210 protein-coding genes and 2 pseudogenes (1 of these 212 cut by a window edge) are annotated in these 230686 nt (G+C 66.1%); 97 read left to right on the forward strand and 115 right to left on the reverse strand.

Going from position 1 to position 230686, the window contains the following annotated elements:
- Positions 1-867 precede the first annotated feature (867 nt).
- Together parA and SB771_RS25070 are read left to right on the forward strand one after the other, a co-directional pair.
- Positions 868-1530, forward strand: coding sequence for a ParA family partition ATPase (parA, locus tag SB771_RS25065; RefSeq protein ID WP_006751663.1), 663 nt, complete (start codon positions 868-870; stop codon positions 1528-1530).
- A 23-nt stretch (positions 1531-1553) separates the two neighbouring features.
- The gene (locus SB771_RS25070) at positions 1554-2615 is read left to right on the forward strand and encodes a ParB/RepB/Spo0J family partition protein (protein ID WP_175659917.1); all 1062 of its coding nucleotides are present in this window, start codon (positions 1554-1556) and stop codon (positions 2613-2615) included.
- A 90-nt stretch (positions 2616-2705) separates the two neighbouring features.
- Here the strand turns inward: SB771_RS25070 and SB771_RS25075 are convergent, their stop codons facing one another.
- The gene (locus tag SB771_RS25075) at positions 2706-4070 is read right to left on the reverse strand and encodes a replication initiation protein (protein WP_012365031.1); all 1365 of its coding nucleotides are present in this window, start codon (positions 4068-4070) and stop codon (positions 2706-2708) included.
- Positions 4071-5894: 1824 nt separating this feature from the next.
- Here SB771_RS25075 and SB771_RS25080 point away from each other — a divergent pair.
- On the forward strand, positions 5895-7076 hold the full coding sequence (locus SB771_RS25080; protein ID WP_011659904.1) for a DNA-binding protein: 1182 nt from the start codon (positions 5895-5897) through the stop codon (positions 7074-7076).
- Positions 7077-7218: 142 nt separating this feature from the next.
- Here the strand turns inward: SB771_RS25080 and SB771_RS25085 are convergent, their stop codons facing one another.
- From SB771_RS25085 to SB771_RS25095, 3 genes are all read right to left on the reverse strand, one after another.
- Positions 7219-8232 carry a tyrosine-type recombinase/integrase gene (locus SB771_RS25085; protein WP_175659916.1) on the reverse strand — a complete coding sequence of 338 codons (1014 nt, stop codon included), beginning with the start codon at positions 8230-8232 and terminating at the stop codon, positions 7219-7221.
- Between the two features lie 102 nt (positions 8233-8334).
- The gene (locus tag SB771_RS25090; RefSeq protein ID WP_012365035.1) at positions 8335-8712 is read right to left on the reverse strand and encodes a DUF2471 family protein; all 378 of its coding nucleotides are present in this window, start codon (positions 8710-8712) and stop codon (positions 8335-8337) included.
- Positions 8713-8839: 127 nt separating this feature from the next.
- On the reverse strand, positions 8840-9451 hold the full coding sequence (locus SB771_RS25095; protein WP_105832665.1) for a helix-turn-helix domain-containing protein: 612 nt from the start codon (positions 9449-9451) through the stop codon (positions 8840-8842).
- Between the two features lie 161 nt (positions 9452-9612).
- Between SB771_RS25095 and SB771_RS25100 the strand changes: the two genes are divergently transcribed.
- The 4 genes from SB771_RS25100 (at position 9613) to SB771_RS25115 (ending at position 13733) form a co-directional block, all read left to right on the forward strand.
- Complete coding sequence (locus SB771_RS25100; RefSeq protein WP_126226302.1) at positions 9613-10812, forward strand: glycine C-acetyltransferase; 1200 nt, start codon at positions 9613-9615, stop codon at positions 10810-10812.
- 13 nt (positions 10813-10825) lie between these two features.
- Positions 10826-11854 carry an L-threonine 3-dehydrogenase gene (tdh, locus tag SB771_RS25105; protein ID WP_006751655.1) on the forward strand — a complete coding sequence of 343 codons (1029 nt, stop codon included), beginning with the start codon at positions 10826-10828 and terminating at the stop codon, positions 11852-11854.
- Between the two features lie 729 nt (positions 11855-12583).
- The gene (locus SB771_RS25110; RefSeq protein ID WP_175660152.1) at positions 12584-13198 is read left to right on the forward strand and encodes a TetR/AcrR family transcriptional regulator; all 615 of its coding nucleotides are present in this window, start codon (positions 12584-12586) and stop codon (positions 13196-13198) included.
- Between the two features lie 55 nt (positions 13199-13253).
- Positions 13254-13733, forward strand: coding sequence for a DUF1348 family protein (locus SB771_RS25115; protein ID WP_175659915.1), 480 nt, complete (start codon positions 13254-13256; stop codon positions 13731-13733).
- A gap of 500 nt (positions 13734-14233) precedes the next feature.
- On the opposite strand, the gene SB771_RS25120 is transcribed toward SB771_RS25115, so the two are convergent.
- Positions 14234-15319, reverse strand: coding sequence for a tartrate dehydrogenase (locus SB771_RS25120; RefSeq protein WP_175659914.1), 1086 nt, complete (start codon positions 15317-15319; stop codon positions 14234-14236).
- A gap of 118 nt (positions 15320-15437) precedes the next feature.
- Between SB771_RS25120 and SB771_RS25125 the strand changes: the two genes are divergently transcribed.
- Entirely contained in the window at positions 15438-16361 is a 924-nt protein-coding gene (locus tag SB771_RS25125; RefSeq protein WP_011659913.1) for a LysR substrate-binding domain-containing protein, read from the forward strand.
- Positions 16362-16521: 160 nt separating this feature from the next.
- On the opposite strand, the gene argC is transcribed toward SB771_RS25125, so the two are convergent.
- Positions 16522-17469, reverse strand: a complete 948-nt coding sequence (gene argC / locus SB771_RS25130) for an N-acetyl-gamma-glutamyl-phosphate reductase (RefSeq protein ID WP_175659913.1) — start codon at positions 17467-17469, stop codon at positions 16522-16524.
- Positions 17470-17588: 119 nt separating this feature from the next.
- On the opposite strand from argC, the gene SB771_RS25135 reads away from it, so the two are divergent.
- Positions 17589-18473 (forward strand): LysR family transcriptional regulator, encoded by an 885-nt coding sequence (locus tag SB771_RS25135; RefSeq protein WP_175659912.1) that lies wholly within the window; start codon positions 17589-17591, stop codon positions 18471-18473.
- A gap of 162 nt (positions 18474-18635) precedes the next feature.
- Here the strand turns inward: SB771_RS25135 and SB771_RS25140 are convergent, their stop codons facing one another.
- The 4 genes from SB771_RS25140 to SB771_RS25155 all read right to left on the reverse strand — a co-directional run bounded on the left by SB771_RS25140 (position 18636) and on the right by SB771_RS25155 (position 22086).
- Positions 18636-19100, reverse strand: a complete 465-nt coding sequence (locus SB771_RS25140) for a hypothetical protein (RefSeq protein WP_175659911.1) — start codon at positions 19098-19100, stop codon at positions 18636-18638.
- 60 nt (positions 19101-19160) lie between these two features.
- Complete coding sequence (locus SB771_RS25145; protein ID WP_175659910.1) at positions 19161-20378, reverse strand: patatin-like phospholipase family protein; 1218 nt, start codon at positions 20376-20378, stop codon at positions 19161-19163.
- 130 nt (positions 20379-20508) lie between these two features.
- The gene (locus SB771_RS25150; protein WP_105788036.1) at positions 20509-21294 is read right to left on the reverse strand and encodes a 3-hydroxybutyrate dehydrogenase; all 786 of its coding nucleotides are present in this window, start codon (positions 21292-21294) and stop codon (positions 20509-20511) included.
- 51 nt (positions 21295-21345) lie between these two features.
- Positions 21346-22086 (reverse strand): acetoacetate decarboxylase, encoded by a 741-nt coding sequence (locus SB771_RS25155; RefSeq protein WP_011659919.1) that lies wholly within the window; start codon positions 22084-22086, stop codon positions 21346-21348.
- A 444-nt stretch (positions 22087-22530) separates the two neighbouring features.
- Between SB771_RS25155 and SB771_RS25160 the strand changes: the two genes are divergently transcribed.
- Entirely contained in the window at positions 22531-23112 is a 582-nt protein-coding gene (locus SB771_RS25160; RefSeq protein ID WP_126226310.1) for an undecaprenyl-diphosphatase, read from the forward strand.
- 38 nt (positions 23113-23150) lie between these two features.
- Here SB771_RS25160 and SB771_RS25165 read toward each other — a convergent pair whose 3' ends face one another.
- The 3 genes from SB771_RS25165 to SB771_RS25175 form a co-directional block, all read right to left on the reverse strand.
- The gene (locus SB771_RS25165; protein ID WP_006755413.1) at positions 23151-23375 is read right to left on the reverse strand and encodes a hypothetical protein; all 225 of its coding nucleotides are present in this window, start codon (positions 23373-23375) and stop codon (positions 23151-23153) included.
- Positions 23376-23495: 120 nt separating this feature from the next.
- On the reverse strand, positions 23496-24317 hold the full coding sequence (locus tag SB771_RS25170) for a siderophore-interacting protein (RefSeq protein WP_175659909.1): 822 nt from the start codon (positions 24315-24317) through the stop codon (positions 23496-23498).
- Between the two features lie 38 nt (positions 24318-24355).
- Positions 24356-25069, reverse strand: coding sequence for a PadR family transcriptional regulator (locus SB771_RS25175; protein WP_012365049.1), 714 nt, complete (start codon positions 25067-25069; stop codon positions 24356-24358).
- A 107-nt stretch (positions 25070-25176) separates the two neighbouring features.
- On the opposite strand from SB771_RS25175, the gene SB771_RS25180 reads away from it, so the two are divergent.
- Positions 25177-25410, forward strand: coding sequence for a hypothetical protein (locus tag SB771_RS25180; RefSeq protein WP_175659908.1), 234 nt, complete (start codon positions 25177-25179; stop codon positions 25408-25410).
- Between the two features lie 164 nt (positions 25411-25574).
- On the opposite strand, the gene SB771_RS25185 is transcribed toward SB771_RS25180, so the two are convergent.
- Complete coding sequence (locus tag SB771_RS25185; RefSeq protein WP_175659907.1) at positions 25575-26525, reverse strand: helix-turn-helix domain-containing protein; 951 nt, start codon at positions 26523-26525, stop codon at positions 25575-25577.
- Positions 26526-26911: 386 nt separating this feature from the next.
- On the opposite strand from SB771_RS25185, the gene SB771_RS25190 reads away from it, so the two are divergent.
- Entirely contained in the window at positions 26912-28510 is a 1599-nt protein-coding gene (locus tag SB771_RS25190; protein ID WP_175659906.1) for a GMC family oxidoreductase, read from the forward strand.
- A 41-nt stretch (positions 28511-28551) separates the two neighbouring features.
- Positions 28552-30039 (forward strand): NAD-dependent phenylacetaldehyde dehydrogenase, encoded by a 1488-nt coding sequence (locus tag SB771_RS25195; RefSeq protein WP_175659905.1) that lies wholly within the window; start codon positions 28552-28554, stop codon positions 30037-30039.
- Positions 30040-30108: 69 nt separating this feature from the next.
- Here the strand turns inward: SB771_RS25195 and SB771_RS25200 are convergent, their stop codons facing one another.
- From SB771_RS25200 to SB771_RS25220, 5 genes and pseudogenes are all read right to left on the reverse strand, one after another.
- Entirely contained in the window at positions 30109-31200 is a 1092-nt protein-coding gene (locus SB771_RS25200; protein ID WP_175659904.1) for a porin, read from the reverse strand.
- 211 nt (positions 31201-31411) lie between these two features.
- Positions 31412-32135, reverse strand: a pseudogene (locus SB771_RS25205) (SDR family NAD(P)-dependent oxidoreductase).
- On the reverse strand, positions 32113-33234 hold the full coding sequence (locus SB771_RS25210; RefSeq protein WP_175659903.1) for a 2,3-butanediol dehydrogenase: 1122 nt from the start codon (positions 33232-33234) through the stop codon (positions 32113-32115). The pseudogene SB771_RS25205 and the gene SB771_RS25210 overlap by 23 nt, the downstream one beginning before the upstream one ends.
- A 1-nt stretch (position 33235) precedes the next feature.
- Complete coding sequence (locus tag SB771_RS25215) at positions 33236-34537, reverse strand: MFS transporter (RefSeq protein ID WP_175659902.1); 1302 nt, start codon at positions 34535-34537, stop codon at positions 33236-33238.
- Positions 34538-34555: 18 nt separating this feature from the next.
- Positions 34556-35089 carry a 2,4'-dihydroxyacetophenone dioxygenase family protein gene (locus SB771_RS25220; RefSeq protein WP_126226333.1) on the reverse strand — a complete coding sequence of 178 codons (534 nt, stop codon included), beginning with the start codon at positions 35087-35089 and terminating at the stop codon, positions 34556-34558.
- 187 nt (positions 35090-35276) lie between these two features.
- On the opposite strand from SB771_RS25220, the gene SB771_RS25225 reads away from it, so the two are divergent.
- The gene (locus tag SB771_RS25225) at positions 35277-36242 is read left to right on the forward strand and encodes a helix-turn-helix domain-containing protein (RefSeq protein ID WP_175659901.1); all 966 of its coding nucleotides are present in this window, start codon (positions 35277-35279) and stop codon (positions 36240-36242) included.
- 222 nt (positions 36243-36464) lie between these two features.
- Here SB771_RS25225 and SB771_RS25230 read toward each other — a convergent pair whose 3' ends face one another.
- On the reverse strand, positions 36465-37412 hold the full coding sequence (locus SB771_RS25230) for an aldo/keto reductase (protein WP_175659900.1): 948 nt from the start codon (positions 37410-37412) through the stop codon (positions 36465-36467).
- Between the two features lie 374 nt (positions 37413-37786).
- The gene (locus SB771_RS25235) at positions 37787-38407 is read right to left on the reverse strand and encodes a LysE/ArgO family amino acid transporter (protein ID WP_105833562.1); all 621 of its coding nucleotides are present in this window, start codon (positions 38405-38407) and stop codon (positions 37787-37789) included.
- 106 nt (positions 38408-38513) lie between these two features.
- On the opposite strand from SB771_RS25235, the gene SB771_RS25240 reads away from it, so the two are divergent.
- Positions 38514-39407 (forward strand): LysR family transcriptional regulator ArgP, encoded by an 894-nt coding sequence (locus tag SB771_RS25240; protein WP_011659943.1) that lies wholly within the window; start codon positions 38514-38516, stop codon positions 39405-39407.
- Positions 39408-39475: 68 nt separating this feature from the next.
- Here SB771_RS25240 and fnr read toward each other — a convergent pair whose 3' ends face one another.
- From fnr to SB771_RS25255, 3 genes are all read right to left on the reverse strand, one after another.
- Positions 39476-40225 carry a fumarate/nitrate reduction transcriptional regulator Fnr gene (gene fnr / locus SB771_RS25245; RefSeq protein WP_126226341.1) on the reverse strand — a complete coding sequence of 250 codons (750 nt, stop codon included), beginning with the start codon at positions 40223-40225 and terminating at the stop codon, positions 39476-39478.
- A gap of 160 nt (positions 40226-40385) precedes the next feature.
- Positions 40386-40856: a universal stress protein gene (locus SB771_RS25250; protein ID WP_011659945.1), complete on the reverse strand. Its 471-nt coding sequence runs from the start codon at positions 40854-40856 to the stop codon at positions 40386-40388.
- A gap of 644 nt (positions 40857-41500) precedes the next feature.
- On the reverse strand, positions 41501-41911 hold the full coding sequence (locus tag SB771_RS25255) for a DUF3005 domain-containing protein (protein WP_175659899.1): 411 nt from the start codon (positions 41909-41911) through the stop codon (positions 41501-41503).
- Positions 41912-42189: 278 nt separating this feature from the next.
- On the opposite strand from SB771_RS25255, the gene SB771_RS25260 reads away from it, so the two are divergent.
- Entirely contained in the window at positions 42190-42423 is a 234-nt protein-coding gene (locus tag SB771_RS25260) for a hypothetical protein (RefSeq protein WP_011659947.1), read from the forward strand.
- Between the two features lie 142 nt (positions 42424-42565).
- The gene (gene epsC, locus SB771_RS25265) at positions 42566-43486 is read left to right on the forward strand and encodes a serine O-acetyltransferase EpsC (RefSeq protein WP_105833567.1); all 921 of its coding nucleotides are present in this window, start codon (positions 42566-42568) and stop codon (positions 43484-43486) included.
- A gap of 32 nt (positions 43487-43518) precedes the next feature.
- Here epsC and SB771_RS25270 read toward each other — a convergent pair whose 3' ends face one another.
- The 3 genes from SB771_RS25270 to SB771_RS25280 all read right to left on the reverse strand — a co-directional run bounded on the left by SB771_RS25270 (position 43519) and on the right by SB771_RS25280 (position 45979).
- Complete coding sequence (locus tag SB771_RS25270; protein ID WP_175659898.1) at positions 43519-44322, reverse strand: SDR family oxidoreductase; 804 nt, start codon at positions 44320-44322, stop codon at positions 43519-43521.
- Positions 44322-44951 carry a GTP cyclohydrolase I FolE gene (gene folE / locus SB771_RS25275; RefSeq protein ID WP_006756649.1) on the reverse strand — a complete coding sequence of 210 codons (630 nt, stop codon included), beginning with the start codon at positions 44949-44951 and terminating at the stop codon, positions 44322-44324. Before folE ends, SB771_RS25270 begins: the two co-directional genes overlap by 1 nt.
- A gap of 101 nt (positions 44952-45052) precedes the next feature.
- The gene (locus SB771_RS25280) at positions 45053-45979 is read right to left on the reverse strand and encodes a LysR family transcriptional regulator (protein ID WP_175659897.1); all 927 of its coding nucleotides are present in this window, start codon (positions 45977-45979) and stop codon (positions 45053-45055) included.
- Between the two features lie 116 nt (positions 45980-46095).
- Between SB771_RS25280 and pobA the strand changes: the two genes are divergently transcribed.
- From pobA to SB771_RS25315, 7 genes are all read left to right on the forward strand, one after another.
- On the forward strand, positions 46096-47328 hold the full coding sequence (gene pobA, locus SB771_RS25285) for a 4-hydroxybenzoate 3-monooxygenase (RefSeq protein ID WP_175659896.1): 1233 nt from the start codon (positions 46096-46098) through the stop codon (positions 47326-47328).
- Between the two features lie 144 nt (positions 47329-47472).
- Positions 47473-48189: a 3-oxoacid CoA-transferase subunit A gene (locus SB771_RS25290; protein WP_006756646.1), complete on the forward strand. Its 717-nt coding sequence runs from the start codon at positions 47473-47475 to the stop codon at positions 48187-48189.
- 19 nt (positions 48190-48208) lie between these two features.
- Positions 48209-48865 carry a CoA transferase subunit B gene (locus tag SB771_RS25295; protein ID WP_006749279.1) on the forward strand — a complete coding sequence of 219 codons (657 nt, stop codon included), beginning with the start codon at positions 48209-48211 and terminating at the stop codon, positions 48863-48865.
- 88 nt (positions 48866-48953) lie between these two features.
- Positions 48954-50336, forward strand: coding sequence for a 3-carboxy-cis,cis-muconate cycloisomerase (locus tag SB771_RS25300; RefSeq protein ID WP_175659895.1), 1383 nt, complete (start codon positions 48954-48956; stop codon positions 50334-50336).
- Positions 50336-51121 carry a 3-oxoadipate enol-lactonase gene (gene pcaD / locus SB771_RS25305; RefSeq protein ID WP_175659894.1) on the forward strand — a complete coding sequence of 262 codons (786 nt, stop codon included), beginning with the start codon at positions 50336-50338 and terminating at the stop codon, positions 51119-51121. The genes SB771_RS25300 and pcaD overlap by 1 nt, the downstream gene beginning before the upstream one ends.
- A gap of 10 nt (positions 51122-51131) precedes the next feature.
- On the forward strand, positions 51132-51518 hold the full coding sequence (gene pcaC / locus SB771_RS25310) for a 4-carboxymuconolactone decarboxylase (RefSeq protein WP_006749282.1): 387 nt from the start codon (positions 51132-51134) through the stop codon (positions 51516-51518).
- 225 nt (positions 51519-51743) lie between these two features.
- Complete coding sequence (locus tag SB771_RS25315; RefSeq protein ID WP_175659893.1) at positions 51744-53102, forward strand: MFS transporter; 1359 nt, start codon at positions 51744-51746, stop codon at positions 53100-53102.
- A 123-nt stretch (positions 53103-53225) separates the two neighbouring features.
- Here SB771_RS25315 and SB771_RS25320 read toward each other — a convergent pair whose 3' ends face one another.
- From SB771_RS25320 to SB771_RS25360, 9 genes are all read right to left on the reverse strand, one after another.
- Positions 53226-53474 (reverse strand): hypothetical protein, encoded by a 249-nt coding sequence (locus SB771_RS25320; protein ID WP_041490118.1) that lies wholly within the window; start codon positions 53472-53474, stop codon positions 53226-53228.
- A gap of 107 nt (positions 53475-53581) precedes the next feature.
- Complete coding sequence (locus tag SB771_RS25325; RefSeq protein ID WP_011659957.1) at positions 53582-54199, reverse strand: LysE family translocator; 618 nt, start codon at positions 54197-54199, stop codon at positions 53582-53584.
- A gap of 242 nt (positions 54200-54441) precedes the next feature.
- A complete protein-coding gene (locus SB771_RS25330) occupies positions 54442-55002 on the reverse strand; it encodes a RidA family protein (protein WP_175659892.1) in 561 nt (186 codons plus the stop codon).
- Positions 54999-56231 (reverse strand): acyl-CoA dehydrogenase family protein, encoded by a 1233-nt coding sequence (locus SB771_RS25335; protein WP_175660151.1) that lies wholly within the window; start codon positions 56229-56231, stop codon positions 54999-55001. Before SB771_RS25335 ends, SB771_RS25330 begins: the two co-directional genes overlap by 4 nt.
- On the reverse strand, positions 56231-57370 hold the full coding sequence (locus SB771_RS25340) for a class I SAM-dependent methyltransferase (protein WP_244096756.1): 1140 nt from the start codon (positions 57368-57370) through the stop codon (positions 56231-56233). Before SB771_RS25340 ends, SB771_RS25335 begins: the two co-directional genes overlap by 1 nt.
- The gene (locus SB771_RS25345; RefSeq protein ID WP_208446588.1) at positions 57265-58788 is read right to left on the reverse strand and encodes a class I adenylate-forming enzyme family protein; all 1524 of its coding nucleotides are present in this window, start codon (positions 58786-58788) and stop codon (positions 57265-57267) included. The genes SB771_RS25340 and SB771_RS25345 overlap by 106 nt, the downstream gene beginning before the upstream one ends.
- Complete coding sequence (locus tag SB771_RS25350; protein ID WP_175659891.1) at positions 58778-59998, reverse strand: MFS transporter; 1221 nt, start codon at positions 59996-59998, stop codon at positions 58778-58780. Before SB771_RS25350 ends, SB771_RS25345 begins: the two co-directional genes overlap by 11 nt.
- 106 nt (positions 59999-60104) lie before the next feature.
- Positions 60105-60491, reverse strand: coding sequence for an ectoine synthase (locus SB771_RS25355; RefSeq protein WP_072438009.1), 387 nt, complete (start codon positions 60489-60491; stop codon positions 60105-60107).
- 725 nt (positions 60492-61216) lie between these two features.
- Positions 61217-62125 carry a LysR family transcriptional regulator gene (locus SB771_RS25360; protein ID WP_175659890.1) on the reverse strand — a complete coding sequence of 303 codons (909 nt, stop codon included), beginning with the start codon at positions 62123-62125 and terminating at the stop codon, positions 61217-61219.
- A 121-nt stretch (positions 62126-62246) separates the two neighbouring features.
- On the opposite strand from SB771_RS25360, the gene SB771_RS25365 reads away from it, so the two are divergent.
- The 6 genes from SB771_RS25365 to SB771_RS25390 all read left to right on the forward strand — a co-directional run bounded on the left by SB771_RS25365 (position 62247) and on the right by SB771_RS25390 (position 67224).
- Positions 62247-62960 (forward strand): type 1 glutamine amidotransferase domain-containing protein, encoded by a 714-nt coding sequence (locus SB771_RS25365; RefSeq protein WP_175659889.1) that lies wholly within the window; start codon positions 62247-62249, stop codon positions 62958-62960.
- A 21-nt stretch (positions 62961-62981) separates the two neighbouring features.
- The gene (locus tag SB771_RS25370) at positions 62982-63824 is read left to right on the forward strand and encodes a type 1 glutamine amidotransferase domain-containing protein (protein ID WP_105833719.1); all 843 of its coding nucleotides are present in this window, start codon (positions 62982-62984) and stop codon (positions 63822-63824) included.
- Positions 63825-63881: 57 nt separating this feature from the next.
- Positions 63882-64676 (forward strand): SDR family NAD(P)-dependent oxidoreductase, encoded by a 795-nt coding sequence (locus tag SB771_RS25375; protein WP_011659967.1) that lies wholly within the window; start codon positions 63882-63884, stop codon positions 64674-64676.
- Between the two features lie 14 nt (positions 64677-64690).
- On the forward strand, positions 64691-64981 hold the full coding sequence (locus tag SB771_RS25380; RefSeq protein ID WP_175659888.1) for a putative quinol monooxygenase: 291 nt from the start codon (positions 64691-64693) through the stop codon (positions 64979-64981).
- Positions 64982-65009: 28 nt separating this feature from the next.
- Entirely contained in the window at positions 65010-66212 is a 1203-nt protein-coding gene (locus SB771_RS25385; RefSeq protein WP_175659887.1) for an L-dopachrome tautomerase-related protein, read from the forward strand.
- A 427-nt stretch (positions 66213-66639) separates the two neighbouring features.
- Entirely contained in the window at positions 66640-67224 is a 585-nt protein-coding gene (locus SB771_RS25390; protein ID WP_244096755.1) for a GNAT family N-acetyltransferase, read from the forward strand.
- A gap of 60 nt (positions 67225-67284) precedes the next feature.
- Here the strand turns inward: SB771_RS25390 and SB771_RS25395 are convergent, their stop codons facing one another.
- Positions 67285-67410 (reverse strand): hypothetical protein, encoded by a 126-nt coding sequence (locus SB771_RS25395; RefSeq protein ID WP_279607307.1) that lies wholly within the window; start codon positions 67408-67410, stop codon positions 67285-67287.
- A gap of 368 nt (positions 67411-67778) precedes the next feature.
- On the opposite strand from SB771_RS25395, the gene thrS reads away from it, so the two are divergent.
- From thrS to SB771_RS25415, 4 genes are all read left to right on the forward strand, one after another.
- Positions 67779-68987 carry a threonine--tRNA ligase gene (gene thrS, locus SB771_RS25400; protein WP_175659886.1) on the forward strand — a complete coding sequence of 403 codons (1209 nt, stop codon included), beginning with the start codon at positions 67779-67781 and terminating at the stop codon, positions 68985-68987.
- A 343-nt stretch (positions 68988-69330) separates the two neighbouring features.
- Complete coding sequence (locus SB771_RS25405) at positions 69331-69882, forward strand: DUF4142 domain-containing protein (RefSeq protein ID WP_175659885.1); 552 nt, start codon at positions 69331-69333, stop codon at positions 69880-69882.
- A gap of 31 nt (positions 69883-69913) precedes the next feature.
- Entirely contained in the window at positions 69914-70228 is a 315-nt protein-coding gene (locus tag SB771_RS25410) for a cupredoxin family copper-binding protein (protein WP_175659884.1), read from the forward strand.
- Positions 70225-70914 carry an RNA polymerase sigma factor gene (locus SB771_RS25415; RefSeq protein WP_175659883.1) on the forward strand — a complete coding sequence of 230 codons (690 nt, stop codon included), beginning with the start codon at positions 70225-70227 and terminating at the stop codon, positions 70912-70914. Before SB771_RS25410 ends, SB771_RS25415 begins: the two co-directional genes overlap by 4 nt.
- Before the next feature lie 23 nt (positions 70915-70937).
- On the opposite strand, the gene SB771_RS25420 is transcribed toward SB771_RS25415, so the two are convergent.
- The 4 genes from SB771_RS25420 to SB771_RS25435 form a co-directional block, all read right to left on the reverse strand.
- A complete protein-coding gene (locus SB771_RS25420; protein ID WP_175659882.1) occupies positions 70938-71717 on the reverse strand; it encodes an alpha/beta hydrolase family protein in 780 nt (259 codons plus the stop codon).
- Positions 71714-72868 carry a DUF3182 family protein gene (locus tag SB771_RS25425; protein ID WP_175659881.1) on the reverse strand — a complete coding sequence of 385 codons (1155 nt, stop codon included), beginning with the start codon at positions 72866-72868 and terminating at the stop codon, positions 71714-71716. Before SB771_RS25425 ends, SB771_RS25420 begins: the two co-directional genes overlap by 4 nt.
- 189 nt (positions 72869-73057) lie before the next feature.
- Complete coding sequence (locus SB771_RS25430) at positions 73058-74236, reverse strand: chromate transporter (protein ID WP_175659880.1); 1179 nt, start codon at positions 74234-74236, stop codon at positions 73058-73060.
- Positions 74233-75210, reverse strand: coding sequence for a chromate resistance protein ChrB domain-containing protein (locus SB771_RS25435; RefSeq protein WP_175660149.1), 978 nt, complete (start codon positions 75208-75210; stop codon positions 74233-74235). Before SB771_RS25435 ends, SB771_RS25430 begins: the two co-directional genes overlap by 4 nt.
- Before the next feature lie 174 nt (positions 75211-75384).
- Between SB771_RS25435 and SB771_RS25440 the strand changes: the two genes are divergently transcribed.
- From SB771_RS25440 to SB771_RS25450, 3 genes are read left to right on the forward strand one after another with little or no spacing between them, the layout of a single operon-like run.
- A complete protein-coding gene (locus tag SB771_RS25440) occupies positions 75385-75657 on the forward strand; it encodes a metal/formaldehyde-sensitive transcriptional repressor (RefSeq protein ID WP_011659988.1) in 273 nt (90 codons plus the stop codon).
- An 11-nt stretch (positions 75658-75668) separates the two neighbouring features.
- Positions 75669-76949, forward strand: coding sequence for a CDF family Co(II)/Ni(II) efflux transporter DmeF (dmeF, locus tag SB771_RS25445; protein ID WP_175659879.1), 1281 nt, complete (start codon positions 75669-75671; stop codon positions 76947-76949).
- Positions 76950-76951: 2 nt separating this feature from the next.
- Entirely contained in the window at positions 76952-77137 is a 186-nt protein-coding gene (locus tag SB771_RS25450; protein ID WP_059508013.1) for a DUF1289 domain-containing protein, read from the forward strand.
- A 122-nt stretch (positions 77138-77259) separates the two neighbouring features.
- Here the strand turns inward: SB771_RS25450 and SB771_RS25455 are convergent, their stop codons facing one another.
- Positions 77260-79407: a TonB-dependent receptor gene (locus SB771_RS25455; RefSeq protein ID WP_208446587.1), complete on the reverse strand. Its 2148-nt coding sequence runs from the start codon at positions 79405-79407 to the stop codon at positions 77260-77262.
- Between the two features lie 311 nt (positions 79408-79718).
- Here SB771_RS25455 and SB771_RS25460 point away from each other — a divergent pair, with 311 nt between their 5' ends.
- From SB771_RS25460 to SB771_RS25475, 4 genes are all read left to right on the forward strand, one after another.
- Positions 79719-80924, forward strand: coding sequence for an MFS transporter (locus SB771_RS25460; protein WP_175659878.1), 1206 nt, complete (start codon positions 79719-79721; stop codon positions 80922-80924).
- A 334-nt stretch (positions 80925-81258) separates the two neighbouring features.
- Positions 81259-82566: a dicarboxylate/amino acid:cation symporter gene (locus tag SB771_RS25465; protein WP_175705302.1), complete on the forward strand. Its 1308-nt coding sequence runs from the start codon at positions 81259-81261 to the stop codon at positions 82564-82566.
- 435 nt (positions 82567-83001) lie between these two features.
- Entirely contained in the window at positions 83002-84936 is a 1935-nt protein-coding gene (locus SB771_RS25470) for an SMP-30/gluconolaconase/LRE-like region family protein (RefSeq protein ID WP_175659876.1), read from the forward strand.
- Positions 84937-85205: 269 nt separating this feature from the next.
- Positions 85206-88091 carry a bifunctional YncE family protein/alkaline phosphatase family protein gene (locus SB771_RS25475; protein ID WP_175659875.1) on the forward strand — a complete coding sequence of 962 codons (2886 nt, stop codon included), beginning with the start codon at positions 85206-85208 and terminating at the stop codon, positions 88089-88091.
- 108 nt (positions 88092-88199) lie between these two features.
- Here the strand turns inward: SB771_RS25475 and SB771_RS25480 are convergent, their stop codons facing one another.
- The 8 genes from SB771_RS25480 to SB771_RS25515 all read right to left on the reverse strand — a co-directional run bounded on the left by SB771_RS25480 (position 88200) and on the right by SB771_RS25515 (position 96948).
- The gene (locus SB771_RS25480; protein WP_175660147.1) at positions 88200-89156 is read right to left on the reverse strand and encodes a hypothetical protein; all 957 of its coding nucleotides are present in this window, start codon (positions 89154-89156) and stop codon (positions 88200-88202) included.
- 200 nt (positions 89157-89356) lie between these two features.
- Complete coding sequence (locus SB771_RS25485) at positions 89357-90379, reverse strand: MerR family transcriptional regulator (RefSeq protein ID WP_175659874.1); 1023 nt, start codon at positions 90377-90379, stop codon at positions 89357-89359.
- A 72-nt stretch (positions 90380-90451) separates the two neighbouring features.
- On the reverse strand, positions 90452-91393 hold the full coding sequence (locus SB771_RS25490) for an amidohydrolase family protein (RefSeq protein ID WP_175659873.1): 942 nt from the start codon (positions 91391-91393) through the stop codon (positions 90452-90454).
- Positions 91371-92318, reverse strand: coding sequence for a YncE family protein (locus SB771_RS25495; protein ID WP_175659872.1), 948 nt, complete (start codon positions 92316-92318; stop codon positions 91371-91373). Before SB771_RS25495 ends, SB771_RS25490 begins: the two co-directional genes overlap by 23 nt.
- A gap of 46 nt (positions 92319-92364) precedes the next feature.
- A complete protein-coding gene (locus SB771_RS25500) occupies positions 92365-93657 on the reverse strand; it encodes an MFS transporter (protein ID WP_175659871.1) in 1293 nt (430 codons plus the stop codon).
- Positions 93658-93752: 95 nt separating this feature from the next.
- On the reverse strand, positions 93753-94670 hold the full coding sequence (locus SB771_RS25505) for a dihydrodipicolinate synthase family protein (protein ID WP_175659870.1): 918 nt from the start codon (positions 94668-94670) through the stop codon (positions 93753-93755).
- Positions 94671-94678: 8 nt separating this feature from the next.
- On the reverse strand, positions 94679-95851 hold the full coding sequence (locus SB771_RS25510; RefSeq protein WP_175659869.1) for an L-rhamnonate dehydratase: 1173 nt from the start codon (positions 95849-95851) through the stop codon (positions 94679-94681).
- A gap of 50 nt (positions 95852-95901) precedes the next feature.
- Positions 95902-96948, reverse strand: coding sequence for a 4-hydroxythreonine-4-phosphate dehydrogenase PdxA (locus SB771_RS25515; protein WP_175705304.1), 1047 nt, complete (start codon positions 96946-96948; stop codon positions 95902-95904).
- Positions 96949-97103: 155 nt separating this feature from the next.
- Here SB771_RS25515 and SB771_RS25520 point away from each other — a divergent pair, with 155 nt between their 5' ends.
- Positions 97104-98054 (forward strand): LysR family transcriptional regulator, encoded by a 951-nt coding sequence (locus SB771_RS25520; RefSeq protein WP_175659867.1) that lies wholly within the window; start codon positions 97104-97106, stop codon positions 98052-98054.
- 256 nt (positions 98055-98310) lie between these two features.
- Here SB771_RS25520 and SB771_RS25525 read toward each other — a convergent pair whose 3' ends face one another.
- The gene (locus SB771_RS25525) at positions 98311-99597 is read right to left on the reverse strand and encodes an MFS transporter (RefSeq protein WP_175659866.1); all 1287 of its coding nucleotides are present in this window, start codon (positions 99595-99597) and stop codon (positions 98311-98313) included.
- Between the two features lie 408 nt (positions 99598-100005).
- Positions 100006-100161 carry a DUF3309 family protein gene (locus tag SB771_RS25530; protein WP_012365129.1) on the reverse strand — a complete coding sequence of 52 codons (156 nt, stop codon included), beginning with the start codon at positions 100159-100161 and terminating at the stop codon, positions 100006-100008.
- A 204-nt stretch (positions 100162-100365) separates the two neighbouring features.
- Between SB771_RS25530 and SB771_RS25535 the strand changes: the two genes are divergently transcribed.
- The 8 genes from SB771_RS25535 (at position 100366) to SB771_RS25570 (ending at position 113041) form a co-directional block, all read left to right on the forward strand.
- Positions 100366-101040: a histidine phosphatase family protein gene (locus tag SB771_RS25535; RefSeq protein WP_175659865.1), complete on the forward strand. Its 675-nt coding sequence runs from the start codon at positions 100366-100368 to the stop codon at positions 101038-101040.
- Between the two features lie 19 nt (positions 101041-101059).
- Complete coding sequence (locus SB771_RS25540) at positions 101060-102091, forward strand: phosphotransferase (protein WP_175659864.1); 1032 nt, start codon at positions 101060-101062, stop codon at positions 102089-102091.
- Between the two features lie 50 nt (positions 102092-102141).
- Complete coding sequence (locus tag SB771_RS25545) at positions 102142-102906, forward strand: SDR family oxidoreductase (protein ID WP_126226383.1); 765 nt, start codon at positions 102142-102144, stop codon at positions 102904-102906.
- A 7-nt stretch (positions 102907-102913) separates the two neighbouring features.
- Entirely contained in the window at positions 102914-103672 is a 759-nt protein-coding gene (locus tag SB771_RS25550) for an SDR family NAD(P)-dependent oxidoreductase (RefSeq protein WP_012365133.1), read from the forward strand.
- Between the two features lie 33 nt (positions 103673-103705).
- Positions 103706-104950: an acyl-CoA dehydrogenase family protein gene (locus SB771_RS25555; protein ID WP_175659863.1), complete on the forward strand. Its 1245-nt coding sequence runs from the start codon at positions 103706-103708 to the stop codon at positions 104948-104950.
- A 363-nt stretch (positions 104951-105313) separates the two neighbouring features.
- The gene (locus tag SB771_RS25560) at positions 105314-106219 is read left to right on the forward strand and encodes a LysR family transcriptional regulator (protein ID WP_126226386.1); all 906 of its coding nucleotides are present in this window, start codon (positions 105314-105316) and stop codon (positions 106217-106219) included.
- Between the two features lie 145 nt (positions 106220-106364).
- The gene (locus tag SB771_RS25565) at positions 106365-107561 is read left to right on the forward strand and encodes a hydrolase (protein WP_175659862.1); all 1197 of its coding nucleotides are present in this window, start codon (positions 106365-106367) and stop codon (positions 107559-107561) included.
- Entirely contained in the window at positions 107558-113041 is a 5484-nt protein-coding gene (locus SB771_RS25570; RefSeq protein ID WP_175660146.1) for an AAA domain-containing protein, read from the forward strand. The genes SB771_RS25565 and SB771_RS25570 overlap by 4 nt, the downstream gene beginning before the upstream one ends.
- 192 nt (positions 113042-113233) lie before the next feature.
- On the opposite strand, the gene SB771_RS25575 is transcribed toward SB771_RS25570, so the two are convergent.
- The 3 genes from SB771_RS25575 to SB771_RS25585 form a co-directional block, all read right to left on the reverse strand.
- A complete protein-coding gene (locus tag SB771_RS25575) occupies positions 113234-114361 on the reverse strand; it encodes a J domain-containing protein (protein ID WP_175659861.1) in 1128 nt (375 codons plus the stop codon).
- Positions 114362-114621: 260 nt separating this feature from the next.
- Complete coding sequence (locus tag SB771_RS25580; protein ID WP_175705305.1) at positions 114622-116988, reverse strand: DNA polymerase II; 2367 nt, start codon at positions 116986-116988, stop codon at positions 114622-114624.
- Between the two features lie 87 nt (positions 116989-117075).
- Positions 117076-118668, reverse strand: coding sequence for an ATP-binding protein (locus tag SB771_RS25585; RefSeq protein WP_175659859.1), 1593 nt, complete (start codon positions 118666-118668; stop codon positions 117076-117078).
- Between the two features lie 14 nt (positions 118669-118682).
- On the opposite strand from SB771_RS25585, the gene SB771_RS25590 reads away from it, so the two are divergent.
- On the forward strand, positions 118683-118856 hold the full coding sequence (locus tag SB771_RS25590) for a hypothetical protein (protein ID WP_175659858.1): 174 nt from the start codon (positions 118683-118685) through the stop codon (positions 118854-118856).
- 32 nt (positions 118857-118888) lie between these two features.
- On the opposite strand, the gene SB771_RS25595 is transcribed toward SB771_RS25590, so the two are convergent.
- Entirely contained in the window at positions 118889-120487 is a 1599-nt protein-coding gene (locus tag SB771_RS25595; RefSeq protein ID WP_244096751.1) for an EAL domain-containing protein, read from the reverse strand.
- Between SB771_RS25595 and SB771_RS25600 the strand changes: the two genes are divergently transcribed.
- Positions 120372-120671 carry a hypothetical protein gene (locus tag SB771_RS25600; RefSeq protein ID WP_244096765.1) on the forward strand — a complete coding sequence of 100 codons (300 nt, stop codon included), beginning with the start codon at positions 120372-120374 and terminating at the stop codon, positions 120669-120671. The genes SB771_RS25595 and SB771_RS25600 overlap by 116 nt on opposite strands.
- 312 nt (positions 120672-120983) lie before the next feature.
- Here SB771_RS25600 and SB771_RS25605 read toward each other — a convergent pair whose 3' ends face one another.
- Positions 120984-121289: a hypothetical protein gene (locus tag SB771_RS25605; protein ID WP_175659856.1), complete on the reverse strand. Its 306-nt coding sequence runs from the start codon at positions 121287-121289 to the stop codon at positions 120984-120986.
- Between the two features lie 303 nt (positions 121290-121592).
- Between SB771_RS25605 and SB771_RS25610 the strand changes: the two genes are divergently transcribed.
- The gene (locus tag SB771_RS25610) at positions 121593-121877 is read left to right on the forward strand and encodes a transcriptional regulator (protein ID WP_175659855.1); all 285 of its coding nucleotides are present in this window, start codon (positions 121593-121595) and stop codon (positions 121875-121877) included.
- A gap of 4 nt (positions 121878-121881) precedes the next feature.
- On the opposite strand, the gene SB771_RS25615 is transcribed toward SB771_RS25610, so the two are convergent.
- The 3 genes from SB771_RS25615 to SB771_RS25625 all read right to left on the reverse strand — a co-directional run bounded on the left by SB771_RS25615 (position 121882) and on the right by SB771_RS25625 (position 125806).
- Entirely contained in the window at positions 121882-123504 is a 1623-nt protein-coding gene (locus tag SB771_RS25615; protein ID WP_175659854.1) for a histidine-type phosphatase, read from the reverse strand.
- Positions 123505-123689: 185 nt separating this feature from the next.
- Positions 123690-124124: a hypothetical protein gene (locus tag SB771_RS25620; protein ID WP_011660023.1), complete on the reverse strand. Its 435-nt coding sequence runs from the start codon at positions 124122-124124 to the stop codon at positions 123690-123692.
- Between the two features lie 323 nt (positions 124125-124447).
- Positions 124448-125806, reverse strand: coding sequence for an NAD(P)/FAD-dependent oxidoreductase (locus SB771_RS25625; protein WP_175659853.1), 1359 nt, complete (start codon positions 125804-125806; stop codon positions 124448-124450).
- Between the two features lie 100 nt (positions 125807-125906).
- On the opposite strand from SB771_RS25625, the gene SB771_RS25630 reads away from it, so the two are divergent.
- Positions 125907-126860 (forward strand): LysR family transcriptional regulator, encoded by a 954-nt coding sequence (locus SB771_RS25630; protein WP_006749336.1) that lies wholly within the window; start codon positions 125907-125909, stop codon positions 126858-126860.
- 39 nt (positions 126861-126899) lie between these two features.
- Here the strand turns inward: SB771_RS25630 and SB771_RS25635 are convergent, their stop codons facing one another.
- Positions 126900-127097: a hypothetical protein gene (locus SB771_RS25635; RefSeq protein ID WP_175659852.1), complete on the reverse strand. Its 198-nt coding sequence runs from the start codon at positions 127095-127097 to the stop codon at positions 126900-126902.
- A 192-nt stretch (positions 127098-127289) separates the two neighbouring features.
- Between SB771_RS25635 and SB771_RS25640 the strand changes: the two genes are divergently transcribed.
- Both SB771_RS25640 and SB771_RS25645 read left to right on the forward strand, forming a co-directional pair.
- Positions 127290-128195, forward strand: coding sequence for a helix-turn-helix domain-containing protein (locus tag SB771_RS25640; protein WP_175659851.1), 906 nt, complete (start codon positions 127290-127292; stop codon positions 128193-128195).
- A 284-nt stretch (positions 128196-128479) separates the two neighbouring features.
- On the forward strand, positions 128480-129367 hold the full coding sequence (locus SB771_RS25645; RefSeq protein ID WP_175659850.1) for an NAD(P)H-binding protein: 888 nt from the start codon (positions 128480-128482) through the stop codon (positions 129365-129367).
- A gap of 34 nt (positions 129368-129401) precedes the next feature.
- On the opposite strand, the gene SB771_RS25650 is transcribed toward SB771_RS25645, so the two are convergent.
- Both SB771_RS25650 and SB771_RS25655 read right to left on the reverse strand, forming a co-directional pair.
- A complete protein-coding gene (locus tag SB771_RS25650; RefSeq protein ID WP_175659849.1) occupies positions 129402-130604 on the reverse strand; it encodes a benzoate/H(+) symporter BenE family transporter in 1203 nt (400 codons plus the stop codon).
- 223 nt (positions 130605-130827) lie between these two features.
- Positions 130828-131853: a fatty acid desaturase gene (locus SB771_RS25655; RefSeq protein WP_175659848.1), complete on the reverse strand. Its 1026-nt coding sequence runs from the start codon at positions 131851-131853 to the stop codon at positions 130828-130830.
- Positions 131854-132158: 305 nt separating this feature from the next.
- On the opposite strand from SB771_RS25655, the gene SB771_RS25660 reads away from it, so the two are divergent.
- Entirely contained in the window at positions 132159-132983 is an 825-nt protein-coding gene (locus SB771_RS25660; RefSeq protein WP_175659847.1) for a phosphate/phosphite/phosphonate ABC transporter substrate-binding protein, read from the forward strand.
- A gap of 40 nt (positions 132984-133023) precedes the next feature.
- Here SB771_RS25660 and dbpA read toward each other — a convergent pair whose 3' ends face one another.
- The 5 genes from dbpA to SB771_RS25685 all read right to left on the reverse strand — a co-directional run bounded on the left by dbpA (position 133024) and on the right by SB771_RS25685 (position 138097).
- Entirely contained in the window at positions 133024-134421 is a 1398-nt protein-coding gene (dbpA, locus tag SB771_RS25665; RefSeq protein WP_011660030.1) for an ATP-dependent RNA helicase DbpA, read from the reverse strand.
- Positions 134418-134615: a hypothetical protein gene (locus SB771_RS25670; RefSeq protein WP_006756243.1), complete on the reverse strand. Its 198-nt coding sequence runs from the start codon at positions 134613-134615 to the stop codon at positions 134418-134420. The genes dbpA and SB771_RS25670 overlap by 4 nt, the downstream gene beginning before the upstream one ends.
- Before the next feature lie 449 nt (positions 134616-135064).
- Positions 135065-136747 (reverse strand): malate dehydrogenase (quinone), encoded by a 1683-nt coding sequence (mqo, locus tag SB771_RS25675; RefSeq protein WP_175656909.1) that lies wholly within the window; start codon positions 136745-136747, stop codon positions 135065-135067.
- Positions 136748-137234: 487 nt separating this feature from the next.
- On the reverse strand, positions 137235-137540 hold the full coding sequence (locus SB771_RS25680) for a hypothetical protein (protein WP_175659846.1): 306 nt from the start codon (positions 137538-137540) through the stop codon (positions 137235-137237).
- Between the two features lie 68 nt (positions 137541-137608).
- The gene (locus SB771_RS25685; RefSeq protein WP_175659845.1) at positions 137609-138097 is read right to left on the reverse strand and encodes an Lrp/AsnC family transcriptional regulator; all 489 of its coding nucleotides are present in this window, start codon (positions 138095-138097) and stop codon (positions 137609-137611) included.
- A 125-nt stretch (positions 138098-138222) separates the two neighbouring features.
- On the opposite strand from SB771_RS25685, the gene SB771_RS25690 reads away from it, so the two are divergent.
- A complete protein-coding gene (locus tag SB771_RS25690) occupies positions 138223-139260 on the forward strand; it encodes a histone deacetylase family protein (protein ID WP_175659844.1) in 1038 nt (345 codons plus the stop codon).
- Positions 139261-139329: 69 nt separating this feature from the next.
- The gene (locus tag SB771_RS25695) at positions 139330-140475 is read left to right on the forward strand and encodes a branched-chain amino acid ABC transporter substrate-binding protein (RefSeq protein ID WP_175659843.1); all 1146 of its coding nucleotides are present in this window, start codon (positions 139330-139332) and stop codon (positions 140473-140475) included.
- A 54-nt stretch (positions 140476-140529) separates the two neighbouring features.
- Here SB771_RS25695 and SB771_RS25700 read toward each other — a convergent pair whose 3' ends face one another.
- A complete protein-coding gene (locus tag SB771_RS25700) occupies positions 140530-141408 on the reverse strand; it encodes a mechanosensitive ion channel family protein (RefSeq protein ID WP_165752351.1) in 879 nt (292 codons plus the stop codon).
- Positions 141409-141739: 331 nt separating this feature from the next.
- Here SB771_RS25700 and SB771_RS25705 point away from each other — a divergent pair, with 331 nt between their 5' ends.
- Positions 141740-143110 (forward strand): M23 family metallopeptidase, encoded by a 1371-nt coding sequence (locus SB771_RS25705; protein WP_175659842.1) that lies wholly within the window; start codon positions 141740-141742, stop codon positions 143108-143110.
- 112 nt (positions 143111-143222) lie between these two features.
- On the opposite strand, the gene SB771_RS25710 is transcribed toward SB771_RS25705, so the two are convergent.
- Together SB771_RS25710 and SB771_RS25715 are read right to left on the reverse strand one after the other, a co-directional pair.
- Complete coding sequence (locus tag SB771_RS25710; RefSeq protein ID WP_175659841.1) at positions 143223-143960, reverse strand: fucose-binding lectin II; 738 nt, start codon at positions 143958-143960, stop codon at positions 143223-143225.
- Positions 143961-144174: 214 nt separating this feature from the next.
- Entirely contained in the window at positions 144175-144564 is a 390-nt protein-coding gene (locus tag SB771_RS25715) for a fucose-binding lectin II (RefSeq protein WP_175659840.1), read from the reverse strand.
- 672 nt (positions 144565-145236) lie between these two features.
- Here SB771_RS25715 and SB771_RS25720 point away from each other — a divergent pair.
- Positions 145237-145641: a hypothetical protein gene (locus tag SB771_RS25720; protein WP_006756235.1), complete on the forward strand. Its 405-nt coding sequence runs from the start codon at positions 145237-145239 to the stop codon at positions 145639-145641.
- Positions 145642-145708: 67 nt separating this feature from the next.
- Here the strand turns inward: SB771_RS25720 and SB771_RS25725 are convergent, their stop codons facing one another.
- From SB771_RS25725 to SB771_RS25780, 12 genes are all read right to left on the reverse strand, one after another.
- A complete protein-coding gene (locus tag SB771_RS25725; RefSeq protein ID WP_175660145.1) occupies positions 145709-147142 on the reverse strand; it encodes a hypothetical protein in 1434 nt (477 codons plus the stop codon).
- Positions 147139-148506: a glycoside hydrolase family 71 protein gene (locus SB771_RS25730; RefSeq protein ID WP_175660144.1), complete on the reverse strand. Its 1368-nt coding sequence runs from the start codon at positions 148504-148506 to the stop codon at positions 147139-147141. Before SB771_RS25730 ends, SB771_RS25725 begins: the two co-directional genes overlap by 4 nt.
- Positions 148503-149792, reverse strand: a complete 1290-nt coding sequence (locus SB771_RS25735; protein WP_175659839.1) for a hypothetical protein — start codon at positions 149790-149792, stop codon at positions 148503-148505. The genes SB771_RS25730 and SB771_RS25735 overlap by 4 nt, the downstream gene beginning before the upstream one ends.
- Positions 149780-150955, reverse strand: a complete 1176-nt coding sequence (locus tag SB771_RS25740) for a glycosyltransferase (protein ID WP_244096750.1) — start codon at positions 150953-150955, stop codon at positions 149780-149782. The genes SB771_RS25735 and SB771_RS25740 overlap by 13 nt, the downstream gene beginning before the upstream one ends.
- A complete protein-coding gene (locus SB771_RS25745) occupies positions 150915-152009 on the reverse strand; it encodes a polysaccharide pyruvyl transferase family protein (protein WP_175659838.1) in 1095 nt (364 codons plus the stop codon). Before SB771_RS25745 ends, SB771_RS25740 begins: the two co-directional genes overlap by 41 nt.
- On the reverse strand, positions 151996-153057 hold the full coding sequence (locus tag SB771_RS25750) for a glycosyltransferase family 4 protein (RefSeq protein ID WP_175659837.1): 1062 nt from the start codon (positions 153055-153057) through the stop codon (positions 151996-151998). The genes SB771_RS25745 and SB771_RS25750 overlap by 14 nt, the downstream gene beginning before the upstream one ends.
- A complete protein-coding gene (locus SB771_RS25755) occupies positions 153054-155306 on the reverse strand; it encodes a polysaccharide biosynthesis tyrosine autokinase (RefSeq protein ID WP_244096749.1) in 2253 nt (750 codons plus the stop codon). Before SB771_RS25755 ends, SB771_RS25750 begins: the two co-directional genes overlap by 4 nt.
- A 25-nt stretch (positions 155307-155331) precedes the next feature.
- Complete coding sequence (locus SB771_RS25760; RefSeq protein WP_105833646.1) at positions 155332-155769, reverse strand: low molecular weight protein-tyrosine-phosphatase; 438 nt, start codon at positions 155767-155769, stop codon at positions 155332-155334.
- Between the two features lie 47 nt (positions 155770-155816).
- On the reverse strand, positions 155817-156869 hold the full coding sequence (locus tag SB771_RS25765) for a polysaccharide biosynthesis/export family protein (protein WP_175659835.1): 1053 nt from the start codon (positions 156867-156869) through the stop codon (positions 155817-155819).
- 195 nt (positions 156870-157064) lie between these two features.
- Positions 157065-158471, reverse strand: a complete 1407-nt coding sequence (locus SB771_RS25770) for an undecaprenyl-phosphate glucose phosphotransferase (protein ID WP_279607306.1) — start codon at positions 158469-158471, stop codon at positions 157065-157067.
- 643 nt (positions 158472-159114) lie between these two features.
- Entirely contained in the window at positions 159115-159924 is an 810-nt protein-coding gene (locus tag SB771_RS25775) for a TlpA family protein disulfide reductase (RefSeq protein WP_175659833.1), read from the reverse strand.
- Between the two features lie 288 nt (positions 159925-160212).
- On the reverse strand, positions 160213-160803 hold the full coding sequence (locus SB771_RS25780; RefSeq protein WP_175660142.1) for a DUF4410 domain-containing protein: 591 nt from the start codon (positions 160801-160803) through the stop codon (positions 160213-160215).
- Between the two features lie 119 nt (positions 160804-160922).
- On the opposite strand from SB771_RS25780, the gene SB771_RS25785 reads away from it, so the two are divergent.
- Positions 160923-161975, forward strand: a complete 1053-nt coding sequence (locus SB771_RS25785; protein ID WP_175659832.1) for an RNA-guided endonuclease InsQ/TnpB family protein — start codon at positions 160923-160925, stop codon at positions 161973-161975.
- Positions 161976-162219: 244 nt separating this feature from the next.
- Here the strand turns inward: SB771_RS25785 and SB771_RS25790 are convergent, their stop codons facing one another.
- Positions 162220-163224 carry a hypothetical protein gene (locus SB771_RS25790; RefSeq protein WP_175659831.1) on the reverse strand — a complete coding sequence of 335 codons (1005 nt, stop codon included), beginning with the start codon at positions 163222-163224 and terminating at the stop codon, positions 162220-162222.
- A 261-nt stretch (positions 163225-163485) separates the two neighbouring features.
- Here SB771_RS25790 and SB771_RS25795 point away from each other — a divergent pair, with 261 nt between their 5' ends.
- A complete protein-coding gene (locus SB771_RS25795; protein WP_165752365.1) occupies positions 163486-164211 on the forward strand; it encodes a class I SAM-dependent methyltransferase in 726 nt (241 codons plus the stop codon).
- Positions 164212-164242: 31 nt separating this feature from the next.
- Here SB771_RS25795 and SB771_RS25800 read toward each other — a convergent pair whose 3' ends face one another.
- Complete coding sequence (locus SB771_RS25800) at positions 164243-164719, reverse strand: GNAT family N-acetyltransferase (protein ID WP_175659830.1); 477 nt, start codon at positions 164717-164719, stop codon at positions 164243-164245.
- Positions 164720-164850: 131 nt separating this feature from the next.
- Here SB771_RS25800 and SB771_RS25805 point away from each other — a divergent pair, with 131 nt between their 5' ends.
- Positions 164851-166329 carry a PLP-dependent aminotransferase family protein gene (locus SB771_RS25805; RefSeq protein ID WP_175659829.1) on the forward strand — a complete coding sequence of 493 codons (1479 nt, stop codon included), beginning with the start codon at positions 164851-164853 and terminating at the stop codon, positions 166327-166329.
- 54 nt (positions 166330-166383) lie between these two features.
- Here the strand turns inward: SB771_RS25805 and SB771_RS25810 are convergent, their stop codons facing one another.
- A complete protein-coding gene (locus SB771_RS25810) occupies positions 166384-167421 on the reverse strand; it encodes an aldo/keto reductase (RefSeq protein WP_175659828.1) in 1038 nt (345 codons plus the stop codon).
- Between the two features lie 129 nt (positions 167422-167550).
- On the opposite strand from SB771_RS25810, the gene SB771_RS25815 reads away from it, so the two are divergent.
- The 5 genes from SB771_RS25815 (at position 167551) to SB771_RS25835 (ending at position 171889) form a co-directional block, all read left to right on the forward strand.
- A complete protein-coding gene (locus SB771_RS25815) occupies positions 167551-168441 on the forward strand; it encodes a LysR family transcriptional regulator (RefSeq protein WP_126226425.1) in 891 nt (296 codons plus the stop codon).
- A 188-nt stretch (positions 168442-168629) separates the two neighbouring features.
- Positions 168630-168929, forward strand: coding sequence for an ArsR/SmtB family transcription factor (locus tag SB771_RS25820; protein WP_012365181.1), 300 nt, complete (start codon positions 168630-168632; stop codon positions 168927-168929).
- 20 nt (positions 168930-168949) lie between these two features.
- Positions 168950-170302, forward strand: coding sequence for a pyridoxal phosphate-dependent decarboxylase family protein (locus SB771_RS25825; RefSeq protein WP_175659827.1), 1353 nt, complete (start codon positions 168950-168952; stop codon positions 170300-170302).
- A gap of 228 nt (positions 170303-170530) precedes the next feature.
- Positions 170531-170998 carry a cupin domain-containing protein gene (locus tag SB771_RS25830; RefSeq protein WP_011660063.1) on the forward strand — a complete coding sequence of 156 codons (468 nt, stop codon included), beginning with the start codon at positions 170531-170533 and terminating at the stop codon, positions 170996-170998.
- 69 nt (positions 170999-171067) lie between these two features.
- Complete coding sequence (locus SB771_RS25835; protein ID WP_175659826.1) at positions 171068-171889, forward strand: SDR family NAD(P)-dependent oxidoreductase; 822 nt, start codon at positions 171068-171070, stop codon at positions 171887-171889.
- A 105-nt stretch (positions 171890-171994) separates the two neighbouring features.
- Here the strand turns inward: SB771_RS25835 and surE are convergent, their stop codons facing one another.
- From surE to SB771_RS25850, 3 genes are all read right to left on the reverse strand, one after another.
- Positions 171995-172774, reverse strand: coding sequence for a 5'/3'-nucleotidase SurE (surE, locus tag SB771_RS25840; RefSeq protein WP_175656887.1), 780 nt, complete (start codon positions 172772-172774; stop codon positions 171995-171997).
- Positions 172775-172963: 189 nt separating this feature from the next.
- Complete coding sequence (locus SB771_RS25845; RefSeq protein ID WP_006749368.1) at positions 172964-173266, reverse strand: AzlD family protein; 303 nt, start codon at positions 173264-173266, stop codon at positions 172964-172966.
- On the reverse strand, positions 173256-173993 hold the full coding sequence (locus SB771_RS25850) for an AzlC family ABC transporter permease (RefSeq protein WP_175659824.1): 738 nt from the start codon (positions 173991-173993) through the stop codon (positions 173256-173258). Before SB771_RS25850 ends, SB771_RS25845 begins: the two co-directional genes overlap by 11 nt.
- Before the next feature lie 124 nt (positions 173994-174117).
- Here SB771_RS25850 and SB771_RS25855 point away from each other — a divergent pair, with 124 nt between their 5' ends.
- From SB771_RS25855 to SB771_RS25865, 3 genes are all read left to right on the forward strand, one after another.
- On the forward strand, positions 174118-174576 hold the full coding sequence (locus SB771_RS25855; RefSeq protein WP_006486309.1) for an Lrp/AsnC family transcriptional regulator: 459 nt from the start codon (positions 174118-174120) through the stop codon (positions 174574-174576).
- A 215-nt stretch (positions 174577-174791) separates the two neighbouring features.
- Positions 174792-175361 carry a hypothetical protein gene (locus SB771_RS25860; RefSeq protein WP_105833660.1) on the forward strand — a complete coding sequence of 190 codons (570 nt, stop codon included), beginning with the start codon at positions 174792-174794 and terminating at the stop codon, positions 175359-175361.
- A 154-nt stretch (positions 175362-175515) separates the two neighbouring features.
- On the forward strand, positions 175516-176241 hold the full coding sequence (locus SB771_RS25865) for a YebB family permuted papain-like enzyme (RefSeq protein ID WP_175659823.1): 726 nt from the start codon (positions 175516-175518) through the stop codon (positions 176239-176241).
- A gap of 80 nt (positions 176242-176321) precedes the next feature.
- Here the strand turns inward: SB771_RS25865 and SB771_RS25870 are convergent, their stop codons facing one another.
- The 5 genes from SB771_RS25870 to SB771_RS25890 all read right to left on the reverse strand — a co-directional run bounded on the left by SB771_RS25870 (position 176322) and on the right by SB771_RS25890 (position 179182).
- A complete protein-coding gene (locus SB771_RS25870) occupies positions 176322-176609 on the reverse strand; it encodes a helix-turn-helix domain-containing protein (RefSeq protein WP_006761397.1) in 288 nt (95 codons plus the stop codon).
- Entirely contained in the window at positions 176596-176895 is a 300-nt protein-coding gene (locus tag SB771_RS25875; RefSeq protein WP_244097789.1) for a type II toxin-antitoxin system RelE/ParE family toxin, read from the reverse strand. The genes SB771_RS25870 and SB771_RS25875 overlap by 14 nt, the downstream gene beginning before the upstream one ends.
- Positions 176896-177144: 249 nt before the next feature.
- On the reverse strand, positions 177145-177777 hold the full coding sequence (locus SB771_RS25880; RefSeq protein WP_175659822.1) for a LysE family translocator: 633 nt from the start codon (positions 177775-177777) through the stop codon (positions 177145-177147).
- A gap of 202 nt (positions 177778-177979) precedes the next feature.
- A complete protein-coding gene (locus tag SB771_RS25885) occupies positions 177980-178777 on the reverse strand; it encodes a hypothetical protein (RefSeq protein WP_244096764.1) in 798 nt (265 codons plus the stop codon).
- Positions 178778-178849: 72 nt separating this feature from the next.
- A complete protein-coding gene (locus SB771_RS25890) occupies positions 178850-179182 on the reverse strand; it encodes a DUF2322 family protein (protein WP_105833665.1) in 333 nt (110 codons plus the stop codon).
- Positions 179183-179401: 219 nt separating this feature from the next.
- Between SB771_RS25890 and SB771_RS25895 the strand changes: the two genes are divergently transcribed.
- Together SB771_RS25895 and SB771_RS25900 are read left to right on the forward strand one after the other, a co-directional pair.
- Positions 179402-179728 (forward strand): thioredoxin family protein, encoded by a 327-nt coding sequence (locus SB771_RS25895; protein WP_175659820.1) that lies wholly within the window; start codon positions 179402-179404, stop codon positions 179726-179728.
- A 10-nt stretch (positions 179729-179738) separates the two neighbouring features.
- Positions 179739-180158, forward strand: coding sequence for a secondary thiamine-phosphate synthase enzyme YjbQ (locus SB771_RS25900; protein ID WP_175659819.1), 420 nt, complete (start codon positions 179739-179741; stop codon positions 180156-180158).
- 54 nt (positions 180159-180212) lie between these two features.
- On the opposite strand, the gene atsR is transcribed toward SB771_RS25900, so the two are convergent.
- The 3 genes from atsR to SB771_RS25915 form a co-directional block, all read right to left on the reverse strand.
- Positions 180213-182024, reverse strand: coding sequence for a hybrid sensor histidine kinase/response regulator AtsR (gene atsR, locus SB771_RS25905; protein ID WP_175659818.1), 1812 nt, complete (start codon positions 182022-182024; stop codon positions 180213-180215).
- A gap of 9 nt (positions 182025-182033) precedes the next feature.
- The gene (locus SB771_RS25910) at positions 182034-182534 is read right to left on the reverse strand and encodes a molybdopterin-dependent oxidoreductase (RefSeq protein ID WP_165752380.1); all 501 of its coding nucleotides are present in this window, start codon (positions 182532-182534) and stop codon (positions 182034-182036) included.
- 61 nt (positions 182535-182595) lie between these two features.
- Complete coding sequence (locus SB771_RS25915) at positions 182596-183486, reverse strand: helix-turn-helix domain-containing protein (protein ID WP_175659817.1); 891 nt, start codon at positions 183484-183486, stop codon at positions 182596-182598.
- A 356-nt stretch (positions 183487-183842) separates the two neighbouring features.
- Between SB771_RS25915 and SB771_RS25920 the strand changes: the two genes are divergently transcribed.
- The 8 genes from SB771_RS25920 to SB771_RS25955 all read left to right on the forward strand — a co-directional run bounded on the left by SB771_RS25920 (position 183843) and on the right by SB771_RS25955 (position 193820).
- The gene (locus SB771_RS25920) at positions 183843-184430 is read left to right on the forward strand and encodes a tetratricopeptide repeat protein (protein ID WP_175659816.1); all 588 of its coding nucleotides are present in this window, start codon (positions 183843-183845) and stop codon (positions 184428-184430) included.
- A 122-nt stretch (positions 184431-184552) separates the two neighbouring features.
- The gene (locus SB771_RS25925) at positions 184553-185380 is read left to right on the forward strand and encodes a hypothetical protein (RefSeq protein WP_011660079.1); all 828 of its coding nucleotides are present in this window, start codon (positions 184553-184555) and stop codon (positions 185378-185380) included.
- Between the two features lie 520 nt (positions 185381-185900).
- Positions 185901-188969, forward strand: coding sequence for an ATP-binding protein (locus tag SB771_RS25930; protein WP_175659815.1), 3069 nt, complete (start codon positions 185901-185903; stop codon positions 188967-188969).
- Between the two features lie 121 nt (positions 188970-189090).
- Positions 189091-189279, forward strand: a complete 189-nt coding sequence (locus SB771_RS25935) for a hypothetical protein (RefSeq protein ID WP_168736183.1) — start codon at positions 189091-189093, stop codon at positions 189277-189279.
- 355 nt (positions 189280-189634) lie between these two features.
- On the forward strand, positions 189635-190294 hold the full coding sequence (locus tag SB771_RS25940) for a response regulator (RefSeq protein WP_105833672.1): 660 nt from the start codon (positions 189635-189637) through the stop codon (positions 190292-190294).
- Between the two features lie 81 nt (positions 190295-190375).
- The gene (locus tag SB771_RS25945) at positions 190376-193375 is read left to right on the forward strand and encodes an ATP-binding protein (protein ID WP_175659814.1); all 3000 of its coding nucleotides are present in this window, start codon (positions 190376-190378) and stop codon (positions 193373-193375) included.
- Positions 193375-193611, forward strand: coding sequence for a hypothetical protein (locus SB771_RS25950; protein ID WP_165752386.1), 237 nt, complete (start codon positions 193375-193377; stop codon positions 193609-193611). The genes SB771_RS25945 and SB771_RS25950 overlap by 1 nt, the downstream gene beginning before the upstream one ends.
- Positions 193612-193670: 59 nt before the next feature.
- On the forward strand, positions 193671-193820 hold the full coding sequence (locus tag SB771_RS25955) for a hypothetical protein (RefSeq protein WP_165752387.1): 150 nt from the start codon (positions 193671-193673) through the stop codon (positions 193818-193820).
- Positions 193821-194110: 290 nt separating this feature from the next.
- Here SB771_RS25955 and SB771_RS25960 read toward each other — a convergent pair whose 3' ends face one another.
- The 4 genes from SB771_RS25960 to SB771_RS25975 all read right to left on the reverse strand — a co-directional run bounded on the left by SB771_RS25960 (position 194111) and on the right by SB771_RS25975 (position 204194).
- Positions 194111-197569, reverse strand: a complete 3459-nt coding sequence (locus SB771_RS25960) for a GLUG motif-containing protein (RefSeq protein WP_175659813.1) — start codon at positions 197567-197569, stop codon at positions 194111-194113.
- A 235-nt stretch (positions 197570-197804) separates the two neighbouring features.
- Complete coding sequence (locus tag SB771_RS25965) at positions 197805-200396, reverse strand: GLUG motif-containing protein (protein ID WP_175659812.1); 2592 nt, start codon at positions 200394-200396, stop codon at positions 197805-197807.
- A 183-nt stretch (positions 200397-200579) separates the two neighbouring features.
- A complete protein-coding gene (locus SB771_RS25970) occupies positions 200580-202184 on the reverse strand; it encodes a ShlB/FhaC/HecB family hemolysin secretion/activation protein (RefSeq protein WP_244096746.1) in 1605 nt (534 codons plus the stop codon).
- 993 nt (positions 202185-203177) lie between these two features.
- On the reverse strand, positions 203178-204194 hold the full coding sequence (locus tag SB771_RS25975; RefSeq protein WP_175659811.1) for a 1-aminocyclopropane-1-carboxylate deaminase: 1017 nt from the start codon (positions 204192-204194) through the stop codon (positions 203178-203180).
- Between the two features lie 197 nt (positions 204195-204391).
- Between SB771_RS25975 and SB771_RS25980 the strand changes: the two genes are divergently transcribed.
- Both SB771_RS25980 and poxB read left to right on the forward strand, forming a co-directional pair.
- Positions 204392-204892: an Lrp/AsnC family transcriptional regulator gene (locus SB771_RS25980; RefSeq protein WP_011660086.1), complete on the forward strand. Its 501-nt coding sequence runs from the start codon at positions 204392-204394 to the stop codon at positions 204890-204892.
- 266 nt (positions 204893-205158) lie between these two features.
- Complete coding sequence (gene poxB / locus SB771_RS25985; protein WP_175660139.1) at positions 205159-206880, forward strand: ubiquinone-dependent pyruvate dehydrogenase; 1722 nt, start codon at positions 205159-205161, stop codon at positions 206878-206880.
- Between the two features lie 22 nt (positions 206881-206902).
- On the opposite strand, the gene SB771_RS25990 is transcribed toward poxB, so the two are convergent.
- Positions 206903-207145 (reverse strand): hypothetical protein, encoded by a 243-nt coding sequence (locus SB771_RS25990; RefSeq protein ID WP_175659810.1) that lies wholly within the window; start codon positions 207143-207145, stop codon positions 206903-206905.
- Between the two features lie 201 nt (positions 207146-207346).
- Between SB771_RS25990 and SB771_RS25995 the strand changes: the two genes are divergently transcribed.
- On the forward strand, positions 207347-207937 hold the full coding sequence (locus tag SB771_RS25995) for a class I SAM-dependent methyltransferase (RefSeq protein ID WP_105833681.1): 591 nt from the start codon (positions 207347-207349) through the stop codon (positions 207935-207937).
- A 57-nt stretch (positions 207938-207994) separates the two neighbouring features.
- Here SB771_RS25995 and SB771_RS26000 read toward each other — a convergent pair whose 3' ends face one another.
- A complete protein-coding gene (locus SB771_RS26000; RefSeq protein WP_175659809.1) occupies positions 207995-209131 on the reverse strand; it encodes an acyltransferase family protein in 1137 nt (378 codons plus the stop codon).
- Between the two features lie 450 nt (positions 209132-209581).
- Between SB771_RS26000 and SB771_RS26005 the strand changes: the two genes are divergently transcribed.
- Positions 209582-210148, forward strand: a complete 567-nt coding sequence (locus tag SB771_RS26005) for a hypothetical protein (RefSeq protein WP_175659808.1) — start codon at positions 209582-209584, stop codon at positions 210146-210148.
- Positions 210149-210178: 30 nt separating this feature from the next.
- On the opposite strand, the gene SB771_RS26010 is transcribed toward SB771_RS26005, so the two are convergent.
- A complete protein-coding gene (locus tag SB771_RS26010; protein ID WP_012365223.1) occupies positions 210179-211054 on the reverse strand; it encodes a LysR family transcriptional regulator in 876 nt (291 codons plus the stop codon).
- Between the two features lie 160 nt (positions 211055-211214).
- On the opposite strand from SB771_RS26010, the gene SB771_RS26015 reads away from it, so the two are divergent.
- Together SB771_RS26015 and SB771_RS26020 are read left to right on the forward strand one after the other, a co-directional pair.
- Positions 211215-212543, forward strand: a complete 1329-nt coding sequence (locus SB771_RS26015) for a DUF3422 family protein (RefSeq protein WP_175659807.1) — start codon at positions 211215-211217, stop codon at positions 212541-212543.
- Between the two features lie 30 nt (positions 212544-212573).
- Positions 212574-212774 carry a hypothetical protein gene (locus tag SB771_RS26020; RefSeq protein WP_175659806.1) on the forward strand — a complete coding sequence of 67 codons (201 nt, stop codon included), beginning with the start codon at positions 212574-212576 and terminating at the stop codon, positions 212772-212774.
- A gap of 45 nt (positions 212775-212819) precedes the next feature.
- Here SB771_RS26020 and SB771_RS26025 read toward each other — a convergent pair whose 3' ends face one another.
- The 3 genes from SB771_RS26025 to SB771_RS26035 are packed head-to-tail and all read right to left on the reverse strand — an operon-like array spanning position 212820 to position 214287.
- A complete protein-coding gene (locus SB771_RS26025; RefSeq protein ID WP_175659805.1) occupies positions 212820-213290 on the reverse strand; it encodes a DUF3304 domain-containing protein in 471 nt (156 codons plus the stop codon).
- 17 nt (positions 213291-213307) lie between these two features.
- On the reverse strand, positions 213308-213787 hold the full coding sequence (locus tag SB771_RS26030) for a DUF3304 domain-containing protein (RefSeq protein WP_175660138.1): 480 nt from the start codon (positions 213785-213787) through the stop codon (positions 213308-213310).
- 17 nt (positions 213788-213804) lie between these two features.
- Entirely contained in the window at positions 213805-214287 is a 483-nt protein-coding gene (locus SB771_RS26035; protein ID WP_175659804.1) for a DUF3304 domain-containing protein, read from the reverse strand.
- Between the two features lie 511 nt (positions 214288-214798).
- On the opposite strand from SB771_RS26035, the gene SB771_RS26040 reads away from it, so the two are divergent.
- Complete coding sequence (locus SB771_RS26040) at positions 214799-215233, forward strand: GNAT family N-acetyltransferase (RefSeq protein WP_175659803.1); 435 nt, start codon at positions 214799-214801, stop codon at positions 215231-215233.
- Between the two features lie 15 nt (positions 215234-215248).
- On the opposite strand, the gene SB771_RS26045 is transcribed toward SB771_RS26040, so the two are convergent.
- Positions 215249-216145, reverse strand: a complete 897-nt coding sequence (locus SB771_RS26045; RefSeq protein WP_006749418.1) for a LysR family transcriptional regulator — start codon at positions 216143-216145, stop codon at positions 215249-215251.
- A gap of 122 nt (positions 216146-216267) precedes the next feature.
- Here SB771_RS26045 and tam point away from each other — a divergent pair, with 122 nt between their 5' ends.
- Positions 216268-217059, forward strand: a complete 792-nt coding sequence (gene tam / locus SB771_RS26050; RefSeq protein WP_175659802.1) for a trans-aconitate 2-methyltransferase — start codon at positions 216268-216270, stop codon at positions 217057-217059.
- Between the two features lie 39 nt (positions 217060-217098).
- Here tam and SB771_RS26055 read toward each other — a convergent pair whose 3' ends face one another.
- Together SB771_RS26055 and SB771_RS26060 are read right to left on the reverse strand one after the other, a co-directional pair.
- Entirely contained in the window at positions 217099-217689 is a 591-nt protein-coding gene (locus SB771_RS26055) for a GNAT family N-acetyltransferase (protein ID WP_175659801.1), read from the reverse strand.
- A gap of 259 nt (positions 217690-217948) precedes the next feature.
- Entirely contained in the window at positions 217949-218089 is a 141-nt protein-coding gene (locus SB771_RS26060) for a hypothetical protein (protein WP_175659780.1), read from the reverse strand.
- Between the two features lie 136 nt (positions 218090-218225).
- Here SB771_RS26060 and SB771_RS26065 point away from each other — a divergent pair, with 136 nt between their 5' ends.
- On the forward strand, positions 218226-218630 hold the full coding sequence (locus tag SB771_RS26065; protein WP_175660137.1) for a nuclear transport factor 2 family protein: 405 nt from the start codon (positions 218226-218228) through the stop codon (positions 218628-218630).
- Between the two features lie 234 nt (positions 218631-218864).
- On the opposite strand, the gene SB771_RS26070 is transcribed toward SB771_RS26065, so the two are convergent.
- A complete protein-coding gene (locus tag SB771_RS26070; protein WP_126226457.1) occupies positions 218865-219701 on the reverse strand; it encodes a helix-turn-helix transcriptional regulator in 837 nt (278 codons plus the stop codon).
- A gap of 208 nt (positions 219702-219909) precedes the next feature.
- On the opposite strand from SB771_RS26070, the pseudogene SB771_RS26075 reads away from it, so the two are divergent.
- Positions 219910-220175, forward strand: a pseudogene (locus tag SB771_RS26075) (LysR family transcriptional regulator); the annotation flags it as partial.
- Positions 220176-220188: 13 nt separating this feature from the next.
- On the opposite strand, the gene SB771_RS26080 reads toward SB771_RS26075, so the two are convergent.
- From SB771_RS26080 to SB771_RS26095, 4 genes are all read right to left on the reverse strand, one after another.
- Positions 220189-221592: an MFS transporter gene (locus SB771_RS26080; RefSeq protein ID WP_175659800.1), complete on the reverse strand. Its 1404-nt coding sequence runs from the start codon at positions 221590-221592 to the stop codon at positions 220189-220191.
- Between the two features lie 194 nt (positions 221593-221786).
- Positions 221787-222647, reverse strand: coding sequence for an XAC2610-related protein (locus tag SB771_RS26085; protein ID WP_175659799.1), 861 nt, complete (start codon positions 222645-222647; stop codon positions 221787-221789).
- Between the two features lie 48 nt (positions 222648-222695).
- Complete coding sequence (locus SB771_RS26090) at positions 222696-223064, reverse strand: hypothetical protein (RefSeq protein WP_175659798.1); 369 nt, start codon at positions 223062-223064, stop codon at positions 222696-222698.
- A 20-nt stretch (positions 223065-223084) separates the two neighbouring features.
- On the reverse strand, positions 223085-223441 hold the full coding sequence (locus SB771_RS26095) for a winged helix-turn-helix transcriptional regulator (RefSeq protein ID WP_175656866.1): 357 nt from the start codon (positions 223439-223441) through the stop codon (positions 223085-223087).
- Positions 223442-223581: 140 nt separating this feature from the next.
- Here SB771_RS26095 and gstA point away from each other — a divergent pair, with 140 nt between their 5' ends.
- From gstA to SB771_RS26120, 5 genes are all read left to right on the forward strand, one after another.
- A complete protein-coding gene (gstA, locus tag SB771_RS26100; RefSeq protein WP_006749428.1) occupies positions 223582-224214 on the forward strand; it encodes a glutathione transferase GstA in 633 nt (210 codons plus the stop codon).
- An 81-nt stretch (positions 224215-224295) separates the two neighbouring features.
- Entirely contained in the window at positions 224296-224682 is a 387-nt protein-coding gene (locus SB771_RS26105) for a hypothetical protein (protein ID WP_175659797.1), read from the forward strand.
- Positions 224683-224773: 91 nt separating this feature from the next.
- Complete coding sequence (locus SB771_RS26110; protein ID WP_175659796.1) at positions 224774-226066, forward strand: TolC family protein; 1293 nt, start codon at positions 224774-224776, stop codon at positions 226064-226066.
- Positions 226067-226077: 11 nt separating this feature from the next.
- Entirely contained in the window at positions 226078-227601 is a 1524-nt protein-coding gene (locus SB771_RS26115) for an efflux RND transporter periplasmic adaptor subunit (RefSeq protein WP_175659795.1), read from the forward strand.
- On the forward strand, positions 227598-230686 hold the 5' portion of the coding sequence (locus SB771_RS26120; protein WP_175659794.1) for an efflux RND transporter permease subunit. Its footprint extends 118 nt past the window's final position; only the first 3089 of its 3207 coding nucleotides appear in the window; its start codon is at positions 227598-227600; its stop codon lies beyond the right edge, outside the window. Before SB771_RS26115 ends, SB771_RS26120 begins: the two co-directional genes overlap by 4 nt.

Below are 230686 nucleotides of genomic sequence, written 5' to 3' on the forward strand. Positions count from 1 at the left end.
GATGCCCGTGATGCCCGTGATGCCCGTGATGCCCGTGATGCCCGTGATGCCCGTGATGCCCGTGATGCCCGTGATGCGTTTATGCGCATAAAGTGCATGGCGCGGAGCGATACGTGAGCCGTCTTCACGGGCAAATAGCGTGGGGGAATTGCACAACGCATCGCTATGGCGTACGCGGCCTACGACCCGGAGGACCGCTGTCCGGTTTATCTGTCGCTCGGTTTATGCGCATAAAGCCGTCGCTTCCCGGAGTGGGGCAGTCGACTGATATCGCAACTGGCTCCTGAAAATCTATACGTCGACTCATCAGCGAGCCGATACGCGATGGTGTTCGGGGCATCGTCGTGGGGCGACTTTTACGCATGCGAGCCGACGTGCGACCGCGAATGGTCGCAGATCCTCTCGATGGTTTATGCGCATAAAGGCCGGGGGCAATCAACGCGGTCTCGCTGCACATGACGCGTATCCCGTCGCCCTAAGCAACGCGCAGTTCATCGTTCGGGCTCGTGCTCAAAGCAAGGCCCCGAGTCGTACATGCTCTCCGCTGCGCGGAAGTTTATGCGCACAAACTCCGCCGCTGTCTCGGCAACGTCCTCCCTCAACAAGCGGAAGGGCAGGTCCTGACACATCTCAGCGATCGACATCTCGAACGCGATCCCGAAACATCAGCCTGCGCGAAGCTCGGTCCGCTCATCATCGATGCCCCGCAATCTCGCTTCTCACCACTGCCGCCGTCTGGGCACCCCCCTTCGTTTATGCGCATAAACCGATAGCCCGAATGGCCAATGCGTAGTTTGTGAACGACAATTTCATTGAAATATAAATATCGTCCTGTAGAATTCCAACGACCAAAAACAGGAGTGAAAATTGGCCGCGGAAATCATTGCAGTCACTCAACAAAAAGGTGGCGTCGGCAAAAGCACGATTGCCATGCATCTCGGCGCGGCATTCCATGAGAAAGGGAAGCGTGTCCTCGTCATCGACGCCGACGGTCAAAACACACTGATTCACTGGTCGAGCGCATCGGGTGACAGCGACGCCGGCATCCCTTTCCCGGTCGTCAACCTCGCCGAAGCCGGCGGCCAAATCCATCGCGAGATCAAGAAGTTCATCAACGACTACGACATCATCGTCGTCGATTGCCCGCCGTCGATCACCGAGAAGGTCTCCGGCGTCGTGCTCCTGGCCGCATCGATCGCCGTGATTCCGACTTCGTCGTCGCCGGCCGACTACTGGTCGAGCGTCGGGCTGGTCAAGCTGATCCAGCAGGCGCAGGTGATGAACGAAGACCTCCGCGCCGTCTTCCTGCTGAACAAGACCGAAGAGAAGCGCATGCTGACGCGCGAACTCAAGCGCGCGCTCGAGGAACTCGGCTTCCCGTTGTTGAAGACGCAAATCCCGACCCGGGAAGCGTACAAGCAAGCGATGGCGCTCGGTCAGACCGTGCTGCAGATGAACGACCGCGGCGCCAAGCTGGCCGCCGCGGAAATCCGCGCATGTGCCGACGAAATCGTCGCCATGCTGCCCTGACTTTATGCGCATAAAGGAGTCACATGAAGCCCTCCCAATTTGCAAAAGGATTCCAAGCGCGCCCGGATATCACGACGAGCGAGAAGCGCACGGCGCTTGATCGGCTCAATGCCATCGACGGCATCGTCAAGTCCGACACGGCCACGCCGGCCCCGACGAAGTCCGCCAAGAAGGACATCACGCCGCCGCCAGCTATTGAAGTCCTGCTCGATTCGTCGGTCGACGAATCGCCGCAATATCGCGCGTGGCGCCTCGAAAATCGCTATGCGCCCGGCCAGGTGATCGAGCTGCCGCTGAAGGCGATCAAGCATAGCCCGTTCAACCCGCGGCACTTCTATCTGAAATCGTCGATTGCCGAACTCGCGGTCAACCTCGCGAAGCAGGCGCAGCAGCAGGCGATCCACGTGATTCCGGACTACGACAATCCGGGTACGTATTTCGTCAGCGACGGCGGCCGTCGCGTGCGCGCGCTGAAGGAAGCGAACAAGGAGTCGGTGAAGGCGATCGTGATCGACGTGCCGATCGGGATCCAGAGCTACAAGCTCGGCTACGACCTGAACGTGCAACGCGATTCGCAGACGGTGTTCGACAACGCCGTCGTGTGGCGCCGCTTCCTCGACGACAAGCACTTCCAGAGTCAAAAGGAACTATCCGAACATCTCGGCCTCGACGAGTCGACGGTCGCGGTTGCGCTGTCGATCGGCAAGCTGCCGGAAACCGTGATGCAGGAGATGGTCGCGCGCCCCGATCGCTTCGGTTCGAACATGGCGTATCAGGTCGGCCGATATCACAATGCGCGCGGTACCGAGGCGACGCTGCGGCTCATCAACAAGATCGTGTCCGACGATCTCAGCACGCGCCAGGTATCGGACATCGTCAAGGGCCGCGTCGCGGCGCAGGAGACGCCGAAGCCGGCGGGCCGCCAGCGCTATGCGCAGCGTCTCGAGATCAAGCTCGGCGGCAAGTCGGTCGGCGACCTGAAGTCGTATGGCGAAGACCGCATCGAACTGCGCCTGCGCGGCCTCCCGAAAGACAAGCGCGACGCGATCCTCGAGCAGCTCGAGCGGATGCTGTTGTCGGAGTGAGGGAAACGGCCGGCAGGGCCTGGCGAGGCGCCGGGCCCGCCGGTTGGGCGGGTGGCCGGCGGCGGCCCGTCAGAGGGGCCTGAGCGGGCCTCAGGCGGCCCGTGATTGATTCAGGGTGAACGACAGCAGGTCGCCATCGGTCGGCTCGCCCCAGGTCTTCTGGGCCAGCCAGTCGAAAAACGCCGTCTCGGCCAGCTTCGAATCCAGGCCGCGCTTGCGCCAGTCATCACGCAGGTGGGAGCCCATCGTCGGCAACACTTCCGACTCGAACGACTCGCGCGCCACTTCGCGCTCCGCGTCGCCCTGCTCCTCGTACAGCACCTTCGCTTCCTTGCGGCGAAACGCCGAAAATTCGCTCAGCAGCCGCGCCTTCAGATCATCCGGCTGCGCCGCGACGGCCTTCGCTGCGGGCATGCCGGACGGCAGCGTGTCGACGGACTCGACCGGCGGCGCATAACCCTTCTTCAGCGCATCCTTGAACAACGCGGGCGCACTGCGAACCGGCGGCAGCGTCGTGCTGCGCATCCGCTGTTCGGTCATCTGCAGCGCGGCGCGAATCCGGTTTTCCTCGCTGTCCGCGTAGAGGGTCTGCGCTTCCTTGAGCGGAATCCCGAGCTTCACCATCCGGTCGACCAGCGTGCTGTCGAACACGTTCGGATGCTCGTCGAGCGCGAGCATCGGCTGCTTGCGCTCGGTCACGCGGAACTGGATCTCCGCGACCCGCCGCCCTTCACGATGCTCGATCAGCTCGACGAAGATGTTGGTGACCGCATTGACCTCGGCGATCGCCGGACGCAGATAGTCGCGCTTGAAGTACTTGTACTCGCGCTTCGCCTCGTCGCCGGCCTCCGTATCGGGGGTGCCCGACAGGATCGGCCGCCACCATTCCCACGGCTCGCGCATCGTCAGGTGGCTCGGGTTCGTCAGATAGCGCACGCAGATCTCGTAGAGCGCGAGACCGGCGCTGCTGCGCAGCTGGCTCTGGAACTGCAGGCTCAGACGCGCGTACTGGACCGGGTCGAGCAGCTTCTTCTTGATCTTCGGTGCGAACGAGAATTCGACCCACACGCGACGGGTGGCCGGATCCTCGAGAATTTCGGCATCGGCGATCAGCGTCGAAATCCCCCACTTGCGGCCCGGCTTCTGGCTCGACGTCCCCGTGCTCCATTCGACCTGGACCGACACCATGCGGCGCAGGTGTTCCTTCACCAGTGCGGTGTCGTTCGAATCGAAGGCGGAGTTGGCGACGATATCCGACAGCAGCGCGCGGTAGGTGTCGCCCGAGTCGTCGGCCTGCTGCGCGACGGCGAGCAGGACGTTGAACAGCTTGCGGGTCAGGAGGGTGATCTTGCCGCTTTTCGGCTGAATTGCGATCGCCTCGACGGCCTTACGCAATTCGGCTGAACTGGCACTCACCACATCCACATCGGTTTTCTTGGCGCGCTTCGTGGCCATGCGTCGGGTCGGAGGGAGAAGTTTCACGGAAGGATAGCGCCTGTGGTGATGTGCGTCCAGAACGACATGCTCACCATAGCCGGTGAAGTGCGCGTACAAACCGGCCCTCACCCCAACCCTCTCCCGAAAACCCTCACCGGTCCGGATTTACAGCGTTTCGGACTCGTCCAGACGTGTCGCGGGATGCGCGGACTCACAGATTTTTGCCTGTGCTCGACACGTGCGAAACTTGCTCCCGTATCGGCTCACCTTTCGATTTGTCGTAATTTTACGACTGCGCTTCCGGGTCCTCGTCACAGGGTCCCTACTGGATCTCACGGCTGCGCTCGGATGGGCCCGCACCGGCCTGTATGCATGTACAGGCATGGCTGACCGGGAGACCGCGAATTTCCTCGGTGATCCGGAAATCCGTGCCAAAAAGGCGCTCTGCCGCGTCGATCCCAGCCGTTTCGCAGGCCCGGGCGCGCATTGTACAGCGCACAGAAACCGTTCGGTCCCGAAAATTCTCACCTCACCGGCTCGGAATTCTGGGACCGGGATGCCGAAGAATCCCCGACACACGTGGGATCAGCCGCCAGGACCTCCCGAAAAGCCTCACCTTATTAAAAAAAGCGGCGCTCCAACGGATGCGAAAGCCGCTCCCGAAAAACCTCACCGTAACCGCCGCGGTATCAAAAATGTCAATGGCATCCGATACTTATGTGCGGCAAGCGTTCGGGTGGGCCCGGCGATCATCCCCCGAAAAACCTCACCTTTCCGGCATCCGGCCGAATGCGACAGCTGCCTGTCGGCTCCTGAAAATTCTCACCTGTGCCAAAAAGTGGCACAGCGAAAATCAGATTTCGGTCAGTCCGGGCGGGCTTTTCAGCGAATTTTCCCTGTGATGACCCCCGAAAAGCCTCACCTTTGACTAATTTTTAGGCAAATGCAGCTCCCGAAAATACTCACCCATATGGCGCATGGCGGCCCTGTGATTGATGCCCCGAAAAAGCTCACCTCAAGGGATCCGGCCAAGAAAACCCGGGTTTCGCTCCCGAAAAACCTCACCTTTGGGGCTTCACAGTTCCCACAGGGCACCTTTGCGGTGCAAAATGACGCTCGTTTCCCGGAAACCCTCACAGCAAAACCCTGTGGCGTCCCGTGAAACCTCACCTTTCACGAAAACTGCCCAAAAGATGGGCAGAATGAGGGCGCGAAGAAGGTCCTGCAAATTCTCACCTGTGTCTGCACAGGCAGAAAACTGTGCGCTTAGGAACAGCGCGGGTTCCGCGGCTGTGTGGCCCCGAAAAACCTCACCTTTGGGAAATCTCGTGTTTCACTGTGATCCCGAATCCGCTCACGACCTTTCCTGCATCGGCTCACGCAGCTCCCCGAACCCCATCACTTCAGCTCCCGCAGAAGATCACCTTGGCTCCCGTAAAACTTCACCTTGTCGGCCGGAAAGCCTTGTTACATAAGGCTGTGCCGTGGCGTTAACGTTTTTAACTAAGGGTTCAAGGGTGTTTACTTCTAATACTCTCAAGACATCGGTCGTCGAGTTTTCCACAGAGACCCCAAACCCTGAACACCGACGGGCTACGATGACGCTCTGCATGTGAAACAAATGCACTTTTTCGGGGTCTGCTCCAAAACGCTTTCAGTACAAGGACTTGGCCCGTTTTGTTCGCTTTGTTTCACGGAATTGGAGAGCTGCTTCGACCGAATCGGCTCACAGCCTCAGTTTCTGTGCACAGCGACGTAAATTCGCCACGGTCGACCAAAACAAGTATCAAAAAATACGTATTTCGTTATGATCGCAACATATGAATGTTTGTGAGCCCTGTCATGACGCTGGATGAAATGCGTGAAGCCATTCGGGAAGAACTGGAATCGCTGCGCGCGAGCGGCGCACGCCGCCAGGAGTTGTCGCTGCATGCGTGCAAACGACTGTTTTTCGATCTCGGCATCCGGCCGTCGGCCGCCAACGTCCGCGATCTGACCCAGACCGGCAGTGCCAGCGACATTCCGAAGGACATCGACCATTTCTGGGAACGAATCCGTACCGCATCGAAAGTCCGGCTCGACGGCGCGGCGATTCCGAAAGCGGTCGAGGAAAAGGCCGGCGCATTGCTCGGCGCACTATATGAAGAAGCATTAAAGGCGGCGAGGGAAAGTCTCGACGTCGACCGCGAACAGATTCGCGCCGGCGTGAGCGATGCGGAACAGCGGCTGCGCGACGCAGCTGTTCGCCAGGAAACACTCGAAGGCGCGCTGACGCGCAGTGAAACCCGCAACGACCAGCTGCAGGCGCGCGTGACCGAGCTCGAAGTGCAGCTGGCCTCGCAATCGACGCACGGTTCGGCAAATGAAGCGACGTTGCTCACCACGATCGCCCGCCTCGAAAAGGAACTGGCCGCGATGGCCGCCCGTGTCGACGCCGAGCAAACGCAGAACGCCGCGCTGCGCGATCGCATCGATACGCTGCAAGCGGAATTGCAGCAGCGCACCGAACACTATGCGCAGCAGATCAAGGATGCGGTGGCCGAAGCCGAGCGTCGCGTCAAACCGATGCTGGTCGAGCTGGACTCGTTGCGCAGCATGGCGGCGACCTACCAGAGCGGTTTGCGCGACGTGCAGCGCAAGGAATTCGATTTCCTTCAGCAATTGAGTTCGGCCAAGGCGCGTGCGGACCGGCTCGAGGAACAGTTGCGCAGCCAGGGCGATGAACTGGAACGCGCGACGCGCGACGCGAATAGGCTGCGCGCGAGCCAAGGGATGAATCCGGAAATCGCCGCGCTGATCCGGCGCCTGGCCAATGCGGGTCAACTGGATGCGGACGCGTATGCTGCGATCGGTACGTCGCTGGACCACGAAGTTCCGGTGCCGAGCCAGTGCCCGCGTTGCGACGGTGAACCGGAACTGGCGCAAGGCGATGACGGGTTCGAAGTTTCGTGCCCCGAATGCGAACATGCGTCGGGGCCGTGGCCTTCCCGATTTGAAGCGATCGCGCGTTTTGCACGCGACTGACGCGCCCCAGCCGGCACAGCAATCGCACAGGTGAGGTAATGCGGGATGCGTGAGGTGAGGTTTTTCGGGAGCTGTGAAACGGTGAGGCTACGCCGCACAAGGCTGCTCACGGATCATGTCGCGTGAGCAGCCGTGCTTGGCATCAGTGAGTTTCGTCGGGGACGTGCGCGTCACCGTTGGCGAGACCGTCGCGCCAGTTTTTCCATGCGCGATGCAGGCGGTTCGATGAGATCGGCCGCATGAAGCCGAGCCATTTGCCGACCCGCTCGGGCGGCACGTCGTGTTCGAACAGTTCGGCCGCATACGTGTTGCGCAGCGTTTGCGGGCTCGCGCGCGCGGTGCGCGACGACGTGAGCCCCGCCGATTCGACGATCGCATCGATCGCGCGCAGCATCGTCGCCTTGTGCATCGGCCGTCCGGTGTGCGACGCCGGAAACACGAGTTCGCCGGGTATCTCCTGACGCTTCCGCTCCACGAGCCACGCCTCGAGCAACGCGATCGCGAACGACGCCAGATGGGTTTCGCGCGCGAAATCCGGATGCGTCGACGGGATCTGCAGCGACGTTCCGCTCGTGTTGATGCAACTAATAGTAAGCGCCCGTGCTTCGCCGGTCTTCACGCCGGCGCCGAGAAACGCAGCGACGAGCGCGCGGTCGCGCCGCTCTTTCCAGTAGGCGGAGCCCGATACGCCGATCGGCGAAAACAGGTAAGCCAGCAACTTCGCGCGTTCGGCCGGTGTCAGGAAACCGGTCGGCTCGTTGTCGCGTGCCTGGCGCCAGTTCGCTTCGCCATCCTGAGCAATGAAGCGGGCCGGATTGGTGGACGCGAGCTCGGTGCGCCGGATGTGGTCGAGCACGCGCTCGATCAGCCGAAGATAGCGCATGCGCTGCGTTTTCCGGATAGGCAGCTCGCCGACGAAGTTCGCGATCGATGCGGTATCGACCGTCGCCAGGTTTTTCTGGTGGGCCCGCAGCCACGTGAGAAACGCGCCCCATTGGGCGCGATAGACGTCGGCTGACGAACGGCGGTAGTCCTGCATGGCAAGCCACGCGTCGAATGCGGTTTCGGGCGACACGATCCAGTCGGATGCGCCGCGGTCGAACAGATCCTTTTCTTCCGGGCGTGCAGGGGTGTCGGAGGGCGTGGGAAGGGACATGTTATTTATTCCGTTAGTTGCGTATATGCTAGCCCTTTGCGCAACATCGCGGGCAGCAGGATGCGAGAGCCGGCCGCCGTGTCGGAAGATCCGGGCGGGGCATCAGTCACCCCATGCCTTGGACGGACGTTGAACGCGCTCGCGGTGCGCGGCTTCCTGCGACCGCGCCGCAGCTTCATATGCGAGGACCGCGAACGAGAACACGGCGGGCAGCGCATTCGATCGGCCGAAGTCGATCGGATCGTCCGTTTCGGGAAAGGTCATGTCCGACGGCCGTTCGAACAGTTGACGCATGCCGGCGTCGTGCCGGCTGGCAAAGCCGAGATCGGCGAGTGCCTCGGCTTCGATGGCGTGCAGCAGACGCCACGACAGCGGGACGCGCTGACGGATATAGCGCTCGGCTATATGGCGGACGATCAGCTCGAGGTCGTGCGCGGCAGCCTTGAAGCTGAGCGCGGCCAAATCTTGTTCTTCTGTCATCGCAGGCTCCTGTCGACCGGAGCGGCGCCTCGGTGCGCCGACCCGGCCATGCATGGCGGAATGTTCGTATACTGTACAAACATACAGTATTTTCCGCAACTGGCCTTTCGGCCAGCTATCCGCATTTTCAGCGATGAATCACGATCAGTAATGCGCGCGCTTCGGCCTTGCCGGGGTTGCGGATCGCATGCGGCGTGTCGGCCGCGTAGCGGGCGGTGTCGCCCGCCTTCAGGCGCCGGCTCGCGGTCGCGGCTTCGATTTCCATCGCGCCGTGCAGCACGGTGAGGTGCTCGCGCGTGCCGGGTTCGTGCGCGTTCGATACGAGCGCGCCGCCACCCGGCAGCGTCAGTTCGTACCACTCGAACTTGCCGGCCAGGTCGATCGGGCCCCATACGCGCAACTGATAGCGGCCGTCGTGACCGGCGAGCGTCGGAATGTCGTGCGGGCCGTCCACGCGGATCGTCTCCGCCGCCTTCGGTTGCGAGAACAGTTCGTCGAGCGTGATGCCGAGCGCATTGGTGAGCCGCCACGCAACCGCGATCGTCGGATTGGCCTTGTCGCGCTCGATCTCGGAGAGCATCGACTTCGATACGCCGGCCGCGCGCGACAGGTCGTCGAGCGTCAGCTTGCGCTCGTTGCGCAGGCGCTGGATTTGCTCGCCGACCCGCGGCGGCGTCACGCCCGACGGTTGCGGTGCGGCGGCGGCAGGCGTGCGCCGCGACGCGGAGGAACTTGCCATTTGGTTTCCGTTCGCTTAGAGTTGTTCGGTATTTCGAATTCTAGTTCGGAATATTGGATAAATGCGGTCAACCGAACGACCGACTATAACAGTAGCAGGCCGTTGCGCCGCCGCCACGAGCGGGGCGCTGCGGAATGCGAATCCCTGTCAGGAGCTTTGCGATGCGTGATGCCTTTCTCGCCCAGGTGCGCGGGACGCTCGACCAGATCCGCGCGGACGGTTTTTACAAGACCGAGCGCGAGATCGCGAGTCCCCAGGCGGCGGCCGTGCGGCTGGCCGGCGGTGCCGGCGTGCTGAATTTCTGCGCGAACAACTATCTGGGCCTGGCGAACGATCCGCGCCTGATCGCCGCGGCGCAGGCCGGTCTCGAGCAGGACGGCTTCGGCATGGCATCGGTGCGCTTTATCTGCGGCACGCAAACCGTGCACAAGCAGCTCGAAAGCGCGCTGGCGTCGTTTCTCGGCACCGAGGACAGCATCCTCTATTCGAGCTGCTTCGATGCGAACGGCGGCCTGTTCGAGACGCTGCTCGACGAGAACGACGCGGTGATCAGCGACGAGCTGAACCACGCGAGCATCATCGACGGCATCCGCCTCTGCAAGGCGAAGCGTTTCCGCTACAAGAACAACGACCTGTCGGACCTCGAGGCGAAGCTCAAGGAAGCCGACGCTGCGGGCGCGCGCCATAAGCTGATCGCGACCGACGGCGTGTTCTCGATGGACGGCATCATTGCCGACCTGAAAGGCATTTGCGACCTCGCCGATCGTTATGGCGCACTCGTGATGGTCGACGATTCGCACGCGGTCGGCTTCATCGGCGCGCATGGCCGCGGCACGCCGGAGCACTGCGGCGTCGACGGGCGCGTCGACATCATCACCGGCACGCTCGGCAAGGCGCTGGGCGGCGCATCGGGCGGCTATGTCGCCGCGCGCCGCGAAGTGATCGAACTGCTGCGCCAGCGTTCGCGTCCGTACCTGTTCTCGAACACGCTGACGCCGAGCATCGCCGCGGCATCGCTGAAGGTGCTGGAGCTGCTCGGCAGCGACGAAGGCGCGAAGTTGCGCGAACGTGTGCGCGAGAACGGCGTGCGGTTCCGCGAGCAGATGACCGCCGCGGGCTTCACGCTCGTGCCGGGCGCCCATCCGATCATCCCGGTGATGCTCGGCGACGCGCAGCTCGCAACCAACATGGCCGACAAGTTGCTCGCCGAAGGCGTCTACGTGATCGGCTTCTCGTTCCCGGTCGTGCCGCGCGGCCGCGCGCGCATCCGCACGCAGATGAGCGCCGCGCATACCCCCGAACAGATCGATCAGACGGTCGCCGCGTTTGTGCGCGTCGGCAAGTCGCTCGGCATCATCTGACGGAGGCGCGACCATGAAAGCACTGGCAAAGCTCGAACGCGGCCCCGGCCTCACGCTCACGCGCGTGAAGCGCCCTGAAGTCGGACACAACGACGTGCTGATCAAGATTCACCGCACGGCGATCTGCGGCACCGACATCCATATCTGGAAGTGGGACGACTGGGCGCAGAAAACGATTCCCGTGCCGATGCACGTCGGTCACGAATACGTCGGCGAGATCGTCGAGATGGGGCAGGAAGTGCGCGGCTTCGCGATCGGCGATCGCGTGTCCGGCGAAGGCCACATCACGTGCGGCTTCTGCCGCAACTGTCGCGCGGGGCGACGGCATCTGTGCCGCAACACCGTCGGCGTCGGCGTGAACCGCGAGGGCGCGTTCGCCGAGTATCTGGCGATTCCCGCGTTCAACGCGTTCAAGATCCCGCCCGAGATTTCCGACGATCTCGCGTCGATCTTCGATCCGTTCGGCAACGCGACGCACACGGCGCTGTCGTTCAATCTCGTCGGCGAGGACGTGCTGATCACCGGCGCGGGCCCGATCGGCGTGATGGCCGCCGCGATCGCGAAGCATGTCGGCGCGCGCAACGTCGTGATCACCGACATCAACGACTATCGGCTCGAGCTCGCGCGCAAGATGGGTGCGACGCGCGCGGTGAACGTGTCACGCGAGTCGCTGCGCGACGTGATGGCCGACCTGCACATGACGGAAGGCTTCGACGTCGGCCTCGAGATGTCGGGCGTGCCGAGCGCGTTCACCAGCATGCTCGAGGCGATGAATCACGGCGGCAAGGTCGCGCTACTCGGCATTCCGCCCGCGCAGACGGCGATCGACTGGAACCAGGTGATCTTCAAGGGGCTCGAGATCAAGGGCATCTACGGTCGCGAGATGTTCGAGACCTGGTACAAGATGGTCGCGATGCTGCAAAGCGGCCTCGATCTGTCGCCGATCATCACGCATCGCTTTGCGGCCGACGATTACGAGAAAGGCTTCGCCGCGATGCTGTCCGGTGAAAGCGGCAAGGTGATTCTCGACTGGACGGTCTGAGTGCTGGCGGGGCAGCACGGCGCGTTTGCCGACTGCCCCGCCGGTACGCGCGTTTGCGGGGCCGCTCGGCTTCGATAAACTCGTAAGGTGAGATTATTCGGGAGCTGTGCGCGCGTGCCGAATGGCGGCTCGATCGCGCTTTGATGGCGCGTTTGGGCGCGCAATGCAGCGGTTGCGCGTTGCGCAATGCCTGCTGGCACACCCCTTCTCGTTTGCTGAACGACGGCGATCACGCTGCGATTCCGCCGGATGCATCGGTGACATGCAATCACGCATGCACCTCACCCATCAAGCCCCGCGCACCAGCCCATTCTTTGTCGCGTCGCCCGACGCGTGTTTTTCTTCCCGCCCTTCCGCTTTCTCTTGCCGTGCTTGAGTAGCGAGCCCTAGCCGCATCATCCGCTTGCGACGGTTTTGCTCTGTTCCCGCGGCGGCACATTGGCAGCACCTCACCGCACAGCGCGATCACGCCGCAGCGTCGATGCGTGAGGCGATCACTGACGTGCGAACTCACCCGTGAGCCTGCCGATCGACACCGAGCGGTGCGCTGCCAGCTATCGGATCCCTTCACCGTTCGACTATCGCGGTTCGAACGGCAGGCTCGACGCGACGACCGACCGCCACCCGCCACCCGCCACCCGCCACCCGCCACCCGCCACCCGCCAGCCGCCGCCAGGACCATTTCACACGGTTGTTGACGAGGGAGAACGATCGTTCAACCGTAAACCCATGAACACACATGATGACCTCTCCGGCGAACCGGCCGTTCGCGACCGGCTGCTCGACGCGGCCGAAGCGCTGATCTACTCGGGCGGCATTCACGCCACGGGTGTCGACGCGATCGTGAAGCGGTCCGGTGCCGCGCGAAAAAGCTTTTATTCGCATTTCGAATCGAAGGAGGCGCTGGTCGTCGCCGCGCTCGAGCGCCGTGACGAACGCTGGATGCGCTGGTTCGTCGATGCAACGCTCTCGCGCGGCAAGTCGCCGCGCGCGCACTTGCTCGGCATGTTCGATGTGCTGCGCGACTGGTTTGCGCAACCTGATTTTCACGGCTGCGCGTTCCTGAACGCATCCGGCGAGATTGCCGACGCCGACGATCCGGTGCGCGTCGTCGCGCGTATGCACAAGGCGCTCCTGCTGGCGTTCGTGCGCGAGCGGCTCGACGCGTATGCCGACGACGCCGGGATCGAGCGTCGCGGGCTGGCCCGCCTCGCGCGTCAATGGCTGGTGCTGATCGACGGCGCGATCGGCGTGGCGCTCGTCAGCGGCGATGTCACCGCCCCGCGCGATGCGCGCGCAACGGCAGAACTCTTGCTCGATACGGTGTCTCGAGCGTCGAAGTAGTGCGTCCCAAGCGGCTGCGTTCGTGCGCAGCCAGAACCTTGAACAGGAGCATTCCATGTCCGCTTCCCCGGAAGTTCGTCCCCCCGTTCCGCCGTTCACGCTCGACACGGCGCGCCAGAAAGTGCGCGCCGCCGAAGATGCGTGGAACACGCGCGACCCGCAGCGCGTCTCGCTCGCCTATACGCCGCAGAGCCGGTGGCGCAATCGTGCGGAGTTCGTGACGGGCCGCGACGAGATTGTCGGCCTGCTGCAGCGGAAATGGACGCGCGAGCTCGACTACCGATTGATCAAGGAGCTGTGGGCGTTCGGGGGAAATCGCATCGCCGTGCGATTCGCATACGAATGGCATGACGACGCGGGCAACTGGTTCCGATCATACGGGAACGAGAACTGGGAGTTCGACGAAAACGGATTGATGGCGCATCACCACGCGAGCATCAACGACCTGCCGATTCGCGAAGCGGATCGCCTGTACCACTGGCCGCTCGGGCGCCGTCCGGACGATCATCCCGGCCTGTCCGATCTCGGGCTGTGACGCGGCACGATGACGACGCGTGGACGTGCTCGATCACGCAGCGAGAACGTCCACGCATACTCAAAGGTGAGGAAATACGGGAGCCGCTTGTTGAGGTGAGTGTTTACGGGAGATGGAGCATTCTGTGCGGAACGGTGTGACTCTTCACGCTCTGCATCTCACCGATCAATCGTCTCAGGAAACGGCGCGAATGCGCCGATGGAAGTAACGCGCGCGCGCATCAACGTGCGTGCTCGGTTGCCGAGCGCACGCGAACCGCACGTGATTCGAACGCGGTATCCACGGCATCTTCGCAAAACGCACCGTGAGATTGAACCGGTGTGCATCGATGCGCGATGCAACTCACCGATTTGAAATCGACAACGACACACACGCACGCGCGTACGCATGAATGCAAACGCGCACATCGAAATAGACAAAGGTGCGCGGCAGTCAGTCGTGTTGCTCACCCTCGAACACGACATCCATCGACCACCTGGCGCACCCTTCACATCATTCCGTCAGCCGGCGATGCGCGCCGCGATCGCCTCACCGACTTCCTGCGTTCCTGCCTGGCCGCCCAGATCGCGCGTGCACGGCCCGGCGCGCAGCACGTCCTCGATCGCCGCGACGATCGCGTCGTGCGCTTCGCGCTCGCGCCCGGCGCCGTTGCCGAGGAAGTCGAGCATCAGCGCTGCCGACCAGATCATGGCAATCGGGTTCGCGATGTACTGGCCCGTGATGTCCGGCGCGGAACCGTGCACCGGTTCGAACAGCGACGGAAACGTGCGATCGGGGTTGAGGTTCGCCGACGGCGCGATGCCGATCGTGCCCGTACAGGCCGGCCCGAGGTCGGAAAGGATGTCGCCGAACAGGTTCGACGCGACGACAACGTCGAAGCGGTCGGGCTGCAGCACGAAGCGTGCACACAGGATGTCGATGTGCTGCTTGTCCACGGCGATCTCGGGATAACGCTCGCCCATTTCGGCCGCGCGCGCGTCCCACCACGGCATGCTGATCGCGATGCCGTTGCTCTTCGTCGCGACGGTCAGCCGCTTCGCGCGGCGCTGGGCGAGCTCGAACGCGAACTTCAGCACGCGCTCGGTGCCGTGGCGCGTGAAAATCGACTGCTGCATGACCACTTCGCGCTCGGTGCCTTCGAACATCGTGCCGCCGACCGACGAATATTCGCCCTCGGTGTTCTCGCGCACGATCATGAAATCGATGTCGCCCGCCTTGCGGCCGGCCAGCGGCGACGGCACGCCGTCGAACAGGCGCGCGGGCCGCAGGTTGATGTACTGGTCGAACTCGCGGCGGAACTTCAGCAGCGAACCCCACAGCGAAATGTGGTCGGGTACCGTCGCGGGCCAGCCGACCGCGCCGAACAGGATCGCGTCCATGCCCGACAGCTGCGCCTTCCAGTCGTCCGGCATCATCTTGCCGTGCTGCGCGTAGTAATCGCAGCTTGCCCAGTCGATCTGCTCGAACTGGAAGCGGATGCCGAAGCGCGCGGTTACGGCGTCGAGCGCGCGCAGGCCCTCGGGCATCACTTCACGGCCGATGCCGTCACCGGGGATGACGGCAATCCTGTACGTCCTGTCGCTCATGCAAGCCTCCTTGGCTGGTCGGGGCCGCCGGCAGCGTGCGCGGCGGAACATGACGCCATTTTATTTATTTCCAATCAGATTAGAATCACGTGAAAGGTTAATCGACTTTACACGAATCGTGAACAAATCGCCGAATCTCGACGACCTGCGCGTATTCAGCCTGGTCGTCCGCCTGACGAGCTTCAGCGCGGCCGCCGAGCAGCTCGCGGTGTCGCCCGCGTACGTGAGCAAGCGCATCGCGCTGCTCGAGGCGCAGCTCGGCACGCGCCTGCTGCATCGCTCGACGCGCCGCGTGACGGTCACGGAAGCCGGCGAACGCGTGTTCGCGCGTGCCGAGAAGATTCTCGACGACGTCGATCATCTCGTCGAGGATGTGTCGACCACGCGCACGGTGCCGCGCGGCACGCTGCGCATCTCGAGCAGCTTCGGCTTCGGCCGCCATGTCGTCGCGCCGGCGCTGCTCGACTTCTCCGCGCGCTATCCGCAGCTCAACGTGCGGCTCGATCTGTTCGACCGGCTCGTCGACGTCGCGGGCGAAGGCTACGACCTCGACGTGCGTATCGGCGACGAGATCGCCGATCACCTGATCGCGCGCCGCCTCGCCACCAACCATCGCGTGCTGTGCGCGTCGCCCGACTATCTCGCTCGGCGCGGCACGCCGCGCACGCTCGCGGATCTCGCGTCGCACGACTGTCTCGCAATCAAGGAGCGCGACCATCCGTTCGGCGTCTGGCGGTTGAACGTGCGCGGGGAAACGGCCACGGTGAAGGTCGGCGGCGCGCTGTCGACGAACCACGGCGAGGTGGCCGTGCAATGGGCGCTGGCCGGACGCGGGATCGTGCTGCGTTCGATCTGGGAAGCGGCGCCGCTGATCGAGCGCGGCGAGCTCTGTCGCGTGCTGCCGGACGCGATTCAGCCGGCGAACATCTGGGCCGTGTATCCGGAACGCGTTGCGGCGTCGGCGAAGGTGCGCGTGTGTGTCGATTTTCTGGTGGAGGCGCTCGCCGGGTTGAACGCCGCGGCGAGCGACGATGCGGGCTGAAATCGGCCAAAGGTGAGCTTTTACGGGGGCATGTGCAGCGCATCGGCAAGCGTCTGTTTACGGCATGCAGGCGCGTCGCGAGCCGCTGCGTTCCGCAGGCACCGACGCGTCGACGGCCGCGATGCGCCGGGCCGACCGACGATGGTGCCCCGTGCGCGGTTTATGCCGCTTTCGCCGCGCTCGCTGCACCGAGCATCAGGTCGAGATTCTGCACGGCCGCGCCAGATGCCCCTTTGCCGAGATTGTCGAACACGGCGGCCAGCAGCACCTGACCGTGCTCGGCATTGAAGAACACGCTGAGCCGCAGGTCGTTCGACCCGTTCAGCGCTTGCGGATCGAGATGCGTGATCGCGCGCGTGTCCGCGAGCGGCGTGACCTCGACGTGGCGCGCGCCGGCGTAATGGTGCGCGAGACACGCATGCAGCGCCTCACCGGTCACGCCGGCCGGGAGCAGGCGCAACTCGATCGGCACGGTCAGCACGATGCCCTGCCGATAGGCGCCGTATGCCGGCACGAACAGCGGACGATGCGCGAGCCCGGCATGCAGCTGGATCTCGGGCACATGCTTGTGCGCGAGCGCGAGGCCGTAGACCTGAAGCGGTTGCGCGCGTGCGGCGCCGTTCGATTCGAACGCGTCGACGGCGGCCCGCCCGCCGCCCGAGTAACCGGATACCGCGTGGATGCTCACCGGGTAATCGCGCGGCAGCAGGCCCGCCTGTTGCAGCGGCCGAAGGAGACCGACCGCGCCGGTCGGATAGCAGCCCGGATTGGTGACGCGCCGCGCGTGCGCGATTGTCTGCGCGTGTCCGTCGACCATCTCGGGAAAACCGTAGACCCAATCCGGTTCGGTGCGATGGGCCGAACTCGCGTCGATCACGCGTACCTCCGGATTCCGGATGAAGCCGACCGCTTCGCGCGCCGCGGCGTCGGGCAGGCACAGAATCGCGATGTCGGATGCGTTGATGGCTTCGGCGCGACGTGCGGGGTCCTTGCGTTCGGCATCCGGCAGCGTGACGAGCTGCAAGTCGGTGCGATCCCGCAGGCGCTCGTGGATCTGCAATCCGGTCGTACCTTGGTCGCCGTCGATGTAGACAATGGGGAGGCTCATGATGGTCGCGTTCCTCGTTTCGGGCATCGGGAAAGCCGTATCGTCCATCGAACGCCTAGAATAGGAAAAGTTGAATTTCCTGATTGCCAGATTCAGTTTTCCTGAACGAGAGGAGGCACATGCGCGAGATCAGTCTGGACCGACTGCGTACGCTGGTCGCGATCGCCGACCAAGGATCGTTCGTGGCCGCCGCGCAACTGCTTCATCTGGCGCCGCCGACGGTCAGTCTTCATGTCGCCGAACTCGAAAGCCGTATCGGCGCGCCGTTGCTGTCGCGCACGCGCGGCAACGTGCAGCCGTCGACCATCGGTGTCGTGCTGGTGGAGCGGGCGCGTCGCCTGCTGGCCGAGGTCGAGTCGACCCTCGACGACGTGGGGCGGCAAGTGCAGGGGCTCACCGGACGCGTGCGCCTCGGCGCATCGACCGGGGCGATCGCCCATCTGTTGCCGCAGGCGGTGGCGCGGTTGCGCGAGCGGCATCCGGATATCGACGTGCAGATCGCGGTGCTCACGTCGCAAGACACGCTGGCGCGTATCGCGCAGGGCACGCTTGACGTCGGGCTGGTCGCGTTGCCGCAGCCGGCGGTGGCAGGGCTGTCGATCCGCGCGTGGCGGCGCGATCCGGTGCTGGCCTTCCTGCCCGCGGACTGGCGGCTTCCGGCGCGTGTGACGCCGGCGTATCTGGCCACGCGTCCGCTGATTCTCAACGATGCGACCACCCGCCTGTCGCGGCTCACGACGGAATGGTTCGCGCTCGGCGGCCACAGGCCCGAGCCGCGCATCGAACTCAACTACAACGATGCGATCAAGAGTCTGGTCGCCGCGGGTTACGGCGCGACGCTGCTGCCGCACGAGGCGGGCGCCCCGCCGCCCGACGCACGCATCGTCATGCGGCCGCTGCGTCCGGCGTTATGGCGTGAACTGGGTATCGCGCATCGGGTCGGCCCGGTCGAGCGCTCGACACAGCACGTGCTCGACGCGTTGTGGGCGCTCGGCGCGCGATAGGGAATCGCGCTGCCGTTCAGGACGCATGCCGCGGTGGCGAATTGATCGGATGAGGCCTGCGCCGAGCCGAACGCTTCAGCCTGTCGCCCGGTGCTGCCACATGCGGGCCGGCTGGTGCCAACGCCAACGCCAACGCCAACGCCAGCACCCGGCGCGGCCCCGTCACAGCCGGTTGTCCCTCGCGAGCATCAGCACGCGCGCCCAGCGCCGTGCATCTCGCTTGTCCATCATCGGCAGCTTCCATTCGCCGCGCACCGCGTCGCGCACGCGCACGACCAGATGCCAGCGGCCGTCGATCGGCGCGGCCTCGCAGCCGTCGAGCTGCGACAGCGTATAGCGGCCGTCCGCGCCGTCTTGCGACAGCCACAGCAGCCCCTGCGACGCGGACACGCGCACCTCGCCCCATGCGCGATGCATGATGTGGGTCCAGCCCTGCTCTTTCGTGTTCGGCGCGATGTCGCGGCGGCGTTTGATCCACCACGCGATCAGCGCGATCAGGATGGCGCCGGCGAGCACGGCGGCCGCGATCGCGACCGGCTGGCCGAACTGCGCGGCGATGACGTGAAACAGGTGAACCGCGCCCCATCCAATGGCGATGAGCGCGAACAGCGCAATGAAAATCGGCATGTCGAATCGGAAAAGAGGACGGACCGGCGCAGGCAGCGCGCCGGTCCGCCGCACACGGCACTACCGGCGGCGGTGAATGTCGTGCGTGACGAAGCCCGCGTCGTTGACGGGCAGCGCGAGGCCGTCCTTCACCGCGAGCGTCTTGCGGATGTCGTCGAGACCGGCGGACCAGTGGTCACGCATCGTCGACAGACCGAACTGATAGTCCTTGTAGTGGTGCTCGTACGCCTTCTGCTGATAGATCAGGTGCTGGATGTTGTACTTCTTCCCGCTCGACATCGCTTCAGCCTCGACGCACCACGGATCGTTCTTGCGCTGCTCCTCCGGCACCTGGTCGAGCACGTGGCGCAGCACGTTGCGATAGCGCTGTTCGCGCTGCAGCGTGTCGGTGACGAAACGCGTGCGGCTCGAATACTGCACGTCTTTCGTGCGTTCCGCGACATCGGCCATCGTGCGCGGCAGCGGCCCGCGCGCGCTCCACAGATCGACCTGGAACGCGAGCGTGTCGCGGCGCGGGCGCGCGCGCAGCACTTCCATCAGCGGCGTATTCGACACGACACCACCATCCCAGTAGTACTCGCCGTCGATCTCGACGGGCGGGAACGCGGGCGGCAGCGCGCCGGATGCCATGAAGTGCTCGGGCGTGAGGCGAATGCGCGAGTTGTCGAAGTACACGAAGTTGCCGGTGCCGACGTTGACCGCGCCGACCGACACACGCGTCTCGCCCGAGTTGATCCGGTCGAAATCGCACAGCTTCAGCAGCGTCGCGCGCAGCGCCGACGTGTCGTACCAGCTGATCTTTTCCGGATGATCGGATACGCCCGGCAGCGGCGGCGGGAAGCGCGGCACGAAGAATCCCTGCTGGCCCTGCATCATCGCGCTGGCGGCCTGCGATGCGGTGAAGAACGTGCGGATCTGGTCGATGCTGTTGAACAGCGCGAATTCGAACGCCGCCGGAATCGCGGGAAAGAACGCCGGCTGGCAGATCGTTTCCCAGAATTCGCGCAGCCGCTCGACGCGATGTTCGGGCGCATTGCCGGCGATCAGCGCGGTGTTGAGCGCGCCGATCGAGATGCCTGCGATCCAGTCGAGCGGAACGTTCGCTTCGTGCAGCCCTTCGAACACGCCGGCCTGATACGCGCCGAGCGCGCCGCCGCCTTGCAGGACGAGCGCGATCGTTTCGTACGGCAGCGACCGCGCAGCGGCCGGTGCGCCGGCCTCGTGTTGCAGGTCCGCCGCATCGACGGCCTGCTTTTCTGTACGCGCGTGCGGTTTCATCAGTTGCTCCGAGAAATGCCGCCGTGGATGGCGGACACGGAAGGCGTGACGTCGATCGACGGCACGCCATCGTGAGTCTTGAGAATGGGCGGTGGTGCGGGAATCGCCTCCCGTCGGGGAGGCGAAGACATTACTGCATGAACCAGCCGTGGCTGACGATGAACGACTGCCCGGTGAGCGCGGCGCTCGGGAACGCCGACAGGAACAGCACCGTCTGCGCGACGTCCTGCACCGTCGTGAACACGCCGTCGACCGTGTTGCCGAGCATCACCTTCTTGATCACTTCCTCTTCGCTGATCCCGAGTTCCTTCGCCTGCTCCGGAATCTGCTTGTCGACGAGCGGCGTGCGCACGAAACCCGGACACACGACGTGCGAGCGCACGTTGTGCTTCGCGCCTTCCTTCGCCAGCACGCGCGCGAGGCCGAGCAGCCCGTGCTTGGCCGTCACGTAGGCCGACTTCAGCGGCGACGCTTCGTGCGAGTGCACCGAGCCCATGTAGATCACGACGCCGCCGCGATCATCCTTGTACATGTGCTTGAGCGCGGCCTTGGTCGTCAGGAACGCGCCGTCGACGTGGATCGCCTGCATCTTCTTCCAGTCGGAGAACGAATAATTCTCGATCGGATTGACGATCTGGATGCCGGCGTTCGACACGAGGATGTCGATCGAGCCGAACGCTTCGGCGACCTTGTCGATGCCGCTGTTCACGGCGTCCTCGTTGGTCACGTCCATCGCGACGCCAATCGCCTTGCCGCCTGCCTTGTTGATCTCGTCGGCAACCGCGTTCGCGCCGTCCTGGTTCAGGTCGGCGATCGCGACAGCCGCCCCCGCCTTGGCGAGCTCCAGTGCGATTTCCTTGCCGATGCCGCTTGCGGCGCCCGTGACGACTGCGGTCTTGCCATTCAGGTTGCTCATTTCGAATTCCCGTGGTGAAAGGATTGACAGGGAGAAAGGACTGCGGACGTGTTATTGAGCCAGATAATCGTAGACGACTTCGCCGAGGCCGAGCGTCAAATCCGCGACGATGTGGCGCGCTTCGACGATCTCGAGCACCGGCAGGTCGGCCACCGGCGCAAGTGCGTGCGGTGCCAGCTCGAGCGACGCGGGGCCCGTCCATGCGCCCTTCATCTTGATGTCCTGCATGTAGTAGCGCACCAGTTCGCACACGCGGGCGGTGCCGTCGACGTGCGGGATGATCTTCAACAGGAAGTTCGGGCCGGCGAGGCGTTTCGCCTGCTCTTCGATGTCGAGGTCCTTGTGCTTGTAGCCCATCGTGCCGGTCGCGACGCGCACCTTGCCGTAGTCGAGCGTGCCCAGGATGTGATCGGTGTTCACGTGCAGCGTGGGCGACGCGAGCTTCTTCGGGAAGCCCCACAGCTCGCGGCCGCCGGCGATCGGCGGGTGATCGTCGAGATACATCGCGAGCGTGTAGCCGCCGGCCTGGCCGTTGTATTCGACGGGGATCACCTGACCGCTTTCGGTGTAGTCGCCGAAGCCGGTCGAATCGGCCATGCGAATGAATTCGTAATGTACGAGCGGCTCGGTGATCTGCAGTGGCTCGGGGACAATCTCACGCAGGCGGTCCGGATCGGTGCGATACGTGATGATCAGAAACTCACGATCGACGAAACGGTACGGCCCCATCGGGAAAGCGGGGCTCGTCAACGGCATCGCAAACGCTTTCGATCGGACATCGCTGATTTTCATGCGGACTCCTTGTTGTTGATCGCTTCGTGGATGATTGGTCGTAATCGTATGCCTGTGCGTCGCCGTTGTGCGATGCCGCATATGGAATTAATTGTTGCCGATTTCGATTCATTTGCCGCCTAAATATTGAGACAAGCGGCACAAACAGCGCGGATGGCGGCCGGTGACTCGATATTCATACGCATCAATGAAGCCACGATGCGAAAAAGGTGAGGTTTTACGGGATGGTTGGTGAGCTTCTACGGGAGACGGTCGCGCGGAGATGTGACAATTGTGTGAACTTGTGTTGCAGCGCGAGCTCTAAGTGCGTTCGCGCGCGGCGCACTGGCCGGGCCTCCTTACCCGGCCCGACGCATTAAGCAACGCTTAAGCGGGTGCGCCCTAGCATCGTTCGCCTCCGACCGGCACTCCCGGTCCATCATTACGCCCCACGCAACCGCATTCATGCAGAACCTCAATCTCACCCTGTTTTCCGCCATCAATGCCGGCGCCGCGCCGCACCCTGGCGTGGCCCGTCTCGCGATCTTCGCCGCCGACTGGCTCGTCTATGCGCTGCCTGCGATGCTGCTGCTCACCTGGATCTTCGGCGAGCGCGCGACGCGGCGCCAGGCGATCGAAGCCGGCGTCGGCACCTGCGTGGCGCTGGCGCTCGCGCAGGTGCTCGGGCATTTCTGGTTCTCGCCGCGGCCGTTCATGGCCGGCGTCGGCACGCAACTGATTCCGCATGTGCCGGACAGCTCGTTTCCGAGCGATCACATGACGTTCGCGTGGAGTCTCGCCGTCGGCATGATGCTCGCCGGCAGCACGCGGCTGACCGGGTTCGTGATGGCCGCGATGGCCGTCGCGATTGCATGGGGTCGCGTGTATGCGGGCGTGCACTGGCCGTTCGACATGGCCGGCGGCGTGCTGGTCGGCACGGCCGGCGCGCTGGCCGCGCACCTGTATGGGCAACGCGTGGTCGAGCTGCTCGAACGGATCGGAGACGTGGTGCACGCGGTGATGATGGGGCGCGAGCGCGCGCCCTGAGCGGGAGAATCAAGCGGAGAAGTGCGGGCCGGACGCCGTCAACCGGGCGTCTTGGCCGATTCCGTCGATGCCGACGTGCTGTCGCCTGCTTCGTGCAGTTCGGGCGTTTCGCCCGGGTGCCGGGCGGCGTCGCGTTCGAGAGAGCTTTCCTTCAGGATCGCGCACATCGCGACGAACAGCGCGAGCACGACGGCCGCCAGGCCGCAATAGCCGGCGATCTTCAGGTTGCGAAGGAAAGGCGAAGCGTGGCTTTCTCTTGTCATGACCGGGCGCTCCTGGGCGGGGCTGCGGCGGCTGTCGCCCGACAGCGGCGTCGCAGACATACATATATACCAGCCGCCCCGCCGATGCCAAGCCCGCCGATGCGCGGGCGCCCGTTCGCGTCAGTCTTCCAGCGTTTCGTGCACGGCCGCCGCGCCGCGCTTCCAGTACGCCGCCGCGCGGATGCGCGACTTGTCGATGCCGCGCTCGCCGGTCAGGTGCAGGCGCACCGCGCGCATCGACTGCGCTTCACCCGCCGCCCAGACATAACCATCGCCGGCGGACGGCAGCGGCAGCTCGCGCACCGCATTCAGCAGCGCGTCGCCGTCCGCTGCGTCGGCTTCGGCGCGAAAGCGCCAGATTTCATGCACGTCGGCGCGCGTATCGAACGCGATCTGCGCGGTGCGATCCGCGACTTCCAGCACGACCGCCGCCCGGGCGCCGGCCGGCAGCTGCTCGAGACGCCGCGCGATCGCCGGCAGCGCCGTATCGTCGCCGATCAGCAGATGCCAGTCGAAATCGATCGGGACCACGAACGAACCGCGCGGGCCGCCGATGCCGAGCCATTGGCCGACGCGAGCCTGCGCCGCCCACTGCGATGCGGGGCCCGGATGGTTCAGCACGAATTCCAGATCGAGTTCGCACCCGGCGCGGTCGAAGCGGCGCGGCGTGAAGTCGCGCGCAATCGGCTTCGGTTCGCCTTCGGGAAACTCGGGGCCGTTCGCGCCGAGCGTCGGCATCGCGGGCCGCTCGGCGCCGGGCGGCGGGAAAAACACCTTCACGTGGTCGTCGAACGACGACGATTCGAAATCAGCGAGGTCGGGGCCGCCGAGCGTGACGCGCAGCAGATGCGGCGTCACCGCGTACACGCGCACGACCTGCAGCAGGCGGAACTTGAGGGTATGGCGCACGCGGGTCACGGTGCGCTCGGATGTGTTCTGCATCAATCCGTACTCCTTGAGGTTTGACGGGACGGCGCGGATTACGCGCCGGTGCCGCCTTCGATTTCGGCTGTCGCGCGGCGCATTATCGCCGCGATGCGCCGCTGTTCGTCGGCGTCGGCAGCGCTCTTGTGCAGCAGCGCCCGCTTGAGCGCGAGACGTGCTTCGACGAACTCCGGAAGCCAGCCGGGCTGTGCATCGTCCGGTGCGTCGCTGCTCGCCGATTCGCCGGCGAACGCGCGGCGCATGAATTCCATCTTGCGCGCGAGGTGCGTGAGGCGCGCGAACAGCGTGTCGACGCGTTCGCGCTGCGCATCGAGATGCGCGCGGCCGGCGTCGGTCAGCGCATAGCGCTTGCGATTGCCTTCCGCCTGTGACGCGACGAAGCCGACTTCCTCGAGATACGTGAGCGCCGGATACACCATGCCGGGGCTCGGGCTGTAGAAGCCGTTCGAGCGCGTGTCGAGCGCCTTGATCAGCTCGTAGCCGTGGCTCGGCTGCTCGGCGACGAGGGCGAGCAGCAGCAACTGGAGATCGTCGGAGCTGAACTGGCGGCCGCGCGGCATGCCGTCGTCGCCGAAATCGCCAAAGCCGCCGCGTCCGCCACGGCCACCGAACGGACCGCCGCCGCCAAACGGGTCGTGGCCGCGGCGATGGCGGCCGATCGCGTGCCAGAGGCCGGCGAACCAGTCAGGGCCGGCATGCGCACCATGACCGTCGCATCGGGCATGGCCGCGGGAGGGGTTGTGTCGCATGATCGTGTCCTATGTATCGGAAAACATATCTAAAGATATATATCGAAAGATAGGGTGTCAAGGCGAATTATTGGGGTGGGTAGAGCACGCTCCGGGCGGAGACACTCTTGCAGAAGGTGGTCCTTCAGTTGCGCGTGCCGGTCGTAAATGGCTGCGACGAACGAATACGTTTCGTTGTTGCCGGGGCAGAGCACGGTCGCTTTCGCGTAGTAGTCCGCGCGTGCTTCCTCGTCGTACTCCGGGATCTGCCGATGTCGATCGACACGGTGAGCTGTTTCGCCGGCTTCTGGCCAGACAAGCTCGAAGGCGGGCAGGACATGAGGGGAGCAGGGGTGCGGTAGGCGTCGTCGAGCGAGATGAAAGCGGCGACCCGACCCGGCTCGGCGCCGTCGTCGGGCAATCCGGATTCGCGAAAATATTGGGCTCATGTGGGCTGCGCAAAGCCTTGCAGCAGGACGCTGCGATCCGCCCGACACGTCAACGCAATCGCAACACGCGGATTACATCACTCGCTCGAAGCACTCCGATACGCATCCCGATACACCCCCGGACTACACCCGAACCGTGCCTTGAACGCGCGCCCGAAATGCGTGATGTCCGAAAACCCGCACGCGATCGCGAGTTCCAGCAGCGTGCGATTGGTATCGGCCGGATCTTCCAGCGCGCGGCGGCTCGCCTGCAGCCGATACTCCTGAATCAGGCTCTGCGGTGTCCGCTCGGATGCGGCCAGCGCGCTATACAGCGTGCGCCGCGACACGTTCAGCGCGCTCGCCAACTTGTCCGGCGACAAATCAGGATCACTGTAGTGATGCGACAGGTAGATTTCCGCGTTCATGCGCAGGGCAGCGCTGCGTGCATCCGCACCGGTCAGCGAATCGCTCGCCTCGCGTCGAATCACCGAATCGAGCAGCATCAGCGTCGACTGCTCGAAACCGAACAGGCTTTCCGGATCGTTCGGCACCTGCCCGTCCATCAGGTAATGGATCGATTGAAGGGCCAGTTGTGCATTGCCGACGGTTCGGCGCACCTGCACGCCCGCACGCTCGACGAACCAGCGCCACATCGTGCCGCTTCTCGGCGGCGTCAGCGCAGCGACGAAGCGCGACGCGTTCGCCGATTCGATCATGTACGGCTGCGTCGCATCGTAGATCACCCACTCGCCCGGATTGACGATCGACGTCGCGTTGCGCTGCGTGACGCGGCTTTGCCCGGCGATCTGGAACAGGATCTTGTAGCAATCGCTGTCGGCGCGCGACGCGAGCGAGCGGTCGCGATCGACGCGGATCGCGGTGGTGTCGACCTCCGCCATCCGCAGGCCGCCCACCGTCGCCACCCGCACCGACATCCGGAACTGCGAGCCGGTGTCGTGAAAGACCAGCGGCAGGAAGCTGTCCGCGATCAGGTCGCGCAGATTCGTGCTGCTGTTGCTGGCGTCGACGACGAGTTCGTGTGCCATTGCCGGAAGAGGGAGAGGGCCGGGGAACGCGTCAAGGTTAATGCAAACGGCCGGGACGCGCGTTCAGACGCCGCCATTGTCGGCAGCGCTGCCACGCGGCGTCAATCGTGGTTTCTCCACGTTCTCCCCGGCCGCCGCCGCGCGACGCCATCGATCTGCACGCTGAAGCCAAAAGTGTGCACGCAACGCCGAACGGCGCCGGCGGCGCATCCATAGAATCGGAAAGCGGTCGGCAAGCTGTCCTGTCGAATCGCACGGGCTGGCTCGCGCCATGAAAAACAACCACCGATTTTCAAGGAGATGCCGCCGAAGGCCGGGCGACGGACGCATGCGGCGGCAGCACGCGCCGGTGAACGTCGCGCGCACGACAGCGGGCGCATACCAGGATGTCCGATAGAACTTTCGATTACATCGTCATTGGCGCCGGCTCGGCGGGCTGCACGATCGCGACCCATCTCGTCGAGCGCGGCCTCGGCACCGTGCTGCTGCTGGAAGCGGGCGGCCACGACAAGGATCTGTTCATCCACATGCCGGGCGGGCTGGCGAAGGCGATTCCGCGCTACACGTGGCCGTATGCGGCCGAGCCGTCGGACGACGTGAAGGGCCGCTCGATCGCGGTGCCGCAGGGGCGCGTGCTCGGCGGCTCCAGCTCGGTCAACGGAATGCTGTACGTGCGCGGGCACCGCAACGACTACGACCGCTGGGAGACCGAGTTCGGCTGCACGGGCTGGGGCGCGGACGACATGCTGCGCTACTTCGCGAAGGCCGAGAACAACGAATCGCTGACGGCGCCCTATCACGGCAACAACGGGCATCTGCAGGTCACCGAGATCCGCTATCGCCATCCGCTGTCGCAGGCGTTCGTGCGCGCGGGCCAGCAGATGGGGCTCGACTACCTGGTCGACTACAACGGCGAGCGGCAGCAGGGCGTCGGGTTCTATCAGGCGACGATCTTCAATGGCGAGCGCGGCTCCACGGCGGCGACCTACCTGAGCGCGATCCGCAACCGTCCGGAACTCAGCCTCGAAGTCGATGCGCTGGTCGAACGCGTGGAAATCGAAGGCGGCCGCGCGACCGGCGTCACGTATCGGCAGGGCAACCGTCGCGTGACGGCGCGCGCCCGGGCCGAAATCATCGTGTCGGCCGGCGCGATCGGCTCGCCGAAGATCCTGCAGTTGTCCGGCATCGGGCCGCGAAAGGTGCTCGAGGATGCCGGCGTGCAAGTCAGGCACGTGCTGCCGGTGGGCGAGAACTTCCACGATCACATGCACATGTCGGTCAATGCGACGATCCGCACGCCGGTGTCGCTCTACGGTCAGGACAAGGGATGGCGCGCGCTGAAGCACGGCATCCAGTGGAAGTGTTTCCGCTCGGGGATCCTGACGTCGCCGGTGCTCGAAGGGTTCGCGTTCGTCGATACCTGCGGCCAGGGGCAGCCGGACGTCCAGTTCCACTTCCTGCCGACGATCGACTCGTTCGACGATCCGATCGGCGTGACGGCGGGCCGCACGCACGGCATCACGATCAAGACCGGCCATCTGCAACCGTATTCGCGCGGCCGCGTGACGATCCGCTCGTCGAACCCGCAGGAACTGCCGCGTATCGACGGCCGCTATCTGGCCGACCGCCGCGACGTCGACGGCCAGATCCGGGCGGCAAAGCTCGCGCTGAAAATCCTGCGTCAGCCGGCGCTCGCGGAGCACGTCGACGAGATCTTCTCGCCGGACTGCCCGCCCGACGACGACGCGGCGATCGAGGACTGGGTGCGCGGCGCGGCGAAGACGGTCTATCACCCGGTCGGCACCTGTCGGATGGGCACGGATGCGGCGTCGTCGGTCGTCGATCCGCAACTGCGCGTGCACGGTATCGCGGGGCTGCGCGTGGCCGACAGCTCGACGATGCCGAGCATCCCGAGCGGCAACACGAACGCGCCGACCATCGCACTCGCCGAAAAGGCGTCGGACCTGATCGCCAACGCGGCCTGATCGGGGCTTTCACACTCAATTGGATTTCCGGAGGAATACAGATGGCACTGGTTCGGATGCTGGACGAAGTCAGGGCGTTTCTCGCGCGCGAACACGGTCATTACATCGACGGCCGCGCGGTGGCCGGCCACGGCGAACGGATCGACGTGCACGATCCGGCCACGCGCGCGGTGATCGGCTCGGTCGCGCAGGCGACCGACGACGACGTCGAAGCCGCGCTCGCGTCGTCGCATCGCGCGTTCCGCGGCGAGTGGGCCAACCTGACGCCGGCCGATCGCGAGCGCATCCTGCTGCGCTTCGCGGACCTGATCGAAGCCCATGGCGAAGAGATCGCGCAGATCGAAACCGCGCAGTCGGGGAAGCTGATTGCGCTGTCGCGCGTGATCGAGGTCGGCTGGTCAGCCCGCTGGCTGCGCTATTACGCGGGCTGGGCCACGAAGATCGCGGGCGAAACGCTCGCCCCGTCGTTTCCCAGCATGAACGGCGAGCGCTACACGTCGTTCACGCTGCGCGAACCGCTGGGCGTCGTGTTCGGGATCATTCCGTGGAATTTCCCGGTGATGATCCCGGTGTGGAAATTCGGCGCGGCGCTCGCGACCGGCAACACGGTGCTCATCAAGTCGTCGGAGTTCACGCCGCTCACGATGCTGCGTATCGCGGAGCTGGCGACCGAAGCCGGTTTACCCCCGGGCACGCTGAACGTGATCAACGGCACCGGCCAGGTGGGTGCGAAGGTGATCGGCGATCCGCGCGTGGCGAAGGTGTCGTTCACGGGTTCGGTGCCGACCGGTCGCATCATCGGCGAGCAAGCCGTCAACGCGAACTTCACGCGCTTCACGCTCGAGCTGGGCGGCAAGAACGCGGCGGCATTCCTGGCCGATACGCCGGTCGACAAGATTCTCGACGGCATCGTCGAAGCCGGGTTTCTGCATAGCGGACAGGTGTGCGCGTCGGCCGAACGCTTCTTCGTGCATCGTTCGAAGTTCGACGAGGTGGTCGAGAAGATGAAGGCGCGCCTGGACGGCTTCCAGCCGGCCGATCCGATGGACGACGCGGGGATGATCGGCCCCGTCTGCAACGAACCGCAGTTCCGCAAGTGCGTCGATGCGTTCGACCTTGCGCGCGCGGAAGGCGACACGATCGTCACCGGCGGCGGCGCGTACGCGCGCGACGGCTTCTACGTGAAGCCAACGATCGTGCTGCCGCGTTCGCTGGAATCGGCTTCGTACCGCAAGGAGATCTTCGGGCCGGTCGGCGCGTTCGTGCCGTTCGACGACGAGGAAGAGCTGATCGCGATGATGAACGACACGCCGTTCGGGCTGACCGCGAGCCTGTGGACGAACGATCTGTCGAAGGCGCTGCGCTACGTGCCGCGCATCGAAGCCGGCACCGTGTGGGTGAACATGCATACGCTGGTCGACCCGGCCGTTCCGTTCGGCGGCGCGAAAGGGTCCGGCATCGGCCGTGAATATGGTTCGTCGTTCATCGACGCCTATACCGAGCCGAAAGCGGTGACCATCCGCTTCTGACGAAACCGCGTCCCGCGCAACCCGCCCGGGCAGAACCGGGCGGGCGTTTCAGTCACAAGCGGCTGCCGCTCAGAACCGCGTACTGAACCCGATCCGCGCGACCGACTGCAGCGCGCCGCTCGACGCGCCGTTCGCATCCATCACGCCGTTGATCTGCGCGTGGCTGCCGTGGCTCGCGCGCTGATGCACGCCCGCGACATACACCATCGTGCGTTTCGACAGCCAGTACTGGACGGCGGCCAGGAGCTGGTGTGCATGCGCGTTCTCGAGCGTGTCGTTGCCCTTCATGTACGTGTAGCTCGCCCCGATCACCCAGACCGGCGACGGATGCCAGGCGGCGCCGGCCTCTGCAGACCACACGCCCGCGCCATTCCACGCGTTGTGCACGGTCGTGAAGAGCGCCTTCGCCGTCACCGTGCCGAGCGTGTAGTGCGCGCCCGCGCCCCAGTTGCGCACGGTGGTGGCCGGCCGCCCATCCGCCGCGCCGTACTTCTGGTTCGTATAGGCCGCGCCCGCGCCGAACGGGCCGTTGTCGTAGCTCGCACCGACGCTGACCGTATTGTTCGCGCCGACCGACCGCGCGACGTTCCCGAAGCCGTACAGCGCGCCGAAGGTCAGGCCCGAGATCGACGCGCTCGTGTACTTGACCGAATTCGCGACGCGATTGCTGCCCGCGACGCGGTCCCAGTCGAATGCGCCGGTCGGGTTGTTCGGCAGCGCGAGCGTGTCGAACGGCCCGTTGCGAAAGCCGTACAGCCCGACGAGATCCTGCGCGATCTCGTTGCCGCTCGCGGCCAGCGAATCGACCATGAACTCGTACTGGTTGCCGAGCGTCAGCGTGCCGTATCGGTCGTTCTGCAGCCCGACATAGGCCGTGCGCGCGAACAACCCGCCGCCGATCATCGAGCCGTTCGCGAGCGAGAATTGATTGACGAGCCGGAAGATCGCGCGCGTGCCGGCGCCGAGATCCTCCTTGCCCTCGAAGCCGAGCAGGTTCGGGAAGAATATGTTGTCGTCGAATTTCGCGTTGCCGTGGCCGCCTTCGTTGCTGACATAGCTGATGCCGGCATCCAGCAGCCCGAACATCGTCACGCTGCTCTGCGCGAAGGCCGCGGCCGGGATCGTGCAGGCCGCGAGGGCCAGCAGGGTCTTTTTCGTCATCTCCAAATGCTCCTCACATGTTTCCGGTCTTGCCGGAATATTTTTGATTGGACTACTGATTGATATGAAGGTAGTGAATCGTTCGGCTGCCGATTCGGTCGTGCCGGGAACGGGAATGGGAACGCGATCGAATCGGAATCGGATCGGAGCTAGATCGCGCACGCGGGCACCGGCGCGTGGCGCATGCGCCGATGCCCGCGTGCGCCGGCCGCTATACCGTCGAATACCCGCCGTCCACCGGCACGATCGCGCCGGTGACGAAGGACGCGCCGGGCGAGCACAGGAACAGGATCACTTCCGCGACTTCGTCGGCCGTGCCCCAGCGCGCGAGCGGCGTGCGCTCGAGAATCCGCCGCGACGCGTGCGTGTCGGCCATCAGCGCGCTGCTGAGCGGCGTGTCGATCCAGCCGGGCGCCACCGCATTCACGCGGATGCCGCGCTCGGCCCAGGCCTGCGCGAGCGAGCGCGTGAGCTGCGCGATGCCGCCCTTGCTCGCGCTATAGGCGGGCCGGTCCTTGCTGCCGAAGTACGTGTACATCGACGCGACATTGACGATGCTGCCGCCGCTCGCCGACAGCGCCGGCAGCGCGGCGTTGGATGCCCGCATCACCGACGTCAGGTTCACGTTCAGCACGAGCTCGAACTGGTCCAGCCTGTACTCGTCGGCGTGCCGGCTGATGCCGACGCCGTTGACGAGCGTGTCGACGCGCGGCAACGCGCGGATCCTGCGCGTCAACGCTTCGCTGTCGGTCACGTCGAGCTCCACGCAGCGGATCCCGGGATGCACCGGCGCATGCGGGCCGCCGGCCTCGAGCCCGAGCGCGACGACGGACGCGCCCGCTTCCGCGAAACGCCACGCGGTGCGCGCGCCGATGCCCGACGTTGCCGCCCGTCACGACGACGGTCTTGCCGTCAAACGACCAGGGTCGGCTCATGCTCGATGCTCCCGACGGTGTGGGTACGGCGCGCATGCCGGCGCGGCGGCGCAACCAGGATCTTGATCTGCGCGCGATCGACGAGCAGCGCGTCGAAGCCGTCGGCGACGGCGTCTTCGAGCGCGACCGTGCGCGTGACGATCGACGTGAGATCGAGCGCGCCCGACCCGATCAGCCGCAGCAGGTCTTCGTACACGTGCCGGTAGCCGACGCTCGCCGTGAAGGTCAGCTCGTCGTTGACCGCGCGGAACGCATCGAAGCCCGCGTGCGGCATCAGGCCGACCATCACGAGGCGGCCGCCCTTGCGCAGCCCCTGCATCGCGGCCTCGAACGTGGCCGGCAGGCCGGCCGCCTCGAAGCTCACGTCGACGCCGAGCCCGCCCGCCGCCTCGCGAATCGCGTCGCGCAGCACCGGCGCGTCGAGCGAGCGCGCGTCGAACGCGTGCGTCGCGCCGAAGCGCGCGGCCGCGGCGAGCCGCTCCGGCGACACGTCGACCGCGACGATGGTCGTCGCGCCCTGCAGCTTTGCGAGCATGATCAGCAGCAGGCCGATCGGCCCGAGCCCGAACACCGCGCAGGTGTCGCCGAGCCGCAGCTCGCCGCGCCGCAGCGCATGCAGCGCGACGGCCGCCGGTTCCATCACCGCGGCCTGTTCGAGACTGACGTCGTCCGGAAGCCGATGCAGCATGTAGGCCGGCACGACCGCGAAGTCGGCCATCCCGCCATCGCCCATCAGGCCGGCGAAGCCCATCGATACGCACAGGTTGTACGAGCCCGAGCGGCAGTACGCGCACTGGTGGCAGTGATACTCGGGCTCGACCGCGACGCGGTCGCCCGGGGTCAGCGTCGTCACGCCCGCGCCGACTTCGACGACGGTGCCGCAGAACTCGTGACCGAGCGTGAGCGGGGCGGTGCGGCCGGACAGCGGATGCGGCGTGTCGACGGGAATCGCGTGGGGGCCGTCTGCATATTCGTGCAGGTCGCTGCCGCAGATGCCGCAATACGCGACCGCGATGCGGACCTCGCCGGGCCCCGCGCGCGGCGTGTCGAGATCGACCACGCGGAGATCGCGCGGGCCGTGCCATTGAAGTGCACGCATGTCAGCGTCCTCCGAGGTTCTGGGTATCGAGACGGGTGGTGGCGCCGGCGAGCGCGCGCTTGCGCAGCACGGCGGGCGCGGTTTCGACGAGGCCGAACGACAGCACGCACGCGAGAATCGCGCCGGCGGCCGACGTCCACATCGCGAACTGCAGGCCGTACCTGTCGGCCGTGAAGCCCGCGACGGTCGGCGCGATGAAGCCGCCGATCAACTCGCCCGCGCCCATGATCAGGCCGAGCGCGCTGGCGATCGCGCGGGGCGGCACGGTTTCGGCCGGGATCGTCGCCATGAATAGCGTGAAGCAGCCGAGGCCCGTGTACGTGGCGAACACGAGCGTGCCGAGCGCCCAGACCGAGCCGACATGGATCATCACGACCGGGCACACGGCCGCGACCAGCGCGAACGCGATCATCGTCGGCTTGCGGCCGATGCGGTCGGAGATCGCCGGCACCGCGAAGCCCCAGAACACCCACGCGGCGCCGAGGCAGGTCATTACGACGCCCATGTCGGCCGGCGACAGATGCCGGCTTTCCACGAGGAAGACCGGCGCGAACGAGATGATCACGACGAACCACGTGAGGAAGAAGCAGCTGATCAGCACGCAAAGCAGGATGTTGCGTTCCTTCAGCAGCGCCCAGCGGTTGATCGCCGCGCCGCTCGCGGCCGGCGCGCCGGCGCCGACGGCCTGTGCATGCCGTACGCCGCCGGGCGGCACTTCACGCACCCAGCGCCAGATGCAGAACGCGATCAGGAAGCCCGGAATGCACGAGACGTAGAACGCCGCGCGCCAGCCGTAGGCGGTCGCGATGCCAATCACGACCGGCGGGCCGATCATCGCGCCGAGCAGGCCGGCGGCCGAGCCCTGCAGCAGACCCATGTTCAATCCGCGGCGGCTCGGCGTCGAGCTCTCGACCATCAGCGATTGCGACAGCGGCAGCACGGGCCCTTCGGCGATGCCCATCAGCGCGCGGAACGCGATCAGGCTCGCGAAGCTACCGACGAGCCCCGACAGCGCCGAGCACACGGAGAAGCCGAGCACCGCGGCGATCAGCAGCGGCTTGCGCGTGCCGCGCGCATCGGACCAAGCGCCGGTCGCGGCACCCGACAGCGCCCACGTGAGCGCGAGCGCGGACGACACCATGCCGAGCTGCGTATTCGACAGATGCAGCTCGGCCGACATGAACGGGAACAGGAACGACAGCGCGAGGCGGTCGAAGAACACGAAGCCGAACGTCATGAACAGGATCAGCAGCAGCCTGTTCTCATACGTCCATGCCGATTTGGAAGAGGGATGGAATGTCATGAGCGGCCTCGTCGCGCGTCAGCGAAACAGCTTCTCGACCGCTTGTGCGCCGAGGCCGACCTTCTCGTAATGGGCCTTGCACATCGCGATGTACGAATGCACGTCGAAGTAGCCGTCGGGGTTGCCTTCGTCATCGAGCCAGATCAGGGGGCCCTTGACGATGAAGAACGCGCGCATCGGCTCCGGATGATCGAACGCGACGAGCGTATGGCCTTCGCCGGGCGTTTCGTACACGAAATCGCCGCGCGTCGCGGTCCATTCGTGCTCCAGGTATCCCCACTTGCCCGACAGCGTGTACGCGAACACCTCGTGCGGGTGATAGTGGCGGTTCACGAGCCCGGCTTCCTTCGCCATCAGGATGTCGCACCACTTGTTCTGCGACGGCGAGATCCATAGCGGCCGCGATGAAACCGTTTCGGTGAACGGAACGTAAAGGCGCTCGTCGTCGCTGGCCGCGTTCGGGATGTAAGCTTCCGGCAGCGCATCGGGCTTGAACGGATTGGCAATCGGCGCGATGTTTTGCCAGAATTCGGATACGGCTTTGTCGACCACGGTGTGTCTCCTTGTCGTTGGATGTCGTGTGGTCGACTTTAGCCAGCCGGTGCGCGGCGCTCTTGACTGGGCTGGACGAATTGCTTGATCGGGCCGGACATCGCGCCGCACCGCACTGCACCAATAACGCTACGCACCATCCCCCAATCCGTGCCGCTCCGCACGACAGGCGACTCCAGGAGGCGACGTGACGAATTCGACCGTTCTTTCATGCACGCGAGGCTCGACGGCCGACGTGCCGGCGCGCGACCGGATGGCGTACTGGGATGCGTTCAACGCCGCGACGCTGGTCGGCCTGCGCTGCTCGTCGCTGTCGCCGGCGGGGCTCGAGGTCGAGAAAACCGATCTCGCGCTGCCGGGGCTCGGCGTCGCCGACATCAGCGGCCGCGATCACGTGATCGAGCGCAGCCCCGCGCTGGTGCGTCAACTGCCGAAGGAGTCGCTGTTCGCGTGCCAGATCCTGAGCGGTCGCGCGTATTTCATCCAGCGCGACCGTTGCCTGCTCGCGGAAGCCGGCGATGTCGTCGTGTACGACACGCGCGTGCCCTATCTGTTCGGATTCCTGACGCCGATGCGGCAGCTGCTGGTCGACATTCCGATCACCACGTTCGACGACCGCTTCGACGCGGAGCTGGCGGCGCTGCCGCTGCGGATCGCGCCGAAACCGGGCGCGGGCGCGATGCTCGGCGCGACGCTGCGCGCGAGCGTCGAGCGGTTCATGCGGGATCCGGTCGAGGAGGACTCAGCCCGCTTCGTCGAACATACGCGCACGCTGGTCGCGGAGCTCATCGACGCGGAAGTGAACGGCGCGGGCGCATCGCGCGCGTCGCTGTCGTACCTGCTGACCGCGAAGCAATACATCGCGACGCATCTCGGCGACCCGGAGCTCGGGCCGCAGGCGGTCGCCGATGCGGTCGGGCTGTCGTTGCGGCACCTGAGCCGGCTTTTTGCTGGCGAAGGAGACTCGATCACGCAGCACATCTGGTCCGAGCGGCTGTCGCATGCGCATCGCGAACTGGTCGATGCGCGCCTGCGCAAGACGAGCATCGGCGAGATCGCGTTTCGCTGGGGGTTCTCGAGCCAGGCGCACTTCAGCCGCGCGATTCGCGAACGCTACGGTGCGTCGCCGATGGCGCTGCGCAGCGCCTGTTGAAACAGCGGAACCGGTGTTGAAGCGGCGCGGGGTTCACGCGCCGTTTTCGTTTTCATTGTGTGTTCGTCGTGGCGGGGAGCGTCAGCGTGTTCGTGTTGCTTCTCGCCTGTTGCCCGACACAGTGCGGCATCGTCGACGGATCGCGCATCGCAGATCCGCAATCCGCCGCTCCGTTGAACCGCGAACTCCGCGGTCCAGGCCGCCGTCCGGCCGCAAACGCCCTCACACCGCGCTGGCTTCGTCGATCTTGCGGATATCTTCGTCATCGAGCTTCACGCGGATCGCTTCGCCGAGCAGCGCGAGCTGCGACAGCGACGTCGCGCTCGCGATCGGCGCGGTGATCGTCGGCCTCGCGATCTGCCACGCGAGTGCGATCGCTGCCGGTTGCGTGCCGTGCTTCGCCGACACGTCGTCGAGCGCCGCGAGAATGCGCAGGCCGCGCGCATCGAGATAGCCGGCGACGCGATCGCCGCGCACGCTCTTCTTCAGGTCGGCCTCGCTGCGGTACTTGCCCGACAGGAAGCCGCTCGCGAGTGCGTAGTAGTTGACGACGCCGAGTTTCAGGTCGCGCACGACCGGTTCGATATCGTGCTCGTATTCGGCGCGGTCGATCAGGTTGTATTCCGGCTGGATCACCTGGTAAGCCGGCAGGCCGTCGCGCTTGCTGATGTCGGCGGCCTCGCGCAGGCGCGCGCCGCTGTAGTTCGACGCGCCGATGATGCGCACCTTGCCCGCGTCGATCAGCGACTGGTAGGCGGCGAGCGTTTCTTCGAGCGGGGCCGTGTCGGCGAGATCGCGGTGCGAGAAATACAGGTCGATGTAGTCGGTCTGCAGGCGGCGCAGCGAATCGTCGGCGGCCTTCAGGATGTTGTCCTTCGACAGGCCCGCGCGCGCCTCGAGCAGGCCGACCTTGGTCGCGATCACGACCTGGTCGCGCTTGCCGGAGCGCTTGAGCCACTTGCCGATGATCGTTTCGGATTCGCCGCCGCTGTTGCCGGGCGCCCAGGCCGAATAGACGTCGGCCGTGTCGATGAAGTTGATGCCGGTGTCGGCCAGCGCGTCGAGCAGCGCAAACGATGCGTTCTCGTCGACGGTCCAGCCGAAGACGTTGCCGCCGAAGGCGAGCGGGGAAACCTGGATGTCCGACGTGCCGAGGGTGCGTAGTGCCATGTTGCTCTCCTGATGCTGCGGGGTGAACGGGATTGAACGGCGGGACCGGTCGAGTTGAATGCGACGGGATGGCGGAGGGGCGACGCGCTTTCGCCGTTGTCGCGGGATGCTCGAATATTCTCGCGCATCGACCGGGATCGTGCAGCGGTCACGCGGCCGCGGTGACGGAGGACTTGCGGCGGATGACGGACGAATCGTCCGCTATGTGCACCATCCGTGCGACTGCGTTCGATCGGGAACCGAATTTTGCCGTGGTTGGGCGCGGCAGCGGACGGTCGAGAGGCGGGTGGAAACCGGCGTTCTGTGACGCAGCATCGGAGCGGAACGAAATACGGGCGGCTAGTGGCCGCCCGCGATCGCTCAATCATCAAGCGTCACCGCAACTGCACCGCCGCGAGAAACAGCACCATGCTGCCGATCGCGCCATCCAGCACGCGCCACGCAACGGCCTTGCGAAACCACGGCGCGAGCAGTCGCGCCCCGTATCCGAGCCCGAGGAACCACACGAGGCTGACCGCCATCGCGCCGATCGCGAATGCGAGGCGCGCACCCTCCGGCTCGCGCGCACCGGCCGTGCCGATCAGCAGGAACGTATCGAGATACACGTGCGGGTTGAGCCACGTGAAGGCGAGCGTCATCAGCACGATCGCGACCGTGCTCTGCGGCGGCGGCGCGACGGCGTCGCCGCGCACGTCGAGCGTTTCGTGTCCGGGCTTGAATGCCCGGCGCAGCGCGTTGAAGCCGAACCATGCGAGATACGCGAGGCCGACGTACAGCACCACGTGGACGAAGGTCGGATAGCGTTCGACGAGCACCGACGCGCCGCCGACGCCCGCGCCGATCAGGATCATGTCGGACAGCGCGCACAGCAGCACGATCTTGCCGACATGCGAGCGCATGATGCCTTGCCGGAGCACGAATGCGTTCTGCGCGCCGATGGTGACGATGAGCGATCCGCAGAGGGCGGCGCCGTGGGAAAAAGCGATCCAGTTCATGATGGGGAAAGGTGAAGCCGTAGACGGGGGAATCAGTTGGCGTTAGTCTGCGGTCAGCCGCAACATAAGAGAAGCTAATTCACCTAATGCTGATTAAGGAAATCTAATGCTCGACTACGCGTTGCTCGACGCCCTGGCCGCGGTGATCCGGCACGGTTCATTCGAACGGGCGGCCAAGGAGCTGAACGTCACGCCGTCGGCGGTATCGCAGCGCGTGAAGCTCCTGGAGGAGCGCGTCGGCAGCGTGCTCGTCAAGCGCGGGCAGCCGTGCGTCGCGACGACGTCCGGCGCGCTTCTATGCCGGCATACGGAACGCGTGCAGTTGCTCGAGGCCGAACTGGGCGGCCGGATGCCCGCGTTGCCGGGCCAGATCGCGAGCGCGTGGCCGACGTTGCGCGTGGCCGTCAACGACGACAGCGTCGCGACCTGGTTCATCGACGCGGTCGGGCCCTTCTGTACCGAGCGCGAGACCTTGCTCGACCTCGTGATCGACGATCAGGACCATACGGCCGCGCGCATTCGCGATGGCAGCGTGCAGGGCGCGGTGACCGCGCAGGCCGAGCCGATCCAGGGATGCCGGTCGACGCGGCTCGGGCGCATCCGCTATCGCGCGGTGTGTTCGCCGGCGTTTTACGACCGCTATTTCGGCGCGGGCATCACGCGCGATGCGCTGCGCCGCGCGCCGTGCGTGATGTTCAATCCCAAGGATGGCCTGCAGGCACGCTTCATCCGGCGCGTGACGCGTGCGGATCTCGATCCGCCGCAACACTGGATCCCGCATGTCGCGGGCTATCTGCGCGCATGCGAAACGGGGTTGGGATGGGGAATGTGCCCGGACCGGATGGTCGATCGCCAGCTGGCGGCGGGCGAACTGGTCGACATGTCGCGCGGGCGGACCGTCGATATCGAGCTGTACTGGCAGAGCTGGCGCCTGTCGATCGGCTGGCTCGACGACTTCAGCGCGGCGCTCAAGACGCGTGCCGCGCTGTTTCTCGACTGATCGAAGCGGGAGAGGTGGGAAAGGCGTCAGAAGCGGGCGGCGGCGCGCAGGTCGCGCGCCGCGCGGGGTCAGACGTGATGAAGGCCGTCGAAATCGACGATCTGCACGAGGCGGCCCTGCATTTCGATCAGGCCGCGCTTCTGGAACTTCGACAGCGTGCGGCTGACCGTTTCGAGAGTCATGCCGAGATAGCTGCCGATGTCTTCGCGCGTCATCCGCAGGTTGAATTCCGACGGCGAATAGCCGCGCTTCAGGTAGCGTGCCGACACGTCGAGCAGGAACGCGGCCACGCGCTCTTCCGCGTTCAGCGAACCGAGCAGCATGGTTTGCGACGTTTCGCGCACGATCTGCTCGCTCATCAGCTTGTGCATGCGCAGCTGCATCGTGCCGGCCTCCGAGCAGAGCGACTTGAGCGCGCTGTACGGAATCACGCAGACCGAGCTGTCTTCCAGCGCGACCGCGGTGCGCGGGTGAGTATCGTCGCAGATGCCGTCGAGGCCGAGCGCTTCGCCCGCGAGGTGCAGGCCGGTGACCTGTTCACGGCCGTCGTGGCGCGTGGCGACGGTTTTCAGCGAACCCGAGCGCACCGCGTACAGGTTGTCGAACGTGTCGCCTTCGCGGAACAGCGCTTCGCCGCGCTTGACCGGGCGCGCCGCGCAGATGACCGATTCGAGGCGGCTGAGCGCTTCGGGTGCGAGACCCTGCGGCATGCACAGGTGCCGCATGGCGCACGACGAGCAGTGCGGGGCCTGGCGGGGAGCCGCCCGGCTGCCTGCATGGAACGGGGCCGCGGGGCGTGTGGCGACGGGCGTCAGCATGATCGTTTACTCCGGCGTTGAATCGACGAAATCATTGTCCCACCGCAAGTTGCTGCCGTCGGGTGACAAAACGTCGCGACCGCGCGCGCATGCCGCAGGCATCGTAGCGGCATGCTGGCACGGCATGCACGCTGCACGTGCGCGCTGCGTACGCTGTCGCTCAGAGATCCTGATCGGCGTCGGTATGCGCGGCGGCCGGGATCAGCAGCACGGGCAGCGTCGCGTGCCGCACGCACTGTTCGGCGATGCTGCCGAGCACGAGGCGACGGAACCCGCGGCGGCCGTGCGTGCCGAGCACCAGGAGATCGGCGCCGAACGCTTTCGCCCCATCGAGGATCAGCGTCGACACGTCGTTGATCGACGACGCCTCGCTCATCACCGTCGCGCCCTTCACGCCGGCCGCCTGCATCAGCTTCGTGAAATCCGCCGCGAGCGCATTGCCTTGCGCGACGAGCTGATCGCGCAGCACGGACGGGTCGTAGCCCGGCACGTTGTAGTAGATCGCGGCGTTCTCGACGACGTAGAACGGTTGCAGTTCGGCACCGTGCTCCTTCGCGAGCGCGAGGGCGGCATCGAACGCGTGGCGGGACGTGTCGCTGCCGTCGATGGCAACCAGAATGCGCTTGTACATAGTGTCTCCGAGTGGCGGGTTGGACGAAAGTCGGCCGAATGGCCTAGTGGGCCCTGCGCTGCTGCGAGGCAGAGTAAACCAACGGCAGGGACTCTGCAGCGACGTGCCGGTCGTCGCGATCGCGGCGCTTCGGCCGTCGCGGCGGCGCGCAGCGATCACGCGCCATGCGCGCGCTGCATGCCGCGTTTCGCGATGAGCGCGACGCGCGCGACGGATCGCGATGGGTCGCCGCGCGCAATGACAGCGCGCGAGTGTCGAGCGAATACCAGCTCGACACACCGGTCACGGCTGCCCGGCATCGTGCGGCGGCGCGGCGCAGCGTGCGAGCGCGTCCGGCCCGCACGCCGGCGTCATCGACGTATGCCGACGACCACCTGACGAACCGCTAGCCTCGCCCTCCATTGGACCGCATCCGCGTCGCGACGGCGTGACTTCGATCAACGCCCGTGCATCGGCGTTGCTGAGGATTCGACGCCCGATATCGCGGAACTGAGAATGCCGAACCCCGCGCTGATATCGATACCACAGCCGATCCGAACGATCGCGCTATCGACGACACATCGACCGCAAAACCGGCACGCATCCGCCACCGACCCCGCCACCCCAACGGGCCCCTCGAACGACCGATTCAAACGCCGCACGCGCTACTCCGGCACCGTCGTGATTTCGATCACCCGTTCCGGCCGGCGTCCGTGCCCGGTCCAGTACGCGCTGCCGTACATCCGATGAATCGGGCCGAACGGTTCGTCGACTGGGCGCGACGGCGCGTCGAATCCCTTCTCGATCACCATGTAGCCGGCACGCAGCGCGAACGCCGGATGATTGCCGCCGGGCCGGCTGTCGAAGCCGGCGAACCCGTCGGTACCTTCGGGCACAGCGTTGACGAGCGACGCGTTACTGCCCGTGATCTGGTCGGGCGAGAACGCGAGGCCGCTTGCGAGACGGGCAGCCTCGCGATTCTTGCCGTCGGTGTCGACGGTGCTGTCGTGCGTGTCGTCGTTGTCGAGTTCGATGCTGCGCGGGTGCACGGCGCGCCCTTGAGCTGACGTTTCCATCGCGGCTCTCCTGGCGGCGAAGCGCTCCGGATCGAAGCAAGTCCCGTTCCGGGCAAGACGGGAAAACGGCGCGCGGGCGATCGCCGCGATCGCCGGGCGCGCGCTGATTTGTCATGATTTATTTCAGCTAGAACCGCCGTTTTCTACAGAGTATGATTCTTTTCCTGCGAAGCGGCGACAGGGGATGCAGTCTCGCCGCCTCTGCCCGCACGGGGACGTCGCAGCACCCTTAAAGACGGGTAGCGAACAACAAACAAGGGACTAGAGGTGGCGGATTCATGCAAGCGACTACTGCTTTCACGCACCGCGGTTATCTGTTGAATTGCGCGCCCGCGCGCGCCAGTGACGGGTCGTTCAAGCCCTACGTCGTGATCTCCCGATCGAGCGACGGGGAGCTCGTCGCCAACCGCTTTTTCCCGACCGAGCTCCAGTTCAACGACGAAGGCGACGCGATCGCGCACGCGCGCGACTGGGCCGTGCGCTGGATCGACGCGAGCAGCATCACGATCTGACGCCGTCGCGCGGCGTCGGCTCCACGTTGGCCGTCCGGCCGATCCCCCGGCGTGCCGCTGCCGGACGAAAACGCGGTAATCTTGCGGAACCCGTTACTTTATTAGCGGCCGTGCGATCGAGCGCGGCTGCCTGCATTGGCATATGTCGACATCACCCGTCCGTCAGTGGGGCCTCGAGGAAATCGTCGCCGGCTTGCGCGAGTCGCGCGAGGAACTCCATCGCACGCGTCACCCGCGCGGCATCCGCGAGCTGCCGTCGCGCGACGCGATCTGCAAGATTGTCACCGGCCTGCGCGCGTCGATGTTTCCGACGCACTACGGCGCGCCGGATCTGACCGACGAAAGCGTCGACTACTACGTCGGCCATACGCTCGAAAGCACGCTGCGGGTGCTGTCCGAGCAGGTTCGCCGCGCGCTGCCGTTCCTGCCCGAGCATGCGGACACGCCGTTCGCGGAGCTCGACGAGCGCGCGTTCGAGATCGCGCGCGAGTTCGGCCGGCAGTTGCCGTCGATTCGCGCGCTGCTGGTCAGCGACATCCAGGCCGCGTATGCGGGCGATCCGGCCGCGCAGCACATCACCGAGATCCTGCTGTGCTATCCCGGCGTGCTCGCGATGATGCACCATCGGCTCGCGCATGCGTTGCACCAACTCGGTGTGCCGCTGCTCGCACGGTTCATCAATGAAATCGCGCACTCGGCCACCGGCATCGACATTCACCCGGGCGCGCAGATCGGCCCGAGCTTCTTCATCGATCACGGCACCGGTGTGGTGATCGGCGAAACCGCGATCATCGGCGAGCGTGTGCGCGTGTATCAGGCCGTCACGCTCGGCGCGAAGAGCTTCCCGGCCGATGGCGAAGGCGCGCTGGTCAAGGGTAATGCGCGGCATCCGATCGTCGAGGACGACGTGGTGATCTACGCGGGCGCGACGATTCTCGGCCGCGTGACGATCGGGCGCGGCTCGGTGATCGGCGGCAATGTGTGGCTCACGCACAGCGTGCCGCCCGGCACGAGCGTCGCACAGGGCAAGGTCCGCGAAGGCGGCAGCGGCGAGAAGCCGTAACACGGCGCGCGAACGGCGCCGCTCGTCGGAGGTCAGTGCTTGCCGGTCGGCGAGCGATGCTTGTACAGCACGTCCTGGTCGACGCGGATGAGGTTCTGCCCCGCGTCGACGACGAAATCCACGCCGTTGTAGGCGCTGCCCGTCAGCAGCAGGATCGCGCTCGCGACGTCGTCGGGGCCGGCGATGCGCGCGAGCGGCGTCGACGCGCGGCTCGCGTGTTCGAAGTCGGCTTGCGTCTGGTCGTCGCTCGGCAGCATCAGCCCGGGGAACACGGCATTCACGCGCAGCACCGGGGACGACGACAGCGCGAGCATCTGCGTGAGGTTGCCGAGCGCGGCCTTCGCGACCGTGTAGCTGAAATGGTCGCGGTGGAAGTTTTCCTTGATCTTCTGATCGACCACGTTCACGACGACGCCCTGCGTGCCGGCCGCGCGGGCCAGTTCGTAGAACGCGCGCGTGAGCAGGATCGGTGCGCGGCAGTTGACGGCCCACGCCTGGTCGAACGCCGCGAGGTCGAAGCTCGGAAAATGATCCTGCCAGAACACCGACGCGTTGTTGACCAGCACGTCGAGGCGGCCGAAGCGCGCATACACCTGGTCGATCAGCGCGGTGATCTGCGCGGCATCCGACAGGTCGGCCTGCAGCGCGACGGAGTCGTGCCCGCGTTCGGCGATCGTGCGGGCCGCCGCATGCGCGGCATCGGCTGAGCGGTCGTAGTGAATCGCGGTGCGATAGCCGTGCGCGGAGAAATACTCGGCGAACGCGCGCCCGGCCCGGCGCGCGGCGCCGGTCACGAGTACGACCGGCGCATTCGCCGCTTGCTTCGTGGACTGCATTACGTATTCGTCAGGTTGACTGAAGAAGGATTCGCGACGATCGACAGGAATTCGCGCCGCGTCGACGGGTCGGTGCGGAACGTGCCGAGCATGCGCGACGTGACCATCTCGACCCCCGGCTTGTGTATGCCGCGCGTCGAGATGCACTGGTGCGCGGCTTCGAGGATCACGCCGACACCTTTCGGCTGCAGCACGTCGAACAGCGTATCGGCGATCTGCACGGTCATTTTTTCCTGGATTTGCAGGCGCTTCGCGAACGCATCGACCAGACGCGCGAGCTTCGAGATGCCGACGACGCGATGGTTCGGCAGATACGCGACGTGCGCGCGGCCGATGATCGGCACCATGTGGTGTTCGCAGTAGCTCTCGAAGCGGATGTCCTTCAGCACGATCATCTCGTCGTAGCCGTCGACTTCGCTGAACGTGCGCGCGAGGATCTCGCGCGGCTCCAGCGCATAGCCGGCGAAGAACTCCTCGTACGCGCGCACCACGCGTGCGGGCGTGTCGAGCAGGCCTTCGCGGGCGGGATCGTCACCGGCCCAGCGCAGCAGCACGCGAACGGCTTCCTCGGCTTCTTTCCGGCTCGGGCGGGATGCGGCCGGCTCGGGTCGCGCGGTTTTTTTACCCATCTAGTCGCTCCATCGAATGCGGCCGCCTGCGGCGGCGCGAATATCCGGTCATTGTTTCATGCTTTCGCGACGCGTGTGTGCGGGTCGCAGCTCACCTGGCTTCACTTCGGCCACTCGTCCTGCTCGTCGTTGAACAGCGACGCGACCACTCCGCGCAGCCACGCGGTACGCGGATCGTTGTGGAACTTGCGGTGCCAGTGCTGCTTCAGGTCGAAGCGCGGCAGCGGCAGCGGCGGCTCGACCGGCACGATGAACGCGTGCTCGGCCGCGTACGCATAGCCGATCGCGTGCGGCACCGTCGCGATCAGGTCGGTGCGGCTGAGGATGAACGGCAGGCTCATGAAGTGCGGCGTCTCGAGCACCGCGCGCCGGTGCATGCGCTGCTTCGCGAGGTATTTCTCGAGCACCTCCTGGCTGCGTCCTTCGGCGCGCACGACCGCGTGCCCGCAACCGAGAAACTGCTCGACGGTGAACGGCGGCGCCTGTTCGAACGGATGGCCGCGTCGCATCAGGCAGACGAACCGGTGCGTGAACAGCCGCTGCTGGAAGAAGTTGTTGCCGTCGAGATCGGGAAAGTAGCCGACCGCCAGATCGATCGAGCCGGCTTCGAGGCCGCGGCCGACTTCGTCGTGCGCGAGCGAGACCGAGCGCAGGTTCGCATGCGGCGCGCGTGTCGCGAACGCCTGCAGCAGCTTCGGCAGGAACACGATCTCGCCGACGTCCGACAGCGCGATCGAGAACGTATGCGTGCTCGCCGCCGGATCGAAGTCGTGCGGCGCGACGAGGCCGCGCTCGATCTGCGCGAGCGCGTCACGCGCGGCCGGCAGCAGCGCGAGCGCGCGCGGCGTCGGCTCCATTCCGCGCGACGTGCGCACGAACAGCGGATCGCCGAAATACTCGCGCAGGCGGCCGAGCGCCGTGCTCACGCGCGGCTGGCTCACGCCGAGCAGGTCGCCGGCGCGGCTGACGTTGCGCGTGTCGTCGAGCGCGACGAGGTAGGGAATGAGGTTCAGATCGAGCGTGTCCATCGCCGGGCCAGTATCTAGAAAGCGTATACAACATATCTCCTGAATCGCGTTGCTGCATAGTCGGGAAAGCGCTCAAATGTGTTCCATTACTCGAACCAATGTTCAGGAGACGAACAATGCGCACCCAGGTCGCCATCATCGGCGCCGGTCCCTCCGGCCTTTTGCTTTCCCATCTGCTGCGCCTGCAAGGCGTCGATGCCATCCTCGTCGAAGCGCGTTCACGCGAATACTGCGAGAACCGCATTCGTGCCGGCGTGCTGGAACAGGGCACCGTCGACACGCTGAACGAAGCCGGCCTCGGCGAGCGGATGCGCCGCGAAGGGCTCGAGCATCACGGCATCGAGCTGCTGTTCTCCGGCCAGCGCCATCGTATCGACCTGAGCGCACTCACCGGCGGGCGCGCGATCACCGTCTACAGCCAGCACGAAGTCGTGCGCGACCTAATCGCGGCCGGCGACGCGCATGGCCACGCGATGCACTTCGAAGTCACCGACGTCGCGCTGCACGATGTCGAGAGCGAGCACCCGTTCGTCACGTTCAAGCACGCGGACGGACGCGCGGACCGCATCGACTGCGACTACATCGCCGGCTGCGACGGCTTCCACGGCATCGCGCGCCAGACGATTCCCGCCGAGCGGCTGAACACGTTCGAGCGTGTGTATCCGTTCGCATGGCTCGGCATCCTCGCCGACGCGGCGCCGTCGCTCGACGAACTCGTCTACGCGCATCACGAGAACGGCTTCGCGCTGTTCTCGATGCGCTCGCCGACGGTCACGCGCCTTTACCTGCAGTGCAAGCCCGACGAAAACCTCGCCGAATGGTCCGATGCGCGGATCTGGGACGAACTGCACACGCGCTTCTCGAACGACACCGGCTGGACGCCGACCGAGGGCCGGATCACGCAGAAGAGCGTGACGCCGATGCGCAGCTTCGTGTCGGAGACGATGCAGCACGGCCGCCTGTTCCTCGCCGGCGACGCCGCGCACATCGTGCCGCCGACCGGCGCGAAAGGGATGAACCTCGCGGTGGCCGACGTCCGCGCGCTGTCCCGCGCGCTCGGCGCCCGCTACCGCGACGGCGACGCGACGCCGCTCGAGCGCTATTCGGCGACCTGTCTCGAACGCGTGTGGCGCGCCGAACATTTCTCGTACTTCATGACGAACATGCTGCATGCGTCGCCGGACGACTCGCCGTTCGTCAATCGCCTGAAGTTTGCCGAACTGAAATACGTGACGCGCTCGCGGGCCGCCGCGCAGTCGCTGGCCGAAAACTACGTCGGCCTGCCGTTCGACGACCAGCCGACCCCCGAGGGATCCCGCCTTGACAACGCGCTGTGCGCGACTCTATGATCGGCCATCGTTCGCTAATCGAATCTAGGTTCGAATAGCGAACAAATACCGAAGGTCGACAACGGCCTCCGGCGCGGCACGCGGCACGCGCGTGTCCCCTCGACAGGCCGCGCATCGTGCCGCGGGTTCGTATCAGGAAGAGACATGGTCAACAAGATTTTCGAATCGCTTCAATCGGCGGTCGCGGACGTCCACGACGGCGCGACCATCATGATCGGCGGCTTCGGCACGGCAGGCATGCCGTCCGAGCTGATCGACGCGCTGATCGAGCAGGGCGCGCGCGGCCTGACGATCGTCAACAACAACGCGGGCAATGGCGAGACGGGCCTCGCGGCGCTGCTCAAGGCGAAGCGGGTGCGCAAGATCATCTGCTCGTTCCCGCGCCAGAGCGACTCGCAGGTGTTCGACGCGTTGTACCGCGCGGGCGAGATCGAGCTCGAGCTCGTGCCGCAGGGCAACCTCGCGGAGCGGATCCGCGCGGCGGGTGCCGGCATCGGCGGCTTCTTCACGCCGACGGGCTTCGGCACGAAGCTCGCGGAAGGCAAGGAAACGCGCGTGATCGACGGCAAGTCGTATGTGTTCGAGACGCCGATCCACGCCGATTTCGCGCTGGTGAAGGCGTACAAGGGCGACCGCTGGGGCAATCTCGTGTATCGCAAGACCGCGCGCAACTTCGGGCCGATCATGGCGAGCGCCGCGAAGGTCGCGATCGTGCAGGTGTCGGAAGTCGTGCCGCTCGGCGGGCTGAACCCGGAACACATCGTGACGCCGGGCATTTTCGTGCAGCGTGTCGTCGAAGTGCCGCAGGCCGCGCATGCGGCCGAGCTGGCTGCCGAACGTGCCGCATCCCAAGCCGCCTGACTGCCCCGAGGAATTCGAAATGAAACGACTGACCCGCGATGAAATGGCCAAGCGCGTCGCCCAGGACATCCCCGAAGGCGCTTACGTGAACCTCGGCATCGGCGTGCCGACCCTGGTGGCGAACCACCTCGATCCGAGCAAGGAGATCTTCCTGCACAGCGAGAACGGCCTGCTCGGCATGGGCCCGGCGCCCGCGCCCGGCGAGGAAGACGACGAGCTGATCAACGCCGGCAAGCAGCACGTGACGCTGCTCACCGGCGGCGCCTATTTCCACCACTCGGATTCGTTCGCGATGATGCGCGGCGGCCATCTCGACTACTGCGTGCTCGGCGCGTTCCAGGTGTCGGCGAACGGCGACCTCGCGAACTGGCATACCGGCGCGCCCGATGCGATTCCGGCCGTCGGCGGCGCGATGGACCTCGCGATCGGCGCGAAGCAGGTGTTCGTGATGATGGAACATCTGACGAAACAAGGCGAGAGCAAGATCGTCGCGCAATGCTCGTATCCGGTCACCGGCGTGCAGTGCGTGAGCCGCATCTATACCGATCTCGCCGTGCTCGACGTGACGAGCGACGGCCTCGCGGTGAGCGAGATCTTCACCGACCTGTCGTTCGACGAACTGCAGAAGCTGACCGGCGTGCCGCTGATCGACGCGACGCGCAAGGCCGCGGCCTGAACGGCAAGCGTGCCGGCGCGCGCGATCGAGCGCACGCCGGCACGCTTGGGTAGACAATAGGCGCACGCCGTTTCCCCAATCTGATGCCATGCTCGAAGACAGCGCCCGCCTGACCTCCCTCATCTGCGGCACCGAGCCGCTCAACCGGATCTGGTCGCCCCGCGCGACGATCCAGCGGATGCTCGACGTCGAAGCCGCGCTCGCGCGCGCGCTCGCCGCGCAGCAGGTGATTCCCGCCACCGCGGTCGCGCCCATCGAACGCGCGTGCGACGCCGATCGGCTCGACGCCGACGCGCTCGCGCACGGCGCGGCGCTCGGCGGCAATCTCGCGATTCCGCTCGTCAAGCAGCTCACCGCGCAAGTGAAGGCCGACGACCCCGAGGCCGCGAAGTTCGTGCACTGGGGCGCGACGAGCCAGGACATCATCGATACCGCGACCGTGCTGCAGCTGCGCGACACGCTCGACGTGCTCGAGCCGCTGCTCGACGAAGCGTGCGCGTCGCTCGCGACGCTCGCGCGCACGCATCGCGCGACACCGATGATCGGCCGCACGTGGCTGCAGCAGGCGCTGCCGATCACGCTCGGCCTGAAATTCGCGCAATGGCTCGATGCGCTGCTGCGCCATCGCGCGCGCTTCGCCGAATTGCGCGAGCGCGCGCTCGTGCTGCAGTTCGGCGGCGCGGCCGGCACGCTGGCGAGCCTGCGCGAGCATGCGGCCGGCGTGAGCGCCGCGCTCGCGGCCGACCTGAAGCTCGCGCGGCCGGCCGTGCCGTGGCATACGCAGCGCGATCGCATCGCGGAAGCCGCGTCATGCTTCGGGATGCTGACCGGCACGCTCGGCAAGATTGCGCGTGACGTGTCGCTGCAGATGCAGACCGAAGTCGGTGAGCTCGGCGAACCGGCGGCCGCCGGCAAGGGCGGCTCGTCGACGATGCCGCACAAGCGCAACCCGGTCGGTTGCGCGGCCGTGCTGACGGCCGCGGTGCGCGCGCCGAACCTCGTCGCGACCGTGTTCGCGGGGATGGTGCAGGAGCACGAGCGCGCGCTCGGCGGCTGGCAGGCCGAATGGGACGCGCTGCCCGACCTCGCGCGCCTGACCGGCGGCGCGCTCGCGCAGATCGCGCAGATCGTCGCGGGCCTCGACGTGAACACCGAACGCCTCGCCGCGAACCTCGACCTGACGCACGGGCTGATCCTCGGCGAAGCCGTGATGCTCGCGCTCGGCGACCGGATCGGCCGGCTCGATGCGCACCATGTCGTCGAGCATGCGTCGAAGGAGGCCGTGCGCACCGGCGCGACGCTGTTCGACGTGCTCGCCGCCGACGCGACCGTATCGGCCCACCTGTCGCGCGACGCGCTCGCGCGGCTGCTCGATCCCGCACATTACGTCGGCGAGGCGCAGGCCTACGTCGACGCCGTGCTCGCGCTGCACGCCCAGCACGCGAGCCCGAAACAACCAGGAGAACACTGATGCCCTTCGCCACTGTCAACGGCGTGAAACTGCATTACCGGATCGACCGTGCCGCGCGCGACGACGCGCCGTGGCTCGTCTTCTCGAACTCGCTCGGCGCCGACCTGCAGATGTGGGCGCCGCAGATTCGCCCGCTCACGCAGCACTTCAACATCCTGCGCTACGACACGCGCGGCCACGGCCACTCCGATGCACCGGCCGGCTCGTACACGGTCGACCAGCTCGCGGGCGACGTGATCGGCCTGCTCGACCACGTCGGCATCGATCGCGCGCACTTCTGCGGGATCTCGATGGGCGGCCTGACCGGTGCGGCGCTCGCCGCGCGCTTCCCGTCGCGCATCGTGCGCGCCGTGCTGGCGAACACCGCCGCGAAGATCGGTTCGCCGGAAGTGTGGGCGCCGCGTGCGCAGAAGGCGCGTGCCGAAGGGATGGCCGCGCTCGCCGACGCCGTGCTGCCGCGCTGGTTCACTGACGCGTTCGTCGATCGCGAGCCGCGCCTGTTCGATGCGATCCGTGACACCTTCGTGCATACCGACAAGGACGGTTACGCGGCGAACTGCGACGCGCTGAACGCGGCCGACCTGCGCGAGGAAGTGAAGGGCATCGCGCTGCCGGTGCTCGTCGTGACCGGTGCGAAGGACATGTCGACGCCGCCCGACCTGGGCCGTGCGCTGGCTGCCGCGATTCCCGGCGCGCGCCACGTCGAATTCGACGCCGCGCATATTTCGAACATCGAGTGCACCGACGGGTTCAACCGCGCGCTGCTCGACTTCCTGACCGCGTGAGGCACTGACGATGGACGACCAGCAACGTTATGAAGCAGGGATGAAGGTGCGCCGCGCGGTGCTCGGCGACGCGCACGTCGACCGTTCGATCGAGAACCGCACCGAGGTGACCGACGAATTCCAGAACCTGATCACGCGCTATGCGTGGGGCGAGATCTGGACGCGCGACGGCCTGCCGCGCCATACGCGCAGCCTGCTGACCATCGCGATGATGGTCGCACTGAACCGCGGCGAGGAACTCGCGCTGCACCTGCGCGCCGCGCGCAACAACGGCGTGACGCGCGACGAGATCAAGGAAGTGCTGCTGCAGACCGCGATCTACTGCGGCGTGCCGGCCGCGAACTCCGCGTTCCATCTCGCGGACAAGATCTTCAAGGAACAGGATGGGGCCGCCTAGGTGGGGCCGCCTAGGCGGGGCCGCCTAGGCGAAGCCGGCAGTGATCCGGTCGCACGGCCTGCCGATGCTGGCGAGCCGTGACGATCGACAAGCGCGCCGGCGGCGAATCGGTGCGTGAACGAAGGCAAGGCGCGGCCACGAGGCCGCGCTTGTTGCATATATCAATGTTGGATGGGACCGAAGCGACCGCTTAAGCGTCAGTTTCGGCCGACAAGGAGACTAGCGATGAATCGCACAACCGTGGTCGATGTCCAGACCTTCATCAACGAGCAGCCGTTCGGCGGCTTTCAGTGGCTCGTATTCCTGATGTGTTTCGTGATCGTGCTGCTCGACGGCTTCGATACGGCCGCGATCGGCTTCATCGCGCCGTCGCTGCTCGGCGAATGGAACCTCACCAAACCCGATCTCGCGCCCGTGCTGAGCGCCGCGCTGTTCGGCCTCGCCTGCGGCGCGCTCGTGTCGGGCCCGTTGTCCGACCGTCTCGGGCGCCGCTCGCTGCTGCTCGGCTCGGTATTCCTGTTCGGCGTCGCATGCCTGATGTCTGCGTTCTCGAACACGATCGGGCACCTGACGATCCTGCGTTTCATCACCGGCGTCGGGCTCGGCGCCGCGATGCCGAACGCGGTCACGATGATGGGCGAGTTCTGCCCCGACAAGCGCCGTGCGACCGTGATCAACCTGATGTTTTGCGGCTTCCCGCTCGGCGCGGCGTTCGGCGGCTTCCTCGCCGCGTGGATGATTCCACATTTCGGCTGGCGCAGCGTACTGGTGCTCGGCGGCGTGACGCCGCTGCTGCTCGGCGTGCTGTTGCTGCTGAAGATGCCGGAATCGGTGCGCTTCATGGTCGCGCACGGCCGGAGCGTCGACCGAATCCGCACGACGCTCTCACGGATTTCGCGCGACGCGCTGAACGCCGGCTCGTTCGTGATGACCGAAACCGCGCCGCAGACGGGCAGCAAGGGACTCGGCGTCGTGCTGTCGCGCTCGTACATCGTCGGTTCGGTGATGCTGTGGCTCGCGTACTTCATGGGCCTCGTGATCTTCTACGCGTCGATCAACTGGATGCCGATCCTGCTGAAGGACGCCGGCCTCACGCCGAAGAGCGCGACCCTGATCTCCGCGCTGTTCCCGCTCGGCGGTGTCGGCGCGGTGCTGTGCGGCGTGCTGATGGACCGCTTCAACGCGAACCGTGTGATCGCCGTGTGCTACGCGCTGACCGCGATCAGCGTGTATGCGATCGGGCAGGCGGCGGGGAATGTGGGGCTGCTCGTGCTGGTCGTGTTCATCGCCGGCGTGCTGATGAACACCGCGCAATCGTCGATGCCGGCGCTCGCCGCCGCGTTCTACCCGACCGAAGGGCGCGGCACCGGCGTGGCATGGATGCTCGGTGTCGGCCGCTTCGGCGGGATCGCCGGATCGTTCCTCGTGGCGGAGCTGACGCGCCGGCACTTTTCGTTCGCGGGCGTGTTCGGGACGATCGCGGTCGCGGGCCTGCTCGCATGCCTCGCGTTGCTGATCAAGCAGATGGCGCGGCCGCATGGCGTCACGCAGCCGGGCGGCAAGATCGAATCGCTCGGGCATTGAGCGCAATCGGGGCCGGGGCGATGCGCCGGCTCCGCGTGGGTCGCGGTGGGTCGGAAGACGGCCCACGCGTAACAGCAGACCGGGCCGCGTCAGCGGCCCGTTGATTTCACGGCCGCGGCGCCGTTACTCCTCCGCGTCGTGTTCCTTGACGAAATTGCGCAGATACGCGCGCAGCGCGGCCTCCCGGCTGCGATGATCGGCGAGGTTCGCGGCGCCCATGTCTTCCTCTTCACCGAACATCGTCGGCGGCGCGCAGTAGACGCCGATCTCGATGTCTTCGCGCAGCACGCGGATCTCGTGCGTCAGCGGATGGTATTCGGCAATCCAGTGCATGCCCTCGATGTGCTCGCCGGCTTTCAGCATTGGCTTCACGGCAATCTCCATGCAGTGGCGGCGCAACCGCCGAAGCGGTTGCACGCGCCCGTACCAAAAGGGTACGCCTGCATGACGGGAAGCTCAACGGGTGCGCTGGTGCGGGTTTACTGCGGCAGCAAATGTGCGATGAGCGGATACAGCGACAGGATCAGCAGCACGGCCATCGTCACGTTGAAGATGCGCAACGCGCGGCGGTTCGACAGGAAGCGGCGCAGGCCGAGGCCGAACGCGGCCCACAGGCAGATGCACGGAAAGCCGATCAGGATGAACACGACGGCCATCCACGCGGCGTTCATCCCGTAGTCGGCGGACAGGCGGATCGTCGTCGCGGCGGTCAGCACCATCATCCACGCCTTCGGATTGACCCACTGGAACGCGGCGGCTTCGAGGAGCGTCATCGGGCGCGGCTTCGCGCCTTGCGCCTTCACCTCGCCGGACGTGCCGATCCGCCATGCGAGGTACAGCAGGTAGGCGACGCTCGCGATTTCGAGGATCGTATACAGGACGGGCATGCGGCGGAACGCTTCGCCGAGACCGAAGCCGACGCACAGCATCAGGATCGCGACGCCGATGCTGATGCCGAACAGGTGCGGCATCGTGCGGCGGAAACCGAAGTTGACGCCGGAGGCGAGCAGCATCGTGTTGTTGGGGCCGGGCGTGATCGACGTGACGAGCGCGAACAGCATGCCGGCGGGCAACGCGCTCAGGGTGAGGAATTCCATCGCGGATTCTCCGTTGGGGTTCGAGGCTGGTATGGAGTCAGTTTAGCGACGGTTTTCTGTACAGTACCGGTACAGTTTTGTTGACGGATGCCGGTACGGGGGGAGGGGGAGGGGTGCGCGGCGGTGGTCGAAGGAGTTATTGGTTCTCAGAATCGATGTCCGCGGTCTCAATAAGTTGTCTTTGAATTGATGATGAAAACGCCTTGGAATAATCCGCTTTAACCGGCGCAATTTTTGGAATTTTACGTCTGCGCCTTACCTCTCGCCGTGAGGCCGCCTTCAGCAGAATCCTGCCAGACGAATGCAACCAGATCCACTTCGACCGCAGCGTATCGAGGCAGCCGGAATGCGCTGAGTGACGTTCTGGCGTGTACGCCGGCTTCGCCGAACACGGAATACACCACCTCCGATGCGCCATCGGCGACGGCACTGTGTTCTTCGAATGCAGGGTCGCTCTGCATGTAGACGCCGATGCGCGGAACTGCCCGGACCCGATCGAGGGTGCCGAGTGATCGTTGTAGGAGCGCGATGCAGCGTGCGGCACAGATCATCGCGCCGCGCCGACCACTGTCCACCGACACTTCCGATCCGATCAAACCGCGAACGGTGATTTCACCGTTAAGCTTCGGAATTTGTCCACTGACGAAGATCTGGTTGTCACAGCGCATGAGCGGAGCGTACCGCCCGGCCGCACCGAAGTCCTCGTCTACGGCGAGTCCCAGCGCATCGGCAATTCCGCGGAATATCGCGTCCCGGTTCATGTCGATCGTCTCCGTTTCGTCGTCCGGCGCCGCGGTATTCATTGATACACCGGCGGGGAATCGCGGGAGGTGCCCGTCGAATGCGCGATCGCGTGGCCGCCATACGCAACAGCCGCCGCGTCCCAGCCGACGTCGATGTGCGATGCCATGACCTGCAGGTCGCGCCAGTGACGTTGTGCAGGATGGGCGTCGAATGCCACGGCGGTGCCCATGCTGCCGATCAGTCGTCGGATCGCGTCGACGCAAAGCTGCGCGATGAATGCGCGATCACGCCTGATGCGGACCGTCTCGGCGGGCGACACCGCGCGCCGCGCGATGCCGGCCGTGTGCAAGGTGCGGATCAGCGCGTCGTAGAGACGACCCGCGCAGGTGAGCTCCGCGTCGCTTTTCGCGATGTGCCCGCAAAGCATCGCGTCGCAGCTTCTACCGCGGCTGCGGAGCGTATCGATGCAGTGCCGGTACGCGCCCTGTGCGCAGCCTAGAATCGGTCCGATGATCCACGTCGTGCTGTACGGGATGAGCGCCACGTCGTACAGATACGCGTCGGGATGCAGGTCGGCGCCGGCGGGATGCGGGCCAAAATAGTTCGAACGAGCGAAGATCCACTCGTCCGATACGTACAGATTGTCGAATGCAATATCCCTGGAACCTGTCGCGCGCATGCCGGATACGTGCCATGTGTCGAGCGCACGGACGTCTTCGCGTCGAACCACGACCTTGAAGATCTCCTGGGCCTCCGGTGCGTCCGTCCCGCTGAGTCGTGCCGAGACGATCACCCAGGTTGCGTGATCGATGCCCGAGCTGTAGCGCCAGATGCCGTTCAACCGGAATCCGCCGCCGTCCCTGACGAACGTGCCGTTCTGAACCGTGGCCGTCGCGAACAGCTGTCGCGGCCCGTTCGCGAAGATGATGTCCTGACAGGCGGCGGGCAGGCGCGCCGCAGTCGTCACATGTCCGCCGACGACACTTAACATCCACGCCGTGGACGCGCACGCGGTGGCTGCGAGCCGCGCAGCTTCGACGAGTGTCGGAAAGTCCTGTTGCAATCCGCCGTAGCGGCGCGGTGTCAGCAGGTGGAGGAGCCCGGCGTCGTGCAGTTCGGCCATTGTCTCGGGCGACAGGCGCGCGAACTGATCGGCCGCCTGTGCGCGAGCCTGCCAGCGCGGGAGCAGTTGTTCGATGCGTCGGCCGATCTGTGTGCGCTCGAGTTCGAGCCCGTCCACGCATGACCGGATCGTATCCATTGACGGGAGGTCATCATGCAGCTGCATCACGTCGCGTCTCCTCGCGGCCCGGCCACTCTGCGCGGTACGGGGTGATCGAAGCAGAACACGGGCTCGATGCAGGGTTCGCCCAGCAGCGAGACGAATTCCTCGATCGATCGTGCGTCGTTGGAGGCGACGAACTCGTGAAAATTCGTCCCGTTCCAGAGCAGATAGACATGTTCGAACTGCTCGTGGATCGACGCGACGAGCGTATCGAACGTCACCTGTCCGTTTTGCATCTGCGAAAGCATCTGGTTGCGCTTCCAGTCGATTTCCTCGCGGCTGAAGTAACGACTCTTGTGCAGTTCGTCCTTGACGCTCTCGCGCTTGTCGTACTCGTCGAGCGAATCGCAGTTGAGCTTCTCGAGGAAGAAGATCAATCCGTTCGGCTTGAGCAGACGCGCGACATGACGAATCTGATCCGCGCGATCCACGCCATAGAACTGAAATGCGGCAGTCTCGTAGATGTAGTCGAACGTGCCGGAGAAGCGGTCGAGGCGCGCATGCTCCCGGAACAGCCGAGGGGTGACGTGGGCGAATGCCTGCGGGTGGAACGTCGAGAAGTCGTGATTGGCGAACTGGTTGAACGCCGTTTCGTTGGCCGGATTGGGCGAGTTCGTGAAAGTGCGGATCAGGCCATTCGATCGTTTTGCCAGCGTTCTGCCGTTGGTGCCGTCGAAGGCATCGACTTCGTAAAACTCGAAGTGCTGATCCGCGCGCTGCCTGCGACGTTCGGAATACCGCGTGAGCGCGACGCCGACGCGCGACATTTCCTCCAGTATGGCCGGCACGCTGGCAAGAAAATGCGTGAACAGCGGCCCGGCTTCGGCGACCATCAGGTCGTGATACGCAAGCACGTCCGGATCGCGCAGCAAATGGCGGATGCGGCTCGCGACCGATTGCTTCGGCACCTGCGTCGCGCCCGTCGCAAGGCTGTGAAAATAACTTGCCATCCGGATCATCGGCGCGCTTTCCAGGTATTGCTCCGCGCCGTCCTCGATTCCGCTTGACGTCATGGTTGACCTCTTCGCATGTGGTATCAGTTCAAACCCTGGGCGGACACCTTGCCGCCGAACGTTCTTGGCAGCGCCCGCAGGAAGTCGATGCTTGCCGGAACCGCGGCGGAATCCAGATGGCGGCGACAATGATCGAGCAGCTCGATTGCATTGGCCGCGGATGTCGCGGCCGGAACGACGTAGGCTTTGGGGACGCGTGCGCCGTCTGACCGGGAAACCGGTACGACGAGCGCTTCCGCAACGGATTCGTGGTCGAGCAATACCCGCTCGACGGTGCGCGGATTCACCGGCACGCCGTCTCGATCGAACAGGTCGCCCTTCCTGCATTGAAAGAACAGGAATCCGTCCTCGTCCATCGCGAACAGATCACCGGTCATGAACACGCGCGATTCACCGAAACATCCTTCGCGAATGACGCGGGCGGTATCGCTTTCGCGCCCCCAGTATTTCTCCATCAGCAGATCGCCGGCTACCGCCAGTTCACCGACCTCCCAGGGCCGGACCACGAGTGCATTGTCGTTGCCGACGAGGTAGGTTCTGATGCCCGGAATGGCTTTGCCGACCGAGCCGATACGTCGGTCGAGTTCGGCGGGCGGCAGGTAGGCGATGCGTTTGCACTCGGTCGAACCGTAGTTGCAGTAGATCAGGACAGCCGGTAGCGCACGCCTGAGCAGGCGAATGTACTTGCCGGGAAACGCCTGTCCGCTGGTCGAGACATACCGCAGCGATTGCAGTCTCGAGGCAGGCAGGTCGCCCGATTCGCACAGACGGAAAAGCGCCGGCGGAAAGACGTGCAGGCCGGTTACGCCGTGTCGCTCGATGATGTCGACGATGGCGGCGGCCGAAGCGGGCAACGCCGTCTCGACCACGGCACGGCCCCCGAACAGCAGCGGCATGACCGTGTTGTAAAAGCCGTAGTCCGAGCTCAAGCCCGGGGAGAAACTGAGCACGATGTCGCGTTCGCTATTGGCGAGATAGCCGGAGACCGAGCGGAACGCGGCAATCATGATCCGGTGCGTGACGAGCACGCCCTTCGAATCGCCCGTCGAGCCGGATGTGTAGAAGATCGTTGCTGCGTCATCCATGGAGGGATTGCCCGCTTCGGATGCGCCGTCGGCCGCGAAGCAGACGACATATTCCGACAGGTCGCCGCGGGTCGCGTCGATCGTGACCGCGCGATGACGGGACGCGATGCGGGGCGAGGTCGATCGCGATGCCACGAGCGCGCTGGCGCCGCAATCCGCGATCTGCTGCTCCAGTGCGGCGGTGTCGATCGTATGCCTGATGCATGCCAGTACGCATCCGGCCTTCAGGATGCCGAATGCGGCCGCCACCGCATGCACGGACATCTCCGAATAGATCGCGACGCGCGCGCCGGCGGGAATGCCGAGACGGTGAAGCGTATCGGCTATCGTCAACATCACGTCCAGCAATTCGCCGTAGGTTGCCGAACGTCCGTCGACCACCAGCGCGACTTTGTCTCGCCGACTGCTCGCGCTGCGCTCGAAGTATTGCGGGAATCGTTCGATCATGGCATCAGCCTTCATGTGAGGACACCGAGGCCGACGAGGGGCTGTGGCCTTTTCGAATGCGGGGCGCGAGCGAGACCAGCAACCCGAGGCAACCCATGCACACGGACAGCACCATGATCACCGTGTCTGGTCCGAAACGCGTCGAGAACGCGCCTACCGCGACGCCCGCGAGCGGCTGTGTCATGTTGTTGAGGAGGATGACGACTCCCGTCGTCTTGCCGTAGTCGCGTGCGGGGATGATCTTCTGCCGCGTGCTCCGGATGTACACGTTGAACATCTTGTCGAATCCGACGATCAGGAGGAAGCCGAAAACGTACCCCGCAATTCCCGGGCTGGCTGCCGCGATAACGCCGCCGATACAGATCGACCCGAAGCCGACGAGGCCGAGGACGCGCCTCGGGACATGCAACCTCGCCGTCGTCAACAGAATCGCGATCGTCACGCACGCGCCTGCCGTTTGCAGTCCTGCGTAATAGCGTCCGCTTTCGTGATGAAAGCCGGTGACCATCGCGGCGGATGTCGCGAGCGTGACGCCGATCACGAGGTTCTCCGCGGCAGCCAACATGATGACGGACTTGAGGCCAGGAAGACGGATGACGTGAGACAAGGCCGTCTTGATCGGCGTGAACCAGGTGCCGTGCGTGCCTTCCGGCATCACGAATTCGAATGCGCTGGCCTTTTGCCAATAGGCGAGCGCGACGTCGGCTGTGACAAACAGCACGGCCGCGGCCACCACGACGAATTCCCAGCGCCACCACGACAGCAGGATCGCCGCGAGCATGGGGCCGAGCACCAGACCAAGCTGGTCGGCCAATTGCGAATACGACAACACTTTTTCGAAACGATGGCTGCTGAATATCTGCGGCAGCATCACCTCGCGCGCAACGATGCCCTGACTCGTCAGCATGCCGCACAACGCGGACAGCGCGATCAGCCATCCGATACCGCCGACGAGGTCGTAGGCGACGACGCCCGCGACGCATACTGCCGCGCGGAGAACCTGACTGACGCGCATCAGTTTCGTGGGCGAATACCGGTCGCAAAGCGCACCTAGAAACGGGAAGCACAGGTATCTCGGCAGTGTTTCGAGCGAAAACGCGATGCCCGACCAGGACACGCGTCCTGTCATCTGAAAGATGACCAGCGGCACGAGAAACAACAGAATCTGGTCGGCGAGGCGGGCAAGGAAAAGCGAATGGAAAAAGGCTTGATGCTGGGCGCGCACGAACAGTCACCTTTCTTTTGCGCGGAGCACGCGATGCATGCGCGCTCCTGCGGACGTTGCCGGGAGGCCTGGTACCCCGGCCTCCCCGGAATGAGCGTATCGAGCGTCAGTAAGCGGACGCTTCTGCAGACCCCAGGTTATGCCGTTCGTGTCCCTTGAGCGGGGGATTGAAGACGCTGACAAGCACCAGATCCCCGTCTTTACCGCCGCGCAGGTAATGCTGGTCGTGTCGATCGAGCACGTAGATGGTGCCCGGGCGGATCGGAAAGACGTTACCGTTCATGTCCTCGACCTCGCCTTCGCCTGCAATGCAATAGCAGGCTTCGAGATGGTTGCGGTATTGCAGGAGCGATTCTGTACCCGCACGCACCACCGTATGGCACACGCCGTAGCCCATGCCGTCCTTTTCCGTCAACAAGCGATGGCTTGTGCCGGAGCCCCATTCGACAAGCAGGCCATCCTTTTCGACGTCTCTCAGGTTCCTGACGAACATATTCGCACTCCTTTCTTTTTGTAAGAAATTATTGTCCTGCTCTCAGCGGAAGCGAAGCCACGAAAAAGCAAGCCAGTGCCCGTAACAGAATGGCCGGCTAAATCATGTAGTTTTTCAACATTAACCGCTGATGGCGTGGCTGGTCAAGGGCGGAATATGGGGGAATTTCCGGCGATTATGTAAATCTACCTTGGAGGTGTTGGGGTGAGGCTGGACAGGCGCGATGTAGTTTATCTACATTTTTTGTGGGTTGCCTGGCTTGCCGACATAATCCGTGGCGGTGTTCCCTGGCAGCGACACTGCCTTGCGATCGCGACGTAGCGAACAAGCAGAGCGATCTCCGGTGCGTACCAAGACGTTCTCGTGTGGGCACGGCCGGCCGAGGCCAACTCGGAGTTCCTCCAGCGATTGGCATCGAATGGAATACAAGGGCGCCGACAACTGATGTTCCCTGCGGGGCCGACTATCGTTCTCTTCTTTTATCATTCGGCTCCAGACCGTCCATGACCCACGCTGCCTCAAGTGTGATTTATTCGCACTGCTTGCAAATATCCAAGGCTTCAGATACCCATGAATCCCGGCCGAACCATTTGCGCTGCCTGCATCATCGCGCAGCGAATCCGGCTTGCCATGTAAGCAAGCTTGGTTGGCAAGCGATGCGAGAAGACGCGTCATGAAGGCAACGGCGCGGAAATCTTTGGGTCCCCAACCCTTCTGTTTTCCCTTCAATGATCGGCAGTAGACGCAACAATCAAGTCGATCAAAGCCCGCGACGCCGCAGACAACCGACGATGCGGCGCATAGATCACCGAAAACGCCCGTGTGCGCCCACGAAGATGAGGCAGCACTTCGACGAGACTCCCGGCCCGCAAGCGATCCTGAACAATGAAGTCATAGGTCTGGCAGATGCCGGCGCCGCTCTGCGCCATCGAGACAACCCCCAACACATCGTCGGAGACCGCGACGTTCGACGGCGGGAGCCAATCGATGTCCTGCCCGCCGTCGCGGAACACCCACGGCGCGATACGACCGCTGCTGGGCAGCATGAAAGGCAAACACAGATGGTGCGCCAGATCCGCCACGTTCTCCGGCATGCCTGCGCGCGCCACGTACTCCGGCGCCGCGACAAGGCACAACGCCGCGTCCTCGAGCTTGCGTGCGACCAGGCCGCTGTCCGGCAATTCACCTAGCCGGATCGCCAGGTCGAACCCTTCGGCCACCAGATCCACGTTCCGGTTCGCGATGTTCAGCTCCACGCGAACCTCCGGGTGCTGCTGCGTGAACTGCCGCAGCAGCGGCGGCAGACGATAGTGTCCGTACGTCGTCGGTACGCTGATGCGGACATGGCCGGTTAACGTGCCGCCGTGCCCCTGAATCGCACGCTCGGCGTCGTCGATCAGCAAGAACGCCGCACGCGATTGCTCCAGATAGAGCCTGCCTTGTTCCGTCAGGCTCAGCCGTCGAGTCGAACGGCGCAGCAATTGCACGCCCAGCCGCGTCTCCAGACGGGTAATGGCACGGCTGAGAACGGACGGTGTGCTGCCCAGCGCCACCGCGCCCGCTGTCATCGAGCCTTTTTCGATCACCGTGACGAATGCTTCCACGTCACCGAGATGGTCGAATCTTCGCGCCATCTTGTCCTCCAAAGAACAGAAGATTTACTTTTAAGCCAGTTTATCTCCTTGAGCGGGCCAAATAAAGTGAGCGCATCGTGACTGCGTCGTCCGGTCACTCACTGAAATCAAGGAGCAAACCATGAATCGTGACCCTCGCGACCGGCAGGGCCTCACCGTGCTGTTCGTCCTCACGAGCCACGCGACGAAAGGCGCGACCGGCGAGCCGACCGGCTTTTACCTCGGCGAAGTGACGCATCCGCTTGCCGAACTCGACGCGGCGGGCATCGCGGTCGAATTCGCGTCGATTCAGGGCGGCGAGCCGCCCGTCGATGGTCTCGACCTGACGGATGAAGTCAACACGCGCTATTGGAATGACAGTGCTTTCCGCGACGCGCTGCGCCACACGCAGCGACTGGGCGATGTCGACGCGTCGAAATACGCCGCTGTCTTCTTTGCGGGCGGCCACGGTGCGATGTGGGATTTTCCGGGCAATGCCGACGTGCAACAGGTGACGCGCGCGGTCTACGAGGCTGGCGGCGTGGTCGGAGCGGTATGTCACGGCCCCGCGGCGCTGGTCGATGTGACGCTGGGCGACGGTACTTACCTGGTCGCCGGCAAGAACCTGAGCGCATTCACGGATGAAGAGGAACGCGCGGTCCAGCTCGACCACGTCGTGCCGTTCCTGCTTGCGAGCACGTTGACGCAGCGAGGTGCGCATCACCATCCGGCACCGAGCTGGACGGCGAAGGTCGTGGTCGACGGGCGTCTCGTGACCGGCCAGAACCCGCAGTCGGCTGCCGGTGTGGGCGCGGCGATTCGCTACCTGTTGCTGAACCGATCCGAACAGGCCTGACATTCCCCGATGGAGAAAACCATGTATTCGATGCGCAAGCTCGCCGTAGCCGCGATGCTCGGCATTGCCGCGTACAGCGCTCACGCCGCCAACGTGCTGGTGGTGTTGTCGGATTCCGATCACCTCGATCTGAAGGACGGCAAAGTGTTCGCGACGGGCTTCTACCTGAACGAACTGATGCAGCCCGTGAAGGCCCTGCTTGATGCAGGCCATCAGGTGACCTTCGCCACGCCCGAGGGCAAGGCGCCGACGATGGATGCCACGTCTGCCGACAAGATGTACTTCAACGGCGACGAAAAGGCGATGCGCGACTACCGGGCTTTGCTCGACAAGCTGCAGATCACATCGCGTGCGCACTCACCCGTGATCAGTCTGTCGCGGGTCGAGCAGATCGGTTACGGCCACTTCGATGCCGTTTATGTCCCCGGCGGCCATGCGCCGATGCAGGATCTTCTGACTAGCCCCGCGGTGGGCAGGCTGCTGGCCGATTTCCATGCGCGCGGCAAGACCACGGCGCTCGTTTGTCATGGGCCGATTGCGCTGCTGTCGACGCTGCCCGATGCACAGGGCTTTACACGGCAACTCGCTGCCGGGAAGGCCGGCGATGGCGCGCCGAAATGGATCTATGCCGGCTACCGAATGACGGTGATCAGCAACGCGGAAGAAGAGCAGGCGAAAGCACTGCTCGGCGGCGGCGCGATGAAGTTCTATCCGCAGACGGCATTGCAACGCGCCGGTGGAATTTACAGCAGCAACGAGGTGCCCTTTACCGCTCACATGGTGACCGACCGCGAATTGATCACAGGTCAGAACCCGGCGTCCGCACTCGACGTCGCCGGCGAAATGCTCAAGCGGCTGAAGTAATGCCACGCAATGGACCGGCATCGCCGGTTCTTCGATGATGCAAAGGAGAACGAACACATGGATCTGCAACTGCAAGGCAAAACCGCGATCGTCACGGGTGCTACCGCCGGCATCGGCATGGCTATCGCACGAACGTTGGTCGGCGAGGGCGTGTCGGTCACGATCACGGGGCGTCACCGCGACAAACTCGACGAAGCCGTCGCTCAAATTACCGCGGCAGTCCCGGAAGGCAGCGTACGCGGAATCGTTGCCGACGTGAGTGGCACGCGAGGCGTTGCCGAACTGATCGACGCGCAGCCGGATACGGATATTCTCGTGAACAATCTCGGCTACTACGAAGCCAAGCCGTTCGCGGAGATCACCGATGACGACTGGCTGCGAATGATCGACGTCAACGTGATGTCGGGGGTGCGGCTGTCGCGCCATTACTTCCCTCGCATGCTTGCGAAGAACTGGGGGCGTGTGATCTTCATGTCCAGCGAGGTCGGCGCGTTTACGCCGCCGGACATGGTGCACTACGGCGTCAGCAAATCGGCACAGCTCGCGGTTTCGCGCGGCATGGCCGAACTGACGAAGGGCACGGGCGTGACCGTCAACAGCGTGCTGCCGTCCGCCACGCGTTCCGAAGGCATCGTCGCGTATTTGCGGCAGACCGCGCCGCGACCCGGCATGAGCGATGCGGAAATCGAATCGCACTTCTTCGAGACCTATCGCCCGAGCTCGCTGATCGCCCGCATGATCGAAGCCGACGAGATCGCCGCCATGGTGGCGTTGCTGGCCAGTCCGTTGGGCGCGGCGTCCAACGGCGCGGCGGTGCGCGTCGAAGGCGGCACCTTCCGGTCGATTCTCTGAACGGGAGCGTCGATATGTCCGCCCATGTCATCGTCGCGCTCGTCGAAGCGAAGCAAGGTTGTGAGGCGGTGCTGGTGCAAGCGCAGCGGGAGCTTGTCGAAATGGCGCGCCATCAGCCCGGCTGTCTCAGCTATGAACTGCATGAATCGCTGGAGCAGCCCGGGACGGTGGTCTTCTTCGAACAGTGGGTTGACCGTGCATCCTGGGAGCAGCACATGCGTAGCCCGCTGATGGACGCATTCCGCGGGAGCGCCGGTCGGTGGATCGAAAACTTCCAGTTGCTGCATCTGCGCCAAATCGCATAACCCCATCCGACTCACTGAAATCCTCATCATGTTCAAGCGCTTGAATCGAGTTACGGCAATTGCGTTCGCCTTTGCCTTCATCAGTTGCGCGACTGCAGCGACTGCGGCGGCCGATACCCGGCTCGAGCGCTGGCGAAGCTATGCCGGAGTAAGTTGGGAGACTCCGAAAGGCGATGGGGATCCCGCTCCGTTCGCAGGCTCGGTCAATGCACCGATTGCCGGGCTTCATTTCGATGCACGCGGCGCCGCATACGTGAGTACGCCGCGCTTCGTCGCGGCATCGACGCCGGCGACGCTCAGCAGGCTGGATACGCGATCGACGACCGGCCCGGCGCGGCTGACGCCATTTCCGTCGATGGAAGGCAATGCCATATCGACCGCGCCTGCCGAGCATTTGCGCAACGTGCTGGGCTTTTACGTCGACCGCACAAACGATTGGTTATGGGCGCTCGACATGGGGTTCGTTGCCGGCGAATCCGAAGCACCCGCGGGCGCTCAGAAAATCGTCGTGCTCGATCTGAAGTCGGGACGAATCGTGAAGCGCATCGGCCTCGACGGCGTGGCCGATCGTGCCGGCAGTTTCCTCAATGACATCGTGGTCGACGAACGCCTGCGCGTTGCCTATGTTTCCGACAGTGGCTCGCGCAGTGCGCCCGATAACAAGGTGGGCCTGATTGTTGCCGACTTCGCTTCGGGTACCGCACGGCGTGTGCTGGACGGGCATCCGGATTTGCAGGTCGAAGCGGGGGTGAAGGTCGTTTCCCATGGCGCTGAAGTATGGCCGGGAAAGCCGCTGCTGATCGGTATCAACGGAATCGCGCTGTCACCGGACGGCACAACGCTGTACTGGACGGTGACGACGGGGACACGCGTACGTTCGGTTCCGACCGCCGTTCTGAGACGGCACGGTTCGACAGATGCGCAGATTGCCGCGGCGATTCGTGATCTTGGCGCCGTCGGCGGCAATACGGACGGAATGGTGACGGATTCGCGGGGCGCGCTCTACATTACCGACGTCACGCATAACGGCATTGTGAAGTACGAACCGAGCACGAAGTCGATGTCGTTGATCGCATACGACGATGGCGTGCATTGGCCGGATACGCCGGCGCTGCTGCCGAATGGCGATCTGGTCTTCACGTCCAGCGCGCTGAGTGATCATGTCGCGGGACGGGTCGCCAGCGGTCACGAGCGCTACGAGTTGTGGCGGACGTCGATTGGCGGCAAGTGATTGAAAATCGTGCTGCGTGTGTACCGGACGAGAGACGGGTTATAGCCTCCGGAGAATGTAACCTCCTACGGGCTTGCGGCGTTGGATCTTGGCATGAGAGTGATGGGGATCGAAAACCACAGACTTGAGCAACCCGAAAGTGAGTTGCAGATGTCCGCATCATCGCCGCGAGTGAATGTATCATCGCCGAATTGGCTGAATTCTTCGCGCTGAAGATCATTCAACTTTCTTCGCTTACGGGTCATACTCGGTGCTCTGGCCTGCACCGGAATCGGAGTGAACCGTCTAGATCAAATCTTCGTTCAATTATCGATGCTTGTAGGTTCAGGTATCGTGCTGGCATTCGCTCTCGAGGGCATCGCTTCGTTAGCTTATTCCAGATTGCCAGTCGATGATGCACGTGCCTGCTTCCTCGGACTCGTCTGCCATGAAATTGAAAACCATCATGCCGATTCAATGCTTTCCGAGTAACGTTCTTCGAACCGAGCGCCTGATTCTGTCGCGCGCTCGCCGGAATGATGCAAGCGATTTGCTCAGATACTACAGCGAGAATCGACATCATCTCGAATCGTGGAATCCGTCGAGGTCCGAGAATTTTTACACAGTAGTCGAAATTGAGAAGCGTCTGTGTGAAATGGAAACTCAAATGCAGGAAGGTAATGCGTTACACATATTGATACGTCGTTCCGAAGGTGCTGCGCTCGTCGGGGAGTGTAGTTTCACCAATATTGTTCGCGGGCCATTCCAAGCATGCCATTTAGGATTCTCGGTAGCTGCTGACGAAGAAGGTAATGGATTGATGTACGAAGCCTTGTCGAAAGCAATTGAATTCACCTTTGATGTATGTGGTTTTCATCGCATAATGGCGAACTATAAACCTGAAAATTCCCGAAGTGCTCGACTATTGGAACGATTGGGATTCGAAGTGGAAGGGCGTGCTCGGGCATATCTCAAGATAAATGGTCAGTGGGCCGATCACATTCTTACGTCTCGTATTAGTGACCTCGATTGATTGGCTACTTACGCGCTCGACGTCACGGGCTCCGCTGCGCTCCGCGGCTTGCTGTTGGCATCACACCGGCTCGGCGCGGTCGCGGGCGGTGCCACGGTCTAGCAGGTTTTCCCGCTCGCCGAAGCCGGCAGCGGGCTGGCTCGACGCGCTGGCCGTGTCGTCGCGTGCGGCCGATACAACGCTCATGCACACAGTCTCAATATGTTGTCTTTGACCGACCGGGGGCAACTTCGCGCCCAATGAGCCCCTCTCCCTGCCTTCTGTAGCTTTCATTTGTATTGTTGTTTTAAGGATTCTTAATGAATCACGGAAGTGACGGTGCTGAATCAAGATTCGAACGCTCTATTGACAGACGATAACAGCTTGCCTAGATTAGCCACATGAACGCACTTTTCGTTACGACTACCACGACCACCACCACGACCGCCAATGGCGGGCCGGGGGGAGGTTGCACGTCGTAGGTCAGTGCCTCAAACCATCCCCAAGCCCCGCCGGAAACGGACGGGGCTTTTTTGTGCTCCGTTCGACCGGTACAAACGTCAACGGAGAACGTGATGGACGATTTCGATCATCGAGTGCTCGGCAACAAACTCGATCTGTTTCATCAGCAGGATGAAAGTCCGGGCGCCATCTTCTGGCATCCGCGCGGCATGGTCCTTTATCGGGTCGTCGAGGAATATATCCGGGTCCGGATGCGTCAGGCCGGCTTTGTTGAAGTGCGGACTCCTCAGATCGTCTCGCGCGATCTTTGGGAACAGAGCGGTCACTGGGAGAAATTCGGGCGAAACATGTTTTCTCTCGAAAGTGACAACAACCCGTACTGTCTCAAACCGATGAGTTGCCCGTGCCATGTGCAGATTTTCAAAAAAGGCAGTCGGTCGTACCGCGATCTCCCGATCCGATATTCCGAATTTGGGGCCGTCCATCGTGCCGAGCCGTCCGGGGCGCTACATGGCCTCATGCGTGCCCGTGCGTTCACGCAGGATGACGCTCATGTGCTTTGCATGCCGGATCAGGTCGAGATTGAAGTCGCACGATTTTGCGTATTGCTGAAGACGATTTACGCAGACTTCGGATTCGGCGAATTCGATGTGGCTTTGTCGACGAGGCCGGCGGTCCGGGCGGGTGACGATGCGGTCTGGGATCGCTCGGAAGCGATGCTCGCATCCGCTGCGCGAGCGGCCGGCCTGGATTTCGCGATCCAGGCAGGAGAAGGGGCGTTCTATGGCCCCAAGCTCGAATTTCATCTGCTCGACCGTCAAGGACGGAAGTGGCAGTGCGGAACGATCCAGCTCGATTTCGTATTACCGGAACGGCTCGGTGCGTCATATGTCGCGGAGGACGGTGCGAAGGCGACGCCCGTCATGTTGCACCATGCAGTGCTGGGAAGCCTCGAACGGTTCATCGGGATTCTTCTCGAACACTACGAGGGATGGTTGCCCACTTGGTTGGCACCGGACCAGATCGTCGTCGTGAATATTGGGAAGGATGACCGCGAATTTGCCGACAACACGGCGTTCGCCTTCGAAGACATCGGCTGTCGGGTGCTTCGCGATTTCCGTGCCGAGCGCTTGCCGCGCAAGATCTTTGATGCGAGGGAACTGGCCGCGCCGATCGTCGCGATAGCAGGACGCAAGGAGGCGCTGGCTGGCGAAGTGTCGTTACGGTTGAGGGACGGAGAGCAGCACGTGCTGACGATCAACGATGCGCTCGCCTATTTGAAGCAGCACGCGCGCGTCCCGTCTGCGACGCGGGTGTTTTGATCTGATGCAATGTTTTCGGAAACCGCGGGCGGATAGAGCGCACGTTGCGGATCAATCGAATCCGGCGACAAGCACACTTCAATAAGTAATTCTAAAAAATCATGAGAGAAGCCAGTGAGCGAGTAATTTAACGGCTCGGGGGTTATTGTGAGCCTGCGCCGTATGAGGCCGTCCAGACAAATGACGATCGCCCGTCATTCCGCCGCGTTGGGCACCCCCGCGTGCGTGAATCAGGGTAGCCCCCGGAACGCAACATAACCTCACGACGTCTATCACCACAGAGCCCTCCATCGTCGAGCGACATGGATGAGCGTCCCGTTTCCATTCGACTGGAGAAATCGACATGGCACGCATACCCAAGCTATCCATCTTGGCGGCCCTCCTTTCCGCGCTGCCGCTCGCCGCCTCCGCGCAAGCAATCAAACTGACGGACCCTCAGATCGCGGCGATCGTCGTGACGGCCAACCAGGTCGACATCGATGCCGGCAAGCTCGCGGAAAACGTGACGCATACGAAACCGGTCAAGAACTTCGCCGCGTCGATGGTTACTGATCACACCAATGTGAACAAATCGACGGTCGCACTCGCGACCCGGCTGAACCTGAAACCGGAAACCAACCCGACGAGCGACGCGTTGAAGAAGGAGGGCGATGACAACGTCGCCGCGCTCAAGGCGCTCAAGGGGCACGCATTCGACAAAGCCTATGTCGATCATGAGGTGACCTATCATCAACAGGTGATCGATGCGATAGACAAGACGCTCATTCCATCGGCGAAAAACGACGAACTGAAGGCGCTGCTCGTGAAGGTGCGGCCGGCATTCGTCGCCCACCTCGAGCATGCTCGCGCGTTGCAATCGACGCTCGGCGGCGGTAGTGAGAAGAAGGCCTACTAAGCCCGCGCGCTCGACGGCGCGGCGGCGAACCATGTGCCGGATCGTCGTGGCGGCGGCACTGGCGTTCGTGGTCGCGGACGTCTCCGCCGCCACGACGCACCGCATCATCATCGAAGGCATGCGTTTCAACCCGCCCAGCGTGACGGTCGCGCGCGGCGACACGATCGTCTGGGTCAACAAGGATCTCGTCGCGCACACGGCCACGGCCGCGGGCCTGTTCGATTCGCATGAAATCCGACCCGATGCCTCGTGGACGTATGTCGCGAACACACCGGGCCGCTACGCATATATCTGCACGTTTCATCCTACGATGAAAGCGACACTGACCGTGAATCGCAAACCATGACGCACGATGCGAAGCCGCTGCCGCTTGCGGAAGACGACGACCGTACGCTCGCCGCACGCGTCGCGAGCGGCGAGCGCGCTGCGTTCGAACAGCTGATGCGTCGCTACAACCGGCGGCTTTACCGGCTTGCACGGGTGACGTTGCGCGACGATGCCGAAGCCGAGGATGCACTGCAGGAGGCTTACCTCGCGGCATTCCGCGCAATTCCGCGTTTTCGTGGCGACGCGTCGCTATCGACGTGGCTGTCGCGACTCGTGCTCAACGAGTGCTTGACGCGTCAGCGCCGCGGCGCGCGGCGCGACACGATCGCGCCGATGGTCGGGCTATCGACCATCGCCGACTTCGAGCGGGAAACCATGGATGCAGACCAGAACGAATCGCCGGACCGGGCGCTGATGCGCACCGAATTACGCACCTTGCTTGAGCGCAAGCTCGATGCGTTGCCCGAAGCGTTTCGCATCGTGTTCGTGATGCGCTGCGTCGAGGAATTCAGCGTCGAGGAAACCGCCGAGTGCCTCGGCATACCCGAGGCGACGGTGCGCTCGCGGCATTTCCGGGCAAGGAGCATGCTGCGCGAGTCACTCGCCCGGGACATCGATCTGGCCGAGCGCGACGTGTTTTCGTTCGACGGGGAACGGTGCGATCGCATCGTGCACGGTGTGCTGGCGAAAAGCGCTTCGCGTTGATCTCGCCGCGGCCGACAGGCGCGCTATGCGTCCGCCGGGCCGGGCGCGGCGGATCCGCGCGCACCCGCGCGCTGACCCGTGATCATTTCGACGAGCCACTTCTCGACGAGGGCGGTGTACGCACTCTGGCTGGCAGCGTCCGACAGCCCGTGATCGGCGCCTTCGAGAATCCGGTACGTCAGCGAATGCGCGGACAGGCATGCCTGCAGATAGCTGGCGATCGCCGTGTGCGGCACGATCTGATCGTGCTCCGATTCGACGAGCAACACGTCGCCGCGAAAGCGGGACGCCGCGCGCAGTGCGCGATTGTCGGACGCCGGCACGATGCGTTTGCGATACGCGACGAGATCGTGCTCGACGTGCAGCGCCCGCTTCGGCGTATTCCAGCCGTCGTCGAGATAGAGCGCCGGTACGCGCAGGCCGAGCCAGCGTACGGGGCGCAATTCGGTCAGGATGGTCGCGAGATAGCCGCCATAGCTGCTGCCGACGACGGCGATGGCATCGCGATCGATCAACGGGTGGTCAACGAGCGTGTCGTAAGCGGCGAGCAAATCGCGAAGATGGGTTTCGCGCGTCACGTTTTGCTGCTCTTCCAGCGTACGTCCATGCCCGGTCAGATCGAACGTCAGACAGACGCACCCGAGCGCCGCCGCCTGCCGCGCCCGCTCGAGATACTGCTCCTGGCTGCCGCCCCAGCCGTGCACGAACAGAACGCCCGCCACAGTAGTCTTCGGCGCGAGCACGGTACCGTCGAGGTAGCCGTTCTCGACCTTGATGCGCACACGATAATGCTCCGCTGTCATGTCTCGCTGCTCCTTCGGAAAGGGTGACGATCGACCGTGTAGTACTTGGTGAGGGCGCCGGCGTGGGCATCGAGACCGTGATAGACGATCTGCGCGCCGGCCGGTATCGCCGGGTCGTCGCCGTAAATCTCGCGCGTCGCGGCGGCCACGGCGTCCACCTCCAGGTCCGTCCTGAACATGCGCAACGCGCCGATTTCCGCGCCCGATGCGCCGCCGATCCGCCACGATTGCTCCAGTACGCCGCAGTGGCGCACGCCTTGTGCATCGGTGCCGAACGCGACATCGTAGTTGCGCCGCGACGCGAAAAAGCCCGCGTAGTCGCGTTGCACGGCGGCGTCGAATGCGCATGCCTTCGCGATCGCCTCACTGACCTCGGCCGTGACGTCGAGCCGCGCCAGCACGTCGAAGCCGCCGCGGACGACGACGAGGTCGGTGCCGCCATACACTTCATGGCCGTTATTGTTGACGGTCAGATGCTGAACGCCCCAATAGCTCGCCACCAGATCGTCCAGCGTGACCTGACCGACGCTCAATGTCTCGATCGAATCGAGATGGCGCTCGACGACGATGCCGCCGGTGCGCAACGCCGCGTCGCCGAACGCGTCAAGCTCCGCTTCCAGCTCGGCCATGTCGGCCACGAGCGTCTGCCCCGTTCCGCCGATTCCGCTGGGCCGCTTGAGCCGCACGCGGCCGTCCTGCCACAGGCGCTGCGCGGCGTCGCACGCATCCTCGCGCGAGAACGCGGAGTAACCCGGCAGCGTCAGCGCCGCGGCGTGTTCCGCGAATGCGGCGGACCAGCCGGGCGGCTTGGCGCGGGCGCCTTCGACCAGACGATGGGCAATCACCTTGGTCGCGACGAACGGAAACGGCACGACGCCACCGAACAGGTCCCGTACCGATCGGACCCCGAGTTCGCGTGCCTGCGACACGGTGAGCGTATCGTTCGGGATCACGTAACGGTTTGCAGGGTATCGTTCCGTCCGACGGAACTCGCCCGCAAGCCGTGTTCCCTTGAGTGCGGCGATCTGCGCGCCGAGCTGGCGCAGCGTGTCGGCTACATGACCGACGTGCGGCGTCCCCTCGTCCCGAAAATGAATGAGGACGACCGGTAGTGCCGGCGTGACGCGCGCCAGTTGGACCCGTGGTTTCAAATCGCCCCCTTCGCGCCGGCGGCGCGATTGTCATGAATGCATCGTCGCGGGCGGTTTCGCCTGTCGAATCCGCTCATCGCGGTGATGTAGCAAGATTCATTCGCCTCCGTTCCCGCGCTGGCATGCACGAGCGGACGCAAGGTTGCGGGGCGGTCAGCGAGGCATGAGTTCACCGCGCCGCAGCGCGAATCAGTGATGGAGCAACGGATAGGCCACGAGCCCGAAGAGCGCGGCCGCGGTGACGATCACCGGCTCCTGCAGCTTCCTGAAGCGCCACAGCAGCAGCACGGTCGCGACGGCGACCAGTGCGGTCGGTATGTCGATGATCGAGCGTTTCGCGATCACGAGGACGGACCCCGTGATCGCACCGACGGCTGCGGCGGTGATCCCGTCCACGAACGCCTTGACGTCCGGACGGTGCCCGTACTTCTTCATGTACGGCGCGGGAATGACGGTAAACAGATAGCAAGGCAGGAACGTGCCGAGTGCCGCGACGCACGCGCCGGGCAAGCCCGCCACGAGATACCCGATGAAGCCGACGGTGATCACGACCGGCCCGGGCGTGATCATCGCGACCGCGACGGCATCCACGAACTGCCTGTCGTTCAGCCAGTGATGCTCGGTGACGACGCCGCCGTAGAGGAACGGCACGATCGCGAGCCCGGAGCCGAACACGAACGCGCCCGCCTTCGTGAAGAACGCGCCGATCTGCACGAGCTGCGGCAGGTCGATGCCGCTCAGTATTCCGCTGGCGGCCGGCAGGTTGGCGGCGGCTACCGCATGCAGCCCGCCCCGATGCAGCCACTTCGGTGGCGCGCGCCACAGCCAGCCGATCAACCCGGCAGCGATGAAGAGCCACGCGATTTCCGATTCGGTGACGAACGTGACGACAGTGAGCGTCAGGAAGATCGCCCACAGCAACTTGTCGTTGCCGACGGTTTTGGTCGTCAGCTTGTACGCGCTCATCGCGATGATGCCGACCACCGCGGCGCCGACGCCATAGAAAACCGCCTGCATCCACGACAGCCCGCCGAAGTGCGCGTACGCGAATCCGAGCGCGAGCACCATCAGGAACGACGGCAGCACGAATGCGAATCCGACGAGCGTCGCGCCACGGAGGCGATAGTGGACGAACCCGAGATAGATCGCGAGCTGCGCGGCCATCGGCCCTGGCGCAAGCTGGGCCAGCGTGAGCCCTTCCTTGTAGTCGGCTTCGGTGATCCAGCCGCGACGCTCGACCAGGTCGCGACGCATGTAGCCCGCGAGCGCGACCGGCCCGCCGAAACCGAACGTCCCGAGACGCAGCATGTAGGCAACCAGCTCGCCGAGCGAGTAGGTCGGTTCGGTCGCGGCGATGGCGGTGGTCATGACCTGGCTCCGTTCCCGTTCTTTCCGGTCGATGAAAAATGCGCGTACAGCGCGTCGAGCACGGCGCCCATGTGCTCGAGCAACTGGTCGTCGTTCTCCGCGCGCTGGTGCGTGCCGGCCATCACGGCCTCGAAGCCGATCGCTTCGGGCGCCGCGGGGCCGCCGACGTCGAGCGCATGCACGATCTCGCCGAGCCGCACGAGTGCCGCATTCGTGTCGAGCCCGAAACTCGCGAGCAGCACCTCGAACGTGACGCGCTCGCCGACATGGGTGAATGCGGCGCCGTCGAAATCGAAGCCCAGCGCGTCGGCGGGGCAATCCGCCGGCGACGCGAGCCAGATGAAGCGCGCGCGGGTGTCGATGAAGCGGCGGATCAGCCACGCGCTGGCGACACGATCGACCCACATGCGCTGACGCGTCGCCCAGGTTCGTCCCTGGTACTCGCCTATTGCCAGCAGGCGGACGGGGCGCTCGGCAGCGTGCGGCTCGCCCGGCGACAGCACGGTATCGACCAGCGCAACGAAATCCTGCAGCGCGACTTCGGCGCGGGTTGCTGCATCGTTCGGGAAGTAATCGATTGCGCGGATCATGTCGAAGTCCTTGCGCACGCGCCGCAGCAAGCGCGTGAGTTCCGTGGCGGACTGTCCGGCGAAGGTCTTGCGGGCTTCCGCGAGGGTCTGAATGAAGGCGGTGTAGTCGTCGCCTCGATCGAAGAGCGTCCGGAATTCCAGGTCCTGCGCCGCGTCGAGACTCGGCGCGCGCAACAGGTGGGCGGTGCCGCCGCTCTCGGCAATCGCGTCCGCGAGCTCGCGCAGTGCCGCTTCATGCTCGTCCGAGTGCGGGAGCAGATAGATGCCGTCGCGCAACACCGCGCAGCCCTTCGCCTTCAGGGAACGCCAGAACCGCATGCGCGCCGTCGCGTTCTGCGTCGGAAGCGTCAGGATGAGGAGCGACCATGTCGTGAGCGCATTCATGTAGAAAATGCTACTCAAGCGTTATCAGCTCTACAAGAAAACTTTGGCAAAGGCTGTCGCGGCGGGGCGGCGGGCAACCCCCTTCTTCGTCTGACGTTTGGCCGATATACCCCTCCCCCCTATATGGAAAGCAGATTTGAGATATAGTCCCCCCCGGTATATGAAGGGACTGCCATGAGCCACACCATCAAGGAAAAGCAAAAGCTGCTGAACCGTGTCCGCCGCATCAAGGGACAGGTCGAAGCGATCGAACGCGCGCTGGAGGACGAGCGCGGTTGCAACGAGATCCTGCGCCTCATCACGAGTGGTCGCGGCGCGATGAACGGCCTGCTCGCGGTCGTGCTGGAAGATCACATCCGCAGCCATCTGGTCGACGCCGAACATCACGCCGATGAAGGCAGCGCGACCGAACAGCTGATCGAAGTCGTTCACAGCTACTTCAAGTAATCGAGGCCGCAATGAACGACTTCAGGAACGACGCCTTCGGCGCAGGGCACGACCACATCTTTCTCGGCGCGGCGCACGAGCAGAACGAACGCAGGACCTGGATGGTCATCGCGTTGTGCGCGGCGATGATGGTGGCCGAGATCGTCGGCGGGTCGCTGTTCGGCTCGCTGGCGCTCATCGCAGACGGCCTGCACATGTCGACCCATGCGGGCGCGATGCTGATCGCCGCGCTCGCCTACACGTACGCTCGCAAGCATGCCAGCGACCCGCGCTTCGTGTTCGGCACGGGCAAGCTCGGCGATCTGGCGGGCTTCACGAGCGCGATCGTGCTCGCGATGATCGCGCTGCTGATCGGCTACGAGGCGGTTGCGCGCCTGCTCGCCCCGGTACCGATTCATTTCGGCGAGGCGATTCCGATCGCGGTTGCCGGCCTGCTCGTCAACGTCGCGAGCGTCTGGCTGCTGAGCGGCGATCATCATGGTCATAGCCACGGGCATGGTCATCACCATCACCACGGGCATGCGCACGACGCTCACGAACACGACGAGGACGCGCACCGGATCTTCGATCAGCAAGGTGTATTTGTCGTATCGGTGTTCGAGGATGGCGTCCCGCCGGTTTTCCGTATGGCCCCCGCGACGCACGATACTAAGCTCGTCGACGCGAGCGCCGTATCGGTGACGACGATCCGTCCTGACGGCACGCGGCAGACGTTCACGATGGAAAGCCGCGGCGCTTACCTGGAATCGACCGACGACATTCCCGAGCCGCATGAATTCAAGGCGATCGTCCGCTTGAACGGCCGCGAGCACGCATTGGCGTTCGAGGAGCACGACCATCGCGGGTCCACGGCGGCGGCGCGCGACCACAACATCCGTTCCGCGTATGTCCACGTGATCGCCGATGCGGCCGTGTCCGTGCTGACGATCGTCGGGCTGCTGCTCGCGCGCGCGTTCGGCTGGATGTGGATGGATCCGCTGGCCGGCATCATCGGCGCGCTGGTGATCGCGAACTGGTCGTACGGCCTGATGCGCGACACCGGCGGCATCCTGCTCGACATGAATTCGGACCGTCGTCTGACGGACAATGTGCGCGATGCAATCGAAGGCGTGGGCGACCGCGTCGGCGACCTGCATGTCTGGCGGCTCGGACCGGGGCACATGAGCGCGGTCGTGTCGGTGGCGACGGCGGACCCGCAGCGGGATGCACGCTTCTATCACGGCGTGCTCCAGCGTTTCAGGAACCTGTCGCATGTCACCGTCGAAGTGATGCCGGCGACGCGAGGGCAGTAGACATGGCGGTCAAATCCCCTTGCGTCGACGTGTGTTCGTTCGACGGCCGGACCGGCTACTGCGTGGCATGCCTGCGAACGCGCGACGAAGCGCGCGGCTGGAAGAAGATGACGGACCACCGGCGTCATCAGATCGTGAACGACCGCGCGCGGCGGCACGCGAAGCTGACGCGGGAAACAACCGACTGATTGCAGGCTTGCGCGGCCGGACAGCGACACGCCGCGCGTGTATGCGTTCATCTATTGCCGACGACGCACGCCGCGTGGGGCCGCCAGCCGGCCCGGCACGCGTCGTCGGCAACGCTCAGCTTTTACATCTCGTATCGCAACGTCGCCATGACGCTGCGCGGTGCCCCCGGCAGGTTGAGGTTCGCGTTCGAGCCGTGTGCCGAGACGATATAGCCCTTGTTGAACAGGTTGTAGAGGTTCAACTGGAGCGACATCGGGCCGCGCGCGTACCAGGCCATCATGTCGGCCGTCACGTAGCCCGGCAAGGTCACGGTGTTCTGCGGATCGGCCATCCGCGCGCCGACGAAGTTCAGGCCGCCGCCAACACCGAAACCGCTGCCGAGATTCTTGGTCAGCCACAGGTTGCCGGAGTGACGCGGCGTGAGCGTGGCCCGCTTGCCCTGCAATGCAGCGGTCGAGTTCGTGACGGTGGCATCCAGGTACGCGTAGCCTGCCAGCACGCGCCAGCCGTGGCTGAGCTCGGCTGCGCCGCTGAGTTCCACGCCGTCGGTCCGCTGCTCGCCGATCGGAATCAGCGCCGTGCCGGCCCCGTTGGTGATCTTGATGTTGCTGCGATCCAGCCGGAACACCGAGATCGTCGTGGTGGCCTTGCCGCCGAGCCAGTCGTACTTCGCACCGATCTCGGTATTGGTCGTGATTTCCGGCGCGAGCTCCGCATTGTTGGCCGCGAGCGAGAACGCCTCGCCTGACGGCTGGAACGAGCGGCTCCACGACACGTAGTACGACTGCGTGCGGGTCGGCTGCCAGACCAGGCCCAGGCGCGGGCTCCATGCGGTGTCGGTACGCGACAGGCCCGGCTGTTTGGGACGGCGGTCGAGCGTCTCCTGCTCGAAGCGGTCGTAGCGGATGCCGACCAGCGCCTTCCACTGATCGTTGAAGCTGATCAGATCCTGCGTGTAGAACCCGAGCGTCTTGAAGATGCCGAGGTTGTTGGCGGCCGGCGTGGTCGACGTATGCAGCGGCAGCGTCGGCAGCGCCGGCGCGAACAGGTCGAAATTCATCGGCTTGCCGTTCGCGCCGGTGACGGGGGCCGAATAATTGACGAGATCCTTGTTCTGCTGGCCGAATTCCATCCCGTACAGCAGCTCGTGCTTCATGCCGAACAGCGTGGCCTTTTGCGTGAGATCGGTCTGGTTGAACCAGCCGTGTTCCTCGCGATAGACGTTGCCGTGATTCAGCGTGAACGTCCGGTTCGCTTCGTTGACGCTGCCGACGAGCGTGTTGTTCCGGTCGAGCGAATAGTGATAGTAGCGAGTGGCATTGCGGATCGACCACTGTTCGTTGAACTCGTGCTTGATCGTCGCGGTGCTCGAATAGACACGCGATCGCGAATAGTCGACCTCGCCGGCGTTCGCCGCGCCGTAATAGGCGGAGGCCGGCACGTCGACCGGCCGTCCCTTGTAGGCCGGGATGCCGAAGTCCGTCACGCGGCGATCTTCGAGGTAGTCGGCCTGCAGCAACACTGTCGTCTTCGGCGCGATGCGGAACTCGAACGACGGCGCGACCGCCGTGCGATTCAGAAACTGCTGCGACCGATAGCTCTTGGCTTCCTCGTGCGCGCCGGTGATCCGGAACGCGGCCGCGCCGTTCGCGAGCACGCGGCCGACGTCGGCTTCGACCCGACGATCGGCCCACGAACCGTAGCTGACACCCAGGTTGGTGACGTCGACTCCGGGCTTTTTCGTCACACGGTTGATTAGTCCACCTGAAGAACCTCGGCCATAAAGAACGGCGGCAGGGCCCTTGACAACTTCTACGCGATCGACGTTCGACAGATCGCGGAAATAGAGCGCATCGTCGCGAATGCCGTCGACGAACTGGTCGGCAATCGCGGAGAAGCCGCGAATGGTGACCTGGTCGCGCTGACCGTCGCCGGTGGAAAACCCGACGCCCGCGACGTTCTTCAACACGTCCTGCAGGGAATTTGCGTGCTGATCACGCATCACTTCGGCCGTGACCACGTTCACCGTCTGCGGGATGTCGCGCAGCGGCGCGTCGATCCGGGTAGCGCTGACCGCGTTGGTCGGGTTGTAGCCTTCGCCCGGATCGCGGACCGCGCTCGCGTTCACCGAGACGGCCGGCAACATGTCGGTCGTCGCGCTCGTCGGCGCGGCGGTGTTTTCCTGCGCGAAGGCCGCGCCAACCATGATCGGCTGGCACGCAACGGCGGCCAGTACGGCGCGTCGTGCCGGGTGCAATACTCGTCTCATCTCCCAACCTGTCGTGTGCGTAATGATTCGTAATTTCGTAACGCGACGCATTATCATTTGAAAGGAATCGAAGGTCAACAAGTGTTGCAATGCCCTCGATTGTTGATTTGTCTGATGTTTATGCAGCGCGATGGGGCTGGTCGTCACGCATTGCGTGTCGATCCAGTCGATATGTGCGTCGGTCTCGTCCAGAATGTGCTCGAGGATTTCCGCAGGACACGTGTTCCTGTACGGATTTCGCAGCAAGTAAGTACTCGCTGCGACAGGCAACCCCCCGGCGTACGGCGCCCCAACCTCGAGGTCGACCCGTCATGAGCGTTCCATCACCGATTGCCGGCAAGCGTGCGATTCCACGGACCGTGTGGGCGCTGGGCCTCGTCAGCCTGTTCATGGACCTGTCGTCCGAGCTGATCCATGCGCTGTTGCCGATCTATCTGGTGTCGACGATGGGGATGAGCGTCGTCGCGCTCGGCATCCTCGAAGGGGCGGCCGAGGCGACCGCGATGATCGTGAAGGTGTTCTCCGGCGCGATCAGCGACTGGCTCGGGCGCCGCAAGGGGCTGCTGCTGCTCGGCTACGGCCTCGCGGCGTTCACCAAGCCATTGTTTCCGCTCGCGTCCACCCCGGCCGTGGTCGTGACGGCGCGCCTGCTCGATCGCGTCGGCAAGGGAATTCGCGGCGCGCCGCGGGACGCGCTGGTGGCCGACGTCGCACCGCCCGAAATCCGCGGCGCGTGCTTCGGCCTGCGTCAGTCGATGGATACCGTGGGCGCGTTTCTCGGCCCGATGCTCGCCATCGCGCTGATGTTGTTGTTCGCGGACCGCATCCGGACCGTGCTCTGGTTCGCCGTGGTGCCGGCGTTCATCGCGATCGCGCTGATCGTCTTCGGCGTGCGGGAGCCCGATCGGGCGGAATCGCAACGGCGCTTTCGCTCGCCGCTGCGCTGGAGCGCGCTGCGCGAGTTTCCGCGCAGCTACTGGTTCGTCGTCGCGGCCGGCGCGACCTTTACGCTCGCGCGTTTCAGCGAGGCGTTCCTGGTGCTGCGCGCGCAGCAGACGGGGCTCGACGCGGCATGGATCCCGGCGGTGATGGTCGCGATGAGCGTCACCTATTCGCTGTCCGCCTGGCCGGTCGGCATCCTGTCGGACCGGCTGGATCGCCGCGTGCTGCTCGCGGCCGGCATGGTGCTGCTGATCGCGGCCGACCTGCTGCTGGGCATCGGCACGTCGACGATCTCGATGTTCGTCGGCGTGGCCGTGTGGGGGCTGCACATGGGCTTTACGCAGGGCATCCTCGCCGCGATGGTGTCGGAAACCTCGCCGGCCACGCTGCGCGGCACCGCGTTCGGCGTATTCAATCTGGTGAGCGGCATCTGCATGCTGCTCGCGAGCAGCATCGCCGGCGCGCTATGGACGCATTTCGGCGCATCGACCACGTTTCTCGCGGGCGCCGCGCTGGTCGTGGTGCCGCTGTGCCTGTGCCGGTTCATGCCGCGGCCCGGCACGTCGGCGGCGTGATGCGTCGCATGGCGGGTTCGCGGGTGTCCCGCGTACGACCAAGCTGACCGCCTGGCGCCACGGTGCGCCTGTCCCGAACCGGCGGCGTTGCGCGTCCCGCCGCGGCAGAACGCTCCGACACCTACACTCTCCTTGCCCCGCCATCCTCCCTTTCAGAATTGAAAGATGGTCCGGCGTTTGCGATAGAATGCCCCCCCTGTTCGCCGTGGCCGTGCCCGCGGACGGGCTCCGGCACTCGAAACGGCGCACGCCGTGCGCGCGGAATTCCGTTCCCGTTTCGATGCCGGCGATCGACCTGCCGTTGGAAACACATGTTCCGTAATTTGGATTGCTAATGAAGAAGAAGCACAACATCACCCGGTACATCGTCATCGCGATGGCGCTGGGCATCGCCGTGGGCTACGCCTGTCATAGCGCGTTTCCCGACCCGAAAATGGCCAGGGAAGTCGCCGGCTACGTGTCGTTGCTGTCCGACGTGTTCCTGCGGCTGATCAAGATGATCATCGCGCCGCTGGTGTTCGCGACGCTGACGGTCGGCATCGCGCAGATGGGCGACAGCGGGTCGGTCGGCCGCGTGGGCGTGAAGGCGTTCGGCTGGTTCTTCATCGCGTCGTTCACGTCGCTGGTGCTCGGTCTCGTGACCGCGACGATCCTGAAGCCGGGCAGCCACCTGAGCCTGCCGCTGCCGGCCACCGATGCGACGCTGAACCTGAAGACGGCCGCATTCACGCTGAAGGACTTCGTCGTCCACCTGGTGCCGAAGTCGATCGCCGAGGCGATGGCGAACAACGAGATCCTGCAGATCGTCGTGTTCTCGATCTTCTTCGGCACCGCGCTGTCCGCGCTCGGCGACGCCGGCAAGCGCCTGACCGGCGTGATCGACGATCTCGCGCAGGTCATGCTGAAGGTGACGGGCGCGGTGATGTGGTTCGCGCCGGTCGCCGTGTTTGCCGCGCTGGCGTCGACGATCACGACGGAAGGGCTCGGCATCCTGCTCACGTTCGCGAAGTTCATGGCGAGCTTCTATCTGGCGCTTGCGCTGCTGTGGGGCGTGCTGACGCTCGCGGGCGTGACGTTCCTCGGCAAGCGCGCGTTCACGCTGATCCGCCTGATTCGCGAGCCGTTCCTGCTGTCGTTCGCGACGGCGAGCTCCGAAGCCGCGTATCCGAAGCTGCTCGACGCGCTCGACCGGTTCGGCGTGAACCGCAAGATCTCGAGCTTCGTGCTGCCGATCGGGTATTCGTTCAACCTCGACGGCTCGATGATGTACTGCACGTTCGCGGTGTTGTTCATCTCGCAGGTGTACGGGATCGACCTGCCGCTCGGCACGCAGATCACGATGCTGCTGATGCTGATGGTCACGTCGAAGGGGATGGCCGGTGTGCCGCGCGCATCGCTCGTCGTGATCGCGGCGACGCTCAACCAGTTCCATCTGCCGGAATCCGGGTTGCTGCTGATCATGGGTGTCGACATGTTCCTCGACATGGGACGCTCGGCGACCAACGCCGTCGGCAACTCGATCGCGGCGGCCGTGGTCGCGAAGTGGGAGGGCCAGCTCGGCGATCCGCGCGACGACGCGGATGCGGGCGGCGGCGGCGAGATCAAGCAGGTGGAGGTGCGGGAGACGGCGACGTCCGCGTGATTTCCCTGATGTCGTAATGTGCGCCGGCCTGGATTCAACCTGAATTCGGGCCGGCGCGATATCGGCCATCGGTCATTTCGTTACCCGCATCCGGCGATTTTTCCGATTCGCCGAAAAACCTCCGTTATTTCAATACGTCGCATTCGAACCGGCGACGATATTCCCGAAGGCGCAAGCCTGACTTCCCCGATATCAAGCGGGCACGCGTAAGTGATCATTCACTCTCGCGCAATCGCGCACGCCTTCTGCGCGAGCGGCTCGCAATTTTTTTCGATTTATATAACGCTATTCTCGACGCTGCCGATTATCGAATGCACGCTCGATGTAATACCGACTGCACCGGATGATTTAGCGGAAGTATTTACGCATTGTCGATTTCAAACCATCCGGCTGCCCTTCGTGTGAATGATTCCAACATTCAGGAGAACCTCAGCCATGGTCGCCAGAAAATCGATTCGGGCCGTGCTGCTCGCCGCCGCGATCGCCGCGATCGCGCCTTACGGATATGCGGGTAATACCACCGACTGGCTGGCGAATACATATGGCACGCTCGCGGCGCACGTCGGCAACGTCGCACGTTCGATGTGGGTCGCGCCCGAAGGCGTGATCTACACCGCGTCGATGTGGGACGAGGATGAGGGCGGCGTCGCGATCTACCAGAACGGCAAGAGCGTCGGCTCGATCGGCGCGCATTCCGAATTCCAAGGCAGCGCGATCACGGGCAACGCGACGTCGCTGTTCGTCGCGCTGCAGCCCGGCAGCACCTACGGCAGCGGCGCGATCGGGCGCTACAACCGCGCGACGCACTTTCGCGACAAGCTCATTCAGGTCACCGCCGCGACGAACCAGCCGCGCATCGACGTCGTCACCGGGCTCGCCACGGCCGGCTCGCTGCTCTACGCGAGCGATTTCTACGGCAACCGCGTGCGGGTGTTCACGACCGACGGCGTCTGGCAGCGGGACATCGGCGTGTCGGCGCCGGGCGCGCTCGCGGTCGACGCGGCGGGCAACGTCTGGGTCGCGCAGAAAAGCGCCGGCGCGGTCGTCGAATTCAGCCCGGCCGGCGCGCCGCTGAACACGATCCGGCTGGCTGCCGGGTCGCAGCCGTCGGCGCTCTATGTCGATGCGGCGGCAGGGGAGCTGCTGGTCGGCGACGAAGGCCCCGACATGAACATCAAGCGCTATACCGTATCGGGCCGGCCCGCGCTGGCCGGCACGTTCGGCGTGCGCGGCGGCTATCTCGACACGACGGCGGGCATCAAGGGGCAGGTCGGCGCGAAGCGCTTCACCCGGATCGTCGGGATCGGCAAGGACACGGGCGGCAACCTGTACGTGCTCAACAACCCGTGGGGCGGCAGCTGGGATCTCGGCCGCAACGGTGCGACCGACATTCACGCGTATAGCAGCACCGGCAGCCTGCGGTGGACGCTGCAGTCGCTCAACTTCGAAGGGATCGCCGCACCCGATCCGGTCACGGACGGCGCGCTGTTCTACAGCGGCACGCACATCTACGGCGGCACCGCTGGCGGCACGTTCGTCGCGAATACCGTCGATCCGTTCACGTATCCGTCGGATCCGCGCATCAACATGAACGACACGCAGCGCGACGAGCACTTCGGGCTGCTGACGTCGGTCGGTGCGAACCGGATCCTCGTGGCAGCGGGACAGAATCCGCCGGTTTACTACTTCTTCCACTTCAACGCGGCCAACGGCTATGTCGCGATTCCCGACGGATCGATCCCGGGGCCCGCGTTCAACACGACCCTGCGCGTGTCGGCCGGCTTCAGCCTCGACAGCAAGGGCGGCGTATGGGCCGGCCTCGACAAGACCGGCGCCATTTATCACTATCCGCTGACCGGCTTCGATGCGAGTGGCAAGCCGTCGTGGGGGCCGGGCGTGCCGACGCGGGTGCCGGCCAGCATCCAGCCGCTGACGCGCGTCGTCTATCTCGCCGACAGCGATACGATGGTGCTCGCGCAGGGCGTGGTCGGGAGTACGGACTGGACGTCGATCGGCACGCGCATCGAGGTGTATCACGGCTGGAGCGCGGGCAACACGACGAAGCCGAATCCGGTGATCACGCTGCCGCACAGCGGCGCGAAGTCGATCGACGCGGCCGGCAACCACTTGTTCGTCGGCTACTGGTTCAGCAGCAGCGGGCCGCTGTGGCCGAACATCGACGCATTCAATCTCGACACCGGCAACCTCGACACGACGCTCGTCAATGCAAGCCCGGCGACCGTGGATACCAGCAGCGCGATCGACGCGATGTACAGCGTGCGCGCGTACCGCCGCTCGAACGGTGAGTACGTGGTGACGAAGAACAACGTGAAGGGGAACAGCATCACCGTTTATCGGTGGACACCTTGAGCGCGGCGCCTCGAATGCAACGATGACACCACGATGGCTGTCATCGAAACGTCTTCGCTGTAACCACATGTAATAGGTCGGCCCGCAATGGAGCCGGTCATCCGCTTGACACTGGGCGGCGCTGTAATTCCGGCACGTCGGCGATAGCCGACGCAAGCCATTCGATCGCTTGGCACAGGCCCTCGCCACCGCGCGACACGGGCAGACAGGGCCAGGATCATGCCGGACACGTCAGACGATAATCGCCCCCACTGTTCCAGAGGATTCCTATGAAAAATAGCCAGGTCAAGCGCGCGCTCCGGCTCGGAGCCGTCATGTCGGCCGTGCTGCTTGCGTCGCAGGCGCACGCGGATGGGTTGAATGCCGCCGATGCCGCTCGCGTGCCGAGCGGTCAGTTCGTCACGCCGCTGGCCGTTCGTGGCGCGGTCCAGCAGTTCCTGAATCCCGGTTTGCCGGCTTACCCGCATTTCGTCGCGGGGGAGGCCGTGCGCTCGCAGTTGAGCCCGGACGGCAAGACGCTGGCGATCATCACCGCCGGCCAGAACTCGCTGTACAAACCCGACGGTTCCGTCGACACCGCGAACTCGACGCAATTCATCTTCCTGTACGACGTGGCGGGCGCGAACAAGACGCGCCCGGTGCTCAGGCAGGTGCTTCAGCAGACCAACGCATTCGTCGGCCTGGCGTTCTCGCATGACGGGAGCACGCTCTACGCGACCGGCGGCAGCGACGATGCGGTCTACGTCTATGCGCAGCACGGCGGCACGTGGGCGCTGTCGACCACGATCGCGCTCGGCCACGGCGGCAAGGGCGTCGGCATCCGCGTGCAGCCGAACGCGGCGGGACTCGCGCTATCGGCCGACGGCAAGACGCTGGTGGTCGCGAACAACTACAACGATTCGATCAGCGTGATCGATACCGCGACCAACAACGTGCGCTACGAGCACGACCTGCGCCCGTTCTTTGCGGGCAACGAAGGCCGCAGCGGCGACGCCGGCGGCACGTTCCCGTTCGCGGTCGTCATGAAGGGCAACGGCGTCGCGTATGTATCGTCGGATCGCGATCGCGAAATCATCGCGATCGACGTGTCGTCGCCGTCTCGCGGTCGCCTGGTCAAGCGCATCAAGCTGGACGGCAACGCGCTCGGCATGACGCTCGACGCATCGCAATCGAGGCTGTTCGTCGCGCAGGACAACGCCGACCAGGTTGCGGTGATCGACACGAACACCAACGCGATCGTGACGCGGATCGACGCGCGCGCACCGGCCGGTGTGCTGGCGCACGGCCAGACGCACACGGGCGCGGCGACGTACGCGGTCACGCTGTCGCGCGACGGCCGGACGCTGTATGCGACCAATGCCGGCGCGAACGAAATCGCCGTCATACCGCTCGTCGGCGAGCGCGCGTATCGCGTCACCGGATTGATTCCGACCGCCTTCGAGCCGCACGACGTGACGTTCAGCGCGGACGGCACGTGGATGTACGTGGTGAACGGCAAGAGCACGACCGGCCCGAACCCGGACCACCTGTCCGGCGCGACGCCGGCGCAGGCCGCCGCGTCGCGCGCATCGAACGAATATCAGTTTCAGCTCGAGCGCGCGTCGCTCGTGAGCGCGCCGGTGCCCGCGGCGGGCGAGCTGCCGAAGCTGACGCAGCAGGCCGCGCGCAACAACTTCTATCGCCCGGAAGACAACGACCGGGATAACGAAGTGATGGGCTTTCTGCGCCGGCACATCAAGCACGTGATCTACGTCGTCAAGGAAAACCGCACGTTCGACCAGGTGCTCGGCGACATCGGCAACGGTGCCGACGGCGATCCGCGGCTCGCCCAGTTCGGCCGGAACATCACGCCGAACTTCCATCGGCTGGCGAGCCAGTTCGTGACGCTCGACAACTTCATGAACCCTGGCGACGGCAGCATGGACGGCTGGTCCTGGGCGCTTCAGGGGCGCGTCACCAACACCGAGACGATTACGCAGCAAATCAACTACGCGGCGGTCAATCGCGGCCTGTCGTACGAGAGCGAGGGCACGAACCGCAGCGTGCCGGTCAACTGGGAATCGGTGCAGCAGCGCGATGCGGCAGCCGGCCCGGCCGGCACGACGAACTACAGCAACGCGGCGGCCGGCTTGCCGGGCGGCGCGGCGAACCTGCTGCCTGGCACCGGCAACCATGCGTCGTCCGATGCGCCGTTCGGCCGCCAGCGCGGCTACATCTTCGATGCGGTGCTCGCCGGCGGCGGCACGGTCCGCAACTACGGATTCCTCGTCAATAACATCGGCAGCATCGGCACGGCCGCGAACCCGATCGTCGACCCGCGCGCGTCCGGCGTCGTCCAGGTCGCCGCACTGGACCCGCGGCTGGCGTCGATGACCGATGTGTACTTCCGCGGTTTCGACCAGACCTATCCGGACCAGTGGCGCCTGAACGAGTGGAAACGCGAGTTCGACCAGTATGTCGCGAGCGGCAACCTGCCGACGCTGTCGCTGGTGCGCCTGTCCCACGATCACATGGGCGCGTTCGGCACGGCGTTTGCCGGCGTGAATACGCCGGAAACGCAGCAGGCAGACAACGATCTGGCGGTCGGCCGGCTCGTCGAGGCCGTCGCGAAGAGCCCGTATGCGAGCGACACGCTGATCGTCGTGACCGAGGACGACGTGCAGGATGGCCCTGACCATGTGGATTCACATCGCGGGCCGGCGTACATCGTCGGGCCGTACGTGAAGCAGGGCGCGGTGATCCGGACGCGCTACAGCCAGGTCAACGCGCTGCGGACCATCGAGGACGTGCTCGGCACGCAGCACATGAACCTGAATACCGCCTACCAGCGACCGATGAGCGACGTGTTCGACGTGCATGGCCCGGCGTCGTGGAGCTATACGGCCGTCGCGTCGACGGCGCTGAAGGGCACCGGGCTGCGACTGGCCGAAGGGGCGGGCGAGAGCCTGCTGCACTACGCGGCCGGGCCCGATGTCACGCCGACGCATGACGCGGCGTACTGGGCGAAGGTGACGGCGAAGTTCGACTTCGACGATGCCGACGAGGTGCCGGCGGATCAGTTCAACAGGGTCTTGTGGAAAGGCATGATGGGATCGAAGCCGTACCCGAAGCTGCGGGGCGTGACGCAGAAGGTGGCGAGCCGCGACGACGATTGATCGTCCGGGCGGCTGCTTTGGAAGTCGTCGGCCCTCCCGGCGGGAGGGCCTTGTTTTTTGCCAGGCGCGTGGGAGCGGTCGGCCACGCGCGCTATATCAGATTCGCAGTCAAAGCCCCGGCAACTGAATCTGCCGCCCCGCCGGACGATGCTCGAGGACATCCGTGACTTCGTATTCGGTTTTCGCTCCGTCCGAGGTTTGCCACTGCTGCATACGGACATTGCACACGAGCACGTCACCCTTGCTGAAACTGATCTGGCTGTTGTTCACGCGCGACAGGAAGCCGGCATCCGTGATCGCCGCGTGAATCGTCGACGCGCCGTCGTACAGCCGCCACTTGTTGTCGTCCTTGAACGCGAGTGACACGATCGAGAACGCCATCTTTCGATGTTCGTCGAGAAGGAGCGCGTCGGTTTGTCCGGGCGCGTGAAACCATGCGATCTCATCGCGGGTGATCGTCTCGACCACCTCGGTGTCGGTGCCGGTCGCGAAAATCACGATGCCGTCGCGCGCGAGCGGCGCAAGCACGTGCTCGGTGGCCTGTCGAACGCCGACGTCGCGCAGCAGCGTGAGGACCGACAGGTCGATCTCGAGTTGCTCGCCGTCCACGTGCAGCGTCGCGGTATGGTCCTGCATCTGCACCCGCTGGATCTCGCGCCCGCGCAACCACTTGAGGACGGCGAAGAGACCCTTGCTCGCCTTCGGCGCGGCGATGCCGAGCGCGGTCAGGATCGTGACCGCGTTGGCAAGCGCCGTGCTTTCGTTGCCGCCCAGGAGGTCGCGCATGCGGCCGAGCAGCGAGGTCGCGAGCGTGAAGTCGATTCCGAAGCTGCCGGTCTTGAAGCTGCCGCGCACGTTCACGCGCGGTTGAACCTGATCGCCGCACAGTGCCCGTGTCGACGCTTCCAGCAAATCTCCGATTGCAAGCAGTGCGGGCGCGAGTTCGCGCACGTCCATTTCGGAAGAATCGAGTGCGGGGCCGTCGTACGTGACGCGAAATCGGCTCATGGTGTCGAGGCGGCCGAAATCGGCCGGGCCGGTACGGTTTTCATGGCGTGCGGTCATGCGAAATGTCGGCTGGAGACGTGGACGATACAGGAATCGAATTCGTTCGGATGCCTTGAATGTTAAGCGCGATCGATCGGCTGCGCGCGACGTTGGCCATCGGGCCAGGGCGATCGTCCGACGTGTCCCGACAGTGCCCGCCAAGCATCGAACTTTTCCACTGATTTCCCGGTTGCGACCGCCGACTAGCGTGCAGCGGGTTACGCCGCTTCCGGCCTGCGGGCGATCCGCTCGCGGATATCGGGCGACGCCAGGCACATCGCCACGGCTTCGTAGCCGGGCGCACCACGGTAAGGCGCGACGCGGGAAGGTGGAGTGTGATTCGCCGGACACAGGATGATCGCCTCATCGGGTCCGACCGCCGACAGATCGAGGATGGCCGACGAACGCGTCATCAGGAACAGCGGACGCGCGTCGGTCGCGGCGCGTGTACGCAGCCACGCGATCAACGCCTGTTGCGTGGACCGGTCGAGATCCTGTTCGATCAAATCGACGACCAATGCGCTCGGGCCCGGCGCTTCGAGGCAGGCAAGCAGCGCGGTCAGGGCCGGCGATTGCGTTGCGCCACGGTCGATGAGCGACGCCAAAGCGCGCGCCACACGCGCCTGCCACGCCGGGTTGGCCTGCAGCGCTCCCGATGCCGCGGCAGCGCCGTTTTCCAGCCGATCGAGTCCCACGAATACCGCGCCGGGCAGCGCCTCGGCCAGCCGCATCGCCAGTCGCGTCTTGCCGCTTCCCAGCGAGCCGATGATGTAGTTCAACGGGCGAATGTCGTGAAACTCGAACCACTCGCCACCCCACGGCCACGGCAGATTGAACGCGACACCGGCGCCGCGATCGTCGAGCAGCTGCGTCAGCTCCCCGTCGGCCGGCATCCGGCCGCGCGCAAGGCCGGTGCGCATCGCACGCACTCGATCGAGCTTGTGGACGAGATCCTGAATGCCGAGGTCGAGCGCCGCTTCGTGGGCGGCCAGCGCGTCATCGAGACTGCGCGCGTCGCCACCGAGCACGCTCGCGACCTGCGCCAGGCTCAGGCCAAGCGCACGCAGCGCGACGATGTCGGCCGCGCGTGCGAGATCGTCGGGGCCGTAGACGCGATAGCCCGCCGGCGTTCGCTCCGGCGCGACGAGACCGTGCCGCTCATAGAGCCGCAGCGCCTTTACCGATACGCCGAGCCGCGCGGCTGCCGCCGAGGCACTCAAGCGAAGCGTGGACGTGCCCATTCGTCACCCCTGTCTGCCGTCGATTCGTCACCGCCAGCATAAAGGCGACCCCAAGGGCCGGGTCAAGCCCGTTCACGAAATCCGGTACACGCGCATCGCATTGTCATGCCAGATTGCCTGACGCGCCGCATCGTCAAGGTCCGCCATCGCGCGGGCAAACGTACGCAGCAGCGCCGGATACGACACGCGCAACCCCGCCACCGGGAAATTGCTCGCGAACAGGCAGCGCTGCCAGCCGAATATCGCGATCGTGTCGCGGATGATCCGCGCGTTGTCCGCGTCGTTCCACACCGCATCACGCAAGCCGAGTTCGGAAATCTTCACGGTCACGCGCGGCGATGCGGCCAATGCTTCCATGCCGCTGCGCCAGCGCGCGAGCCCTGCTTCCGAGCGATCCCACGGCAGCCCCGCGTGTTCGAGCACGACGTCGATACCGGGCGCATCGGCCAGCAGCGCGGCCGCGTCGCCGAGATGCCAGAACGGCACGCGCAGATCCCAGCCGAGGCCATGCGCGGCGACGCGCTCCAGCGCGGCCGGCCAGCGCGGATCGCGCAGCGTGCCCGGCCCGTCAACGGACGCATCCGGCGTCGCGGCGGTGCGCGGCTTGAACCGCACGCCGCGCACGCGCGGCCACGCGGCCTGTTCGGCGAGCCGCTCGTGCGCATCGTCGGCCAGCAGGTCGACCCACGCGACGACCGCCGACGGCAGCCCGTGTGTGGCCGCGACCTCGTGCAGCCAGCGCGTTTCCGCGAGCGCCTCGCCGCGCGCCCGTTCGGCCTCGACATGCACGCTCGCGACGATCGGCGCGCGTTGTGCGGCATGCCGGTAGTCGTCCACGCCGAAGTCGCGGCACAGCGCCGCGTAGTCGCCGAACATGAAGCGCGCCGGGTCGTAGCGTTCCTGCAGCCACGGATAGTGCGCACCCGCGCCGAGCTGCCACAGGTGGTGATGCGCGTCGACGAGCGCAGCCGGCAGCGCGTCGCCGTGCCGTTCAGCGCGCGCCTGCGAGCACATACGACGCATCGGGTTCGCGCAGCGTCGGCCAGGCGCCGACGAACCGCCACGCATCGAGATCGAGCTCGCGCACGTAGTCGTCCTGGAACGACACGTACGCGACGCGCCGTGACGGATGGAACGACAGCGCGGTCGGGTTCGCGGGCAGCGCGACGCGTTCGATCTCCTCCAGCTGCCGCGCGTCGAACACCGAGATCGACTGCTCGCCGGAATTCGTCAGCAGCAGCAGGTCGCGGCCGTCCGGCGCGCTGGTGCGGTAGATGCGGTTCGGATCGCTGCGCGTCTTCACGCGGCGGCCGCAGGTCATCGTGTCGGTGTCGATCTCGACGAGCGTGTCGTCGCCGCGATTCGCGACGAACAGCGTGCGCTCGTCGCCCGACAGCGCATTGCCTTCGGGACGCGGGCCGGGCATCACCGCGCGCGGCGCGACGGTCGCGTCGCGCGGATGGAACTGTGTGACCGTGTTCGACAGCAGGTGCACGCCATATGCGCGGCTCGCATCGCGCGTGAGCGTCACGAGGTGGGTCTTCACGCCGCCGGACGGCACGGCCATGTTCGGCACGCTCTGGCGGGTCGGTTCGTCGAACACGAGCAGCATGTCGTGCGCTTCGCTCATCGCGTACAGCCGGCCGTCGCGATCGGTCGCCATCCCGTGCGGCCGGTAGTACGGCCACAGGTCGAGCATCCGCGTATGCGTGCGCTCGACGAGGTCGATCTCGGCGATCCGGTGATCGCCTTCATGGCCGCGCGACCAGGCGGTCTCGATCCCGAAGATGCCGACGTACGCGAATCGATCGTTCACGTCGACGGTGAACTCGTGCGGGAAGTTCGGCAGCACGAGGTGCTTGAGCGCGGCTTTCGTTTCGAGGTCGTAGAAGCTGAAGGTATGGGCGCATTTCTGCACCAGCAACAGGATGTCGTTCATGGTGTGTCTCCGTGGTTTCGTTCGCGTGACTGCGTGTCGATGTGCGTCAGCCTTCGCAGCGCTTCGGCAGCGTCAGCGCGAGCAGGCCGGCCACCGCGAGCGTGACGGCGAGGCTGTACACGCCGGCCGCCGCGCTCACGTGCTGGGTCAGTACGCCGACCGCATACGGGCCGCAGAAGCCGCCGAGGTTGCCGAGCGCGTTGATCAGGCCGCGCGCGCTGCCGGCCGTCTCGACGCTGCACAGCTTCGGCGGAATCGCCCAGAACACGCCGGCGGCCGCCTGCAGGAAGAAGCCGCAACCGATCAGGAACGCGAACGATACGGACATCGATGCATGCGTGAGCACCGACAGCGCGAGGCACGCGCCGAAGCCGACGAGCGGTAGCAGCACGAACAGGCGGCGCTTGCCGGTTCGGTCTGACAAATACGACGTGGCGAACATCCCGATCACCATCGCGACATACGGCAGCATCGCGAGCAGGCCGACCTTGCCCATCCCGCTGTGCGTGAGGTTCTTCAGCAGGGTCGGCAGCCACATCGTATAGCCGTAGATGCCGACCTGATAGCAGAAGTTGATCGCGATCAGCAGCCAGATCGTCGGGTTGCGCAGTATCGCGCCGAACGACGCGGCCGCCGGCGCGCCGGCCGCCTGCTTGCGCGCCTGTTCGTCGCGCAGCGCGTCGAGGATGTACGCCTTCTCGCGCGGCGACACCCAGCGCGCGGTTTGCGGGCCGTCGTCGGCGAACATCATCCACGCGAACAGGCACAGCAGCGACAGCGCGCCGGCGCTGAAGAACAGGTGACGCCAATCGTACGCGGCGAGGATGAAGCCGGACAGCGGCGCGGTGATCATGCCGGCGAGCGGCACGAACATGATGACCATGGCGTTCGCGCGGCCGCGTTCGCGGTCGGGAAACCAGTGGCTGACCATCGTCAGCACGACGGGCAACATCCCGCCCTCGGCCACGCCGAGCAGGAAGCGCAGCGTCAGCAGCTGCCACGTGTGAGTGACGAGCCCGGTCAGCACCGACAGCACGGCCCAGCTCACGAGCGACCACGCGATGAAGGTCTTGCCGCTGCCGAGCGCCGCGCGCCGGCCGCCGGGGATCTGCAGGAACAGGTAGCCGAAGAAGAAGATGCCGCCGGCGAGGCCGGCCATCGTCGCATCCATGCCGAGATCGGCGTTCATCCCGCCCGGCATCGCGAACGCGATGTTCACGCGATCCATGTACGAGACGATGCAGGCGAGCAGCAGCGGCGGAATCACGCGCAGCCAGCGGCGGCGCGGAATGGCTTCGCCGGCTTCATAGGCCGGGGTGGCGGGGTTCAACAGGTTCATGGTGTCTCCGATCCATGTGACGAGCGGCGGCGGCCATCTGTCGGACCGCCGTCACGCCGATGCGCAACGTTGTTGCAGGGGCAACCGGTGTGTGGCTAGCGTCCCCAGCGCAGCACGAGCGGATCGAGCCGCCGCGCCGCGTCGAGCAGGCCCGCGCGCACCTCGGGGTGCAACTCGGGCCACGGCGCGCGCGGCCGGTCGCACGCGATCACGCCGCCTTCCTTCATCAGCGCCTTCGCGGTCAGGAAACCCGACTGGCGGTTCTCGTAGTTGATCAGCGGCAGCCAGCGCGCGTACTGCTCGCAGGCTTCGTCGCGGCGTCCGGCGAAATACGCGTCGGTGATCCGGCGGATACCGTCCGGGTAGCCGCCGCCCGTCATCGCGCCGGTTGCGCCGGCATCGAGGTCGGCGAGCAGCGTGATGCCTTCCTCGCCGTCCCACGGCCCTTCGATCGCGTCGCCGCCGAGCGCGATCAGCTCGCGCAGCTTCGACGCTGCACCGGCCGTCTCGATCTTGAAGTACGACACGGCGTCGATCTCGCGCGCGAGCGTCGCGAGCAACGACGCAGGCAGCGCGACGCCGCTCGCGGGGGCGTCCTGGATCATCAGCGGAATGTCGAGGCCGTCGGCGACTTCGCGGAAGAACGCGCGCACCTGCGCTTCGGGCACGCGGAACGTCGCGCCGTGGTACGGCGGCATCACCATCACCATCGCGGCGCCGCACGCCTGTGCGTGGCGGTTGCGTTCCGCGCAGATGCGCGCGCTGAAATGCGACGTCGTGACGATCACCGGCACGCGGCCGGCGACGTGTTCGAGCGTCGTGCGCGTGATGAGGTCGCGTTCGTCGTCGCCGAGCGCGAACTGCTCCGAGTAGTTCGCGTGGATGCAGATGCCCTGCGAGCCGGCATCGATCATGAAGTCGAGGCAGCGGCGCTGGCCGTCGAGATCGAGCGCGCCGTGCGCGTCGAAGATGGTCGGCGCGACCGGAAAGACGCCCTGGTAGCGTGCGTTCATGGTCGTGCTCACTCGACGATGTCGAACTGGTCGAGGAACTCGGTCTTCAGCGTGAGACCGAGGCCCGGCACGTCGTCGCGCAATTGCAGGAAGCCGTTCTCGGCCACCGGCTCGCCGTCGAAGATGTAATAGAACAGCTCGTTGCCGACTTCCACGTCGAACATCGGGAAGTACTCGCTCATCGGCGACGCGAGCGTGCTCATCGTCAGGTGATAGTTGTGCATCTGGCCCGCATGCGGAATCACCGGCACGCTGTACGCCTCGCACAGCGCATTGATCTTGTGCGCCATCGTGATCCCGCCGACGCGGTTCGTGTCGTACTGCACGACAGACACGGCCTTGCGGTCCAGCAGCTGCTTGAAGCCGTACAGCGAGAACTCGTGCTCGCCGCCGGAGATCGGAATGCGCGTGAGCTGGTTCAGTTCCGCGTAGCCGTCGATGTCGTCGGCGATCACCGGTTCCTCGAGCCAGCGCGGCTGATACTTCTCTAGCTTCGGCAGGATGCGCTTCGCGTACTCGAGATTCCAGCCCATGTAGCACTCGAGCATCAGGTCGTTGTCGTAGCCGATCACCTCGCGGATCGCCGCGACCGACTTCAGGTTCTCCACCACGCCCTGCTGCCCGTGCGAGGGCCCGTAGCCGAAGCGCATCTTGAACGCGCGGAAGCCTTCCTTCATATAGCGCTGCGCCTCGTCCTGCATCTCTTTCAGGTCGGTGCGGTAGAGCTTCGAGTAATAGCAGGGGATCTTTTCCTTCGTGCGGCCGCCGAGCAGCTTGAACACGGGCTTGCCGACGCTCTTGCCGAGGATGTCCCAGATCGCGATGTCGACCGCCGAGATCGCCGCCATGCCGATGCCCTTGCGGCCCCACGCGTGGGTCGCGCGGTACATCCGCTGGTTCAGGTACTCGTAGTCCCACGGGTCCTGGCCGATCACGAGCGGCGCGAGGTACTGGTCGATGATCGCTTTCGCGATGTGCGGCGCGAGCGCGACGTTGCCGAGGCCGACGATACCGTCGTCGGTCTCGACTTCGACGACGGTCCACGCATGGAAGCGGAACGTGCTCATGGTTTCCTGCGGGGCGTACAGCAGGTCCATCGCGTTCGAGCAGAAGTTGCCTTGCGGCGGGACGGTCTTGCCTTTCCACTGGAATACGCGGGCGCGCACGGAGCGGATCTTCATGTTGGTGTCTCCTGGAATCGATGTTGTCGTGTGCAAGCGGCGCTTGATGCTTACGCCGAAACGGCGGGCGTGCGGCGCGCGGCGCCCATCCGGCAGGCGATCTGCAGCGCCTGCCAGGTCGCGCCGACGTCGGCCGTGCCGCGCCCCGCGATGTCGTAGGCGGTGCCGTGCGCGGGCGTCGTGATCGGCACGGGCAGCCCGCCCTGCACGGTCACGCCGCGCGAGAAGCCGAGCAGCTTGATCGCGATCTGCCCCTGGTCGTGGTACATCGTGACGATCGCCTGGTAGTCGCCGGCCTGCGCCTTCAGGAAGATCGTGTCGGCAGGGAACGGGCCGTGGAACGGCGCGTCGGTCGGCCAGTCGCGCGCCTGCAGCTTGCGCACCGCCGGCTCGATGATGTCGACTTCCTCGCGGCCGCAACTGCCGCCGTCGCCGCCGTGCGGGTTGAACGCGGCGATCGCGACCTTCGGCGTCGCGACGCCGTTCGCGAGCAACGACCGGTAAATCAGTTCGGACGCCTGTTCGATGCGCTCGACGCTCAGTTGGGCCGCCGCTTCCTTCAGCGGGATATGCGACGAGATGCGCGCGGTCCACAGTTCGCCGAGCGTGTTGAATTCGCAGAAGTAGCCGGTCACGCCGAGCGCGGCCGCGAAGTGGTGCAGCTCGTCGTCGTGCCTGAGCCCGCCGAGCTTCATCGCGTACTTGTTCAGCGGCGCGAAGCAGATCGCGTCGATGTCGCCGGCGAGCGCGGCGTCGAGACACTGGTCGAGCACGGTCAGCGTCGAGCGGCCGCCGGCCGCGCCGGGCTGGCCGACCGTGACCTGCGCGGGATCGATCGTGTCGACCGCGACGAACGCGGCGCGCGCGGTGGACGGCCGGCCGCGCACGGCGGCGAGCGATTCGACGGACTCGACGTCGACCGTCACGCCGGCGACGCGCTGGCCGGCTTCCCACAGCCAGCGGTCGCCGATCAGCACGAGGTTCGCGCGGCGCGTCGCGTCGGGCCGCGCGAGCAGTTTCGCGATCAGTTCGGCGCCGATGCCGGCGGGGTCGCCGAGCGTCAGCGCGACGACGGGCAGGGCAGCGGCGGTCGTCATGAGGCGTCTCCGTGACGGGCGGCGGTCGGTTGCGGGTTCATGCGGTGTCTCCGGTGGCGGCGCGTGGCCGTGGGTCTATGGGGTTCATGCTAGGTAGACGGAATGAGTCGGTAAATTGAAAACTCTTGATGAATCGATAACCTGGAGTAATCGAAATGGGCTCGATCGATCGACGAGACTCGACTCCCCAATTGCTGAACCGGCTGCGGATGCGGCAGATCGCGCTGCTGCTCGCGGTGGAGGAATGCTCGACGCTGCACGCGGCCGCCGGGCAGCTGGGCCTCACGCAGCCGGCCGCGACGAAGATGCTGGCCGAGCTGGAAAGCGCGCTCGGCCAGCGGCTGTTCGACCGCGTGGGGCGCGGGCTCGTGCTGAACCCGGCCGGCGAGCGCGTGCTCGGCTATTTCCGCGGAATTCGCGGCAGCATGGAGGCGCTCAATCGCGAGTTGGGTGAACTGCAGCTCGGCAGCGCGGGGCGGCTTGCGATCGGCAGCATCATGGCCGCGTCGCCGGGGCGGCTCACCGAGGCGCTGGTGCAGTTGAAGGCGCGCTATCCGTTGCTCGCGATCGACATCGCGGTCGATACCAGCGACCGGCTGATGCCGCAGTTGCGCGAAGGCGTGCTCGAAGTGGTGATCGGACGTAACGTCGGCACCGATTGCGACTTCCGCGTGGTGGACGACGAGGCGCTCGCGATCATCGCGGGCCGCGACCATCCGCTTGCCGGCGCCGGGCCGGTCGAATTCGACGTGCTGCTCGATTACACGTGGATCCTGCAGCCGGCCGGCAGCCCGGCGCGCGAGGTCGTCGAGCGCGAATTCCGCGCGCGTCACCAGCCGATGCCGCGCGGGCTGGTCGAGACGGGCTCGATCCTGACGACGATGAACCTCGTCGACCGTTCGCACATGCTCGGCGTGATTCCGCTGACGGTCGCGCAGCGCAACGCGGCGCACGGGCTCGTGGCGATCCTCGATTACGAGCTCGGCCAGAAGCTGCCGTCGTACGGGAGTCTGGTGCGGCGCGACCGGCCGCTGAGCATTCCCGCGCAGCAGTTTCTCGCGCTGTTCCACCGGGAAGGCGGGCCGGGCGATGACGGCGCCGCGTAACGGCGCGGTTTGCCAGCCGAGGCGGCCGAGCCAGCCGCGCCAGCCGAGGCGACCGAACCAGCCGAATCGGCCGAATCAGCCGAGCTGGCCGAGCCAGCCAAGCACGCCGAACAAGCCGCGTCGGCCGCGTCGGCCGAACCAGCCGAACCAGCCGAACCAGCCGAACCAGCCGAGGCACCACCATCGCGGAACGCAGTGAAGCGCGACGGCGACGCTGGCGAGACGGGGGAGGCAGGCGAACCCGAAGCGAACGGCTTCAGCGCGCCGACGGTGCAACCGGCGATTCGGCGAGCGGCGGCGCCGCTTCGGACAACGCGCGATCCGGCCGGATCCGCAGCGCGGCGACGATGCCGATCAGCAGCATCGCGACCGACCCGACGAACGGCACCGTCCAGCTGCCGGTGTGATCGACGAGATAGCCGAACAGGATCGGCGACAGAATCCCCGCGATCGCCGAACCCGCGTTCATCATCCCGCTCGCGATGCCCGCGTGTTGCGGCGCGATGTCGCTCGGCACGGCCCAGATCGGCCCGATCGTCAGTTCGAGGCACAGGAACGACCCGGACAGGCACAGCGCGATGCCGGCCGTCGAATGCACGAACGCGAGCGGCAGCAGGCAGACGAGCGCGCCGGTGAAGCTCGTGACGATCACGCTCTGGCGCGACAGCGCGAGGTTGCCGGTCTTGCGATAGATGCGGTCGCACAGCCAGCCGCCGAGCGTGTCGCCGACCACGCCCGCGAAGAACACGCCGGACGCGAACAGCGCGGTCGATTTCAGGTTAAGGCCTTGGCCGTTCAGGAAGAAGGTCGGCAGCCACGTGAAGAACAGCCACGCGGTCCAGCCGTAGCAGAAGTACACGAAGATCGTCGGCGCCATCCGGCGGAACAGCGGCCCCCACGGCGTCGGGCCGGACGACGGTGCCGGGCGGGTGGCCGCAGCGGTGTGCGTACGGCCGTTGCCGTCGCCTTCTCCGCGCGGGTACTCGCGGAAGCCGACGACCCACCACACGAGCCACACCATTGTCACCGCACCGATCACGAAGAATGCCGCGCGCCACGACAGCCACGTCATCAGCGCGGCGACGATCGGCGGCGTGACCGCGTTGCCGAGCCGCGAGAACGAATGCGTGAAGCCCTGCACGACGCCGCGCCGTTCGCGCGAGAACCAGTGCGTGATCGCGCGGGCCTGCGCGGGCAGCGTCGCGCCTTCGCCGATCCCGAGCAGCAGGCGCGCGGCGAACAGCAGCGCGAGGCTGTGCACGAGCCCGGTCATGAACGTCGACGCGACCCAGATCAGCCCGCAGCCAATCAATGTGATGCGCGCGCCGAAGCGGTCGGCGATCCACCCGCCGCCGATCTGGCAGATTGCATACGAATAGGCGAACGCGGAGAACGCGATGCCGAGCTCGGTATTCGACAGCCCGAGCTCGGCCTTGATCGCGCCGGCCGCGGTCGCGAGGTTCACGCGGTCGACGTACAGGATGAACGAAAGCGCGCATAGCAGCCACAGCGTGTGGCGCCGTTGACGGTGATCGGTAGGCATGTGTCTCACTCCATTTTCGTGCGCGGCGTTGCAATGACGCAGCGTTCACGGGCGGGGCCAGCATCGCGCGCAGGAGGAGGCACCGTCTAATGAATCTTTTCGATCAATTGATAACCTGAGGCGTTCGGAATTGGCGGGCGCGGGTCGCGCGGGAGGACGATCCTCCCTGCTAATGCGCGACGTACGCGCGGCGTTGCTCGAGGGCGGCGGGAAACACGTTCTCCTGAATTGGAGCGGATCGGTGCGCGAGCAACGGACAGCGATATCCCGCCCGCGTGGGTCGACGGCATCAGATGCCGTCCGCACGGGCTACGGAGGTGCCGATCATCGCTTGCCTTTGTAAAGAAGTGATGGCGGCGACAGGGGAAGGCGCGCGTGGGCGTTCAACCGGGACGCGCGCCTTCCCGCTCAAATCCGCCCCAGCAACACCAGTATCACGACGATGACGACGACCAGCCCGAGAGTGCCCGATGGCCAGTAGCCCCAGCTCCGGCTGTGGGGCCATGCAGGAAATGCTCCGATGAGCAGCAGAATCAGAACGATGATAAGGATCGTACCGAGCATCGCACCCTCCTGAGTGGTGATATGACGGTGCCTGCTGTCGCAATTCGCGTGCCGCGACACTGGGCAACTCGAAACTCTCTGAAAGCGCATTGTCTGAATCGGTGGAATTCATTCCATGAATACCAACCGATTCAGAAAATAAATTTCAAAAATGTAAGCGCGATCGCTATGCTGGGCCTTCGGTTCCCTTCAGGCGGACAGGCAATGGCTGAACTCTTTCTGGTACGGCACGGGCAGGCGTCGTTCGGCACGGACGACTACGACCGGCTGTCCGCTGGCGGCGAGCAGCAGGGCGTGTGGCTCGGCGAATACTTCGCACGGCAGGGCCTGACGTTCGACCGCGTGATCTGCGGCACGATGAACCGGCATGCGCAGACGGTCGCCGCGATCCTGCGCGGGATGGGTCGCGAAGGCGCGCCGGTCGACCGCCATCCTGGCCTGAACGAATACGACTTCCACGGGCTGTTCGCGGCGGCGGCCAGCGACTATCCGGAGATCGCGCGGCTCGCGGCCGGCTCGATGAAGGAGCACTTTCGCGCGCTGCGACAGGTGCTGCACCTGTGGGCCGACGACAAGCTAGGCGACACCGCCCCCGAAACCTGGGCGCATTTCCAGCAGCGCGTCGCCGACGCGCGCGCCGCGATCCGCGACGGCGGCAGCCAGCGCGTGCTCGCGGTGAGTTCCGGCGGCCCGATCGCGGTGACGGTGCAGCAGGTGCTCGCCGCGCCGCCGTCGAGCGCGATCGCGCTGAACCTGCAGATCCGCAACAGCAGTCTTTCGCAGTTTTTCTTCAACGCCGAAGCGTTCCACCTGGCGTCGTTCAACGGCATCCCGCATCTCGAGGATCCCGAACGACATGCGTGGCGCACCTACGGCTGACCTACGAACGATCGCGACGATGACGAACCCTTCCCAGCCCCTCGACGTAGCCCGTCTCACGCGCTATCTGGAAGCGCACGTGCCGGGTTTCGAAGGCCCGCTCGACATGGAGAAGTTTGCCGGCGGCCAGTCGAACCCGACCTTCCTGCTGCATGCGAAGAGCGGCCGCTACGTGCTGCGCCGCCAGCCGCCCGGCGAACTGCTGAAATCCGCGCACGCGGTCGATCGTGAATTCCGCGTGCTCACCGCGCTGTCGGGCACCGCGGTGCCGGTCGCGCATCCGTATCACCTGTGCGAAGACCGCGACGTGATCGGCAGCCTGTTCTACGTGATGAGCTTCGAGGACGGCCGGATCTTCTGGGATCCTGCGCTGCCGGAACTGCCGAAAGCCGATCGGGCGATTTGCTACGACGCACTGCTGCGCACGATGGCCGCGCTGCACGACGTGGACGTCGACGCGGTGGGCCTCGCCGACTACGGCCGCCCCGGCAACTACTTCGAGCGCCAGATCGGCGTGTGGACGAAGCAGTATCGCGCGGCCGAAACCGAGCGCCTCGACGCGATGGAGGCGCTGATCGACTGGCTGCCGAAGGCGTGCCCGGAGGACGCCGGCCGGCCCGCGCTGGTGCACGGCGATTTCCGGATCGACAACGTGATGTTCGCGCGCGACGACTATCGCGTGCAGGCCGTGCTCGACTGGGAACTGTCGACGCTCGGCAACCCGTTCGCCGATCTCGCGTACTTCTGCATGTGCCTGCGGCTGCCGTCGGGCGGACAGGTGCGCGGGCTCGCGGGCCAGGATCGTGCCGAACTCGGCATTCCCGATGAAGCGGCGATCGTCGCGCGCTATTGCGAACTGCGCGGCATCGAGCCGATCCGCGACTGGCACTTCTATCTCGCCTTCAGTTTCTTCCGGCTCGCGGCGATCGCGCAGGGCGTGAAGGCGCGCGCGCTGCAGGGCAACGCGTCGAGCGAGCAGGCGCTGCGCGTGGGCGCGATGACCGGACGGCTGGCCGAAATGGCCGTCGGCGTGATCGACGCGCATCGCTGACATCGCCGAGCGGCGGCACGACAACATACAACATGGAGGAGCACAGCAACATGGCAACGAATCTGTTCGACCTGACGGGCAAGATCGCGCTGGTGACGGGCGCGAGCCGCGGCATCGGCGAGGAAATCGCGAAGCTGCTCGCGGAGCAGGGCGCGCACGTGATCGTGTCGAGCCGCAAGCTCGACGACTGCCAGGCGGTCGCGGACGCGATCGTTGCGGCGGGCGGCCGCGCCGAAGCGCTGGCCTGCCATGTCGGGCGGCTGGAGGACATTGCCGCGACGTTCGAGACGATCCGCGGCAAGCACGGCCGGCTCGACATCCTCGTGAACAACGCGGCCGCGAACCCGTATTTCGGGCACATCCTCGATACCGATCTCGCCGCGTACGAAAAGACCGTCGACGTGAACATTCGCGGCTACTTCTTCATGTCGGTCGAGGCCGGCAAGCTGATGAAGGCGCAGGGCGGCGGCGCGATCGTCAACACCGCGTCGGTGAACGCGCTGCAGCCGGGCGACCGGCAGGGCATCTATTCGATCACGAAGGCGGCCGTCGTCAACATGACGAAGGCGTTCGCGAAGGAATGCGGGCCGTTCGGCATCCGCGTGAACGCGCTGCTGCCGGGCCTCACGAAGACGAAGTTCGCCGGCGCGCTGTTCGCCGACAAGGACATCTACGAAAGCTGGATGGCGAAGATCCCGCTGCGCCGCCACGCGGAGCCGCGCGAAATGGCCGGCACCGTGCTGTATCTCGTGTCGGATGCGGCGAGCTACACGAACGGCGAATGCATCGTCGTCGACGGCGGCCTGACGATCTGAGCGCGCGATGAAACTCGACAGCTATGCGGGGCAGGCCGTGATGATCACCGGCGCCGCGAGCGGCTTTGGTGCGCTGCTCGCGAGCGAGCTGGCCGCGATGGGCGCGCGGCTCGCGCTCGGCGACCTGAACGACGACGCGCTCGAACGCGTGGCCGCGCCGCTGCGCGCGGCCGGCGCCGACGTGATCGCGCAGCGCTGCGACGTGCGCGTCGAAGCTGACGTGGCATCGCTGGTGCAGGCGGCCGCCGCGCGCTTCGGGCGGCTCGACGTCGGCATCAACAACGCGGGCATCGCGCCACCGATGAAGGCGCTGATCGACACCGACGAAGCCGATCTCGACCTGAGCTTCGCGGTGAACGCGAAGGGCGTGTTCTTCGGGATGAAGCACCAGATCCGCCAGATGCTCGCGCAGCGCGAAGGCGTGATCCTGAACGTCGCGTCGATGGCCGGGCTCGGCGGCGCGCCGAAGCTGGCCGCGTACGCGGCGTCGAAGCATGCGGTGGTCGGGCTCACGAAGACGGCCGCGCTCGAATACGCGCGCCACGGCATTCGCGTGAACGCGGTGTGCCCGTTCTACAGCACGACGCCGATGGTCACCGACAGCGATATCGGCGACCGCCAGGACTTTCTCGCGCAGGGCTCGCCGATGAAGCGGCTCGGCCGGCCCGACGAAATCGTCGCGACGATGCTGATGCTGTGCGCGAAGGAAAACACTTATCTGACCGGGCAGGCCGTCGCCGTCGACGGCGGCGTCTCGGCCTTCTGACCGAACCGAACACGCAATCTCGAGGAGTCGATCATGGACTTTGGCTACACCCCGAAAGTGGAAGCGCTGCGCGAACGCGTGCATGCGTTCATGGACGCGCACATCGTGCCGCGCATCCGCCAGTGGAACGACGAAGTGCACGCGGGCCAGTATCCCGTGTCGTTCATGGAGGAGCTGAAGGAACGCGCGAAGGCCGAAGGGCTGTGGAACCTGTTCCTGCCGCACCTGAAGGACGACGAGCCCGGCACGGGCCTGACCAACCTCGAATACGCGCCGCTCGCCGAGATCATGGGGCGCGTGAGCTGGGCGTCGGAAGTGTTCAACTGCAACGCGCCGGACACCGGCAACATGGAACTGCTGCACATGTTCGCGACGCCGGAGCAGCGCGAACAGTGGCTGCTGCCGCTGCTGCGCGGCGAGATCCGGTCGGCGTTCGCGATGACCGAGCCCGACGTGGCATCGTCGGATGCGACCAACATCACGACGCGTATCCGGCGCGACGGCGACGACTACGTGATCGACGGCCGCAAGTGGTTCATCACGAACGCCGCGCATCCGAACTGCAAGATCTTCATCGTGATGGGCAAGACCGATCCCGATGCCGAGTCGCACCAGCAGCAGAGCATGATCCTCGTGCCGCGCGACACGCCGGGCGTGACGATCGTGCGCAACATCACGGTGGTCAATCACCATGCGCCGGAAGGGCACTGCGAGATCACGTTCGACAATGTGCGGGTGCCGGCGCGCAACCTGCTCGGCGAGGAAGGCAGCGGCTTCGCGCTCGCGCAGGCGCGCCTCGGCCCGGGCCGCATCCATCACTGCATGCGTTCGATCGGCGCGGCCGAGCTGGCCTTGGAGCTGATGATCGACCGCGCACAGTCGCGCGAGGCGTTCGGCAAGCCGCTGAATCGTCACGGCACGGTCGGCGAATGGATCGCGCGGTCGCGCATCGAGATCGACCAGGCGCGCCTGCTGGTGCTGAAGGCCGCGTGGATGATCGACAAGGTTGGCGCGAAGGCGGCGCGCAAGGAAATCTCGATGATCAAGGCGCTCGTGCCGACCGTGTACACGGACGTATGCGACCGCGCGATGCAGGTGTTCGGCGCGATGGGCCTGAGCCCCGACACGCCGCTCGCCGACATGTGGACCTGGGGCCGCGCGCTGCGCTTCGCCGACGGCCCGGACGAGGTGCACCTGCAGGCGATCGCGCGGATGGAGATCAAGGACGGCGTGCGCGGCTCGACCGAGCCGTACCTGACGCGGCCGCCGCGCGGCTGAGCCTCGCGCCGCGACGCGCGGGGGCGGCATGGACGAACAGATGGTGCACGCCGTAACATGGGGGGCCTGTTCCCGCTCATAACGGGCTTGCGCTGGCCGTCAGAAGGGCCGAGCGCAAGGATTGCGACGAAGCGAATACTCGACGTATTCGCAAGGAGCATGACGCAGCGATCGGCCCTTCTGGCGGCCAGCCCCGCGAATGATTTTTTCCAAACAGGGGAACGCGCCTTGCCGGCCGTATTGCGGCGTCGATCGTCGCTTGTTTGGCATGGCCAAACGGCGCTCCTCTCTCCTTGCACTACGACCGGCAAGGCGCGTTCGCAAGCCCGTTATGAGCGGGAACAGGCCCCTGGAGACCCGGCGATGCGCCTTTCGAAGATTGATCTGAACCTGTTCGTCGTATTCGAGGCGATCTACAACAAGCGCAACCTGACGCGCGCGGCCGAGGTGCTGAACCTCACGCAGCCGGCCGTCAGCAACGCGCTGGCGCGGCTGCGCAAGACGCTGAACGATCCGCTGTTCGTCAGCACGCCGGCCGGGATGATGCCGACGCCGATGGCCGAGAACATCGTCGGCCGCGTGCGCGAGGCGCTGCAACTGCTCGATTCGAGCGCGCACGAAGGTGACGTGTTCGATCCGGCCTCGTCCGAGCGCGTGTTCCGGCTCAGCATGAGCGACCTGACCGAAGCGCTGCTGCTGCCCGCGCTCGGCGAGCTGCTGCAGACGCATGCACCGGGCATGCACGTGCGCAGCTACACGATGGACCGGCGCGAAGTCGCGACCGCGCTCGCGAACGGCTCGGTCGACATCGCGATCGACGCGCCGCTGATCGGCGATCCGCATCTGCACCAGGCGCTGCTCGTGCGCGACCGTTACGCGTGCATGATCCGCGACGATCACCCGTTCAAGGGCGACACGCTGACCATGGACGACTACCTGTCGATGGGGCACATCCACGTGTCGAGCCGCCGCAAGGGCAGCGGGCACGTCGACGCGGAGCTGACGCGGCTCGGGCTGCGCCGCAACATCCAGATGCGCGTGCAGCACTACATGGTCGCGCCGCTGATCGCGATGCGCGGCGATCTCGCGCTGACCGCGCCGCTGCGGCTGCTGCAGCGCTATCCGGCGCGGATTCTCGAACTGCCGTTCGAGATGCCCGGGCTTGAATACTTCTGCTACTGGCATCGCAGTGCCGATCAGGACCAGGGTAGTCAGTGGCTGCGGGAGCAGTTGATGACGCTGATGGGTGGGATGGGGGAGGGGCGGTGACGGGACGCCACGCGTGCGAATATCGCCGTCGAGGCGATGAGCCACGCGCGTAGTACTGAGAAGCGGCCTCGATAGGGCGCTTTTCGACAGTTGCGGCAACGTATTCCGTCGGTAGAATCGGTACTTCCCTACCGGAGTGCCTCGCATGGACTCTCACGCCCCGAATCGCGGCGCGCTGGCGCCTCTCGCGTACCACGAAGCCGTGGCCGACTATTTGCAACGGCACGAGCCGGACGTCTGGCGCTGGACCGGTGAGCGCACGACGCTTGCCGAGCAGCGCGAATCGCTGCGCGCTTCGCTGCTGCGCGAGACCTACCGGATCGACGCCGATGCGCATGGCGATGTCCATGGCGCCCTGGCGCTGGCGATGGAACGACTCGGGATCGTCGACGTGCCGGCCACGCTCTATCAGTCGCCGGGCACCCAGATGAATGCGTCGCTCGTATTCGTACCGGGGGAGATCCACATCCTGTTGCAGGGCCCCGTCCTGGAGCGGCTGGCGCCGCCGGAACTGCTAGCGATCCTGGGCCACGAGCTCGCACACTATCTGCTGTGGTCGCTCGACGACGGCCGGTTCCTGAGAGCGGACCGGATCCTCAACGATGCGGTGGCCGCTCCGGGCGGATCCTACAGTCATCGCGAGACGTTTCGACGTTATGCGTTGCACACCGAACTCTTTGCCGATCGGGGCGGCGCATTGGCTGCGGGTGCAGTGGCGCCCGCCGTTTCGACACTCGTGAAGGTGCAGACGGGCATCAGCACGGTGGATGCCCAGGCTTATCTGCGTCAGGCCGCCGAAATCGAATCGAACGAATCGGGTGCCAGTGCGGCATTGAGCCACCCCGAGACATTCATCCGTGCCCGTGCGCTTGCGTTGTGGTGGGACGGCGAGGCGAGTCTCGACAGCTGGATCGACACGCGCCTGCACGGCCCGCTTTCGTTGGAGCGGCTCGACCTGCCGAGCCAGGCGCGTCTGCAGACACTGACGCGCGGGTTTCTTGCGCATTATCTCGATGGCGCGTCGCTGGCCAGCGATGCCGTATTGGCCCAGGTGCGTATGCTGTTCCCGGACTGGCGCGAGAACGAACCCGTTGCCGGCCCGGAAGCGTTCAACGCTGCTGGTATCGACGACAGCGTGCGCAGCTACCTGAACGCACTGATGATGGATCTTGCATTGGCAGACCCCGATCAGCGCGACGTGGCGTTGCTGCGCGCCGGGCAGGTTGCCCGGGCGCTCGGCAGTCTCGATGCATTGCAGCTCAACCTCCGGCGCGACGCGGGCCTCGGCAAGCGCGATCTCGAACGTTACAAGCGGCAGCTGGCCGAGGAGAAGGATGCATGAACGACAGGATCGCCGACGGTGCGCCGCGCACGCTGCGTACGCTGATAGCCGCGCAGGCAGGCGCGGCATTGTCGACTGACGACGTGCTCGTGCTGGTGCTGCCGCTATTCGGGCAGGTTGCGGAACTGCACGCGCACGGCAAGGTGGCGGCGCTCGACACGGACAGCATCGTGATCGGCGAAGGGGGCGGGCTGGCGCTGCGACGCCCTGACGGCGAAACGCCGCAGATGGATGTCGGCGCGGTGCATGGCGTGCAGCCGCACCCCGCATCGGGCCTGAACATCGTCGGCGCGCTGCAGCTGGATCACGCGCCCGACGGCCATCACAGCCAGACCGATCTCGCATTGCAGCTTGACGCGGCGGCGCCGGTCGAGCGTCCCGTTTATTTGCCCGGGTACGCGAGCTGGGAGCGATCCATCGGCCATCACGACGAGATCACCGACGTGTTCATGCTGGGGATGGTGCTGGCCAGCCTCGCATGCGGGCTGAACTTCGAAACCGAAAGCGACCTGCGCGCGTTCGTCGAACATCGACGCAATCTGTTCGTGCTTCACGAACGGCTGCATCCGATCGTCGCGGCGGCGATCGTCGAAATGACGGAAGTGAACCGTCATGACCGCGCGACCGACGTGGCAGCACTCGCGATGCGCCTGCGCACCTGGCGCGAGCAACCGCTCAGCGTGGACGTCGAGCGCGCGCTGGCCGGGGCGACGGGCGCGGCGTCGCGCCGCGGTGCGGTATTGACGCACCTTCGCGACCGGCTGTTCGATTTGTCGCGTCGGAACCGGCTGCTGCATTTCCGCCCGACCGCGGCGACCGTCAACCTGACCGTGGCCAGCGTGCCGCTGATGCTGCAAATCGAAAGCGTGCGCCCGGAACACATCTGCACGTGGGGTGGACCGTTCGCGGCCGACGTCGTGGCCGGCAAGGCCGTGCCGCTGCAGCAATGGCTGCGATTCGACGATCAACCGTACCTGCCCGCGTCGCTGGACCGATTGATCGCCGATACGCGTCGCGAACGGGCCGAATTCGGCTTCAGCAACCTGCGTCTCGTGGTCGCGTTCCTGCGCTGGCACAACCTGAAGGAGGCACCCGACGAGCGCATCGTGTCGCCGCTGCTCTGGTTGCCGGTCGAACTGGTCAAGCGCAAGGGCGTGCGCGATCAGTACGTGATCCAGTGCACCGGCGGCGACGCCGAATTCAATCCGGTGCTGCGCCACCACCTGAGCCAGCTCTATGACATCCGGTTGCCCGAGATGGTCGACCTGGGCAAGATCACGCTGGCCGAGATTCATGCGGATATCCTGGCGCAGATCCGGCGTTCGGAACCGTCGGTTGAGCTTCGGCTCGTCGACAAGGCGTCCGTTCGGCTGGTGCGCCAGAAGGCGCAGCAGCGCATGCAGCAATACCGACGGCGCAAGCCCGCTGCGGGGGCAGGTGATTCGCACGGCGGCCGGCTGCCTTCGTTCAGCTATGCGCAGGACGATTACCGGCCACTCGGCCGCGCGTTGTTCGAGGAGTGGGTGCGGCCGAGCGAGCTGCCCCAACGTTTCGAGGCCGGCGCCGCGCCTGGCGCCAGCCTGCGTCGGCCGCAGATGGCGGATGCCGCGGCGGAGGCCGCCGATGAGCGGCAGGGTTACGTCCTGCAGGAATCCGACGGGCATCGCTACGCGTGGGATCTCGACCTCACGCAGGTGACGCTGGCCAATTTCAACTACAGGAAGATGTCGCTGGTGCGCGACTACGCGCAACTGCTCGACGAAACCAGCGTGAATCCCGCGTTCGACCGGGTGTTCTCGATCGAGCCGCGCGAGGTGGAAACTTCCGCGGCCGCGCCGCTGCCGGCGGGCGAGCAGTGGAACGTGGTGGCTTCCGATGCGACCCAGAATGCGTCGGTGAGCCTGGCGCGCAGCCAGCGCAGCTTCATCATTCAGGGGCCGCCCGGCACCGGCAAGTCGCAAACCATTACCAACCTCATCGCCGATTACGCGGGGCGCGGTAAGCGTGTGCTGTTCGTGTGCGAAAAGCGCGCGGCGCTGGATGTGGTGTTTCACCGGCTCAAGCAGAGCGGGCTGGATGCGCTGTGTTGCCTCATCCACGATTCCCAGGCGGACAAGAAGGCGTTCATCGCCGATCTGAAGACCTGCTACGAGCGATGGATCGCCCAACCGCACGACAGCGACGCGCTGCACGCACGACGGGCGGCGCTGATCGATGCGCTCGACGTACAGCAGCGACGCATCGATGCATTCGAAGCGGCGATGGCGGCGACACCCGACACGCTGGGTGCCAGCGTGCGCACCTTGCTGCGCCGGCTGGCCGCGCAGCCGGTGGCGCCGGACGTCGGCTTGGCGTTGCGCGAGCGCCTGCCGGCGCTCGCCGTATGGGACCGCCATGGCGAGCTGACCCAGCGCGTGCATCGTGCGATGCGCGAACGATTCGGCGCGAACAGCCTGGCTTCGCAACCGTTCGCGCGGCTGTCGGCGGCGCTGCTGGCCGACGAGCGGGCATTCGGGCGGGTCGAGCAATTGTGTCAGGACGCCGACGCGCTGTTCGACGCTCTCGATCCGGTGCTCGACAGCACGGTGGCGTCGATCGGACATGACACGGCGCTGTCGCGTGCATGCGCGATCGCCGCCGACTGCCAGTGGCTGATCGATACCGGCCTCGCTGCGCATCTCGACGTGCTCGATCCCGAGTCGTCCGCGCAGACGGCATTGCGAGAAGTTCGCGACGCGTTGTCCGCGCACGCAGACGCGCTGACGGCCGCGCAGGCTGCCGCCGTGCACTGGCGAGACAAGCTGTCGCCGGGCGATACTGCGTCGGCACTCGCAATCGCGCGCCGGTTCGAGGCGACCTCGATGCGATGGCTGCAGCCGGCATGGTGGCGGTTGCGCGGCGAGCTCCGGCGTCGTTACGACTTCGCGCAGCATGCGGTACATCCCGGCTACGTCAAAGTGCTGGAGCAGCTTGCCACCGAGCAGGCGGCGGCTGCCGCACTCAACGCAGCCGATGTCGATTGCCGCAAGCGCTATGGCGTGAACGAAATGGCGGCGTTCCTGCGCGCGCTGGCCGAGCTGGAGGCACGGCTGGCGTCGGACGGCGAGCTGCGTGAACGGATCGCGCATCTGCGTCAGGCGGTCGATCCGCTTGCTGCTTTGCGTATCGATGCCGGCGCACGCGAGGCGCTCGACAAGCTCACGCATCGCATCCGCGACAACCTGGTCATGGACGATGACGTGTCGCTGGCCGAAATCGCCGAAGTGCTGCGCGATCTTCGGGAGGGGCTGGACGACTTGCCTGACTTGCTGCCGCTGTTGCGTGCAGTGCACGCGGCCGACCCCGCGTATGCGGCGACGCTGCGGTCCGTCGACCTCGCGCCCACGGAGCTGGAGGCGCTGATTGCCGACGAGGCGTTGCGCCGCCTGGAGCGCGAGAATCCGGTGCTCGCCCGATTCGGCGGCGCGGCGCTCGCACAAGCTGCGCGCGCTGGGGCCCGGATCCAGCGCGAATTGCTGACCGTGAATGCCCAGGTCGTCAGCGCGACGTTGCATCGGCAGTTTGCCGACCACGTGCGCCAGTCCTCACTGTCGGCCACGCAACTCGATGCCGACGGCAAGACCTTCAAGAAGCGCTACGCAACCGGCCGGCGCGAGCTCGAACACGAATTCGGCAAGAGCATGCGCCACCGTTCGATCCGTGATCTTGCCGATGACGAAACGGGCATGGTCGTCAACGACCTGAAACCGATCTGGCTGATGAGCCCGCTGTCCGTATCCGACACGCTGCCGCTGTCGCCCGACCTGTTCGACGTGGTGATCTTCGACGAGGCCAGCCAGATACCCACCGAGGAATCCGTGCCGGCGCTCAGCCGTGCCCGGCAGGTCGTGGTGGTTGGCGACGAGATGCAACTGCCACCCACGAGCTTTTTCACGGCAGCGGGCACGGAAGGCGGGGACGAGATAGTGATCGAGGAGGAGGGCGAGCGCATCGCCATCAATCTCGATTCCGACAGCCTGTTGAATCAGGCGGCGCGCAACCTGCCCGCGACCCTGCTGGCGTGGCATTACCGCAGCCGGCACGAAGCGTTGATCAGCTTCTCCAATGCGGCGTTCTACGATGGCCGTCTCGTTACGATTCCCGATCGCGTGCTGGAGCGTGCCGACGGGGACGGGTGGTCGGTGCGATCGAGCCAGGACGACGCCGGCATGGTGGGCGCCGATGCGCTGCTCGCTCGGCCGATCAGTTTCCACCGGCTCGACGACGGCGTGTACGTCGAACGCAGCAACGTGCCCGAAGCGCGCTATATCGCGTTGCTCGTACGCGAGATGCTGCGCCGGGAGACGGGCCTGAGCCTCGGCATCGTCGCGTTTTCCGAGGCGCAGCAGAGCGCGATCGAAGCAGCGCTGGAGGCGCTGGCGGCCGAAGACGCCGATTTCGCCGCGAGGCTCGAGCGCGAGTACGTGCGCGAAGACGACGACCAGTTCAACGGGCTGTTCGTCAAGAACCTGGAAAACGTCCAAGGTGACGAGCGCGATGTGATCATCCTCAGCATCTGCTACGCGCCCGGTCCCGACGGCAAGATGCTGATGAATTTCGGGCCGATCAACCAGCGTGGCGGCGAGAAGCGTCTGAACGTCATCTTCAGCCGCGCGCGGCACCGGATGGCCGTAGTCTCGACGATTCACGCCGATGCGATCACCAACGTGCACAACGACGGCGCGGCCGCGTTGCGAGCATTCCTGCAATTTGCGCAGGCCAGCGCCACAGGTCAGTTCGACCGCGCGCAGGCGGTGCTCGGCGCGCTGAATCAGGGCGCCCGCGATGCGTTCACGCGGCGGACGTCATCCGACGCCATTCGCGATGCACTGGCCGAAGCCCTGCGCGCACGCGGTCACCAGGTCGATATCGACGTCGGTCGTTCGCAATTCCGCTGCGATCTGGCGATCGTCGGTTCGTCGAAGCGGGACTATGCGCTCGCCATCCTGCTCGACAACCCGGCTCATGTCGTGGCCGATACGGCAGAGCGCTACGTATTCCGGCCCGGCATCCTGCGTGGCTTCGGCTGGCGCGTGCTGGACATCCCCGGGAAGGACTGGCTGGATGACTCGGCCGCGGTGCTTGCACGCATCGACGCCATGCTTGCCGATGGCGAAGACCGAGCATTCGACCAGGAAATCGAATTGCCGATGCCGGCTGTTCAGGCACCTGGACCGGCACCTGCGCAGACGGAGGCCGTGGCGGCCGCCGGCGTGCCGACGGATTGCGTGCGATCGCTGCGATTCGAGCAGGGCACCTCCAGCAAGTTCTGGCGTGCCAGCCTGCGGGGCACGGAGCTGAACGTGACCTATGGTCGGATCGGATCGGCCGGGCAGGCGAACCTCAAGCAATTCGAAACCGTCGAACGTGCGCGGCGCGAGATGGACAAGCTGGTGGCGGAGAAGCTGCGCAAGGGCTATGTGGAAGACCCGGCCGTGTGACGACCGGCGGCCGATACGCCAGCGATGCTGGCGTTGCGCACGCAGCAGTGGTCGGATTTCACGTTCTCGACGTTTCTTGCGTGGATCGACAGCGTGTTCAACTCGACGGGCGAGGCGGGGCCGATCTCGGGGCACAAGGCGTAACGCGGGTCGCGTGAGTGCGGCGGCGCGCAGGGGTGCGCCGCCGTTTCGTCAAAACGAATCGTCATCGAAGCGCGACGACGCAGGCCGGCGCTTCATGTCCTTCAACCAGTCCCTGACCTTGTCCGGATCCTCGAACTCGCGCAGCGCCACGGCGAGATCCTGATTGCCGCGCTGCATGCCGGCAGTATCGCGCGTGAGTATGCGCATGACGGTATCGGGCGCAACCTTGGTGGACGACGCGATGCCGTATGTGCGCCGGAAATCGTTCTCGACGTGCTGGATCTCCTGGTCGAGCTCGCGGATCTGCTCTTCCAGGATGCCGTTGTAGCGCGTGAGCCGCGCTTCGCTGAGCCCGTCGATCGCACGCCGGTCGATCTGCTCGATCTCCAGCTGCAACTCCAGCAACTGCAGCAGATTGCCCTTCGCATAAGCGTGATTGACCCGCTGCATCAGCACGGTCTTGCGTTCCTGCTCGCGCGGATCGGTTTCGCGATCGGGGTGCAGCGCGCTGGCGAGCTTCCGATAGATCTCGCGGATCGATTTGTTCGATTCGGCCTGCTCGGCTTCGATCCGGGCTTGCGCGGCCGATTGCCTCGGCGCTTTCTTGCGCTTCGCGCGCTGGGCTTCCCGGGCTGCGTGAGCGGCCATGTCGCGCTCGAACTGCGCGTCGAGTTCGGCTTGCAGCCGCTCGGCGAGCTCGTCGGGGGACAGTGCGTCGAGATCCTCCGGCGATTGCGGGTCGGGTTCCCGTTCCGGTTTCGTCGGCTCGGGATCGGGCTCAGCCGCCGCGTTGCCGACGTTCCCAGATCCGACATGCCGGTTGTAAATGACCTTCAGCGCCGCGTGGTCGCTAACCTGCATTAAATCGCGCGCCATATCGACGATCAGGTCGGACAGCGTGCGTTGCTCGGCCTTGCTCAAGCCCTTCTGCAGGAACGCGTCGTCGAGCAGGTGCAGCAGTTTGATCCGCAGCGCGGTGGATTCCTGTTCGAGCGGCAACAGCGCGTCGACGAACTTCTTCTGAAACGCCGGCATCACGGCGTCCCACGCGCCGAGACGCTCGCGCCGCTTCTCGATCTGCTTGACGAGCGTATTGAACGTTTTCTGGGCTTTCGACAGGCTGGCTGTCTCGTGACCGGGCGCGATGGCGACCGCGGCACCGCGACGTGCGGTCATGTGAGTATCCTCCGGCCGCGGCGGGACGCGCGGCAGGGCGGTATTTTAGCCGGATGGGCGTGGCGCCGCCGGCCTTCGGTGTTTCGATGCGTGGCCGCGAGCCGCGTGACCGCGCCAGGGCGAGCGGAAAAGGCGGGACGGCGCTGGGCCGGTTACGTGAGGACGGGGAGGGAACGGGGGCGCGACCGGTCATCCGGCCGGGCAGACGGTCGCGCGCATGCGCCGCAAAGACAGCGCCTGCCGTCCCCCCGCCTCCAATCTCAAAACAACTGCCCCTGCCCCGAAATCACGCGTTCGAAATCGTCGCGCAGGAACGGCAGGATCGCATCAGCGACCGGTTGCAACTGGCGGCTCACATAGAACGCGTAGTCGATCGGCGAGCGCATCGTCTCGAGCGGCTCCGGGCCGGCCGTCGTCATCACGTAGCTGATCCAGCCGCCGCGCTGGTACTGCAGCGGCCGGCCGCGCGCCTGGTTGAATTCGTCGGCGATCCGCGCGGCGCGCACATGCGGCGGCACGTTGCGCTGATATTCGCTCAACGGCCGGCGCACGCGCTTCCGATAGATCAGTTGTGCGTCGTATTCGCCGGCGAGCGTGCGGCGCACGTAGTCGCGAATGAAGTCCTGGTACGGCTCGCGCTTGAACACGCGCCGGTAGAGCTCGCGCTGGAATACCTGCGCGAGCGGCGTCCAGTCGGTGCGCACCGTTTCGAGCCCCTTGAACACGAGGTCATCGTCGCCGTTCGCCGCGACCGCGAGGCCCGCATAGCGCTTCTTGCTGCCTTCCTCCGCGCCGCGCACCGTCGGCATCAGGAAGCGGCGGTAATGCCGCTCGTATTGCAGTTCGAGCGCGCTTTCCAGCCCGAAGCGATCGCGCAGGTGCGCTTGCCACCAGCGGTTCACCTGCTCGACGAGCGCGCGGCCCTTGGCGGCGGCGGCATCGTCGTCGTGCTCGCGCCCGAGCCACACGAAAGTCGAATCGGTGTCGCCGTAGATGACTTCGTAGCCCTGCGCCTCGATCAGCTCGCGCGTGCGATGCATGATCTCGTGGCCGCGCATCGTGATCGACGACGCGAGGCGCGGATCGAAGAACCGGCAGCCCGTCGAGCCGAGCACGCCGTAGAACGAATTCATGATGATCTTCAGCGCCTGCGACAGCGGCGCGTTGCGCTGGCGTTTCGCTTCGTCGCGGCCTTCGGACACGCGCCGCACGATGTCGGGCAGGCAATGCGCGGTACGCGAGAAGCGCGCGCCGAGAAAGCCCGGCACCGACGCGTCGTCGCTCGGGTGCGCGAGCCCTTCGATCAGCCCGGCCGGATCGATCAGGAACGTGCGGATGATCGACGGATAGAGGCTCTTGTAGTCGAACACGAGCACCGAATCGTACAGCCCGGGCCGCGAATCCATCACGAAGCCGCCGGGGCTGTTCTGCCCCGTCACGTCGCCGAGGTTCGGCGCGACGTAGCCGAGCCGGTGCATGCGCGGCAGGTACAGGTTCGTGAACGCGGCGACCGAGCCGCCGGTGCGATCGGCCGCGAGGCCCGTGACGCTCGCGCGTTCGAGTGCGAAGGACAGCAGGTCGGCCTTCTCGAAGATGCGCGTGACGAGTTCGCAGTCCTTCAGGTTGTAGTGTGCGAGCGCGGGCTTGTCGTGATCGAAGCGGCGCTGGATCTCGTCCATCCGCTGATACGGATTGTCGACGGCCTTGCCTTCGCCGAGCAGCGACTGCGACACGTATTCGAGGCTGAACGACGGGAACGACCACGTCGCCGATTTCAGCATGTCGATGCCGTCGAGGATCAGGCGGCCGGCCGCACCCGCGAAGAAGTGGTCGGGCTGTTGACCATGCGCGCGCCACTCGAGCACGCTGCCGCCGCGCCCGAGCTTCAGCGGCACGCCGTATTGCTCCGCGTGCGCATGCAGGATGCGCAGGTCGAACTGCACGACGTTCCAGCCGATCACCGCATCGGGATCGTGCGCACCGAACCAGTCGTTGAGCCGCATGAGCATCTCGGCCCGGTTGTCGCAGTAGTCGAGGTTGAAGTCGACGGCCGGCGCGTCACCGTTGGGCGGCCCGAGCATGTAGACCTGCCGCTGCCCGCAGCCTTCGAGCGCGATCGAATACAGCTCGCCGTGGACGCTCGTCTCGATGTCGAGCGACACGCAGCGCAGCGTCGGGCGATAGCCGGTCGCGGGTTTCAGTTCGCCGTCGGTCAGCGTGCCGTCGCGGCCGGCCGTGCCGCGAAACAGCACGGGCGCCGTGATGAAGCGCTCCATCGTGTAGCGGTCGGGCGGTTGGATGTCGGCTTCGTAGACGTCGACGCCGGCCGCGGCGAGGCGTTTCTGAAGCCCGGACAGATTGCGGTAGCGGCGGCAATAGAGGCCGGCGACGGCGCGCTGGCGGAAGTCGCGCAGCGCGAGCGGGCGCAGTTCGGCATCACGTTCGCCGGCCAGCGTGCGTTCGGCGAGCGCCTGCTGCTCGGCCGGCATGAACGCGACGGCTTCCTGCGGGCGCAACCGTACGCGGCGCGGGCCGTGTTCGGTTGCCAGCCAGAACTCGATCTCGATGCCGGACGCTGTGTCCCGCCAGTGGCGGGTGAGGATGAAACCCTGCTCGAACTCCGTCAAAACGCTTGCTCGTATGGATGCTCAGGCGGCGGATTTTAGCCCCTCTCGCGGCTTCCGCGCGTCGCTCCGCGGTGGCCGTGCCCATCGTCACAGCCGACCGCGGCGCCGCGCATCGTCCTCCACGCGCGCGAGCAGGCTGTCCAGCGCCTCGATCGGAATCGGCTTCGCGAAATGATCGTGGAAGCCTGCGTCCGTGGTGTCCTGTCGGTCCGACGAACGCACATGTCCGGACAGCGCGACATAGTACGAATCGGGGGCGGCGCCGGTCGAGCGCAACGCGTGGAGCAGCTCGAACCCGCTGACGTCCGGCATGCTGAGGTCGATCAGCATCAGATGCGGCGCGAATTCGCGGGCGAGCGGCAGCGCATCGCGCGCGTGGTACGCGACACGGGACGTGTGGCCCTTGATCTGCATCAGGATGGCGAGCGTGTCGGCCGATTCGCGGTTGTCGTCGACGATCAGGATGCGCAGCGCATGCGTGGAAGATGGCGCCGGCGCCTTTTGCACGTGCTCGACCGCACGATTCGATTCCGCGATCGGCAGCCGGACCGTAAACGTCGACCCCGCGCCGATCCCGGCGCTGTCGGCCGTGATGCCGCCACCATGCAGGTCGACGAATTTCTTGCTGATCGCGAGCCCAAGCCCGAGCCCGCCGGGCGCGTGGCGCTCCGCGGCATGCTCCTGCTCGAACGGGTCGAAGATCGATTCCTGCGCGCCGGGCACGATGCCGATCCCGTAATCGACGATCTCGATCGCAACCACGTTCTGCTCGGTGCGCACGTGGAGCTCGATGCGCTCGCCGTTCGGCGAATACTTCGACGCATTGTCGAGCAGGTTGTACAGCACCTGGACGAGCCGGACATCGTCGCCGTGAACGATCACGGGCGCGGGCGGCAGCCGCACGATGATCCGCTGCCCGCGCGCGTCGACCTTCGGCTGAATGCCCTGCACGCTGCGGTACACGATATCGCGCACGTTCACCGGCGCTTTCTTGAGTTCCACCTTGTCGGACTTGATGCGTCCGATGTCGAGCAGATCGTCGACGAGCCGGACGAGCTGTTCGATCTGGCGATCCGCGATGTCCTTGCATTGCGTGAGCGCCGGGCCCAGTTCGGACGCCGGCAGGCCTTGCAGGATGCCGATCGTATGCCGCAGCGGCGCGAGCTGGTTGCGCAGCTCGTGCGCGAGCGTTGCGATGAAGACGTCCAGCCGCCGCGTGGCCGCTTCGAGTTCCTCCACGCGCTTGCGCTCGGTCATGTCGCGCGTGATCTTGATGAAGCCGCGCAACTGGTGCGACTCGTCGCGTACGGCCGTGATCGTCACGCTGGCCCAGAATCGCGAACCGTCCTTGCGTACGCGCCAGCTTTCGTCCTGGAAGTGACCGTACGCGGCGGCGGCTTCGAGCGCGTGCGCCGGGCGGCCGGCCGCGATCGCATCGGCTGGATAGAAACGCGAGAAATGGCTGCCGATGATTTCGTCCGTCCGGAAACCCTTGATGCGCTCGGCGCCCGCGTTCCATGTCGCGACGTTGCCGTGCGGGTCGAGCATGAACACCGCGTAGTCGGTGATCGACGCGACGACCGTCTGGAAGCGGAACTCCGCATAGCGGTCGAGCAGCGGCTGCTCGTGCTGGGCCGGCGGTGGGTCCGAAGGGATGGGCTGCGGCTGGTCTGGCGTCATGATCGGAAAACTCGTTGAACCTGTCGATCGCGCTGCGAATTCCATTATGGCGCGATGGATTCATACCCGGTCGCGCGGCGGTCAGCATCGCAGAGAGCATAGCCGTGAAACGGCGCCGGATCAAAGCGCCCGGCCGCGCCCGGGGCGCGCCGGCCGACACCGGAGCCGACACCGGAGCCGATACCTAAGCCGATACCTAAGCCGGTACCTGAGCCGACACCTAAGCCGGCATCGGCGCGAAATCCCGCTTCAGGTCGGTCGGCCGCTGCGGCCGCTGATACAGGTAGCCCTGTGCGTACTGAATCCCGACCGCATGCAGCGCGCGATGCTGCTCTTCCGTCTCCACGCCCTCGGCGATGATCTTCAGCTCGTAGTGGTGCGCGACGGCCGCGATGCCTTCGATCAGCCTGGCATTGCCGGTCGTCAGCTGCGAGATGAACTGGCGATCGATCTTCACGTAGTCGAACGGAAAGCGCGACAGCATGTCGAGGTTGCTGTGATGCGTGCCGAAGTCGTCGATCGCGAATCTCACGCCCGTCGCGCGCAGCGCGGCAAACATCGCGGTGGTGCGCGCATTCTTTTCGAGCAGGATGCGCTCGGTCACTTCGAGCACCAGCGTGAACCCCGGCGGAAGCGCGCGGATCGTCTCTTCCACGACGGACACGAAGCGCGGACGCTCGAGATCCTTCGGCGCGACGTTGATCGCGATGCGCAGCGGCATCGCCGGCTCGAGCGTGGTCAGTTCCGATACGGCCGTGCGCAGCACGAATTCGGTCACCTTCGGCAGGATCGAGCTCGATTCGACCTGCGGGACGAACACGGCCGGGCTGATGGGCCCCCATTTCGGATGGTGCCAGCGCAGCAGCGCCTCGACGCCGACGGTCCTGCGCGTTTCGACGTCGACGATCGGCTGGTACACCACATGAAACTCGTTGCGCTTCAACGCATTGCGAACGGCCTTCAGCAATAGCCGGCGCGGCGCCATCGCGAGCAGGTACGCGGCTGCGACGAGGCCGTTCACCAGCAGCGCGATCGTCACGCAGATCAGCCGGTAGTGCCGTTGCACCTGCTGAACATAGGATTCCGACGACGTGACGGAAACCGTGAACGGCCACGCGCCCGAGGCGATCGTGCTGCCGGCCGACGGGGCCGCGTGGAACGCCGGCACGAACTCGCCATGCTGATCGAGACCGCCCGCGCCGTTGACCGACAGCATCGCGGTTTCCGCGCCGAAGCGCGCGCCGTGCGAGAGCATGTCGGCCACATAGTCGCCTTCGATCAGGTAAAGCACGCCCGAGGCGGGCGCGGTTGCACGAAACACCGCCAGCACCGGGACGCGATGCTGGAACGGGGTCTGCCGAAGCAGCGTGATGGCCGTCATCCCGGGTGGCGGCGCGTGCACATACGCGTCCAGCGACACGTCGATCGAGCCGAGCGCCGACGAGCACGTGACGCGACCGTCGTTGGCCAGCGCGACGGCGCGCAGATAGCGCAGGTGAGTGCCTACTTCGGCGAGGGTCCGGAAGACCGTCGCGCAGGGTCGCCCGACCAGCGCGGTCAATTCGGCCGGATGTCGCGAGCGCACGCCGTCGAGGATGCGGTCGACCGAGATCACGATGTCGTTCGCGACGACGCGTTCGTGCTCGGCTACCGATTCGCGTGCGAGGCGTTCGGCCACGATGAGCGCCATCGCGAGCACGAGGATGCAGATGATCAACGCAAGCGAGAAGACGATATGCGGCCACGCACCGCTGCGCTGGAATGCGGGTTTTGAGCCCGGCGGGGCTGATTCTCCGATCGCGCTTGTTGTTGTATGCATGGCAATGCAGGTCGAACCGGTCGAGGGATTGGCGCGAAGCATTTGCCGTGCCTGGCCGGGGCAACGGGCTCGCGCCGAGATCTGGACGCAAATCGATTCTATGCTTGCGGTACGCAAGCCAACGCATCGCGACGGAGTCACGGGATTCGACGCGCATCGCTATCCATGCATTCATTATGTATAGATATCGACGTCGCGCACCGAAAAAAAACCCGGCCGCATCGGTGTGCGGCCGGGACAGAAGAACACCTTCTCTTGGCACGAGGATGGTGCGCGGCAAGTATATGACGCGACGCACGATTGCGAAATATTGTTCGTCAACAAATGGTGTAGTTTTGTGATTGACTCTCAACGGGAAATATTCGCGCAACGGTGCGACGCCGCGATCTCTCGGTAATTTGCTGTCAACGCCGTTCAACCTGCGGGATGTGGGGGTCTTCCTTCTGGGTTGGGGAATACCCGAGCATGACTGGCGCGCCGTCGGGCCGCCCGCGCTTCAGAAATCGTTGCGCATCTTGTGGAACAGGTCGCGCGGCGATTGGTGCGTGTCGACGGCGGTGAGGATGTCGGTCAGGAACCACGGCAGGTTCAGTTGCGTGTCGGAATCGCCGACGCACACGCGGATCGGCGGGGCCTTCGACGTGGCGCGGGAGCCGGGCGCCGTGCCGCCAGAGGCGGAGGTGGACGACGGTACGCAGTTTTTCGCTTGCTGCGGAAGCGGCGACGCGGTACTGCCGGCGAGCGCCGGCAAGCTGGCGGCGGCAAGCGCGATCAGGATGGCGAAAGGGGCGGCGCGTTTCATATGACTCTCCGGCGATGCACGTTCGACACCGTCGGCGAACCGGAGTTCGAGATCGCCGGCGGCCGATCAAACGTCAAGAATCGTTTGGATCACCAGCCGGACGCTTGCGATGTGGAATGCGCTCATTTATCGTGCCGCCACGACGGCGCCGGCAAGTTCGATACGGCGCGTCAAGCCAGATCGCAAGGAGCATTCGTCATTACCGCATTCAATCGTCGCACGCATCTTCGTGCCTTTCTCGTGGCATCGATCGCCTGTCTCAATCTGTCGCAGCCCGCAGCCGCTGCCTACACGGAATCGTGGATGAACGATCAAGACGTCAAAGCGTACGCGCAGCAGCACGCCAAGCATGCGCCCGTCGCGACGAGCAGCGCGACGGCCGTGAAGCCGGCGCGGCAAGCCGTTCGTTCGCCGTCGAAGGCGCCGGCCGCGGCGCATGCCGACGCGAAGCCCGCGTCGAAGCCACACGCGGCGCCCGCGAAGCCGCGCAAGGTTCAACATGCGGCCAGCGCCGATCCGAAGGTGCACGCCGTCGCGAAACCGAAGGCCGCGCCGGCTGCACACACGATTGCAACGCTCCAGCGTTGACGCGTCACTGATATCCGTAACAGCGCTTCAATCCCGCGTAGTCATAGTAGTGACTCGCCGGCGCGATCTTCGCGTCGTCGCATGCGGCCTGGAAATCCGTCTCGCGCTCGTTGTACAGCATCTTCACGACGAGCCGCGAGCCGTTGCGATACACGTCCCATTGCATGTTCGCGGCCATCGGTGACACCTGGTCGCCGCGCCACGGGTTGTTCGCATACGAGTAGGTCTGCGCCTGCGGCGTCGGCACGAACACGTTCTTCAGGTTCATGATCGACGCGAACGGAATCACGATTTCCGCATGCGTGAAGCGCAGTTTCGCGGCGCGCGTCAGGTCGCCGCGCGCGATCGCGTCGACCTCGTTGAAGAAGTCGTCCTGCAGCACCTTCGCCATCCGGTACGTGACCGGGTTCGCTTCCTGGATGCCGGGCCCCTTCTGGTAATAGTCCTCCGCGTCCTGCAGGTAGGCGAGCGTCTGCGCCTGCTCCGCGCCCAGGTACTTCTCCATCGTGACGCCGCCCGTTTCGGCTGTCATCGCGGGCGCGACCTGCAGCAGGTTGTACAGCACGTTCACCGCATCGACGGCCGACGCGATCTTCGTCTTGCCGTCGCCCTTCAGCGTGTTGGTGAACTTGCCGTCCGACGACGTGAACGCGTAGGTGCCGGTGTTCGCGAACGTGTAGCCGTCGGTGCCGAGCTTCGCGATGAAGGCCTGCGACACCAGCGCGGACAGCACCGTCTGCGCGACTTCCCCGACCTGCGGCGCCGCCTTGATCGTCTTCAGCTTGTCGGCGACCGCCGCATCGCTCGAATAGGCCTGGTATGCCTGGCTCGCCTGATAGGTCGCGTAATACGGATCGGACGTATCGGTCACGAGATCGGTGGCCGGCTTCAGCGAATGGAAATACAGCAGGAAGCGGTTGGTGCCGGCGGGCTGCGCAACCGGCGCGCTCGCCGGATAGCCGGACGGCGCGGCCGGCAGCGTGATCGCGGCGGCGAGTGCCGGCTGCGCGGCGACGAGCGCGGCGGAGAAGTAGGTCGAACTGTCGACCGCGCGGTCCTGCCCCGAGTTGACGACGACGATCTGCCGGCCGCCCGACGCGAACAGCGCCGGCAGCCGCTGCGCGAGCCGCGCGGCGAGCTGCTGGTGTTCGCGGATGCCGGTTTGCGTGAGATTGCCGTAGCCGGGCGTTGAAATCCCCTGCACGCCGTAGCCGAGCAGTGCGTTGGCCTTCATCATCGCGTACGTGTCGGCCTTCAGCTGCGCGCCGAGCGCGGTCAGCGCGCCGTCGGCCTCGGCCTTGACCAGCATCGAATAGATCGCGCCGTCGTACTTGAACCCTGACAGTCCGCGCGAGCCGTGCCGTGCAACGAGCTCGGTGTAGACCGGTGCGTAGCCGGCCGGCGGCGCTTCGTAGGTCGCCGCGTCCTGCTGCGGACGATACGGCGTTTTCGTCTGGTAGTAGGTCGCGGGTTCCGGCGTGGGTTTCGGTTGCGGAGGCTGCGGCGTCGGCTGCGTGCCGCTGTTGTCCGCCGACGTGGCGGGTGTGCTGGACGCCTCTCCGCCGCACGCGGCGAGCAGCAGGCAGAGGACAGCGATGGCGGAGGCGGTACGGGTCGGGCGTGTCATCGTGGCTTGAAACGGGCGGAACGACGCGGGAAGCGCGTCGTCCCGTCTCCGGGCGGATTGGGTCGAACCCGGAAGTGTTGCAAGCGACTTTGACAGCAGAATGTCAGGCTTTGGTCGGGCAATCGTCGGTATCGTGCCGGATTGCGATCGGCCGGCGTGAGCCGGCCTGTGTGCAGGTGCTCAGTTCAGTGCACGCCTGCCGATGCGATCGATCGCACCGTGTCGGTGATGCGCACGCAACGCGACAGGCCGAACGTCTCGGCTTCGCGGCGTTCCGGTTCGCTGCTCGCGACCCCCACCGCGCGCTCGGGCGGCACGCCCAGCGCCTGCAGCGCGACGTCGAACGGATGCTGATTTGATACGGAATCCTGCTGATTGGCGTCGGTCACGACGACCGAGAAGCGGTCGAGGTTCGCACGGCCGAACTGGCCTTCGAACATGTCGCTGAGCCGGGCGGCCGGCAGCGTCGTGACGAGACCGAGCCGGTATCCATGCTCCGACGCGCTGTCGAGCCACTGGATGATCGCATCGCGCTGGTTGCGCGATTCGTGCGAATCCGGTGTCGCTTCGATCTGCGCGAAGGCGGCGTCGAGACGGGTGACGATGGCTTCGATGACCACGGTGATTCCTCTCCTGAGACGTGACGATCCGTTCGCGGACGGGAATGCCACACACCTTAGCGTCGATCCGGAATAGGCGACCAATTAATATTTATGTCCGACTCATACGATTCGCCTAATGAATGGGGTGGCGAGCCATAGCCGGCGTGGAAGGCGCGCGATGCGATGTGTTCCGCACGATTTGCATCGTATCGACGGGCTTGAACGTGATGCACCAAAGGTGCGCGCACGATGAATGCACCGGGTATGTGCATCAGAGAAAACGGCGTATCGGGCGAGGTGCGCCCGATACGCCGTCATGCGATGTCGCGTGCGACCGCTGATCAGTGCAGCTTGATCGACGGCTGGTTGCGGCTTTGCAGCCAGTGGCTCAGCGACTGGAACAGCGCGCGCTTGAGTCCGTACACGCTGAACAGATGCTTGCGGTACAGGAACTTGTACAGCCCGATCGCGGCGAGCCCGTCGACGATCAGCGAGCGGGAACGCACGCCGAGGTCGCCCTGATACACGGCGCCGGCCTGGCCGAGCGACACGACGGTGCCCGCATCGCGGAACGTGAAGCCCGCGACCGGCTTGCCGGCGAGGCGCCGCGCGAGCGCTTCGCCGAGGTACACGGCCTGCTGGTGCGCGACCTGCGCGCGCGGCGGCAGGAAACCGCTTGCATCGGCCGACGGGCACGCGGCGCAGTCACCGAACGCATACACATGCGGATCGTCGGGCGTCTGCAGCGTATCGGTCACGATCACCTGGTTCGACCGGTTGAGCGCGATGTCGCCGAGTTCCCGCAGGATCGCGGGGCCCGCGACGCCGGCCGCCCAGATCGTGATGTCGCTCGCGAGCCGCTCGCCGGTCGCGGTGGTGACCGCATCCGCGCCGACTTCCGCGACGCGCGTATCCGTCAGCACGTCGACGTTCAGCGTGCGCAACTGCGCGTGCATCCGGGCCGACAGCCGTGCGTCGAGCGCCGGCAGGATGCGCGGGCCGCCTTCGATCAGGCGGATGTGCACGTCGCGTGCGGACACCAGCGCCTTGAAGCGATACGTCGTCAGCTGCTGGATCGCGTGGCGCAGCGCCGCGGCCAGTTCGACGCCCGTCGCGCCCGCGCCGATCACGTTGATGCAGATCGGTGCCGCGGGTCGCGCCGGCTGCTGCTCGGCCAGGTGGTTCGCCTTCGTGCAGGCGGCGAGGAACTTGCGGCGGAAATCCTCGGCCTGGTCGAGGTTTTCGAGCGGCAGCGCGTGGCGCGCGGCGCCCGGCACGTTGAAGAAGTTCGTCACGCTGCCGACGGCCAGCACGAGATCGTCGTAGCCGAGTGCGCGCTGCGGCAGGATCTCCGTGCCGTCCGCGTCCTGCACCGCGGCGATCGTCGCCGTGCGTGCCGCGCGGTCGACCCGATGCAGCGCGCCCTGCACGAAGCGAAAGCCGTGGCGCTTCGCCTGCGCCGCGTATTCGATCGTGTGCGAGGCCGGATCGCGATGGCCGGACGCGGCTTCGTGCAGCAGCGGCTTCCAGAAGTGCGTCGGATAGCGGTCGACGAGCACGACGTCGGCTTGCCCGCGGCGGCCCAACGTGTCGCCGAGGCGCGTGGCGAGCTGCAGGCCGCCGGCGCCGCCGCCGACGATCACGATGCGCGGCACGCGCGGGGCGCGATCCGTTGCAAGGGTAGGCGTGATGTTGTCCATGTTGTGGCTCCCGCTGATGACGATTCGGATGACATTGCTCAAGAACCGACGATATAGTTTCGAACCTACTAGAACAATTCAATGTTTATAAGCGACTCATATGTATTCACTTATAGGAAAGACCGCGACGTTCCGGCAGCTGAAGGCGCTGGACATGATTGCGCGGCTCGGCAGCGTGTCGCGCGCGGCCGAGGAGCTGAACCTGACGCAGCCGGCCGTGTCGCTGCAGGTTCGCCTGCTCGAGCAGGCGGTGGGCGCCGCGCTGCTGCAGCGGGTGGGGCGCGGTGTGCAGCTCACCGCGGCCGGAGAAATCGTGTCGCGCTATGCGCGCGAGATCCTGCATCTGTGGAGCGAGGCCGGCGACGAAGTGGCCGCGCTGACGGGCGATCTCGGCGGCACGCTGCGGATCGGAGCGATCACGACGGCCGAGTACCTGATCCCGCCGCTGCTGGTGAAGTTCACCGCGACGCGCCCGCACGTGAAGACGTATTTCAAGGTCGGCAATCGCGACGACATCATCCGCATGCTCGCGACGCATGAAATCGATCTCGCGGTGATGGGCAGCGCGCCGAAGGAGCTGCGCACGCACGCGGTCGAGTTCGCGAAGCATCCGATGGTGTTCGTCGCCGCGCCCGGCCATCCGCTGATGCAGCGCAAGCGCGTCGCGCTGAAGGATCTCGAATCCGCGCACCTGCTCGTGCGCGAGCGCGGAGCAGGTACGCGCTCGACCGTCGAGAGCCTGTTCAAGACGTCCGGCTACCGCTTTCATGTGGGCTCCGAACTGTCGAGCAACGAGGCGATCAAGCAGATGGCTGAAGCGGGGCTCGGCATCGCGTTCCTGTCGTTGCACGCGTGTGCGCTCGAGCTGCGCACCGGGCTGCTCGGGCAACTGCCGTTTCCGGGCAATCCGATCGTGCGCGAGTGGTACGTGATCACGCTCGCCGACCGGCGGATCTCGCAGGTGACGGGGCTGTTTCGCGATTTCCTGATCAAGCAGGGCGCGCCGGTGATCGACGGCGCGACGGTCGCGTCGCACGAGCGGCGGCGCAAGTAGGCGGATGAAGTGAGCGCGTGGCGCCGTGCATGTCGACCGTCAGACGAGCCCGAAGTCGTCGTTGCTGTCGGGAATCGATGCGAGCAGCCGTTCGAGCCGGTACCAGCCGATCATGCGCAGGCACCACGACGCGATAGCGATCCGATCGTGACGGGGCGCGGGGCGGGCAGCGCGGTGGGCGCCGCGGGACGATGAAGCGGTGGTGAACGCCGCGCGGTGCGGGCAGTAATGGGGCATGACGGTCTCCGGAGGTGTCGGATGCGGCCATCGTAAGCGGCGCCGCGCCCGTCGGCGCGCACGCAAGGATGGGCCGGAGCAGAAACGGATGATCATTTTTCCGCGTGGCGCGGGAATGGCCGTGCAAGCCCGGCGAGCGGCCGGAAAACGCGTCACAATGCGCGTTCGACCCACGACTGGTGGAGCAGAACCATGAGCGATCCGATTCTCGCCGCGCCGACCGACAACGGTGTGCCGGTCAGCCTGCGCTCGAGCCGCGGGCTTGGCTGGCACGGCTTCGGCGCGTCGCTGCTGGAGATTCGCGCGGGCACGTACCGGATTCCAGCCGCCGAGCATCACCGCATCGGCGTGCATATCGGTTCGCCCGTGCGCGCGGATTGCGTGTGCGACGGCGCACGTGTGTCACGCATCCAGGCGCATGGTGACGTCGACGTGATTCCCGCCGGCCTGCCGGGCGAATGGACCGACAGTGCCGACTGCCGGATCCTGCACATCGCGCTCAGCGATACGTTCGTGCGGCGCACGTTCGACCAGCTCGAGCTGAAGCCGTCGCAGGCGCAAATCCGCCGCCGGCTGCAGGTGCGCGATCCGCGGCTGCAGCACATCGCATGGGCGATGGCCGCCGAACTCGAAGCGGAAGACGCGTCGGACCCGCTCTATGCTGAGAGCCTGTGCACCGCACTCGTCGCGCGACTGGCCGACAGCCAGCCGGCGTTCCGCGAGCACCGGCGTACGCTCGCGCCGAAGGCGGCGGCGCGCGTGATCGACTATGTCGAAGCCAACCTCGAGCGCCGCATGACGCTCGCCGAACTCGCGGCGCTCGTGTCGATCAGCGTGCCGCATTTCAAGGTGCTGTTTCGCGAGACGCTCGGGATGCCGGTGCATCAGTATGTGGTGCGGCGCCGGGTCGAGCGCGCGAAGGCGTTGTTGCTCGAAGGCCGGCTCGGCATCAGCCAGATCGCGCTCGAAGCGGGTTTCGCGCATCAGAGCCACATGGCGAGCTGGATGAATCGCGTGCTCGGTGCGACGCCGACGGAGATCGCGCGGTCGGGCGCGCGCGGCGGGCTGCGGCTCGCTTACGATGGCGAGGACCATTGATCGACCGTCGCGCGAGACGGGTTCTCCGCCCGGACGCCGATCGGCGAGTCTACGCTCCGTCAGGCGTAGGACCGCTCCAGCTTGGCCGGCAACACCAGGTTAGTTTCTAATCCAAGCCGATTGTCCAACGGCCTGTTGGACAATTACCGGGTCCTGCCATGCAGCGGACATCGTCGGCAATCGCCAAAACCGTCATCCATTCCTGTCCGGGGCATCCGTCTGTGCGCGCCACGTTGGTCGCGCGTGCCGACAATCACCTCACCTTCATCCCCCAGGAGCGGATCGTGTTCGTGATTTTCGGAGCATCAGGCAACGTCGGCTTGTCGACCGTGACGACCCTGCGCCAGGCAGGCCATCCCGTGCGCGCGGTGCTGCGCGACGCACGCCAGCGAGAACGCTTTGCGCAACTTGGCTGCGACGTGGCGATCGCCGACCTGACGGACGCTCGCGCGGTCGCCGCGGCGATCGACGGCGCGCAAGCCGTGCAGATGCTGTGTCCGGTGCCCGTCGCCGACAGCGACCCGGCCTCGACGATGGCGCGGACGATCGACATCGTGACCGGTGCGCTCGTCGCGAATCCGCCGCCGGCGCTGCTTGCGCTGTCGGACTACGGCGCGGAGCGCGACGGCAACACGGGCATCACGCGGCTCTTTCACTATCTGGAGGAGCGGCTGAAAACGGTCCCGACACAGCTCACGCTGCTGCGCTCGGCCGAACACCTGCAGAACTGGACACGCGTGTTGCCCGTCGCGCTCGGTACCGGCGTGCTGCCCAGCTTTCATCATCCGGTCGACAAGGTGTTCCCGACGGTCTGGGCGCCCGACGTGGGCGTCGCGGCGGCGCGGCTGCTGCTCGATCGGACCGAAGCGGGCAACGGGGCACGTATCGTCAGCATCGAAGGACCGCGGCGCGTGAGTGTGCGGGAGATCGCCGACACGCTTGCCGCGAAAGCCAATCGGGAGATCGTCGCGCGCGAACTGCCGCGCGATGCATGGACCGCGACGCTGTTGCGCGCGGGGCTCAGCGAACGCCACGCACAACTGATCGTCGATCTGTACGACGTGCACAACGCGGGGCAGATCGATGTCGAGGCCGGTGTGTCGGAGCGGGTGTACGGCACGACGACACCGGCGGAGGCGCTCGCCGCGCTGGTGCGCGAACACGCGCGGTGAGCGACGCGGCGGCCGAAAGGGCGCGCGATGCGCGTTACGCCGGCCGCCGCACCCTGCTCAACACCGCATACGCGATGGACCCGATCACGATCCCCCAGAACGCGGAACCGAGCCCGAGCCACGTCATCCCCGATGCGGTCGCGAGGAACGTGATCACCGATGCTTCGCGATGATCCTCGTCCTCGAAGATGCCGTGCACGTTCGCGCCGATCGCGCCGATCAGCGCGAGGCCCGCAAGGATCGCGACGAAAGCCTTCGGCAGCGCGAAGAACAGCGTGACGATCGTCCCCGCGAACAGCCCGCCGATCAGGTAGAACACGCCGTTCGCGAGGCCCGCGATATAGCGCCGGTCCGGATCCTCGTGCGAGTCCTTGCCGGTGCAGAGCGCCGCGGTGATCGCCGCGACGACGATCGTGATTCCGCCGAAGCACGCGACGACGAGCGACATCACGCTGGTCGCGGTGATGATCGGCCGGGCGCTCGTGTGATAGCCCGACACGCGCAGGATCGTCATGCCAGGCAGGAACTGGCCGGTGAGACTGACGACGACGAGCGGCAGCGCGAGGCTGAGCGTGGTGCCGGGCGTCCATTCGGGTGCGATGAAGATCGGCCGCGCGATGCTCGGCGACACGCTGCCGAGCTGCGTCATGCCGAGCAGCGTCGCGAGTGCCGCGCCCGTCAGCAGCACGAGCACGATGCTGTAGCGCGGCAGCAGGCGCTTGAAGATCACGTAGGCCGCGATCATTCCGAACCCGAGCACCGGCTGCGCGGTCGCGGCGGAGAACGCGTGCATGCCGAACGGCAGCAGGATGCCGGCCATCATCCCGCACGCGATGCCGCGCGGAATGTGACGCACGAGCCGGTCGAAATAGCCGGTGATGCCGATCACGAGGATGATCAACGCGGCCGTGATGTACGCGCCGACGGCCTGGTTCAGCGTCAGTTGCGGAAAGAGGCCGACGAGCAGCGCGGTGCCGGGCGCCGACCACGCGGTCACGACCGGCACCTTCAGCTTCCAGCTCGCGAACAGCCCCGACACGCCCGCGCCGATCGAGATCGCCCAGACCCACGACGTCACCATCGCGTTGGACGCATGCGCGGCCTGCGACGCCTGGAAGAAGATCGCGAGCGGGCCTGCATAGGAAATCAGCACCGCGAGAAAGCCCGCGGTGATCGCGGAGACGGACCAGTCGTTGCCGATCGAGCGGATCGCGCCGGGCGAGGTGTTCGGTTGCATCGTCGTAGGGGAATGCGGCGCGCGGCCGGAGGCTGAGCCGGGGCGAATGATTGTTGGAAGCCCCGGACGAGCCGTCATTCTGCGCATTGCCGATGGAATTGGCAATTCGCCGATGAGGAGCGATATTGTCGGCTATTCGTAAGGAATGCGAGCCGACCGGACGGCCTTGCGGATGCGCGTTCGACTCGGGCGGCGTCACGATGCAGCACGGCCCGAGCGCGCATCACGTACTGATCTGAAGATAGCCGTCGATAGCGGCCACCGTCGCGCCGCTGCCGGTCGACAGCGACGCCGTGCCCTGGTCGAACGGATGCACGGCCGTGTCGGTCGGCGTCCACGCATGGCGCGCCAGCAGTTCGCGATACCCGCCGCGAATCACGAAGCCGCCGCATTTTTCCGCATACGCGTCGCGCCGCATCCGGTACGCGCGCGGCAGGTCGTACCACGGCAGCTTCGGCAGGTCGTGATGCACGAGGTGATAGTTGTTGTTCAGGTACAACAGCCGCATCGCGAAGCCGGCTTCGTTGATCACGATGCGCGCCTTCGGATGTCGCGCCGCGCGGTGCTCGAACAGCGAACGGATCATCGCGAGCGACAGCGCGGGCCACGTGACCGCCAGCAGGTAGTACCACCACGGCACGCCGATCGCCCATTGCAGCCATGCGAGCAGCGCGATCACGCAGGCGGCGTGCGTGACCCACATCCGCAGATAACGGAAGTCGCCGCGCCGGAATGTGCGGAACGTGTCGATGAACATCGCGACGACGCTCATGGGCGGCCCGAACACGAGACGTCCGACGAAGGTGGTGCGCGCAACCGTCAGTGCGCGACGCCAGCGCGGCAGTCGCGCCCACTGCTCGCGAGACACATAGTTCGTTTCCGGGTCGACGCCCGGCACGGTCAGGTCCTCGTCGCGGTGATGATCGAGGTGCGTGTCGCGGTACAGCGTGTACGGATACCAGATCGTCAGCGGCGGATAGCCGAGCAGCCGGTTCACGAACGCGGAACGCGTCGGATGGCCGTGCAGCAGCTCGTGCTGCAGCGACATGTGCCACGCGCCGAGCAGGATCAGCGGCGGAGTCGCGGCCGCGAGCGGCAGGCGTTCGGCGCGCACGAGCAGCAGCACGGCGAGCCAGCCGCCGTAGATCGCGACGACCAGCAGCCAGGTCGGCCACTCGGTGCGGGCGGTGAAGCGGGCGTCGAGCGTGGCGATCGCGCGCGCGTGGTCGACGTCGAAGTATTCGGCCATGGTGCTGAGGCGGGATGAAACGGGTAGTGCGGGCGATGCGGGAAGCGGGCGAGCGCGCCGGTGCGGGGCGTGATGCGATGGGCCGACAGGCGTCGCGGCTCGCGATCGACCGCTACAGCGGCATGCGACCGCGTTGCGACAGTGGAACGCTAACCGGGCTGCATCGTCAGACCAACCAAGCAATTCGCATTTGCTTATCGCCGCGCGGCCGATAAGCATTGGCAGTCTCCGCCCGGTGCCGAACCTCGCGGAAATGTGGGCGAACCGGCTTTCTTACGGGCACATCCGATGCGTAGAATGCACGAATGAGCCAATGGATCGCCGGACTGCCGATGTACAACGTGACGCCGCGCCACGCCGCACTGTGGCGTGCGTTGCTGCGTGACGCGCTCGATGCATTCGCGCGCGCCGGCGGGCCTGCCGACGTCGTGCTGCTGGATGAACCGTTCGGCGATCTGCACGCGCTGTGGTGGCGCAACGACCTGCTGTTGTCGCAGACGTGCGGCTATCCGTACCGGATGCTCGGCTTGCGCGATGCCGTGCACCTGATCGCGACGCCGGCCTTCGATGCGCCCGGCTGCGACGGCGCGCGCTACAGCAGCGTGCTTGCCGTGTCGGCGCGCGTGCATGCGGGCGGCGCGACGACGCTGGCTGCATGTCGCGGATTGCGGGCCGCATTCAACGGCGACGATTCGCACAGCGGGATGAACGCGTTCCGGCATGCGGTCGCGCCGCATGCGCATGACGGACGTTTCTTCGGTTCGGTCATGTCGTTCGGCTCGCACCTGAACGTGCTGCGCGCGTTGGCGGCCGGCGACGCCGATTGCGCGGCGATCGACTGCGTGACGTTCGCGTACGTGCGCGACGCGTTGCCCGAGCTGTTGAACGAGATCCGGATCATCGGCATGACGGCGTCGGCGCCGGGGTTGCCGTTGATTGCGTCGAAGACGCTGGAATGGGAGCGGGTGGAGGCGTTGCGGGATGCGCTCGATCACGCGGTCGCGGTCGATCCGGAACGGGCGAACGTGCTGCGGCTGAAGGGATTTGAGCGCCTGCCGCCGGGCGCGTACGACACGATTGCCCGGTTCGCGCGGGACGCGGCCGCGCATGGGTATCCCGAGCTGGCGTGATGCGGCGGCGCGGCTGCCGTGACAGTCGCGCCGCTCGAAATCACTCCTCGTCCATCAATCGGACCTTGACCCGCTTGCCCTTGATCTTCCCCGCATTGAGCTTGCGCAGCGCGTCGTGCGCGACGCCGCGCTCGATCGCGACATAAGTCGAGAACTCGGTCACGTTGATCTTGCCGATCTGCTTGCCGTCGAACCCTGCATCGCCGGTCAGCGCGCCGAGCACGTCGCCCGGGCGGATCTTGTCCTTGCGCCCGCCGAGGATCTGCAGCGTTTCCATCGGCGGCAGCAGCGTGTCGTTGCCGGCCGGCTTCAGTTCCGCGAGCGGATGCCATTCGACTTCGCGCTTCAGCGCCTGCTCGATCGCGCCCACGCGGCCCATCTCGTCCATGCTGGCGAGGCTCAGCGCCCAGCCTTCCTGATCCGCGCGGCCGGTGCGGCCGATGCGGTGCACGTGCACCTCGGGGTCGGGCGTCACGTCGACGTTGATCACCGCCTCGAGCTGCGCGATATCGAGCCCGCGCGCGGCGACGTCGGTGGCGACCAGCACCGAGCAGCTGCGGTTCGCGAACTGGATCAGCACCTGGTCGCGCTCGCGCTGGTCGAGCTCGCCGTGCAGCGCGAGCGCGTGGAAGCCCTGCGCGTGCAGCACGTCGAGCAGGTCGCGGCATTGCTGCTTGGTATTGCAGAACGCGATCGTGCTCACCGGCCGGTAGTGGTTCAGCAGCTGGCCGACCGCGTGCAGACGTTCGGTTTCCGCCACTTCATAGAAGCGCTGACGGATCTTGCTGTTGTCGTGGCGCTCCTCGAGCTTCACTTCCTTCGGATTGCGCAGGAACTGCTGGCTCAGCTTCGCGATGCCGTCCGGATAGGTCGCCGAGAACAGCAGCGTCTGGCGCGTCGTCGGACACATCCGCGCAACCTTCGCGATGTCGTCGAAGAAGCCCATGTCGAGCATCCGGTCGGCTTCGTCGAGCACGAGCGTGTTCAGCGCGTCGAGCTTCAGGTTGCCGCGGTCGAGGTGATCCATGATGCGGCCGGGCGTGCCGACGACGATGTGCGCGCCGTGTTCGAGGCTCTGCGCCTGCGGGCGCATCGGCGTGCCGCCGCACAGCGTCAGCACCTTCACGTTTTCCTCGGCGCGCGCGAGGCGGCGCACTTCCTGCGCGACCTGGTCGGCGAGCTCGCGCGTCGGGCACAGGACCATCGCCTGCACGTCGAAGCGGCGCGTGTCGAGGCGCGCCAGCAGTGCGAGCGAGAACGCGGCGGTCTTGCCGCTGCCCGTCTTCGCCTGCGCGATCAGGTCGTGGCCGGCCAGCGCGATCGGCAGGCTCGCGGCCTGGATCGGCGTCATGTCGACGTAGCCGAGCTGCGTGAGGTTCGCGAGCGCGGCGGGCGTCAGCGGCAGCGCGCTGAAGGGCGTGGCGGTCGGCTCGGTCATTCCACGTCTCCGAGGTAAGGGCGGCCGGCCATCTGCTCGTAGACGACCGTGCCGTCTTCCGCGTCGAAGCGCTCGAGATAGTTGCGCGCGCCGCATAGCGGGCAGCGGAACAGCAGCCCCTGGCCTTCGTCCTTGATCACGACGTCGGACGTCTCCCACTGCGTGCCGCAGCTCTGGTTTCTGCAGGTAAACACGGTCATTCTCCAGCTGAATTCGGTTGGTGGCGCGCCCGGCGGGCGCGGCAACGGGGTGCGGCGCTCGCGCGGTTCGGGCGCGGGCCGCACCGGCGGTCGCGTGGACCGCGTCGATGCGGGTGGTGGATCGGGGGCGACAGCGTCGCGCGTGCCCGCAATTCTAGCGGATGCGGGCGGCCGGCGGCGGAGGGGCGGTAGCGGAGGGCTGGTAGCGGACGACCGGTGGCGGACGACCGGTGGCGGCCGTCCAGCGGCGGAGGGCCGGCAGCGGGATGCCGGTGTCGCTGGCGGAGGGCCGCCAGCGGTCCATCGGCACTCCCCGGGCCGGCTGTCGGCAACTGGCAAGTACGCCCCGCCGATCGGTGCGCGGCAGCCTCGCCCGCATCGGCCATGTAAAACGGCCGCCCCGGAGGGCGGCCGTGCGATGCGATGAAACGGGGCCGGACGCGTTACAGCGCCATGTCGGCCGCGGCCTTCGCGGGGCGCGCCGGGGCCGCGCCCGTCGCCTGCGACGGCGTCGTCAGATCGATCTTCGGCGGCGGCGACAACTGCAGCACGTCGCTCGTATAGGTCCATTCCTCGACGACCTTCGCCGGGCTGTCGTTCAGCTTCGTGCCGTAGCTCGGCACGATCTGGCGCATCTTCTGCTGCCATTCGGGCGTCGCGACCTTGTCCTTGAACACCTTCTGCATCAGGTTCAGCATGATCGGCGCCGCCGTCGACGCGCCCGGCGATGCGCCGAGCAGGCCCGCGATGCTGCCGTCCTGCGAGCTGACGATCTCGGTGCCGAGCTTCAGCACGCCGCCCTTCTTCGGGTCGCGCTTGATGATCTGCACGCGCTGGCCGGCCTGCCACAGGCGCCAGTCTTCCTTCTTCGCGTCGGGGAAATATTCCTTCAGCGCGTTGAAACGGTCGTCGTCGGACAGCATCAGCTGGCCGGCGAGGTACTGGACCAGCGGGAATTCGTCGACGCCCACACGCATCATCGGCGCGACGTTGTGCAGGTTGGTGCTCTTCGCGAGGTCGAAGTACGAGCCGTTCTTCAGGAACTTCGTCGAGAACGTCGCGAACGGCCCGAACAGGATGATCTTCTTGCCGTCGATGATCCGCGTGTCGAGGTGCGGCACCGACATCGGCGGCGAGCCGACCGACGCCTTGCCATACGCCTTCGCGAGGTGCCGCTTCACGACCTCGGGGTTGTCGGTCACGAGGAACGAGCCGCCGACCGGGAACGCGCCGTAGTCCTTCGCCTCGGGGATGCCCGACGCCTGCAGCAGGTGCAGCGCGCCGCCGCCGGCGCCGATGAACACGAACTTCGCGTCGACGGCCTGCGGCGGTTCATCCGAGTGCAGCTTGACCCACGACACGTGCCACGTGCCGTCCGCGTTGCGCGAGATCTCGCGCACTTCGCTCGACAGCGACAGCGTGAAGTTCGGCTGCGTCTTCAGGTAGCCGACGAACTGGCGCGTGATCTCGCCGAAATTCACGTCGGTGCCGATCGGCGTCCAGGTGGCGGCGACTTTCTGCGAGCGGTCGCGGCCTTCCATCATCAGCGGCACCCACTGCTTGATCTGGTCGTAGTCTTCCGAATACTGCATCCCGCGGAACAGCGGGCTCGCCTGCAGCGCGTCGTAGCGCTTCTTCAGGAAGCGGACGTTGTCGTCGCCCCACACGAAGCTCATGTGCGGCGTCGAGTTGATGAACGAATGCGGGTTCTTCAGCACGCCCTGGCGGACCTGCCAGGCCCAGAACTGGCGCGAGATCTGGAACGACTCGTTGATCTCGATCGCCTTCGAGATGTCGACCTTGCCGTCCGCCTTCTCCGGCGTGTAGTTCAGCTCGGCGAGCGCCGAGTGGCCGGTGCCCGCGTTGTTCCAGCCGTTCGAGCTTTCCAGCGCGACGCCGTCGAGGCGCTCGACCATCGTCATCGACCAGTCGGGCTGGAGCTCGTGCAGCCAGACGCCGAGCGTCGAGCTCATGATGCCGCCGCCCACCAGCAGGACGTCGACCTTCTTCGTATCGGCGGCGTGCGCGGACGACGCGGCGACGCACAGCGCGAGCGCCGACAGTATTACCCGTAACGTTTTGATCACAACAGATCCCTCTTCAACTTGAATGCATCGGTTTGCCATGCCGCCCGGCCGATGCGGAACCGCAACCGGCTCGCGCATCCGGAGATCCGGACCGCGAATCCGGAATTCCGGATCGACCGTGTTCGCCGTTGCATTTGCGCACGCGCAGCCGTCGCGAAGGACACCTTCGGATCGGCTTGTCGCAGTCAGGCAAATGCGTGCGTCGCGATGGCGCGCAACGCGCCGGGGCCCTCGCTGCAAGCCTGCGCGGAAGGCGCTTCGGGCTGCGTGGAAAGAGGCCGCGCGCGACGCGTTTTGCGGGGGCGGTATGGCAAGGGGCGCGTAATGTAACCGAACTCGTTTGCTGTGTCACAAACGAAAAATGCCCTTGTTTTTGTGGGGTTTTTTGCGTGTCCGGGATTCCGGAACGACGGTCGCCGGAACCGGAAAAGATGTGGATAACCGGGCGGCAGCGGGATGGAATGCGGGCGCGTCATGTCGCGGCATCGCGCCGCGACATGATCGCTTTACGTCAGGTCAGGTCACGTCACTTCGCGAAATTGTTGTGGCAAAACTGCTCGTACGCTTGCGCCGAATTCGCGAAACCCTTCTGCTTCGCGAGCTCCCACGGGCGTTCGCATTGCTGGGTCTGTTCGCACCACGAATAGCCGGCCGAGCCGATGCAGCCGTGCGCGTCGCGATCGCCGCCGACCATCGGCGGGGCGGCCGGCGTGGCAGGTTGGGCAGGCGTCGACGAAGCGGCCGGTGCGGACGATTGCGCCGCACAGCCGCCCAATGCGAGTGCGCAGGCGATCGTTGCGGCAAGCGAGGCGGAAGGTAGAAGACGTTTCATAGGTAGCGCTCCATGAAGTGACGATCGACAGCGGATGCCCGCGCGCGGGCGCATGACAACACGAACGATCACGCATCCGGCACCGGCACGCGCGACGAGAACTTGACCTCGCGCAGCGCGAGGCTCGACTGGATCGACGACACGCCGGCCTGTTTTCTCAGCACGCGTTCGACGAATTCCGCGTACGCGTCGAGATCGGCCGCGACGACCTGCAGGATGTAGTCGGCCGCGCCGGTGATCTTGTGGCACGACGTCACTTCGTCGTGACGCCGCATCACCTCCTCGAAGTGATCCGGATCCTGGTCCGAATGCATGTTGAACGTGACCTGCACGAACGCGAACACGTTCATGCCGAGCGCGCGCCGGTCGAGGTTCGCCTGGTAGCCGGTGATCACGTGCTCGTCCTCGAGCCGCTTGCGGCGGCGCCAGCACGGCGTGACGCTCAGCGACAGCTTCTCGCCGAGCGTCGCGTTCGACAGCGCGCCGTCTTCCTGCAGCAGGCGAAGCATCGAGCGGTCGACGCCGTCCAGTTCCACCGAAGCGCGATTTTTGCTCATTGTCGGGTCTCCGTAGGCGGTTTTCTCAAAATTGTACGAAACGAAGGGGTGGAAAGCAAAGTTATTGCCGGCCGGCATCAATAGACTGTTTTCACCCCTCACAGCCTTCACTGCAACGGTCAACCATGCTCACGGTCTACAGCAGCGATCACCGTCTGCATCGCGGCGTCGAACTGAAGGACGGCGCGATCACCGAGTCGTTCGAGAACCCCCTGCGCGCCGAGACGGTGCTCGCGCAGGTGCGCGCGGCCGGCCTCGGCGACGTGATCGCGCCGCGCGCGTTCGACCGCGCGTGCTATGCCGGCGCGCACAGCGCGCGCTATGTCGAGTTTCTCGCCGGCGCGTGGGACGAATGGACCGCGACCGGCCGCACCTGCCAGGCGCTGCCGCTCGTGTGGCCGGTGCGCGCGATGCCGTCGTCGGCGACGCTGCCCGAGTTCATCGACGGCAAGCTCGGCTTCTTCGCGATGGACGCCGGCGCGCCGATCAACGCCGGCACGTGGGACGCGGTGAGCGCGAGCGCGAACTCGGCGCTCACGGGCGCCGACCTGCTGTCGAACGGCGGCGCGCGCGCGGCGTTCGCGCTGTGCCGCCCGCCCGGCCACCATGCGGGCCGCGAGTACATGGGCGGCTACTGCTACCTGAACAACGCGGCGATCGCCGCGCAGCACGGCATCGCGAGCGGCGCGTCGCGCGTCGCGGTGCTCGACGTCGACTTCCACCACGGCAACGGCACGCAGGACATCTTCTACGACCGCGCGGACGTGCTGTTCGCGTCGATCCACGGCGAGCCGCCGGTGTCGTATCCGTACTTCTCCGGCTACGCGCACGAGCGCGGCAGCGGCGCGGGCGAGGGTTTCAACCTGAACCTGCCGCTGCCGAAGGGCACGCAGTGGGACACCTACGCGACGGCGCTCGACCACGCGGCCGCTGCGATCGCCGCACATGCGCCCGACCTGCTCGTCGTGTCGCTCGGCGTCGACACGTTCGAGCACGACCCGATCAGTCATTTCCGGCTGCGCTCGCCCGACTACCTGCGCGTCGGCGAAGCGCTCGCGCGCCTGGACCTGCCGACGCTGTTCGTGATGGAAGGCGGCTACATGGTCGAGGAAATCGGTATCAACGCGGTGAACGTGCTGCTCGGTTTCGAAGGGCGCGCGTGACCGTATCGCCTTGCCTTTGATGAACGACGATCCCGTCACGAACGAAGCGCGACAACGAAGGAGACGAACATGAATCGACATCGGAACAAGATGGCATGCGCGATCGCGGCCGCGCTGGCGGGCGCATGGTCCGCGCTGCCCGCGCACGCGGACGAGATCGTGCGCATCGGGCACGTCGCGCCGCTGACCGGTGCGATCGCGCACCTCGGCAAGGACAGCGAGAACGGCGCGCGGCTCGCGGTCGAGGAGATCAATGCGAAGGGGCTCGTGATCGGCGGCAAGAAAGTCACGCTGCAACTCGACGCGCAGGACGACGCGGGCGACCCGCGCACCGCGACGCAGGTCGCGCAGCGGCTCGTCGACGACAAGGTGGTCGGCGTCGTCGGCCATCACAACTCGGGCACGTCGATTCCGGCGTCGCGCGTCTATCGCGACGGCGGCGTCGTGCAGATCTCGCAGGCCGCGACCAACCCGACGTACACGCAGCAGGGCTTCAAGACGACCTATCGCGTCGTCGCGACGGATGCGCAGCAAGGGCCCGCGCTGGCGATGTATGCGGCGAAGCAACTGGGCATCAGGACGGTCGCCGTGGTCGACGATGCGACCGCGTACGGGCAGGGCCTCGCGACCGAGTTCGAGAAGGCGGCGAAATCGGCCGGGATGAAGGTCATCTCGCGCGACGCGACCAACGACAAGGCGATCGACTTCCGCGCGATCCTCACGAAGATCAAGGGCGAGAACCCCGACGCGATCATGTACGGCGGGATGGATGCGACGGGCGGCCCGCTCGCGAAGCAGGCACGCCAGCTCGGCCTGCGCTCGAAGATCCTTGCCGGCGACGGCGTGTGCTCGACCGACTTGCCGAAGCTAGCGGGTCCGGCGTCGGACAATGTCGTGTGCTCGGAAGCAGGCATCGCGCTCGAGAAGATGCCGGGCGGCGCGGCGTTCGTGAAGCGTTACGAAGCGCGCTACCACCAGCCGATGCAGGTGTACGCGCCGTTCTCGTACGACGCGGTGTACATCATCGTCGACGCGATGCAGCGCGCGAATTCGACGGACCCGGCCAGGGTGCTCGCCGCGATGCCGGCGACCGACTATCGCGGCGTGATCGGCGAAACGCGCTTCACGCCGCAGGGCGACCTGAAGCACGGCGCGATCTCGGTGTTCACGTACAGGAGCGGCAGGAAGGCGCTGCTCGATATCGTCAGGATGTAACGCAGGCGGGGGGCGCCGCGCCGCGCGGCATGCGCGGTGGTGCGCCCCGACGTGTCACGACGCCTGTACGCGGCGCGGCTCGATCTGCTGCGGCTGCCGTTCGACGTCGTGCACGATGTGCAGCTCGCGCGTGCGGATCGGCAGCGCGCAGTCCGCGTCGGCGAGCGTCTTGCGCACCTGGCGCGCGAGGCGCCAGCGCATCGCCCAGAACTTGTCCGTGTGCGTCCACACGCGCATGTTCGCGACCGCCGTGCTGTCGTCGAAGCGCATCACCATCACGTCCGGCGCGGGATCCTGCAGCACGTCGGGATCGGCTTCGGCCAGCGCGCGCAGCGCATCGAGCGCACGATCGATGTCGTCGTGCACGGACACTTCCACTTCGAGATCGAGACGGCGGGTCGGATTGCGCGTGTAGTTGCGGATCGCGCTGCCCCACAGCGCGCTGTTAGGCACGTATTCGCAGATGCCGTCCGGCTTCGTCAGCCGCGTCATGAAGAGCCCGACCTCGTCGACCGTGCCCGCGACACCCGTGCCGCCGTCGATATAGTCGCCCACCTTGAACGGGCGCAGCAGCAACAGCATGATGCCGGCCGCGATGTTCTGCATCGTGCCTTGCAGCGCGAGCCCGATCGCGAGGCCGGCCGCGCCGAGCACCGCGACGATGCTCGCGGTTTCGATGCCGAGCTGTGAAAGCGCACCGACGATCGCGACGATGCGGATGCCCCACACGGCGACGTCGCAGAGGATCGGCCGCAGCGTGTCGTCGACGCGCTCCTTGTTCGTGAGCAGCCGGCTCAGCCAGTTGCCGATGCGCTTCGACAGCCACCAGCCCGCGACGAGTAGCGCGAGGGCGGCGCAGAGCCTGAGCGAAAGCGTGGACAACGCGTTCCACAGGAACGTCCAGCGTTCCGGATGAAGATGATCGAGAAACATGACGGGATTCCGGTTTGAGGACAGAAGGCACGACGGGTGGCGTCGTCCGCCGTGATCGGGCGGGCATCCGCTCGTGCGTCGGCCGCCCTCGACTGTACACGCCATGGCGTAGTTCGCGCGAATGCATGGGGGCCGGATCTCACGCGTCAGCGCCGTGAAAATCGCGATTTGGTGTGTGTACTAATCGAGTATTCAAACAAATCGGACTCGTCCTATTCAGCTATGTTGGCCGTGCCGATACACTCGCTTCCAGGCTACCGGATCGCGATGATCGTTCCTCCGCGATAACCGGTTTCCCCCTCCTTTTTCATTGATAGCGAGTGACGACGCAATGCGGCTTGACCTGTGTTTACGTCTCGCACGCGAACAAGGTCGGCCCGCGCGCTGCGGCGCCATCCGCTTTCCGATTCGCCGCGCGCTGGTGCGCGGTGTCGTTGCCGCGGCGTCGCTTGCCGGCATGCAGGGTGCGGTGGCGTGGGCATCTTCCGATGCCATGCCGTTTTCGCCCATGACTGCGCAAGCGGCCGACCTTGTCGACGTGCCTTTTTTCAATTCCGCCCGGACCATCTGGGGCGGCTTGCTGGCATCGACTGACGTGCCGCGTGTCGCGCTGGAGCCGCATGCGACGAGCACGCGCACGGACGCGGCTTCGGTCACGTTCACGATGCGTACCGGTGCATGTGCGCCGTACGTCGTCCTCTGCGATGCGGCGCGCGATGCAATCGAGCGCGATTACGCGGCCCGCTTCGCGTACGGTTTTGCGTCGCCGCTTCCGGCAATCGGCGCTGCGCCGGCGCTCGACGCGCGTGCTGTCGATCTGGCGTCCGCCGAGCCGTTCGTGCTCGCGGAGCAGGGGAACGGCACGCGAGCCGGCGTGATCACCGGCAGCCTGCGCGCGTCGCTCGCGCGCGCCGATCTGCCCGCCGACGTCGCCGCGCAGGTCACGCGCATGCTGGCCGGGCGGATCGATTCGACGCAGCGCGGCGCGATTGGCGATACCTTCCGCGTCGCCTTCGAACCGGACGACAGCGCAGCCGTGCCGGGCCGCGTGCGCGTGACTGCGCTCGACATCCGCTTTCGCGGCCAGCGTGTCGCGGCCGTGTGGTTCGCGCCGCAGGCGGGCTCGCCAGGCGCGTACTACGATCTCGACGGCATGCCGCTCGCCGGTGCGCAGTTTGCGATGCCGGTCAACGCGACGCGAATCAGCTCGCAATTTGGCGCGCGAGTGCATCCGGTCACGGGCGCGCGTCACGTCCATTCCGGTGTGGATCTGGCCGCGCCCACGGGCCGTGCCGTCCACGCGTCGGAGCGCGGGGTCGTGACTTTCATCGGCACCGAGCCGGGCGGCTACGGCAAGTACGTGGTGATTCGGCACGACGGCGGCTATGCGTCGTACTACGCGCACCTGTCGGCGTTCGAGCCGACGCTGCGAACCGGCGCGCGGGTCGTGCGCGGCCAGCGTGTCGGCGCGGTCGGCAGCACCGGCACCGCGACCGGCCCGCATCTGCACTTCGAGGTGCGGCGACATGCCCGCCTCATGAATCCGATCGAACTGGTGCAGGCGGCCAGGGCGGCGAAACTGAAGGGCGAGCAGCGGGTCGCGTTCAATCGCGTGGCTCACGCCGCGCGCACGCAGCTGGCTGCGGCCACGTTGGCGCCGTCGCTCGCGATGTCGCAGCACGGCGCACCGAGCGACGGCTGACCGTCGAGCTGGGGCGGTCGCCGCCGGGGGGGGCGGCGCGCACATCTATGCTGCGTACCAATGCGAACCGCCACGCCGGGCGGCGTGGCGATGATTGGCAGGACGCGGCTGCTTAGCCGAGCGGCCAGTTGAGGATTGCGATGCCGTCGTTGTAATCGCCATCCGTTCCGTCTTCCGACCCGACGAGCCCGAAGTAGGTCTTCTTGAAGATGTCGACCTGACGCGAACCGATCTTCGACGGTTTGCCGTTCGCCGTCACCACCACGCGCACCTTCCCTTTGCCCGAGTTCACGACCTGCGTGTTCAGGTTCGCGTCCTGCGTGCCCGCGCCCTGGAACGTCGCGGCCGGCTTCGGGTTGTCGTCGACATAGACTTCGATCGTCTGCTGCGCGGACGAATTGACCAGCGCCGTCACGCCGAACGCGATGTTCGGCGGCAGGTTGAAGATGCCGTCGCGTTCGCCGCCGCCGGTCGTCGTGCCCGGCTGGGTGGGCTGCGGTTGCGGCGTTGCCTTCGAGAAGTAATTGACCACCGCGCCGACGCCGAACTTTGCCGCGGCCCCCGGCAGCACGCCGGGCGCGCCCGCCCACGTGACCGTGCAGGCGATCACCTGCCCCGCCGCATCGGCCTTCACCTTGTTCTGCCAGCTGCCGACGTCGAAGCTGTACGGGATGGTCGCGATGTCGACGAACACATCGTATTGCGGCAGCTTTTCCACGAGCTGCGTGGTCATGAACTGGCGCATCCGGTCGAGCACCGCCTGGTCGCCGTTCGCCTGTACGGCGGTTGCATCGTTGCCGGCGAGTTGCAGCAGTGCGTAAAGATCGTCATGGGTAAACGGTTGTGACATGTCGTCCTCGTCTCGATGATAGGTCTCGCGTCGCGCGGCCGGCGAGTGGTCCCGCCGTTGTCGCGCACGGAGTACAGCGTGGGACTGCAAATGACTGCTCGATTGAATCGATTCGCAATGCGTGGATGGCCCCGGCGCCATCGCGGGTTCGACAGCGGCGCGCGGGTTTTCCTCCCGCGCGCCGGCCGAGGTCGGTCGTCAAGCGCGCGTCAGGTCAGCCGATCGGCCACTGCAGCACGACGATGCCGTCGTTGTAGTCGCTGTCGTGACCGTCTTCCGACACGACGATGCCGAAGTTGACCGTGAACGGCGAGCCGTCCGACTTCTTGCCGGTGATCGGCGCGAGGCGCGCATCGGTGGCGGACGCCTTGCCGTTCACCGTCACTTCGAAGCGGAGCTTGCCGTTGCCCGAATTCAGCGTGGCCTCGCGCGGGCCGTCGCGCGTGGTCAGCTTGTGATAAGCGGCCGGTTCCTTGCTGTCTCCGATAAACAGCTTGATGTGCTGCTGCTCGGCGGCATTCGCGAAGAAAATCGCGCGGAAGTCGGTGTTCGGCGGGATCGAAAACTCGCCGGCGCGATTCGAGGATGTTTGATTGTCGGCCATGTTTCCTCCTGAAGATCGATGGATAAGGCACTTCACCGCGTCGCGCAAACGTTTGCTGTTTTAAACACGGCTCGGCCAGCATGGCGAAAAATAAATAGAAAAATATTCGGCCTGGAATGGAAATTGTTCAGAAAATCGAAAGCTGAAACAGTTCGATTTAATGGCGTGAATTCGATTGATTGTCGATCGACATAATCGCGAAATTATATCGATGCATGTCGCGAATTATTGAATGATGGGCGGCGCAGGCGGGAATGGCGGGAGGATCCGGCTTCGGAGCAGGCGCTCGGCGTTCGCATATGGCAGCGTGTTGTTTCAACATCGTCTTCTCTGTCGTGGCCGCGCCCACCGGCCACCACCGAACGCCCACACCGAAGCCGGATCGCAACGGGAGGGGTGTGCGGCGCCGGCGAAGGTTAGATGACCAGCTCACTCCGAACTTGAACAAGACATTCCACCGGCACCACACCCGATAAGCATATCGACCCGCCGTCGCGGCGCCTATCGGACGAGGCTGATTCTTGCGTGCAATATCGCAACGCGCCGGCCTGACATACCTGACAGGCGATCAATTTCGAGATTAGCGGTATCGTGCACGCAACGCGTGCGCCCGATGTTCGGCGCTTTTTTGATTCAACCGGCCCATTGCGGGGCCCTCACGAGGACAGTGCGATGACGAAACCCGATATTCTGAAAGGCGATATCAAGGAGCAGGCCCAGGAAGCAGACCGTCACAACCTGGCGCGGCCCGCGGTGAATGGCGCACTGTGGGCGCGCGGCCTGACGACGCAGCGCGTGGCCGACCTGTTCAGAACGCTGCCGGGCCTGCCGGGACACTGGATGCAGCTGCAGAACGAAGTCAACGCCGGGAATCGCTATTTCTATGGCGTTCAGAACGGTCACCAGACCACCGACGAAGGCAAGGAACTGATCCGCTGGATCGCCGACGCGGTGGTCAGCGCGGCGCAGAAGGCCGGGTTCGATTTTCCGTTGCAGCAGCTTCGGTTTACAGCCGATACCGGGTGGCTGAAGCTGCAGCGCGTGTCGGGGCGGGTGATGGTGTTGTCGCGGCCTTGAGATCGAAGGCGTACGCCGCGACGCCGGATCGTCATCGGATCGGCGGCGCGAGCATGTCGATGGCGGTCTATCGCGATCGTCGCGGTTGCCTGAGCACGAACGCCATCGGCAAGCCGAACAGCAGAATCCATCGCACCGTGTAGTACACCATGACGTTCGAGTCGAACAAAAAGAACAGGAACGGCAGCGGCCACATCACGGCCTGTAGGGGCAGCCATCTGCGAGAGCGGATTCCCGTGTTGTTTTGCACGACAAGCAGAATGGCGGGAATCGCAAACGACAAAACGAACCCGGCGATGCCGAAGTTCACCAGGAATTCCCCCGGCATGCCGAACAACAGGGTTGTCTTGTCGAGCGCGGTGCGCTCGAAATCGCGCATGATCTCGGATTTTTCCAGCGCGAACGTGTCGGGGCGATCACTCCACAGCGCACTTGGCACGATCGACGCGATCGCACCGACGAAGCTTCGTCCCATCGGGTACGCATAGGCCGGTTGCGTGACCGTATCGATCGCCAGTGCCTGCACGTCGAAGCGCGACAGGTCCCGAAACAGGAACACGCTGACCGGCCCCATGCTCAACTCGAGATCGCGCTGCTCGGCAAACCGCTGCGACAGATTCGCGATGTCGTCGTAGCCGAGGCCGAATTTCAACGGCATCAACAGCAGGCCGGTCAGTGCCACGCCGATACCGGCGATCCGGATCGTGCGCGGCCTGATTCGCGCGATGAAGCTGTGATGGATGAACAGTGCGAACACCAGCACGAAGACGACACCCTGGCGACTCCCCGCGATGCCGGACGACAGCCAGCCCAGCACGCCGAGCTGAACGAAGGCCACGGCCGTCAGCACGACGCTGCGACGGCGTCGCATCATGAGGCAGACGAATATCCACAGCGGCGACGTGTTGGCCAGCGCCTGAATGACCCCCAAACCGCGAAACGGATCGTTATCGGTGCCGGTTTGCTCGACACGCGTGTCGTACAACTCGACGATTCGTGCGTAACCGCCCAGCTTGACGTAGATGAACGCAAGCGCGCCGAGCGACAGCAGCGCGAACAGATAGGCGAGACTGCTGACGCGCATGCCGGGTTCGAACGGCAAGCCGGCGTTGCCGAGGCGGCTTGCGTTGAGGTCGAGCGTCAGCTTGACGACCAGCACGCCGGCGAGGCTCAGGAAATACCAGAGCGCGACGGCCGGATCGTCTTGCGGCAACAGTCGCAGATAGATCTCGTCTACCGCCAGCAGTTGCCACAGCGGGAACACGCCGAGAATGAAGAACAGAAAGATCCGGAACCAGCGTACGGTCGGGGTTCTCGGACGAATGGCGGCGATCGCCAGCAACAGCGCGACGTTCAGTAGCAGCAGCACGCCATGCATGCGCTGGGTAATCAGCAGCGTCGCGACGATCGCGGCAAGTGCGCCGACGGCGAACGTCATCCACATCATGTGCCGGTGGTCGCCTTTTCGGCGCACCTCGAGGTTCGATTGCAAGGAATTCATCGAGAATGTTCCTGGAGCGCCCAACCGCTGTAGTAGCCGTACTGGCCGCTGCCGCCGGGTTCTGTCACCGCCAGCTCGCCGGCACACTCGAGCACGACCCGCTCGCGACGAACGATCGAGAAGGTCGGCAGACCGGACGTGCTCGGGACATCGACGAACGAAATTCCGGCCGGTAGCGGCCGGCGGTCCTCGCGTGCGTTCTGGCCGATCGTCAGCAAAGCGGGGCCGGTCAGGAATACACACACGAAAATGCGATCGACGAGCGGCCCGTGCGGCATGCGCGGCGACCCGTATGTCGACGCCGAAGGACCATAGGCTGCCGCTTCGCGTTGCCCCGCCAGGCCCGGACGATAGAAAAAGAACAGCTCGTCGCGCACGATCGGCGGTTCGCTGCCCGTCTTGAACCAGCGGATGTAATGACGCGACGCGCGCAGATAGCCTTCGTGGTTCAGGATCGGGCCGAAGCGCGCGTCATACACGCAGGCCTGCCGGGCTCCCCCGGTCGGCGCGACATACGTCGATTCCGCCCAGTCGTTCCAGGTCACGATCTGCACCCAGGTCGCGCGGGACTCGATCGCCGCGCGCCATTCCTCCGCCATGCCGGCGAACCCGCGCGTCTCGAACGCGCGATAGTTCGTGCCTTGCGGCAAACCCCGGTAGTACGGCGTCACTGGCGCCATGAAGACCTTGCCGGCGTTGCGCAACGCGGGAGCCAGTGCGCGCGTGGAGCGGGCCAGCAGCGACGGCGCGCCCGCCGCACCGAAATAGAAATAGCCGTCCGCGGAACGGATTTTTCCGACGATCTCGGCCGCCACGCTTGCGTCGATTTCCCGTTCTCCGGTGCTCGGAGACAGATGCGGGACAAAATACGCACCAAGGCGTCTGGTGGTCTCGATCAGCGATCGTGCGCCGGTGCCGTGCCGGCCGCCCAGCGCGTACGCGGACAGCACGGGTCGTCCGTCCACCGTCAACTGCGCGCGGCGTCCGCGAACCGTCCGGATGATGTCCGCGAGTTCGTCTTGCGCGTTACCGTCGGCGGACACGAACAGCTTGAACGCCCCGTCGAACCGGTCGGCCGCGCCGTAGATCATCTCGACCCGCCGTTTGTAGTACGGCTCGGAAGCGTGCCACCCGCCGCAATTCAGTGCGAAGCCGTCGATGCCGGCCGCCATCGCGTCACGCATTTCCTGCGCATATTGTTCGGGGCCGGCCGTCTTTCCGCCTCTCGGCCACGCCACCATGTAGTGTGCGAAAACCCGGCGAGTGCCTGGCGCGTCGCTCGTCTCGCGGGTACGCGCGCGAAGCAGCCCGCCCGGGGCCAGCGCGGTCGCGACCGTCGTCGTGATGAAGGATCGTCGTTTCATGACTGCTCCCGCCCGGCGGTCGCCGGAAGCGGCGCGGCGAGCGTGGCGTGACGCGTCAGCAGGACACATGACGACGACAGGATGACGAACGCCGCCGTGCCGACGCCGCAAATCGCGCCATAGGCGCCGAACTTCCAGCCGAACGCCGCGACCAGCGCGAGCGTGAGGACAGCCTCGAACGACGCCATCTTCACGAACGCGCGTCGGCTCCGCGCATATAGCCACAGCGACAGGATCCTGCAGAGAAACACGAGGCAGGCGCCCAGCAGCACGGCGAACACGAACGCAAACTGACTGGCCCGGCCGCCGAGCGAATGCACCGGAAACAACCGTATCTCCAGCAATGCATACGATGCGGCGGCGAGAACGATCAACCCCGCCAACAGGCTCGCCGCGAGCTTGCGCGCGAACCCGGTCCCGCCGATCAATCGAAGCGCCCGCCCGCCGTTTCCGCTGATCGCCAGCGAAACCGATTGTCCGAAATTGAAGGCCAGATTGTTGAAGCCTTTGGCGACGCGATACAGCGCGGCGCCGGCGGGCCCGGCCACCGCGGACACGATCAGCACGTCGAGGTGCTTGGCGCCGGACAGCACCGCGTTCGCATACCAGCTGCTCAGCATTTCGCCGCGCGCCTGCGCGATAAAGTCGCGATACCAACGCAGCCCGCCGCGCACGGTGGGCGGATATCGGCTCGGTTCCGGACCGGTCGTGCCGCGACGCGTCACCCACAGGTAGGCAGCCAGCAGCAGCGCGCCATACGCGGCCTCGACCAGCAGCAGCAGATCGGGAAGATGGCCGCGCAAGCCGTGATATTCGGCGAGCACCGCGATGACGGCCAGCCGCGAAAGCGCCGAGATCGTCGAGATGACCAGCACGACGCCATTGCGCCGGGTCACCCGGAAGAATCCGAGCGCAAAGTGCGACAGCCCGTAACAAACGGGCGCGAGGACGAGCATGGCGGTCCAGTTCGGCAGCGCGATCGAGCCGGTTCGGCCCAGCAGCGCGCAAGCCAGACAGAACAGCACGGTCGAACCGAATGCGCTGACGCAGTCGAGCCGAAGCAGGTTCGGAAACCGTGCCCGGATGCGATCGATCGTGTAGATGCGCGCGGAACCGAAGTTGAAGGCGTCGATGGCGACGTAGAACAGCGCCAGCAACGCATACGAGCGACCGACGAGCACGGGGTCGAGGAGATGCAGCGCCAGTGCGGCCACGACGAAATTCACCAGGGCCGGCAAGCCGGCGCTGGCGACGACATGGATCAAGTCGGCGTTCAGGCGGCGCATCGCTCGACCAGGTAACGGCAGTACGCGTCGTACTTTGCCTGCAGCGCCGAACGGGAAAACGCGGCGGCTTTCGCCTGCTGCCGGATGCGCATGTCGACGAGCTGGGCGCGGTCGCGTGCGACCGCCTCGACCGCACCGACGATCGCTTCGACCGACCCGGCCCGAATCACGTCGCTCGCAGGCAGCACTTCCGGTATGCCGCCCACGCCGGTTCCGAGCACGGGCGTGCCGACTGCCATCGCTTCCAGCATCGCGCGCGGCATCCCTTCCTGAAGCGAGGGCAGCACGAACAGATCGTGTTCGGCGACGGTCGCGCAGGCTGTTTCCGACGAGACCTGTCCGCGGAATGCCACGACGTTGGCGATGCCCAGCGTATGGGCCAGCGCCTCCAGTTCTCCGCGCAACGCACCGTCGCCGACGAGCGTCAGCACGACGGGCACGTTCTTGCGTTTCAGGCGCGACACGGCTTCGAGCAGCGCCACGTGTCCCTTGCTTCGGTTGTGCATCATCGAGACGTTGATCAGCCGCAACGACCCGGATCGCGCGAGCGCGTCGGCGTCGCGCGCCGCGAAGAGCCCGTTCGGCAGGTAGGCATCGCTGAAGCCGAACGAATCGGCGCGCGAGCGCGCCGGATACTTCGCCTGCAAATAAGTTTCCGTCACGTATCGCACGCTTTGCGCGCGCCGCGCGGCGAGCGCGGTCGAGCTGCAATGGATCCACTTCGCGACGCGGCGCAACGGATGGGTCGACGCATCCTTGCTGAAGTAATCCTCCGGATCGGCGACGATCTCGGCCGAGAACGGCTTTCTCGTGATCCAGCACAGCAGCAGTGCGAGCGTTGCCACATTGCCCGGAAAGCGGATCATCAGTGTTTGCGCGCTCCGGATGACGCGGAACAGCCGTACCGCTGTACGCGGCAAGCCCGTCAGCCAGCGGCGGCCGCGAATTGCGCCCAGGTCGACGAACGACGTGCTCGGCCCGGTGACGACGGAGCCGATCGGCCGGTCTTTAGGAAACGCGCGAGCGACGATCCGCACCGCGTCGAAATGCTGCGCGAACCGGTTCGCGAACTTCTCGTGGCCCATATGAGGACTGTAGATTTCGTCGCCGACGCGCGAAAAATTACCGTCCATCACAAAGGTGATTGAACTGCTCGATTTCATGTCGGATCCTTTCGATCATCTCGTTGTAGCGCGTCGCGTCTGCCGTGCGCAGCGCCTGCCAGTACGTGCTGTCGTCGTGCGCAAGCTCGCGAGCGAGCGCGGCGACGCGGCCTGTGTCGAAGTCGCTGGCGTGCACCACGTAGCGCGACAGGCCGAGGTCGTCGTACGCCGCCTGGCCTTTGCGCTCGTACGCGATATGAATGCTCGGCACGCCGGCCAGCACGCTTTCTAGGCTGCCGTGCAGCCGGACGGAGACGACCACCGGGCGCTCGCGCGCGACGAGCGTCGCCAGATCGTCGACCTGCCCGACATCGAACGTGTCGCGATAGAACGTGTCGTCGCCGTTGCCGCGGCCGCTGCTTTGCAGCGCGAAACCCGCGTTCGGCAGCAGCTTCGCGACGCAACGCAGACGGGTGACGTAGTCGTCGCGATACGGTTTGCCCTTCAGGTCGCGGAACACGAACCGGATCGGGCGGGGATGTTCGGCAGTGCGTTCCGCGTCCGGCTGGCGGCGCGGTGTCCGGCCGATCTCGAGCACGACGAGGTCCCCCGTGCGAATGCCGTGCGGGTGTGCAAGCTCGTCGACGCTCTGGTCGTCGCGCAGGAACACGACGTCCACGCAACGCCGGACCAACGCCGCCAGCAGGGTGCCCGGCAGCGACTTCAGCGGACCGATGCTCTGCGGCAGATAGATCGATCGCTTCGAGCGCCGCAACGCCGTGCAGGCCAGCTGGCTGCCGTGCGCGACCAGCGATTTCCAGCCCTCCATGCCGCTGGACGCACGCAGGTAACCGCCGCCCACGCCGAAGAACAGCGCCGGCCTCGCGCGGCCGACGCGGCGCACCGATTCGATGCAGAAACGGGCCAGCGACCAGAGGCGGATGTTCGCGTCGTCGAGATAGCCGCGGAACGATGCCGGATCGAGGCAGACGATCGTGACGACGCCGTCGATGCCGGCGGCGCGGATCGCCTTCAGGCTCAACTTGACCAGCAGGCCGTCGCCGCTGTTTCGCGAGCTGTATGCGTGCAACAGATAAACGTCAGGCTTGTTCATAGATCCGCATCAGCGATTTCAGGAAATGTTCCTGCCTGAAGGTCTGGTCGAACACGTGCCGGGCGTTCTCACCCATGCGCCGGCATTTGTCGACCGTCAGGCGGTTCAGGTTGTCGGCGAGGCATTGCCCGGTGAGTTCGGTGAGGATGATCCCGTTGTAGCCATGGATCACCTGCTCGGGCAGCGAGCTTTCGCCGGAGACGACGAGCACCTTGCCGGCGCGCATCGCCTCGATCGGCACGAGTGCGAGCCCTTCCCAGCGGGACGGCACGATCACGACGTCCATCGCCTGCATGGCGCTCTTCGTCGCGGCTGCATCGACCCAGCCGTGGTAGACGATCCGGTCGTCGCTTGCCCGCTCCGCCGCGACGCCGCCGCGCACTGCCATGCCGTACACGTTGATCTCGATGTCCGGCTTCAGCGCCGGCACCGCGTCGAGTACGACGTCGAAACCCTTCTGGTAATCGAGGCGGCCGAAATAGCCGACGCGTATCGTCGAGCTGCCGGACGGACGATCGAGGGCGGTCCTGGCCTCGTCGCCCGCAATGCCCGTGTAGACGAGGTCGACCTTCGACATCGGCAGCCGGTACTTGCGCGCCGCGCGCAATTCTTCCAGCGACATGCAGACGATCCGATCGCATCGAGTCGCCAGCAGGCGCTCGGTCAGCGCGTAACCCAGCCGCGTCACGGAGCCGACGTCCTTCTTCAGGAACGCCCACGCGTGCGGGGTGTACAGGACCTTCGCGTGTCGATGCCGGCGCAGGCGCACGTACACGCCGGGGAACGTGCTGTGGCAATGGATCACGTCCGGGCCGATGGCCTTCAGCAACGCGCGGATCTCGCGCGCGACCCTGGCGATGCGCGCCGGATGCCGGCTCGACCGGTATCCGATCAGCGTCAGCCCTTCGACACCGGGCGTGCCGGTCATCTTGTCGGGATCGCAAATCAGCAGGACCTCATTGCCCATCGCGATCTGCTCGCGCGCCAGCGCGCCGACATAGGTGGCGATACCGCCCACCCAGGTTTCCACGACATGCACGATCTTCATGACGCCTCCCGCTCGCGCGTTGCGGGCGCGTCGTTCGCTTCGGTCGCACCGTATGGCGCATATCGATACGCGCCGTATCGGGTGCGATAGCCGAATGCGCGCGTGTCGATGCCGTTGAAGAGGACGCCGAGCAAGCCCGACGAAATCCTGTTCAGCTGCTTCGCCGATTCGGCGATCTCGTCGATCGTCGTTTGTCTCGCGCGGGTCACGAGGAAGGTCGTTGCGCAGTGCGGCGCCAGAATGCTGGCGTCCGACACCGCGAGTACCGGCGGCGTGTCGATGATCACGACGTCGTAGGCGGCGCTCATCTCGTCGAGCAACCGGGTCGTCGATTCACCCAGCAGCAGCTCCGACGTGGATTGCGAAGCGGCGCCCGTCGGGATGAAGTCCAATCCTTTGGAGACGCCGTGCCGCGTGGCGTCCGGCAACGAGACGCGGCCCGTCAGCAGGTCGGATAGCCCGGGTGCGCTCCGCACGCCGAACGAATCGTGCAGATGACCGCGCCGCATATCCGCATCGATCAGCAGCACGCGATGGCCGGCGGCGGCCATCACGGCAGCCAGGTTGGCCGACACGAAGGACTTGCCGACACCGGGGCTCGGCCCTGTCAGCAGCACCCGGTTGTTGTTCGCGTCGAGCAGGGTCAGGCCGAGGGCCGTGCGCAAGCTTTTCAGGCTCTCGATGGCGGCATCGGCGGGGCTCTCGTTGGCCAGCAGCGACGGGATGTACCCGCGCCGCGCGGCCGTTGCGGCGGCGGTCCGCTGCATCGGCGAATCGGGGATCGTGCCGTAGACGCTCAATCCGGTGCGGCGCTCGATGTCGCTCGAGTCCTTCACACCGCCGAACAGCGACTCGCGCGCGACCGCCGCCGTGACGCCCAGCATCACGCCGAGAATGGCTGAGAGCGCGAGAATCAACGCCTTGCGCGGTTCGACCGGCTCTTCCGGGACGGGCGCGTTGTCCACTTCGCGAACGTTGCCTACCTTGCCGGCCGACACCAGCCTGAGCTGCTGGATATTGTTCAGCACCCCGACGTACATTTCGTTGCCGACTTCGACGTCGCGACGAAGCCGGAGCTCGTCCTGTTCGATATCGGGGAATGCGCGCAGGCGCGCCGACAGCCCGTCGATCTTCTGTTTCGCGCCATCGATCTGACGATCGAGCGCCTGCATCTCGGGGTGGCCGGCCGCGAACCGGGTCGACGCCTCCGCGCGCTTCTGCTGCAACGCCAGCAGCGTTGCCTGGGTTGCGATGCTGTCCTGCAGGTAGGCCTGCGCCTCGATGCCGAGGTCGAACGTGCCGCGCTTGCGCCGCATCGCGTTGTATTTCGCTTCGGCCTGTTCCAGGTTCTGTTTCAGTTGCGGCGCCACGTTCTCGAGGAACGCGAGGGACTTCTCCGCCTCGGCCGATTTCCGCTTGACGTTCTGCGCGACGTACGCCGTGCCGATCGTATTCAGGATGTTCGCCACCGTGTCGGGATCCTCACCCTTCAGCGACACGTTGATGACGTTGCTCTGCTTGCGAATCTCCGACACGGTCAGGTGTTTCTGCAACCGCTGCAGCGTCTTCAGTTCGGAATGACGTTCCACCTGGAACACCGCGCCGGGCCGCGCATGGAGTGCATCGACGCGGATCCGGAACGTGCCGCCGGCCTGCGTCGATTCGACGAGCTGCCCGAGTGCGCCTTCGATCGGCTGGTCGAGATCGCCGTTTTCCAGCCGGAAGCGGCCATCGGGCAGCGCCGTCAGTTCGAACCGGTCGCCCTCGAAGGTTTTCGGCACGTCGAACGTGCCGATCTCGATCGACTCGGTGCCCCAGCCGTATCCGCCGAACCCGAACAGCCCGGGCCGGGACAGGCCGTGTGCGCGCGCGGCGATCGCCTTGCCGATCAACGGGAAGCGCTTCGGTGCCGCGTCGATATACAGGCGCAGGTTCTTGACGGCATGGCCGACGACCATTCTCGACTGGAGGATCTCGATCTCGGCCGCCGCCTGGATCTTGCCGTCGAAGAGCGACGACACGCTACCGAGCAGGGAGTCGGCCCCGCCCGTGCTGTCTTCGACCTGAATCAGCAGATTCGACGCGTAGATCGGGCGCGCCAGCAACGCATACGCCGCGCCCGCGGCGAACACGGCCGCCGCGATGCCGGCCACCAGCCAACGGTTCGTCAGCAGCAGATCGACATACCGCACGAGTTCCGGCTCGTCGCCCAGGTCTGCTTCGGGTAACGGGTTCGGTGCTTTGTTCATGGAAATTCCGTTCATCATTCGATGCTCATCTCAGTGCCTGGATCTTCGGCACCCACGCGTTCACGCCTCGGTCGATCAGGGAATAGGCATGCCTGAACGCATCGATGGGCTTCAGGTACGGATCGGGCACATCGATGCCGTTCCGTCCGTCGAGCTGGAACACGCGCCCCAGCGAAAATGGATGGCGCTCGACGATCTCGCGCTGCTGGCCGGCTTCCATGGTCAGCACGATGTCCGCATGACGTACCAGTGCCGCGGTGAGCTGCTGCGCGCGATGCGCGGAAATGTCGATCCCGGCTTCGGCCGACACGGATGACGCGAGCGCGTGCGCCGGGGCCCCGACGAGTGCCGACGTGCCGGCGGAGACCACCTCGATACCCGGCAGTCGCGACCGCAGCAGCCCCTCGCCGATAGGGCTGCGGCAGATGTTTCCGGTGCACACGACGAGAATGGTTCGAATCATTTTTCCTCCGGCTTTTCTGTTGTGAATGCCGTATCGATGGCTTTCGGTCATTTCGTGACGATCGCGCCCGTCAACCCGGCATTGATCGCCGGCAACAACAGATTCAGCACGCGGCTGAACCGGACGAGGCTGTTGCTGTCCACGTAGACGACATCCTTCGGCTGAAGGTCGAACTGATTGGCGAGCACCATCGCGACGGGCGAGCGCGCGTCGAGGTGGAACACGCGCGGCGCATCGCTCGACGCACCGCGGATCACATAGAGCTGCGCGGCGTCGGCGCTCGCGCTGTTGAAGCTGCCTGCCTGCGACAGCGCGTCGCTCAGCGTCAGCCGGCCGGTGCGCAACGGCAGCGCGGTGACCGGACGGGCCACTTCGCCCATCACGTAGACGCCGTTCTCCTCGCGCGGCAGTACGCGCAACAGATCGCCGTCGCGCAGCAGCAGGCCGGTGGGATTCGTGCCGCGCGCCAGCATGCCGGGCAGGTCGAGCGGATACGAGACGCCGCCGCGCACCAGCACGAGGCGGCTCTGATCGGCCGCCGGCAGGAAGCCGCCCGCGCGGCCGACCGCTTCGTACAGCGTCATCGGCACGTCGTTGACCGGAACCGTGCCGGGCGTGCGCACCTCGCCGTCGACATGCACATGCTTCGCGCGGAACGATGCGACGCGCACCGTGACCTTCGGCGCGACGAAGTAGTGCGCGAGCGCGGCCGAGATCGCGCGGCGTGCGCCGTCGACGGTCAGGCCCGCGACCGGCACGTTGCCGGCATAGGGCACCTGCACGTTGCCCGCGTCGTCGATCACGAACCCTTGCGGTGGATCGGACGGCCGCACGTTGGTCTGCTGCAACGGCCCCTGCGCGATGGTCAGCTCCGGGTGGTCCCAGACGGTCACCTGCAGCACGTCGCCCGCGCCGAGCGTATAGGCGGCGGGGCGGCCGAGCAGCGCATCGACCTGGTTCTCGGCCGCCGCGTGCGCGTCGGCCTTCAACTGGCGGATCAGCGTCGCGTCGATTTCGGCGATCGGTACCGGCGGCGTCGCGGCAGGTGCCGGCGCGTTGCCGTTCGAACCAGGCAGGCCGGTCGTGGCAGGCATCTTCATCCCGGGCGCGAGCGCACAGCCCGACAACACCGCGCAGCAAAGCACGCCGACGCAAGCGCGCACGGTGCCACGCGCAGGCGATGGGGCGTTCGCGGACGTGCGATGGCGGCGACCGCCGAAGGATCGGAACAGAGATAACTTCAAGATGGAGCCTATTCGGACGTGTGAAGCGGGTGGACGATCTGTATGCGGCACTCAGTACGCGTTCTGATGACCGAATCCGTGCAACACCGTCGCACCGATGATTCGCAGATCGAGCGCGAACGACCAGTTGCGCAGGTAGTAGAGGTCGTACTCGACGCGGGACTGCATGCTTTCGAGTTGTTCGGTCGCGCCGCGCAGCCCGTTGACTTGCGCCCAGCCGGTGATGCCGGGCTTGATCCGGTATCGGTGGATGTAGCCGTCGACGAGCGTGCGGTACTGCGCGTCGTGCTCCACCGCATGCGGGCGCGGACCGACCACCGACATGTCGCCGAACAGCACGTTGACGAATTGCGGCAGCTCGTCGAGGCTCGTGCGCCGCAGGAACGCGCCGACCTTCGTCACGCGCGGGTCGTTGCGCGTGGCTTGCGCGACCGTGCCGGCTGGTTCGGCATGCACGCGCATCGTGCGGAACTTGTAGATGTCGAAGGTCTGGCCATCGGCGCCGCGCCGCTTCTGCGTGAACAGCACGGGCCCCGGCGACGTCAGCTTGATGACCGCGGCGACGACGAGCAGCAGCGGCATCAGCCCGACCAGCACGACGGCCGCGAACGCACGGTCGAAGATAGCCTTCGCGAACCGTGCACCGCGCGACAGCGGCGGTGCGGCCAGCGAGATCGCCGGTTCGCCGAGGATGTCCTCGACACGGCTGCCGAACAGCGCATGCTTGCTGACGTCCGGCATCAGGCGCAGTTCGACGAAATCGTGGCGGAATTCGTCGATCACGCGGGTGATCGTGGCGTCGTCGTCGAGCGGCAGCGCGATCCAGATTTCGTCCACGCGTTCGGTGCGGGCAAGGGCGGCGAACGACGCAAGATCGGTGGCGACGAAAGCGCCTTCGCCGAACGGGGCCGCGTGCTCGGTGGTGCGATACGCGCCGACGAACCGGTAGCGCGACGCGCCGGCCGTGTCGATCGAATCGGCGAGGCGTTCGAGCCATTCACCGCCGCCGACGATCGCGACGCGGGATGGCGTGCACGGCACATGGAGGCTACGGTGGCGTGCGACGCTCAGCCCGAGCCGGAACACGGCGAGCGCGATCGCGACGCCGAGCGTCCAGCAGAAAAGCCAGACCAGCAACGTCATCGTGACGGACGTCAGCGCGATCATCGTCAGTAGAACGAAGCCTTGAACGACAAACCAAAGCGCGAGTGTGCGCAGAGCGTAACGCGTGGCCGGACGCGTCCGGCCGTCGAGGCCGATGTCGGCCAGCCGCAACACGAACGCCGCGAGCAGCGCGCTGGCGCCGATCAGGATCCATTCGGTTCGGACTGCGGCGAGATTCCACATCGAACCTGGGTGCGTGATGCCCGCGATGACGATGATAAGGAGGACATCGACGGCGCATATGGCTCTTGTTGCGCTACCTTTTTCCTGCTTGCGTTTCATACCTATGTTCATTCAGCTTGACGCACGGTCAATCCGGTGTTGCGGCATGGACTGATCGCTGGCGTATCGGGGTGAACCAGATCTGACATCGATATTTAAAAATGACAGTTGGCAAGGAAGAAACCGAGTTTATGGGGGGGGCCATCTCGGAACCATCAGACAACGTGTCGTCCGCCGAAGAAAACAGATAGGACAAGTACTATTTCGTTGCGCGTGCCTGCGCGGTGAAACAACGAAACGTCGGGGTAGGGGCGAGGGGAGAGCGGGCTCGATGTAAGACCCGTCCGATGAAGATCGGTGTCGTCTACGCTTCTAATACGAGCGTTTCATCCGACACGAAGTACTGAAAGGGGGTGATGCTGATTGCCGCGACTGATCTTCCACGCGACAACGTGCAACCACTCTAGCCGAGGTTGGCCGCTGTCAGATGCTGATCAGGTGCGCTTTCATTGGCGCGGGTCGTCGGCCGATGCCTTGCTTGCCCGCCGCCCCGTTGATTTCGGGGGAACCGCGCTGGCTGGCCGAATCATCCATTCGTTGCAGATGTGTCAGAAACCGTGTCGGTCGAACGCTTCGGCACGTCGGCCGCAAGTCGCACGAGGATGTCATTCGCGTCGTGCGACGTGCATTCGCACTCGTGCGCCAAGTGCGGCGGTCAGGGATGCAAGCCCGCGCTCACGGTGTCCTTCAGCCGCGCGGCGGTGATCTCGCCCATGTGCGATTCGACGAGATTGCCGTTCGCGTCGAAGAACAGCGTCGTCGGCAGCCCGCGCGAACCGTAGGCCTTCATCGTATGCAGCGTGCGATCGAGCAGCACGTGATCGAACCGCAACCCCTTCCGTTCGAGGAACGCGCGCACGGTCTGCGCGTCTTCGCCCTGGTTGACCATCAGCACCGTGATGTCCGGATGATCCTCCTGCGCCTGTGCGAAGATCGGCATTTCGCGCTGGCACGGCGGGCACCAGGTGGCCCACAGATTGACGACGACGGGTTTGCCGGCAAAGCGCTGTGGCGCGACGGGCGTCGCGTCGAGCGCTTCGAGCCGCAGCGCGGCAAGCGGCGGCGCACTGCGCTGCAACGTCGCGAGCGTGCCTTGCGCGATGCCCCATGCGGCGAGCCCCGCGAGCATGCCGGCCATCACCGGGCGACGCAGCGCGGGCAGGCGGCGCAGTCGCCAGCCGGCGAACACGAGCGCGGCGGCGACGCCGATGCGCCAGTCGAAGCCGCCGTCGCCGAGCGCGACGATCGAGCGCGGGGCGGCTGAATACTCGGACCACCATTGACCGACGTAACCGACACGCGCTGCGATCAGGCCGAGCAGCAGCGTGTCGAGGATCAGGCTCGCGGCGCTCTTGTGCTGACCGTCCGGCGGGCGGCGCTGCATGAAACGGGCGACGAGCCATGCGATCAGCGCGGCGACGGCTACAGCGATGACGCGGATCGAGAAGGGACCGATGCTCAACATGGAAGCGAGACGATGAGGATGGAGGGGCGGCCGGTGAAAACGGCACGGTCGAATGGCATGTCGCATTTCGACCCGACATCGTGCGCGGGGTTCCCGCGGCGGCCGTGACGGCGCGTGTCACCTTCGACGATCCGGATTCCTCGGACGGGCACGCCTCACCCGGCGGCGATTTCTTTCGTGATGCCTGGTGAAGTGCGTCGGGCGACGAACCGGCAGCGTCGCCCGACGATGCGCACGGCGACCGCCGCCCGGCGGGCCGTGATTGGGCGTTCCGCCGGGCGTCGGACCTTACAGCTTCTTCGACGTGTCCGGTGCCGTGGCAGCCTGCTTCGCAGCCGTTGCCGGATCGAGCGTTGCGAGCGTCTGCTCGGTGAATTTCTCGTACAGCCAGTCCATGCGCATGCTGTCGATGCCGGCGATGCCGCCGAGCGCGTACGACGCCGACACCTTGAAGCGGTCGACCGGATGATTGTCGGCATCGACGAGCGTCACGGTGCCGTTGACATGATCGTTGCCCGCCATGAAGCCGAACATGACCGCGGAAAAGCTCGACCGCACGCGAATGCCGGTGACTTCGACATTCAGGTGCATCGCATCGGTGGAATCTGCTTTGGCGAGCAGTTTGCGTGCGTCCAGTGCGCTTTCGATTTTCTCCTGCAGTTTCTTCGCGTCGAACTTCAGGTTGTCTTTCAACTCTTCCCGCGCGGTATCGTCGAGCGTGACCTTCACGATCACGGGTTTCGTGCCGAAGTGGGCGGTCGATGCGGTCACGGGCGCCCCCGCCGAATTGCTCGTATCGCGTGTCACGCTGCTTGCGCAGCCCGACAGGAAGCCGATGGTCACCAGTGCCAGAGCGGCATGACGGAAAAGAGATTTCATCAGAATTTGCTCCGAGAAACCCCGCCATTTCCCCCAAGGGGACTTCCTTCGGGGCGGATGGCGGGAAGGAAAGGAGTGCTGTTGACAGGCAGCTTCTTCCACGGGTTAGGATCACCGGCATGATTCTTGTCTACCGCTACCGCGTGAAGTCGCTCAACGGACTGCTCAACAAGCAGAGCCGTGCGGTGAACTACGTCTGGAACTTCTGCAATGACACGCAGAAGCACGCGCTCAAGTGGAGCAAAAAGTGGCCGACCGGCTTTGATCTGAACGTGCTGACGACCGGCAGCAGCAAGGAACTCGGTATCCACTCCGGCACGATCAACGCGACGTGCGAGCAATATGCGAAGTCGCGCAGTCAGCACCGGCGACCTTACTTGCGCTATCGGGGCAGGAAATCGCTGGGCTGGGTGCCGCTGAAGGGGCGTGACCTGAAGCGCGAGGGTGACGCGTTCCGCTTTGCCGGCAATGCCTTCCGCGTGTTCAACAGCCGACCGCTTCCAGAAGGCAAGATCAAGGACGGGACCAACTTTGCGCAGGATGCACGCGGCAACTGGTTTCTCAACATCGTGATCGAGATGCCCGATGTTCAGGCCCGCCCGGTCCGTTCCGGTGTTGGCATCGATCTCGGCCTGAAAGACTTCGCCACACTTTCGACCGGCGAGAAGCTGCCCAATGACCGATTCGGCCGATGCGCGGCGGAGAAACTGGCGAAAGCACAACGGGCGCGAAAGCACAAGCGGCATATCGCGAAGTTGCACGCCAAGGTCGCGAATGCCCGTGCTGATTTTCAGCACAAGCTCGCGCTCGATCTGGTGCGACGCTTTGACTACATGGCGGTCGGTAACGTGTCGGCCGCCAAACTCGCTAGAACCAGGATGGCGAAAAGCGTCTACGACGCATCCTGGTCGTCCTTCCGAGAAAAGCTCCGTTACAAGGCGATGGCGCACGGGGCAACGTTCGAGGAAGTCGACGAAAGCGGTTCCACCCAGTCCTGTTCGGCGTGCCGGTCGAAAGACAGCACGACGCGGCCGAAAGGTATCGCGGGACTGCGAGTAAGAGAATGGGCCTGCAGTGACTGTGGTGTCGAGCATGATCGTGATATCAACGCTGCGCTGAACATTCTCCGATGCGGACGTGCATCGCCAGGTGTGGGAATCACCTGCCTTTAGGCGGGTGAGGACGTCAAGGTTTGGTCTTTTGATTGGGGTTATTTGAACAGGCTTGGTAGCCGGAACTGAATCTAGCATGGGGCAATTCGATTCAATTCGTCGAATTGACGGGAAAGATCGCGAATCGGTTCGGCATTTGTTCACCGGGGCGCCGATGCGCCGATGAATGATCCGCGGCGCGGTGAGCGATGACGCGTGCCGGAGATTGGCCGTTGCTATCGCGGCGCCGGCGATTGACGCGCGATTACCGTCCGTGGCCGGATACCGCACCGCCCAGCCGATACGCGGTAAAGAACTCGTACCACGGCGACCCTTGCGCGACCGGCACGCCGAGCGCCGACGTGCGCTGCTTCAACGCGGTGAACACGTCGTTGATGCGCGCGGCCTGCGCGGCCTCGCCGAACGGATGCGGCTTTGCCCGGCCGGCCGCGAATGCGCCGTAGGCGATCGCGAGCAGGCGCGCGCCGTCGTCGATCGCGAAGATCGAGCCGTTGATCGCTTCGACGAAGCGCGGCCGGTCCGCTTCACGCGATGCGGCGATGCACTGGAACACGATCGCCGACACTTCGTGGAGGTCGTTCTCACGCAGCAAATCGGGCAGGCGCGCGGCGATCCGGTCGGCCGGTTCGTCATGCAGCGCCGCGCCGAAGTCGAGCACGGCGGCCATCGGATTGCGGTCCTGCTTCACGCGATCGAGCGCCGACGCCGACGACGCGGCCGCCGCTTGCGCGTCGTCGCCGGGCGCGGCCCGCAGCACGTCGGCCACCTGCTGCTGCCACTCCGGAAAAATCATCCGCACGTTGCCGAACTGCTCGCCGCCTGGCGCGGCCGGATTCCACCGGTAGACGATCGTGCCGCCGTGAATGAACGGCGAATACAGGTGCTCGGCCGTTTGCGGCAGCGGCCGCCGGTTGATCGGCAGCCACGCGAGCGTCAGCCAGTCGTAACGGCCGGTGGCTGGCACCGATGGGCTCGAACTCGCGACGACCTGCCAGGTGCCGCGGTTCGCGTAGCGCCGCCGTGCATCGGGCACCGCGACGGTCTGCTGTTTCGCGGTATCGAAGTAGGTGGTGCCCGTCACGTTTTCGCCGCTGTCCGGGGCCGGCGTGATGGTGGCGATGACCCACGATGCGCCGTCGGCCGAACGATAGTCGGCCGGCTGCAGCGTGGCGACGTCGTGCACCATGCGCGTTTCGGCGGCGACGGGGCTCGGCGGGAGATGGGCGGGACCGGCGACGATGCTCGGCATGGACTTCCTTCGGAATCGGGTGCGTATCGGCGGATGGGGCCGATACGTGGCGGTGCATGATGTTGCTCCTAACTGTAGGACGCCGAGGCCGGAAACGGAAACCGGCCGAGGTGGGCTCCGGCGACGCCAGCGGCTCCAGCGGCTCCAGCGATGCCAGCGATGCCAGCGACCCGGACAGCGCCAAGCCCCGCTCACGCGCTCCGCCACTTCGGCTTACCATGCGCACGTGGGCCGGAACGACCCCGCCGATCGAGATCGAACATGACCGACACGAAAGCCATCACAGCGCACTGGACGCACGTCGCCGACCAATGGATCGACTGGGCCGGCAGGCCGGGCCACGATGCGTTCTGGAAGTATCGCGAGGGGCTGGCCGCCTACCTCGGCCGCGGGGCCGGCCGCGCACTGGAGATCGGCTGCGGCGAGGGCCGCGTGAGCCGCGAGCTGAAGGCGCTCGGCTACGACGTGACCGCGAGCGACGCGGTGCCCGCGATGCTCGACGCCGCGCGTCGCGCGGATTCCGCGCACCGCTACGCGCTCGCCGACGCCGCAGCGCTGCCGTTCGATCCGGCCAGCTTCGACGTCGTGATGGCATACAACGTGCTGATGGACCTCGACGACATGGCCGCCGCGCTGCGCGAGGCGCGCCGCGTGCTGAAGCCGGGCGGGCTGCTGTTCGTGTCGCTCGTGCATCCGTTCCGCGATCGCGGCCGTTTCGCGGGGCCGCAACCCGACGCGCCGTTCGTGCTGGAAGGCACGTATTTCGGCAGCGAGCATTTCGAAGGCGTGGAAACGCGCGACGGGCTGTCGATGCACTTCGCGGGCTGGTCGCTGCCGCTTCAGGCCTACATGGATGCGCTGGAGTCGGCCGGCTTCGCGATCGTGTCGCTGCGCGAACCGCTGCCCGACCGCGCCGACACGGACACGCTGAAGCAGTGGTCGCGCGTGCCGCTGTTCCTGTGGATCAAGGCGCGGCCGCTGGATTGACGCAGTTGCGGCCGCGCCGCATGCCGCACGATCAGCGCGGCAGGACCTTCCGATAGATCACGAATCCGCTCTTTTCCGCGACCGAGTCGTACAGCCGCATCGCCGTGTGATTCGTTTCGTGCGTCTGCCAGTACACGCGTTCGGCGCGATGCGCGTGCGCGGCGTCGTACACGGCTTCGATCAATGCGCGGCCCACGCCCTTGCCGCGTTCGCTGTCGAGCGTGAAGAGATCCTGCAGATAGCAGGTCGGTCCGGCCAGCGTCGTGCTGCGGTGATACAGGAAATGCACGAGCCCGACGAGCCGGCCGTCGCGTTCCGCGACACGCGCATGCACGGGCTCGTAGCCGTCGAAGAAACGCGACCACGTGAGCTGCGTGATCTCGCGCGGCAGCGCGGTGTCGCCGAAGCGGCCGTAGAAGCGGTTGTAGCCGTCCCACAGCGGCAGCCAGTTGTCGAAATCGTCTTCCCGCACGGGGCGTACGGTCAGGCCGGCGTCGGTAGCGTTCATGGTCGCGAACCTCGTCGATGATGTTGGAATGAAGCGTTGCCAGCGCGGCCGGCAACGGGAGCAGATCGTTACGATAGAAAGTTCGTGGCACCATGTGTAGACCCATGACATCTACACATTCTGGAGCCACGATGGATTACGCCGTGTTGCTGTCGACCTTCGAGCGCGAGTCGGGGCCGCACGCGGCCACGCGGATGTCGCAGCAGCAGCGGCTGTACGCATGCCTGCGCGATGCGATCCTGGGCGGCCGGATTGCCGAAGGCGCGCGGCTCGCTGCGTCGCGCACACTCGCCGACGAACTCGGCATCGCGCGCAACTCGGTGCTGTACGCGTACGAGCGGCTCGCGTCGGAAGGGTTCGTGACCGGCTCGCGGCAGGGCACCGTGGTCGCGCGGATGGGCCTGCGCGGGTCGCGGGTCGCCGCCGCGGCGCCCGCCGGCGATACGGCGGTGCTGTCGCGGCGCGTCGCGCGGGCCGAGCGCGCGACGAGCGGCCTCGACGAGTCGCTGCCGTTCATGCCGGGCGCGCCGGCCGTCGACGAATTCCCGCTCGCGCAGTGGCGGCGCTGCATCGAACGGGCATGGCGCACCGCAGGGCCGGCGCAACTCGGCTACCAGTCGGCCGAAGGCGACGCGGTGCTGCGGGACGCGATCGCCGGCTATCTGCGTGCGTCGCGCGGCGTGCGCTGCGACGCCGCGCAGGTGATCGTCACCGACGGCACGCAAGGCGCGCTCGACCTGTGCGCCCGCGCGTTGGCGGACGCGGGCGATGTCGCGTGGATCGAGAACCCCGGCTATCAAGGTGCGCGCAACGCGTTTCTCGCGGCCGACCTGCGCGTCGAACCGATCGGCGTCGATGCGCAGGGGCTCGCGCCGCATCCGGACGACTGGCGTGATCGTGCGCCGAAGCTCGTCTACATCACGCCGTCGCATCAGTATCCGCTCGGCGCGGTGATGAGCCTCGAACGGCGGCTCGCGCTCGTCGCACAGGCGCGCGCGGCCGGCGCGTGGATCGTCGAGGACGACTACGACAGCGAGTTCCGCCACCACGGCACGCCGCACGCGGCCGTGCAGGGGCTCGCCGACGATGCGCCCGTGATCTATCTCGGCACTTTCAGCAAGGTGATGTTTCCCGCGTTGCGGCTCGGCTTCATGGTCGTGCCGCTCGCGCTCGCGCAGCCGCTGCGCGACGCGGCGGGCGCGCTGATGCTGCAGGGCCGCGCGGTCGAGCAGCGCGCGCTCGCGGATTTCATCGACGCGGGGCATTTCACGCGGCATCTGCGGCGCATGCGGCGCGTCTATGCGGAGCGGCGCGACGCATTGCACGATGCGCTGGCGCGGCGGCTGAGCACGCGGCTGACGGTGTCGGGCGGCGCCGGCGGCATGCATCTGTCCGCGCGGCTCGACGTGCCGGTGGCCGACACGGAACTGAGCCGCGTCGCGCAGGCGCATGGGCTGATCCTGCGGCCGCTGTCGACATTCTGCGTGCCGGGCACCGCGCACGGCTACAACGGGCTCGTGCTCGGCTACGGCGGCGTGCCGGCCGAGCGGATGGACGCGCTCGCGCGCCGGATCGGCGAGATGATCGACCGCGTGCTGGCCGCGCGGTGACGGCCGTCGCGCCGCGTTCCGATGGCGTCGGAGCGCGACGGCCCGCGGTAGCGCTTATCCGCGCATCGGCGGATTGACGCGCGCGAACGCGTCCTGCCGGCGATACGGGAAATACGGATACGGCGCTTCGACCGCACTCGCCGCATCGAGCGTCGCGATCTGCGCGTCGGTCAGTGACCAGCCGACCGCGCCGAGGTTCTGGCGCAACTGTTCCTCGTTGCGCGCGCCGACGATCACCGACGACACGGTCGGCCGTTGCAACAGCCAGTTCAGCGCGATCTGCGGGACGGTCTTGCCGGTTTCCTCCGCGATCGCGTCGAGCACATCGACCACGTCGTACAGCCGTTCGTCGTCGACCGGCGGCCCGAAGCCGGCCGTGTCGTGCAGGCGGCTGCTTTCGGGCAGCGGCGCGTTGCGGCGGATCTTGCCGGTGAGCCGGCCCCAGCCGAGCGGGCTCCACACCAGCGCGCCGAGGCCCTGGTCCGCGCCGAGCGGCATCAGGTCCCACTCGTAGTCGCGGCCGACGAGCGAGTAATAGACCTGGTTCGCGACGTAGCGCGACCAGCCGTGCCGGTCGGCCGCCGCAAGCGACTTCATGATCTGCCAGCCGGCGAAATTCGATACGCCGATGTAGCGCAGCTTGCCCGCGCGGATCAGGTCGTCCAGCGTCGACATCACTTCCTCGACCGGCGTGGCCGCGTCGAACGCGTGAAGCTGCAGCAGGTCGATGTAGTCGGTGCCGAGCCGGCGCAGCGCGTCGTCGACCGCGCGGATCAGGCGCGCGCGCGACGTGCCGGCGTCGTTCGGCCCGTCGCCGGTCGGCAGGCCCGTCTTCGTCGAGATCAGCACCTGGTCGCGCCGTCCGTGGATCGCGGCGCCGAGCACGCGCTCGGAGGCGCCGTCGGAATACACGTCGGCCGTGTCGAACAGGTTGACGCCGGCTTCGAGGCAGATGTCGATCAGGCGGCGCGCTTCGTCGACGCCCGTGTTGCCCCATGCGCCGAACAACGGGCCGGTGCCGCCGAACGTGCCTGCGCCGAAGCTCAGCACGGGAACCTTGAGGCCGGAGCGGCCGAGCGTGCGGTATTCCATGTCGTGTGCCCTCTCTGGATCGGACGCCGGCGCGAGTGGGCGCCGGCAAGGTGGATCCTCACTCTAGCGCTTGCGGTTCAACCGGATAATTGGGCAGACTTCGAAAATATCATTCGGAGAAAGCGAAGAATGCTGCTCGATAACCTCGCGCTGTTCCTGCGCATCGTGGAAAAGGGCGGGCTGGCCGCGGCCGGCCGCGAGGTCGGCCTGTCGCCGGCCACGGTCTCCGAACGGCTGGCGGCGCTCGAGAGCCATTACGGCGCGGCGCTGCTCACGCGCACGACCCGCGCGATCAGCCTGACCGACGAGGGCCGCACGCTGGTCGCCGGCGCGCGGCGCCTGCTGGCCGAAGCGGACGAGCTCGAAAGCCGCGTGCGGCTCGGCGCGCAGACGCTGTCGGGGCCCGTGCGGCTCAGCGCGCCGGCCGACCTCGGGCAGGCGCGCGTCGTGCCCGTCGTCGACGCGTTCCTGGCCGAGCATCCGGGCGTCACGGTCGACCTGCATCTCGGCGACGGCTACGTCGATCTCGTCGGGCAGGGCCTCGATTTCGCGATCCGGCGCGGCACGCTCGCGGACAGCGCGCTGCGCAGCCGCTCGCTCGGCCGGTCGCGCCGCGTCGTGTGCGCCGCGCCCGCCTATCTCGCCGCGCACGGCACGCCGCGGCATCCGGACGAACTCGCCGCGCACGACTGCATCGTGATGCGTTTCGGTCAGGAACTGTATGCCGAGTGGCCGTTCCGCATCGACGACGCACTGAAGCGCGTGATGGTGCGCGGCCGGCGCGTGGCCAACGACGGTGCGCTCGTGCGCGCGTGGTGCGTCGCGGGGCACGGGATCGCGCTGAAGTCGCTGCTCGACGTCGAGCAGGATCTGGCGTCCGGCGCGCTCGTCGAGATCCTGCGCGACTTCTCGCCGGGCGAAGTCGACCTGCAGATCGTTTATCCGGGCGGCGCCGCGCAGCCGCGGCGCGTGCGGGCGCTGATCGAGCGGCTGGCGCAAGCGCTGGCAGCAGCGGAATGATCGCAACCGGATCGCGTCGCGCCGGATGCCTCTCGATGCCGGCCGCGACGTGATGACGTCGGATGCGGTGCGATGGCGGAAGAAGCCGCTGCCAGCACGACAACGAACGCAAAAATCGCCCCGGCGGACCGGTTGTCCACGTTTCGTCATTTAGCTAATATTCGAAACGTCAAACGAAACCGCAACCCATGGACGACGTCACCCGCATCAGCGCACTGGCCAACGAAAGTCGTCTGGCCGTGATGCGCTGGCTCAAGCAGCCGCGCGAGCATTTTCCGCCGCAGCCGCACGGCGACTTCGACGAACTCGGCGTGTGCTGCACCTACATCACTGAGAAGCTCGGCATCGCGCCGGCCACGACCACGCGACACATGCGCATCCTCGCGGATGCCGGGCTCGTGCAGGCGACGCGCGTCGGCAAGTTCACGTACTACAGGCGGATCGACGATGCGCTGCATCAGTTGGGCCGCGATCTCCTGCAACTCTGACCTTCACCGAGGCAATCGACATGGATGAACTCGCCCTGCTGGCCGACGCCGACCGGCGCGCGCATGCGTATCTCGCCGCGACGAACGAACGGCGCGCGTATCCCGACGCGGCCGCGCTCGCCGGTCTTGCGGCTTTCGACGAGCCGCTGCCCGACACGGGCCGTCCGGCCGACGACGTGCTGCGCCTGCTCGACGAGCGCGGCACGCCCGCGACCGTCGCGTCGAACGGCCCGAACTACTTCGGCTTCGTGATCGGCGCGACGCTGCCGGCCGCGGCGGCGGCCGAGCGGCTGATGCTCGCGTGGGACCAGTGCGCGTCGTCGTTCGCCAATTCGCCGGTGGCGGCGACGATCGAGCGGCAGGCCGCGCGCTGGATCGTCGACGTGCTCGGGCTGCCCGAGGGCAGCGCGGTCGGCTTCGGCACGAGCGCGACGGCCTGCACGCTCGTCGCGCTGGTCGTCGCGCGGCGTGCGCTGCTCGCGCGCAAGGGCTGGGACGTCGACGAGGACGGCCTGATCGGTGCGCCCGAGGTCAAGGTGGTGGTCTCCGAGCTCGTGCACGTCACGGTGAAGAAGGCGCTGCGCGTGCTCGGCTTCGGGATGAAGCGCGTCATCGTCGCGCCGGTCGACACGCATGGCCGCATCGACCCCGCGCAGTTGCCGCCGCTCGACGACATGACGATCCTCTGCGTGCAGGCCGGCGAAGTGAACACCGGCGAATTCGATCCGTTCGCGGCGCTGATCCCGCCCGCGAAGGCCGCCGGTGCGTGGGTGCACGTGGACGGCGCGTTCGGGTTGTGGGCGCGCGCGTCGTCCAAGCGTGCGCTGACCAACGGCATCGATGGCGCGGACAGCTGGACGACCGACGGCCACAAGTGGCTCAACACGCCGTACGACGGCGCGATGGTGATCTGCCGCGACGCGGCCGCGCTCGCGACCGCGATGAACAGCGACGCCGTCTACCTGAGCGGCGCGCAGGACGCGCAGAAGAACCTGAACCTCGAATTCTCGCGGCGCGCGCGCGGCATTCCGGTGTGGGCCGCGCTGCGTGCGCTCGGCCGCGCCGGCGTGGCGACGATGATCGAGCGGCATTGCGCGCAGGCCGCGCGCGTCGCGGACGGCCTGCGCGCGGCCGGCTACGACGTGCTGAACCGCGTCGTGCTGAACCAGGTGCTCGTGCGCGCCGGCACTGACGACGAGACGACCGCGATCCTTCAGGCCGCGCAGGATTCGGGCGATGTGTGGTTCGGGCAGACCGTGTGGCAGGGGCGGCCGGCGTTCCGGATCAGCGTGTCGTCGTGGCGCACGGAGGACGAACACATCGATCGTCTCGTCGCGTTGCTGACGAAGCTGCGCGGCGCGCACGTGGGCTGAGCGGCGGCGTCGACGTGCGCGACCTTGGCGCGGCGCTTGCGTCGCGCATGCGTCGCCAACCCGCGGAAGAAGCTGTCTCGTGGTGGCTAAGGCCGGGTATGCGGGCGTGCGCCGACGCGCGCATACGCGTTTCTCATCCACGTGAAAATGCCGGACAATAACGCGGCATGCGCGCCGCGCCGGCCCGGGCGGCACGTTCAACCGCTGCATCACGCTGACGAGATCCCCATGTCCACGACACCTCCCCGGGAACTGCTGAAAGCTGCCGACATCGCGAAGATGGAACCGACGCGCGCGGTGCATTCGCTGAATCCCAATGCCGTTCGCCTCAAAAGGCAGCTCAGCGACCTGACCGGCCTCACGCAAATCGGCGCTCACCTGCTCACGCTGATGCCCGGTCACGAATCGGCCGAATATCACCGTCACCTGTACGAGGAAGAATGCGTGTACGTGCTGTCCGGCACCGGCACGGCCACGATCGGTGAACGCGCTTTCGACATCGGGCCGGGCGATTTTCTCGGCTTTCCGCGCGGCGGCGATGCACACACGTTGCAGAATACCGGCGACGTGCCGCTGCAACTGTTCATCGCCGGCCAGCGCCTCGAGCACGACGTGTGCGAATACCCGAGAATCGGCAAACGGCTTTACATCGCCGGCGAACTCGAGGATTTCGTCGATCTGCCGAAACGGCCGTAAACGGCACACATTCGCATCGGCCGCCGCCGCGCCTATGATGCAGGAACGCTACTCACGGGATTCCACGCCATGGACGCGCCGCATCCGCCGATGAATGCCCCGATTTCCGAAACGGAACCTGAAACCGAAACCATCGCCGAGCCACGCGCGTCGCGCGTGCATCGGCCTGTCGCGCTCGTCACCGGATCGACGTCGGGGATCGGCGCGGCCATCGCACGGCGGCTGTCGGCGGATGGCTATGCGGTGATCCTGCATTCGCGCAGCTCCGCCGACACCGGTCGCGCGATGGCGGCCGAGCTCGGCGCGAGCTACGTGCACGCCGATCTCGCCGACGATGCGCAACGCGTGCGGTTGATCCGCGATGCGCTCGCGGTGCACGGGCGGCTCGACGTGCTGGTCAACAATGCGGGCGCGAGCCGCGTGATTCCGCACGACGATCTCGCCGCCGCGACGCCCGACGTGTGGCGCGAGATGCACGAGATCAACGTGATCGCGCCGTTCCGGCTCGTCGCCGAGGCGCAGCCCGCGCTGCTCGAAGCGGCGTCGAGCGGGCGCGCCGGGTGCGTGATCAACGTCAGCTCGCATGCGGGCGTGCGGCCGAAGGGCGCGTCGATTCCGTACGCGGCGGCGAAGGCAGCGCTCAATCACACGACACGCCTGCTCGCGCGCACGCTCGCGCCGGCGATTCGCGTCAACGCGGTGGCGCCGGGGCTCGTCGATACGCCGCTGACGGCCGACTGGACCGAAGCGCAGCAGCTCTGGCGCGAGCGCGCGCCGATGCGCCGCGCGGCGACGCCGGACGACGTCGCGCAGACGGTCGCGATGCTCGTCGCGTCCGACTACGTGACAGGCGAGATCGTGATGCTCGACGGGGGAATGAACCTGACGTGATGCGGTGCGGTAACGTCGTGATCCGGCGGCGCGGCGAGGCCGCCGAGCGGTCTCGATCCGCCGTCGTTCGCCGGCGGCCAACGCTTGCCGGCGCGATCGCACCGTTCAGCCAAGGTTCGCCCGCAGCCGCGCGAGCGCGTGGTCGTGCGTGCGTTCGAACTTCAGCGGCGTGACCGCGATGTAGCCTTCGCCGAGCGCGACCGTTTCCGAATCCGCATCGTCGTCGCGCGGTGCGCGCGTCAGCTTCAGCCAGTGGTATTCGATGTCGCGCGGATCGCGCCCCGACACGATGTCGACGCCCTGCAACGTGCCGGCGCCCTGGTTCGTCACCTTCAGGCCGCGCACGTCGTCGGCCGGTCGCGGCGGGAAATTCACGTTGAGGCACGCATCGCGGTCCCAGCCGGCCGCGACGAGCCGGCGAATCACGTCCGGCGCGTGCGTGCGCGCCGTATTCCACGGCACCGCGTTGCGATCGCTGAATGCCTGGCTCAGCGCGATCGCCGGCACGCCGACCAGCATGCTCGTCATCGCCGCGCCGACGGTGCCGGAGAACACCGTTTCGGTACCGAGGTTCGCGCCGCGATTCACGCCGGACAGCACGAAGTCGGGCCGCGCGTCCTTCATCAGGTGGCTGACCGCGATCGCGACGCAATCGCCCGGCGTGCCGCGCACGGCGAAGCGGCGCTCGCCCTTGCGATGCACGCGCAGCGGCTCGTGCAGGCTCAGCGAATGCGACGTGCCGCTCTGGTCTTCCGCCGGTGCGACGATCCACACTTCGCGCGCCAGTTGCGTGGCGACCTGTTCGAGCACTTCAAGGCCGGGGGCGTCGAATCCGTCGTCGTTGGTGAGCAGGACGCGGTCGAACAGCGGGCGGGTTTCTTGCATCGGGATGATCCTCGCAGGTAGGTAATGAGAGGGGAAAGGCATCGCGGGTACACCCGGAAGGCTAGCATTGCGTCGTGATGCGTGTCGTGCCGTGCAGTGCCGCGCCCTGCGCGCGCATGCGAAAACGGGCGCATGACGCGCCCGTTCGTGGGTTCGATGTGTGCCGCCTGCGCGGCGGGCCGGACCGCGTTACCCGAGCAGATGCCGCAGCAGCCCGGCCGACACGACGCCGACGATCACGGTCGGCAGGATCGACAGGCGTGTGGCCGCGACCAGCGTGACGGCGAGCGCGAGCAGGTCGGCCGGGCGCGTCGACACGAAGGCCGGCGCGATCACCGAGATCAGCACGCAACCGGGCACGTTCTCCATCACCGAGGCCATCCGCGGGCTCAGCGTGCGGTTGCGCAGCAGCACGTAGCCGAGCACGCGCGACAGGTAGGTCGTCGACGCCATCAGCACGATGGTCGCCACCGTCGCGAAATCAGGCAGCATCGCGCGGCTCCCACAGCAGCGCGGCGATCAGCCCCGCGCATGCGCCGGCCGCGACGTACCACGCGCCGGGCACGGCCAGGTGCGTGGCGGCTGCGACGACGAGGCTCACGAACCACGGACGGCTCGCGCGCATGCCCTTCCACATCCCGCGCAGCAGCACCAGAAACACGGCCGTAAACGCCATGTCGAAGCCGTACTGCTCGACGTTGCCGATGGTCGGGCCGACCGCCGCGCCGAGCGTCGTCATCGAGATCCACGTCAGGTACAGCCCCGAGCACACGCCCGCGTAATACGGGACGCTGATGTGCGTGGCCGAGCGAGAGCGCGCGTCGGCGAGCGACATCGCCCAGCTTTCGTCGCACATGAAGAACAGCGCGGCGAACGCGCGGCGGCGCGGCAGGCGCCGGATATACGGCGCGAACGCAGCGCCCATCAGGATATGGCGCGAATTCACGAGAAACGACATCGCGACGATCAGCGCGATGTGCGGCGGCGACGTCCACAGATGGATCGCGGCGAATTCGGAGCCGCCGCCGAAATTGAGGCCCGTCATCATCGGGACCTCGAACAGGCTCAGCCCTTTTTGCGCGGCCTGCGCGCCGAGCACCAGCGCGAACGGCACGAAACCCAGCATGACGGGCAGCGCCGCGCGCAATCCGCGACCCATCTCGGCGACATGGGCGGACTTGTCGCGAAGCCCGGACGACGTTGAAACGCTACTGCTCATTACTCCTCCTTGGGGACGAGGATTGTCTGCTTTTTTGACTCGAATCGGGTTGCGTTGTGGCCAGATCTTCCGGAGAATTTGGCATTGAACGTGTGTTTTGCCATTTTTTTGGAATTTGATGCCAATGAAGCTCGACGCTATCGACCGGCGGATCCTGAGCGCGCTGCAGCGCGACGGCCGCATGCAGAACGTGGAACTCGCGCACGAGGTCGGGCTGTCGCCGTCACCGTGCCTGCGGCGCGTGCGGCTGCTCGAGGAAGCGGGCGTGATCGAGAAGTACGTGGCCGTGCTGAACCCGGCGAAGGTCGGCAAGGGGCTGACGATCTTCACGCGCGTATGGCTGAAGGGGCAGGACGCGGAATCCGTGAACCGCTTCGCCGAAGCCGTCCAGCAGATGCCGGAAGTGGTCGAGTGCCACCTGATGGCCGGCGACTGCGATTTCCTGCTGCGCGTGGTGGCGGCCGACATCGACGACTACCGGCGCTTCCAGATGGAATACCTGACGCGCATTCCGGGCGTGCTGAGCGTGAAGACCGACATCCCGATGCAGAAGGTCAAGCTCACGTCGGCGCTGCCGACGTAACGCGGCGCGAACGCGCGACGATGATTCGGCGGATCGTCACCAGCCAGTGACGATCCGCCGATACACTGGCGGAACAAGCCGCTTCGCCGCGCACCGTTGCATCGCGGTGCGCCTTCGATGCTCTAGCAACTAACGGTCAACCGCAAGGCGATCGGACAGGCGCGCTGCGCGCGACGCGATCCGCCGGGCGGTGCCTTTTTCTGGTCGAGTCGTTCATGCAGCCATTCAACACGCCATGGAATTCGCTGGAAATCGTCAAGCTTGTGCTCGGTGTGCTGACGCCGTTGTCGGTCGCGTGCCTCGGCTGGCTCGTCGCGCGCCGGCTGAAGCGGCTCGAGCTCGTGCAGTGGACCAACCAGCGGCTGATCGAGAAGCGGCTCACGCTGTACGACACGGTCGCGCCGCAGCTCAATGCGCTGCTGTGCTTCTACACGTGGATCGGCTACTGGAAGGACATCTCGCCGGACGACGTGATCCGCGCGAAGCGCGACCTCGACCGCACGTTTCACATCTATCGCTACCTGTTTGACGAGGACGTGTACGACGCGTATCACACGTTCATTCACGCGCTGTTCGAGATGCATACGGGGCCGGGGCGTGACGCGCGGATCCGTTCGCTGATCCAGGCGCCGGACGGCGACCGCAGCGTGCACGGCACGTACGAATGGAACGCGGCGTGGGCCGAGCGGTTCTCGACCGCGAACGTGACGGACAAGGCCGACGTGGTGCTGCACTACACGCGGCTGATGGAGCGCCTGCGCGTCGCGCTCGGCGCGAATCGCTGACGATCGCGCACGCGGACGCGAACGCCCGCGCATTACGCGCCGGTACCAGAATCCGCTACCCGGCGGCGCGGATGGATCCACTCACGCACATCGCGGATGCGCGATGCGGCCGCGGCTGACATGCTCGCGCCATGTCCACTCGCGTGAGGTTCGCATGTTCATCGACACGGTTTCTCGGTCGCCGGCGATATGCCGGCCAGGCGTGCGCAGGCGGCGCCTTTTCGCTGTGGGTACGGCTGGTCCGGACACGATGTCGTTGCCGGCCGAACCAGAGATCGGCGACATCGTCTTCATCCGCGTGACGGTGCGGCCGTTTCTCGAAGTGGCGAGCGCGACGCGCTCGTGGACGAATCACGTGGGGATCGTCGTCGGCGAGCGCGGCGGCGAGCCGCTCGTCGCGGAGAGCACGTTTCCGCTGTCGCGCGTGACGACCATGTCGCGGTTTCTCGCGCGCTCGGATCGCGGCGCGTGCGTGATCGCGCGCTTGAAGCAGCCGCTCGACGCCGCGCAACGGCGCCGGCTCGTCGACGCGGCCATGCGCCGGCTCGGCGTGATCTACGACACGGGCTTCAATCTCGCGTCGCGCCGGCAGTTCTGCTCGCGTTTCGTGCGCGAAGTGGTGCGCGATGCGACGCGGATCGTGCTCGGCGACGTCGAGACGTTCGATACGCTGCTGCGCCGCAATCCCGACCATCCGCTGGGGTTCTGGAGGATCTGGTATTTCGGCCGGATTCCGTGGCAGCGCCGTACGGTGACGCCGGCGAGCTTGCTCGACAGCAGTGAGTTGCGCGTGGTGATGGATACGCGTGGGCGCGATGCCGGCGCGCGGGAGCCGCGAGGTTCGGAAGATGCGGAAATCGACGGCGCGTATGACCGTTGACGCGGCACGTTCCGGGTGTTGAACGACGGTGGCGTGTGGTGGGTAGGCCGCTCAAACGACGGGCGGCCGGGTACGACGCATCAAGCGAACGAGATCACGAGTTTCTTGCCGCAAGCTGCCGCGTATTTGCGCAGGGTATCGATGGACGGTGAATGCTGGCCCGTTGCGAGCGCGCGCTCGAGTCTTGTCACCGCCGGTGCTTTCGTCCCCATGCGCTCGGCCACGTCGGCTTGCGACAGGCCGGCGTCTCGCCGGGCAGCGAGCATCACGTCGAGCAGGGCGAGTTCTTCGCGGTTCAGCCGTTCGTATTCGGCGCGCACGTCGGGGTTCGACAACGCGCGCTCGCGCAGCTCCTTATACGTTGCCATCTTGAATCTCCTTGAGTCGACGGCGGGCGATTTCCAGTTCCTTCCGCGGCGTCTTTTGCGTCTTCTTCACGAAACAATGCAGCATGACGATACGCCGGGCGACGATCGCGCAGTAGAACACCCTCGCGATACCTTCGGCACCCTTCAGTCGCATTTCATACAGCCCGTTTCCCATTGACTGCGTGTGCGGTTCGCCAAGATTCGGGCCGTACTGCTCCATGCGATCAGCGAGTGCAAAAAAACGGGCAAGCAGCGTCGTCGGTAACGTGACGACTCCCGTCTCCACACGCGCATTGAAGAACTGAATTTCGTACGAGTTAGGTAGCACAGTAACAAATATGTTATGTCGATGCAAGTGGAGCGTTCGGCCGCGACTGCGGATGCAGGCGGCCGGGCGGACGTTCGAAGCGTCGTTACATCTATCGGGGAGGTCGATCAGGAAGGCGGTACCCGACCAGGTTCGGGCGACCTGAATCGGGCGAGGTGTGCGATTCGGTGTCGGCTCAGATGGCGCAGCTTGGAAGCGCCGGCAGAGTCAACTCCGTCCCGCCACCGCAAGCCGCGCGGCCAGCCCGACGAATACCGTGCCGAGCAGATACTGCGGCAGCTTCGACGGCCGGCGGCGCGCGCCGATCCGCTGGCTCAACCGGCTCGCGGACAGGATCACCGCGCCGTTGACCACGAGCCCGATCAGGTTGAGCACCGTCGCGAGCACGAGGATCTGCACGGCGATCGAGCCGTGCTCGGGGCGCACGAACTGCGGGAACAGCGCGAGGACGAACAGCGCCATCTTCGGATTCAACAGGTTCGTCGTCAGGCCCTGGCGGAAGATCGCGGCGGTCGAATGGCGGCGCGGCGACGCGACCGGCGACAGCGCGGTCGCATCCGAACGGAACGTCTTCCACGCGAGATAAAGCAGATAGGCGGCACCCGCGAAGCGCACGGCGTCATAGGCGAGCGGCACCGCGACGAAGAGCTGCGACAGTCCGAGCGCGGCCGCGAGTGCATGGCAGTAGGTGCCGGCCTGAATGCCTGCGAGCGTGGCGAACCCGGCGCGGCGGCCCTGGCTCACGCTGCGCGATGCGATCAGCAGCATGTCGGGGCCGGGTGTGACGGTCAGCGCGAGGCACGCGCCGGAGAACAATGCGAGCGTGGAGAGGTCGATCATGGAAGTCCCGTCGTGCCGGAGCGGCGTGAAAGGGAGATCAGTGTAGGAGCGCGTCCGGCGCGGGTCAATTGACCGAACGGCCGATGATTCGATGTGCCGGCACAGCCGATGGCCAACGGATTCGCTCCGTTTTCGGCGCGCCGACGAACTCATGCCAGGCGCGCCACGCGCGAATCGAGCGCACGCGCCGTCGCGCCAGTTACTACTTCCTGCAAGCCACCTGATAATCGATCACGGTATTCGCCGACGGCGTGTCCGGCTCACCGCCGGCCGTCGTCACGCCGAGCACGCCGGCCGCGCTCCGATATCGCAGCGCGCAATACCCCATGCCGGTGCCCGAGCATGCTTCGGCTTCGATGATCCCGTGCTTCGCGAGCGTCGCCGCGCCATCCATCTCGTTCGGTTTTTCGTGCGGACGCAGCGGCTGCCAGCCGTGCGAGATCAGGATCTTGCGTGCCTTGTCGAGTGGTTTGCCGTACACGTTGGGCACGACGGCACGGCCGTGACAGTACGTGCGTTCCGCGGCGACCGCGGTCAGTCGCAAGCCGCCATGCTCTTCGCGCAGCTCGCCGATGGGCGCCGACGGACCATCGCCGCCCCAGACCAGCAGCGCGCCGCTTTCCAGCGGCTCGACCGAGCCGAGTTGCCAGCCGGCCGCGCGCGCCGTATAGCCGAGCGCGACGAGCGTCGTGCCGTCGAAGACGCCGATGTTCGCGTTGCGCGCAAAGCAGATCGCGCTGGTCCCCGGCTTGAACCCGCTCGCGAACGTGACGACCGTATAGCGGCCGAGCGGCGCCTCGGACGTCACGATCCAGCCGAGCTTCGCGACGTCGCGGCCGGCCGCGGTCGCCGTCTTCGCGCGATATTGCGCACAAAACGCGTCGAGCGTGCCGTTCTCGGGCGAACGCGGCAGCGCGCCGAGCGCAACCAGCGACGCGCCGGCGATATCGGAAGCGGTCCGCAGCGCCTCGGCCTCGGCCGACGCCGCGCCGCCGAGCATGACGCACGCGAGTGCCGCGAGCGATGCGACGCGGCGGGCCAACGGCTGGGCAGCGATGCGGCGCACGTCGGCTCAGCCCTGCGCGATCACGTCGATCCGCAGTGCTTCGCCACCGTCGACGATCGCCAGCAGACGATCGACGTTCGGATGCGCACCCGGGCGGTTGCGTGCGTCGGCGGTGTGCTCCGCGAACACGGCGAGACCGTGCTCGGCGGCCTTCGCATCAAGTGTGCCGAATGCCTGCTTCAGGTAGTGATACACCGCGAGCGAGCCTTGCTTGCCCGGCTGGTTCTCGATGCTCGCGACCACGTCGCCGTTCGCGCCGACGAGATCGATGCGTGCAATGCCGTCGATGGCCGGCAGTTGCGCGAGGTTGTCCTTGAATACTTGGGTCGGTTGAATCACTGAAACACTCCGTCGGTTCGGTCATGGGCCAATCGGGCCGTATCTTATCCGATCGTCATCCGGCCAGCCGCGGTGTACCGGTGAGCCGCACCGCGCTGCCCGCCGCCGTCGGCATCGCGCGGGCTTTTCCGCTAGAGTAGGAGATCACCGGCCGCATCCGCCGCCCACGCCGGCACGCGGCGGCCACGTCCCGCCATTGCATTGCACACGAGGGCCCCGATGGACATTGAGCAACGCTACACCGCCAATGCGCCGACGCGCGCGGAAGTCGACGCACTGGCCGGTAATACCGTGATCGAATTCGGCGCGAACTGGTGCGGGATCTGCGCGAGCGCGCAGCCCGCGATCGTCGCGTCGCTCGCCGCGCATCCTGACGTGCGGCATCTGAAGATCGAGGACGGCCCGGGCCGGCCGCTCGGCCGGTCGTTCCGCGTGAAGCTGTGGCCGACATTGATATTCATGCGCGACGGGGTCGAAGTCGCGCGCGTCGTGCGCCCCGCCGACGCGAAGCAGATCGAAGCCGAAGGCTTCGCCGCACTCGCCTGAGGTGGCCATCATGCAACAGGCCATCACGCATATCGGCGTTGAAACGCACGGGAGCGGCCTCGTCGAGATCACCTCGCAGGTGCGTGCGTTCGTCGACCAGCAGGCGATCCGCACCGGGCTGCTGACCGTGTTCTGCCGCCATACGTCCGCGTCGCTGCTGATCCAGGAGAACGCGGATCCGTCGGTGCAGCGCGATCTCGAACGCTACTTCGCGACGCTCGCGCCCGAGGACGCCACGCGCTACGAGCACGACACCGAAGGGCCCGACGACATGCCCGCGCATCTGCGCACGGCGCTCACGCAGGTGCAGCTGTCGATCCCGGTCGAGCATGGACGCATGGTGCTCGGCACCTGGCAGGGCATCTATCTGTTCGAGCATCGTCGCGCGGCGCATCGGCGCGACATCGTGCTGCATTTGATCGGCGAATGAGCGCGGGCGCGCGAACGGACGGGCAGGCCGGCCCGTGACGCAGCGCGGCCGCGTTCAGCCGAGCAGCTTATCGACGAGCGCGCCGAGTTCGCGCAGGTGAACGGGCTTCGGCAGGAACGCGTCGAACTCCCGCTGGTTTTCGCGCAACGCGGCCGATTCGTACGCGCTGACGCCGAGGATCGACGCAAACCGGCCGTCGTCGTCCGGTTGCGCGGCCATCCGGATGCGGCGCGCGACTTCGAAGCCGCTCAGGTCCGGCAGTTCGAGATCGAGCACGACGAGGTCGTACCGCGCGTCGCGGAAACGTGCGACGCCTTCGTGCCCGGTGCCGCACAGATCGGTGTCGAGGCCGAGCGCCGACAGCATCGCGCCGAGCGTTTCGCGCGCGTTGTCGTTGTCGTCGACCACGAGTGCGCGGCGGTTGCGATGCACGTCGACGGCCGGCCATGCGGGCGCGTCGACGGCCGTGTCGGCGGCATCCGGCGCCTCGGCCGGCAGCGTGACGACGAACTCGCTGCCTTCGCCGACGGCGCTGCGCACGTCGACATGGCCGCGCAGCGTCGTCACGATCTCGCGCACGACGGCGAGCCCCATCCCGATGCCGTCCACATGCAGGCCGACCGCGTCGTTCGCACGGTAGAACGGCTCGAAGATCTTCGGCAGATGCTGCTTCGCGATACCGGCGCCCGTGTCCCGCACCGCAAGTTTCAACTGCCGGCCGGCCGGCGTGTCGACGAGCCGGATCGATACGTGGATCGATCCGTCGACGGTGTACTTCACCGAATTCTCGATCAGGTTGGACAGCACCTGCCGCAACAGCTTGCGATCGGAGCGGATCGCGAGGTCGTGCGGCTCGACCAGCTGCGAGATCGCGATCCGTTTGGCCGCGATCTTCGCGCGCAGCGGATCGAGCACCTCGGCGAGCAGCGACGCCATGCCGACCGTTTCCGCTTCGGCGAGACGCTTGGTCGAGCGCAGCTTGATGTAGTCGGTCAGGTCCTTGACCAGCGCCTCGAGCGACGACGCGGAATTCTGCAGCCGCCGGATCGTCTTCAGGTTCGCGTCGGATTGCGGCCGCGCGAGCAGGATCTCGATCGACCCGCAGATTGCCTGCAGCGGCGTGCGCAGTTCATGGCTGACCATCCCGAGGAACGCGTTCTTCGCCTCGATCATCTCGAACGCGCGATCGGATGCCTTGCGCTCCGCATCGAGCGCCGCATCCTGGCGCTCGAGCAGGTCGTCGCGCGTGCGCATCGTATAGAACAGCAGCAGGAACAGCGCGCACAGGATCACGCCGAGGATGATGCCGAGCGACAGGATCGCGCGCTGTTTTTCCTTCAGCTGATGGAACGTGAAGTCGCGCTGCGCCATCTCGATCGCGCGGAAGTAGTTCGCGAGGCCGTTGACCTTCGGCCAGTGCGCATTGACCTCGTCGATCACGCGCTGTGCGTCGTTCGGTGCGTCGCGCAACGGCGGCACGTCGCGCTTCAGGCGCGCCATGAATTCGCCGAGCGCCGCGATCTCGCCGCGCGCGCGCGGGATGCGCAGCCAGTATTGGGACACCTCGGACGGCCGCTGCAGGAATCCGAACGACACCGACAGGCTGTCGAGCTGCATCTGCACGTGGTCGTAGTCGTCGTCCACGTGCGTCGCGTAGAGAATCAGCTGGCGGTCGAAGCGCGTGTAGACGTTGCGGTATTGCGCGGCGGTCCAGAACACGCCTTCGCGCGGCCCTTCGAGCACGCCCTCGTTGACCGACGTCGCGAGCAGGTCCCACAGCAGGAATGCCCACGCGGCGAATCCCAGGATCCACAGCGACCCCAGGACCAGGATGATCTTTCTGTTCTTCCACCGCCCGCGCTTCATGTCGCCCGCTTACTTCACGGTCAGGCCGATGATCTGCCACGCGAACTTGGCTTCGCCGAGCGGCGTCTTCAGCTCGTCCGGATACTGGTCGCGCGGATACATGATCCACAGCGGCCCGTAGTTGTCGTTGCCGAGCACCTTGCCGTTCATCGTGCGCGCGAGGATCACGCCGTACTTGTCGGCGTCCGACACGGGGATCGTGAACGTGTACTCGTCGATGCAGCGGAACTCGATCTGCGTGCCCTGCGCGTCGACGGTCTTCAGTACATCGGACAGGCGCGGGCCGGTGAAGGTCGCCTTCGGCGTCCAGCTCGTCGACGTGACGATCGTGTACTGCGGCAGCGCCATCAGCGCCTGCTCGGAAAAGACGAACGTCGTGTTGCCGGGCTGGTTGCTGCGGCCGATCTTGCCGTCGACGGTGAACGTGAACGACGCGGCCCAGCTCGCGGCGGCCATACCGAGCAGGCCGGCCGCGACCAGGCTCTTGATCCAGATCGTCGAGATTCGCATGTGTTTCCCCTCGGTCGTGTTCAGGTTCGTGTTCGTGTGATGGTGGTTGTTCGTTGTGGTCTCAGCTCGCGACGGCGGCGCCCGCGGCGCTCGCGGCGGCCGGCAGCGCGATCTTCAGTTCGCGTGCGACTTCGGCGAACAGGATCGGCAGGCGCACCGGCTTTTCCTCGCAGCGCGCGTTGTAGTGCGACACGATGTGCGCGATCTCGTCCTCGCTCGCCTCGCCGGTGGAGATCTTGCCGGTCAGCAGGAAGATCGGCGCGCCGCCGTTCTCGCTCGAGCGGATGCCGCGCACGAGTTCGGCGGCTGTCTGGTCGCCGAGCATCCAGTCGAGGATGTAGCCGTCGAAGTCCTCGACTTCCAGCGCCTTGCGGAACGACGCGCCGTCGAAGTAAGGCACCGCGTTCACGCCTTTTTCGATGAAGTATTCGCACACGGTTTCGGCGACGTCCTGCGAATCGTCGACCACCGCGATCCGCGCGGCATAGACGGTCGGCTGGCTCGAGCGCAGCTCGATGACGTCGACCGGATAGGTGCGGCCTTCGCGCGCATGCTCGCGTTCGGTGACGATCCATTCGCCCTGCCATTGCAGCGCGACGAAGTCCGTTTCGATCTGGCTGCTGGCCTTCGCCGAGATCGCCGCGCGGCAGCGAAAGCGGCGCGATTCGATCACGAGCGTCGCGTCGATCATTTCGGCGGCGGCCGGCTGCGTGCCCTTGTCGTCGAGCAGGATCGCGGGCGGCACGCCGAAGTGCGTCGCGATGTCCTGCAACTGCGACAGGTTCCACGGGATCAGGCCTTTCATCTTGCGCGTGACGACCGAGAAACTGAGGCCCAGCACGTTCGCGATCGTCGTGTTGTGACTGCGCGGCGGAATGCCGTTGCGCGTCAGCAGATCGCGCACCTTGGTGGCGGTGATGAGATCGACGTTGGCCTGCTCGCTAGTGGACATCTCGAAAGGGTCTCCTGGGTTTTAGCGACGAAGAGCATATTCAAAAGTGACGCGATACGCAAACTTTGAAATCGCGATTGACCTTGACATGCCATATTTCTCCATTATTATTGCTCACCACGTCACTATTGTTTGTCGCGTCAGGTTTGGAGGCCGGTATCGAACACGGTCATCTGGCGAAAAGCGGCAGCCAGAGCGTGACTGAACGATTCAAAGAGAGAGCCTGAGAGAGCCTTGGACTGCGTGTCGGCGTTGGCGAATTGTATTCGCCTCGCCGCACGCAAACCGGGTACGCGCTCGCGGGGGTGGGATAGCGCGAAGCAGTGCGGCGCAGATAAAACGTGGGGAACGCACACATGTATCGCCGTTTGCTGGCACCGGGGCTGCTGTTGCTGTTGGCCGCGTGCGCGCAGGATCCGTCCGTTACCGGCAACACCGTGCGGATCTGCGATGACACAGGTTGTTCCGATCGCCCTAAAGATCAGGTGTCCTATCAAAAAAGGGACGATGCGGACGACCGCGAAGATCCGCGTATCGTCGCGCTGAAGCAGGCCGCGAAGGCGCAGCCGAAGGCCGCCTACGACCTCGGCCTGCGTTATTTCCGCGGCGACGGCGTGCGCCAGGACAGCTATCAGGCACTGAAGTGGATGCGCGACGCCGCCGAGCGCGGCGACCTGAACGCGCAGAAGGCGCTCGGCAGTTTCTACCTGTTTGGCCTCGAGGAGATGGGCTCCGATCCGCGCGAAGCGGACAAGTGGCTGTCGATCGCGGCGAGCCGCGGCGACAAGGAATCGAAAAAGCTGCTCGAGCTCGCCCGCAAGGCCAAGAAGGAAGACGAGGAAGACTGGAAATGGCGTACGCAATGGCGTGACGTCTATTACGGCTACTGGTACTCGGGCTATCCGTACTACGGCGTCTGGAACCAGACGTACTGGTACTACTGACCGGACCGAACGCAACGGGGAGCTGCCGCGGGGAGACCACCATCGCGCAGCCACGCCGGGGGGCTTATCGAAGTTCGCACGAACATATAAGCCGAACAACGACTCTATCGATCGATAACGACATGAAGACCAACCTTTCCCAACGTCTCACTCAAGGTGCGCTGGTTGCAGCGCTTTGCGCGTCGGTCGCCGGCTGCGGCGGCGTGGTGACGCCCGGCGGCCAGAACGCGGGCGTGTCCGGCGCCGCGGCGGGCGGTGCGAGCGCCGGCGCCGATACGACGCTGCAGCGCTGCACGTCGCCGCTCGGCACGATCGCCGTCGACGACGGCCGCAACGCCGACTGGTGGGGCCCGTTCGGCAGCGCGACCAAGATGACGACCATCGACCCGTTGCTGCGCCTGGCCGTGCAGCAGTCGAACTGCTTCGTGATCACGTCGATCGGCAACCAGAAGAGCGACGCGCGCCTGTCGCGCATCACGCAGTTGCAGCGCAACTCGGGCGAATACCGTGCGGGCTCGAAGCAGCAGAAGGGCCAGCGCGTCGCCGCCGACTACTACATGGAACCGCAGATCGTGATCAACGATTCGGCGGTCGGCGGCATCGGCAGCATGATCGGCGGGCTGATCGGCAACAGCGCGGTCGCGGCCGTGGCCGGCCATCTGCAGACGAAGGCATCCGTCGTGACGCTGACGCTGTTCGACGTGCGTTCGGCCGTGCAGATCGCGGCGTCGGAAGGCAGCTCGACGGCGACCAACTACGGCGCGGCGCTGGGCGGATTCGGCGGTGGCGTGGGCGGCGCGCTGTCGGGCTTCTCGGCGACGCCGGAAGGCAAGGCGACCGTCGTCGCGTTCATCGACGCGTACAACAAGATGGTCGTCGCACTGCGCAGCTACAAGGCGCAGGACGTCAAGGGCGGGCTCGGCCGCGGCGGCCAGTTGCAGGTCAATTGAGGTTCCGGGCCGGCGCTGCGTGCCGCCGGCGGCAATGCAGCAGGCCCCTTTCTATTTCAAGCCGGCGAACTGCACGGGTTTCCTGTGCACGACGCTGAATCCGTTCACGCAGAACTGAGCGGGCGCTGCCGACCCGGCGCGCATCGCGCGGGCCGCTCCTTGCCCGGCGTTCCGCGCGGGCCGAACCGGGTACGTTGGATGCGCCGCATCGCCCCTGAATTGCATCTCGTGCCGTCGGCTTGCCGGCGCAATTGTATTGGCGCGCGCGGACCGGGAGCGATGTCACGACTTGTCCGAGGGGACAAGACGTTATGGGGGATTGCGTCGCTAGGATTCGTTCGAGTTCAAAACAAGCATTGAAACAAATCGGACATGTACTAAAAGGATAATACACAACTGATTTTCGCAGTGTCGTTTGGCATGATCGGGATGTCTCTATCCCGAATGCATTCATCGTGACGCCCAGCCCGGCAGGGAATCTGCCGCATGTCCGCATCCCCGGGCGCCGTCACGCCGAGCCATGCCATACAGCACGCTTCAGTCCATTCGCCGCTACCAGAGCATTTCGATGTTCGGTGGCGGCATCGTCGTCACGATCCTGATCCTGATCGCCTGCGGGCTCGGGATCACGTCGATCGTTTACGGCTATCTGGACGGTGAGCGGCGCAATTTCCTGAACGGCGTCGAAGAGGCGGTCGACGAGGTGCAGGTGGCCGAGACGTCGTTCCGCAACGGCGTCGCGAACACGCAGCTGATCTGGCACGAGCTCGGCGCCGCGCCTCCCGATGTCGTGAATGAGTTTTTCGCCAACGGCCAGCAGCTCGCGATCAAGCCGTATCCGTCGCTCGTGGTCGGCGTGCCGGGACAAACCGGGCAGCGCGACGAGGTGGCGCGTTATCTCGCGCTGTCGTTCCTGCTGTCGCGCATCGGCGCGGCGAGTTCACTCAATCGCGGGCGCACGCTCGAGGGCTACCACTACAGTACGCGCACGGGCATGTTCGGCTTCGTGCCGCATCTGTCGCGTGACAATCCCGCGCTCGCGACGCCCGACGCGCGCGCGCGTGTCCTCGCGGCGCTGCACGTCGATTTCGACGGCCCGGCGCCGACCGACGGTCGTCCCCACGTTCGCTGGCTGCCGCCCTACATCAATCCCGTGACGGGGCAGGCGCGTATCCGGATCGCCGCCGAAGCGCGCGCCGACGGCCGGCCATTCGCGGTGCTCGTCACCGAATACGCACCGGAATACCTGCTGTCGTGGCTGCCCGGGCGCGGGCCGGCCGGCGTGTTCTTCATCGCGTCGGCGGACAACCGGCTGATCGCGATCGATCCCGGCGTCGAGCGGACCAACGCGCTGACCGAGCGCCTGCTGAACCTCGATGTCGCGCATGCCGACCGGGCAGCCGACGAGCCGCTGTTTCGCGACGGCGCGATCGTGTTCCGCTCGCGGCTCGCGGCCACCGGCTGGACGATCGCCTATGTACTGTCGTGGGCCGACGTGGCGGCCGGCATCGGCGTGCAGGCCGGCGCGCTCGCGGCGTCGACGCTCGTCGCGATCGTCGTGATGTGGCTGCTGCTCGTGCGATTCCACCGGCGCGTGCTCGTGCCGGTCTACGCGCGTTCGGCCCGCGTGTTCGAGAGCGAGGCGCTGTGCCGCAGCGTGATCGCGATGGCGCCGGTCGGCATCGGCCTCGTGTCGCTGTCCGACCGCCGCGTGATGCTCGCGAGCGACGTGCTGGCGCAGATGCTCGTCCCGCACGGCGGCGATCACCACGCGTTGGCCGCGCAGGCGCTGGCGCAATACGACGCGTTCGTCGCGAACGGCGGCTCGGGCCGCACGATGATGACCGAGCTCGTGATCGATGCGCACGGCGACGCGCCGCTGCACCTGGAGGTCATCGCGCACAGCGCGCGTTACCAGGGCGAGGACGTGCTGATCGCGATTTTCGCCGATACGACCGCGCAGCGCCGGCTCGTGCATCAGCTCGAGGAAGCCGTGCGCGCGGCCGATTCGGCGAATGCGGCCAAGTCGTCGTTTCTCGCCGCGACGAGCCACGAGATCCGCACGCCGCTCAACGTGATCCTCGGCAACCTCGAGTTGCTCGAGCGCACGGCGCTCGATGCGTCGCAGCAGAGTCGCGTGCAGACGCTGCGCGCATCGGCCGAGGGCCTGCTCGCGATCGTCAGCGACATCCTCGATTTCTCGAAGATCGAGGCCGGCGCGATGACGGTCGAGTCGATCGAGTTCGACGTGATCGCGGTGATCGAGCGCGAACTGGCGGCGTTCGCGCCCGTCGCGAGGGCGAAAGGGTTGCCGCTGTTCGCCGATATCGATGCGAGCGCGGCGCAGCGTATGCGTGGTGATCCGACGCGGCTCGCGCAGGTGGTCGGCAACCTGCTCGGCAACGCGATCAAGTTCACCAGCGAAGGCCGCATCGTCGCGCGCGTGGCGGTGGGCCACGACGTGGGCGGGAGGCCCGAGCTCGCGATCGGCATCGAAGATACGGGCATCGGGATCGATCCCGCGCAACATGCGAGGCTGTTCAAGCCGTTCTCGCAGGTCGACGCGTCGATCACGCGGCGCTACGGCGGCACGGGGCTCGGGCTCGCGCTGTGCGATCGGCTGGTCGCGGCGATGGGCGGGACGATTTCGGTCCACAGCGCGCCGGGCATCGGCAGCCTGTTCACCGTCCGCCTGCCGCTGCGCATGGGCATCGTGCCGAAATCGCCGGTGGTTGCCGGCGACAGGCGGACGCTGATCGTCGTGTCGCCGGAGGACGCGTGGCGCGCGTTCGCCTTTCCGCATCTGCGTGCATGGGGTTTCGATGTCGCGATGCATCCAAGTCCGATCGGGATAGCCGCCGGGTGCCTCGTGCGTGCTCATGCGATCGTACTCTTCGGCGATTCGGACCAATGGCGACGGGAGGAGCTCGACAGTCTTGGCGGCGGCACGCCGGTCGTGCTCGCCACGCCGGACGGTCCGCTGCAGCCCGACGTCGCGGGTCGCACGATCCGCGTGTCGAGCTATTCGCTGAACGGGCTGCGCACGGCGATCGAGCAGGCGCGCGTCGCGACTGCCGAGCAGCGGCCCGCGCCTGCCGGCAAAGCCGGTGATGGGCAACCCGAGACGGCTTCCGGCGCGCGCGTGCCACGCGTGCTGGTCGCCGACGATGCGTCGGTCAACGGGTCGATCTTTCGCGAGCAGCTCGACGTGCTCGGCTGCACGGTGCGGTGCGTGTCGTCCGGGGGGGCCGCGCTCGATACGCTCGCGAACGGTGCATGGGACGTGCTGCTGCTCGGCGCCGACTTGCCCGACATGTCGGCCGGGGAACTGGCGGAAGCCGTCCATGCGCGCGCGCTGCCGTGCGACATGATCGTCGTCGCATCGCATCTGGCGCCCGACGACGCGCAGCGTTACGCCGCATCGAACGTCGAGTGCGTGTTGACGAAGCCGGTGACGTTGGCCGACCTGCGTCGCGCGCTCGCGCGCGTCGCGCGACAGCGCGGAATCGCGTTTTCTGCCGCCGCGGCGGACGAACGGCCAGCGTCGAGAGCAATGGCGGCCGCGGTGGCCCACTGGCCGGGAAGATAAAAAAAGCGACGTCATGGCGGCATAGATCGCCCAGCGTTCAAAACGGGGAAGGCAGACACGCCGCATCGCATAGATGCCGCGTGATTTCGACTGAAGAAGGAAGGGTAAGGCCGTGCGCTATATGGGAAAGGTGTTCGGGCTGCTGCTTGGATTTGCGACGCTGCCGGAGAAATCCAGACGGGATTTCCTCACGAAGCTGAATGAATTCATGATGATGTCGCCGTCGCAGAAGCGGCGGGCCATCACCGAGTGGCAGCATGTCGCGGATGACGGGTCGGGCGAACCGGACAAGTCCGTGGCCAAACGTTAGGAAGCGGCCAAGGCCGTTTCGCGGGACGGGATGGATCGACGGTATGGGGAAGGCCGTCGATCGGATGTGCGTGGGCGGCGAATCGGCGCACGTGCCGCCGCCGTTGCGATGCCGTGTCCGGGCCAAGCGTACGGCGCGCCGGCGGTTGTCGAAGCCCGGCGGGCGCGGTCCGGCGCAAGCGGCCGCACGTCTATTTCTCGCGGCGACGCGGAACCCGTCTATTATCTTAAAATTACGCTGCGCACCGCCCGATTCGCAGAACATCGCAACGCGACCGTGTCGCGAGATGGATTCGAATCCCGGCGCGTCGCACAACATCGCACGTCGGGCCGCGTGTATCGGGAGAAGAATATAGATGGATGAATTTTTTGTGCGAGTGATGGTGGCGGACGATCATCCTTCGTCCGCACTCGGGATGTCGCAGGCGCTCGCGGGCAGCAGCACGATCAAGCTGCTCGGCACCGTGTCCAATTCGACCGACCTGGTGGCGATGCTCGACGTACAGCAGAGCGACGTGCTCGTCGTCGATTATGTGATGCCGGGCGGCAAGTATGGCGACGGTCTCGCGTTGTTGTCGTTTCTGCAGCGTCGCTATCCCGCGCTTCATCTCGTGACGATCACGATGATCGACAATCCGAGCGTGCTGCGCGCGATTCAGCGGCAGGGCGTCGGGTGCATCCTCAGCAAGTCTGACGCGATTTCGCATCTGGTCGGCGCGGTTCATGCGGCTTATGTCGGTGCGAATTATCTGTCGCCGTTTGTCAAGCAATTGCTGGAGGGCACCGAGACGTCGCCGGGCACGCGCACGCTGACGGCCCGCGAAATCGAGGTCGTGCGACTGTACGGCGCCGGCCTGACGGTTGGCGAGATCGCCGTTCAGCTTCACCGGAGCAAGCAGACGATCAGCTCGCAGAAGTCGAGCGCGATGAAGAAGCTCGGCATCGTCCGCGACGCGGACCTGATCCGCTATGCGAGCGAGGGCCAACTGCCCGAAATGCCCGGGACCGATGCGTAGACGGGTAACCGGCGGGCAGCACTGCGTGACCCGGGCGGCGCATGACGCCGTGCCGGCGCCGAGTCGACTTCGACGATCCGTATGCCCACCAAACTGAAAGCGCTGATTGCGAACGCCACCGCCACCGCGGGACGCAAGCCGTTCGAGCCGGGGCGCGTGCGCCGGCAGCAGCAATGGCTGCTGTACGCAAGCGGCGCGGCGATCACGGTGTTCGTGCTGGTGTGCACGGCACTTGTCGCGCGACTCGACCTGCAGGAATCGCTTGCGCAGTACCGGTCGGGGTTCCTGATACGCAAGGCCGAACTGCTGGCCGAGATGGAGGTGGTCAGGGCACTCCAGGTTCGCTACGTCGAAAACCTCGAGCTGATCGCCAAGCATGGCGCGAGCGTGTCGCCCGATACGCTCGGGCGGTTTGTCGACGATCACGGCAGGATGGTTGCCGTCGGCCACGCGGGGCGTGTGGCATTTGCGGCTTTCGCGCTCGCTTCGTCATCGCAACCGGAGAAGGCCTACGCGCCGTTGCTTCTCAAGTTGCTCGCGCAGGGCGAGGTCACGGGCAACATGCCGCCGCAACAGGCCGGCGATCCGGGAATGGGCGCGTACATCATCGATCCGGACGGCAATTTTGTCATTGTGACGGGGTACCCGCTGGTCAAGCAGGCGCTGGCGCTGCCGGCCGGCTTCGACATCAAGGCATTGATTCGGCAATTGCAACCGCCGCCCGACTTCGTGTCGATGGCGTCGGCATCGGATAGCCGGGAGGTTCTGCTCGATCGGCGCGATGACCCGCTGACCGGACGCTCGACGCTGCGGTTCGCACAGGCGGTGCGCGATCCGCAGGGCAAGCCGGTCGCATGGTTCGTCGCGGTCAGCCGGCCGGAGATCGACGATTTTCTGCGTTCTTCGTCCGCCGGCAAGGATTACGCGCTGGTCAGCCCGGCCGGGCAGGTTCTGACCGGCCGCGAGATCGACCCCGCGCTGACGGCCCGTGCGCTCGACTATGCGCGCAAGGCGGGCAGGGAACGGGCGGCCGCCCATCGCGTCGGCACGAATATCGTTATCGGCAACCGGATGCCGGGGTTTCGCGAGGTGTTGACCGCGACCTTCTCGTGGCGCAGCCTGTTCGATGACATGGCCGGCCGCCTGGGGGTCGCAATCGGTCTCGCGCTGCTGGCGATCGGAACGGTGTGGTTCGCGATCGTCATGTTCGACCGACGCGCGCTGCGCCCGGCGAACCGTCGTGCAATCCGGCTGATCGAAAGCGAGGCGCTGAACCGCACGCTGATTCGCACGGCGCCGGCCGGTCTCATGCTGCTGTCGCTCGCCAACGGCGACACCATGGTGCGCAACGAGGCCGCGCAGGCCTACGGCGACACCGATGCGGCGGCGTCGCTCGGCAAGCGCATCTGGCAGGCCTATCACCGCAGTATCTCGGGCGGCCGGGCGCCGCGCGTCGTCACGCACGAATTGTCGGTCAGCCTGCCCGGCGGCGGGACGACCTATCTCGCCGCGCATATCGTCCGTACGCGCTATCGCGGCGTCGATGTGTTGCTCTGCACGCTGACCGACATCACCGCGCGCAAGCAGATGGAAGACAAGCTGCGCGAGGCCCGGGAGGCGGCGGACGATGCGAACAAGGCGAAGTCGACGTTTCTCGCGACGATGAGCCACGAGATCCGCACGCCGCTGAACGCGATCGTCGGCAATCTGGAATTGATGGAGCGCGCGCCGTTGCCGGCCGAGGAGCAGCGACGCCTGCAGACAGTGATGTCGTCGTCGGATGCGTTGCTGCGCGTGATCAACGACGTGCTCGATCTGTCGAAGGTCGAATCGAACCAGATGGTGCTGGAGGCCGTGCCGTTCGATTTGCGTGCGGTTGTGCGCGACGTCGCCGCGATCTTCCATCCGCTGGCCGCGGCCCGGCACCTCGCGCTCGAATGCAGGATCGACCCGCAACTGGCCGACGGTTATGTCGGCGACCCGACTCGCCTGCGTCAGATCGTGTCGAATCTCGTCAGCAACGCAATCAAGTTCACCGAGCGCGGCAGCGTGACGATCGAGGCGCGACCGACAGGCGCCGTCGGCCAAGCGCGCGGCGTCGAGGTGGTGGTACGCGACACCGGTATCGGCATCGCGCCGGAGAGCCTGCCGACGTTGTTCGACGTGTATGTCCAGACCGATGCGTCGATCTACCGGCGCTTCGGCGGCACGGGGCTCGGGCTGCCGTTGTGCCGGCGCCTCGCGCGGCTCATGCATGGCGACCTGGCGGTCGAGACCCGGCCGGGCCAGGGCGCGACGTTCATCGTGTCGCTGCCGCTGGCCGCCGCCCCGTCCGGATGGCGCGTCGCGTTCGACGAGACGGAATCCACCGCGTCGCCGTTGCCGGCATACGCGGACGACGAGACTCCGCTGCGCGTGCTCGTCGCGGAGGATCATCCGGCGAGCCGCGCGCTGCTGCGCGATCAGCTCGATGCGCTGCATTGCGACGCCATGCTCGTCGCGAACGGTGTCGAAGCGATGCGCGCGTTCTTCGCGCATCCGTTCGACGTGGTGCTGACCGATCTCGGCATGCCGGAACTCGACGGCTTCGCGCTCGCGAACTTCCTGCGCGAGCAGGGGGCGAAGGTGCCGGTGATCGCGATGACCGCCCATGCGACCGAGGAGGATCGGCGGCGCTGCGCGCAGACGGGCGTCGCGGAGGTCGTGCTCAAGCCGCTGTCGATCGATGCGCTCGACGCGGTGCTGAGGCGGCATGCGCTGCGGGGCGAGCGGGGCGGATCATCCACGGATCACGGCAAGCAGTTGGTGATCACCGAGGAGATCCGGCAGAAGCTGCGCGCGTCGACGCTGCATTCGCTGGCGGTGATCGGCGATGCGTTGCAGCGTGACGACGCCGATTCGATCAAGATCGAACTCCATTCGATGCGCGGCGGCTTCGCGATCGCCGGCGACATCGACGCGCGAGACGCGTGTGCGGATGTGGAAACGGCCGTGAATGCGGGCGGGGTGGATGCAGTGAAGGCCGGCTGGCCGGATTTCCAGGGCGCCATCGCGCGCGCGCTGGATCGGCTGCGTCACTGATGCCGCGCAGGCCGGCGCTTGAAGCGCGGCATCCCGACATCCCCGTCGGAACCATTCGACTGAATACTGAAATCGCGCTCGGGCGTCGTGCTGCCGACGCCGTTGAAAACGCGCCAGCCGACGAGGCCGCCGGCCCACGCGCGCTGGCCAGCCGTCACGTTGCCGTGTGCCTGCGACGCGCGGATCTGCGCCGTATTGACGCCGACGAGCCCGCCGGCCTTGCTGTCGTCGCCTGACCGGTGGACTCGATCCGATTTGGATCGAACTGCATTCGCTACGAGGCGGCTTCGCGCTGGTGGGCGACACGGTGGCGCGCGATGCCTGCGCGGCGATGGAGGCCGTGGCCGGGAAAGACCGGGCTCTCGATGCGCTCGGCGCGCACTGGCCGGATTTCCGGGACCGGATGAGACAGGCGCTCGACCGGCTGACCGCGGACAAAGGCTGACGGGCCATCGTTCGATGTCGCGTCGGGCGGTGGCGCGCTGCCTGACGATTCCGGGTCGATTATCGACACCTGTCCGGGCGGGCGATATTGGACACGGCGGGGCAGAAGCCGGGACACAGCGATTCGTGATCGATGCGACGAGCAGGCGTGGCGAGGCACGCATGTCGGGCAGACGGGTCGTACGCCGTTGCCCGACACTGTGCAATCGGATGGTTTTCCGATCGACGAAGGAGCCGCGGAAGCCGGCATGATTCAGTTGCGCATCATGCGACTTCCGCGGTCTTCGTCGATCAGTTGATCGGCTTGCGGCCCGAACCGACGAGCGGCATCGACGGATCGCGCTGGGACGCGGTGTTGCCGATCAGCGTGCCCGCGTTGAAGCCTACCAGTGCACCGTAGTTCTGGCCGGCGTTCGCCGCGACCACGATCCGGCTGCCGGTCGACGATTGGCCGATGTAGCCAAAGCTGCTTCCGGCGAGCCCGCCGAGCGTCGCCGAGACGCCGCCCGACACCGTGCCGCTCGACGACGCGCGCAGGATGGTGCCGTAGTGCTTGCCGGCGAAGCCGCCCACGTGGCTGAAATCGCCGCCATGAACGTTGCCGGTGGCACTGGAGTCGGTGACGGTGCCGGCCAGTTGGCCGACCAGCCCGCCAACCGCGCTGTCTGCGCCCGCTTCGACGTTACCGGCGGCCTTCGATTGCGTCACCTGTCCGGCGTTCATCCCGATCAGTCCGCCCGCAGACGACGACCGGCCGGCTCGCACCTTGCCCGTTGCGGAGGACGCGGCGATCGTGCCCGTGTTGTGGCCGACCAGCCCACCGGCCTCGCCGTTGTTCCCCGTCGTCACGTCGCCCGATGCCTGGGATTGCCGGATCGTGCCGCGGTTGTCGCCCGCGAGGCCGCCCACGAGGCCGTTGTCGCCGGCCAGAACCGTGCCGGATGCACGCGACGCGTTGATGGTGCCGCCGTCGTTCGTGCCCACGAGCCCGCCGGCCGAGCTGCGGTTGGCCGCGTGCACGTTGCCGGTTGCGCGCGACGCGTCGATCTTGCCCCGGTTGAAGCCGGCAAGCCCGCCGACGATGCTGTCGTCGTTCGCGTTGACGCTGCCTTCGGCCGATGCCGTATCGAGGTTGCCACTGTTCCAGCCGACCAGACCGCCGGCCCACGAGCGGCGGCCGGTCGTCACGTTGCCGTGCGCCTGTGCCGCATGGATCTGCGCCGTGTTGATGCCGGCGAGGCCGCCGGCCTTGCTGTCGTCGCCTGCGTTGACGTTGCCCGTCGCGGTTGCCGTATCGAGCATGCCGGTGTTGTTTCCGACGAAGCCGCCGGCACTGCTCGAACGGCCCGCCGAGACGTTGCCGTGCGCCTGCGACGCGCCGATCGTGCTGCTGTTCGAGCCGGCGAAGCCGCCGACCCGTGCGCGATCGCCTGCCACCACATCGCCGTCGGCGCTCGACGCGTCGATTTCGCCGAAGTTGTAGCCGGCGAATCCGCCCGCGACGCCATCGTTCCCGACCGTGACCTTGCCGCTTGCCTGGGCGTTGCGAACGGCGCCGAAGTTGAGCGCGACGAGGCCGCCCGCGCCGGCGTTGTTGCGCGCCGTGACGGACGAACGGGACGACGAGTTGGAAATGACGCCGTTGCCTTCGTTGATGCCGACCAGACCGCCCGCCATCCCGGAGTCACCCGTCGCGATCACGTTTCCGGCGCTGGACGAGGCGTCGATCAGGCCGTCGTTGTCGCCGACGAGACCGCCTGCCGTGCCGGTGCCGTCGACGGTGACGCGCATGTTCGCATGGCCGTCGCGGATCGTCGCGACCTTGCCGTTCTGCCCGACGTTTTCGCCGACGAGGCCGCCCAGCGACGCCGTATTGTTATCGCCATAGACCTGCCCGGACGCGCTGACGTGCTCGAGCGTGCCGCCGCGATTCGCGCCGACGAGGCCGCCTGCGGCCGAGAGGTTGTAGGCATGAACGGACACGTCGTGTGCGGCGACGTTCGTGACGGTGCCGGTGTTGTAGCCCGCCAGCGCGCCGACGGTGCCACCCGTTCCGCCCGCCGTTGCCGTGATGTCGCGGAGCGCCAGATTGGCGATCTGCCCCGTGTTGGCGGCGAACAGCCCGACGTTCGCCGTGCCGTTGTAGATCGACAGCCGCTGGATCGTGTTGCCGAACCCGTCGAACACGCCGGAGAACGCGTTGTCGCCGCCGATGCTGCGGAATTTCGCGTTGGCGCCGTCGACTGCATTGCCGAGCACGTAGCGGCCGTTCAGGTTCGTGTCGACGTTGCGCAGGTCGGCGAGCGTATGCAGCACCGTGTAGTCCTCGCCGTTCGAGCGATACGACGCGTCCTCGCCCGACAGCGTCACGACGGCCTTGTCGTTCGAGAGCGTATGGCCATCGCGCGCATTCAGTTCCAGATGTGCGTGGCGACCGGTGAGGCTGACCGCGTCGTCGATCCGGATCTGCTTCGCGGCGTTCACCTGCAGGCGCGCAGCGTTCCCGGATGCGGACACGTTGTTGTGCAGGTTCACGTCGCCCGTGGCCGACGTCAGCGTGAGCGCGTTGTCGCTGTCCCACGCGACCGGGCCGCTGACCGTCAGGTCGTGCCGTGTATTCGTCAGTGCGACGTTGGTCGTGCCGAGGTTGCGCGACAGCGTGTCGGCCGCGATCGACTGGTCGGCGCCGCCCACCCCCGCGTTGGCAGCTTCGATCGTCCACGTGCCTGCGCCGTTGCCTGCGTGCGTATCGACTTGCGCGTCGCCTGCGACGTTCACACGTTCGCCGCGCGTCGTGACCGAGCCGGCCGGCGCGCCGGACTCGGCCGTGCTCGCGTCGAGCTTGCCGCCGACCTGCACGGTGCCGCCGTCGAGCGTGATCTTGCCGCCGCGCGCGTTCAGGCCGCGTGCCTCGATCGTGCCGGTGTTGTTGACCACCGAGTCGAGCAGATTGCCCGCCGCGCGCGCGGTCATCAGTACCTGGCCGCCGTCGGCCTTCAGCAGGCCGCCGTTGCTGGCCTGTGCGTCGACCGCGCCGCCGTCGACCTGCACGTTGAGCAGGCCGTTGCCGTCGAAGTTGACCGTGAAGGCGTTGCCGGCGCCGAGCGCGACGCTGCCCATTTTGGCCTGGATCACGCCGTTGTTGGTCACGCGCGCACCGAGCAGCGCGATGCTGCCGCCGTCGGCGGCGGTGAGCGTGCCGTGGTTGACCACGGCCTGCTTCGACGAGCCGGAGAAGCGGTAGTTGCCGGCGAGGAAGTCGGCGTCGGAGAGGTTCTGGGTCGATGCGACGAGGCCGCCGACGTTGACCTGGGCGCCGGCACCGAACATCACGCCGTTGGGGTTGACGAGGAAGACGCGGCCGTTGGCGGAGATCTGGCCGTCGATCTGGCTGCCGTTGCCGCCGATCACGCGGTTCAGCGCGAGGGACTTGTCGGTGGGCTGGTGGAACGAGACGCGCTCGCCGTTGGCGACGCTGAAGTCCTGCCAGTTGGTGATGAGCTTGTCGGAGTGCTGGTTGATGTTCATCGTGCGACCGTCGTCGGTGCGCACGATGTCGGCCTTGCCGGAGGTGATGGCTTCGCCGGAAGGCAGCGCGAAGGCGGGCAGGGCGACGAGGCCGAGCAGCGAGGCGGTGGCGGCGGCGAGACGCTTGCCGCTACCGGTCTTGCCGCGACGTCGCGCGGTTTCCCCGACCGCGGTCCAGCATTGCTGCGTCTGGTTCCATACCAGTGCATAGGTCTTGTTCATCGTTCTCGTTTCCTTAACGTTGGGTGGGTGAAACGATTTGGCATTTTTCGAATAGAGGATCGAAGTCGATCGCTCGACGAGGGCCGGCGCGCCCCGGATGTCGAAACAATTGGTTTAGGGGTACGACGGGTTTTCGCCAGTGCGCAGCGACAAGAAGAACGGCCGGCAGATCGAGGGGGCGGCACGGATTCGCGATGAACCGCGAACCCATGCCGCTGACTGCGGGTCGGGGGCGTTACTTCACGGGGCCCATGATCTTCTTGCCGTCGATCGTGCCGTTCGGGCTATTGGTGCCAATCGTCATGACGTTGGCAGCCGGCCCGGAGGTCGAGCTCGATTCGATGCTGCCGTCGTTAAACCAGACGAGACCGCCGACGAACGGCAAATTACCGGTGAAGGTCGCCGTCGACGTCGAATGACGGATCGCGCCATAGTTGGCGGCAACGAGGCCGCCGACAGCCGATTGGGTGCCGGCGATCGTTGCCGACGACGACGCGTACTCGATGCGCCCCTTGGCTTCGTTGACGCCGACGAGGCCGCCAATCATCGAGAGAGGCGTCGTGTAGTTGCCGCTCGCCGACAGTTTGCCGCTTGCCGTCGCGTGTTCGATCGTGCCGAAGTTGCGTCCGACGAGGCCGCCGATACTGCTCCCCGGGCCCCCCGACGCCGTGACGTTGGCCGACACGTTGTACAGCGTGCCGTAGTTGCTGCCGACGAGGCCGCCGACGTTCATGTAGCCGCCGCCGTCCACCCGGCCCCGGCTGGACGAGTTCTCGATGGTCGCGCTGTTCTTGCCGACGAGCCCGCCGATGCTTTGCGCATTGGCTGCGGGATAGCTGGCATGCGCGAGCGAGATGTCGACGTTGGCGTGACTGTTCGTGATGGTCGATTTGCCCGTGTTCTCGCCGACGAGGCCGCCGATGCTGAGCGTTTCCGGCCGCCCGGACACCCGGCCGTCGAAGCGGAGGTTGTCGAGCGTGCCGTCGCGGTTGAGGCCGACGAGGCCGCCTACCATGCCGTACTCGCCGGCGTTGTTGGCGACGGTCATGTTCTTCGCATCGACGTTCCGGATCAGGCCGCCGATGTTGATGCCGACGAGGCCGCCGAGCATGGGGCTGTAGGCGCCCGCGGTCGTGCTCGCGGTGATGGCATCGAGCTTCAGGTTCTCGATCGATCCAATGTTCATCGCGAACAGACCAACCGCCATATTGCCGGGGTTCGTGACGTTCAGGCGGCTGAGCGTGTTGCCGAGACCGTCGAACGCACCGGTGAAGTAGCGATTGCCGCCGATGCTGCGGAAGTTTGCGTTGGCGCCGTCGATCGCATTGCCGAGCACGTAGCGGCCCTTCAGGTTCGTGTCGACGTTGCGCAGGTCGTCGAGCGTGTGCAGCACCTTGTAGTCCTGGCCGTTCGAGCTGTACGACGCGTTCTGGCCGGACAGCGTCACGACGGCCTTGTCGTTGGAGAGCGAGTGACCGTTGCGCGAATTCAGTTCGAGATGCGCGTGGCGACCGGTCAGCTTGATGGCATCCTTCACGTCGATGCGATTCGCGGCGTTGACCGACAGGCTGGCGTTGTCGCCGGTTGCGGCAATGGCCTGCTGGAGATCGACGCTGCCGTTCTTCGACGTCAGCGTGAGCGCGTTGTCGCTGTTCCACGCGACCGGGCCGCCGACCGTCAGGTCCTGCCGCGTATTCGTCAGTGCGACGTTGGTCGTGCCGAGGTTGCGCGACAGCGTGTCGGCCGCGATCGACTGGTCGGCGCCGCCCACCCCCGCGTTGGCAGCTTCGATCGTCCACGTGCCTGCGCCGTTGCCTGCGCGCGTATCGACTTGCGCGTCGCCCGCGACGTTCACGCGTTCGCCGCGGGTCGTGACCGAGCCGGCCGGCGCGCCGGATTCGGCCGTGCTCGCGTCGAGCTTGCCGCCGACCTGCACGGTGCCGCCGTCGAGCGTGATCTTGCCGCCGCGCGCGTTCAGGCCGCGTGCCTCGATCGTGCCGGTGTTGTTGACCACCGAGTCGAGCAGATTGCCCGCCGCGCGCGCGGTCATCAGTACCTGGCCGCCGTCGGCCTTCAGCAGGCCGCCGTTGCTGGCCTGTGCGTCGACCGCGCCGCCGTCGACCTGCACGTTGAGCAGGCCGTTGCCGTCGAAGTTGACCGTGAATGCGTTGCCGGCGCCGAGTGCGACGCTGCCCATTTTGGCCTGGATCACGCCGTTGTTGGTCACGCGCGCGCCGAGCAGCGCGATGCTGCCGCCGTCGGCGGCGGTGAGCGTGCCGTGGTTGATCACGGCCTGCTTCGACGCGCCGGAGAAGCGGTAGTTGCCGGCGAGGAAGTCGGCGTCGGAGAGGTTCTGGGTCGATGCGACGAGGCCGCCGACGTTGACCTGGGCGCCGGCGCCGAACATCACGCCGTTGGGGTTGACGAGGAAGACGCGGCCGTTGGCGGAGATCTGGCCGTCGATCTGGCTGCCATTGCCGCCGATCACGCGGTTCAGCGCGAGGGACTTGTCGGTGGGCTGGTGGAACGAGACGCGCTCGCCGTTGGCGACGCTGAAGTCCTGCCAGTTGGTGATGAGCTTGTCGGAGTGCTGGTTGATGTTCATCGTACGACCGTCGTCGGTGCGCACGATGTCGGCTTTGCCGGAGGTGATGGCTTCGCCGGAAGGCAGCGCGAAGGCGGGCAGGGCGACGAGGCCGAGCAGCGAGGCGGTGGCGGCGGCGAGACGCTTGCCGCTACCGGTCTTGCCACGACGTCGCGCGGTTTCCCCGACCGCGGTCCAGCATTGCTGCGTCTGGTTCCATACCAGTGCATAGGTCTTGTTCATCGTTCTTGTTTCCTCATGGTTGAATCGATTCGGTATGTGTGTGGATATGATCTGCATACCTGATGAATCGATGGAGGCGGTCGTAAATGATCGCCCGTTCGGAGTGAGGCCGGCCCGGTTGAGGCCGCCCGACACTACTATCCGGCGGAGTGAGGCTCGTCGCCGGACAGCTCTTGCGGCCGCTCAGAAATACTGCGCGGCCTGTAACCAGACGCTGGGCCCTCGCGTGACCGTGGGTACGTCGTCGGCCGTACCGAGCGGCCACGCTGCCGTCAGGCTGACCTGACTCTTCGCGGCATACCAGGTCAGTCCGACACCCGTGGCGGAAAGCTGCAGCGTGTTGAGCTCGTTGCTGCGCCATGGCTGCTTGTTGATCTGCATCCGTCCGGTGTCGACGAACGTACTCAGTTGCCAGCCCGGCGCGGCGAGGTAGCGAAGCTCGGCCGTGGCCTGCCAGCCCTGGTCTCCGCTGCCCGCGCTGAGGGCATAGGCGCGCACGCCGTAGGGGCCGCCGAGGGTGAATTTCTCCGATGCGTCGAGATTGCGCGATGCGAGCTGTGCGCTGAACTGTGTATAGAACTGGAACCGGGCGCCGAGCGCTTGCAGGCGCAGCGCATTCAGGCTCAGCTTCGTGAAGCTGCCGTGCGTCTTCGCGAAGGTATTCATTTCAAGCGGATCGTTGCCGCGCATGCGGCCGACGCCCAACGTGGCCGAGAACGAATTGCGGCCGCCGCCGAATGCGTCGTCTTCGTTGTAGCCGCTGACGGAGAACGACCACAGGCCCACGTTCTTGTCGCCGACGAATTCGAATACGCCGTAGTCGTCGTGGAGGTTCTTGTTTTCGTAGAGCACTTGCGCGGTGACGTTCGCGCGGCGAGTGCGCACCAGCGGCTGCGTCACGAACGCGCTCTGGACGCTCGCGCGACCGTGATAGCCGAACGGCCGGAACGTGCCGTTGAGCCGATAGGCCATTTCGGAATAGCCGACGCCGACCCGTGTCGACGCCGGGCCGACCGGGAGCTGGTAAGCCGCGCGGTAGTAACGCTGGTTCGTATTGCTGGTCAGCCCGCGCAGCGTGAGTTGATCGCCGAGTGTCAGCGGCGAATTAACGGTGAGACTGCCGGTTGCGCGATAGTGGCCCGTGAGCGGATCGCCGAAATTGTCGAGTTCCACCGAGCCGGTGGCGAATCGGCCGCGTTCCGCGTCGATCACGAGATCGGTCGTGCCGGGCTGAGCGCCGGCGCGCAGCGTGCCTCGCGCATCGACGCCGGGCAGCTCGTCGAGCAGCATCAGGCTGCGCTCGAGATCGGCTCCGCGCACGACGGCGCCCGGCTGCAATGCCCCGAGCGGCTGGCCCAGCACGCCGTCGAGCACGCGCGAGCGGTTATGCAGTTCGATGTGCCCGTAGCGGCCTTCGGAGATGGCGATGCGCACGACGCCGTTTTCGATGTCCTGGTGCGGCAGGTACGCGCGCGCCAGGACGTAGCCGTGTTCGCGGTAATAGGTGGTGATGCGGCCGGCTGCCTGCTGTAGCTCGGCGAAGCTCAGGTCGCGGCCGACGAGATCGTCGAGCAGCGTGCGCAGGCGTGCGGTGTCGATCGCCCGGTTGCCTTCGATGTCGAACGCGTGGACCGACACGCGCGGGCCTGCTTCGGACGCGGCTGGGGCCGGCTCGTCGCGCCGGGCCGGAATCGCAAGATCGGGCGCGGCCGGAGCCGGCAATGCCGGGCGAACCGTTTCGACGTCGCGCAACGACTGGCCCGCGCCCGGCAATTGCGCATGCGCCACGCCGTGCAGCGAAAGGGCGGCGCCGGTCGCGCATGCCGCCCGGATCGCCGAACGGGTGAGCGGGCCGGCGCGCCGCCCGGTCGGGCCGCGAAGCGATGGCGAGCGGACAGCGTGCGATGCGTGTGCCTGTGTGGGTTCGTCACGGACGCCGCGTAAGGCGATGACAGAGCGGACTGAGCGGATTTTCCACCTCGGATGCGTTGGCCTGCGCGAGCCGGTGCGTGGATATCCGCCCCGGTCGATTGATATGCCGGGGATGCTACGGATCGGTGCCGCCCGTGAATATTGAACAAGTACGAGCGAAGTACGAAGATTCGTCGGTTTTGTCGGATTTTTTGAATTTTGATGCGATTCGCTGACCGGGTGACGACGCCGAGGATCAGGACGGGACCGATATGCAGCATCCGCGCGGGCCCAGTTGGTTCAATGTTCGATGCGCCGGCCCGTATCTCGAATACGGCGGCGAGGGCGGCGTGCCACGCCCTGTCCTGCACGCTGGTGCTGGTTGATGCGGGTAAGTGTGCCGACGGAAATCGGCATGCCATACGGCAGGCCCGATGCAGTGGTCATGACATCGCGCAGGTTGACGGTGGCAATGCGGCCGGCGCTTTGCAGGAACGGGCCGGCGCCGTCTGGCCGGGATCGAAGATGATCGGGCGGCCGATCGTGTCGCCGGGCACGCGGCGGTCGCCTGGATCACACGGAATGCCCATTCCAGTCCGCTTCGCTGCATCCATTGGATGTGGAGCCGCTATCTGTCGACCAACAGCAGGTTCCTGGTGATGCTGGCGAGCGCGTATGTGTCCCGGTTGATTCGGCGAAAGGGAGCGTTCGACACACGGTAGATCCGTTTTGGCCGCATGCGTGCTGGTCGTATCTGCTTGCCAGACAGGTCGGCAGGAGGATTGCGCCACTATCGATCGAACTTCGGAGGTTCAGGTGCCTGCTTTGCAGGACAGCCATGAGTTCATGGAGCAACCCCGCCCGATCGCCTCAACCCTCCCGAAAAATCCCGCTATACGCGCTCAACGCCGGCACGCCGCCGAGATGCGCATACAGCACCTTCGACCCGGGCTCGAATTCCCCGCGCCGCACCTTGTCGATCATCCCGTGCATCGACTTCCCCTCGTAGACCGGATCCGTCAGCATGCCTTCGAGCCGTGCGCACAGGCGAATCGCTTCGAGCGTGCCGTCGTTCGGCAGCCCGTATTCGGGGCCGGCGTAGCGCGTGTCGAGCACCACGTCCGCTTCGGTGATCGGCCTGCCGAGATCGACGAGTTCGGCGGTGTGCCGCGCGATGCGCTTGATCTGTTCGTGCGTGCGCTCGGGCGTCGCCGACGCGTCGATGCCGATCACGCGATCCGCGCGCCCGTCGGCCGCGAAGCCGACGACCATCCCCGCCTGCGTGCTGCCCGTCACCGAGCACACGACGATGTAGTCGAACTTGAAGCCGAGTTGCGCCTCCTGCGCACGCACTTCTTCCGCGAAACCGACGAAGCCGAGCCCGCCGAGCGGATGCTCCGAGCAGCCGGCCGGAATCGGGTAAGGCTTGCCGCCCGCCTGCCGCACGCTCTCCATCGCTTCTTCCCAGCTGCGGCGAATGCCGATGTCGAAGCCGTCGGACACGAGCCGCACGTCCGCGCCCATCATGCGCGACAACTGGATGTTGCCGACGCGGTCGTACACGGGGTCTTCGTAGTTCACCCAGTGTTCCTGCACGAGCACGCACTTCATCCCGAGATGCGCGGCGACGGCCGCGACCTGGCGGGTCTGGTTCGACTGCACGCCGCCGATCGACACGAGCGTGTTGGCGCCTTGCGCGAGCGCGTCGGGGACGAGGTATTCGAGCTTGCGCGTCTTGTTGCCGCCGAACGCGAGGCCGCTGTTGCAGTCCTCGCGCTTCGCATACAGCTCGACCTTGCCGCCGAGATGCGCGCTCAGGCGCTTGAGCGGCTGGATCGGCGTCGGGCCGAACGTGAGCGGATAACGGGAGAAACGTTGCAGGTTCATCGGCGGGCTCCGGAAGGCAGTGGACGGGGCGGGAAATCGGATCGTTCGGGCGCGGCCGGCAGGCCGTGTTCCGATGAGAAAAATGATAGGCAGAAGCGCAGGAAATGAGCTTGCGAAATAAATGGCGGTAGCCTACGTTATCGACGATACGGAAACGTCTTAGACAATTTTGATTCGTTGAGCGGGAGGATGACGCAATGAAATTAGATCGAGGCAGTGCATCGCCGGCCGACGCCGCACCGGCGCTCGATCGCATCGACCGCGCGATCCTGCGGCAACTGCAGCAGGACGCGTCGATCTCCAACGTGAGCCTCGCGGCGAAGGTGAAGCTGAGCGCGCCGGCGTGCTTGCGGCGCGTCGAGCGGCTGAAGGAAATGGGGTTGATCCGCGGCATCGTCGCGTTGCTCGATCCGAAGCCGCTCGGTGCCGGGATGCTGGTCGTGATCGGCTTCGTGCTGGATCGTTCGACGCCGGAGGCGTTCGCCGCATTCGAGAAGGCCGCGCAGAAAGTGTCGGGGTGCGTCGAATGCCACGTGGTGACCGGCGAGTTCGACTATTTCATGCTGGTGCGCACGCGCGATAACGAGAGCTTCAACCGGTTGCACGCCGAACAGCTGCTGTACCTGCCCGGCGTGCGGCAGGTGCGCTCGTTCATGGTGCTCAAGGAGATCCTGTCGACGCATGCGCTGCCGTTGTAGCTTCGGCGGCGCGACTCGCACTCGCCGTCCCGACGAGCCGCCAACCGGCCGGGGCCGGGCGCGAATCGACCTGCCGGCGCGGCTGGCGACGCAACGATGACGCCTGCCCGACAGCGCCAAAAACGGGCGAACGGCAGCGCTTCCGGGCACGATTGCGTCATCACGACGTTGCTTCGAACGATCGCGTATGCTCGTTCCGTCAGCGGCGATGACGGCTGCCGTTGCCGGATCAATCGTGTAACGACCGAACGACGAGCGAGGGCATGATGGCAAGACAGACGATGGCGGAATACCTGGCGAAGACGCTGGCGGCAGCGGGCATCGAGCGCATCTGGGGGGTGACGGGCGACAGCCTGAACGGGCTGTCATTCAGCCTGAGCCAGATGGGCTCGATCCGCTGGATGCATACGCGCCATGAGGAAAGCGCCGCGTTCGCGGCCGGCGCGGATGCGGCATCGACCGGCCGGCTCGCGGTGTGCGCGGGCAGCTGCGGCCCCGGCAACCTGCACCTGATCAACGGCTTGTACGACTGCCACCGCAATCACCAGCCGGTGCTCGCGATCGCCGCGCACATTCCGTCGACCGAGATCGGTCTCGGCTACTTCCAGGAAACCCATCCGCAGGAACTGTTCCGCGAATGCAGCCATTTCGCGGAACTCGTGACCAACGCGTCCCAGTTCCCGCGCGTGCTCGCCCGCGCGATGCGCACGGCGATCGAGGAACGCGGCGTCGCGGTGATCGTGCTGCCGGGCGACATCGCGCTCGGCGACGGCCCCGAAGAAGCGCCCGCGTGGAGCGAATCGGCGCCGCCGTCGATCCTGCCGGCCGACGCCGATCTCGACCGGCTCGCGGCGCTGCTCAATGCATCGGACGCGGTCACGCTGCTGTGCGGCAGCGGCACGCAGGGCGCGCACGACGAAGTGGTCGCGCTGGCCGACACGCTCGGCGCGCCGGTCGTGCATGCGCTGCGCGGCAAGCAGTTCGTCGAATGGGACAACCCGTTCGACGTCGGGATGACGGGGCTGATCGGCTTCAGCTCGGGCTATCACGCGATGGAATCGTGCGACACGCTGCTGATGCTCGGCACGGATTTCCCGTACCGCCCGTTCTATCCGGCCAACGCGAAGATCGTGCAGATCGACTGGAAGGGCTCGCAGCTCGGCCATCGCGCGCCGCTCGCGCTCGGGCTCGTCGGCACCGTGAAGGAAACGATCGCGGCGCTGCTGCCGCGCCTCACGCGCAAGACGCAGCGGCGCTTCCTCGAGAATGCGCTGAAGCACTACGCGGCCGCGCGAAAGGGGCTCGACGATCTCGCGGTGGCGGAGCCGCCGGGCCGCGCGATCCATCCGCAATACCTGACGAAGATCGTCGACGAAGTCGCGGCCGACGACGCGATCTTCACGGCCGACGTCGGCACGCCCACATTGTGGGCCGCGCGCTACCTGACGATGAACGGCAAGCGCCAGCTGCACGGCTCGTTCAATCACGGCTCGATGGCCAACGCGATGCCGCAGGCGCTCGGCGCGCAGGGCGCGCATCCGGGGCGGCAGGTCGTGTCGCTGTCGGGCGACGGCGGGCTGTCGATGCTGCTCGGCGATCTGCTGAGCGCGCGGCAACTCAACCTGCCGATCAAGATCGTCGTCTACAACAACAGCCTGCTCGGCTTCGTGTCGATGGAGCTGAAGGCGGCCGGCTATCTCGACACGAACGTCGACCTGAGCCCGACCGACTTCGCGGCGATCGCGAAGGGCGCGGGGATCTTCAGTGTGCGCGTCGAGCATTCGGAGAACGTCGAGCACGCGCTGCGCACCGCGTTCGCGCACGACGGGCCGGCGGTCGTCGACGTCGTCACGTCGAAGTACGAACTCGCGATGCCGCCGAAGATCGAGATCGCGCATGCGAAGGGGTTCAGCCTGTTCATGCTGCGCGCGATCCTGAGCGGGCGCGGCGACGAGATCGTCGAGCTGGCGCGGACCAACCTGCGGTGAGGTGGCGGGGCGGCGCGAACCGTCAGTCGGTCAACGTGTCGCCCCCGGCAGCCGTCCATTCGCGCACGGCCTGCACGAACAGTCGCAGTGCGGCCGGCGGATGGCGGATCCGACCCGATGACCGGTTGCGGGCGATCGCGGCGTCGTTCGGCGCGTTGTCGAGATCGGCGACGGCGGCCCGCACGCGCAGCAGCACGTCGGCGAGCGCTACCCCGCGCAGCTTCAGCAGCGCGTCGACCGCTGAGTGGGTGTTCGGCGGCGGCATACCCGCCTCGATGGCGCAATCAGGCACAATCTTCATGTCGCCTTAAGTTTGCGTTTCCTAGAATCGATTGATCGCCGCTTCGCCGCGGCGGATCGATTTGTCGAGGAGGATGCACGTGAAAATGCCCGATGTCGTCGTACCCCTGTTTCCAACGCTCATCGGCACGTCGAAGCTGAACGCGCAACCGCGCAAGGTGGGCCGATGATCTGGCCGAACGCGTTGCGCGTCTCGGCATTGTTCGTACGCGAGTGGGTCGGCCGCCCGGCCGCGGTGGGCGCGTTGTGCCCAAGTTCGCGGCATCTGGCGCGCGAGATGGCCGATGTGGTGCCGGATGGCGACGGGCTCGTCGTCGAGCTCGGCGGCGGCACCGGCGCGATCACCGCCGCGCTGCTCGAGCGTGGCGTCGCGCCGCGGCGCCTCGTCGTCGTGGAGCGGTCGCCGGCGTTCGTCCAGCACCTGCGGCGGCGCTTTCCCGGTATCTCGATCGTGTCGGGCGACGCTCGGCAGCTCGAGCGGCTGCTGCCGAGCGACGCGCGGGTCGACGCGATCGTGTCGTGCCTGCCGCTGCGCACGCTGCCGCGCCAAGCCGTGACGGCGATCGTCAACCAGTGCCAGCGCGTGCTGGCGGTCGACGGGGTGATGATCCAGTTCACCTACGACCTGCGCTCACCCGACCGTCATCCGCTGGGCGATCCGGCATTTGTTGCCGACGCCAGCCGGATCGTGTGGGCAAATATTCCGCCCGCGCGCATCGTGACGATGCGCCGCGCCGCCATCGGAGAGGTGGCGTGATGCCGGTGTGATACCGCGCTTCCTTTCATCGACCCTGCAAGTGCTTCCGGATGCGGCTCATGCCGCAGCGTCCGGCATGCGTGCCGCAGGTCGCGACGCGGCCTGCCGGATGAAGCGATCGAGCGGCGTCGCATAGCCGCGCGCGATGACCGCGCTCAATGCAGCCGACAACACCAGATAGGCGACGAGCAACACGAGCTTGTCGTCGCCGTGCATCGCGGACGGCGGCCACACCGTGCGCAGCGCGCCGAGCGCGATCAGGTGGAACAGGTACAGCTCGTAGCTGAGCCGGCCGCTCCAGCGCAGCGGCGCGAGCACGCGAGCCTGCGCTTGCTCGCCGTGCGCCTGCGCGCCCATCAGCAGCACGGCGGTGCCGAGCGCCATCGCGGATACGCCGAGCACATGGCTTTGCGCAATCGGCCATGCGAGATAAAGCACGGTCATGGCGATCGCCGTCAGCCATTGCACGGGCGCGGCCGCCAGCCGCTGCCAGCCCGCGCGCCCGGCCAGCAACGCCGTGCAGCAGCCGATCGCGATGCCGTCGAAGCACGCGAAATACGCATACAGAAACCCGGCTTCGTCGCCCGCATGCGTGAAGCGGTACACGGGACCGATCGCGGCGATCGCCAGCCAGAACGCGAACAGGCGCGCGTCGCGGCGCAGCGCGATGCACAGCAGCGGAAACGACAGGTAGAACACCTCCTCCACCGACAGCGACCACAGCACGCCGAGTGCATAGTTGACCCACCCGTATGCGCCGATCAGCACGTTCATCCAGAACGTCAGCGACGCGAGATTCACGAGCCAGAACGACACGGCGATACCCTGCGGCGCGTGGTTCGCGAAGATCGGCACGCCGGCTGCCGCCAGCGCGTTGACGAGGGCGAGCAGCAGGAGCAGGCAGGGGACGATACGCGCGATCCGCGAGATGTAGAACGTGCGCACGTCTATCGCGCCGAGGCTGCCCCAGCGGCGGCGTGCATTCGACGTGATCAGGTAGCCGGAGATCGCGAAGAACATCGTCACGCCGTAGTTGCCGTTGCGGACCACCGCATGCACGGCATCCCAGCCGAACATGTGCGCGATGGACGTGTCGCGCAGCGAATACGGAATGTTGAAGTGATGCAGCAGGACGAGCAGCATCGACACGCCGCGCAGCATGTCGATCCGCGCATTGCGCAGGCCGGCGCTCATCGCGGCTGCAGGGCGTGCGCCTGCGGGAGCGCGTTGCCTGAACCGGGGCCAGTGTCGGGTCGTGCGTCGAGCAGCGTGAGGTGCCGGTGTTTCAAGCGAGACTCCATCGGATCGGGGCGGGGCTGAATTCGCCGGATGCAAGCGGGGTCCGGCATCGCGGACGCCGAACATCGAGGCGGCACACAGTGTATCGGCGCAGCGTGGGCGGTGGTCCTGTCAGCGTTGACGGGCACCGGCAGCGCAGCCCGCATGCCGTTTTTTGCACCGCAACCCCGTTTTTTTGCACGGTATTGATGCGGTGCCTTCTAAACTGGGTTCGTCAGGCCGGGAACACCGATTGCTTGCAGTCGATTCGTCGCCGTTTTATCGGCCGCCGGGCTCCGCCGGCCGGTCGCAGCGGACGTTTGTGCGCCGCGTCGAATGCGGCGCTGCCTTCGCCAAGGAGGATCCATGTACCTCACGGAAGAAGTACACACCGCGCGTCCCGCTAGCCGTCGCGTGCGCGTGGTGACGCTGCCGTCGAGCAGACAGCTCGCGCGGCAGTTGCTGGTGACGGTTCGCGCGGCGGACGTGCTGCTGCGCCAAGCGATCCGGTTGCCGGATCGCCATCAATGGTCGGTCGACATCGAACGCGTCGACGCGGCCGGCGGCCCGCTGGCCGCGTGGGATTCGCATGTGACGTTTCGCATCGCGAAGGTATTCGAGTCGGGCGTCGACGCGAACACGCGTGCCGGCGATCCCGATCAGGTTGCAGTCGAGATCCGGTTGTTTCTGCCCGAGCAGGCGTATATGGGCGAGCAGCGCGTCGGCATCTTCGGTCGACGGCACGGCAACCGGTTCGGCGCGACGCTGTCGGTGACGGCCGGGTCGCAGTGGGGCGGCCGACGCAACGAATGCGTTCCGCCCGCCGGACGGCACGTGCACGGCGACACGCTCGAGGCGCTCGTCGACACGGTGGCAGGCATCGTCAACGCCGCGTTGCTCGCGGCCGGCCATCCGCGGCCCGGCGATTCGTGACGGTTCGCGCGGCGCACGCCTGCCCGCGCTTCAGGCATCGCCGGCCTGGCCGGTTTGCCGCTGCAGGTCTTCCATCAACTGATCCGCGAGAAAGTCGCAGGGCGGGCGCTTCGATTTCGTGCTGCGCGCGAGGATCAGCTCGAGCGGCGGCAGGTCGGGCAACCCGTGCGAGCGGCCGAGCATCGACAGTTGCGCGGGAATCGCGCAGCGCGCGAGCGGCGCGACCGCAAGGCCGGCCTCGACCATGCTGAGCAACCCGAGCAGGCTCGGGCTTTCATAGGAAGTCCGGAACGGCAGCTTCGCGCGTTCGAGGCTGCGGATCGCGTTCTCGCGCGCGACGCTGCCCGGCATGAACACCGCGATCGGCAGCGGCCGTTCTTCCCAAACGCGCGGCCCGTTCGTCATCGCGGCCCACGCCATCGGCTCGTGGCGGATGAAGTCGCCGGACAGCCCCTTGATGCGCGTGCCGCATACGAGATCGACGGTGCCCTCCTTCAAGAGCGGCGCGAGCGCGCTGCTCGGCAGCCCGATCACCTGGATCTCGACCTTCGGATAGGTCGCCGAGAACTTCTTCAGCACCGACGGCAGCAGCGACGACGCATAGTCGTCCGGCACGCCGATCACCACCTTACCGGTCACTTCCGGCCGCACCACGGCCGCCCACGCCTCGTCGCGCAGCGCCAGCATTCGTCTGGCGAATCCGAGCAAGACCTCGCCTTCGCGCGTGAGCACGATGCTGCGCGGCTTGCGGACGAACAGTGGCCGGCCGATCGCGTCCTCGAGGCTCTTGATCTGCATGCTCACGGCCGACTGCGAGCGGTTCACCGCTTCGGCCGCGCGGGTCATGTTGCCGGTTTCCGCGACGGCGACGACGGTGGCCAGCACGTCGTGATCGAGCATCTTCATCGGTATCAGGAAAACTGAACGTAACGATCAGCATTATGCGTTTTTATTGTCGCTATGTGTCTGCCATAGTGGAATCGAGCCCGCCGTATCGTTCGATGTGGTTGGGCCATCAAGCCGGCGTGCCGGTATGCGGCGTTGAACAGGGAAGAGTGGTGTACCGATGATGGATCATCCGTTGCGCGCCGCACTGGCCGCCGAATTGCATGCCCGGCCATTCCTGCGGCTCGCCGAGGCCGTATCGCTCACGCATTACGCGATCTACACCGACGGCCAGCCCGACATCCACGAAACGCTGCTGCACGCGCTGTGCCGCGACACCGGCATCGCCGTGCCGCAAGACGGCGCGACCCACTACGCGGTGCAGTCGCCGTGCGGCTGGCATTTGAAGTGGGAGCGCCACACCGAATTCTCGACCTTCACGTTCGTCGCGCCGCGTCGCGACACCGGCTATTTCGACGATCTCGCGATCGACGGGATCCCGGCCGCCTGGTTCGCGCGGCTCGCGGGCATCCGCTTCGTCGCGGTGCGCATGGAGTTGCTGTCGGGCGATGCCGCGCGGCTCGTGTGCGGCGACCTGCGCCGCTGGATCGACGGGCCCGCGCTCGTCGGCAGCAACGTGCTCGGCGGCGGCAAGGTGTTCTGCGACTGGCACGTGCGCGACGACGGCTTCATGCGCTTTCTCGTCGTCGACGAGGATTTCCGCGAGGAACAGGGCGGGCGGCTGCTGCAGCGTCTGTATGAAATCGAGACGTACCGGATGATGGCGCTGCTCGCGTTGCCGGTCGCGCGGCGGATGAGCCGCGAACTCGACGAGATTCACGCGGCGCTGCATGCGCTGATGCAGCGGATGGACGCGAGCGGCGCCGACGGCGACGACGCGGCCCTGCTCGTGAAGCTCACGCATCTTGCGGTGCGGGTCGAAGCGCTGTCGGGGTCCGGCGGCCGCTTCAGCGCGTCGCGTGCGTACGAAAAGCTCGTGCTGGCGCGCATCCAAGAATTGCGCGAGGAGCGCATCGAAGGGATGCCGACGATCGCGGAATTCATGGAGCGGCGCTTCGCACCGGCGATGGAAACCTGCCGCAGCGTGTGGGCGCGTCATGAGCAGATCGCCGCGCGGATCGCGCGAGCAGTCGACCTGCTGCGTACGCGCGTGAATCTTGCGCAGGAAAAGGACGTGACGCGGCTGCTGGTCGGCATGGAGCGCACGGCGCGCAATCAGTTGCATTTGCAGCACGCCGTCGAAGGGCTGTCGGTGGCGGCCATTTCGTACTACGTGCTGTCGCTTGCGACCGCGGCGTTCAAGACGCTGCACGTGATGAACCTGCCGGTCGATCCCGAACTGGCGGAAGGCCTGCTGATCGCGCCGGTCGTGTTCGCGGTGATTCACATCACGCGACGCACGCGCGCGCAGCTCGCGCGGTCGGAGGCCGCGCATGACGGTGCATCCGTGCCGACGGTGCATGCGGCGGCGTTGAAGCAGGCGAATTAGAACATCAATGACATATCAAAAGGAGTGGAGATGACTTTTACGCAAACGCAAGCTCAGTTTTTCACTGGCCTCGACGCATTCGACGAGCCGATGTGGGACGAATCCGGTTCGCCGGAAGAGGCGCGCGTGACGTCGTATCAGGCCGTGCTGCAGGAGCCGATGACGTCGCTCGTCGGCGGTACGATGGATCGGCCGGATGTCGCGGCGGTGGCGATTCTTGGGTATAACTGACGCGGTGTTGGGCGTGGTCTTGATGCGGGCAAGCTGACGGCTGCGTTAGTTTGCCGCGTTCGGGCGGGCGAATGGGATGTGCGGATCGGTCGGATAGTCGACCCACTGTGCTTCGATTTTTCGACCGGGGAGGAAGTGGAATTCAATATATCCCTGGGATTTGTTCGGCAAGGACGGTACCGAAATGTTCGTTTCGTACACCTCGGACGGTAAGTTGTTCTTGTACTGATCCTGAGTCAACTCGTACTCGATCTTGATGTGCCAGATCTTTTTGCCGCGTGGTATGTCCATGCAGCATACGGATTTTCCACCGCCCCCGGGTTTGTGGGCGGTAGAACCACCTGCTCCAAACCCGTCGATCGTGAAGCTGTAGATGCTTCTGTCGGTATAGTTGTAACCGATGACATGGTATGGCCCGTAGCTCGCTGTTTGTGCATGCACCCACCCCGCACCACCGAGCAGTAGCGCGGCGATCGCGATCGGGCGACGAATGAGGCGGGGAAGAAAATTCAGCATATCGTTGTTCCTGTCACTCAGTTCGTCGTGGACGAAGCCTTGTTCATTGTATTCATGTTGCGCGGATCGGTCGGATAGTCGACCCATTTGGCTTCGATCTTGCGGTCGGGCAGGAAATGGAATTCGATGTATCCGTCGTGCCTATTGGGTAACGAGGGGACAGGGATGTCAGTTTCGTATACATCGTTCGGCAAATCTTTTTTGTACTGCTCCCGAGTCAGTTCGTAGACGATCTTGATATGCCATGTCTTTCTGTTTCGCGGCACGCTCATGCAACATACCGTTCCTCCACCTCCACCCGATTCATGTGCGTTGGAACCTCCGGCTCCAAAGCCATCGATCGTAAAAAGCGCAATGCTTCGATCCGTGTAGTTGTAGCCGATCACGCGATAAGGACCGTAGCTGGCGGTCTGCGCGTGTACCCACCATGCCCCGCCAAGCAGTAGCACAGCGACGACGATCGGATTGCGAATGAGGCGATGAAGAAAATTCAACATGTCGATGTTCTTGCCGCTCAGTTCGCAGGCAACGCATTGCCCGTTGTATTCGGGTTGCGTGGATCTGTCGGGGATGCCGCCCATCGCGCCTCGATCTTATGTTCCGGTCGGAAGTAAAACTCGATATACCCGCCGTGCTTGTCGGGAAGCGGCGGAATGGCGATGTCCGTTTCGAAAACGTCGTTAGGCAGGTTGTTCCTGTACTGCTCGGGCGTCAATTCGTACCGAAGCTTGATGTGCCAGGTCTTCTTGTTGCGCGGGACTTCCATGCAGCACACGGTTCCACCGCCACCACCGGGTTGGTGTGCGCGAACGTTACCTGCACCAAATCCGTCAATGTTGACGCTGTAGATACTGCGATCAGCGAAGTTGTATCCGATGACGCGGTATGGGCCGTAGCTCTGAATCTGAGCATGCACCCACCACGCGCTACCGAGTAGCCCGACGGCGACCACGATCGGTTCGCGAACGATACGGCGCATCACGCTCAATATGTCCATGATTCCATCGATCGATCCATCAAATTCACCAGTCTAGCGGGTGTCCGGAACATGCGCGCCGATCCGGCGAGCAACCCATTGCGAGACAATTTTCCTGTCGGGAAGAAAGTGGAACGCGACCTATCCGCAATGCTTGCCCGGCAGTGTGGGTATCGGAATATCTGTCTCGGAAACTTCATTCGGTCGATTTCGTTGAGCCTCTTCGCGAGTCAGGTCGTACACGATCCCGATGTGCCAGGTATCTTTCCCGGCGGTACCTCGAGACAGCATACGATGTCGCTGCCGCCTTGTGACTCGTTCGCATACGCGCCTCCGGCTCCGAAATCATCGATCTGATTGACGTAAGCCCCGCGGACGTCGCAAGCGCCGCTCGGGGCCGGACGCATACGCGTGGTCAGCGCGCCCGCAAGCCCGCCTCGCGTCGCGCAAACGCCTGACGCGCTATAGTCGTGCGACACCGGCTGCGGACGCTCCGCACATCCGGCCGTCCATTCACGCACGCCTTCATTCCATGACCGCGCATCCCGCTGTTTCCCTTCAGCTGACCGACACCGAGCAGCCGGCCGCCCGTGACTTCATCAGCCGCAAGCTCGGCGAATTCAACCATGCGATGACGGGCCGCGCCGATACGGCGGCGCTCGACGTCTACGTGACCGATCCCGCGACCGGCGAGGTATTGGGTGGCCTCACCGGGCGGACGTCGCTAGGCCTATTCTTCATCGATCTCTTCTACCTGCCGGAATCGCTGCGCGGCGGCGGCTTCGGCAGCCGCATGCTGCGCGAGGCCGAAGCGGAGGCGAAGCGGCGCGGCTGCGCCCGCGCGGTGCTTTACACGATCACGTTCCAGGCGCCGGATTTCTACCGCAAGCACGGCTACGAGGTATTCGGCGAAGTGCCGTGCGAGCCGGAGGGTGCGGCGCGCGTGTTCATGGTCAAGACGCTTTGAGCGATATCGCTCGATTCACCGCCCCGGCGTCGCGCGCTCGACGATCATGTCGTACAGTGCCTGCGCCGCGGGCGACAACTGCGCGGCCTTGCGTTTGACCAGCACGAGCGTGCGCGACACCGACGGTTCGACGAGCTCGATCGTGCGGATCATCGGATACGCGTTCTTCTGGACCGCGAGCTTCGGCACCACGGCCGCGCCAAGACCTTCCGCGACAAGCCCGAGCGCGGTCGAACTGCGCTGCACCTCGTAGAACGAATGCAGCGACACGCCGCTCGTCTTCAGTGCACCGTCGAGCAGCCCGCGATTGCCGCTCACTTCACCCGCGAAGATCAGCGGATGCGGCTGCAGCGCCGCCCAGCGGATCCGCCGCCGCTTCGCGAGCGGATGATCGTCGCGGCAGACGAGCACGTACGGATCATGCGTGAGCGGCACGCTGACAAGTTCGGGATGCTGGTCGCCGGCGATGCTGATCCCGAATTCCGCTTCACGCCGCAGCACGGCTTGCAGCACCGACGCCGACGCGTGATCGAGGATCTTCACGCGATCGTGCGGCCGGTGCCCGGAGAACGCGCGCAGAATGCGGGGGAGATACTGCACGCCGACGGTGGGCACGCACGCGATCGTCACGTCGCCGCGCTGGCTGAGGCCCGTCTCGCGGATTTCGGTCAGCGCATCCGACAGCTCGTTCAGCAGGCGGCGCGCCTGCGGCAGGAAACGTCGGCCGATTTCGGTGAGGGTGGTGCGGCGCGTCGTGCGCTCGACCAGCGCGACGCCGAGAAACGACTCGAGCTTGCGCAGCCGTTGCGTGATCGCCGTTTGCGTGACGTGCAGCGTGTCGGCGGCTTGCCTGAAGCTGCCGCCGTCGGCGATCGCAACGAAAGCCTGGACACCAAGCGTATCGATTTTCATCAGAAATATGAATCAATGGCGATATTGAATTCATTTTACTGACGAACGCCGAAATCGCAGAATGTGCTGCATCGACGGCTGTCGATCTCCCGACGCCGTCCACGCCGACCAGGAGGCCTACCATGACGACCCCACCCGATCAATACGCGAAACAGTACGTGCGATTCGAAGACGAACGCACGCGGCCTGTCCGCGACCTGCTGGCCGCGGTGCCCGATACGCCGATCCGTACCGCGATCGACATCGGCTGCGGGCCGGGCAATTCGACCGAGGCGCTGATCGCGCGTGCGCCCGCCGCGACGGTCCGCGGCATCGACGCGTCGCCGGACATGATCGCGGCTGCCCGCAAGCGCCTGCCCGCGCTGCGTTTCGATCTGGCGGATGTTTCGACCTGGAGCGATCCGGGCGGCTATGACCTGATCCTGTCGAACGCGGTGCTGCAGTGGGTGCCCGCGCACGCCACGCTGTTTCCGTCACTCGTCGGCTGGCTCGCGCCGGGCGGCCATCTCGCGGTGCAGATGCCCGACAACCTCGACGAACCCGCGCACCGGCTGATGCGCGAAGTCGCCGCGGCCGGGCCGTGGGCGGACAAGTTGAAAGATGCCGCGCGTACTGAGCGGTTCGATGCACGGTACTACTACGCGCTGCTGTCGCCGATGTGTTCGCGAGTCGATGTATGGCGCACGACTTACTACCATCCGTTGAGCGGCGGCGCCGATGCGGTCGTCGAATGGTTCAAGGGCAGCGCGCTGCGGCCGTTCCTCGCGGCGCTGGACGACGACAGCGAACGCGACGCGTTCATCGCGCACTATCGCGACGCGCTCGCGGGACCGGACGGCTATCCGGTGCTCGACGACGGTGCCGTGCTGCTGCCGTTCCCGCGACTGTTCATCGTCGCGACGCGGAAGTCATGAAAAAGTAGGACGACGGTCGGCGCGGCGCGCGATTTCGCGTCAGGACAACGGCCGCATCGTTTCGGGATCGACGGTCCGGCTCTTCGCCGTCTGCCCGTCGCGCAGATCCTTGTACCAGAACAGCGCGACTTCCCCGTCGTTCACGCCGTCGGCGTACAGGAAGCGGTCGTGTCCGCCCACGACGAAGCCCGCGCGGGCGTACGTGCAGCAGGCCGCGACGTTGTTCGCCTGCGTTTCCAGCCGCATGAAGCCGAACCCGCGGCTGCGCGCCCACGCTTCCGCGGCCGCCAGCAGGTACTGGCCGATTCCTTGCCGCCGGCACGCGCGATCGACCGCGAGTTCCGCGATCTCGGCCATCCCGTTCCAGCTTTCGGTGATTGCGACGAATCCCGCGAGGCGCCCGCCCGCGGTCGCGCGGAACAGCGCGGTGCCGCCGCACGCCTCGCGCGCCCAGCCGGCCGGGTCGAAGCCGTAGTCCTTGCGTCGCACGGGCAGCGCGCGCAAGTCGAGCAGGTCGCGGTACGGCGCATTCAGTTCCCACGCGATCTCGAACGAGAAGTCGCATCCGTTCAGTTCGTCGGCGGGCAGATCGACCGCCTGTTCGATGCTGATATGCTCGGCTCGGTCCATGTGTCGGTGTCCTGTCTCGAGTGGCTGCGCTCGCACAATCCGTCCCCCCGCGGCGCCGTTCAACGCCCGATTATGCGGGATATCGGCGCGGACCCTGCCGCACGGTGGTTATCACCATCGGATTGGGATTTGTCGACGGTTCTGCACGCGCCTGTGGAAGAATGTAAAGAGGAATCCGAATAATGGAATGCCGATTGATGCAAACTCGAAACGGCGGTGCTGCCATCGTCGATCAACAGTGCAACGCGCGGTTCATGGCTCAGCAGAGGGCGGCCGATTCGCGCGTGTGCTGCTCGATCACGTGTTCTACGCATGGCCCGGGCAGCAACACGTCGACGCGCTCCAGCGCGGTGACCGCGCCGCGCATCGCGGCAAGATAGCGGTACCGCGAATTGCTCATACCGTCATACCGAATCCACGCCACCCGATTGCTCGCGAACCCTATGCGTGCCGCCGTGCGATTCGACTATGCTGAATTGTCTGCGGCCGGATTTCCGCGCCGCAACGCGGCGAACCGGCGATGGCGGGAGGGCGCGATGAGCGAGCAAAGCAATGTGCAACTGGTGCAGGAGGCGTACGCGGCGTTCGGCAGGGGCGACATCGGCGGTGTCCTGCAAACGCTGTCCGAAAACGTCGACTGGTTCATCCCGGGGCCGGCCGACGTCGTACCGTTCGTCGGCAGGAGACGCGGGCCGCGGGACGTCGCGACGTTCTTCGCTGCGCTTGCGGCGACGCAGACCGCGGAACGGTTCGAGCCGCTCGAGTTCATCGCCAGCGGCAACCGGGTTGTCGTGCTCGGCACGCAGCGCTGGCATGTCCTGTCGACCGGGCGCACGTACGAGGACGACTGGGTGCACGTGTTCACTATCGAAAGCGGGAAGATCGCGAAGTTTGCCGAGTACCACGATACCGCCGCCGAAGCGGCCGCACATCGTTACTGACAGCGCCGCGTGCAGCTGGCTGCCGAGGAAACCCGGTCGTCGCCAATGGCCCGAACGGCCGCACTGGTCGATCGATCGCCCGCATCGCGTGGCGCAGTTGCCGATAGCCGCGCAGGTACGGGGAAAAGCGATCGATGGTAGAGGTGAACGCGGGCGCGAAAATCTTGAAGTCACAACGTTCGCATCGACGGATCTCACCGCGCATGGCGCTGCGCAACCGTGTCATCGGCGCGCTCAGCCAGCGATCGCGCCCCATGCGGCGAGCTCGCGCTTCGTGCGCACGCCGAGCTTCGCGAACGCGCGCTTCACGTACGACTCGGCTGACGCGACCCGCACGCCGAGGATCTCGGCGGTCTCCGGCACGGTCTTGCCGGAGATCAGATGCTTGCAGGTTTCGTATTCGCGCTTCGACAGCTTCACGCCGTCGGCCGCGATCCGCGCATCGAACTGCGCGAGCGGATGCACGTCGGGCGTCGGATGCGCGATGCGCCGCGCGGCGGTGGTCGACGCGTGCAGCTCGAGCAACGGGAACAGCACGTCGCTGATGCTGCGAAAGCGGCTCATCTCGGCGAGCGTGAACGGCGGGCGGTCGCGGCCGCGCTCCAGCGCGATCGAATGCTGCGCATAGCGGGTGCCGCGCGCGAGCACGCATTCGTGGCCGATACGCACGTCGTCGAACAGCCGCTGGCGAAACTCGCCGGGCGGGATCGCCGCGATGTCGCGCACGACGAGCATCGTGCCCGTCTTGCCGCGCAGCCCCGCGAACAGCGGATCGCTGTCGAAAAAGCGCTCGTAGTAGAGCGTCATCACGTCGGAGATTTCGGCGGTATCAGTCTCCGCGCCGATGCCGCTGCTGCCGATCCATTCGCAGCGGTAGCCGGTCGGCATCGCGCCATCGACGCGCGAACGTTCGATGTGCGCGACGTCGAGCGGCACCACATCGTTCAGCAGTTGCGCGAGACGCGGCACGAAGTGCGGCGTGCCGACCGTCTCGATCAATTCGCCGAGCGCCTTGAACGACACGTTGAAGCGATCGGTGTCGCGGTGGGAGGAGTTCACGTCGGGCAGCATGCGGTTCGCCGATGAAAAGCGGGCGCGATTCTAGCGCCGGAAGCCGAAATCGTCATTCAGGGGAAATACCGGCAGGTGTCTTGTCAGCCGTCCTGCCCCGGAAAACGCGGCTTGTCCCCCAACGAAGGGGGCATACCGGCGCAGTATAAATGGGTAACGACGAGCAACGTGGAATGCGACGCCGACATCGAATGGATCGGCGAGATGACGCGTGACCGCGAGCGCGGACGGCATAGCGGCGGCGACGATTCCGATCCTGTCGCGCGGGCATCACGGCTACCTGCCCGCGCATGATGCGGAGCAAGTCGAGCAGCGCGGGCTCGTGAAGGCCGTCGCCGGCACGACATTCGGCTTCGACGTGTGCCACTGCATCTCGCGATGAAGCGCAGCGCAAGCGACAAGCCGATCGTCAACGCGTTCGGCGAGGATCTACTGCGCGCGTCCAGCATCGACGCGGTCGCGCTGCCCGCGTAGCCCATGCGACGACTCAGGCGTCGATGCGTTCGACCTTGCCGACCAGCAGCCCGTACGACAGGCTGCCCGCGAGCGCCATCGCGGCGATGTAGGTGATCGCGCGCGAGAAGTCCGCGCCGTCGACGAGCAGGCCGATCACGATCGGCGTCGCGATCGCGGACAGGTTGCCGATCAGGTTGAACACGCCGCCCGTGAGGCCGAGCAGCCGCGCGGGCGCGAGGCCCGACACGAGCGACCACGTGATCGACGCAAAGCCGTTGCCGAAGAAGGCGATCGTCATGAACGCGATCACCCAGCCCGTCGACGTGACATAGTTCGCGCCGATGATGCAGGTCGAGATCAGCAGCCCCGAGATGATCGGCAGCTTGCGCGCGAAGCCCTGCGACGCGCCGCGCCGCATCAGCCAGTCCGACAGCACGCCCGAGCACAGCACGCCGACGAACGCGGCGAGAAACGGCAGCGACGCGAGAAAGCCCGACTTGATGAAATCCATCCCGCGATACTTGACGAGGTAAGTCGGGAACCACGTGAGGAAGAACCACAGCGTCGAGTTCAGCGCGAACTGGCCGAGATAGATGCCCCACAGCTTGCGCCGGCCGAGCACGACGCCGAGGTCGCGCCACGTCGACGGCGTGCGTTCGGTGCGCGCGGCGACGCGGTCCTCGAGATCGACGAGGCCGCCGCCGTCGCGGATCAGCGCGATCTCGGCCGTGTTGACCCCGCGAAACGCGCGCGGCTCGCGATACACCGCATACCAGATCGCGGCCCATACGATGCCGGCGAGCCCGGTCGCGACGAACACCATGTGCCAGCCGAGATGCACTTGCAGCCATGCAAGCACCGGCGTGAGGAACGCGAGGCCGACGAACTGCCCCGACGTGTAGCCGCCGATCGCGCTGGCGCGCTCGCGGGTCGGGAACCACGTCGTGACCACGCGGTTGTTGATCGGATAGGCCGGCGCTTCGAGCGCGCCCACCGCGAGCCGCAGCACGACCAGCCCGACGAACGAGCCGGCGAAGCCGAGCAGCAGCGTCGCGGCCGACCACAGCGCGAGCGCGCCCGCATACAGCACGCGCGGTGACACCTTGTCGACGAGCCAGCCGCCGGGGATCTGCATCAGCGCATAGGTCCAGCCGAACGCGGAAAACACGAGGCCCGCGCGAACCGGGTCGATGTTCAGCTCCTTGAACAGCGCGGGCGCGGCGATCGACAGGTTGCTGCGGTCGAGATAGTTGATCACCACCGTGACGAACAGCAGCGCGAGGATGATCAGGCGCTTGCGGCTCGGCGGCGCGGTGAAGGTGGCGGCCGCGGGCGCGCGGGCTGCGGAATCGTGGGCGGTGTCGGGTGCTGTGTCGGCGCGCGTGTGCGGCTGCGCCGACGGGTTGGCATGCGTGCGTGACGCGGAATGGGCCACGGTCGTCTCCTGTGTTCTGTGCCGGCGGGCACCCGCGAGGTGGTGCGGCCGGATCCAATGGCATTGGGCGAACGTTAGGGCCGTGGAGCGAGGCGCGTCAACATTTGGACAGGCATCCCTATTAATGGGACGTGATGCGCTCAGTATGTGGGAAAGGGCGGTGCGCGCGGAGAACGCAGCCGCCGCATTGTGGCTCAGTTGCCGGTCGCTTCCTTCGCGCTGACCCAGCCCTGCGAACTGCCGCCGTGCGGATTGCGATACAGCACCTTCAGCCACTGGAAGTCGGCGCTGGCGTCGATCAGTTCGAGCGTATCGCCGGCGACGACATAGCGGCGCGTCGGCGCGTCGTTCATCGCGTCGTGCAACGGCAGGCGCGCCGGGCGCACCTTGAACGTGACCTTGCCGCCGCCGTATGCGTCGGGGCGGCGCGAGACGCGCTTGCCGTGCGCGTCATAGGTCAGCAGCATCGACGGCGGGCCCGAGTCGCCGTCGAACAGGTCGTGCAGATCGTCCGGAATCGCGTCGCTGGACTGATGGAGATACAGCCGGCCGTTGCCGTCGAAGCGGTACGCGTCGGTGTACCAGATCGGCCCGCCCCGGCACGAGCTGTACAGCGTGCGCTCGTTCGGCTTCGCCTGGACGTTGATCAGATCGTCGCAGTTGCCGTGCGGCATGCTGGCCGCCGGCAGGTTCAGCGGCTCGAACCGCTGATGCGCGGCGTCATACAGGAAGATGCCGGAGCGCTCGTTGACCATCCCGAGCGGCGCATAGGCGGCGAGATCGCGGTGGCCGTCGAAGTTGTAGTCGTCGGACGTAAGCCGGTAGTGGCCTTCCTCGTCGGAGATGCCGACGTCGAGCACCTGCGTTTTCCCGCTCGGCAGAAAGCGGATCGTGATGCGCGTGCCGTCGGCGTGTTCGACACGGGCCGTGACGGCGTCGTCGACCTTGAACGTGAGCAGCGGTTTGGCCGCATGCGCGGCGGCAGCCGACGCGCAGCACGCGATCAGCAGCGCGCAGCGGCGGAGCAGCGGTTGGATTCGCGGAGTGCGTGTCATGAGCGGAGTTCGAACGCGTGGGCGGGATGGTATGTCGAGCCGGCCAGCTTACGCGCTTGCGCTGTCGTCGCGATACCCGCTCTTGCCGTCGAAGATTTCCTTCAACGCGGCGCGCAGCGCGACGGGATCATGCTCGCCGGGCGCGAGATGGATCACGTAATGCGTATGGCCGTCGAGACGTGCTGCGGTACGTGCGTCGAGCTCGACGTCGATCGTGTCGCCCGTGACGCGCACCGACAGATCGTTCACGTGCGCGGTGAGCTGGTCGCGCACCATCACTTCGATCGTGGTTTCCTCCGGAAAGCGCAGCAGCGAGAAGCAATAATTTTGCTCCGCGTCGTGGCAATAGATGTTCGCGCAGCTTTCATCGTCGTCGATGTCGGACGTGGCCGCGCCGACGGTGGCGTGTAGTTCCATGATGTTTCTCTGATGTTGAGTCAATTGTGCAGGGCCGCTTGCGTCGCGACGCCGCAGTGCGCATCGCGCGCCTTCAGCCACAACCCGAATTCGCGCATGACCTCGACGACGGGCCGTAGCCGGTCGCCGTCCGCGGTCAGATCGTACTCGACGCGCACCGGCACTTCCGGATACACGGTGCGCCGTACGAAGCCGGCTTCCTCGAGCGCGCGCAGATCGAGCGTCAGCATCCGTTGCGAGATACCGGGCATGTCGCGGCGCAAGTCGCTGAAGCGTCTGGGCCCGTCGAGCAGATACGACACGATCAGCAGTCGCCAGCGGCCGCCGAGCATGCGCATCGCCTCTTCCACCGAACATCCTGTCGCACTCGTTTTCATGCTGCTGGCCCTGATAGGTAACGTTTTTGTGACTACGGCACAAACGACTGCCGTCTTTCGCGCGTCGCGCAGATGCGAGATATTAGCGCCCGCGTCGCGACGAATCGATAGTCCAACCACCAACCAACCCAGGAAAGCGCATGAAGCTCTATCACGCTCCCGGCAGCTGTTCGCAGGCGATCCGCATCGTGCTGCGCGAAGCGGGCCTCGACGCGCAGATCGTCACGGTCGACGCGCGCAAGCATCGCATCGACGACGGCCGCGACTTCCATGACGTCAACGCGCTCGGCTACGTACCGCTGCTCGAACTCGACGACGGCACGATGCTGCGCGAAGGGCCGGTGATCGCGCAGTATCTCGCCGACCGACGCCCGGAAGCGGCGCTCGCGCCCGCGTACGGCACGCTCGCACGCTATCGGCTGATGGAGTGGCTGAACTTTGTCGGCACCGAAATCCACAAGGGCTTCATTCCGCTGTTATATGCGGTGCAGGCGGGGAAATATGTCGAGCCGGTGCGGCAGAAGCTCGACGGTCGTTTCGCGTGGATCGACCGGCAGCTCGACGGCAACGCGTACTTGACGGGCGACACATTCACGATCGCCGACGCGTACCTGTTCGCGGTGACGGGCTGGGGCAAGGCCGCTTGGATGCGCTCGGTGTACAACGCGGATATCGACCTGAGCCGCCATGCGAACCTGCGTGCGTGGTACGAGCGGGTGCGGGCCCGGCCGGCCGTACAGCAGGTGCTCGCCGCGGACGGCCTGACCAGCTAGCGAGCCGGGCGGCCCGGGAGACGGACGAAGCCGTACATATCGCCCGGCCCCGCCGCCATTCGCCGCGCTATAATCGCCGCCATGAAATGGCTTCGGACCTTCATCCTGCTGCTGCTTTGCGCGGTGCTGCCCGTCAGCGGGCTGGCAGCCAGCGGGCTGACCGGTGAATGTCCGATGCAGTCCACGATGTCGATGGATGCGGACGCGGGCATGAGCATGTCCGCCGACATGAGCGGCTGCGATTCGATGAAGGCATCGGCCGCCGACAGCACCAAGGCCAAGGCGAAAGCGAAAGGCATGGCCTGCAAGCTGACCGCCCAGTGTCAGTTCGGCAGTCTCTATCACCCCGCCGCTCGTGCCGATGTCGGCCACCCCGCTGCATTCACCAGTACGATCGTCTTCCACTACGCGCAGTCCGTCCCGATCCGCGACCCGAACGGGTTGTGGCGCCCACCCCGCATCAATTGATCCCGATTTGACCGGTTCACCGCCGAGGCGGTGAGGTTCGTCCTGCATTCAGGACGTGGAGCCCATTCGGGTTCCGACTTGGGGTTACACCATGTCATTCGATCTCTGCACGCCGCACGCGCGGCGTGCGCGTCGGCGCGCGCCCATGCTTGGCGCGGCGCTGCTGGTTGCGGGCGCCGCCCACGCGCAGTTGGCGCCTGTCACGCTGGACGCCGCGCTGCAGTCCGCCACCGAACATTCCGCGTCGATGCAGGCCGCACAGGCTTCCGTGCGAGCCAGTTCCGAGGCAGCCGTCAAGGCCGGCCAACTGCCCGACCCGTTGCTGAAGGCCGGCATCGACAATCTGCCGGTCAACGGCGGGCAGCGTTTCACAGTCGGCCAGGACTTCATGACGATGCGCCGCATCGGCATCGAACAGGAATGGGTGTCGGGCGACAAGCGGCGCCTGCGCACGGCGCTCGCTAACGAACAGGTCGGGCGCGAGCGCGCCGGCTATCTCGCGCAACTCGCCAGCGTGCGTCAGCAGACGGCCGCGGCGTGGCTGAACGCGATCTACGCGAAGCAGGCGCTTGCGCTTCAGCAGGTGTTGCTCGATCACATGAGCCATGAGCTCGAGGCGATCAAGGCGTCGTATCGCGGCGCGAAGGCGGGTGCGGGCGACGTCGTCCAGGCGCGGGCGATGCTCGCGCAGACCCGGGATCAGCTGCTGAAGGCGCAGGAGGCCTACCAGACCGCGCGCATCGCGTTGTCGCGCTGGACCGCCGCGCCCGTCGACGACGTCGCGGGAACGCCGCCGGCCGCGGAATCGTTCGTATCGTCGTTGCCGCCGGATGAATTGCGGTTGTCGCAGCCGACGCTCATCACCGCGGCGGGCGACATCGCCGTCGCCGAAGCCGACACCGCGGTGGCGAACAGCGAGCGCAGCCCCAACTGGACGTGGGAAGTCGCGTACCAGCAGCGGGGCGGCGCGTATTCGAACATGGTGTCCTTCGGCGTGACGATCCCGCTGCCGCTGAACCGCAAGAACCGGCAGAACCGCGACGTCGCCGAGAAGGCCGCGCTCGCGACGAAAGCGGGGCTGATGTACGAGGACACGCTGCGCCAGGTGCAGGCTGATATCCGCATGCAGTCGGCAACGCTCGCGAGCGGCCGCGCGCGGATCGCGAACCTGCGCGACGCGCTGCTGCCGGCCGCGGAGCAGCGCGTCCAGCTTGCCGACGCCGCATACCGCGCCGGCACGGGGTCGCTCGCCGACACGTTCGCCGTGCGCCGCGCGCAACTCGATGCGCAACTGCAGGTGCTTGATGTTCGCCGCGAGGTTTCGCAGACCTGGGCGCGGCTCGAATATCAGGTCGTGCCGCCGACCCTCGCCGCCGCACAATGAAGGAGAACGACATGATGAAGCAAACGCTCGTCCGCGCCGTCCTGCTGGCGTGCGCCGCCGTGGCGCTCGTCGGCGCGGGTTACGTCGCGGGCGCACGCCGTGCGGCAAGCGCGGCGCCAGAGGCCGCCGCTGCGTCGCCGGCCAGATCCGACCCGAAGGCCGGACGCAAGGTGCTGTACTGGCACGATCCGATGGTGCCGAACCAGCACTTCGACAAGCCGGGGAAGTCGCCGTTCATGGACATGCAGCTGCAACCCGTCTATGCGGACGAAGGCGGCGGCACGTCGGGCGTTCGGATCGATCCGGGCCTGCAGCAGAATCTCGGCATCCGCTATGCGGCCGTCCGGCGTCAGGAAGCGGCCGGCGGATTCGATGCGGTCGGCACCACCCAGTTCGATGAGGCGCGCACGGACGTCGTGCAGTCGCGCGTGACGGGCTACATCGATCGCCTGTACGCGCGGGCGCCGATGCAGCGCATCGACAAGGGCGCGCCGATCGCGTCGCTGTACGTGCCGGACTGGCTCGCGCCGCAGGAGGAATACCTGGCGCTGAAGCGCGGCGGGATGGACCGCGACCTGCTGGACGCATCGCGCGCGCGCATGCGCGCGCTGTCGATTCCGGACGGCATGATCGCGAGTCTCGATCGCACGGGCCGCGTGCAGACCCACGTCGTACTGGCCGCGCCGGAAACCGGCGTCGTCAGCGAGCTGAACGTGCGCGACGGCGCAATGGTCACGCCGGGGCAGACGCTCGCGAGGATTTCCGGTTTGTCGACGCTGTGGCTGATCGTCGAGATTCCCGAAGCGCTGGCGTTGAACGTGCAGCCGGGGATGCAGGTCGACGCGACGTTCGCGGGCGATCCGTCGCGGCACTTCGCGGGTCGCATCCGCGAGATCCTGCCGGGCATCAGCACGAGCAGCCGAACGCTGCAGGCGCGGCTCGAGATCGACAACGCATCGCTGAAGCTGACGCCCGGCATGCTGATGCGCGTACGCGTCGCCGACCCGAAGGCGGTACCGCGTCTGCTCGTGCCGTCGGAGGCGGTGATCGCCACCGGCAAGCGCACGATCGTGATCGTGAACCGCGGCGACGGCAGCCTGCAGCCGGTGACGGTGACGCTCGGCAACGACGTCGGCAGCGATACGGAAGTGCTCGCCGGGTTGAGCGACGGCGATACGGTCGTCGCATCGGGGCAGTTCCTGATCGATTCCGAAGCGAGCCTCAAGTCCGTGCTGCCGCGACTGGCAAGCAGCGCCGGCGCCGGCGCGAGCGGGGCCGCGCCCGCGTCGGCACCGAAGGCGGCGACGACTTATGAGACCACCGGCAAGGTCGAAAGCGTCACGGCCGACGACATCACGTTCTCGCATCGGCCCGTGCCCGCGCTCGGCTGGGGCGCGATGACGATGACCTTCGGCAAGCCGTCCGCGACCGCGTTTCCGGACGTGAAGCCGGGCCAGACGGCGCGCTTCGCGTTCGTGCAGAGCGAGGACGGCTACCGGCTGACGAAGGTCGATCCGCTGGGGGGCAAGCCATGATCGCGCACGTGATTCGCTGGTCCGTCCGCAACCGCTTCCTGGTGCTGCTCGCGACCGTTCTGCTTGCGGCGTGGGGTGTCCATGCGCTGCGGCAGACGCCGCTCGACGCGCTGCCCGACCTGTCGGACACGCAGGTCATCGTCAAGGCGTCGTACCCGGGCAAGGCGCCGCAGATCGTCGAGGACCAGGTGACCTACCCGCTGACGACGACGCTGCTTGGCGTGCCGGGTGCGAAAACCGTCCGCGCGTACTCGTCGTTCGGCGATGCGTTCGTCTACGTATTGTTCGACGACCATACCGACCCGTACTGGGCACGTTCGCGCGTGCTCGAATACCTGAGCCAGGTGCAGAGCCGGCTGCCCGCGGGCGCGACCGTGTCGCTCGGGCCGGATGCGACTGGGGTCGGGTGGGTGTACGAGTACGCGCTTGTCGACCGCACCGGCCGCCACGACCCCGGCCAACTGCGCGCGCTCAACGACTGGTTCCTGAAATTCGAGCTGAAGGCGGTGCCGGACGTGTCGGAAGTCGCGAGCATCGGGGGGATGGTGCGCCAGTACCAGATCGTGCTCGATCCGGACAAGCTGCGTGCGTACGGCATCACCCAGGCGGCGGTCGCGGACGCGCTCGGCAAGGCGAACCAGGCATCGGGCGGCTCGGTCGTCGAGCTGGCCGAGTCGGAGTACATGGTGCGTTCGTCCGGCTACCTGCGCACGCTCGACGACTTTCGGCACGTCGTGCTGCGCACCGACGAGGCGGGCACGCCGGTGCTGCTCGGCGACGTCGCGCGCATCCAGGTCGGCCCCGCGATGCGGCGCGGGATCGCGGAACTGAACGGCCAGGGCGAGGTGACGGGCGGCGTCGTCGTGATGCGCTCGGGCAAGAATGCGCTGACGACAATCGACGCGGTGAAGGCGAAGCTCGCCGCGCTGAAGCGCTCGCTGCCGCCCGGCGTCGAGATCGTCACGACCTACGATCGCTCGCAGCTGATCGAGCGCGCGGTGGACAACCTCAGGGACAAGCTGATCGAGGAGTTCGTGATCGTCGGGATCGTCTGTGCGGTGTTCCTGTTCCATCTGCGCAGCGCGTTGGTCGCGATCGTGGCGCTGCCGCTCGGCGTGCTGACTGCGTTCATCGTGATGCGTTACCAGGGCGTGAATGCGAACCTGATGTCGCTGGGCGGCATCGCGATCGCGATCGGCGCAATGATCGACGCGGCGATCGTGATGATCGAGAACGCGCACAAGCATCTGGAGGCATACGGCGATGCGCATCCCGGCGAGCCGATCACGACCGCACGCCGCTGGGAGCTGGTCGCGACGTCGGCCGCCGAGGTCGGGCCGGCGCTGTTCTTCTCGCTGCTGATCATCACGTTGTCGTTCATTCCGGTGTTTTCGCTCGAAGGGCAGGAGGGCAAGCTGTTCGCGCCGCTCGCGTTCACGAAGACCTACACGATCGCCGCCGCGGCCGCTCTCTCGGTGACGCTGGTGCCGGTGCTGATGGGGTATCTCGTGCGCGGCCGCATTCCGCCCGAGCACGCGAACCCGATCAACCGCGTGCTGATCCGCGTGTACCGGCCGCTGCTCGAAGCGACGCTGCGGCGCCCGTGGTTCGCGATCGGTGTTGCCGTCGTCGCGCTGTTGCTGACGGCCGTGCCGGTGGCGCGGCTCGGCGGCGAGTTCATGCCGCCGCTCGACGAGGGCGACCTGCTGTATATGCCGACCGCATTGCCGGGCATCTCGGCCGACAAGGCGAGCGAGCTGCTGCAGCAGACCGATCGGCTGATCAAGACCGTGCCCGAGGTCGATACGGTGTTCGGCAAGTCGGGGCGCGCGGATACGGCGACCGATCCCGCGCCGCTCGAGATGTTCGAAACGACGATCCGCTTCAAGCCCCGCAGCGCGTGGCGGCCGGGGATGACGCCCGAGAAGCTCGTCGACGCGCTCGATCGCACGGTGAAGGTGCCGGGGCTGTCGAACGTGTGGGTGCCGCCGATCCGCAACCGGCTCGACATGTTGTCCACCGGCATCAAGACGCCCGTCGGCGTGAAGATCTCCGGACCGGATCTGCCGGGGATCGACGCGATCGCGACGCAGGTCGAGGCGGTGGTGAAGCACGTGCCGGGCGTCACGTCCGCGCTCGCGGAACGGCTCAACGGCGGACGCTACATCGACGTCGACATCGACCGGCTCGCGGCCGCGCGCTACGGGCTGTCGGTGGCCGATATCCAGTCGGTCGTGTCGTCGGCGATCGGCGGCGAGGACGTCGGCGAGGTGATTGCGGGGCGCGAGCGCTTTCCGATCAACATCCGCTATCCGCGCGAGATTCGCGATTCGCTCGAGAACCTGCGGCAGTTGCCGGTCGTCACCGCACGGGGCGCGCAGCTTCGTCTCGGCGACGTTGCACGCGTCGCGATCGCCGACGGGCCGCCGATGATCCGCAGCGAGAATGCGCGGCTGTCCGGCTACGTGTACGTCGACATTCGCGGCACCGATCTGCGCACCGCGGTTCGCGCGATGCAGCAGGCGGTCGCGCAGCAGGTCGCGTTGCCGCCCGGGTATTCGATCGCATGGTCGGGGCAGTTCGAATATCTCGAACGCGCGGCGGCAACGCTGCGCACCGTGGTGCCGGTTACGCTCGCCGTGATCTTCGTGCTGCTGTTCCTCACGTTCGGCTCGGCAGCCGACGCGCTGCTGCTGATGTCGACAGTGCCGTTCGCGCTGGTCGGCGGCTTCTGGCTCGTCTGGGCGCTCGGCCACGCGGTGTCGGTCGCGACATCGGTGGGCTTCATCGCGCTGGCGGGCGTGGCCGCCGAGTTCGGCGTGGTGATGCTGCTGTACCTGAAGGGCGCGCTGCGGCGCCGCCTCGACGTAGGCGAGCCGCTGACCGATGCCGTGCTGCTCGACGCGATTCGCGAAGGCGCGGTGCTGCGCGTGCGGCCGAAGGCGATGACGGTGGCCGTCGTGCTTGCCGGCCTCGTGCCCATCATGATCGGACACGGCGCCGGCTCCGAAGTGATGCAGCGCATCGCCGCACCGATGGTCGGCGGCATGGTCACCGCACCGCTGCTGTCGATGTTCGTCATTCC

It is taken from the genome of Burkholderia sp. SIMBA_051 (assembly GCF_046534915.1).
In the GTDB taxonomy this organism is placed as follows: domain Bacteria; phylum Pseudomonadota; class Gammaproteobacteria; order Burkholderiales; family Burkholderiaceae; genus Burkholderia; species Burkholderia ambifaria.

Bases quoted from the DNA above. Each gene is read 5' to 3' on its own strand.
- SB771_RS25195 (WP_175659905.1), top strand. From the start codon at position 28,552: ATGGCACTGGTTCGGATGCTGGACGAAGTCAGGGCGTTTCTCGCGCGC.
- tam (WP_175659802.1), top strand. From the start codon at position 216,268: ATGACGACCCCACCCGATCAATACGCGAAACAGTACGTGCGATTCGAA.
- SB771_RS26040 (WP_175659803.1), top strand. From the start codon at position 214,799: ATGACCGCGCATCCCGCTGTTTCCCTTCAGCTGACCGACACCGAGCAG.
- epsC (WP_105833567.1), top strand. From the start codon at position 42,566: ATGTCGACATCACCCGTCCGTCAGTGGGGCCTCGAGGAAATCGTCGCC.
- pcaD (WP_175659894.1), top strand. From the start codon at position 50,336: ATGCCCTTCGCCACTGTCAACGGCGTGAAACTGCATTACCGGATCGAC.
- thrS (WP_175659886.1), top strand. From the start codon at position 67,779: ATGGACGATTTCGATCATCGAGTGCTCGGCAACAAACTCGATCTGTTT.
- SB771_RS25930 (WP_175659815.1), top strand. From the start codon at position 185,901: ATGCCATACAGCACGCTTCAGTCCATTCGCCGCTACCAGAGCATTTCG.
- SB771_RS25980 (WP_011660086.1), top strand. From the start codon at position 204,392: ATGAAATTAGATCGAGGCAGTGCATCGCCGGCCGACGCCGCACCGGCG.
- SB771_RS25510 (WP_175659869.1), bottom strand. From the start codon at position 95,851: ATGAAGATCCGCTCCGTGCGCGCCCGCGTATTCCAGTGGAAAGGCAAG.
- SB771_RS25700 (WP_165752351.1), bottom strand. From the start codon at position 141,408: ATGTTTCTCGATCATCTTCATCCGGAACGCTGGACGTTCCTGTGGAAC.
- SB771_RS25330 (WP_175659892.1), bottom strand. From the start codon at position 55,002: ATGAATACCGCGGCGCCGGACGACGAAACGGAGACGATCGACATGAAC.
- SB771_RS25465 (WP_175705302.1), top strand. From the start codon at position 81,259: ATGAAGAAGAAGCACAACATCACCCGGTACATCGTCATCGCGATGGCG.
- SB771_RS25880 (WP_175659822.1), bottom strand. From the start codon at position 177,777: ATGATCGACCTCTCCACGCTCGCATTGTTCTCCGGCGCGTGCCTCGCG.
- SB771_RS25490 (WP_175659873.1), bottom strand. From the start codon at position 91,393: ATGTGCTCGCAGGCGCGCGCTGAACGGCACGGCGACGCGCTGCCGGCT.
- SB771_RS25300 (WP_175659895.1), top strand. From the start codon at position 48,954: ATGCTCGAAGACAGCGCCCGCCTGACCTCCCTCATCTGCGGCACCGAG.
- SB771_RS25295 (WP_006749279.1), top strand. From the start codon at position 48,209: ATGAAACGACTGACCCGCGATGAAATGGCCAAGCGCGTCGCCCAGGAC.
- SB771_RS25450 (WP_059508013.1), top strand. From the start codon at position 76,952: ATGGCGGTCAAATCCCCTTGCGTCGACGTGTGTTCGTTCGACGGCCGG.
- SB771_RS25185 (WP_175659907.1), bottom strand. From the start codon at position 26,525: ATGGCACACGAACTCGTCGTCGACGCCAGCAACAGCAGCACGAATCTG.
- SB771_RS25790 (WP_175659831.1), bottom strand. From the start codon at position 163,224: ATGCCGAGCATCGTCGCCGGTCCCGCCCATCTCCCGCCGAGCCCCGTC.
- SB771_RS26000 (WP_175659809.1), bottom strand. From the start codon at position 209,131: ATGAGCGCCGGCCTGCGCAATGCGCGGATCGACATGCTGCGCGGCGTG.
- pobA (WP_175659896.1), top strand. From the start codon at position 46,096: ATGCGCACCCAGGTCGCCATCATCGGCGCCGGTCCCTCCGGCCTTTTG.
- SB771_RS25960 (WP_175659813.1), bottom strand. From the start codon at position 197,569: ATGAACAAGACCTATGCACTGGTATGGAACCAGACGCAGCAATGCTGG.
- SB771_RS25660 (WP_175659847.1), top strand. From the start codon at position 132,159: ATGAGCCAATGGATCGCCGGACTGCCGATGTACAACGTGACGCCGCGC.
- SB771_RS25765 (WP_175659835.1), bottom strand. From the start codon at position 156,869: ATGAAGATGCCTGCCACGACCGGCCTGCCTGGTTCGAACGGCAACGCG.
- SB771_RS25690 (WP_175659844.1), top strand. From the start codon at position 138,223: ATGCTCACGGTCTACAGCAGCGATCACCGTCTGCATCGCGGCGTCGAA.
- SB771_RS25965 (WP_175659812.1), bottom strand. From the start codon at position 200,396: ATGAACAAGACCTATGCACTGGTATGGAACCAGACGCAGCAATGCTGG.
- SB771_RS25640 (WP_175659851.1), top strand. From the start codon at position 127,290: ATGAGCGATCCGATTCTCGCCGCGCCGACCGACAACGGTGTGCCGGTC.
- SB771_RS25170 (WP_175659909.1), bottom strand. From the start codon at position 24,317: ATGCAGAACACATCCGAGCGCACCGTGACCCGCGTGCGCCATACCCTC.
- SB771_RS25795 (WP_165752365.1), top strand. From the start codon at position 163,486: ATGACCGACACGAAAGCCATCACAGCGCACTGGACGCACGTCGCCGAC.
- SB771_RS25155 (WP_011659919.1), bottom strand. From the start codon at position 22,086: ATGAAAATCAGCGATGTCCGATCGAAAGCGTTTGCGATGCCGTTGACG.
- SB771_RS25935 (WP_168736183.1), top strand. From the start codon at position 189,091: ATGGGAAAGGTGTTCGGGCTGCTGCTTGGATTTGCGACGCTGCCGGAG.
- SB771_RS25775 (WP_175659833.1), bottom strand. From the start codon at position 159,924: ATGTTGAGCATCGGTCCCTTCTCGATCCGCGTCATCGCTGTAGCCGTC.
- SB771_RS25925 (WP_011660079.1), top strand. From the start codon at position 184,553: ATGAAGACCAACCTTTCCCAACGTCTCACTCAAGGTGCGCTGGTTGCA.
- SB771_RS25720 (WP_006756235.1), top strand. From the start codon at position 145,237: ATGACGAAACCCGATATTCTGAAAGGCGATATCAAGGAGCAGGCCCAG.
- SB771_RS25075 (WP_012365031.1), bottom strand. From the start codon at position 4,070: ATGGCCACGAAGCGCGCCAAGAAAACCGATGTGGATGTGGTGAGTGCC.
- SB771_RS25755 (WP_244096749.1), bottom strand. From the start codon at position 155,306: ATGAACAAAGCACCGAACCCGTTACCCGAAGCAGACCTGGGCGACGAG.
- SB771_RS25735 (WP_175659839.1), bottom strand. From the start codon at position 149,792: ATGCGCCGCCTGAACGCCGACTTGATCCATGTCGTCGCCAGCGCCGGC.
- SB771_RS25100 (WP_126226302.1), top strand. From the start codon at position 9,613: ATGCGTGATGCCTTTCTCGCCCAGGTGCGCGGGACGCTCGACCAGATC.
- SB771_RS25260 (WP_011659947.1), top strand. From the start codon at position 42,190: ATGCAAGCGACTACTGCTTTCACGCACCGCGGTTATCTGTTGAATTGC.
- SB771_RS26005 (WP_175659808.1), top strand. From the start codon at position 209,582: ATGTACCTCACGGAAGAAGTACACACCGCGCGTCCCGCTAGCCGTCGC.
- SB771_RS25650 (WP_175659849.1), bottom strand. From the start codon at position 130,604: ATGCAACCGAACACCTCGCCCGGCGCGATCCGCTCGATCGGCAACGAC.
- SB771_RS26025 (WP_175659805.1), bottom strand. From the start codon at position 213,290: ATGCTGAATTTTCTTCCCCGCCTCATTCGTCGCCCGATCGCGATCGCC.
- atsR (WP_175659818.1), bottom strand. From the start codon at position 182,024: ATGAAGCGCGGGCGGTGGAAGAACAGAAAGATCATCCTGGTCCTGGGG.
- SB771_RS25230 (WP_175659900.1), bottom strand. From the start codon at position 37,412: ATGGCACTACGCACCCTCGGCACGTCGGACATCCAGGTTTCCCCGCTC.
- SB771_RS25975 (WP_175659811.1), bottom strand. From the start codon at position 204,194: ATGAACCTGCAACGTTTCTCCCGTTATCCGCTCACGTTCGGCCCGACG.
- SB771_RS25345 (WP_208446588.1), bottom strand. From the start codon at position 58,788: ATGAAGGCTGATGCCATGATCGAACGATTCCCGCAATACTTCGAGCGC.
- surE (WP_175656887.1), bottom strand. From the start codon at position 172,774: ATGCAAGAAACCCGCCCGCTGTTCGACCGCGTCCTGCTCACCAACGAC.
- SB771_RS25315 (WP_175659893.1), top strand. From the start codon at position 51,744: ATGAATCGCACAACCGTGGTCGATGTCCAGACCTTCATCAACGAGCAG.
- SB771_RS25325 (WP_011659957.1), bottom strand. From the start codon at position 54,199: ATGGAATTCCTCACCCTGAGCGCGTTGCCCGCCGGCATGCTGTTCGCG.
- SB771_RS25495 (WP_175659872.1), bottom strand. From the start codon at position 92,318: ATGAACGACATCCTGTTGCTGGTGCAGAAATGCGCCCATACCTTCAGC.
- SB771_RS25745 (WP_175659838.1), bottom strand. From the start codon at position 152,009: ATGAACAAGCCTGACGTTTATCTGTTGCACGCATACAGCTCGCGAAAC.
- SB771_RS25610 (WP_175659855.1), top strand. From the start codon at position 121,593: ATGAACGATCAAGACGTCAAAGCGTACGCGCAGCAGCACGCCAAGCAT.
- SB771_RS25515 (WP_175705304.1), bottom strand. From the start codon at position 96,948: ATGACGACCGCCGCTGCCCTGCCCGTCGTCGCGCTGACGCTCGGCGAC.
- SB771_RS25555 (WP_175659863.1), top strand. From the start codon at position 103,706: ATGGACTTTGGCTACACCCCGAAAGTGGAAGCGCTGCGCGAACGCGTG.
- SB771_RS25235 (WP_105833562.1), bottom strand. From the start codon at position 38,407: ATGAACTGGATCGCTTTTTCCCACGGCGCCGCCCTCTGCGGATCGCTC.
- SB771_RS25455 (WP_208446587.1), bottom strand. From the start codon at position 79,407: ATGAGACGAGTATTGCACCCGGCACGACGCGCCGTACTGGCCGCCGTT.
- SB771_RS25410 (WP_175659884.1), top strand. From the start codon at position 69,914: ATGTGCCGGATCGTCGTGGCGGCGGCACTGGCGTTCGTGGTCGCGGAC.
- SB771_RS25385 (WP_175659887.1), top strand. From the start codon at position 65,010: ATGTTCAAGCGCTTGAATCGAGTTACGGCAATTGCGTTCGCCTTTGCC.
- SB771_RS25250 (WP_011659945.1), bottom strand. From the start codon at position 40,856: ATGTACAAGCGCATTCTGGTTGCCATCGACGGCAGCGACACGTCCCGC.
- SB771_RS25600 (WP_244096765.1), top strand. From the start codon at position 120,372: ATGCAGATGATCAACGCAAGCGAGAAGACGATATGCGGCCACGCACCG.
- SB771_RS25785 (WP_175659832.1), top strand. From the start codon at position 160,923: ATGATTCTTGTCTACCGCTACCGCGTGAAGTCGCTCAACGGACTGCTC.
- SB771_RS25695 (WP_175659843.1), top strand. From the start codon at position 139,330: ATGAATCGACATCGGAACAAGATGGCATGCGCGATCGCGGCCGCGCTG.
- dbpA (WP_011660030.1), bottom strand. From the start codon at position 134,421: ATGACCGAGCCGACCGCCACGCCCTTCAGCGCGCTGCCGCTGACGCCC.
- dmeF (WP_175659879.1), top strand. From the start codon at position 75,669: ATGAACGACTTCAGGAACGACGCCTTCGGCGCAGGGCACGACCACATC.
- folE (WP_006756649.1), bottom strand. From the start codon at position 44,951: ATGGGTAAAAAAACCGCGCGACCCGAGCCGGCCGCATCCCGCCCGAGC.
- SB771_RS25280 (WP_175659897.1), bottom strand. From the start codon at position 45,979: ATGGACACGCTCGATCTGAACCTCATTCCCTACCTCGTCGCGCTCGAC.
- SB771_RS25725 (WP_175660145.1), bottom strand. From the start codon at position 147,142: ATGAATTCCTTGCAATCGAACCTCGAGGTGCGCCGAAAAGGCGACCAC.
- SB771_RS25460 (WP_175659878.1), top strand. From the start codon at position 79,719: ATGAGCGTTCCATCACCGATTGCCGGCAAGCGTGCGATTCCACGGACC.
- SB771_RS26085 (WP_175659799.1), bottom strand. From the start codon at position 222,647: ATGACACGCACTCCGCGAATCCAACCGCTGCTCCGCCGCTGCGCGCTG.
- SB771_RS25820 (WP_012365181.1), top strand. From the start codon at position 168,630: ATGGACGACGTCACCCGCATCAGCGCACTGGCCAACGAAAGTCGTCTG.
- SB771_RS25895 (WP_175659820.1), top strand. From the start codon at position 179,402: ATGGACATTGAGCAACGCTACACCGCCAATGCGCCGACGCGCGCGGAA.
- SB771_RS25560 (WP_126226386.1), top strand. From the start codon at position 105,314: ATGCGCCTTTCGAAGATTGATCTGAACCTGTTCGTCGTATTCGAGGCG.
- SB771_RS25870 (WP_006761397.1), bottom strand. From the start codon at position 176,609: ATGGCAACGTATAAGGAGCTGCGCGAGCGCGCGTTGTCGAACCCCGAC.
- SB771_RS25740 (WP_244096750.1), bottom strand. From the start codon at position 150,955: ATGAAATCGAGCAGTTCAATCACCTTTGTGATGGACGGTAATTTTTCG.
- SB771_RS25190 (WP_175659906.1), top strand. From the start codon at position 26,912: ATGTCCGATAGAACTTTCGATTACATCGTCATTGGCGCCGGCTCGGCG.
- SB771_RS25215 (WP_175659902.1), bottom strand. From the start codon at position 34,537: ATGACATTCCATCCCTCTTCCAAATCGGCATGGACGTATGAGAACAGG.
- SB771_RS25995 (WP_105833681.1), top strand. From the start codon at position 207,347: ATGATCTGGCCGAACGCGTTGCGCGTCTCGGCATTGTTCGTACGCGAG.
- SB771_RS25865 (WP_175659823.1), top strand. From the start codon at position 175,516: ATGTTCATCGACACGGTTTCTCGGTCGCCGGCGATATGCCGGCCAGGC.
- SB771_RS26060 (WP_175659780.1), bottom strand. From the start codon at position 218,089: ATGAGCAATTCGCGGTACCGCTATCTTGCCGCGATGCGCGGCGCGGTC.
- SB771_RS25480 (WP_175660147.1), bottom strand. From the start codon at position 89,156: ATGACCGCACGCCATGAAAACCGTACCGGCCCGGCCGATTTCGGCCGC.
- SB771_RS26115 (WP_175659795.1), top strand. From the start codon at position 226,078: ATGATGAAGCAAACGCTCGTCCGCGCCGTCCTGCTGGCGTGCGCCGCC.
- SB771_RS25950 (WP_165752386.1), top strand. From the start codon at position 193,375: ATGCCGCGCAGGCCGGCGCTTGAAGCGCGGCATCCCGACATCCCCGTC.
- SB771_RS26010 (WP_012365223.1), bottom strand. From the start codon at position 211,054: ATGAAGATGCTCGATCACGACGTGCTGGCCACCGTCGTCGCCGTCGCG.
- SB771_RS25625 (WP_175659853.1), bottom strand. From the start codon at position 125,806: ATGGACAACATCACGCCTACCCTTGCAACGGATCGCGCCCCGCGCGTG.
- SB771_RS25150 (WP_105788036.1), bottom strand. From the start codon at position 21,294: ATGAGCAACCTGAATGGCAAGACCGCAGTCGTCACGGGCGCCGCAAGC.
- SB771_RS25375 (WP_011659967.1), top strand. From the start codon at position 63,882: ATGGATCTGCAACTGCAAGGCAAAACCGCGATCGTCACGGGTGCTACC.
- SB771_RS25915 (WP_175659817.1), bottom strand. From the start codon at position 183,486: ATGTCCACTAGCGAGCAGGCCAACGTCGATCTCATCACCGCCACCAAG.
- SB771_RS25635 (WP_175659852.1), bottom strand. From the start codon at position 127,097: ATGCCCCATTACTGCCCGCACCGCGCGGCGTTCACCACCGCTTCATCG.
- SB771_RS25550 (WP_012365133.1), top strand. From the start codon at position 102,914: ATGAAACTCGACAGCTATGCGGGGCAGGCCGTGATGATCACCGGCGCC.
- SB771_RS25815 (WP_126226425.1), top strand. From the start codon at position 167,551: ATGCTGCTCGATAACCTCGCGCTGTTCCTGCGCATCGTGGAAAAGGGC.
- SB771_RS25630 (WP_006749336.1), top strand. From the start codon at position 125,907: ATGTATTCACTTATAGGAAAGACCGCGACGTTCCGGCAGCTGAAGGCG.
- SB771_RS25940 (WP_105833672.1), top strand. From the start codon at position 189,635: ATGGATGAATTTTTTGTGCGAGTGATGGTGGCGGACGATCATCCTTCG.
- SB771_RS25335 (WP_175660151.1), bottom strand. From the start codon at position 56,231: ATGCAGCTGCATGATGACCTCCCGTCAATGGATACGATCCGGTCATGC.
- SB771_RS25365 (WP_175659889.1), top strand. From the start codon at position 62,247: ATGAATCGTGACCCTCGCGACCGGCAGGGCCTCACCGTGCTGTTCGTC.
- SB771_RS25175 (WP_012365049.1), bottom strand. From the start codon at position 25,069: ATGCGACACAACCCCTCCCGCGGCCATGCCCGATGCGACGGTCATGGT.
- SB771_RS25435 (WP_175660149.1), bottom strand. From the start codon at position 75,210: ATGAATGCGCTCACGACATGGTCGCTCCTCATCCTGACGCTTCCGACG.
- SB771_RS25780 (WP_175660142.1), bottom strand. From the start codon at position 160,803: ATGAAATCTCTTTTCCGTCATGCCGCTCTGGCACTGGTGACCATCGGC.
- SB771_RS25370 (WP_105833719.1), top strand. From the start codon at position 62,982: ATGTATTCGATGCGCAAGCTCGCCGTAGCCGCGATGCTCGGCATTGCC.
- SB771_RS25705 (WP_175659842.1), top strand. From the start codon at position 141,740: ATGCGGCTTGACCTGTGTTTACGTCTCGCACGCGAACAAGGTCGGCCC.
- SB771_RS26030 (WP_175660138.1), bottom strand. From the start codon at position 213,787: ATGTTGAATTTTCTTCATCGCCTCATTCGCAATCCGATCGTCGTCGCT.
- SB771_RS25085 (WP_175659916.1), bottom strand. From the start codon at position 8,232: ATGTCCCTTCCCACGCCCTCCGACACCCCTGCACGCCCGGAAGAAAAG.
- SB771_RS25140 (WP_175659911.1), bottom strand. From the start codon at position 19,100: ATGCCGATTTTCATTGCGCTGTTCGCGCTCATCGCCATTGGATGGGGC.
- SB771_RS25240 (WP_011659943.1), top strand. From the start codon at position 38,514: ATGCTCGACTACGCGTTGCTCGACGCCCTGGCCGCGGTGATCCGGCAC.
- SB771_RS26095 (WP_175656866.1), bottom strand. From the start codon at position 223,441: ATGAAAACGAGTGCGACAGGATGTTCGGTGGAAGAGGCGATGCGCATG.
- SB771_RS26045 (WP_006749418.1), bottom strand. From the start codon at position 216,145: ATGAAAATCGATACGCTTGGTGTCCAGGCTTTCGTTGCGATCGCCGAC.
- SB771_RS25900 (WP_175659819.1), top strand. From the start codon at position 179,739: ATGCAACAGGCCATCACGCATATCGGCGTTGAAACGCACGGGAGCGGC.
- SB771_RS26055 (WP_175659801.1), bottom strand. From the start codon at position 217,689: ATGGACCGAGCCGAGCATATCAGCATCGAACAGGCGGTCGATCTGCCC.
- SB771_RS26070 (WP_126226457.1), bottom strand. From the start codon at position 219,701: ATGCTGCCCGACGTGAACTCCTCCCACCGCGACACCGATCGCTTCAAC.
- SB771_RS26065 (WP_175660137.1), top strand. From the start codon at position 218,226: ATGAGCGAGCAAAGCAATGTGCAACTGGTGCAGGAGGCGTACGCGGCG.
- SB771_RS25585 (WP_175659859.1), bottom strand. From the start codon at position 118,668: ATGACGCCAGACCAGCCGCAGCCCATCCCTTCGGACCCACCGCCGGCC.
- SB771_RS25070 (WP_175659917.1), top strand. From the start codon at position 1,554: ATGAAGCCCTCCCAATTTGCAAAAGGATTCCAAGCGCGCCCGGATATC.
- SB771_RS25595 (WP_244096751.1), bottom strand. From the start codon at position 120,487: ATGCATACAACAACAAGCGCGATCGGAGAATCAGCCCCGCCGGGCTCA.
- SB771_RS25885 (WP_244096764.1), bottom strand. From the start codon at position 178,777: ATGCTCGGCGGCGCGGCGTCGGCCGAGGCCGAGGCGCTGCGGACCGCT.
- SB771_RS25835 (WP_175659826.1), top strand. From the start codon at position 171,068: ATGGACGCGCCGCATCCGCCGATGAATGCCCCGATTTCCGAAACGGAA.
- SB771_RS25855 (WP_006486309.1), top strand. From the start codon at position 174,118: ATGAAGCTCGACGCTATCGACCGGCGGATCCTGAGCGCGCTGCAGCGC.
- SB771_RS25405 (WP_175659885.1), top strand. From the start codon at position 69,331: ATGGCACGCATACCCAAGCTATCCATCTTGGCGGCCCTCCTTTCCGCG.
- SB771_RS26015 (WP_175659807.1), top strand. From the start codon at position 211,215: ATGATGGATCATCCGTTGCGCGCCGCACTGGCCGCCGAATTGCATGCC.
- mqo (WP_175656909.1), bottom strand. From the start codon at position 136,747: ATGGCAAACCGATGCATTCAAGTTGAAGAGGGATCTGTTGTGATCAAA.
- gstA (WP_006749428.1), top strand. From the start codon at position 223,582: ATGAAGCTCTATCACGCTCCCGGCAGCTGTTCGCAGGCGATCCGCATC.
- SB771_RS25805 (WP_175659829.1), top strand. From the start codon at position 164,851: ATGGATTACGCCGTGTTGCTGTCGACCTTCGAGCGCGAGTCGGGGCCG.
- SB771_RS25920 (WP_175659816.1), top strand. From the start codon at position 183,843: ATGTATCGCCGTTTGCTGGCACCGGGGCTGCTGTTGCTGTTGGCCGCG.
- SB771_RS25395 (WP_279607307.1), bottom strand. From the start codon at position 67,410: ATGAGCGTTGTATCGGCCGCACGCGACGACACGGCCAGCGCGTCGAGC.
- SB771_RS25685 (WP_175659845.1), bottom strand. From the start codon at position 138,097: ATGAGCAAAAATCGCGCTTCGGTGGAACTGGACGGCGTCGACCGCTCG.
- SB771_RS25270 (WP_175659898.1), bottom strand. From the start codon at position 44,322: ATGCAGTCCACGAAGCAAGCGGCGAATGCGCCGGTCGTACTCGTGACC.
- SB771_RS26105 (WP_175659797.1), top strand. From the start codon at position 224,296: ATGAAATGGCTTCGGACCTTCATCCTGCTGCTGCTTTGCGCGGTGCTG.
- SB771_RS25505 (WP_175659870.1), bottom strand. From the start codon at position 94,670: ATGAACGCACGCTACCAGGGCGTCTTTCCGGTCGCGCCGACCATCTTC.
- SB771_RS25570 (WP_175660146.1), top strand. From the start codon at position 107,558: ATGAACGACAGGATCGCCGACGGTGCGCCGCGCACGCTGCGTACGCTG.
- SB771_RS25255 (WP_175659899.1), bottom strand. From the start codon at position 41,911: ATGGAAACGTCAGCTCAAGGGCGCGCCGTGCACCCGCGCAGCATCGAA.
- SB771_RS26020 (WP_175659806.1), top strand. From the start codon at position 212,574: ATGACTTTTACGCAAACGCAAGCTCAGTTTTTCACTGGCCTCGACGCA.
- SB771_RS25115 (WP_175659915.1), top strand. From the start codon at position 13,254: ATGTCCGCTTCCCCGGAAGTTCGTCCCCCCGTTCCGCCGTTCACGCTC.
- SB771_RS25160 (WP_126226310.1), top strand. From the start codon at position 22,531: ATGCAGAACCTCAATCTCACCCTGTTTTCCGCCATCAATGCCGGCGCC.
- SB771_RS25540 (WP_175659864.1), top strand. From the start codon at position 101,060: ATGACGAACCCTTCCCAGCCCCTCGACGTAGCCCGTCTCACGCGCTAT.
- SB771_RS25120 (WP_175659914.1), bottom strand. From the start codon at position 15,319: ATGAGCGACAGGACGTACAGGATTGCCGTCATCCCCGGTGACGGCATC.
- SB771_RS25420 (WP_175659882.1), bottom strand. From the start codon at position 71,717: ATGACAGCGGAGCATTATCGTGTGCGCATCAAGGTCGAGAACGGCTAC.
- SB771_RS26110 (WP_175659796.1), top strand. From the start codon at position 224,774: ATGTCATTCGATCTCTGCACGCCGCACGCGCGGCGTGCGCGTCGGCGC.
- SB771_RS25500 (WP_175659871.1), bottom strand. From the start codon at position 93,657: ATGAACCTGTTGAACCCCGCCACCCCGGCCTATGAAGCCGGCGAAGCC.
- SB771_RS25135 (WP_175659912.1), top strand. From the start codon at position 17,589: ATGCGCGAGATCAGTCTGGACCGACTGCGTACGCTGGTCGCGATCGCC.
- SB771_RS25110 (WP_175660152.1), top strand. From the start codon at position 12,584: ATGAACACACATGATGACCTCTCCGGCGAACCGGCCGTTCGCGACCGG.
- SB771_RS25475 (WP_175659875.1), top strand. From the start codon at position 85,206: ATGAAAAATAGCCAGGTCAAGCGCGCGCTCCGGCTCGGAGCCGTCATG.
- SB771_RS25605 (WP_175659856.1), bottom strand. From the start codon at position 121,289: ATGAAACGCGCCGCCCCTTTCGCCATCCTGATCGCGCTTGCCGCCGCC.
- poxB (WP_175660139.1), top strand. From the start codon at position 205,159: ATGGCAAGACAGACGATGGCGGAATACCTGGCGAAGACGCTGGCGGCA.
- SB771_RS25380 (WP_175659888.1), top strand. From the start codon at position 64,691: ATGTCCGCCCATGTCATCGTCGCGCTCGTCGAAGCGAAGCAAGGTTGT.
- SB771_RS25850 (WP_175659824.1), bottom strand. From the start codon at position 173,993: ATGAGCAGTAGCGTTTCAACGTCGTCCGGGCTTCGCGACAAGTCCGCC.
- SB771_RS25575 (WP_175659861.1), bottom strand. From the start codon at position 114,361: ATGACCGCACGTCGCGGTGCCGCGGTCGCCATCGCGCCCGGTCACGAG.
- SB771_RS25810 (WP_175659828.1), bottom strand. From the start codon at position 167,421: ATGGAATACCGCACGCTCGGCCGCTCCGGCCTCAAGGTTCCCGTGCTG.
- SB771_RS25945 (WP_175659814.1), top strand. From the start codon at position 190,376: ATGCCCACCAAACTGAAAGCGCTGATTGCGAACGCCACCGCCACCGCG.
- SB771_RS25290 (WP_006756646.1), top strand. From the start codon at position 47,473: ATGGTCAACAAGATTTTCGAATCGCTTCAATCGGCGGTCGCGGACGTC.
- SB771_RS25655 (WP_175659848.1), bottom strand. From the start codon at position 131,853: ATGGCCGAATACTTCGACGTCGACCACGCGCGCGCGATCGCCACGCTC.
- SB771_RS25910 (WP_165752380.1), bottom strand. From the start codon at position 182,534: ATGCGAATCTCGACGATCTGGATCAAGAGCCTGGTCGCGGCCGGCCTG.
- SB771_RS25860 (WP_105833660.1), top strand. From the start codon at position 174,792: ATGCAGCCATTCAACACGCCATGGAATTCGCTGGAAATCGTCAAGCTT.
- SB771_RS25200 (WP_175659904.1), bottom strand. From the start codon at position 31,200: ATGACGAAAAAGACCCTGCTGGCCCTCGCGGCCTGCACGATCCCGGCC.
- SB771_RS25415 (WP_175659883.1), top strand. From the start codon at position 70,225: ATGACGCACGATGCGAAGCCGCTGCCGCTTGCGGAAGACGACGACCGT.
- SB771_RS25715 (WP_175659840.1), bottom strand. From the start codon at position 144,564: ATGGCCGACAATCAAACATCCTCGAATCGCGCCGGCGAGTTTTCGATC.
- SB771_RS25750 (WP_175659837.1), bottom strand. From the start codon at position 153,057: ATGAAGATCGTGCATGTCGTGGAAACCTGGGTGGGCGGTATCGCCACC.
- SB771_RS25545 (WP_126226383.1), top strand. From the start codon at position 102,142: ATGGCAACGAATCTGTTCGACCTGACGGGCAAGATCGCGCTGGTGACG.
- SB771_RS25990 (WP_175659810.1), bottom strand. From the start codon at position 207,145: ATGCCGCCGCCGAACACCCACTCAGCGGTCGACGCGCTGCTGAAGCTG.
- SB771_RS25565 (WP_175659862.1), top strand. From the start codon at position 106,365: ATGGACTCTCACGCCCCGAATCGCGGCGCGCTGGCGCCTCTCGCGTAC.
- SB771_RS25825 (WP_175659827.1), top strand. From the start codon at position 168,950: ATGGATGAACTCGCCCTGCTGGCCGACGCCGACCGGCGCGCGCATGCG.
- SB771_RS25165 (WP_006755413.1), bottom strand. From the start codon at position 23,375: ATGACAAGAGAAAGCCACGCTTCGCCTTTCCTTCGCAACCTGAAGATC.
- pcaC (WP_006749282.1), top strand. From the start codon at position 51,132: ATGGACGACCAGCAACGTTATGAAGCAGGGATGAAGGTGCGCCGCGCG.
- SB771_RS25090 (WP_012365035.1), bottom strand. From the start codon at position 8,712: ATGACAGAAGAACAAGATTTGGCCGCGCTCAGCTTCAAGGCTGCCGCG.
- SB771_RS25080 (WP_011659904.1), top strand. From the start codon at position 5,895: ATGACGCTGGATGAAATGCGTGAAGCCATTCGGGAAGAACTGGAATCG.
- SB771_RS25830 (WP_011660063.1), top strand. From the start codon at position 170,531: ATGTCCACGACACCTCCCCGGGAACTGCTGAAAGCTGCCGACATCGCG.
- SB771_RS25145 (WP_175659910.1), bottom strand. From the start codon at position 20,378: ATGAAACCGCACGCGCGTACAGAAAAGCAGGCCGTCGATGCGGCGGAC.
- argC (WP_175659913.1), bottom strand. From the start codon at position 17,469: ATGAGCCTCCCCATTGTCTACATCGACGGCGACCAAGGTACGACCGGA.
- SB771_RS25355 (WP_072438009.1), bottom strand. From the start codon at position 60,491: ATGTTCGTCAGGAACCTGAGAGACGTCGAAAAGGATGGCCTGCTTGTC.
- SB771_RS25710 (WP_175659841.1), bottom strand. From the start codon at position 143,960: ATGTCACAACCGTTTACCCATGACGATCTTTACGCACTGCTGCAACTC.
- SB771_RS25525 (WP_175659866.1), bottom strand. From the start codon at position 99,597: ATGCCTACCGATCACCGTCAACGGCGCCACACGCTGTGGCTGCTATGC.
- SB771_RS25530 (WP_012365129.1), bottom strand. From the start codon at position 100,161: ATGCTCGGTACGATCCTTATCATCGTTCTGATTCTGCTGCTCATCGGA.
- SB771_RS25360 (WP_175659890.1), bottom strand. From the start codon at position 62,125: ATGGCGCGAAGATTCGACCATCTCGGTGACGTGGAAGCATTCGTCACG.
- SB771_RS26035 (WP_175659804.1), bottom strand. From the start codon at position 214,287: ATGGACATATTGAGCGTGATGCGCCGTATCGTTCGCGAACCGATCGTG.
- SB771_RS26090 (WP_175659798.1), bottom strand. From the start codon at position 223,064: ATGGAACTACACGCCACCGTCGGCGCGGCCACGTCCGACATCGACGAC.
- SB771_RS25615 (WP_175659854.1), bottom strand. From the start codon at position 123,504: ATGACACGCCCGACCCGTACCGCCTCCGCCATCGCTGTCCTCTGCCTG.
- SB771_RS25770 (WP_279607306.1), bottom strand. From the start codon at position 158,471: ATGAACATAGGTATGAAACGCAAGCAGGAAAAAGGTAGCGCAACAAGA.
- SB771_RS25430 (WP_175659880.1), bottom strand. From the start codon at position 74,236: ATGACCACCGCCATCGCCGCGACCGAACCGACCTACTCGCTCGGCGAG.
- SB771_RS25470 (WP_175659876.1), top strand. From the start codon at position 83,002: ATGGTCGCCAGAAAATCGATTCGGGCCGTGCTGCTCGCCGCCGCGATC.
- SB771_RS25095 (WP_105832665.1), bottom strand. From the start codon at position 9,451: ATGGCAAGTTCCTCCGCGTCGCGGCGCACGCCTGCCGCCGCCGCACCG.
- SB771_RS25845 (WP_006749368.1), bottom strand. From the start codon at position 173,266: ATGCTGCCTGATTTCGCGACGGTGGCGACCATCGTGCTGATGGCGTCG.
- SB771_RS25535 (WP_175659865.1), top strand. From the start codon at position 100,366: ATGGCTGAACTCTTTCTGGTACGGCACGGGCAGGCGTCGTTCGGCACG.
- SB771_RS25520 (WP_175659867.1), top strand. From the start codon at position 97,104: ATGGGCTCGATCGATCGACGAGACTCGACTCCCCAATTGCTGAACCGG.
- SB771_RS25800 (WP_175659830.1), bottom strand. From the start codon at position 164,719: ATGAACGCTACCGACGCCGGCCTGACCGTACGCCCCGTGCGGGAAGAC.
- SB771_RS25390 (WP_244096755.1), top strand. From the start codon at position 66,640: ATGAAATTGAAAACCATCATGCCGATTCAATGCTTTCCGAGTAACGTT.
- SB771_RS25210 (WP_175659903.1), bottom strand. From the start codon at position 33,234: ATGCGTGCACTTCAATGGCACGGCCCGCGCGATCTCCGCGTGGTCGAT.
- fnr (WP_126226341.1), bottom strand. From the start codon at position 40,225: ATGCTGACGCCCGTCGCCACACGCCCCGCGGCCCCGTTCCATGCAGGC.
- tdh (WP_006751655.1), top strand. From the start codon at position 10,826: ATGAAAGCACTGGCAAAGCTCGAACGCGGCCCCGGCCTCACGCTCACG.
- SB771_RS25440 (WP_011659988.1), top strand. From the start codon at position 75,385: ATGAGCCACACCATCAAGGAAAAGCAAAAGCTGCTGAACCGTGTCCGC.
- SB771_RS25680 (WP_175659846.1), bottom strand. From the start codon at position 137,540: ATGAAACGTCTTCTACCTTCCGCCTCGCTTGCCGCAACGATCGCCTGC.
- SB771_RS25760 (WP_105833646.1), bottom strand. From the start codon at position 155,769: ATGATTCGAACCATTCTCGTCGTGTGCACCGGAAACATCTGCCGCAGC.
- SB771_RS25485 (WP_175659874.1), bottom strand. From the start codon at position 90,379: ATGGGCACGTCCACGCTTCGCTTGAGTGCCTCGGCGGCAGCCGCGCGG.
- SB771_RS25730 (WP_175660144.1), bottom strand. From the start codon at position 148,506: ATGAAACGACGATCCTTCATCACGACGACGGTCGCGACCGCGCTGGCC.